The 230,686-nt window shown below is 70.8% G+C and carries 198 protein-coding genes, 4 tRNA genes, 3 rRNA genes and 2 pseudogenes (2 of these 207 only partly in view); 57 read left to right on the top strand and 150 right to left on the bottom strand.

The features are described 5' to 3' along the window. The 3 genes in view from N8N77_RS08605 to N8N77_RS08595 are tightly spaced (each overlapping or abutting the next) and all read right to left on the bottom strand, a layout consistent with a single transcriptional unit that may run on beyond the window. A protein-coding gene (locus N8N77_RS08605; RefSeq protein WP_261166243.1) for a Dyp-type peroxidase crosses the window boundary here: on the bottom strand, positions 1-1,194 show its 5' portion. The gene continues 72 nt to the left of window position 1, outside the view; the window shows 1,194 of its 1,266 coding nt (coding positions 1-1,194); the start codon lies at positions 1,192-1,194; the stop codon falls past the left edge of the window. Then, positions 1,191-1,955 carry a hypothetical protein gene (locus N8N77_RS08600; protein WP_261166241.1) on the bottom strand — a complete coding sequence of 255 codons (765 nt, stop codon included), beginning with the start codon at positions 1,953-1,955 and terminating at the stop codon, positions 1,191-1,193. The genes N8N77_RS08605 and N8N77_RS08600 overlap by 4 nt, the downstream gene beginning before the upstream one ends. After that, entirely contained in the window at positions 1,952-3,322 is a 1,371-nt protein-coding gene (locus N8N77_RS08595) for a nitrous oxide reductase family maturation protein NosD (RefSeq protein WP_261166239.1), read from the bottom strand. The genes N8N77_RS08600 and N8N77_RS08595 overlap by 4 nt, the downstream gene beginning before the upstream one ends. Before the next feature lie 236 nt (positions 3,323-3,558). Between N8N77_RS08595 and N8N77_RS08590 the strand changes: the two genes are divergently transcribed. Then, entirely contained in the window at positions 3,559-10,578 is a 7,020-nt protein-coding gene (locus N8N77_RS08590; RefSeq protein ID WP_261166238.1) for a DUF5979 domain-containing protein, read from the top strand. Positions 10,579-11,184: 606 nt separating this feature from the next. On the opposite strand, the gene N8N77_RS08585 is transcribed toward N8N77_RS08590, so the two are convergent. Continuing rightward, a tRNA-Pro gene (locus N8N77_RS08585) sits at positions 11,185-11,258 on the bottom strand. A gap of 99 nt (positions 11,259-11,357) precedes the next feature. On the opposite strand from N8N77_RS08585, the gene N8N77_RS08580 reads away from it, so the two are divergent. The 4 genes from N8N77_RS08580 to N8N77_RS08565 all read left to right on the top strand — a co-directional run bounded on the left by N8N77_RS08580 (position 11,358) and on the right by N8N77_RS08565 (position 14,094). Continuing rightward, positions 11,358-11,939, top strand: coding sequence for a GNAT family N-acetyltransferase (locus tag N8N77_RS08580; RefSeq protein ID WP_261166236.1), 582 nt, complete (start codon positions 11,358-11,360; stop codon positions 11,937-11,939). 79 nt (positions 11,940-12,018) lie between these two features. Further along, entirely contained in the window at positions 12,019-12,465 is a 447-nt protein-coding gene (locus N8N77_RS08575) for a MarR family winged helix-turn-helix transcriptional regulator (RefSeq protein WP_261166234.1), read from the top strand. Beyond that, on the top strand, positions 12,462-13,700 hold the full coding sequence (locus N8N77_RS08570) for an MFS transporter (protein ID WP_261166233.1): 1,239 nt from the start codon (positions 12,462-12,464) through the stop codon (positions 13,698-13,700). The genes N8N77_RS08575 and N8N77_RS08570 overlap by 4 nt, the downstream gene beginning before the upstream one ends. Positions 13,701-13,725: 25 nt before the next feature. Next, complete coding sequence (locus tag N8N77_RS08565; RefSeq protein WP_261166231.1) at positions 13,726-14,094, top strand: RNA-binding S4 domain-containing protein; 369 nt, start codon at positions 13,726-13,728, stop codon at positions 14,092-14,094. Positions 14,095-14,178: 84 nt separating this feature from the next. Here the strand turns inward: N8N77_RS08565 and N8N77_RS08560 are convergent, their stop codons facing one another. The 30 genes and pseudogenes from N8N77_RS08560 to argC form a co-directional block, all read right to left on the bottom strand. Continuing rightward, positions 14,179-15,084 carry an NUDIX hydrolase gene (locus N8N77_RS08560; protein ID WP_261166230.1) on the bottom strand — a complete coding sequence of 302 codons (906 nt, stop codon included), beginning with the start codon at positions 15,082-15,084 and terminating at the stop codon, positions 14,179-14,181. Positions 15,085-15,093: 9 nt separating this feature from the next. Next, on the bottom strand, positions 15,094-16,620 hold the full coding sequence (der, locus tag N8N77_RS08555; RefSeq protein ID WP_261166229.1) for a ribosome biogenesis GTPase Der: 1,527 nt from the start codon (positions 16,618-16,620) through the stop codon (positions 15,094-15,096). Beyond that, positions 16,610-17,293 carry a (d)CMP kinase gene (cmk, locus tag N8N77_RS08550; RefSeq protein WP_261166227.1) on the bottom strand — a complete coding sequence of 228 codons (684 nt, stop codon included), beginning with the start codon at positions 17,291-17,293 and terminating at the stop codon, positions 16,610-16,612. The genes der and cmk overlap by 11 nt, the downstream gene beginning before the upstream one ends. Beyond that, a complete protein-coding gene (locus N8N77_RS08545; RefSeq protein ID WP_261166226.1) occupies positions 17,286-18,419 on the bottom strand; it encodes a prephenate dehydrogenase in 1,134 nt (377 codons plus the stop codon). The genes cmk and N8N77_RS08545 overlap by 8 nt, the downstream gene beginning before the upstream one ends. After that, positions 18,416-19,222 carry a pseudouridine synthase gene (locus tag N8N77_RS08540; protein ID WP_261166225.1) on the bottom strand — a complete coding sequence of 269 codons (807 nt, stop codon included), beginning with the start codon at positions 19,220-19,222 and terminating at the stop codon, positions 18,416-18,418. Before N8N77_RS08540 ends, N8N77_RS08545 begins: the two co-directional genes overlap by 4 nt. 50 nt (positions 19,223-19,272) lie before the next feature. Further along, the gene (gene scpB / locus N8N77_RS08535; RefSeq protein ID WP_396652814.1) at positions 19,273-19,905 is read right to left on the bottom strand and encodes an SMC-Scp complex subunit ScpB; all 633 of its coding nucleotides are present in this window, start codon (positions 19,903-19,905) and stop codon (positions 19,273-19,275) included. Beyond that, on the bottom strand, positions 19,895-20,749 hold the full coding sequence (locus N8N77_RS08530; RefSeq protein ID WP_261166224.1) for a ScpA family protein: 855 nt from the start codon (positions 20,747-20,749) through the stop codon (positions 19,895-19,897). The genes scpB and N8N77_RS08530 overlap by 11 nt, the downstream gene beginning before the upstream one ends. Positions 20,750-20,754: 5 nt before the next feature. Next, positions 20,755-21,630, bottom strand: a complete 876-nt coding sequence (locus N8N77_RS08525; RefSeq protein ID WP_261166223.1) for a ParA family protein — start codon at positions 21,628-21,630, stop codon at positions 20,755-20,757. 147 nt (positions 21,631-21,777) lie between these two features. Beyond that, positions 21,778-22,680 carry a site-specific tyrosine recombinase XerD gene (gene xerD, locus N8N77_RS08520; protein ID WP_261166221.1) on the bottom strand — a complete coding sequence of 301 codons (903 nt, stop codon included), beginning with the start codon at positions 22,678-22,680 and terminating at the stop codon, positions 21,778-21,780. Then, positions 22,680-23,249: an NUDIX hydrolase gene (locus tag N8N77_RS08515; protein ID WP_261166220.1), complete on the bottom strand. Its 570-nt coding sequence runs from the start codon at positions 23,247-23,249 to the stop codon at positions 22,680-22,682. The genes xerD and N8N77_RS08515 overlap by 1 nt, the downstream gene beginning before the upstream one ends. A gap of 1 nt (position 23,250) precedes the next feature. Then, positions 23,251-24,957 carry a CTP synthase gene (locus N8N77_RS08510; protein WP_261166218.1) on the bottom strand — a complete coding sequence of 569 codons (1,707 nt, stop codon included), beginning with the start codon at positions 24,955-24,957 and terminating at the stop codon, positions 23,251-23,253. A 103-nt stretch (positions 24,958-25,060) separates the two neighbouring features. Next, complete coding sequence (locus N8N77_RS08505) at positions 25,061-27,916, bottom strand: DUF2207 domain-containing protein (RefSeq protein ID WP_261166217.1); 2,856 nt, start codon at positions 27,914-27,916, stop codon at positions 25,061-25,063. Next, positions 27,913-29,605, bottom strand: a pseudogene (recN, locus tag N8N77_RS08500) (DNA repair protein RecN). The gene N8N77_RS08505 and the pseudogene recN overlap by 4 nt, the downstream one beginning before the upstream one ends. After that, complete coding sequence (locus N8N77_RS08495; RefSeq protein ID WP_261166215.1) at positions 29,602-30,612, bottom strand: NAD kinase; 1,011 nt, start codon at positions 30,610-30,612, stop codon at positions 29,602-29,604. The pseudogene recN and the gene N8N77_RS08495 overlap by 4 nt, the downstream one beginning before the upstream one ends. Positions 30,613-30,699: 87 nt before the next feature. Next, the gene (locus N8N77_RS08490) at positions 30,700-31,491 is read right to left on the bottom strand and encodes a TlyA family RNA methyltransferase (RefSeq protein WP_261166214.1); all 792 of its coding nucleotides are present in this window, start codon (positions 31,489-31,491) and stop codon (positions 30,700-30,702) included. Then, on the bottom strand, positions 31,488-31,670 hold the full coding sequence (locus N8N77_RS08485) for a hypothetical protein (protein WP_261166213.1): 183 nt from the start codon (positions 31,668-31,670) through the stop codon (positions 31,488-31,490). Before N8N77_RS08485 ends, N8N77_RS08490 begins: the two co-directional genes overlap by 4 nt. 10 nt (positions 31,671-31,680) lie before the next feature. Continuing rightward, positions 31,681-32,718, bottom strand: coding sequence for an HAD-IIA family hydrolase (locus tag N8N77_RS08480; RefSeq protein ID WP_261166212.1), 1,038 nt, complete (start codon positions 32,716-32,718; stop codon positions 31,681-31,683). Further along, positions 32,702-33,592: a hypothetical protein gene (locus N8N77_RS08475; RefSeq protein WP_261166210.1), complete on the bottom strand. Its 891-nt coding sequence runs from the start codon at positions 33,590-33,592 to the stop codon at positions 32,702-32,704. Before N8N77_RS08475 ends, N8N77_RS08480 begins: the two co-directional genes overlap by 17 nt. Positions 33,593-33,630: 38 nt before the next feature. Next, the gene (locus N8N77_RS08470) at positions 33,631-34,467 is read right to left on the bottom strand and encodes a hypothetical protein (protein ID WP_261166209.1); all 837 of its coding nucleotides are present in this window, start codon (positions 34,465-34,467) and stop codon (positions 33,631-33,633) included. A 367-nt stretch (positions 34,468-34,834) separates the two neighbouring features. Next, positions 34,835-34,951, bottom strand: a 5S ribosomal RNA gene (gene rrf / locus N8N77_RS08465). A 102-nt stretch (positions 34,952-35,053) separates the two neighbouring features. Beyond that, positions 35,054-38,160, bottom strand: a 23S ribosomal RNA gene (locus N8N77_RS08460). 337 nt (positions 38,161-38,497) lie between these two features. Beyond that, a 16S ribosomal RNA gene (locus tag N8N77_RS08455) occupies positions 38,498-40,022 on the bottom strand. The 16S, 23S and 5S rRNA genes sit together here, the layout of an rRNA operon. Positions 40,023-40,519: 497 nt before the next feature. Further along, on the bottom strand, positions 40,520-41,821 hold the full coding sequence (gene tyrS / locus N8N77_RS08450) for a tyrosine--tRNA ligase (protein WP_261166207.1): 1,302 nt from the start codon (positions 41,819-41,821) through the stop codon (positions 40,520-40,522). 54 nt (positions 41,822-41,875) lie between these two features. Then, on the bottom strand, positions 41,876-43,297 hold the full coding sequence (gene argH, locus N8N77_RS08445) for an argininosuccinate lyase (RefSeq protein ID WP_261166402.1): 1,422 nt from the start codon (positions 43,295-43,297) through the stop codon (positions 41,876-41,878). A 2-nt stretch (positions 43,298-43,299) separates the two neighbouring features. Then, the gene (locus N8N77_RS08440) at positions 43,300-44,421 is read right to left on the bottom strand and encodes a heparan-alpha-glucosaminide N-acetyltransferase domain-containing protein (protein WP_261166206.1); all 1,122 of its coding nucleotides are present in this window, start codon (positions 44,419-44,421) and stop codon (positions 43,300-43,302) included. A 1-nt stretch (position 44,422) separates the two neighbouring features. Beyond that, complete coding sequence (gene argF, locus N8N77_RS08435) at positions 44,423-45,346, bottom strand: ornithine carbamoyltransferase (protein WP_261166205.1); 924 nt, start codon at positions 45,344-45,346, stop codon at positions 44,423-44,425. Continuing rightward, complete coding sequence (locus N8N77_RS08430) at positions 45,343-46,566, bottom strand: acetylornithine transaminase (protein WP_261166204.1); 1,224 nt, start codon at positions 46,564-46,566, stop codon at positions 45,343-45,345. Before N8N77_RS08430 ends, argF begins: the two co-directional genes overlap by 4 nt. Then, positions 46,563-47,465 carry an acetylglutamate kinase gene (gene argB / locus N8N77_RS08425; protein WP_261166203.1) on the bottom strand — a complete coding sequence of 301 codons (903 nt, stop codon included), beginning with the start codon at positions 47,463-47,465 and terminating at the stop codon, positions 46,563-46,565. The genes N8N77_RS08430 and argB overlap by 4 nt, the downstream gene beginning before the upstream one ends. Next, positions 47,462-48,619: a bifunctional glutamate N-acetyltransferase/amino-acid acetyltransferase ArgJ gene (argJ, locus tag N8N77_RS08420; RefSeq protein ID WP_261166201.1), complete on the bottom strand. Its 1,158-nt coding sequence runs from the start codon at positions 48,617-48,619 to the stop codon at positions 47,462-47,464. The genes argB and argJ overlap by 4 nt, the downstream gene beginning before the upstream one ends. Continuing rightward, positions 48,616-49,659 carry an N-acetyl-gamma-glutamyl-phosphate reductase gene (gene argC / locus N8N77_RS08415; protein ID WP_261166200.1) on the bottom strand — a complete coding sequence of 348 codons (1,044 nt, stop codon included), beginning with the start codon at positions 49,657-49,659 and terminating at the stop codon, positions 48,616-48,618. The genes argJ and argC overlap by 4 nt, the downstream gene beginning before the upstream one ends. 301 nt (positions 49,660-49,960) lie before the next feature. Here argC and N8N77_RS08410 point away from each other — a divergent pair, with 301 nt between their 5' ends. Next, positions 49,961-50,629: a protein-L-isoaspartate(D-aspartate) O-methyltransferase gene (locus tag N8N77_RS08410; protein WP_261166198.1), complete on the top strand. Its 669-nt coding sequence runs from the start codon at positions 49,961-49,963 to the stop codon at positions 50,627-50,629. A 37-nt stretch (positions 50,630-50,666) separates the two neighbouring features. Beyond that, a complete protein-coding gene (locus tag N8N77_RS08405) occupies positions 50,667-51,797 on the top strand; it encodes an AAA family ATPase (RefSeq protein ID WP_261166197.1) in 1,131 nt (376 codons plus the stop codon). 60 nt (positions 51,798-51,857) lie between these two features. Here the strand turns inward: N8N77_RS08405 and pheT are convergent, their stop codons facing one another. The 10 genes from pheT to infC form a co-directional block, all read right to left on the bottom strand. Then, positions 51,858-54,356 (bottom strand): phenylalanine--tRNA ligase subunit beta, encoded by a 2,499-nt coding sequence (gene pheT / locus N8N77_RS08400; protein ID WP_261166196.1) that lies wholly within the window; start codon positions 54,354-54,356, stop codon positions 51,858-51,860. Further along, positions 54,356-55,396, bottom strand: a complete 1,041-nt coding sequence (pheS, locus tag N8N77_RS08395; RefSeq protein ID WP_261166194.1) for a phenylalanine--tRNA ligase subunit alpha — start codon at positions 55,394-55,396, stop codon at positions 54,356-54,358. Before pheS ends, pheT begins: the two co-directional genes overlap by 1 nt. 106 nt (positions 55,397-55,502) lie before the next feature. Continuing rightward, entirely contained in the window at positions 55,503-56,471 is a 969-nt protein-coding gene (locus tag N8N77_RS08390) for an amino acid ABC transporter permease (RefSeq protein WP_261166193.1), read from the bottom strand. Further along, a complete protein-coding gene (locus N8N77_RS08385; RefSeq protein ID WP_261166191.1) occupies positions 56,468-57,115 on the bottom strand; it encodes an amino acid ABC transporter permease in 648 nt (215 codons plus the stop codon). Before N8N77_RS08385 ends, N8N77_RS08390 begins: the two co-directional genes overlap by 4 nt. Before the next feature lie 82 nt (positions 57,116-57,197). Continuing rightward, complete coding sequence (locus N8N77_RS08380) at positions 57,198-58,109, bottom strand: glutamate ABC transporter substrate-binding protein (protein ID WP_261166190.1); 912 nt, start codon at positions 58,107-58,109, stop codon at positions 57,198-57,200. 60 nt (positions 58,110-58,169) lie between these two features. Then, complete coding sequence (locus tag N8N77_RS08375) at positions 58,170-58,910, bottom strand: amino acid ABC transporter ATP-binding protein (protein WP_261166189.1); 741 nt, start codon at positions 58,908-58,910, stop codon at positions 58,170-58,172. 121 nt (positions 58,911-59,031) lie between these two features. Further along, positions 59,032-59,832, bottom strand: a complete 801-nt coding sequence (locus N8N77_RS08370; protein ID WP_261166187.1) for an RNA methyltransferase — start codon at positions 59,830-59,832, stop codon at positions 59,032-59,034. Between the two features lie 136 nt (positions 59,833-59,968). Further along, entirely contained in the window at positions 59,969-60,352 is a 384-nt protein-coding gene (gene rplT, locus N8N77_RS08365) for a 50S ribosomal protein L20 (RefSeq protein WP_261166185.1), read from the bottom strand. Positions 60,353-60,384: 32 nt separating this feature from the next. Next, a complete protein-coding gene (gene rpmI / locus N8N77_RS08360; RefSeq protein ID WP_259606271.1) occupies positions 60,385-60,579 on the bottom strand; it encodes a 50S ribosomal protein L35 in 195 nt (64 codons plus the stop codon). Between the two features lie 72 nt (positions 60,580-60,651). Next, positions 60,652-61,302: a translation initiation factor IF-3 gene (gene infC, locus N8N77_RS08355; RefSeq protein ID WP_261166182.1), complete on the bottom strand. Its 651-nt coding sequence runs from the start codon at positions 61,300-61,302 to the stop codon at positions 60,652-60,654. A 239-nt stretch (positions 61,303-61,541) separates the two neighbouring features. On the opposite strand from infC, the gene N8N77_RS08350 reads away from it, so the two are divergent. Continuing rightward, a complete protein-coding gene (locus N8N77_RS08350) occupies positions 61,542-61,955 on the top strand; it encodes a DUF1844 domain-containing protein (protein WP_261166181.1) in 414 nt (137 codons plus the stop codon). A 40-nt stretch (positions 61,956-61,995) separates the two neighbouring features. On the opposite strand, the gene N8N77_RS08345 is transcribed toward N8N77_RS08350, so the two are convergent. The 6 genes from N8N77_RS08345 to N8N77_RS08320 form a co-directional block, all read right to left on the bottom strand. After that, on the bottom strand, positions 61,996-62,787 hold the full coding sequence (locus N8N77_RS08345) for an SseB family protein (RefSeq protein ID WP_261166180.1): 792 nt from the start codon (positions 62,785-62,787) through the stop codon (positions 61,996-61,998). Between the two features lie 4 nt (positions 62,788-62,791). After that, a complete protein-coding gene (gene priA, locus N8N77_RS08340) occupies positions 62,792-63,538 on the bottom strand; it encodes a bifunctional 1-(5-phosphoribosyl)-5-((5-phosphoribosylamino)methylideneamino)imidazole-4-carboxamide isomerase/phosphoribosylanthranilate isomerase PriA (RefSeq protein WP_261166178.1) in 747 nt (248 codons plus the stop codon). Positions 63,539-63,676: 138 nt separating this feature from the next. Next, positions 63,677-64,339 (bottom strand): imidazole glycerol phosphate synthase subunit HisH, encoded by a 663-nt coding sequence (hisH, locus tag N8N77_RS08335; protein WP_261166176.1) that lies wholly within the window; start codon positions 64,337-64,339, stop codon positions 63,677-63,679. Then, positions 64,336-64,941 carry an imidazoleglycerol-phosphate dehydratase HisB gene (hisB, locus tag N8N77_RS08330; protein WP_261166175.1) on the bottom strand — a complete coding sequence of 202 codons (606 nt, stop codon included), beginning with the start codon at positions 64,939-64,941 and terminating at the stop codon, positions 64,336-64,338. Before hisB ends, hisH begins: the two co-directional genes overlap by 4 nt. A gap of 35 nt (positions 64,942-64,976) precedes the next feature. Continuing rightward, positions 64,977-66,089 (bottom strand): histidinol-phosphate transaminase, encoded by a 1,113-nt coding sequence (locus tag N8N77_RS08325; RefSeq protein WP_261166173.1) that lies wholly within the window; start codon positions 66,087-66,089, stop codon positions 64,977-64,979. Positions 66,090-66,182: 93 nt separating this feature from the next. Then, a complete protein-coding gene (locus tag N8N77_RS08320; protein WP_261166172.1) occupies positions 66,183-66,545 on the bottom strand; it encodes a LysM peptidoglycan-binding domain-containing protein in 363 nt (120 codons plus the stop codon). Positions 66,546-66,783: 238 nt separating this feature from the next. On the opposite strand from N8N77_RS08320, the gene lexA reads away from it, so the two are divergent. Together lexA and N8N77_RS08310 are read left to right on the top strand one after the other, a co-directional pair. Then, positions 66,784-67,479: a transcriptional repressor LexA gene (gene lexA, locus N8N77_RS08315; protein ID WP_261166170.1), complete on the top strand. Its 696-nt coding sequence runs from the start codon at positions 66,784-66,786 to the stop codon at positions 67,477-67,479. Between the two features lie 54 nt (positions 67,480-67,533). Then, positions 67,534-69,522: a S9 family peptidase gene (locus N8N77_RS08310; RefSeq protein ID WP_261166168.1), complete on the top strand. Its 1,989-nt coding sequence runs from the start codon at positions 67,534-67,536 to the stop codon at positions 69,520-69,522. Positions 69,523-69,573: 51 nt separating this feature from the next. Here the strand turns inward: N8N77_RS08310 and hflX are convergent, their stop codons facing one another. After that, the gene (hflX, locus tag N8N77_RS08305; protein ID WP_261166166.1) at positions 69,574-71,112 is read right to left on the bottom strand and encodes a GTPase HflX; all 1,539 of its coding nucleotides are present in this window, start codon (positions 71,110-71,112) and stop codon (positions 69,574-69,576) included. Between the two features lie 125 nt (positions 71,113-71,237). Between hflX and N8N77_RS08300 the strand changes: the two genes are divergently transcribed. Next, complete coding sequence (locus N8N77_RS08300) at positions 71,238-71,882, top strand: class I SAM-dependent methyltransferase (protein ID WP_261166165.1); 645 nt, start codon at positions 71,238-71,240, stop codon at positions 71,880-71,882. Positions 71,883-71,906: 24 nt separating this feature from the next. Here the strand turns inward: N8N77_RS08300 and dapF are convergent, their stop codons facing one another. The 19 genes from dapF to N8N77_RS08205 form a co-directional block, all read right to left on the bottom strand. Beyond that, positions 71,907-72,785 (bottom strand): diaminopimelate epimerase, encoded by an 879-nt coding sequence (dapF, locus tag N8N77_RS08295; RefSeq protein WP_261166164.1) that lies wholly within the window; start codon positions 72,783-72,785, stop codon positions 71,907-71,909. Positions 72,786-72,832: 47 nt separating this feature from the next. Then, positions 72,833-73,819 (bottom strand): tRNA (adenosine(37)-N6)-dimethylallyltransferase MiaA, encoded by a 987-nt coding sequence (gene miaA, locus N8N77_RS08290; RefSeq protein WP_261166162.1) that lies wholly within the window; start codon positions 73,817-73,819, stop codon positions 72,833-72,835. A 5-nt stretch (positions 73,820-73,824) separates the two neighbouring features. Further along, positions 73,825-75,381, bottom strand: a complete 1,557-nt coding sequence (gene miaB / locus N8N77_RS08285) for a tRNA (N6-isopentenyl adenosine(37)-C2)-methylthiotransferase MiaB (protein ID WP_261166161.1) — start codon at positions 75,379-75,381, stop codon at positions 73,825-73,827. Between the two features lie 12 nt (positions 75,382-75,393). Further along, a complete protein-coding gene (locus N8N77_RS08280; RefSeq protein WP_261166160.1) occupies positions 75,394-76,194 on the bottom strand; it encodes an SDR family oxidoreductase in 801 nt (266 codons plus the stop codon). A gap of 153 nt (positions 76,195-76,347) precedes the next feature. Next, positions 76,348-77,595 carry an RNA polymerase sigma factor gene (locus tag N8N77_RS08275; RefSeq protein WP_261166159.1) on the bottom strand — a complete coding sequence of 416 codons (1,248 nt, stop codon included), beginning with the start codon at positions 77,593-77,595 and terminating at the stop codon, positions 76,348-76,350. Positions 77,596-77,613: 18 nt separating this feature from the next. After that, entirely contained in the window at positions 77,614-78,042 is a 429-nt protein-coding gene (locus N8N77_RS08270; protein ID WP_261166157.1) for a YciI family protein, read from the bottom strand. 274 nt (positions 78,043-78,316) lie between these two features. Next, entirely contained in the window at positions 78,317-79,219 is a 903-nt protein-coding gene (locus tag N8N77_RS08265) for a regulatory protein RecX (protein WP_261166156.1), read from the bottom strand. Between the two features lie 36 nt (positions 79,220-79,255). Then, the gene (gene recA / locus N8N77_RS08260; protein ID WP_261166154.1) at positions 79,256-80,311 is read right to left on the bottom strand and encodes a recombinase RecA; all 1,056 of its coding nucleotides are present in this window, start codon (positions 80,309-80,311) and stop codon (positions 79,256-79,258) included. 274 nt (positions 80,312-80,585) lie between these two features. After that, a complete protein-coding gene (locus N8N77_RS08255) occupies positions 80,586-80,804 on the bottom strand; it encodes a DUF3046 domain-containing protein (protein WP_261166153.1) in 219 nt (72 codons plus the stop codon). Between the two features lie 5 nt (positions 80,805-80,809). Then, complete coding sequence (locus N8N77_RS08250) at positions 80,810-81,118, bottom strand: helix-turn-helix domain-containing protein (protein ID WP_261166151.1); 309 nt, start codon at positions 81,116-81,118, stop codon at positions 80,810-80,812. A gap of 72 nt (positions 81,119-81,190) precedes the next feature. Continuing rightward, positions 81,191-81,754: a CinA family protein gene (locus tag N8N77_RS08245; RefSeq protein WP_261166150.1), complete on the bottom strand. Its 564-nt coding sequence runs from the start codon at positions 81,752-81,754 to the stop codon at positions 81,191-81,193. 11 nt (positions 81,755-81,765) lie between these two features. Next, entirely contained in the window at positions 81,766-82,341 is a 576-nt protein-coding gene (gene pgsA, locus N8N77_RS08240; protein ID WP_261166148.1) for a CDP-diacylglycerol--glycerol-3-phosphate 3-phosphatidyltransferase, read from the bottom strand. Between the two features lie 11 nt (positions 82,342-82,352). After that, positions 82,353-85,079: a DNA translocase FtsK gene (locus N8N77_RS08235; protein ID WP_261166147.1), complete on the bottom strand. Its 2,727-nt coding sequence runs from the start codon at positions 85,077-85,079 to the stop codon at positions 82,353-82,355. A 71-nt stretch (positions 85,080-85,150) separates the two neighbouring features. Beyond that, the gene (locus tag N8N77_RS08230) at positions 85,151-86,827 is read right to left on the bottom strand and encodes a ribonuclease J (protein ID WP_261166146.1); all 1,677 of its coding nucleotides are present in this window, start codon (positions 86,825-86,827) and stop codon (positions 85,151-85,153) included. 81 nt (positions 86,828-86,908) lie between these two features. Beyond that, the gene (gene dapA, locus N8N77_RS08225) at positions 86,909-87,886 is read right to left on the bottom strand and encodes a 4-hydroxy-tetrahydrodipicolinate synthase (RefSeq protein ID WP_261166145.1); all 978 of its coding nucleotides are present in this window, start codon (positions 87,884-87,886) and stop codon (positions 86,909-86,911) included. Positions 87,887-87,972: 86 nt separating this feature from the next. Continuing rightward, on the bottom strand, positions 87,973-88,485 hold the full coding sequence (locus tag N8N77_RS08220) for a dihydrofolate reductase (protein WP_261166144.1): 513 nt from the start codon (positions 88,483-88,485) through the stop codon (positions 87,973-87,975). Further along, complete coding sequence (locus N8N77_RS08215; protein WP_261166142.1) at positions 88,485-89,294, bottom strand: thymidylate synthase; 810 nt, start codon at positions 89,292-89,294, stop codon at positions 88,485-88,487. The genes N8N77_RS08220 and N8N77_RS08215 overlap by 1 nt, the downstream gene beginning before the upstream one ends. Before the next feature lie 52 nt (positions 89,295-89,346). After that, positions 89,347-89,910, bottom strand: coding sequence for a DUF4395 domain-containing protein (locus tag N8N77_RS08210; RefSeq protein ID WP_261166141.1), 564 nt, complete (start codon positions 89,908-89,910; stop codon positions 89,347-89,349). Beyond that, positions 89,903-90,346: a thioredoxin family protein gene (locus N8N77_RS08205; RefSeq protein ID WP_261166140.1), complete on the bottom strand. Its 444-nt coding sequence runs from the start codon at positions 90,344-90,346 to the stop codon at positions 89,903-89,905. Before N8N77_RS08205 ends, N8N77_RS08210 begins: the two co-directional genes overlap by 8 nt. A 142-nt stretch (positions 90,347-90,488) precedes the next feature. Here N8N77_RS08205 and N8N77_RS08200 point away from each other — a divergent pair, with 142 nt between their 5' ends. Then, the gene (locus N8N77_RS08200) at positions 90,489-90,911 is read left to right on the top strand and encodes an OsmC family peroxiredoxin (protein ID WP_261166138.1); all 423 of its coding nucleotides are present in this window, start codon (positions 90,489-90,491) and stop codon (positions 90,909-90,911) included. Between the two features lie 53 nt (positions 90,912-90,964). Here N8N77_RS08200 and N8N77_RS08195 read toward each other — a convergent pair whose 3' ends face one another. From N8N77_RS08195 to N8N77_RS08150, 10 genes are all read right to left on the bottom strand, one after another. Further along, positions 90,965-91,408: a hypothetical protein gene (locus N8N77_RS08195; protein WP_261166137.1), complete on the bottom strand. Its 444-nt coding sequence runs from the start codon at positions 91,406-91,408 to the stop codon at positions 90,965-90,967. Continuing rightward, positions 91,405-92,223 (bottom strand): 4-hydroxy-tetrahydrodipicolinate reductase, encoded by an 819-nt coding sequence (locus N8N77_RS08190; protein ID WP_261166136.1) that lies wholly within the window; start codon positions 92,221-92,223, stop codon positions 91,405-91,407. Before N8N77_RS08190 ends, N8N77_RS08195 begins: the two co-directional genes overlap by 4 nt. Before the next feature lie 23 nt (positions 92,224-92,246). Continuing rightward, positions 92,247-93,530 carry an ABC transporter permease gene (locus N8N77_RS08185; RefSeq protein ID WP_261166135.1) on the bottom strand — a complete coding sequence of 428 codons (1,284 nt, stop codon included), beginning with the start codon at positions 93,528-93,530 and terminating at the stop codon, positions 92,247-92,249. Beyond that, entirely contained in the window at positions 93,527-94,786 is a 1,260-nt protein-coding gene (locus N8N77_RS08180) for an ABC transporter permease (RefSeq protein WP_261166134.1), read from the bottom strand. The genes N8N77_RS08185 and N8N77_RS08180 overlap by 4 nt, the downstream gene beginning before the upstream one ends. After that, positions 94,783-96,279, bottom strand: a complete 1,497-nt coding sequence (locus tag N8N77_RS08175) for an ABC transporter ATP-binding protein (protein ID WP_261166133.1) — start codon at positions 96,277-96,279, stop codon at positions 94,783-94,785. The genes N8N77_RS08180 and N8N77_RS08175 overlap by 4 nt, the downstream gene beginning before the upstream one ends. 93 nt (positions 96,280-96,372) lie before the next feature. Continuing rightward, positions 96,373-97,461 (bottom strand): BMP family protein, encoded by a 1,089-nt coding sequence (locus tag N8N77_RS08170; protein ID WP_261166400.1) that lies wholly within the window; start codon positions 97,459-97,461, stop codon positions 96,373-96,375. 163 nt (positions 97,462-97,624) lie between these two features. Next, positions 97,625-98,596 carry a nucleoside hydrolase gene (locus N8N77_RS08165; protein WP_261166132.1) on the bottom strand — a complete coding sequence of 324 codons (972 nt, stop codon included), beginning with the start codon at positions 98,594-98,596 and terminating at the stop codon, positions 97,625-97,627. A 31-nt stretch (positions 98,597-98,627) separates the two neighbouring features. Next, entirely contained in the window at positions 98,628-99,236 is a 609-nt protein-coding gene (locus tag N8N77_RS08160; RefSeq protein ID WP_261166131.1) for a histidine phosphatase family protein, read from the bottom strand. Positions 99,237-99,324: 88 nt separating this feature from the next. Continuing rightward, a complete protein-coding gene (locus tag N8N77_RS08155) occupies positions 99,325-100,338 on the bottom strand; it encodes an aldo/keto reductase (RefSeq protein WP_261166130.1) in 1,014 nt (337 codons plus the stop codon). A 193-nt stretch (positions 100,339-100,531) separates the two neighbouring features. Continuing rightward, positions 100,532-102,787: a polyribonucleotide nucleotidyltransferase gene (locus N8N77_RS08150; protein ID WP_261166128.1), complete on the bottom strand. Its 2,256-nt coding sequence runs from the start codon at positions 102,785-102,787 to the stop codon at positions 100,532-100,534. A 367-nt stretch (positions 102,788-103,154) separates the two neighbouring features. Here N8N77_RS08150 and N8N77_RS08145 point away from each other — a divergent pair, with 367 nt between their 5' ends. Together N8N77_RS08145 and N8N77_RS08140 are read left to right on the top strand one after the other, a co-directional pair. Beyond that, positions 103,155-103,352, top strand: a complete 198-nt coding sequence (locus tag N8N77_RS08145) for a hypothetical protein (protein ID WP_261166126.1) — start codon at positions 103,155-103,157, stop codon at positions 103,350-103,352. A gap of 119 nt (positions 103,353-103,471) precedes the next feature. Further along, positions 103,472-105,478, top strand: a complete 2,007-nt coding sequence (locus tag N8N77_RS08140; RefSeq protein ID WP_261166125.1) for a GDSL-type esterase/lipase family protein — start codon at positions 103,472-103,474, stop codon at positions 105,476-105,478. A gap of 16 nt (positions 105,479-105,494) precedes the next feature. On the opposite strand, the gene N8N77_RS08135 is transcribed toward N8N77_RS08140, so the two are convergent. After that, entirely contained in the window at positions 105,495-106,139 is a 645-nt protein-coding gene (locus tag N8N77_RS08135; protein WP_261166124.1) for a CE1759 family FMN reductase, read from the bottom strand. A gap of 1 nt (position 106,140) precedes the next feature. Continuing rightward, a complete protein-coding gene (locus N8N77_RS08130; protein WP_396652817.1) occupies positions 106,141-107,352 on the bottom strand; it encodes an LLM class flavin-dependent oxidoreductase in 1,212 nt (403 codons plus the stop codon). A 181-nt stretch (positions 107,353-107,533) separates the two neighbouring features. Here N8N77_RS08130 and N8N77_RS08125 point away from each other — a divergent pair, with 181 nt between their 5' ends. From N8N77_RS08125 to surE, 3 genes are all read left to right on the top strand, one after another. After that, on the top strand, positions 107,534-108,673 hold the full coding sequence (locus N8N77_RS08125; RefSeq protein WP_261166121.1) for an acyltransferase family protein: 1,140 nt from the start codon (positions 107,534-107,536) through the stop codon (positions 108,671-108,673). 113 nt (positions 108,674-108,786) lie between these two features. Then, a complete protein-coding gene (locus N8N77_RS08120; RefSeq protein ID WP_261166120.1) occupies positions 108,787-109,794 on the top strand; it encodes a 1-phosphofructokinase family hexose kinase in 1,008 nt (335 codons plus the stop codon). Next, on the top strand, positions 109,791-110,606 hold the full coding sequence (gene surE / locus N8N77_RS08115; protein ID WP_261166119.1) for a 5'/3'-nucleotidase SurE: 816 nt from the start codon (positions 109,791-109,793) through the stop codon (positions 110,604-110,606). The genes N8N77_RS08120 and surE overlap by 4 nt, the downstream gene beginning before the upstream one ends. Before the next feature lie 31 nt (positions 110,607-110,637). Here surE and rpsO read toward each other — a convergent pair whose 3' ends face one another. Then, positions 110,638-110,907, bottom strand: a complete 270-nt coding sequence (rpsO, locus tag N8N77_RS08110; RefSeq protein WP_261166117.1) for a 30S ribosomal protein S15 — start codon at positions 110,905-110,907, stop codon at positions 110,638-110,640. A gap of 214 nt (positions 110,908-111,121) precedes the next feature. Between rpsO and N8N77_RS08105 the strand changes: the two genes are divergently transcribed. After that, positions 111,122-112,432 carry an MFS transporter gene (locus N8N77_RS08105; protein WP_261166115.1) on the top strand — a complete coding sequence of 437 codons (1,311 nt, stop codon included), beginning with the start codon at positions 111,122-111,124 and terminating at the stop codon, positions 112,430-112,432. Between the two features lie 72 nt (positions 112,433-112,504). Here N8N77_RS08105 and N8N77_RS08100 read toward each other — a convergent pair whose 3' ends face one another. The 3 genes from N8N77_RS08100 to N8N77_RS08090 all read right to left on the bottom strand — a co-directional run bounded on the left by N8N77_RS08100 (position 112,505) and on the right by N8N77_RS08090 (position 115,005). Further along, entirely contained in the window at positions 112,505-113,053 is a 549-nt protein-coding gene (locus tag N8N77_RS08100; protein WP_261166114.1) for a YceI family protein, read from the bottom strand. A gap of 151 nt (positions 113,054-113,204) precedes the next feature. Beyond that, a complete protein-coding gene (locus tag N8N77_RS08095; RefSeq protein WP_261166112.1) occupies positions 113,205-113,576 on the bottom strand; it encodes an FKBP-type peptidyl-prolyl cis-trans isomerase in 372 nt (123 codons plus the stop codon). 187 nt (positions 113,577-113,763) lie between these two features. Further along, on the bottom strand, positions 113,764-115,005 hold the full coding sequence (locus tag N8N77_RS08090; protein WP_261166111.1) for a PrsW family intramembrane metalloprotease: 1,242 nt from the start codon (positions 115,003-115,005) through the stop codon (positions 113,764-113,766). A gap of 122 nt (positions 115,006-115,127) precedes the next feature. Between N8N77_RS08090 and N8N77_RS08085 the strand changes: the two genes are divergently transcribed. Beyond that, complete coding sequence (locus N8N77_RS08085; protein WP_261166109.1) at positions 115,128-115,997, top strand: fumarylacetoacetate hydrolase family protein; 870 nt, start codon at positions 115,128-115,130, stop codon at positions 115,995-115,997. A 48-nt stretch (positions 115,998-116,045) separates the two neighbouring features. Here the strand turns inward: N8N77_RS08085 and N8N77_RS08080 are convergent, their stop codons facing one another. The 5 genes from N8N77_RS08080 to N8N77_RS08060 all read right to left on the bottom strand — a co-directional run bounded on the left by N8N77_RS08080 (position 116,046) and on the right by N8N77_RS08060 (position 120,407). Next, a complete protein-coding gene (locus tag N8N77_RS08080) occupies positions 116,046-116,237 on the bottom strand; it encodes a hypothetical protein (protein ID WP_261166108.1) in 192 nt (63 codons plus the stop codon). A gap of 41 nt (positions 116,238-116,278) precedes the next feature. After that, entirely contained in the window at positions 116,279-117,721 is a 1,443-nt protein-coding gene (locus tag N8N77_RS08075) for an aspartate ammonia-lyase (protein WP_261166107.1), read from the bottom strand. A gap of 69 nt (positions 117,722-117,790) precedes the next feature. After that, positions 117,791-118,690 (bottom strand): phosphodiesterase, encoded by a 900-nt coding sequence (locus tag N8N77_RS08070; RefSeq protein ID WP_261166104.1) that lies wholly within the window; start codon positions 118,688-118,690, stop codon positions 117,791-117,793. Positions 118,691-118,731: 41 nt separating this feature from the next. Beyond that, entirely contained in the window at positions 118,732-119,058 is a 327-nt protein-coding gene (locus N8N77_RS08065; protein WP_261166103.1) for a peptidase, read from the bottom strand. After that, positions 119,055-120,407: an inorganic phosphate transporter gene (locus N8N77_RS08060; protein ID WP_261166101.1), complete on the bottom strand. Its 1,353-nt coding sequence runs from the start codon at positions 120,405-120,407 to the stop codon at positions 119,055-119,057. Before N8N77_RS08060 ends, N8N77_RS08065 begins: the two co-directional genes overlap by 4 nt. 114 nt (positions 120,408-120,521) lie before the next feature. Between N8N77_RS08060 and N8N77_RS08055 the strand changes: the two genes are divergently transcribed. Beyond that, positions 120,522-122,678, top strand: coding sequence for a S9 family peptidase (locus tag N8N77_RS08055; protein ID WP_261166099.1), 2,157 nt, complete (start codon positions 120,522-120,524; stop codon positions 122,676-122,678). 7 nt (positions 122,679-122,685) lie between these two features. On the opposite strand, the gene N8N77_RS08050 is transcribed toward N8N77_RS08055, so the two are convergent. Next, positions 122,686-123,909 carry a pyridoxal phosphate-dependent aminotransferase gene (locus N8N77_RS08050; RefSeq protein ID WP_261166097.1) on the bottom strand — a complete coding sequence of 408 codons (1,224 nt, stop codon included), beginning with the start codon at positions 123,907-123,909 and terminating at the stop codon, positions 122,686-122,688. An 80-nt stretch (positions 123,910-123,989) separates the two neighbouring features. Beyond that, on the bottom strand, positions 123,990-126,767 hold the full coding sequence (gene secA, locus N8N77_RS08045; RefSeq protein WP_261166095.1) for a preprotein translocase subunit SecA: 2,778 nt from the start codon (positions 126,765-126,767) through the stop codon (positions 123,990-123,992). A 321-nt stretch (positions 126,768-127,088) separates the two neighbouring features. Between secA and N8N77_RS08040 the strand changes: the two genes are divergently transcribed. Beyond that, positions 127,089-128,651 (top strand): stealth family protein, encoded by a 1,563-nt coding sequence (locus N8N77_RS08040; RefSeq protein ID WP_261166094.1) that lies wholly within the window; start codon positions 127,089-127,091, stop codon positions 128,649-128,651. Between the two features lie 12 nt (positions 128,652-128,663). Here the strand turns inward: N8N77_RS08040 and N8N77_RS08035 are convergent, their stop codons facing one another. Continuing rightward, on the bottom strand, positions 128,664-129,608 hold the full coding sequence (locus N8N77_RS08035) for a phosphodiesterase (protein ID WP_261166093.1): 945 nt from the start codon (positions 129,606-129,608) through the stop codon (positions 128,664-128,666). Positions 129,609-129,774: 166 nt separating this feature from the next. On the opposite strand from N8N77_RS08035, the gene N8N77_RS08030 reads away from it, so the two are divergent. The 4 genes from N8N77_RS08030 (at position 129,775) to N8N77_RS08015 (ending at position 135,492) form a co-directional block, all read left to right on the top strand. After that, positions 129,775-130,371 carry a PadR family transcriptional regulator gene (locus N8N77_RS08030; RefSeq protein ID WP_261166092.1) on the top strand — a complete coding sequence of 199 codons (597 nt, stop codon included), beginning with the start codon at positions 129,775-129,777 and terminating at the stop codon, positions 130,369-130,371. 134 nt (positions 130,372-130,505) lie between these two features. Then, positions 130,506-131,189, top strand: coding sequence for an ABC transporter ATP-binding protein (locus N8N77_RS08025; protein ID WP_261166399.1), 684 nt, complete (start codon positions 130,506-130,508; stop codon positions 131,187-131,189). Beyond that, positions 131,186-134,089: an ABC transporter permease gene (locus N8N77_RS08020; RefSeq protein ID WP_261166091.1), complete on the top strand. Its 2,904-nt coding sequence runs from the start codon at positions 131,186-131,188 to the stop codon at positions 134,087-134,089. The genes N8N77_RS08025 and N8N77_RS08020 overlap by 4 nt, the downstream gene beginning before the upstream one ends. Positions 134,090-134,166: 77 nt before the next feature. After that, positions 134,167-135,492, top strand: coding sequence for a hypothetical protein (locus tag N8N77_RS08015; protein ID WP_261166090.1), 1,326 nt, complete (start codon positions 134,167-134,169; stop codon positions 135,490-135,492). A gap of 113 nt (positions 135,493-135,605) precedes the next feature. On the opposite strand, the gene hpf is transcribed toward N8N77_RS08015, so the two are convergent. The 5 genes from hpf to mtrA all read right to left on the bottom strand — a co-directional run bounded on the left by hpf (position 135,606) and on the right by mtrA (position 141,313). Beyond that, positions 135,606-136,265 (bottom strand): ribosome hibernation-promoting factor, HPF/YfiA family, encoded by a 660-nt coding sequence (gene hpf, locus N8N77_RS08010; RefSeq protein ID WP_261166089.1) that lies wholly within the window; start codon positions 136,263-136,265, stop codon positions 135,606-135,608. A gap of 122 nt (positions 136,266-136,387) precedes the next feature. Next, positions 136,388-137,053 (bottom strand): ComF family protein, encoded by a 666-nt coding sequence (locus N8N77_RS08005; RefSeq protein ID WP_261166088.1) that lies wholly within the window; start codon positions 137,051-137,053, stop codon positions 136,388-136,390. A gap of 96 nt (positions 137,054-137,149) precedes the next feature. Next, entirely contained in the window at positions 137,150-138,880 is a 1,731-nt protein-coding gene (locus N8N77_RS08000) for an LpqB family beta-propeller domain-containing protein (protein ID WP_261166087.1), read from the bottom strand. Further along, a complete protein-coding gene (gene mtrB / locus N8N77_RS07995) occupies positions 138,877-140,607 on the bottom strand; it encodes an MtrAB system histidine kinase MtrB (protein ID WP_261166085.1) in 1,731 nt (576 codons plus the stop codon). The genes N8N77_RS08000 and mtrB overlap by 4 nt, the downstream gene beginning before the upstream one ends. 25 nt (positions 140,608-140,632) lie before the next feature. Beyond that, complete coding sequence (gene mtrA / locus N8N77_RS07990) at positions 140,633-141,313, bottom strand: MtrAB system response regulator MtrA (RefSeq protein WP_261166083.1); 681 nt, start codon at positions 141,311-141,313, stop codon at positions 140,633-140,635. A gap of 98 nt (positions 141,314-141,411) precedes the next feature. On the opposite strand from mtrA, the gene N8N77_RS07985 reads away from it, so the two are divergent. The 8 genes from N8N77_RS07985 (at position 141,412) to N8N77_RS07950 (ending at position 150,960) form a co-directional block, all read left to right on the top strand. Continuing rightward, a complete protein-coding gene (locus N8N77_RS07985; protein WP_261166081.1) occupies positions 141,412-142,950 on the top strand; it encodes a hypothetical protein in 1,539 nt (512 codons plus the stop codon). Beyond that, positions 142,865-143,548 (top strand): DUF4129 domain-containing protein, encoded by a 684-nt coding sequence (locus N8N77_RS07980; protein WP_261166080.1) that lies wholly within the window; start codon positions 142,865-142,867, stop codon positions 143,546-143,548. Before N8N77_RS07985 ends, N8N77_RS07980 begins: the two co-directional genes overlap by 86 nt. Then, positions 143,545-144,702: a DUF4350 domain-containing protein gene (locus tag N8N77_RS07975; RefSeq protein ID WP_261166078.1), complete on the top strand. Its 1,158-nt coding sequence runs from the start codon at positions 143,545-143,547 to the stop codon at positions 144,700-144,702. The genes N8N77_RS07980 and N8N77_RS07975 overlap by 4 nt, the downstream gene beginning before the upstream one ends. A 77-nt stretch (positions 144,703-144,779) precedes the next feature. After that, a complete protein-coding gene (locus N8N77_RS07970; protein WP_261166398.1) occupies positions 144,780-145,757 on the top strand; it encodes a MoxR family ATPase in 978 nt (325 codons plus the stop codon). Positions 145,758-145,760: 3 nt separating this feature from the next. Continuing rightward, positions 145,761-147,071, top strand: a complete 1,311-nt coding sequence (locus N8N77_RS07965) for a DUF58 domain-containing protein (protein WP_261166076.1) — start codon at positions 145,761-145,763, stop codon at positions 147,069-147,071. Between the two features lie 133 nt (positions 147,072-147,204). Then, on the top strand, positions 147,205-148,869 hold the full coding sequence (locus N8N77_RS07960; protein WP_261166074.1) for a catalase: 1,665 nt from the start codon (positions 147,205-147,207) through the stop codon (positions 148,867-148,869). A gap of 152 nt (positions 148,870-149,021) precedes the next feature. After that, positions 149,022-149,465, top strand: coding sequence for a Fur family transcriptional regulator (locus N8N77_RS07955; protein ID WP_261166072.1), 444 nt, complete (start codon positions 149,022-149,024; stop codon positions 149,463-149,465). Then, positions 149,458-150,960 (top strand): catalase, encoded by a 1,503-nt coding sequence (locus N8N77_RS07950; protein ID WP_261166070.1) that lies wholly within the window; start codon positions 149,458-149,460, stop codon positions 150,958-150,960. Before N8N77_RS07955 ends, N8N77_RS07950 begins: the two co-directional genes overlap by 8 nt. 106 nt (positions 150,961-151,066) lie before the next feature. Here N8N77_RS07950 and N8N77_RS07945 read toward each other — a convergent pair whose 3' ends face one another. Continuing rightward, positions 151,067-151,360 (bottom strand): DUF503 domain-containing protein, encoded by a 294-nt coding sequence (locus tag N8N77_RS07945; protein WP_261166069.1) that lies wholly within the window; start codon positions 151,358-151,360, stop codon positions 151,067-151,069. A gap of 124 nt (positions 151,361-151,484) precedes the next feature. Between N8N77_RS07945 and aqpZ the strand changes: the two genes are divergently transcribed. After that, a complete protein-coding gene (gene aqpZ / locus N8N77_RS07940; protein ID WP_261166068.1) occupies positions 151,485-152,273 on the top strand; it encodes an aquaporin Z in 789 nt (262 codons plus the stop codon). A gap of 87 nt (positions 152,274-152,360) precedes the next feature. Here aqpZ and N8N77_RS07935 read toward each other — a convergent pair whose 3' ends face one another. Further along, complete coding sequence (locus N8N77_RS07935; protein WP_261166067.1) at positions 152,361-153,356, bottom strand: stage II sporulation protein M; 996 nt, start codon at positions 153,354-153,356, stop codon at positions 152,361-152,363. A 16-nt stretch (positions 153,357-153,372) separates the two neighbouring features. Here N8N77_RS07935 and N8N77_RS07930 point away from each other — a divergent pair, with 16 nt between their 5' ends. Next, entirely contained in the window at positions 153,373-154,191 is an 819-nt protein-coding gene (locus tag N8N77_RS07930; protein ID WP_261166066.1) for an RDD family protein, read from the top strand. 31 nt (positions 154,192-154,222) lie between these two features. On the opposite strand, the gene N8N77_RS07925 is transcribed toward N8N77_RS07930, so the two are convergent. Beyond that, positions 154,223-154,426 carry a DUF3499 domain-containing protein gene (locus N8N77_RS07925; RefSeq protein ID WP_261166065.1) on the bottom strand — a complete coding sequence of 68 codons (204 nt, stop codon included), beginning with the start codon at positions 154,424-154,426 and terminating at the stop codon, positions 154,223-154,225. Positions 154,427-154,485: 59 nt separating this feature from the next. On the opposite strand from N8N77_RS07925, the gene N8N77_RS07920 reads away from it, so the two are divergent. Beyond that, entirely contained in the window at positions 154,486-154,923 is a 438-nt protein-coding gene (locus tag N8N77_RS07920; protein ID WP_261166063.1) for a hypothetical protein, read from the top strand. Here the strand turns inward: N8N77_RS07920 and N8N77_RS07915 are convergent. The 4 genes from N8N77_RS07915 to manA form a co-directional block, all read right to left on the bottom strand. Beyond that, positions 154,920-156,434, bottom strand: coding sequence for a DUF5719 family protein (locus tag N8N77_RS07915; protein WP_261166062.1), 1,515 nt, complete (start codon positions 156,432-156,434; stop codon positions 154,920-154,922). The two genes, N8N77_RS07920 and N8N77_RS07915, sit on opposite strands and share 4 nt — an antisense overlap. Next, on the bottom strand, positions 156,431-159,271 hold the full coding sequence (locus N8N77_RS07910) for a glycosyltransferase (RefSeq protein ID WP_261166061.1): 2,841 nt from the start codon (positions 159,269-159,271) through the stop codon (positions 156,431-156,433). Before N8N77_RS07910 ends, N8N77_RS07915 begins: the two co-directional genes overlap by 4 nt. A 61-nt stretch (positions 159,272-159,332) precedes the next feature. Further along, positions 159,333-159,650: a WhiB family transcriptional regulator gene (locus N8N77_RS07905; protein ID WP_314732519.1), complete on the bottom strand. Its 318-nt coding sequence runs from the start codon at positions 159,648-159,650 to the stop codon at positions 159,333-159,335. Positions 159,651-159,905: 255 nt separating this feature from the next. Further along, entirely contained in the window at positions 159,906-161,045 is a 1,140-nt protein-coding gene (manA, locus tag N8N77_RS07900) for a mannose-6-phosphate isomerase, class I (RefSeq protein ID WP_396652816.1), read from the bottom strand. Between the two features lie 50 nt (positions 161,046-161,095). Here manA and N8N77_RS07895 point away from each other — a divergent pair, with 50 nt between their 5' ends. The 4 genes from N8N77_RS07895 (at position 161,096) to N8N77_RS07880 (ending at position 166,863) form a co-directional block, all read left to right on the top strand. Beyond that, the gene (locus tag N8N77_RS07895) at positions 161,096-162,550 is read left to right on the top strand and encodes an O-antigen ligase (RefSeq protein ID WP_261166057.1); all 1,455 of its coding nucleotides are present in this window, start codon (positions 161,096-161,098) and stop codon (positions 162,548-162,550) included. 31 nt (positions 162,551-162,581) lie between these two features. Continuing rightward, positions 162,582-163,901: an O-antigen ligase gene (locus tag N8N77_RS07890; RefSeq protein ID WP_261166056.1), complete on the top strand. Its 1,320-nt coding sequence runs from the start codon at positions 162,582-162,584 to the stop codon at positions 163,899-163,901. 92 nt (positions 163,902-163,993) lie between these two features. Continuing rightward, positions 163,994-165,910 carry a glycosyltransferase gene (locus N8N77_RS07885; protein ID WP_261166396.1) on the top strand — a complete coding sequence of 639 codons (1,917 nt, stop codon included), beginning with the start codon at positions 163,994-163,996 and terminating at the stop codon, positions 165,908-165,910. Further along, the gene (locus N8N77_RS07880; RefSeq protein WP_261166055.1) at positions 165,907-166,863 is read left to right on the top strand and encodes a glycosyltransferase family 2 protein; all 957 of its coding nucleotides are present in this window, start codon (positions 165,907-165,909) and stop codon (positions 166,861-166,863) included. Before N8N77_RS07885 ends, N8N77_RS07880 begins: the two co-directional genes overlap by 4 nt. 110 nt (positions 166,864-166,973) lie before the next feature. On the opposite strand, the pseudogene N8N77_RS13450 reads toward N8N77_RS07880, so the two are convergent. Next, positions 166,974-167,297, bottom strand: a pseudogene (locus tag N8N77_RS13450) (acyltransferase); the annotation flags it as partial. Between the two features lie 175 nt (positions 167,298-167,472). Between N8N77_RS13450 and N8N77_RS07875 the strand changes: the two are divergent. Further along, positions 167,473-168,183 carry a hypothetical protein gene (locus N8N77_RS07875; protein WP_261166054.1) on the top strand — a complete coding sequence of 237 codons (711 nt, stop codon included), beginning with the start codon at positions 167,473-167,475 and terminating at the stop codon, positions 168,181-168,183. 21 nt (positions 168,184-168,204) lie between these two features. On the opposite strand, the gene N8N77_RS07870 is transcribed toward N8N77_RS07875, so the two are convergent. The 7 genes from N8N77_RS07870 to N8N77_RS07840 all read right to left on the bottom strand — a co-directional run bounded on the left by N8N77_RS07870 (position 168,205) and on the right by N8N77_RS07840 (position 177,298). After that, positions 168,205-168,954, bottom strand: coding sequence for an ABC transporter ATP-binding protein (locus N8N77_RS07870; protein ID WP_261166053.1), 750 nt, complete (start codon positions 168,952-168,954; stop codon positions 168,205-168,207). Then, complete coding sequence (locus N8N77_RS07865) at positions 168,954-169,742, bottom strand: ABC transporter permease (protein ID WP_261166051.1); 789 nt, start codon at positions 169,740-169,742, stop codon at positions 168,954-168,956. Before N8N77_RS07865 ends, N8N77_RS07870 begins: the two co-directional genes overlap by 1 nt. Positions 169,743-169,797: 55 nt before the next feature. Further along, the gene (locus N8N77_RS07860; protein WP_314732521.1) at positions 169,798-171,816 is read right to left on the bottom strand and encodes a DUF6541 family protein; all 2,019 of its coding nucleotides are present in this window, start codon (positions 171,814-171,816) and stop codon (positions 169,798-169,800) included. 25 nt (positions 171,817-171,841) lie between these two features. Further along, a complete protein-coding gene (glf, locus tag N8N77_RS07855; RefSeq protein WP_261166048.1) occupies positions 171,842-172,993 on the bottom strand; it encodes a UDP-galactopyranose mutase in 1,152 nt (383 codons plus the stop codon). 13 nt (positions 172,994-173,006) lie between these two features. Next, entirely contained in the window at positions 173,007-174,890 is a 1,884-nt protein-coding gene (locus N8N77_RS07850) for a DUF6020 family protein (RefSeq protein ID WP_261166394.1), read from the bottom strand. A gap of 49 nt (positions 174,891-174,939) precedes the next feature. Continuing rightward, positions 174,940-175,878 (bottom strand): glycosyltransferase, encoded by a 939-nt coding sequence (locus N8N77_RS07845; RefSeq protein WP_261166046.1) that lies wholly within the window; start codon positions 175,876-175,878, stop codon positions 174,940-174,942. Between the two features lie 154 nt (positions 175,879-176,032). Further along, positions 176,033-177,298 (bottom strand): polysaccharide pyruvyl transferase family protein, encoded by a 1,266-nt coding sequence (locus N8N77_RS07840; protein ID WP_261166045.1) that lies wholly within the window; start codon positions 177,296-177,298, stop codon positions 176,033-176,035. 279 nt (positions 177,299-177,577) lie between these two features. On the opposite strand from N8N77_RS07840, the gene N8N77_RS07835 reads away from it, so the two are divergent. Then, positions 177,578-178,030, top strand: coding sequence for a GtrA family protein (locus tag N8N77_RS07835; RefSeq protein WP_261166043.1), 453 nt, complete (start codon positions 177,578-177,580; stop codon positions 178,028-178,030). Here N8N77_RS07835 and N8N77_RS07830 read toward each other — a convergent pair. Continuing rightward, positions 177,978-179,867, bottom strand: a complete 1,890-nt coding sequence (locus N8N77_RS07830; RefSeq protein ID WP_261166041.1) for a DUF6020 family protein — start codon at positions 179,865-179,867, stop codon at positions 177,978-177,980. The genes N8N77_RS07835 and N8N77_RS07830 overlap by 53 nt on opposite strands. A 71-nt stretch (positions 179,868-179,938) precedes the next feature. Between N8N77_RS07830 and N8N77_RS07825 the strand changes: the two genes are divergently transcribed. Both N8N77_RS07825 and N8N77_RS07820 read left to right on the top strand, forming a co-directional pair. Next, positions 179,939-181,990: an acyltransferase family protein gene (locus N8N77_RS07825; protein ID WP_261166039.1), complete on the top strand. Its 2,052-nt coding sequence runs from the start codon at positions 179,939-179,941 to the stop codon at positions 181,988-181,990. 36 nt (positions 181,991-182,026) lie between these two features. Next, on the top strand, positions 182,027-183,109 hold the full coding sequence (locus N8N77_RS07820; RefSeq protein ID WP_261166037.1) for a glycosyltransferase: 1,083 nt from the start codon (positions 182,027-182,029) through the stop codon (positions 183,107-183,109). Here N8N77_RS07820 and N8N77_RS07815 read toward each other — a convergent pair. Further along, entirely contained in the window at positions 183,089-184,810 is a 1,722-nt protein-coding gene (locus N8N77_RS07815) for a glycosyltransferase family 2 protein (protein WP_261166035.1), read from the bottom strand. The two genes, N8N77_RS07820 and N8N77_RS07815, sit on opposite strands and share 21 nt — an antisense overlap. Before the next feature lie 37 nt (positions 184,811-184,847). Beyond that, positions 184,848-187,607 carry a hypothetical protein gene (locus tag N8N77_RS07810; protein WP_261166033.1) on the bottom strand — a complete coding sequence of 920 codons (2,760 nt, stop codon included), beginning with the start codon at positions 187,605-187,607 and terminating at the stop codon, positions 184,848-184,850. 129 nt (positions 187,608-187,736) lie between these two features. Between N8N77_RS07810 and N8N77_RS07805 the strand changes: the two genes are divergently transcribed. Beyond that, positions 187,737-188,654 (top strand): glycosyltransferase family A protein, encoded by a 918-nt coding sequence (locus tag N8N77_RS07805; RefSeq protein ID WP_261166032.1) that lies wholly within the window; start codon positions 187,737-187,739, stop codon positions 188,652-188,654. Positions 188,655-188,668: 14 nt separating this feature from the next. On the opposite strand, the gene N8N77_RS07800 is transcribed toward N8N77_RS07805, so the two are convergent. Then, a complete protein-coding gene (locus tag N8N77_RS07800; RefSeq protein ID WP_261166031.1) occupies positions 188,669-189,430 on the bottom strand; it encodes an ABC transporter ATP-binding protein in 762 nt (253 codons plus the stop codon). Beyond that, positions 189,430-190,293: an ABC transporter permease gene (locus tag N8N77_RS07795; RefSeq protein WP_314732518.1), complete on the bottom strand. Its 864-nt coding sequence runs from the start codon at positions 190,291-190,293 to the stop codon at positions 189,430-189,432. The genes N8N77_RS07800 and N8N77_RS07795 overlap by 1 nt, the downstream gene beginning before the upstream one ends. Positions 190,294-190,491: 198 nt before the next feature. Here N8N77_RS07795 and rfbA point away from each other — a divergent pair, with 198 nt between their 5' ends. Genes rfbA through rfbD form a run of 3 tightly spaced genes read left to right on the top strand, consistent with a single transcriptional unit; the run spans position 190,492 to position 193,800 of the window. Further along, positions 190,492-191,361, top strand: coding sequence for a glucose-1-phosphate thymidylyltransferase RfbA (gene rfbA / locus N8N77_RS07790; RefSeq protein WP_261166028.1), 870 nt, complete (start codon positions 190,492-190,494; stop codon positions 191,359-191,361). Continuing rightward, positions 191,361-192,359, top strand: coding sequence for a dTDP-glucose 4,6-dehydratase (rfbB, locus tag N8N77_RS07785; RefSeq protein ID WP_261166026.1), 999 nt, complete (start codon positions 191,361-191,363; stop codon positions 192,357-192,359). The genes rfbA and rfbB overlap by 1 nt, the downstream gene beginning before the upstream one ends. Before the next feature lie 4 nt (positions 192,360-192,363). After that, positions 192,364-193,800 carry a dTDP-4-dehydrorhamnose reductase gene (rfbD, locus tag N8N77_RS07780; protein ID WP_261166392.1) on the top strand — a complete coding sequence of 479 codons (1,437 nt, stop codon included), beginning with the start codon at positions 192,364-192,366 and terminating at the stop codon, positions 193,798-193,800. Between the two features lie 6 nt (positions 193,801-193,806). Here rfbD and N8N77_RS07775 read toward each other — a convergent pair whose 3' ends face one another. The 5 genes from N8N77_RS07775 to N8N77_RS07755 all read right to left on the bottom strand — a co-directional run bounded on the left by N8N77_RS07775 (position 193,807) and on the right by N8N77_RS07755 (position 198,776). Further along, complete coding sequence (locus N8N77_RS07775; RefSeq protein WP_261166025.1) at positions 193,807-194,889, bottom strand: glycosyltransferase; 1,083 nt, start codon at positions 194,887-194,889, stop codon at positions 193,807-193,809. A 64-nt stretch (positions 194,890-194,953) separates the two neighbouring features. Further along, positions 194,954-196,414 (bottom strand): LCP family protein, encoded by a 1,461-nt coding sequence (locus tag N8N77_RS07770; protein ID WP_261166023.1) that lies wholly within the window; start codon positions 196,412-196,414, stop codon positions 194,954-194,956. Beyond that, a complete protein-coding gene (purE, locus tag N8N77_RS07765; protein WP_261166390.1) occupies positions 196,411-196,890 on the bottom strand; it encodes a 5-(carboxyamino)imidazole ribonucleotide mutase in 480 nt (159 codons plus the stop codon). The genes N8N77_RS07770 and purE overlap by 4 nt, the downstream gene beginning before the upstream one ends. 109 nt (positions 196,891-196,999) lie before the next feature. Then, positions 197,000-197,632 carry a DNA-directed RNA polymerase subunit beta gene (locus tag N8N77_RS07760; RefSeq protein ID WP_261166021.1) on the bottom strand — a complete coding sequence of 211 codons (633 nt, stop codon included), beginning with the start codon at positions 197,630-197,632 and terminating at the stop codon, positions 197,000-197,002. 40 nt (positions 197,633-197,672) lie between these two features. Continuing rightward, positions 197,673-198,776: a mechanosensitive ion channel family protein gene (locus tag N8N77_RS07755; RefSeq protein ID WP_261166019.1), complete on the bottom strand. Its 1,104-nt coding sequence runs from the start codon at positions 198,774-198,776 to the stop codon at positions 197,673-197,675. A 112-nt stretch (positions 198,777-198,888) separates the two neighbouring features. Between N8N77_RS07755 and N8N77_RS07750 the strand changes: the two genes are divergently transcribed. Further along, positions 198,889-199,503, top strand: coding sequence for a rhomboid family intramembrane serine protease (locus N8N77_RS07750; RefSeq protein ID WP_261166017.1), 615 nt, complete (start codon positions 198,889-198,891; stop codon positions 199,501-199,503). Beyond that, the gene (locus N8N77_RS07745; RefSeq protein ID WP_261166015.1) at positions 199,500-200,354 is read left to right on the top strand and encodes an endo alpha-1,4 polygalactosaminidase; all 855 of its coding nucleotides are present in this window, start codon (positions 199,500-199,502) and stop codon (positions 200,352-200,354) included. The genes N8N77_RS07750 and N8N77_RS07745 overlap by 4 nt, the downstream gene beginning before the upstream one ends. 53 nt (positions 200,355-200,407) lie before the next feature. On the opposite strand, the gene N8N77_RS07740 is transcribed toward N8N77_RS07745, so the two are convergent. The 7 genes from N8N77_RS07740 to N8N77_RS07710 form a co-directional block, all read right to left on the bottom strand. Then, on the bottom strand, positions 200,408-201,013 hold the full coding sequence (locus N8N77_RS07740) for a GyrI-like domain-containing protein (RefSeq protein ID WP_261166013.1): 606 nt from the start codon (positions 201,011-201,013) through the stop codon (positions 200,408-200,410). 41 nt (positions 201,014-201,054) lie between these two features. Further along, positions 201,055-202,155: a YihY/virulence factor BrkB family protein gene (locus tag N8N77_RS07735; protein ID WP_261166011.1), complete on the bottom strand. Its 1,101-nt coding sequence runs from the start codon at positions 202,153-202,155 to the stop codon at positions 201,055-201,057. A gap of 64 nt (positions 202,156-202,219) precedes the next feature. Next, positions 202,220-202,795 (bottom strand): DUF3618 domain-containing protein, encoded by a 576-nt coding sequence (locus tag N8N77_RS07730; protein WP_261166010.1) that lies wholly within the window; start codon positions 202,793-202,795, stop codon positions 202,220-202,222. After that, positions 202,792-203,205 (bottom strand): phage holin family protein, encoded by a 414-nt coding sequence (locus N8N77_RS07725; protein WP_261166008.1) that lies wholly within the window; start codon positions 203,203-203,205, stop codon positions 202,792-202,794. The genes N8N77_RS07730 and N8N77_RS07725 overlap by 4 nt, the downstream gene beginning before the upstream one ends. Positions 203,206-203,207: 2 nt before the next feature. Continuing rightward, the gene (locus N8N77_RS07720) at positions 203,208-203,954 is read right to left on the bottom strand and encodes a hypothetical protein (RefSeq protein WP_261166007.1); all 747 of its coding nucleotides are present in this window, start codon (positions 203,952-203,954) and stop codon (positions 203,208-203,210) included. A 238-nt stretch (positions 203,955-204,192) separates the two neighbouring features. Further along, a tRNA-Lys gene (locus N8N77_RS07715) sits at positions 204,193-204,268 on the bottom strand. 71 nt (positions 204,269-204,339) lie between these two features. Further along, the gene (locus N8N77_RS07710; RefSeq protein WP_261166006.1) at positions 204,340-204,918 is read right to left on the bottom strand and encodes an isochorismatase family protein; all 579 of its coding nucleotides are present in this window, start codon (positions 204,916-204,918) and stop codon (positions 204,340-204,342) included. A gap of 80 nt (positions 204,919-204,998) precedes the next feature. On the opposite strand from N8N77_RS07710, the gene N8N77_RS07705 reads away from it, so the two are divergent. Then, positions 204,999-205,853, top strand: coding sequence for a DMT family transporter (locus N8N77_RS07705; protein ID WP_261166005.1), 855 nt, complete (start codon positions 204,999-205,001; stop codon positions 205,851-205,853). Positions 205,854-206,102: 249 nt separating this feature from the next. Next, a complete protein-coding gene (locus N8N77_RS07700) occupies positions 206,103-206,588 on the top strand; it encodes an FBP domain-containing protein (RefSeq protein ID WP_261166004.1) in 486 nt (161 codons plus the stop codon). On the opposite strand, the gene N8N77_RS07695 is transcribed toward N8N77_RS07700, so the two are convergent. The 13 genes from N8N77_RS07695 to N8N77_RS07635 form a co-directional block, all read right to left on the bottom strand. Then, positions 206,578-207,261 (bottom strand): SDR family oxidoreductase, encoded by a 684-nt coding sequence (locus N8N77_RS07695; protein WP_261166003.1) that lies wholly within the window; start codon positions 207,259-207,261, stop codon positions 206,578-206,580. The genes N8N77_RS07700 and N8N77_RS07695 overlap by 11 nt on opposite strands. Before the next feature lie 82 nt (positions 207,262-207,343). Continuing rightward, entirely contained in the window at positions 207,344-208,342 is a 999-nt protein-coding gene (locus N8N77_RS07690) for a magnesium and cobalt transport protein CorA (RefSeq protein WP_261166001.1), read from the bottom strand. A gap of 63 nt (positions 208,343-208,405) precedes the next feature. After that, positions 208,406-209,530, bottom strand: a complete 1,125-nt coding sequence (locus tag N8N77_RS07685) for an acyl-CoA desaturase (RefSeq protein ID WP_261166000.1) — start codon at positions 209,528-209,530, stop codon at positions 208,406-208,408. Between the two features lie 157 nt (positions 209,531-209,687). Beyond that, positions 209,688-209,760 (bottom strand) — tRNA-Thr (locus tag N8N77_RS07680). 84 nt (positions 209,761-209,844) lie between these two features. Next, entirely contained in the window at positions 209,845-211,380 is a 1,536-nt protein-coding gene (locus N8N77_RS07675) for an alpha/beta hydrolase (protein ID WP_261165999.1), read from the bottom strand. Beyond that, positions 211,377-212,534, bottom strand: coding sequence for a DNA polymerase III subunit delta' (locus N8N77_RS07670; protein ID WP_261165997.1), 1,158 nt, complete (start codon positions 212,532-212,534; stop codon positions 211,377-211,379). The genes N8N77_RS07675 and N8N77_RS07670 overlap by 4 nt, the downstream gene beginning before the upstream one ends. A 36-nt stretch (positions 212,535-212,570) precedes the next feature. Continuing rightward, the gene (gene tmk, locus N8N77_RS07665) at positions 212,571-213,218 is read right to left on the bottom strand and encodes a dTMP kinase (protein ID WP_261165995.1); all 648 of its coding nucleotides are present in this window, start codon (positions 213,216-213,218) and stop codon (positions 212,571-212,573) included. Next, a complete protein-coding gene (topA, locus tag N8N77_RS07660) occupies positions 213,215-215,917 on the bottom strand; it encodes a type I DNA topoisomerase (RefSeq protein WP_261165993.1) in 2,703 nt (900 codons plus the stop codon). The genes tmk and topA overlap by 4 nt, the downstream gene beginning before the upstream one ends. A 155-nt stretch (positions 215,918-216,072) precedes the next feature. Further along, positions 216,073-216,390, bottom strand: coding sequence for an Rv3654c family TadE-like protein (locus tag N8N77_RS07655; RefSeq protein WP_261165991.1), 318 nt, complete (start codon positions 216,388-216,390; stop codon positions 216,073-216,075). Next, positions 216,390-216,779 (bottom strand): TadE family type IV pilus minor pilin, encoded by a 390-nt coding sequence (locus N8N77_RS07650; RefSeq protein WP_261165990.1) that lies wholly within the window; start codon positions 216,777-216,779, stop codon positions 216,390-216,392. The genes N8N77_RS07655 and N8N77_RS07650 overlap by 1 nt, the downstream gene beginning before the upstream one ends. A 21-nt stretch (positions 216,780-216,800) precedes the next feature. Then, on the bottom strand, positions 216,801-217,049 hold the full coding sequence (locus N8N77_RS07645; RefSeq protein ID WP_261165989.1) for a DUF4244 domain-containing protein: 249 nt from the start codon (positions 217,047-217,049) through the stop codon (positions 216,801-216,803). A gap of 40 nt (positions 217,050-217,089) precedes the next feature. Continuing rightward, complete coding sequence (locus N8N77_RS07640) at positions 217,090-218,013, bottom strand: type II secretion system F family protein (protein WP_261165987.1); 924 nt, start codon at positions 218,011-218,013, stop codon at positions 217,090-217,092. Next, positions 218,001-219,002, bottom strand: coding sequence for a TadA family conjugal transfer-associated ATPase (locus tag N8N77_RS07635; protein ID WP_261165986.1), 1,002 nt, complete (start codon positions 219,000-219,002; stop codon positions 218,001-218,003). Before N8N77_RS07635 ends, N8N77_RS07640 begins: the two co-directional genes overlap by 13 nt. A 213-nt stretch (positions 219,003-219,215) precedes the next feature. Between N8N77_RS07635 and acs the strand changes: the two genes are divergently transcribed. Next, positions 219,216-221,186: an acetate--CoA ligase gene (gene acs / locus N8N77_RS07630; protein WP_261165984.1), complete on the top strand. Its 1,971-nt coding sequence runs from the start codon at positions 219,216-219,218 to the stop codon at positions 221,184-221,186. A gap of 53 nt (positions 221,187-221,239) precedes the next feature. On the opposite strand, the gene N8N77_RS07625 is transcribed toward acs, so the two are convergent. Beyond that, positions 221,240-221,707, bottom strand: coding sequence for a RidA family protein (locus N8N77_RS07625; protein ID WP_261165982.1), 468 nt, complete (start codon positions 221,705-221,707; stop codon positions 221,240-221,242). Continuing rightward, positions 221,704-221,922 carry a DUF4177 domain-containing protein gene (locus N8N77_RS07620; RefSeq protein ID WP_261165981.1) on the bottom strand — a complete coding sequence of 73 codons (219 nt, stop codon included), beginning with the start codon at positions 221,920-221,922 and terminating at the stop codon, positions 221,704-221,706. Before N8N77_RS07620 ends, N8N77_RS07625 begins: the two co-directional genes overlap by 4 nt. 128 nt (positions 221,923-222,050) lie before the next feature. Between N8N77_RS07620 and N8N77_RS07615 the strand changes: the two genes are divergently transcribed. Together N8N77_RS07615 and N8N77_RS07610 are read left to right on the top strand one after the other, a co-directional pair. After that, entirely contained in the window at positions 222,051-224,693 is a 2,643-nt protein-coding gene (locus N8N77_RS07615) for a transglycosylase domain-containing protein (RefSeq protein WP_261165979.1), read from the top strand. Between the two features lie 17 nt (positions 224,694-224,710). Continuing rightward, positions 224,711-225,634 carry a metallophosphoesterase gene (locus tag N8N77_RS07610; protein ID WP_261165978.1) on the top strand — a complete coding sequence of 308 codons (924 nt, stop codon included), beginning with the start codon at positions 224,711-224,713 and terminating at the stop codon, positions 225,632-225,634. A gap of 170 nt (positions 225,635-225,804) precedes the next feature. On the opposite strand, the gene N8N77_RS07605 is transcribed toward N8N77_RS07610, so the two are convergent. Further along, a tRNA-Pro gene (locus N8N77_RS07605) sits at positions 225,805-225,878 on the bottom strand. Between the two features lie 90 nt (positions 225,879-225,968). Between N8N77_RS07605 and N8N77_RS07600 the strand changes: the two genes are divergently transcribed. Beyond that, entirely contained in the window at positions 225,969-226,739 is a 771-nt protein-coding gene (locus N8N77_RS07600; RefSeq protein ID WP_261165976.1) for an HAD-IIB family hydrolase, read from the top strand. Positions 226,740-226,777: 38 nt separating this feature from the next. On the opposite strand, the gene galE is transcribed toward N8N77_RS07600, so the two are convergent. Both galE and N8N77_RS07590 read right to left on the bottom strand, forming a co-directional pair. After that, entirely contained in the window at positions 226,778-227,797 is a 1,020-nt protein-coding gene (gene galE / locus N8N77_RS07595) for a UDP-glucose 4-epimerase GalE (protein ID WP_261165974.1), read from the bottom strand. Positions 227,798-227,837: 40 nt separating this feature from the next. Continuing rightward, entirely contained in the window at positions 227,838-228,497 is a 660-nt protein-coding gene (locus N8N77_RS07590; protein ID WP_261165972.1) for a thymidine kinase, read from the bottom strand. 259 nt (positions 228,498-228,756) lie between these two features. Between N8N77_RS07590 and N8N77_RS07585 the strand changes: the two genes are divergently transcribed. After that, a complete protein-coding gene (locus N8N77_RS07585) occupies positions 228,757-229,044 on the top strand; it encodes a WXG100 family type VII secretion target (RefSeq protein WP_261165970.1) in 288 nt (95 codons plus the stop codon). Between the two features lie 156 nt (positions 229,045-229,200). Here the strand turns inward: N8N77_RS07585 and groL are convergent, their stop codons facing one another. Then, a protein-coding gene (gene groL / locus N8N77_RS07580) for a chaperonin GroEL (protein WP_261165969.1) crosses the window boundary here: on the bottom strand, positions 229,201-230,686 show its 3' portion. The gene runs 134 nt beyond the window's last position; only the last 1,486 of its 1,620 coding nucleotides appear in the window; its start codon lies off the right edge, out of view; it ends in the stop codon at positions 229,201-229,203.

The raw sequence follows: 230,686 nt of genomic DNA, 5'->3' as shown, positions 1-230,686 counted from the left end.
GGGGGCGGCGAAGGCCATGAGGTCGTCGGTCTCGTCGAGGCGCAGCTGCGTGCGGATGAAGGTGTCGAGGTCGCGCTGGTAGCAGGCGAACAGGAGCCCGACCTCTCCCGCCGTCTCGCCGGTGCCGGGCACGCTGAACGCGTACGACCGGCGCAGCATGAGGTGGGAGCCCGTGAACGAGGGGTGGGCCGCTCGGGCGTGAGATCGTGCCGGCGTCAGGTAGGCGCCCTCGGGCGTCTTCGCGTTGAGGTCCACATCGTCGAGGCGCTCACCCCCGGACAGCGGCGCGCCGGAGAGACGGCGGCGTCCGACGATCTCATCGCGTCGCTGCTCGCTCTGCGCGAGGAAGCGGTCGACATCGAGCACGAGCCGACGCAGCACCATCACCGTTCCGCCCGTGGCGGCGGGGTGGTCGCTCTGGCCGATCCACACGTGCTCCGCGAGCTCACCCTCGGTGCGCGGGATGCGGATCCCGTCGTGATAACCGAGCGGGCTGCGCGCGATCCCATCCTCGCCGGGCGCCCGGAACCCGTGCTCCGCCCAGCGCCGACGCAGCAGGCCCGGCGCGACGTCGTGCACCGCCGACACGAGGGCCGCGGTCACGGCGGGGAGCGGCGTCGGGTCGGTGGCGTAGGCGGCGAGGAGCAGATCGCCTCCGCGGTGCAGGTCGTCCATGCCGTCGTCGCCGCGGAAGCCTGGCAACGGCACGGCGGCGGGCAGGGTGGGATCGATCGCGGAAAGGATGCGCGGTCCCAGCCCCACGGTGACGACGAGGTCCCCCGGCCCATCGGGGGTCACCACGTCGTCGTACCGGCTGGCGTCGGTCAGCTCGAGGATGCGGGCGCCGATCGCGCCCAGAGCCGCCGAGACGGCGTCGAGTCGGACGGGCGCGTCCGGCGCACCGAGGTCTGCGACGGTCAGGAGAGCGTGGGGTTGCGGCGTGGCAGGTCGGGCAACGCCGGCCTGGTGTGGCCCCGCCGCCGGCACGGATACGCGCGCCCCGACCGATCCCGACCCGGAGCTCGCGTCGCGATGGCCCCCTCCGCGCAGCGCCCCGAGCAGGCCCGCCCCGGCACCGGCCGCCACGACACCGCCCGTGCCGAGGAGCACCGAGCGCCGTGTCAGTCCCCCGCGCTCCCCCTCGGACGCGGCCCGATCGCGGACGGGCGCATCCGCGCCGCGCTCGTCGCTCACCCGTCACCCCCGTCGTCATCCGCCGCGGCGGGCAGTCTGGGCACCGTGATGTCCTCGGCGTCGCCGAGGTCGATCGTGGCCCACTCGTCACCGAGGCGCACCTCGACGCGCAGCGCGAGACCGGTCTCGTCGACCCAGTATCGGATGCCGGAGCCGTCCGGGTCGGCCGTGCCCGAGGTGGCCTGGGGGTTCTCCGAGGGACCGGCGAAGACCGTCACCGCCTGTCCGCCGATGGTGTCCTCGCGCAGCCACAGCGCGTCTGACTGCTCGATCAACAGGGGGTTCTCGGGGCGGTCGGCTCCCAGCGCGGCGAGCACCGCGAGGACGGTCTCGAGGGCCGAACGGCCCGACTCGAGCGCGCCGATCGTCCACCCCTTCGCCGACGCCGGCGGCGGCCCCGGCTCCGCCGATGCGGGCGGGTCGGGAGAGATCGCGACCGCGGCCCCGTCCCAGACGATGAGGTCGCGTGCGCTCCCGTCGATGGAGACGGTGGCGTAGCCGGTGTGCGTGGCGTAGTCCACGTAGCCGTTGAGCCGGACCTCGTGTCCCGAGTCGCGGTAGGCGGCCTCGACGGCGCGCGTGCCCGCGTCGTAGTTGCGGAAACGCACGACGGCAAGCACCTGCGCCTCGTCCTCGGTGACGGCGCGCGGCGCGGCGGAGGCGGAGGGCTCTGGCTGGTCGGGCACGCAGCCGGTGAGCAGCAGCGCCGCGGCCGCGGTGGCGACCCCGAGGCGTTGCAGGCGCCGACGGTTCGCGGTCATGACGTCGCCGCGGACTCTGCGAGCAGGTCGGGGGTCGCGGTCGCGATCCCGCCCAGATCGGGCATGTCGACGACCGGCGGCAACGCCGCGGGCACCGCGGCGACCTCGTCCTCCGACATGGTCGGCTGCCGGGGAGGGGCGGGCACCTCCAGGAAGCTCTGCCCCGCGGGCACCTCGGGGTGCGGCAGCTCGCCCACGGTCGCGGCGGGCTGAGGGCCCCCGTCGCCGCACGCGGCGAGCAGGCTCGACGGCAGGGCGGTGGGCGCGGCGGGCGTCGGCTCGGTGACGCAGTTTCCCGACGCCGCCGCCCGCGCGGCGCTCGTGTTGGCGATGTCGACGCCGTTGGGCTCGTGTCCGTCGGTGACGAAGGCCGTCCGCTCGAAGGAGTTGCCGGTCGCGGGGAGGTCCTCGGTGTTCGACAGCAGGATGCCGGCGACCGGGTTGCCCGCCACGAGGTTGCCGCGGAAGGTGTTGTGCTGGCCACCGCTGATCCCGATTCCGATGCCGAAGCCGCCCTCGGCGTGGGCGGGCGACTCGGCGGTGTCGTTGTCGAGGACGGCGTTGCCGGCCACGGTGTTGGCCCGCTGCGGCGCGAACGCCTCCTGATAGTTCGACAGCAGCGTCATGCCGATGCGGTTGCCCGAGAATCGGTTGCCGACGACGACCACCGAGTCGGATGCGTTGGCGTTTTCGAACCCCACGGCGTTGCGTTCCGCGACGTTGCCGGTGACGAGGACGTCGCACTCGCGGCACTGGCCGACGTAGATGCCGGAGTCGGCGGAGCCCGAAGCGTACGAGTCGCGGATGTAGCCGTGCTGCGCGTCGAAGGCGTAGAGACCGTAGAGACCGTTGTTGGCGGCCGTGACGTGACTGATTCCGAACCGCTGCACCGGCGGGTGCTCGTCGGGATCGAGGGTGGAGTATCCGTCGAGGTCATGGGCGGTGGGCTCGCCGTCCTCGCCGCGGAGGCCCGTCACGAGCACCCCGTAGAAGGTGGCGCGCTGCACCGTGAGGTTCTCGACCCGGGTGCCGTCGGCCGTCGAGACGATCCCGTAGGGGCGCAGCCCCTCGCCGTCGATGACCACGTCGTTCCGGTCGACGCCGCGGATGGTCAGGTCCGGCGTGGTGATCTCGACCTGCTCGTCGTACGTGCCGGCGGAGACGAGCACGAGGTCGCCCGGGGAGGCGGCGTCCACCGCCGCCTGTATCGTCGTGTGCTCCGCCGGAACCTCGATCACCGCGGCGCCGCCTGGGCTCGCGCCGTCCGGCCCGGCGGCGGCACACGCGCAGACCGCAGAGGTCAGCGCCACCAGCGCGATGAGCGCACCGATGCGGGGTTTTCCGAGGTGAGTCGACGCGGATCCCACCCCCCTCACGATAGCGGCCCGGGCCGCGCGTTCTTCGTCTCCGCTGTTCGCGGCCGCGACCGTCGGCCCCGACGGGAAACGAGACGATCTCCGGGTCAATCTGGAATTCGCTCGCGGGTTGCGCAACCATGGGGCCAACTACGAATACTCATCGACCCCTATGGATGTCGGTGACCGGCGACGGGACGTATATGCGTAGACACACCAGGCGGGTCGCGGCGGCGCGCGGATCCGGGGTGCGGCGAGCACCGGCGGGCCTCACGGCGCTGGCCCTCGCCGCAGGGCTCCTCCTTCCCGTCGCGGGTGTGGGCGCATCGCCGGCGAGCGCGGCCCCGGACGATGTCATCGCCGCCGGCCGCGTCTTCACCGACTACGACGGCGACGGGGTCTTCGACGACGATGCCTCGGACGGCTATCGGGAGCACGGCATCCGCGGCGTGCTCGTGACGGTGACGGACGCGCTGGGGCGCTCGGCGACCACCTACACCAACCGCGACCAGGAGTTCGTGCTCGACGAGGGATGGGTGTGGACCTCCGACGGCGACTGGTCGATGACCGAGGGTGAGTTCGCCGCGCAGAACGACGGCGAGGTCCCGTTCGTCAAGGCCGGTCAGAGCGCCGCGCAGCTGCGCGTGACGTTCTCGGACGCGCCCGACGGGTACGAGTCGTGGTTCGCCGGCGACAACGCACAGAACGGCACGTCGGTGCAGTTCGTCACCGCCGGCGACGCGTCGGTGGACTTCGCGCTGCTGCCGCCGGACGACCACCGCGTGGAGCCGCTCGACGTCCTCACCGCCATCCAGTCAGCCGGAGATCCAGATCCCGACACACCCAACTTCATCGACTCCCCCGCGATCACGTCCACCGACTGGGAGACGTCGCAGGCGATCCACTCCTACGTCGACGTCGACGGCGACGGCGCCTATGCGGAGGGCACGGACACGTTCGCCCCCGTCGACGACTCCGGCCGCGAGTACGGGTACTACGGTGACGCCGACGGCAACGGCCGCTACGACGAGGGCGAGGCCCTGTCGCACGTGCCGTACATCGACGAGAACGGCAACAACCGGTGGGATAGCGGCCCCTGGATCAACCCGACGGCCTACGAGATCGGTCTGACCGACGCGGCGTCTCCCCCCGCCGTCGTCGACGCCCCACCGGTGACCGCTCCCAGCGTGCGCGTGAGGTGGAACGGCGGCGAGTGCTGGACCGGGCCCCTCACCTTCACCCAGCGACTCGTCGACCCCGTGACGGTGCCGGACGGCGCGACGCCGCGCACGGTCGCGTATTTCGGCACGGTCAACCCGAACTGCGGCTGGGCCAATCCCCCCTCCACGACGCTGCAGGTGATCTTCGTGCCCGGCGGGTTCTGGGAGGGCGAGACGCAGTACACCGCCTTCCCCACGACGGAGCAGACGACTCCCGAGGCACCACGCACGCTGGCGATGTTCAGCGAGGTCGGCTCGGTGTGGGGCGTCGCGTATGAGCAGGCGAGCAACACCGCGCTGTTCTCCGCCGTCTACAAGCGACTCTCCGGGCTCGCGGAGCACCGGTGGGGCGGCGACGCGCAGCGCGCGCTGGGCGGCATCTACCGCATCCCCGAGGTGCTCGCGCCGGGAACCGGCAAGGTGGCGCCGGACGTCGGCGAGAGCGGCGAGGTGCAACCGTGGTTCTCGCTCACCGACCTCGGCATCCCCCTCGGCACCGCGCAAAGCAACGCCGAGCGGGGCCTGGGGGCGGCCAACCTCGTCGTGGCCGACGAGGACGGGTTCGCGCGGGCGGGGCGGATCGGTATCGGCGCCATCGACACGTGGACCGACGGCACGACGGCCTACCTGTTCGCGATGAACCTCAACGATCGCAACCTGTACCGCATCGACATCTCGCCGTCCCTCACAGACGGCTCCTGGGCGCCCACCCCCGACGACGTCACCGTGCTCCCGCTAGGCCTGCCGGAGACGCAGCAGCCCTGGGCGGTGGAGGTGCGGCACGACGACGTGTATGTCGGCTGGGCCGACACCGGTACCGCGGCGGGACAGTGCGCCGTGGAAACAGGGAGCCCGGTGCCGCCGGGCGAGACACCGCCCCCACCGTGCGACCAGTACGCGCCGCTGAGCGCCCACGTCGCGCGCCTCTCCGTCGAGGACGCCACGGCGCCCGAGACGGTGTTCGACTTCTCGCTCGGCTACCCGCGCGGCGACCCGATCCACGGGTGGGGCGGTCGGCCCGACGACGCCGAGCAGTACTCCGACCTCAACCCGCAGACCCGGCACTGGAACACGTGGACCGACACCTGGAACTGGGCCGACGGCTCGGTCGGGATCGATGCCTCGGCCGGTTCGGCCTGGTCGAGCGGCCACTATCTGCAGGTGTACCCGCAGGCCGTCGTGTCGTCCCTGTCCTTCGATGACGACGGCTACCTCAGCCTCGGCCTCTTGGACCGCACCGCGCTGCAGGCCGGAAACATCCAGCGCTCCGCCGACCCCGCCGATGCGGACCAGCCCTATTACGAGGCCGTCTCGGCGGGCGACATGCTCATCGCCGGCTGGAACGAGGACAACGACAGCTATGTCCTCGAGGACAACGGAATCGTCCTGTCGAGGTTCGCGGAGGACGGCGCGCTGTCGCAGCGGTACGACGAATCCGAGGAGCACAACTCCAGCGGCCCCGGCGGGCGGGAGTTCTACGACGACGATCAGGCGCTCGACGCGTCCGCGCGAGGTGCGGGAGCGCTCAACCACCAGGAGGTCGGGCTCGGCTCCGTCCTGCAGTTGCCCGGCGCCACCGAGATCGCCACCACCGCTTTCGATCCCCTCGTCAACATTCGCGTCCAGGGATTGATGTGGCTCACGGAGGAGGAGGGCACGCCGGACCGCGCCGTCGAGCTGACCGACGACCCCGGGCAGTCGTCCACTCCCGGGGCGTCGTTCCAGAAGGGCGGCGGTCTCGGTGACCTGGACGCGCTCGTGCCGCCCGCGCCGGTGGAGATCGGCAATCGCGTGTGGTTCGACGCCGATCAGGACGGTTACCAGTCGGCGGATGAACCGGGGGTCGCGGGCCTCACCGTCGAACTGGTCGACGCCGAGGGCGACGTGATCGGACGACAGACGACGCAGGCGGACGGCACCTACTACTTCTCCACGCGCGACGACGATCCGGTCGACCACTACGCGCCGATGGAGTACGGGCAGGACTACACCGTCCGGTTCGTTCCGCCGGATGCCGGCACGCTCTCGGTCAATCTGTGGGGCACGACGGTGACGGTGCCGTGGGCGGAGGTGCCGTTCACCGAGCAGCAGGTCGAACCCGTCGCCGCCTTGGCGAACCCGCACGACGAGACCGACAACGCCGACGGGGTCGGCGTTCGGGCCGAAGCGCGCGTGGACATCGAGCAGACGGCCGCGCCCGTCGTGGATGCGGACCGCATCGACTCGAATCCGGATGTCTCCACGGGCGAGTACCCGTTCACGCTCGGGGGCGTCGGGCAGAACGAGCATTCCATCGACGCGGGCTTCCTGGCGTGGGCTCCGCTCGACGTGATCAAGCAGATCGATCCGGACGGCGTCGCCGCGGCGCCGGGCACGACCTTCGACCTGAATCTGCAGATCAGCGACTTCCGCGGCTTGTCCGTCGGCGTCGACGACCCCTCTCCGGACGCCGCCTACACCTTTGAGGACCTCGCGGCCTACGAGCAGAACGCCGGCCTGGTGACGGCCGCCGACCCCGACGGCATCGCCGACGGGGTGCTCACTGTCGAGGTCGGCCCCGACGGCATCGTGCCGGTCGCCAGGGTGTGGGTGCCGATCGGCAGCGCGGTCGAGGTCGTCGAGGCCCCGACCGACGCCGTGCAGAGCGTGACGTACATTCCCGAGGGGGCGGTGCTGGTCGACGACGGCGACCCCGACAACGCGGCGACGATTCGCATCGTCAACACGATGGCCTCCGGTGCCTTCGCCGTCGCGAAGAACGTCACCGGCGAGGCGGCGGACCAGATCGCCGATGACACCGCCTTTCCCATGGAATATTCCGTGGACGGCGGCACCACATGGCTCCCCTTCACCATCGGCTATGACGCCGACGGCGACGGCACGCCGGCGCCCTGGGCCTCCCCCGAGTTCGCCGCAGGCACGGAGGTCCTGGTGCGCGAGGCCTCCCCGCTTCCCGCGCCGCCGGAGGGGGTGACGTGGGGCTCGCCGACCATCTCGGGCACCGGCGTCGTCTTCGACGCCGAGACCGGCATCGCGTCGTTCACCGTCGCGGGTGACGGCACCACCGTGGCGCTCACGGTGACCAACGTCGCGAACATCGCGCCGCCCGGCGGCTTCGAGGCGGTGAAGGTCATCACGGGCGACGCCGCCGGCCTCGTTCCGGAGGACGCCGCCTTCACGCTCGAGTACTCGATCGACGACGGCGAAACGTGGACACCGCTTCTCGTCACGGCCGACGGCACGCCCGTCGGCGTCGGCGACCTTCGCCTGGGCACCGTCGTGCAGCTGCGCGAGACGGCCACGCGCCCCGCGGTCGATGGCGTCGATTGGGGCGCGGTCACCATCGCGGGCGAGGGCGTGGACTACGACCCCGAGTCGGGCATCGCCACCTTCACGATCGCGTCGGACGTGATCGTCGAGCTCACCGTGTCGAACGCGGCGAACCCAGCGGTGCCGGAGCCGGGCGGGTTCGAGGTGCTCAAGCAGATCGCCGGAACCGCCGCGGCGAACGTGCCGCCCGACACGGTCTTCCCGGTCGAGTACTCGACGGATGGCGGCACCACGTGGCTGCCGCTCGAGGTGACGGCCGACGGCACCCCGGTGGGCGTCGACGACCTGGCGGCGGGCACTGTGGTGCTGCTGCGCGAGGCCGACCCGCTCCCGACGATCGGGGGCGTCGTGTGGGGCGACCCGCTGTTCGTGGTCGACGGGGGCGCGCCGCAGACCGGGCCGGTCACGTTCACGATCGGCGAGGGCGCCACGGTCGACATCGTCCTCACGAACACCGCCGAGCCCGACCCCGGTACGTTCTCCGTGCGCAAGATCGTCCTCGGCGCGGCGGCGGGCGTCGTGGGCGCCGCGCAGCCCACGTTCGTGCTGGAGTATGCAATCGACGACGACGGCGACGCCGGCACCGTCCCCGACTTCGCTGCCCTCGACTGGTCGACCCTCGAGATCCCGTGGACGCAGGTCGTCTCCCCCGAGGAGGAGTTCCCGCCCGGCACCGTCGTCTGGGTGCGTGAGGCGCAGCCGCTTCCCGCGGTCGCCGGCGTCGAGTGGGGCCAGCCGCAGCTGTTCATCGACGGCGAGCCGGTCCCCTCACCCGCGCCCCTCACGATCCGCCCCGGGGATGAGCCGTCCCCGGCCCTCACGCTCCTCAACACCGCCGCTCCGGCCCCGGGCGGGTTCTCCGTGACGAAGGTCCTCCAGGGCGACGCCGCCGAGCAGGTGCCGGATGGCACGACGTTCACCGTCGAGTACACGGTCGACGGCGGAGCGCCCGTGCGGATCGAGGTGCCGTTCGGCGAGACCGTGACCGTCTCCGACCTCGCCGCCGGCTCCGAGGCGACGATCACCGAGGTCGACCTGCCCGAGATCGAGGGCATCGAGTGGGGCGCCCCGCTCATCTCGCTCGACGGGGTCCCGCAGACCGGCGATCCCGTCAGCTTCGAGATCGGTGCCGGTGCCGGCATCGCGGTCGACATCGTCAACACCGCAGGCGAGGCGCCCGGCCGGTTCAGCGCCACCAAGACGGTCGAGGGCGACGCGGCCGGCGACGTGCCCGACGGCACCGGCTTCCTGCTCGAGTACTCCGTGGACGGCGGCGACACGTGGCAGAGCCTCACGCTGCCGGTCGGCGAGCTGGTCACCTCGGGCGAGCTGCCCGCAGGAACGCAGGTGCTCGTGCGCGAGGGCGCGCTTCCCGACATCCCCGGCGTCGACTTCGGCGAACCGACCATCACCGGCAGCGGCGTCTCCACCGATCCCACCACCGGGTACGCGAGCTTCACGATCGGCGCGGAGGAGACCGTCGCGCTCGGCGTGACGAACATCGCCGACCCCGAAACCGGCGGCTTCGAGGCGGCGAAGGCACTCACCGGGTCGGGCGCCGGGCTGGTGCCGGACGATGCCACCTTCGCCGTGGAGTACTCCCTCGACGACGGAGACACGTGGATTCCTCTCGAAGTGACCGCCGACGGCACCCCGGTCGCGGTGGGCGATCTGCCCGTGGGAACGATCGTCCAGCTTCGCGAGACCGCCGAACGGCCGGTCGTCGGTGGCGTGGAATGGGGCGACGTGACGATCGGCGGTACGGGCGTGACGTACGACGCCGCGACCGGCGTCGCGTCGTTCACCATCGGCACAGGCGGTGCCGTCTCGGTGATCGTGACGAACACCGCCAAAGCGCTCGGTGGATTCGCGGCGCTGAAGCAGGTGGTGGGAGACGGCGCCGCGCGGGTGCCGGCGGAGGCGACGTTCACGCTGGAGTACTCGACGGACGACGGCGGCACGTGGCTGCCGCTCGCCGTGCGGGCCGACGGCGTGCCGGTGTCCGTGTCCGACCTTCCCGCAGGAACCGTGGTGCAGCTGCGCGAGACGGCCGAGCGCCCCGCCGTGCCCCCGGTCCAGTGGGGCCCGGTCACCATCAGCGGGGAAGGCGTCGACTACGACGCCGACAGCGGCACCGCGACCTTCACGATCGGCGGCGCGGGCACCGTGACGCTCACGGTGACGAACACGGCCGAGCTGGCCCCGGGCGCCTTCGCCGTCACCAAGCTGCTCAGCGGCAGCGCGGCGGGAGAGGTCCCTGCGGGCACCGAGTTCACGATCCAGTACGCGCTCGACGACGGCCCGACCCGGACCGCGACGATCGTGGCCGGCGAGACCTGGGCATCCGCAGAGATCCCCGCGGGCACGACCGTGACGGTGTCGGAGGTCGAGCTGCCCGACGTCGACGGCGCGGTGTGGGGCACCCCGGCGATCTCGGTCGACGGCGCACCGCAGGGCGCCACCGCGACGTTCGTGGTCGGCGCGGCGCAAACCGTCACGGTCAGCCTCACGAACACGGCCACGCCTCCCCCGGTGAGTCCGCCGCCACCGCCCGCGGCCGAACCGGCGCAACCGGGCTCGCCCCTCCCCGCCACGGGGACGGACGGCGCTGCGCTGAGTCTGCTCGTCGGGCTCGCCGTGCTGCTGATCGCGGCGGGCGCCTTCATCATCCTCCGGCGCCGGCTGGCCGCGGCCGGGCGAGGCAGGCCGGAGCGCTGACGGCGCGGCTCAGCGGCGAGCAGCGAGGGGATGACGTGAATCCGTGGGGCCGAGTGACATCAGTTCGATCCGGGACAGTGTGATCGCCGGTCCCACGGCGATGACCTGGCTTCATCGACGTGTGCTAAGCCGTTGACGGCGAGAGCCTGTGGACCGATCTCCTGTACACCGAGGTTGCGCTTCAGATGGCGTCGTTCGCGCGCGAACGAGTGGGCCATATGGGCGTCAGCGCCCCCGCGTCACGGACGGCACCGACTACAACGACGGTCCGACTCGCTGTGCGCCCATGCGGCGCGGGCGTTCCTGGTCGGGCCGGTCGGTCTGGGCGAGGCCTCTGCGCCCGGTCGAGCGCGGGACGGGCACGGGCGGCGTCGATTTTCTGCGCCTCGGTCTCGGCGGGTGCTCCTAGCGGCGCGAGTCCAGCGACGCCGTAGCGGTCGCGGCAGGCAGCGATGGTGCGAGCGGAGTTGGGGCGCTCGTTCAGCCGTCCGGCGCTCCGGGAGACGCACCGGCTCCTCGGCGAGGGGATCAGAGGGGGACCAACAAAAACTCGTCGTCAGACATGACGAAGCCCTGACGAGAGAACTTCTCGTCAGGGCTTTTCCGTCGGGATGACAGGATTTGAACCTGCGACCCCTTGACCCCCAGTCAAGTGCGCTACCAAGCTGCGCCACATCCCGATATCGTCCGCGAGCGGACAACTCGACAAGTCTACCCGGTCCAGCGACCTGCCGCGAACCACGGTGACGGATGTCGCCGGAGCCCCATAGCGTGTCACCATGGTCGAGATCACCACACGTCCCGCGACGATGCGGGAGTGGGAGGACGTGCAGGCGGCGCTGTCCGGGGGCGGCGACGGCCGATCCTGCCAGTGCGCATGGCCGGTTCTGCCGAATGCCGAATGGAGCACGTCCACCATCCCGCAGCGTCGCGACCTGCTGAGAAACGAGATCAGGCTCGGTCCCCCACCGGGGATCGTCGCGTACGTCGACGGATCACCGGCGGGATGGGTGCGCGTGGGCCCGCGCCCCGCCCAGCGCCGCATGACGCGGAGCAAGGTCGTCGCTGCCTCGCCCGAACCCCTCGAGGACCCGACGGTGTGGGCGATCACGTGCTTCTCGGTGCGCAAGGAGTACCGGCGACTCGGGCTGACCGCACGGCTGCTCGACGCGGCGGTGGTCTACGCCCGCGAGAACGGCGCCCGGGTCGTCGAGGCGTACCCGATCGACACCACCGCGTCCAAGCCGTCGGCCAACGCGCTCTTCGTCGGCGCCCTCTCCACCTTCCTCTCGGCCGGCTTCACGATGCGGGGCCACCCGACGCCGTCGCGCGCGACCGTCTCCCTCGCGCTGCGCCGCTGAGACCGCGACGCACCGCTCCGCACCGTCGAGCCGCTCGATTAGATGCCTCAGTTATATAGCTGGGGTATATAGTTGCGGAATGACCCGCGCCCAGGACGTCGAGGCCCTCATCCTCGCCGCGCATCGGCTCGCGCGCGTCGCCGCGCTGGACACCCGCAACGACACCCCCGCCGCCCAGTGGCGCACGTTGGCGATCCTGCGCGAGAGCGGACCGCAGCGCCTCGGCGAGCTGGCACGGCTCAGTCGCGTCACCCAACCCGGGATGACCCGGCTCATCGGCGTGATGGCGGAGGCGGGCCTCGTCGACCGCACACCGGATCCCGAGGACTCGCGGGCGGTGCGCATCGCGGCCACGGAGAAGGGCGCCGCGGCGTACGCGGCCTGGCGCCGCGAGCTCGTCGGCGCCCTGCTGCCGCGGTTCGCGGAGCTGGACGAAGACGACTGGGCCGCCATCCGCCGCACGGCGCGGGTGTTGAACGGCAAGATCGCCGCGAACGCGGCGCAACGAGAGGAAGGCATGGAGTGAGCGCGCACGCATCGAGTTCGACCGGATCGATCTGGAGGCAACCGCTGCCGGTGTGGGCGATCGCCTTCGCCTCCGTCATCGCCTTCATGGGCATCGGTCTGGTCGATCCGATCCTGCCCGCCATCGCCGAGCAGCTCGAGGCCACCCCCGTCGAGACGGAGTTGCTGTTCACCAGCTACCTCGCCATCACCGGCATCATGATGCTCTTCACGAGCTTCGTCTCGAGCAGGATCGGCACCAAGCGCACGCTGCTGCTGGGCCTGGCGCTCGTCGTCGTCTTCGCCTTCGCGTGCGCCGTGAGCGGCTCGGTCGACGCCGTCATCGGCTTCCGCGCCGGGTGGGGCGTGGGCAACGCGCTGTTCGCCTCCACCGCGCTGGCGGCCATCGTGGGCGCCGCCTCGGGCGGATCGGGCGCCGCGATCATCCTGTACGAGGCCGCGCTCGGGCTCGGCATCGCGGTCGGACCCCTCGTCGGTGGGCTGCTGGGCGAGGTGAGCTGGCGCGGACCGTTCTTCGGCGTCGCCGCGCTCATGGCGATCGCGTTCATCGCCATCACGGCCCTGCTGCGCACGAAGGACGAGCGGCCCGCGCCCATCGCCCTGTCGGCGCCGTTCCGCGCCCTCGGCCGCCCGGCCCTCGGCCTGCTCGCCGTCACGGCGCTGTTCTACAACATCGCCTTCTTCATCCTGCTGGCCTACTCACCCTTCCCCCTCGGCTTCGGCGCGATGCAGATCGGGTGGACGTTCTTCGGCTGGGGTCTCGCCCTCGCGATCACGAGCGTGCTGGTCGCACCGGTCCTGATCCGGCTCTGGGGCCGGCGCCGCACGCTCATGGCGATGTTCCTCCTGCTCGCCGTCGACCTCGTCGCCGCCGGGATCCTCGTCGACCAGCCGGCCGGTCTCGTGGCCTGCATCGTCATCGGCGGCCTGCTGCTGGGCGTGTGCAACACGGCGCTGACGGAGGCGGTCATGGAGGCGACGGACCTGCCGCGCCAGGTCGCCTCGTCCGCCTACTCGGCCGTGCGTTTCATCGGCGGCGCCGCGGCCCCGCCGCTCGCGGCGTGGCTGGGCGGCGCGTTCAGCGAGACGGTGCCGTACCTGTTCGCCGCGGCGGCGCTGATCGTGTCCACGCTCGTGCTGGCGTTCTCGGGCCGCGTGCTCGCGGTCATCGATCGCGATCCGGAACCCGGCGAGCTCGCCGAGGCGCAGGCGGTCACGGCGGGCGACGCCAGCTGAGCGCCACCCGTCCTACGATGGCCGGATGAGCGAATCCGTGCGACTGGACGTGTGGCTCTGGGCGGTGCGCATGTACAAGACGCGATCGCTCGCGACAGCGGCCGTCCGCGGCGGGCACGTGCGCGTCAACGGTGACCCGGTGAAGGCGTCGTACGCCGTCAAGGTGGGCGACGAGGTGCGCGTACGCATCGCCGGGTTCGATCGCGTCCTCGGCGTCGTCCAGTTGCTGACGAAGCGGGTGGGCGCCCCGATCGCGGCGAAGGCGTACGAGGACCGCACCCCTCCCCGGCCGCCGCGGGAGTTCTACGCGCCCATCGTCACGCGCGACCGCGGCGCCGGCCGCCCCACCAAGCGGGAACGCCGCGAGATCGACCGCCTGCTCGGGCGCGACTGACCTCGCGAGGCAACGTTCCCGTCGCGCGGCGAGCATTTGTCGCTGCCGCGCGGCGGGATCGTTGCCGCGCGGCGGGTGCGGGGACTAGGCCCGCCCCACTAGGCTGCGCAGCCACGTGACGCCGTGCACCGCCGCGCCCGTGGCCTCGAGGCGTGCGCGCAGTTCGCGGTCGCTCGTCACGGCGATCACGGAACGCCCGTCGGCGAGGAGCGACTCCGCGCGCGCGACGAGCTCGTCATCGCCGGAACCCGGCGCCGCGAACACCTCCACCCGGTCGGCCGAGGCCACCTCGCGCGCCCTGCCCTCGACGACCATCGCGACCTCGGGGAACCAGTGCGTGCCGTCGACCCCGAGCTCCGCGCCGTCGACGCCCGCGGCCGCGAGCTCCGCGAGGCGCTCGCGCAGCCGCTCCGCGGCGCCGGCGCGGTCTCGCCACCAGCCGTCGGGCACCGATCCGACCACGTTGGCCGCGTCGACGAGGATCAGCGGGCGCGTCGCCAGCAGCGCCCGCAGCCCCGGCCACGACGCGGCGAAGCCGGGATGCAGGGGCAGCGAGTCGACCTGGGCCGGCGCGAACCACGCCAGCTCCAGGCTCTCGGGATCGCTGATGACCGGATCGAAGGGCGCACGGACATCCGCCACGAGCGTCGTGTACCGCCACACGCCCACCTCGAAGACGCTCGTGAAGCGCGGCCGGACCGCACCCCGCGGCACGCCCGCCTCCTCGCCGGCCTCGCGCAGCGCGCCCTCGATGGCCGGCTCGTCCTGGTGCAGCGCACCTCCCGGCAGCGCCCATGTGCCGCCGTGATGGCTCCACCCCACCCGGTGCTGCAACAGCACGCCCTTGTCGGGGTCAACGGCCAAAAGGCCGGCGGCGCCGAAGCGCCCCCAGTACCGCTCCCCCGTCGGGGCGACCACCCACGCGTCACCGGGATCGCGCGGCCCCTCGGGCCGACGCGGCTCGCCGGGTTGCGGAGGGACGATCGTCACACGCCCACGCTACTTGCGCTGGCGGCGCTCGCGCACGCGCATGTTGATGACGATGGGCGTGCCCTCGAAGCCGTACAGCTCGCGCAGGCGGCGCTGCACGAAGCGGCGGTAGCCCTGGTCGAGGAAGCCCGTCGTGAACAGCACGAACGTGGGCGGGCGCGTGCCCGCCTGCGTGCCGAACAGGATGCGCGGCTGCTTACCCCCGCGCAGCGGGTGCGGGTGCTCCTGGACGAGCTCGGTGACGAACGCGTTGAACTTGCCCGTCGGGATGCGCTGATCCCACGAGGCGAGCGCCTTCTCCAGGGCCGGCACGAGCCGGTCGAGATGGCGGCCGGTCTTGGCCGAGATGTTCACGCGCGGTGCCCACGACACGTGGGCGAGATCCTGCTCGATCTCACGCTCCAGCAGGCGGCGCCGCTCTCCGCCGCGGGCGTCATCGGCCAGCAGCTCGTCCCACTTGTTGAACGCGAGCACGAGCGCGCGGCCCGACTCGAGCACGAGGTCGATGATGCGCACGTCCTGCTCACTGATCGGCTGGCTCACGTCGATCACGACGACCGCGACCTCGGCCTTCTCCAGCGCGGCGGAGGTGCGCAGCGAGGCGTAGAAGTCCGCGCCCTGCGACAGGTGCACGCGGCGCCGGATGCCGGCGGTGTCGACGAGGCGCCACATCTTGCCGCCGAGCTCCACCACCTCGTCCACGGGGTCGCGCGTCGTGCCGGCCAGGTCGTTCACGACGACGCGCTCCTCGCCGGCCGCCTTGTTCAGCAGCGACGACTTGCCGACGTTCGGCCGGCCGAGGATCGCCACGCGGCGCGGTCCGCCGATCTCGTGCTTGGCGACGGCCGAGACCTCGGGCAGCACCTTCATGACCTCGTCGAGCAGGTCGGCCACGCCCCGGCCGTGGATCGCCGAGACCGGGTGCGGCTCCCCCAGTCCGAGGTTCCACAGCGCGGCGGCCTCGGGCTCCTGACGGGCGTCGTCGATCTTGTTGGCGACAAGGAAGACGGGCTTGTCCGTCTTGCGCAGCAGGCGGACCACGTGCTCGTCGGTCGAGGTGGCGCCGGTGATGGCGTCGACGACGAAGAGAATGACGTCGGCGAGGTCGATGGCGATCTCCGACTGCGCCGCGACCGAGCGGTCGATGCCCTTCGCGTCGGGCTCCCAGCCGCCGGTGTCGACGAGCGAGAAGCGCCGATCCATCCACTCGGCCTTGTAGGTGACCCGGTCGCGCGTGACGCCGGGGGTGTCCTCCACCACGGCCTCGCGGCGCCCGAGGATGCGGTTCACGAGCGCCGACTTGCCCACGTTCGGGCGGCCGACGATCGCCACCACGGGAAGGGCGGGCAGGTACTCGATCCCGTCCTCACCGGCCTGGAGCCCCGCGAGCAGCGCCGCGTCCTCCTCGTCGAGGTCGTAGTCCTCGAGGCTCTGCCGCAGCGCGGCGGCACGCGCCTCGACGAGCTCCTCGTCCAGTTCGGCCATGCGCTCGGCCAGGCGGTCGGGGCCGCCCTCGTACTCTTCTTCAGCGGCCATCGCGGCCTCCCAGCTCTCGGTCGATCACCGTCAGCACGGCGTCGATGGACTGCTCGAAATCAAGCTCACTCGTGTCGATCACGTCGACCCCCGGATCGGCCTCGGCGAGCTCCAGCACATGACTGTCGGACTCGTCGCGGCGCAGGATCGCCTCCTTGACCTCGGCGGCGTCGGCTCCCCACTCGAGGCCGCGCCGCTGCGCGCGCACCTCGGGCGAGGCGGTCATGAGGATGCGCACGGGCGCGTCGGGCGCCACCACCGAGGTGATGTCACGCCCCTCGATGACCACGCCGCCGAGTCCGGACTCCCCCGCCAGGCGACGGAAGATCGCGTTCAGGTAGGCGCGCACCTCCGGCACCCGGGTGAAGCCCGAGATCGCGGCCGTCACCTCGGGAGTGCGGATGTCGCGGGTCACGTCGACGCCGCCCACCGTCACGGTGCGGTCATCGGGCTCGAGGCCGAGCCGCAGGTCGAAGGAGGTGAGCGCCGTGAGCACCGCATCGGTGTCCGCGGTGTCGGCGCCGCGGTGCAGCACGTGCCACGACAGCGCGCGATAGCCGGCGCCGGTGTCGAGGTAGCCGTAGCCACGCCGTCGCGCGATCTCCTTCGACACGCTCGACTTGCCCGACCCCGCGGGTCCGTCGATCGCGATGATCGGTGTCTGCTCAGTCATCGTCGGTGCTCGCGATCCGCCATCCGCGGGCCTCCAGGCCCTGCACGCACGGCTCCAGCGCCGACCGCTCGACGGCGATCTCGGCCAGGCCCAGGGGGGCGCCCGGCGAGTGCTCGAGGCGGAAGTCCTCCACGTTCACGCCCAGCTCGCCGAGATCGCCGAACAGACGCCCGAGCTGACCGGCGGTGTCGTCGACCATGACGACGAACGCCGCGAAGGTGCGGCGCTGGCCGTGCTTGCCGGGCAGGCGCTCGACCCCGACGTTGCCGCGGCGGATCGCCTCGGCGATGGCCCGCCGGGAGCCCGGAGCGTCGGTCGCGCGGAGCGCGGCGGAGAGCTCGGTCAGGTCCGCCGCGAGCGCGTCGAGCACCTCCACGACCGGACCGGCGTTCGCGTCGAGGATCTGCACCCACAGTCCGGGGGCGGAGTGCGCGATCCGCGTGGTGTCGCGCACTCCCTGGCCGGCCAGTCCGAGCGCTTCGTCGGGCGCGCCGACGAAGCGCGAGGCGAGGAGCGAGGCCACCACCTGCGGCACGTGCGAGACGAGCGCGACCGATCGGTCGTGCTCCTCCGGGGTCATCTCGATGGGGACGGCCCCCAGGTCGAGCGCGAGCGACTCCACGAGCGAGAGGTCGCCGGCGGCCGTCTCGCCGTCGCGGCAGATCACCCACGGCCGGCCCGCGAAGATGTCGGAGCGCGCCGAGATCGCCCCGCCCCGCTCGCGTCCGGCCATGGGGTGCGAGCCGATGTAGCGCGCGAGGTCCACGCCGCGACGGCGCAGCTCCCGCAGCGGCTGCAGCTTGACGGAGGCCACGTCGGTCACCACCGCGTCGGGGTGGGCGCGCAGCTCGGCCTCGATGACGTCGGCGACGACGTCGGGCGGCACGCACACGACGACAAGCGCGGGGCGGTCTCCGGGGGCGGCCTCGCGACCGGCACCGTAGTCGACGGCGAGCCGCAGCTGCGTGGGCGAGGTGTCGGCCAGGGCCACGTCGACACCCGCGCGCATCAGCGCGTGCCCGATGCTCGCACCCAGCAGGCCCGCGCCGACGATCCGGACGGTGCCGGAGACACGCGCGACGCGACCGGGCACGGTGCCGTCGGCACGCACGCGTGTATCGCTCACTGCGTCCCCTCCCGATCGGCGTCGGCCTCGTGCTCCACGCCGGCCGACGGAGCGTTCGGCGCCGTCCGCGAAAGCGTCAGCAGGGCGCCGAGTTCCACCTTAGTCAACTCGCGCGCGCGACCCACTGGGAGGGTTCCCAGGTGCAAGGGGCCGAATTGGCGCCGCACGAGCTCGAGCACCGGGTGCCCGACCTCGGCCATCATGCGCCGCACGATGCGGTTGCGCCCGGAGTGCAGCGTCAGCTCCACCAGGCTCGATCCGGCGGACGCGTCGAGCAGGCGCGCCTTGTCGGCCCGGATCGGACCGTCCTCCAGCTCGATCCCGCGCGTGAGGCGCGCGATCGTCTGCGCCGTGACCGTGCCGCGCACCTTGGCGATGTACACCTTCGTCACCCCGAACGAGGGGTGCGCGAGCACCTGGGCGAGCTCGCCGTCGTTCGTGAGCACGAGCAGCCCGCTCGTGTCGGCGTCCAGCCGGCCCACGTTGAACAGCCGCTCCGGCCAGTCCTTCGTGAAGCGGCGCAGATCGGGCCGGCCGCGGTCGTCTCGCATGGAGCTGACCACGCCTGTGGGCTTGTTCAGCATGACGTAGCGCTTGGAGGCATCCAGCTGGACGGCGGTGCCGTCGACGTCGACGAGGTCGCGCTGGGGGTCGATTCGCGTTCCGAGCTCGGTGACCACGGCGCCGTTCACGCGCACCCGACCCTCGACGATCAGCTGCTCCGAGGCGCGTCGCGACGCGACCCCGGCGTTCGCGAGCACCTTCTGCAGCCGGGTGCCCTCACCCGCGTCGTTCGACTCCATACCGTCAAGGATCCCAGACCGGCGCGGCCCCGCCCCAATCGCCGCCGAGATCAGGCGACGTCGTCGAAGCCGTCGGCCCCGTCATCGAGCAGCGGCGAGATCGGCGGCAGCTCGTCGAGGGAGTTGATGCCCAGCTGCTGCAGAAGCAGATCGGTCGTGCCGTAGTTGATCGCGCCGGTCTCGGGATCGGTGAACAGTTCGGTGATCAGACCGCGCGCCAGCAGGGTACGCACGACGGAGTCGACGTTCACGGCACGGATCGATGCGACCTGCGAGCGCGTGACGGGCTGCTTGTAGGCGATGACGGCGAGCGTCTCGAGCGCGGCCTGCGACAGGCGCGCCGGCGCCTGCCCGCCGATGAAGTCGGCGACGAGGCCGTCGAACTCGCCGCGCACGTACATGCGCCAGCCGCCGCCCACCTCGCGCAGCTCGAAGCCACGGCGGCGCCCGCCGTCGGCGCCGTCGTAGTCCGCGACGAGCGCCTCGAGCGCCTGCCGCACCGCGGGCACGGGCGCACCGACCGCCGTGGCGAGGTTCACCACGCTCAGCGGCTCATCGGCGATGAGGAGGATCGCCTCGAGCCGCTGCGGCACGGTGCCCACCGGCTCCGGCCGGGCGCTCTCCTCCGGGACGACCGGATCGGGTCGCATCGCCGCCGCCTCGGTCGCGCTGTCATCGGTCATAGTCGGCTCCCAGGGTCGCCAGCGTTTCCTCGGACCAGTGCTCGGCCGTCCAACGCAGTGTCAGCTCGCCGAGGGGCTCGAGCTGCTCGAACGAGATGGCCGCGTGCCGGTACAGCTCCAGCACCGAGATGAATCGGGCCACGACGACGCCCGCCTGCGTCACGCCGGCGATGAGCTCGCGGAACGTCAGCGTCTCGGCGCTGCGCAACGCGGAGACGACGATCGCGGCCTGCTCCCGGATGCTCACGAGCGGCGCGTGCAGGTGATCCAGCCCGACGGTCGGGATGTCCCGCGGCGTCATGGCGAGGATGGCGAGCGCCGCGAAATCGTCGGGCGACAGGGTCCACACCAGCTCCGGTGTGCGCGAGCGGTACTTCGGGTCCAGCGGCACGCTGCGTGCGTGCCGCCCCTCCTCCGCCCGTAGCCGATCGGCGAACCATGCCGACGCCTCCTTGAACGCGCGGTACTGCAGCAGGCGCGCGAACAGCAGATCACGGGCCTCCAGCAGCGCCACCGACTCGGCGTCGACCAGCTCGCCCTGCGGCAGCAGCCCCGCCACCTTCATGTCGAGCAGCGTCGCGGCCACGACGAGGAACTCGCTGGCCTGGTCGAGGTCCTCGCCCGAGTCGAGGTCGCGCAGATAGGCGATGAACTCGTCCGTCACCTTGCTGAGGGCGATCTCCGTGATGTCCATCTCGTGCTTCGAGATGAGCTGCAGCAGCAGATCGAACGGGCCGTCGAAGTTCGACAGCGAGACGCGGAACGACCGCTCGTCCGCGCCGCTCTCCTCGGCCGGAGCGCCCCCGTCGGGATCGGGCCGATCGGGCTGACCGGGGCCGGCCATCGTCCCTATGCCACGGCGCCGCGCGCCACGAGCTCCCGCGCGAGCCGCAGGTACGCCTGCGCCGCCGGGTGCTCCGGCGCGTACTCGGTGATGGGCTGACCGGCGACCGAGGCGTCGGGGAACTTCACGGTGCGACCGATGACGGTCTCGAACACCTTCTCGCCGAACGTCTCGACGATCCGCTCCAGCACCTCGCGCGAATGCAGGGTGCGCGGGTCGTACATCGTCGCGAGCAGGCCGTCCAGGTCGAGCGCCGGGTTGAGGCGATCCTTCACCTTCTCGATCGTCTCGATGAGCAGCGCGACGCCGCGCAGGGCGAAGAACTCGCACTCGAGCGGGATCAGCACGCCGTGCGCCGCGGTGAGGGCGTTGACGGTGAGCAGGCCGAGGGACGGCTGGCAGTCGACGAGGATGACGTCGTAGTCGGCCGCGACGCGGCGCAGCACGTGCGACAGGATGCTCTCGCGCGCCACCTCGTTGACGAGGTGCACCTCCGCCGCCGACAGGTCGATGTTGGCGGGGATGAGGTCGAGGCCCTCGGTTGCCGTGCGCACGATGGCCTCGCGCGGGTCGCGCTTGGTGTCCAGCAGCAGGTCGTAGATCGTGGGAACGTCATGGGTCTGCACGCCGAGGCCCGCCGACAGCGCGCCCTGCGGATCGAAGTCGATCGCGAGCACCTTGCGTCCGTACTCCGCCAACGACGCGGCCAGGTTGATCGAGGTGGTCGTCTTCCCGACGCCGCCCTTCTGGTTGCACAGCGCGATGATGCGCGCGGGGCCGTGCCGATCGAGCTTCGGAGGCGTCGGGAAGCCCTGGTACGGACGTCCCGTCGGTCCGAGCACGGGCTCGTCCTTCGTGGAGGTCTTGGCCTTCTCCGTCACCGATGCTCCTGCCTGTGCTGCGATCCCTCGATTCTAGTCACGGGCCGGTTCCGGGCCCGCCTGACGCGCCCGGGGCCGGCGGGGTCGCGGAGATCTCGCGCCGCGTGCGAAGCACGCCGCGCCCGGAGGGCACCGAAGGCGGCGGGATCAGCGAGCGCGGGGGTGACTCGTCGCGTAGATGTCGCGGAGGGTGTCGACCGTGACGTGCGTGTAGATCTGCGTCGTCGCGACCGAGGCGTGGCCCAGCAGTTCCTGCACCACCCGCACATCGGCACCGCCCTGCAGCAGGTGCGTGGCGAACGAATGCCGCAGCGTGTGCGGCGAGACGTGGGCGCTCAGCTGGGTCCGTTCGGCCGCCGACTGGATCACGAGCCACGCGCTCTGGCGCGACAACGGCCGGCCGCGCGCCCCGAGGAAGAGCTTCGGCGACGCGGTGCCGCGCGTGGCGAGGTCTGGCCGCACCCGCGTGAGGTAGGCGTCGACGGCGGCGCGGGCGTACGAGCCGACCGGCACGATCCGCTCCTTCGACCCCTTGCCGCGCAGCCGTACGACGTCGCCGTGCGCGAGATCGTCGACATCCAGGCCCACGGCCTCCGAGACGCGCGCGCCGGTGGCGTACAGCAGTTCCAGCAGCGCCCGATCCCGGATGCCGAGCGGCTCCTCCGCCGGCGGGGCCTGCAGCAGACGCTCCACCTGCTCGATCGAGAGCGCCTTCGGAAGGCGGCGCGGCTGCTTCGGCGGTCGCAGCCGCTGGGCGGGGTCATCGTCGGCGTGTCCCTCTCGCGCCAAGAAGCGGTGGAGGCCGCGCACGGATGACTGCAGCCGGGCGAGCGAGGAGGCCGCGGGCGGCGGATCGGCCGACGCGCGCTCGGCGGCGAACTCGGCCAGGATCGCGGCGCTGACCTCGTTGGTGTCGTCGATCCCCCGCTCCGCGAGCCACTCGCCGTAGGCGGCGAGGTCGCGGCGGTAGGCGGCGACGGTGTGGTCGCTCAGCCCGCGCTCGATCGTCACGTGCCTGAGGTACGCGTCGACCGCGCGCTCGACGCGCATCAGGCCTCGCGGGAGCGGATCCGATCCGCGGCCAGCAGCACGCCGAGCGCGAGCGTCGCGTTGCCGAAGCGCCCCTCACGAATCGCCCGCAGCACCTCCTCGAGCGGCACCCACTCGAGCCGCATGTCGGATTCCTCGTCCTCGCGGGCGAACGTCTCGGGCGCGGGGCTGAGGCCGGTGGCCAGGTACAGGTCGATCCGTTCCGCGCTGCTGCCGGGGCTCAGGGCGAACGTGCCGAGGCTCTCCCAGTGCGCGGCCACGAGATCCGCCTCCTCGGCGAGCTCTCGCTGCGCGCCCGCCAGGTGGTCCTCCCCCGCCACGTCGTGCAGCCCCGCCGGAATCTCCCACTCGCGCGAGGAGATCGGGTGTCGGTACTGCTGGATCAGCAGCACCCGCTCGTCGTCGTCGATCGCGACGATGGCCGCCGCACCGGGGTGCGCGATGTAGTGGCGGAAGAGCTCCTGGCCGTTGTAGTCGATCCGGTCCTCGACGACGTCCCACACTCGGCCGTGGTACCCCACGGCCGAGTGGAGGACCGGGACGCCACCCGGCTCGTCCCGCAGCGACATGTCAGGCCTCGGCCCCGGCCTCGACGTCCTCGACCTCGAAGAGCTCGCCGGCACGGTGACGGTCGAGCGCCGCCGCGACGAGGCCGCGGAACAGCGGGTGCGGGTTGGACGGCCGCGAGCGCAGCTCCGGGTGGGCCTGCGTGGCGATGTAGTACGGGTGCACGTCGCGCGGCAGCTCGACGAACTCGACGAGGTCGAGGTCGGGGTTGATGCCCGAGAAGACCAGGCCCGACTCCGCGATGCGGTCGCGGTAGGTGTTGTTGACCTCGTAGCGGTGACGGTGACGCTCCTCGACCTCGGTGGCGCCGTAGACGTCGGCGGCGAGCGAGCCCTCCGCGAGCCGGGCGGGGTACAGACCCAGGCGCATCGTGCCGCCCAGGTCGCCGCCCTCGAGGATCTCGACCTGCTCGGCCATCGTGGCGATGACGGCGGCGGGCGTCTCGGGGTCGAACTCGCTCGAGGAGGCGCCCTCGATCCCCGCCACGTTGCGGGCGTACTCGATCACCATGCACTGCAGGCCCAGGCACAGCCCCAGCGTCGGGATGCCCTGCTCGCGGGCGAAGCGGAGCGCGCCGAGCTTGCCCTCGATGCCTCGGATGCCGAAGCCGCCGGGGATGCAGATGCCGTCGAGCTCCGCGAGCTGCTCGCGCGCGCCGTCCGGCGTCTCGCACAGGTCCGAGGGGATCCAGCGGATGTTGACCTTCGTCTCCTGGGCGAACCCGCCGGCCTTGATCGCCTCGGTCACCGAGAGGTAGGCGTCGGGCAGGTCGATGTACTTGCCGACGAGGCCGATCGTGACCTCGTGCTTGGGGTTGTGCACGGCCTGCAGCACGCGGTTCCAGCGCGTCCAGTCCACCTCGGCGGCCTTCGTCAGGCCCAGCCGGCGCACGATGTACGAGTCCAGCCCCTGATCGTTGAGGGTGGAGGGGATGTCGTAGATGCTCGGCAGGTCCACGGTGTTGACGACGCCCTCGGTCTCGACGTCGCACATGAGGGCGATCTTGCGCATGTTCGCCTCGGTCACCGGGCGGTCGCTGCGCAGCACGAGCGCGTCGGGCTGGATGCCGACCTGGCGCAGCGCGGCCACGGAGTGCTGCGTCGGCTTGGTCTTCTGCTCCCCCGATGCCCCCATGAACGGCACGAGCGAGACGTGCACGAAGAAGACGTTGTCCCGCCCGAGCTCGTGACGCAGCTGGCGCGCGGCCTCCAGGAACGGCTGCGACTCGATGTCGCCCACCGTGCCGCCGACCTCCGTGATGATGACGTCGGGCTGCGGGTCGGCCTCGGCCTGCAGGCGCATGCGGCGCTTGATCTCGTCCGTGATGTGCGGGATCACCTGCACCGTGTCGCCGAGGTACTCGCCGCGGCGCTCGCGCGCGATGACCTGCGAGTAGATCTGACCCGTCGTCACGTTGGCCGCCTGGCTGAGGTTGACGTCGAGGAACCGCTCGTAGTGCCCGATGTCGAGGTCGGTCTCGGCGCCGTCGTCGGTCACGAAGACCTCGCCGTGCTGGAACGGGTTCATCGTCCCGGGATCGACGTTCAGATACGGGTCGAGCTTCTGCATCACGACATGCAGCCCGCGTGCGGTCAGGAGATTGCCGAGACTCGCGGCCGTGAGCCCCTTACCGAGGGAGGAGACGACACCGCCCGTCACGAAGATCTGCTTGGTCGTCGTACCCGCGTTGCCCTCAGAAGTGGTCTGCATCACGGGCTTCTATCCTAACAGTCGGGGTGGCGGGCCGGCGCGCCAGGCGTGGATCGGCGCGCCGCGCGGGGCTTCCTTCCAGCGTGCCACAGGAGCGCCGTCCTCAGCGCCGTCGCCGCACCGCGACGATGACCGCCGTCGTCGTGGCGGCGAGGTTGACCAGCACGAGGAGGCCGGGGACGACGAAGTAGATCTCGTCTCCGGTGGCGTCGGCGGTCGCCCAGACGAACAGCACCGCCTGCGCGAGGGTGAACGCGGGCGCCATCCACACGGACCGGTCCCACGCCGCTCGCGACACGGGGCGCCGCCGAAGCGCCCCGGCGATCCCGGCGACCACGGCGGCGAGCGCGACGAACCCTGGCACGAGACTTCCCCACACGGCAAGCAGCCGCACACCGGCCCACCAGACCCAGCCGTCGTCGTCGGCGGAGGGGAACGTGCCCTCCGGGAACTGCAGCTGCACCCCCAGGTCGCCGCTTGCGGCATAGTCGGGGCTCGTGAAGTAGTCGGCGTCGCGGTCCCCGTCCCACGTCTCGCTGAACAGCACGGTGTCGCCCGTGGTGACGCGGTCGAGCTCGCGCACGTCCGTCTCGTCGAGCACCGTGCGCGTATCGGGTCCGGAGTCGATCGCACCGCTGACGCCGACCGCGGCGTCGGCGACCTCGCGGGGCACGGTCAGCTGGAAGGCGAGCCGATCGAGGAAGATGTCCGGCAGGCTCCACGCCCAGTCCGAGCGGGCGTCGAGCGCGATCCAGCGCAGCTGCTGGATCCGCTGCTCCCCCGTGCCCACCTCGGCGATCGGATCGGTCATCTCGTATCGCACGACCGCCTCGTGCTCGCCCGCCCAGGTGTCAGGGATGAGCGTGCGCAGCCGGGTGCGCTCGTGCGCGACGTCCGTGACGAATTCCACGGGCTCGCCATCGATGGTGACGGAGGTGACCCGCAGCCCCGCGTCGTGCCCCTGGGACCGATCCGTCCATTCGCGCATCAGCTGCGGCACCGTGGGCCGGTCGGCCACGGTCAGCTCCATGGTCTCGACGACGACGAGCGTCGGATCGGCACCCCCGGTCAGCTCCGCGCGCGCCTCGAAGGACGTCGCGGCCACGCCGTAGTGGCCGGGCAGCTCCTCCCTGTCCCAGCTCGGTCCGAAGCCGGGCTCGGCCACGGGCGACACGAACACGCTGGGCACGACCACCGCCGCCGCCACGGCCAGCGCCGCGGCCACCCGCCGCGCGATCCGCGTCGCGTCCACCCGGCCGAAGCCGGCGGGCAGCTCGAGCGACACCCCGGCATCGCTCGCGGCGCGCCGGACGATGGCGGCGGCGCGGCGCGGGCGTGCGAACAGGACGGCGTACGGCAGCATCGGGTCGCGCAGGCCCCCGCGCTCCTCGAGACGGGTGATGCGGATGGAGTCACGCATCCCCATCAGGTGCTCGCGCAGCGCCGCCCCCTTGCGCGTCAGCGGCCGGTCGGTCAGGACGATGGTGAGCACGGCGACGGCGAGGCCGATCGTGACGGCGACGACCGCGACCGGCCACCAGTAGCGGCTGAGCGAGAACTGATGCGAGAGCTGCCTGGCGAGCCCCAGCTGCAGCAGCGGCAGTGCCAGCGCCGCCAGCAGGAAGGAGGTGCGCACGACGCCGCGAGGCACCCGGCGGTACCCGCGCGCGAACGTCTCCCGCCAGGCCCCGCCCACATATCGCTTCCAGGCCCGCGGCAGCGCGCGCAGTCGGCCGGCGCGATGCGCTTCCATGGCAAGCTGGCGGGCGCCGCCCTCCCCGCGTCGGTAATCCTCCAGCGCCTCGGCGAGGGGGGCCGCGCGCACCGCCCGCCAGACGCGCGCCGCGAGCGCGACGTCCACCCCCTTCGGGGGCTCGTGCTGCGGCAGGTACCAGGCGCCACCGGGCGCATCCCGCCAGATCACGGCCCGGGCGGCGAGCGCGAACAGCAGCACGACGCCCATGAGGAGCAGCGGGGCGAACGGGCCGATCACCATCACCCAGTACAGCCAGGTCTCCGGCGCCGTCGCGAACGTACCCGGCTGGAAGGCCAGCGTGAGTCGCAGCTGCGCGTCGGGCGGGAGATTCTGCTCGTTCGTGACGCGATAGGTCACCGCGTCGGCGCCGACGGCGTCGGGCTCGAGCGTCGACGTGTCGGACACGAACAGCCACCCGAGCATCGCGCGGGGCTGACGTGCGTAGGAGTCCACGAGCTCGTGCGGAACCGAGAGGGACAGATCGATGGCGGCCGTGCCCTGCGACCAGTCCGGCCCGAACGCGTCCCATTCGAACAGCTGCTCCGCGCGGCCGGTGCTCTCGTTGGTCGTCTCGCTCAGCACGTCGCGCAGGGTGTACCGCAGCACGAGCTCGTGGTCGCCCTGCAGGCGCTCTCCGGTCTCGATCCGGTACGTCGTCTGGGTCGGGCTCTCGCGCACGTCCGGGTCGACCGCCTCGCCATCGAAGCGCGCCCCGACCAGCACGGGCCCGACATCGCGCCCGTCGTACTCCGAGAGGATCGTGCGCTCGATGGACGTCTCGTCGCTGTCGTCCGTGAAGAAGGCGGTGATCCGCTCCTCCACGTGCAGCTCGAGCCCGCCGTCGTCGCGGCGCACCACCTCGTAGTCGGCGCGGAACTCGCGAGCGATCCAGGTCTCGGTGCCGGTCTCGGCAGCATTCAGGTAGTCGTCGAGCGTCTTGGGCGCGTTGATCACCGGCCCCAGCAGCAGCACGGCCCCGAGCACGGCAAGCGCGATCCACGCGGAGGCGGTCGCCGCAGCCGAGCCGCGTACACCCGCGGTCTTCTCGAGCCGTCGCAGGATCCCGGCAAGCCAAACGTAGAGGCGGCTCGGCCGGCGGGTCTCCAGGCGGGTCGCGCCGGGCGGCAGCGGATCGGCGTCGTTCCCTCCGGTCGCGCCGGACGGGCGCCCCTCATGCGTGCCGGCGGGGCTGCCGTCGCTCATACCCCCACCGGGCGGAGCTGCAGCAGCTCGCGCGCGTGGGTGAGGGCCGCGTCGGAGTCGGACATGCCGGAGAGCAGCCGGGCCATCTCGGCCTCCCGGTCCGCCCCGTCCAGCACCCGGACGCTCGAGGTGGTGACGGTGCCGTCGCTCGCCTTCACCACGCTCAGGTGATTGTTCGCGAACGCCGCCACCTGGGCCAGATGCGTGACGGCGATCACCTGCGAGGTCTCCGCGAGCTTGGCCAGGCGCCTGCCCACCTCGATGGCGGCCGCGCCGCCGATGCCGGCGTCGACCTCGTCGAAGACGAACGTCGGCACGGGGTCGGTGCCGGCGATGACGACCTCGATCGCCAGCATCACGCGGCTCAGCTCGCCGCCCGAGGCGCCCCTGGCGACGGGGCGGGGCTCGGCACCCGGGTGCGGGGCGAGCAGGAACGACACCTCGTCGCGGCCGTGGGCGGATTCCGCGCCCTGGCTCACCGCGACCGTCAGGGTGGCGTCCGGCATCGCGAGGGCATGCAGCTCGTCGGTCACGGCCTCGGAGAGCCGCGCGGCCGCCTCCGTGCGCGCCGCCGTCAGCGCCGCCGCGCGCGCGTCCAGGTCGGCGCGGGCCTCGTCGCGCTGCGCGGCAAGGCGCTCGATCCGGTCGCCGTCGTCGTCGAGCTCCGCCAGCCGCGACGAGCCCGTCTCGAGCAGGGCGATCGCCGCGTCGAGCGATCCGTGCACGCGGACGAGCGACGCCACGGCGGCACGGCGCTCCTCGACCGCCGCAAGCTCCTGCGGCCCCGTCTCATCCAGGTCGGCGAGGAATCCCGACAGCTCCACCGCGAGGTCTGCCACGCGGTAGCCGAGGTCGGCGAGCTGCTCGGCGATCCCGGTGAGGGTCGCGTCCCCCGCGCGCTCCAGCGCGCGCCGGGCCTCGGCCAGGATCGACGACACGTCGGGTGCGCCCTCCTCGCTCGACAGACCCTCGCGCGCGAGGGCGGCGGCGGCGCGGAGCTCCTCGGCATTCGCGAGCCGTTCGGCGCGCTCCGCAAGCGCCTCGTCCTCGCCGGGCTCGGGCGCGACCTGCTCGATCTCGGCGAGGGTCTGGCGCAGCGCGTCGGCCTCGGCGGCGCGGGCATCCCGCTCGGTCGTCAGCGTGGTGAGCTCGCGATCGACCGCGCGCCAGGCCTCGAACGCCTCTCGGTACGCGGAAAGCGCCGCGCCGACGGTCTCGCCGCCGAAGCGGTCGAGCGCATCGCGCTGCGCGGCCGCCGACTTCAGCCGCAGCTGCTCGGACTGACCGTGCACGGCCACGAGGTGCTCGGCGAGGTCGGCCAGCACCCCGGCGGGAGCGGGTGCGCCCGCCCACCCCCGCGCGGCTGCGTCCCTCCGCGGAGAGGCTGCGTGAGAGGTACAGCTCGGCGCGGCCGGCACCGATCGGCTCGAGGTCCCCGCCCGCTTCGCGCACGCGCTCGGCGACGGCCCCGTTCTCGGGAACGGTCCACACCCCCTCCACCGACGCCTGCGGCGCGCCCGCGCGCACGGCGCCGGAGTCGGCACGCGCGCCGAGCAGCAGGCCGAGGCCGGTCACGACCATCGTCTTGCCGGCGCCGGTCTCGCCCGTCACGGCGGTGAAGCCCGGTCCGAACGGCAGCACGGCCTCGGCGATCACCCCGAGGTCGCGCAGGCGCATCTCTTCGATCACGTGTCGGCACCTCCCGGAAGCGCGGCGGACGGCGCGGCGGAGGGGGCCGGCTCCCCGTCGCCTCGCATCGGCACGACGCTCACGGCGTCGGTCATCATCGTCCCCGTGGGCCCGCGCCAGCCGTGCACGGGCAGCTGGAACTTGCGCACGAGACGGTCGGTGAAGGCGGCCGGGTGCAAGCGCGCCAGGCGCACGGGCCGGTCGGAGCGCCGCACCGTGACGCGCGCGCCCGGCGGCAGCGGGTGGGAGCGGCGGCCGTCGCACCACAGCTCGCCTGACCCACCGATGCCGCCCTTCACCTCCAGCGCGACGGTGTGCTCCGGCCCCACCACCAGGGGCCGCGCGAACAGCGCGTGGGCCGACACGGGCACGACGGCGATCGCCTGCACGGTCGGCCAGATCACCGGGCCGCCGGCCGAGAACGCGTATGCGGTCGAGCCGGTCGGCGTCGACACGACGCAGCCGTCGGCGCCGAAGCTCGACAGGGGGCGACCGTCGATCTCGAGCACGACCTCGATCATGCGTCCCGGCATGTCCTTCTCGATCGACGCCTCGTTCAGCGCCCAGGTCTCGAACACGACCTCGCCGCGGCGGTCGCGCACCTTCACGGCCAGTGCCAGGCGCTCCTCGACGTCGTAGTCGCCGGCGATGGCGCGCCGCACGGCCTCGTCCATGTCGTCGCGTTCGATCTCCGCGAGGAAGCCCACATGGCCCATGTTGATGCCCAACACCGGCGCGGTGCCGTCGCGGACGAGCTCGGCGGCCCTCAGGATGGTGCCGTCGCCGCCGAGGACGACCGCGAGATCGACGTCGGCCAGCGCCACGTCCTGACCCAGCACCGCGACATCCGCGAACGCGGGGACGACGGCCGCGAGCTCCGCACGATCCTGCGCATCGAGCACCGGGACCGCGCCGGATCGGCGCAGGACGTCGACCACCCGCATCGCCGCCTCGACGGTGTCGTCACGGTGCGCGTGCGCGACGACGAGGATCCTGCGCTCGGTCATGGTCCTCCCCCGCTTGCCATCCCACCCATTCTGTCCGATCGGCCGGCGCACGCGGCGCCATCCACAGGCGGGTCGCCGCCCTCTGCCCTAGCCGGCGGCAGCCTCCACGGCCGCGGTCCACGCGTCGGGACGCTGCCCGCGGGCCGCCGCCAGATGCACGAGCAGCTCGCGGTTGCCGCGCGTGCCCGGGAGGGGCGACGGCAGCACGCCGAGGCATCCGAGCCCGGCGTCGTGCGCGGCCCACAGCACGTCGAGCGCCGCCGTGACGCGCAGACCGGGATCGGTGACGATCCCCTCCCGAATGCCGCCGCGTCCCACCTCGAACTGGGGCTTCACGAGCAGCACGATGTCGGCCTCGGGCGCCGCGACCCGCGCAACGGCCGGCAGGACATGCGTCAGAGAGATGAAAGAGAGGTCGCCGGTGACCACACGCGGCGCCGCCGCGACGCCGCCGGCGGCGGCGAGGTTCTCGGGCGTCATGTAGCGGACGTTGAATCCCTCGATCCGATGCACGCCAGGATCGGCGGCGACCTCGGGCGCGAGCTGCCCGTGCCCCACGTCGACCGCCAGCACGGGCTCCGCGCCGCGCTCGCGCAGCACCTGGGTGAAGCCCCCCGTGGACGCCCCCATATCGAGCGCCACTCTCCCCGCCACGTCGATGCCGAAGCCGTCGAGCGCCGCGATGAGCTTGTGCGCGCCGCGGCTGACGTAGTGGTCGGTGGCCACTCGGATCTCGGCGTCGTCCTCAACGCGGACGGACGGCTTCGTCACCACGCGACCGGCGACGGCGACGCGCCCCTGCGCGATGAGGGTGGCGGCGTGAGTGCGCGAGCGGGCCAGGCCCCGCGCGGCAAGGGCCGCGTCGAGGCGCGCGCTCACCGCGGCTCGCCGCCCTGGCCGGCGGAGGTCTCGCCGGGCGCCGACTCGAGGCGGCGCGCGAGCTCGTCGTGCAACGCCACATAGGCCGCGGCACGCTGCGCGAGCGGCTGCTGCTCGATCACCCGCACCCGGCTCACGAGGCCCTCGCCCGGCTCGTCGTCGGGCATCACGCTGTCCATGGACTCCACGCTACCGCTGACGGTGGAAGGGATCCGCGTAGAGCCGCTCGGGCACGCGGAACCCGAAGATCTGTCGACCCGTCGCCCAGATCGCGTGCGCGGCCGCGCGCAGCAGATCGATGTCGCTTCCCTCCGAGACGATCTCGACGTCGGGCCCGCTGACACGCACGGACGCATCGCGCACCGTCGTGACGTCACCGCGCTGCTTCACGAGCGGGTACGGCTCGAACAGCTCGCGCAGATCGCTCAGGATGTAGGTGGGGCGGGCGTGCGAGGGCGCCGCCAGGATGTGCTTGGGACGGTCGATGCCGGTGAGCACCACGGCGGAATCGATTCCCGCCGCCTGAGCACCCTGGATGTCGGTGTCCAGGCGGTCGCCGAGAAACAGCGGCCTCGCGGCGCGGAAACGGGCGACGGCCTCGTGGAAGATGGGGGCCTCCGGCTTCCCCGCCACCGTCGCCAGGCGCCCCACGGCGGTGTGGACGGCGGAGACGAGGGTGCCGTTGCCCGGGGCGATGCCGCGCGCCTGCGGGATCGTCCAGTCGGTGTTGGTGGCGATCCAGGGAATGCCGCCTTCCTCCTCGGGCGTCGCCAGCGCATACGCCGCCTCGGCGAGCTGGGTCCACCCCACCTCGGGGGCGAAGCCCTGCACGACGGCGGCCGGTGCGTCGTCGGCGCTGCGGGTGACGGCGTAACCGGCCTTTTCGAGCTCGACGACGAGCCCCTCGCCGCCGACCGCCAGCACGGTCGCGCCGGGGGCGACCTTCTCGCCCAGCAGCCGCACGGCGGCCTGCGGGCTCGTGACGATCTCCTCCGGGCGCGTGGGCAAGCCCAGGCCGGACAGGTGCTCGGCCACCGTGGCGTCGGTGCGCGATGCGTTGTTCGTGATGTACCCGAGCCGGCGCCCCTCGGCGGCCGCGCGGGTGAGACTCTCGACGGCATGCGGCAGCGGGCCGGGGCCCGCATACACAACGCCGTCCAGATCCGAGAGCACCACGTCGACGCCGTCGAGCGGCGCCGGCCCGGTCTTCTTAGCGAACAGCGCCATCGGTGCCGTCAGCCTCCTCATCGTCGGTGTCCGGTGCCTGGCCGGCGTCGGTGATGCCGGCCTGGGCGAGGATCTCGTCGACCTCGTCCTCGATCGTGTACGTCTCGTCCGCGGCGCCGCCTGCCGCGGGCGTCCCGGGCTCGTCCGCGCCCGCCCCGTCCGCGTCGGACGCGTCGTTCGGCGCACCCTCGTCGCCCGACGGGGCGTCGTCGCCCGCCCGGCCCTGATCGGCGGGCTCGCCTTGGTCCGCGGGCTCGCGCTCGTCGTCGCGCTCATCCTCGTCGTGCGGGGCCGCCTCGTCGTGTTCGACGTCGACCTCTTCGACCTCGTCCACGAGGATCTCGTCGCCCTGCGCGAGCTCCTGCTCGATGGCGTCCGCGGCGATCTCGGCGCGGGTGTACCACTCGGCGGCCTCGTCCTCGCGCCCGAGATCCTCCAGCACCGCGCCGCGAGCCGCGAACAGGCCGGGGCTCCACGGGAAGGCGCGGTCCGGATCGGCCTCGGGAATCTCGAGCTCGGCCAGCGCGAGCTCGGTCTGACCCAGATCGAGCCGCGCACCGGACAGGGCGATCGCCAGTTCGACGCGCTGCTCGACCGAGAGCGTCTCGCGATCCGCGGCACGCCCCTCCTCGAGCGCCTTCTCGGGCCGCCCCACTCCGCGCTCGGAGTCGACGATCATCGCCACGTGGTCGTTACGGCCCGTGATGCGGCGCAGGGTGCGCAGCTCGCGCAGCGCGAGCGCGAAGTCGCCCAGGGTGTAGGCGGTGACCGCCAGCGTCTCGCGCGCGAGCGCGACGCGGCCCGCGTGGCGGACCGCCGCGAGGGCGTGCTCATGCGCCAGCTGCGGGTCGTCATCAATGAGGCGAGCGGCCATCACGATGTGGCGGGCGACGCGGTCGGCGTTCTCCTTGCTCAGTGTCTTGAGCTCGTTCTGCTGACCGTGCAGGTCCTTCGGCGTGACATCGTCGGGCAGGTGCGGGTCCGGAATGCGCGGCGCACGCTCCTCGTCGCGGTCGCGACGGGGGCCGGTCGCCCGCTCATCGCGGTCCTCCCAGCGGCGCGCCGCGTTGCGGTCGGACGAGCCGCGCTCAGGACGTGAGCCTCGATCGTCCCCGCGCGAGCGGTCCCCGAACGGGCGACGCTCGCGATCGTCCCCCTCGAACCGGCGCGGGCGGTCGTCGAAGCGACGGGGGCCCCGCCCCTCTTCACGACGCGGACGGTAACCCTCGCGATCCTGACGCCCGCGACCGTCCTCGCGGGGACGCTCGCCGTCGCGACGCGGTGGGTAGCCGCCCTCGCGGCGCGGCCGATCGTCATCCCGACGCGGACGGTACCCGCCCTCACGGCCCGAACGATCGTCATCCCGACGCGGACGGTAACCACCCTCACGGCCCGAACGATCGTCATCGCCACGCGGACGGTAACCACCCTCACGGCCCGAACGATCGTCATCCCGACGCGGACGGTACCCACCATCACGAGCCGGACCGCCGTTCCCGCGCGGAGGCCGTTCGTCGCGATCGCGTCGCGGCCGGTAGCCGTCGTCGCTGTGGCGCGGACGGTAGCCGCCGTCGTCGCGACGCGGGCGGAAGCCGCCATCGCGAGTCCGCGCATCACCGTCGCGGCGGGGGCGGTCGTCGTCCTGACGCGGCCGGGATCCGGCCCGGTCCTGACGAGGACGGTAGCCTCCGTCGCGCTCCTGCCGAGGAGCGAACCGGCCCTCCTCACCGCGCAGACGGTAGCCGTCACGACCCGGACGCGAGTCGCCACGCCCCTCACGCGAGGAGCCGCCGCCGCTCTGCGAGCGCGAACCGTCGCGGTCCGGGCGCGGGCGGTAACGATCCTCATCGCGGCCCGGTCGGTGGCCGCTCTCACGACGCGCGCCGTCCCGATCCGGTCGGGCGCCTCCGCGCCCCGAGGACGCGCGATCCGACCGGCCCTGCGGTGAACGACGGGGGCCGTCCCTGCGATCGCGCGGTTCGCGCCTCTCAGCGTCGTCAGCCATTGTCCCCGTCCCTCATCTACGGCGTCGAAGCACCGTACCGCTGTTGGATTGTGATTGTCGTGTAAACGACGGAAGGCCGCCCTGCGTTGGGCGGCCTTCCGGTGAAGTGGTGTCCGGCGGTGTCCTACTCTCCCACAGGGTCCCCCCTGCAGTACCATCGGCGCTGAGAGGCTTAGCTTCCGGGTTCGGAATGTGACCGGGCGTTTCCCTCTCGCTATGACCGCCGAAACTCTTTCGATGTTTCAGCACATCAACACGAAGATTGTGTTGGTGTGGTGCCCGTACATCGGGAACCACATAGTGGACGCGAACACGCATAAAGAATGAGTGATTTGTAAGTCGTCGGCTTATTAGTACCAGTCAGCTACACACATTGCTGTGCTTCCACGTCTGGCCTATCAACCCAGTAGTCTGCTGGGAGCCTCTCACCCACAAGGGGCATGGAAGTCTCATCTTGAGGCCGGCTTCCCGCTTAGATGCTTTCAGCGGTTATCCATCCCGAACGTAGCCAAACAGCGGTGCCCTTGGCAGGACAACTGTCACACCAGAGGTTCGTCCAACCCGGTCCTCTCGTACTAGGGTCAGATCCTCTCAAACTTCCTACGCGCGCAGCGGATAGGGACCGAACTGTCTCACGACGTTCTAAACCCAGCTCGCGTACCGCTTTAATGGGCGAACAGCCCAACCCTTGGGACCTACTCCAGCCCCAGGATGCGACGAGCCGACATCGAGGTGCCAAACCATGCCGTCGATATGGACTCTTGGGCAAGATCAGCCTGTTATCCCCGAGGTACCTTTTATCCGTTGAGCGACAGCGCTTCCACAAGCCACTGCCGGATCACTAGTCCCGACTTTCGTCCCTGCTCGACCTGTCAGTCTCACAGTCAAGCTCCCTTGTGCACTTACACTCGCCACCTGATTGCCAACCAGGTTGAGGGAACCTTTGGGCGCCTCCGTTACTCTTTGGGAGGCAACCGCCCCAGTTAAACTACCCACCAGGCACTGTCCCTGAACCGGATCACGGTTCGAAGTTAGACATCCAGAGTGACCAGAGTGGTATTTCAACAACGACTCCACGAACACTGGCGTGTCCGCTTCAAAGTCTCCCACCTATCCTACACAAGCCACACCGAACACCAATACCAAGCTGTAGTAAAGGTCACGGGGTCTTTCCGTCCTGCTGCGCGTAACGAGCATCTTTACTCGTAATGCAATTTCGCCGAGTTCGTGGTTGAGACAGTTGGGAAGTCGTTACGCCATTCGTGCAGGTCGGAACTTACCCGACAAGGAATTTCGCTACCTTAGGATGGTTATAGTTACCACCGCCGTTTACCGGGGCTTAAATTCAGAGCTTCGCCTTGCGGCTAACCCGTCCTCTTAACCTTCCGGCACCGGGCAGGCGTCAGTCCGTATACATCGTCTTGCGACTTGGCACGGACCTGTGTTTTTAATAAACAGTCGCTACCCACTGGTCTCTGCGGCCCACACACGCTTTCGGAGCAAGTCCTAATACGCGCTGGGCCCCCCTTCTCCCGAAGTTACGGGGGCATTTTGCCGAGTTCCTTAACCACGATTATCTCGATCTCCTTGGTATTCTCTACCTGACCACCTGAGTCGGTTTGGGGTACGGGCGGCTGGAACCTCGCGTCGATGCTTTTCTCGGCAGCTGAGGATCACCCACTTTTTATCCGCATCGTGTCTCAGCCTGAATGAGAGGCGGATTTGCCTACCTCTCGGCCTACGCACTTGCACCAGGACAACCATCGCCTGGCTTGGGCTACCTTCCTGCGTCACACCTGTTAATACGCTAACCGCACCAGCATGGGGTCGCGCGCTCCACCAGCCGGCGTCACCCGAAGGTGACAGTGACTGGCTTTGGGCGCTTAGCACCACTGGATTGGTTGGGGCGGTTCTTCGCCGGTACGGGAATATCAACCCGTTGTCCATCGACTACGCCTGTCGGCCTCGCCTTAGGTCCCGACTTACCCAGGGAAGATTAGCTTGACCCTGGAACCCTTGGTCTTTCGGAGGACGTGTTTCTCACACGTCATTCGCTACTCATGCCTGCATTCTCACTCGTGTGGCCTCCACGGCTGGATCACTCCGCCGCTTCACCGCCCACACGACGCTCTCCTACCCATCAACACGGCTGGACCACGAAGGCCTGCCAAAAGTGTCAATGCCGCAACTTCGGTGGTGTGCTTGAGCCCCGTTACATTGTCGGCGCGGAATCACTTGACCAGTGAGCTATTACGCACTCTTTCAAGGGTGGCTGCTTCTAAGCCAACCTCCTGGTTGTCTAAGCAACTCCACATCCTTTCCCACTTAGCACACGCTTTGGGACCTTAGTTGGCGATCTGGGTTGTTTCCCTCTCGACTATGAAGCTTATCCCCCACAGTCTCACTGCTGCGCTCTCACTTACCGGCATTCGGAGTTTGGCTGACGTCAGTAACCTGGTAGGGCCCATCGGCCATCCAGTAGCTCTACCTCCGGCAAGAAACACGCAACGCTGCACCTAAATGCATTTCGGAGAGAACCAGCTATCACGAAGTTTGATTGGCCTTTCACCCCTATCCACAGCTCATCCCCTCAGTTTTCAACCTAAGTGGGTTCGGCCCTCCACGACGTCTTACCGTCGCTTCAGCCTGGCCATGGATAGATCACTTCGCTTCGGGTCTAGGACACGCGACTGAATCGCCCTATTCAGACTCGCTTTCGCTACGGCTCCCCCACACGGGTTAACCTCGCCACGTATCACTAACTCGCAGGCTCATTCTTCAAAAGGCACGCCGTCACCCCTACTAAGGAGGCTCCGACGGTTTGTAAGCAAACGGTTTCAGGTACTATTTCACTCCCCTCCCGGGGTACTTTTCACCTTTCCCTCACGGTACTTGTCCGCTATCGGTCATCTGGGAGTATTTAGGCTTATCAGGTGGTCCTGACAGATTCACACGGGATTTCTCGGGCCCCGTGCTACTTGGGATCCCCACCACGCCAGAACACGCATTTCGACTACAGGGCTGGCACCTTCTCTGGCCGGCCATTCAAGACCGTTCGTCTATACGCTTCTGTAACGTCGACCCTGCGGCAGCAGAATCAAGTAGGTCCCACAACCCCGAACGTGCAACGCCTGCCGGCTATCACACACGCCCGGTTTAGCCTCTTCCGCTTTCGCTCGCCACTACTCACGGAATCACTGTTGTTTTCTCTTCCTGTGGGTACTGAGATGTTTCACTTCCCCACGTTCCCTCTACCCGCCCTATATATTCAGGCGGGAGTCACCAGGTCGCACAAGTACGCCTGGCGGGGTTTCCCCATTCGGACATCCACGGATCAAAGCTTGCTTATCAGCTCCCCGAGGCTTATCGCAGATTGCTACGTCCTTCTTCGGCTCCAGATGCCAAGGCATCCACCGTTTGCTCTTAAAGACTTGAAATCACATGAGCCATAAAACAAAAATGTTCTATGTTCGCTTCTTTAAGATGCTCGCGTCCACTGTGTAGTTCTCAAAGTACGGGCGGCACTCATCCGCAACCGGAAACCGGTCTCAGGACGAGCCCAGAAGTCCCAGGAAATGCTCCCGGTCCTTCAGGACCCAACAGCGTGCAGCCACCCCGCTCCCCAACCAATCCGTTCCAGCCACCGAAGTGACGTACTAGAACCAGTCAGCCGCGCTGATGGCATGTCAAATGTTCCACCCATGAGCTAACCAGCGAGACACATTCGGTCTCGACCTGGCGCCTGGACACCCGAGAGTGCCAGATGCTCCTTAGAAAGGAGGTGATCCAGCCGCACCTTCCGGTACGGCTACCTTGTTACGACTTAGTCCTAATTACCGATCCCACCTTCGACGGCTCCCTCCACAAGGGTTAGGCCACCGGCTTCAGGTGTTACCGACTTTCATGACTTGACGGGCGGTGTGTACAAGACCCGGGAACGTATTCACCGCAGCGTTGCTGATCTGCGATTACTAGCGACTCCGACTTCATGAGGTCGAGTTGCAGACCTCAATCCGAACTGGGACCGGCTTTTTGGGATTCGCTCCACCTCACGGTATTGCAGCCCTTTGTACCGGCCATTGTAGCATGCGTGAAGCCCAAGACATAAGGGGCATGATGATTTGACGTCATCCCCACCTTCCTCCGAGTTGACCCCGGCAGTATCCCCTGAGTTCCCACCATTACGTGCTGGCAACAGAGAACGAGGGTTGCGCTCGTTGCGGGACTTAACCCAACATCTCACGACACGAGCTGACGACAACCATGCACCACCTGTATACGAGTGTCCAAAGAGTTGACTATTTCTAGCCCGTTCTCGTATATGTCAAGCCTTGGTAAGGTTCTTCGCGTTGCATCGAATTAATCCGCATGCTCCGCCGCTTGTGCGGGTCCCCGTCAATTCCTTTGAGTTTTAGCCTTGCGGCCGTACTCCCCAGGCGGGGAACTTAATGCGTTAGCTGCGTCACGGAAACCGTGGAAAGGTCCCCACAACTAGTTCCCAACGTTTACGGGGTGGACTACCAGGGTATCTAAGCCTGTTCGCTCCCCACCCTTTCGCTCCTCAGCGTCAGTTACGGCCCAGAGATCTGCCTTCGCCATCGGTGTTCCTCCTGATATCTGCGCATTCCACCGCTACACCAGGAATTCCAATCTCCCCTACCGCACTCTAGTCTGCCCGTACCCACTGCAGGCTGGAGGTTGAGCCTCCAGTTTTCACAGCAGACGCGACAAACCGCCTACGAGCTCTTTACGCCCAATAATTCCGGATAACGCTTGCGCCCTACGTATTACCGCGGCTGCTGGCACGTAGTTAGCCGGCGCTTTTTCTGCAGGTACCGTCACTCTCGCTTCTTCCCTGCTAAAAGAGGTTTACAACCCGAAGGCCGTCATCCCTCACGCGGCGTTGCTGCATCAGGCTTTCGCCCATTGTGCAATATTCCCCACTGCTGCCTCCCGTAGGAGTCTGGGCCGTGTCTCAGTCCCAGTGTGGCCGGTCACCCTCTCAGGCCGGCTACCCGTCGACGCCTTGGTGAGCCATTACCTCACCAACAAGCTGATAGGCCGCGAGCCCATCCCCAACCGAAAAATCTTTCCCACCACAGAACATGCGTTCATGGTGCATATCCGGTATTAGCAGCCGTTTCCGGCTGTTATCCCAGAGTCAGGGGCAGGTTGCTCACGTGTTACTCACCCGTTCGCCACTAATCCACCAGAGCAAGCCCCGGCTTCATCGTTCGACTTGCATGTGTTAAGCACGCCGCCAGCGTTCATCCTGAGCCAGGATCAAACTCTCCGTAAAAAACGAATGCCACAACAAGACCGGGAAAACGGTCACCGCTGCAGCGAGTTCAATCATGACCAAAAACGGATGTCAAAACTGACTTCCAATTACTTGATCCAAAGGAATCTCACGCCCCCGAAGGGACGACGAGGTTATTTGGCATTTGACAAGTGCACGCTGTTGAGTTCTCAAGGATCGGACGCACCCAGCCCTGCAGGTCCCCCTGCAGCCCTCCGGGGCAACTTCACTAGTTTATCTCGCTCTCCCGCCTTGTCAAACCGACACGCCGTGTCGCTTGACTGCCTCGGAGAGTGAGGCTCCCATCCTAGGTCGCGAGACCGGGCGACTCAAGGTCGCTGTTCGGGTGGGAGTGTCGCTTGCTTGGGGTGGGAGCCTTCCGGCTCAACCTCACCGCTTGGCGGCGACAAGGGAATACATTACGCGGATCCCACCGGGTCGGCAAACCGGCGCTGCATCCCGGGCGTGTCGTGCGCCCCTCTCGCCTGATCAGAGGGTCATTCGCGCACGAAGACGCCCGCGAGCGCCTTCTTGCCCCGCCGCAGCACGGACACTCCCCCGGGCAACGCGCCCGTCACGGTCGCGTCCTCCGACTCGACCCGCGCGCCATCGATCGAGACCCCGCCCTGGTCGACGGCACGCCGCGCCTCGGACAGCGAGGTGACGAGCCCGGTCTCGACAAGCGCGCGCAGCACGGGCGTGCCGGCAGCGAGCGTTGCGTTCGGGAGCTCGCGCAGCGCCGACGCGAGGGTATCCGCATCGAGCGCCGCCAGGTCGCCCTTCCCGAAGAGCGCCTCGGACGCCGCGATCGCCTTCTCGGCCGCCTCCCGCCCGTGCACCGTCGCGGTCACCTCCTGCGCCAGCCGCTTCTGAGCGGCCCGACGGAAGGGCTCGGCCTCGACGAGGCGCTCGTACTCCTCGATCTCCGCGCGCGTCAGGAACGTGAAGACCTTCAGGAGGGTCACCACGATCGCGTCATCGGCGTTGAGCCAGAACTGGTACATCGCGTAGGGGCTGCACATCTCCGGGTCGAGCCAGATCGCGTTGCCCTCGCTCTTGCCGAACTTCTTGCCGTCGGCGTCGGTGATGAGCGGGGTCCCGATCGCGTGGACAGAGACGCCCTCGACCCGGTGCACGAGATCGGTGCCACTGGTGAGGTTGCCCCACTGGTCCGATCCGCCCGTCTGCAGCACGCAGCCGTACTGGCGGTACAACTGCAGGAAATCCATGCCCTGCAGGATCTGGTAGCTGAACTCGGTGTAGCTGATGCCCGACTCGGAGTTCAGGCGTGCGCTCACGGAGTCCTTCTTCAGCATCGTGCCGACGCGGAAGTGCTTGCCGATGTCGCGGAGGAAGTCGATCGCGCTCAGCGGCGCCGTCCAGTCGAGGTTGTTGACGATCCGCGCCGCGTTGTCACCCTCGAAGCTGAGGAACCGCTCGACCTGCCCACGCAGTCTCGCCACCCAGGACGCGACCGTGTCGGCGTCGTTCAGCGTGCGCTCCGCCGTGGGCTTGGGATCACCGATGAGCCCCGTCGCGCCCCCGACGAGCCCCAGGGGGCGATGACCGGCGAGCTGCAGGCGGCGCATCGTGAGGAGCTGCACGAGGTTGCCCAGGTGCAGGCTCGGCGCCGTCGGGTCGAACCCGCAGTAGTAGACGATCGGGTCGCCGCCGAGCAGCTCGCGCAGCTCGTCCTGATCCGTGGAGACGTGGACCAGTCCACGCCACACCAGCTCGTCGAAGACGTTCTCGAACGTCGGGTCGTTCGCCTGCACGGCGACGTCGGTCACTGCGGTCACCGTTCCAGCCTAAACGGCCGGGCCACGGCCCCGTTCATACCCGGCGGCGGCGCCTCACAGTCCGAGCGCGTGCACCGCGCGCTGGGCGCACGCCACGAGCTCGGCCCGCTGCTCCGAGACCCGGTCGGGCGCCGTGCCGCCGGTGCCGGCGCGCGACCCGACGGAGCCCTCGATGGTGAGGACCTCGCGCACCTCGGGTGTCAGGTGCTCGGAGACCGAAGCGAGCAGCGCGTCATCGGCGTCCTCCAGCCCGATGCCGCGCTCCTCGCAGGCTCGCACCAGCGCTCCGGAGATCTCGTGCGCGTCGCGGAAGGGCACGCGCCGCTTCACGAGCCACTCCGCCACGTCGGTCGCGAGGGAGAAGCCCTCGGGGGCGAGAGAGGCCATGCGCTCCGTGTCGAAGCGGAGGGTGGCGACCATGCCCGTGAAGGCCGGCAGCAGGACCTCCAGCGTCGTGACGGAGTCGAAGACGGGCTCCTTGTCCTCCTGCAGGTCACGGTTGTAGGCCAGCGGCAGCGCCTTGAGGGTGGCGAGCAGGCCCGTGAGGTTGCCGATGAGCCGCCCCGACTTGCCCCGCGCGAGCTCGGCGATGTCGGGGTTCTTCTTCTGCGGCATGATGCTCGAGCCGGTGGAATACCCGTCGTCGAGGGTCACGAACCCGAACTCGCGCGTGTTCCACAGGATGATCTCCTCGGCCAGCCGCGAGACGTCGATGCCGATCTGCGCCGCGATGTAGGCGAACTCGGCGACGACATCGCGGGCGGCCGTGCCGTCGATCGAGTTCTGCGAGGGCCGGTCGAGGCCGAGCTCCGCCGCGACGAGCTGCGGGTCGAGGCCCAGGGTGGAACCGGCGAGCGCGCCTCCGCCGTACGGCGACGCTCCGGCGCGGGCGCGCCAGTCGCGCAGCCGCTCCAGGTCGCGCACCAGCGGCCACGCGTGCGCCTGCAGGTGGTGCGCGAGCAGCACCGGCTGTGCGTGCTGCAGGTGCGTGCGGCCCGGCATGATCGCGCCCGGATGCGCGTCGGCCTGTGCGACGAGCGCATCGACGAGGGCCAGCACCTCCTTGGCGATCACTCGCGCGTGGTCGATCAGATACATGCGCACGAGCGTGGCGATCTGGTCGTTGCGGCTGCGCCCGGCGCGCAGGCGCCCGCCCAGGTCGGCTCCCACCTCGTCGATCAGCGCCGCCTCGAGGGCGCCGTGGACGTCCTCGTCCTCGGGCCGCGGGCGCAGCGTGCCGTCCTGGATGCGCTCGGCGAGGGCGTCGAGGCCCTCGTGCATGCGGCGCTCCTCGTCGGCGCTGAGATAGCCGGCGGCGGCGAGCGCCTTGGCGTGCGCGTGCGAGCCGCGCAGATCGTAGAGCGCGAGGGTCCAGTCGAAGTGTGTCGAGCGGCTGAGCTCCTGCAGCTCGGGCGAGGGTCCGCTCGCGAACCGCCCGCCCCAAAGGGCCCCCTCGTTCGTCCCGTGTCCGCTCATGCTCACTCCTCCAGCCTACGGTGTGGCCCGGTCTGACCCCGCGGGTCGCGCGCGGCCGCGCTCGCGAGGCGCCCGAACGCCCACTCCAGGGGTCCCCGGCCGACGAACAACACCCACGCCGTGCAGGCCAGAAGGGTCGCGATCGTGAAGGGCCAGAAGGGCTCGGAGCCGCGGAAGGCGAACGGGTCCGGATCCGCCCCGACGACGGAGACGGCGAACCACACGACGAACTGCGCCGTGTAGGCGCTCAGCGGCATGGCCCCCACCGCCCGCAGCGGCACGGCGAGCCAGCGCAGCGGCGTGCGGCACAGCAGCACGCACAGGGCGATCGTCGCCATGGCGAAGCCGCCGGAGCCCAGCGCCTCTCCGACGCCGCTGGAGTGCGGCGCACCGTCGAGGGCCGCGCTCCACCCGGCCGGGGCGGCCCAGCGCGCGATCACGCCGTCCCCGACCGCGGCGAGCACCACCCCCGCCGCCAGCAGCATGAGCGCGGTCGCGGGCTCGCGCAGCCGGAGCCGGCCGAGGCCCATGCCCAGCGCGAGGAACGCGGCCCACAGCAGGAACGGGTAGTGCCACCCCAGCGCACCGTCCACGGCGGCGCCGGCGGCGGTGTTCCAGAACGCCGCTTCGTTGATGGCATGCACCGCGAACGGGGCGGCGACCCCGACCACCGCCGCCGCGGCGAACAGCGCGGGCGGCCGCCAGCGGACCGCCGGCATCGCGAGGAGGAACAGGATGCCGTACGCGGGCAGGATCACGATGATCGGCACGGTCGTCGCGCTCAGCAGCACGCCGAGCGTCCAGATGCACAGCGCCCGCACCACCAGCCGCCATCGCGCGGCGGTCGCTTCCCGCGGCGGGAGTCCACGCGAACCGCCGGTGACGAGCGCGATCGACACGCCAGCCAGGGTGGCGAACAGGATCGACGAGCGCCCGTTCGCGATCCCCTCCCAGCTCGTCGGGTCGGTCCAGCGGAAGGCGGGCAGCTCCACCATGTGCGCCGCGAACATGCCGACCACGGCGAGCCCGCGGGCCAGGTCGACGCCGGCCTCCCGCCCGGGCCCGTCGATGCGCGCCCAGTTGCGGCCGATCCTGCCGCCGCGCACCACCGGGCCCGCCGTCATGTCACTGCTGCTTCAGCAGCCAGACGAGCAGTGCCTTCTGGGCGTGCAGGCGGTTCTCGGCCTCGTCCCAAATGACGCTCTGCGGGCCGTCGATCACGTCGGCATCGACCTCGTAGCCGCGGTCGGCCGGAAGACAGTGGATGAAGATCGCGGCGGGATCGGCGAGCGACATGGTCTCCCCGGTCACCTTGTACGCGCCCAGATCGCGCAGGCGCGCGAGCTTCTCCTCCTCCTTGCCCATCGACACCCAGGTGTCGGTGACGACGACGTCGGCACCGGCGGCGGCCTCTCGCGGATCGGCCAGCAGGGTCACCGATCCGCCCGTCTGCGCCGCGATCCGCGCGGCGTCGGCGACGACGTCCTCGCGCGGCGCGTATGCCTCCGGCGAGGCGATCCGCACGTGCATGCCGGCCATCGCGCCGGCGAGGGCGTACGAGTGCCCCATGTTGCTGCGTCCGTCGCCGAAGAACGACAGCGTGAGCCCCTTCAGCTCGCCCTTGTGCTCGCGGATCGTCAGCAGATCGGCCAGCAGCTGGCAGGGGTGGAAGTCGTCGCTCAGGGCGTTGATCACGGGCACGCGCGTGCCCTCGGCCATCTCCTCGAGTCCCGCCTGCGCGTAGGTACGCCACACGATCGCCGCCACCTGCCGCTCGAGCACGCGCGCGGTGTCGGCGGGGGTCTCCTTGCCGCCCAGCTGGCTGTTGGCCGTCGAGATGATGAGCGGGGATCCGCCCAGATCGGCGATGCCGACGGCGAACGAGACCCGCGTGCGCGTGGAGGACTTGTCGAAGATCACCGCGACGGTCTGGGGCCCCTCGAGCGGCTTCTGCGACCATCGGTCGGCCTTGAGCTGCGCGGCGAGGTCGAGGATCTCCGCCTGCTCGGCGGGGGTGATGCTGTCATCGCGCAGGAAGTGGCGGGTCATGCGGGAATCTCCTGGGTCCGGTGGGCGGCGACGGCGGCGAGCGCGTCGCGGAAGAGGGTGAGGAACTCGTCGATCTCGGCGTCGCCGATGGTGTAGGCGGGCGCGAGCCGGATCGTGTCGGGCGCGGGCGCGTTCACGATCAGCCCGCGCTCCAGCGCTGCGGCGACGACGTCGGACGCGACCGGGGCGGACAGGGCGATGCCGATCAGCAGACCGGCGCCCCGCGTGCCGGCGACCAGCGGCAGCTCGGCGACCGCCTCGCGCAGCTGGGCGCCGCGCGCCGCGACGTTGGCGAGCAGCCCCTCCTCCTCGATGTGGGCGAGCACGGCATCGGCCGCATGTGCGGCGAGCGGGTTCCCGCCGAAGGTCGAGTTGTGGGTGCCGGGATAGAACAGCTCGCTCGCGGCGCCGAACGTGATCAGTCCGCCGAGCGGGAAGCCTGCGGCGACGCTCTTGGCGAAGGTCACGGCATCGGGCAGGGCACCCTCGGGCAGCATGCCCGGCAGCTGGAACGCGAACCACTCCCCCGTGCGCCCCGCGCCCGTCTGCACCTCGTCGAGGATGAGCAGCGCGTCGTGCTCGGTGGCCAGCTCGCGGGCGCGGGCGAGGAAACCGGCGGGCAGCTCCCGCACGCCCGCCTCGCCCTGGATCGGCTCGATGACGACGGCCGCGACGCCGCCCTGCGCGAACGCCGCCTCCAGCGCGTCGATCGTGCGGGCGATCGCCTTGGCGCCCGGCATGAGCGGCGCGAACGGGTCCTGGTACGCGGCCTTCGGGGTGATGGACAGCGCCCCCGTCGTGCGGCCATGGAAGGCGCCCTCGAGGCACAGGATGGTGTGCGCGCCCCGCGGCGCGCCGTGCAGTCGGGCGAGCTTGAGCGCCGTCTCGTTGGCCTCGCTGCCCGAGTTGGCCAGGAACACCCGGCCGGTTTCGCCGGTGCCGGCGAGCCGCTTCAAACGGGCTGCCAGCTCCAGCTGCGGCCGGGAGGTGAAGTAGTTGGACACGTGGGCGAGCGTCGCGGCCTGGCGCGAGACCGCCTCGACGAACACCGGGTGCGCGTGCCCGAGGCAGTTCACCGCGATCCCGCCGAGGAAGTCGAGATACCGCCGACCCTCGTCGTCCCACACGTGCGATCCCTCGCCGCGCTCGAACAGGCGCGGCCGCGGGCCCAGGCTCATGAGGTCGCGCTCGGCGGCCGCCTTCCAGTCCGCGTTCGTCATGCCACGACCTCCGTTCCGATGCCCTCGCTGGTGAACAGCTCGACGAGCACCGAGTGCGGCACCCGCCCGTCGATGATCGACGCCTTCTGCACGCCGCCCTCCACCGCGTCGAGGCACGCCTGCATCTTCGGGATCATCCCCGACTCGAGCTTCGGCATGAGCGCGCGCAGCTCGGCCGCGCGCAGATGCGAGACGAGCGAGTCGCGGTTGGGCCAGTCCGCGTACAGGCCCGGCACGTCGGTCAGGATGACGAACTTCTTAGCCCCCAGGGCGCGGGCGAGGGCCGCCGCGGCCGCGTCGGCGTTGATGTTGAGCGTCTGGCCCGGGTTGTCCAGGTCGGGGGCGACGCCCGCGACCACCGGAATGCGGTCGGCCCTGAGGTGATCCAGGACGGGCGTGGGGTCGACCTCGACGACGTCGCCCACGAGCCCCAGCCCCTGCTCGACGCCGTCGATGACCACGCCGCGGCGACGACCGCCGAACAGTGCCGCGTCCTCGCCGGAGACGCCGACCGCGAAGGGGCCGTGGGCGTTGATCTTGGCGACGAGCTGCGGGTTGATCTGTCCGGTCAGGACCATGCGCACGACCGAGATGGCCTCCGTCGACGTCACGCGGTAGCCGCCCTTGAACTCGCTGGGGATGGCCAGCCGGTCGAGCATGTGCGAGATCTGGGGGCCGCCGCCGTGCACGACGACCGGCTTGACGCCCACGTATCGGAGATAGGCGATGTCCTCGGCGAAGGCGTCCTGCAGCTCCTCGCTGACCATCGCGTTGCCGCCGTACTTCACGACGACCACCTGGTCGCGGTACTGCTTGAGCCATGGCAGCGAATGGATGAGCGTCGTCGCGGTGACGGCGGCTTCCTCGGGCGTGGTCCGCTGCAGGTCGATCTCTCTCATGAGCTGTAGGCGCTGTTCTCGTGGACGTAGGCGTGCGTGAGGTCGTTCGTCAGGATGGTCGCCGTGGCGTCGCCCGCGAACAGATCGATCTCGACGTGGGTCGCGCGGGGCGTGAGATCGACCTCCTCGCGAGGCCGGTCGGGACCTCCCTGGGTGCACACGCGCACGCCGTTCATCCACACGTCCACGTTGTACGGATCGAACGGCGCGCTCGTCGTCCCGATGGCCGCGAGCACGCGCCCCCAGTTGGGGTCGTTGCCGAAGATGGCCGTCTTGAACAGCGCGTTGCGGGCGAGCGCCCGACCCACCTCCACGGCGTCGTCCTCGGTCTGCGCGCCCCTGACCTCGATGAAGATCTCGTGGCTGGCGCCCTCCGCGTCCGCCATCAGCTGGGTCGCGAGGTCGCGGCACAGCTCGGTGAGGGCGGACCGGAAGGCGTCCGCGTCGGGCGCGACCCCGGAGGCGCCGCTGGCCAGGAGGGTGACCTGGTCGTTCGTCGACATCGCGCCGTCCGAGTCGAGGCGATCGAAGGTCACGCGCGTGGCGGCGCGCAGGTGCGCGTCCGCCTGATCGGGCGTCAGCTCGGCGTCGGTGGTGAGCACCACGAGCATCGTGGCCAGCGCCGGGGCGAGCATGCCCGCGCCCTTCGCGATGCCACCGATCGTCCAGCCCTCACCGTGACGGACGGCGGTCTTCGGCACGGTGTCGGTGGTCATGATCGCCGCGGCCGCGTCGTCGCCGCCCTCGGGCGAGAGCGCCGCGATCGCGGCCTCGGTGCCCGCGAGCACCCGCGCGCGGAAGGTCTCGTCGCCGGTGCCGATGAGTCCCGTCGAGCAGACGAGCACGTCGGCCGCACTGACGCCGAGGAGGTCGGCGGCCCGCTCGGCCGTCTGATGAGTCGTCTGGAACCCGAAGGAGCCCGTGAAGCAGTTGGCGCCGCCGGAGTTGAGCACGATCGCCTCGACCGTGCCGTCCTTGATCGCCTCCTGCGACCACAGGATCGGGTTGGCCTTGGCGCGGTTGCTCGTGAACACGGCGGCCCCGGTCTTGCGCGGGCCCCGGTTCACGACGACGGCGACGTCCGGCTTGCCCGTCGACTTCAGCCCGGCGGCCACACCGGCCGCGTCGAATCCTGCGGGTGCGGTCACGCTCACGGCGCCACTCCGTTCACGGTCAGCGCCCTGCCCTCCGGCAGCCCCAGCGCGAGGTTCATCGATTGGATCGCGGCACCCGCCGTCCCCTTCGTGAGGTTGTCGACGGCGGTCACCACCACGACTCGGTTCGCCGCACGGTCGATCGCGAGCCCCATCAGGGCCGTGTTGGCGCCGAGGACGTCGGCCGTGCGCGGCATCTGGCCCTGCGGCAGCAGCTGCACGAAGGTCTCCTCGCCGTACGCGGCCTCCCAGGCGCCGCGGATCTCGGCATCGGTTGCGCCGGCCGCGATGGGCGCCGAGGTCGTGGCGAGGATTCCTCGCGCCATCGGCACGATGACCGGGGTGAAAGAGATCCGGGGATCGGCCGCGCCCGCCGCGCGCAACGCCTGCCGGATCTCGGGGATGTGCCGGTGCGTGCCGCCGACGGCATACGGATTCGCCGTGCCGAGGATCTCGCTCCCCAGCAGGTGCGATTTGAGGCTCTTGCCCGCGCCGGACGGCCCCACCGCCAGCACGGTCACGATGTCGCCGGCATCGATCACGCCCGCGGCCACGCCCGGTGCCATGCTCAACGACACGGTCGACGCATTGCACCCGGGTGCGGCGATGCGTGTGGCTCCCCGCAGCGCGTCGCGCTGCTTCGCGTCACCGACGATGAGCTCGGGCACGCCGTAGGTCCACGGCTCGTGGAAGTCGCCGCCGTAGAACGCATCCCAGTCCTCGCGCGACGTGAGGCGGTGATCGGCTCCGGCGTCGATCACGAGTCCCGCGTCGCCCAGCGCGTCGGTGTACTGTCCCGACTGCCCGTGCGGCAGCGCGAGGAAGACCACGTCGTGCCCCGACAGCACCTCGGGGGTGGTGGGCTGCAGCTCGAGGTGGCGCAGCGACCGAAGGTGCGGCTGATGCGCCACGAGCGGATCGCCGGCGTTCGAATGCGCGGTGACCGTGCGGATCTCGATGTCGGGGTGATCGGCGAGGAGGCGCAGAATCTCTCCGCCCGCGTAGCCAGATGCGCCGGAGACGGCGACCGAGTAGGTCATGACTTCTACCTTATGTCCGTGGGATGCGGGGCCTGATTCGACGGCGGCACCGCTCCCCCGACACGGCGGGACGTCGCGGGCCGCCTAGATTCGGCGGGCGCGCGGACGTCGGCGCGACACGGCGCGGCTCGGAACGAGCAGCGGATCCGTCGCGGACGAGGTCATGCGCGTCAGGCTAGCACGGGGCGGCGCCCGCTCCGTCGCGGCGCCCGCTCCGTCGCGGCGCGGGGGCCACATCCGGATGGTCGACGGTCTTACCCGCGCGGGGAGGCGCGCGTAGCGTTGATGACGGGGTGGTCGCGTGGGCCCGTCATCCGAAGCGGAGTACTCGGCGCACGCCGCGGCGCGGGATCGCATGGTGGCGCTGCACCTGAGAGCGCGAGGCATCCACGACCGCCGCGTGCTCGATGCCATGGCGCGAGTACCGCGAGAGCTCTTCGTCCCGCCCCGGCTGGTGGAAGACGCGTACGCGGACTCCCCCCTTCCCATCGGGAGCGGGCAGACGATCTCGCAGCCCTACGTCGTCGCGCTCACCGCCGAGGCGGCCGGCATCTCCCCCGGCGACCGGGTGCTCGACGTGGGAACCGGATCCGGGTATGCGGCCGCCGTCTACGCCGCGATGGGCGCCGAGGTCCTGTCGGTCGAATACGTGCCCGAGCTGGCCGAGCAGGCGCGCCGGGCTCTGACGGCGGCCGGCTTCGGAGGCGTCGACGTCCTCACGGGCGACGGATCGCGCGGGCTGCCGGCGAGGGCGCCCTTCGACGCGATCCTCTCGGCGGCGGCGGGCGACGAGATCCCCCCGCCCTGGGTCGAGCAACTGACCGACGGCGGGCGCATCGTCATGCCGCTCGAAAGCGGCGCGGGATGGCAGCGCCTGGTGCGGCTGACCCACCTCGCCGGTCGCGACCTCATCGACGATTTCGGCGCCGTGCGGTTCGTGCCGCTGCGTGGCGAGCACGGCATGAGGTGAGCCGGCGGATGTCGCACACCGGCGGCAGGATGGTCGCGTGATCACCACCCTCGCCGTCGCCGGCTATCGCTCCCTCGTCGATCTCGTCGTGCCGCTGGCCCGGGCCACGGTCGTGACGGGCGGCAACGGCTCCGGCAAGAGCAGCCTGTACCGCGCCCTCCGTCTGCTCGCGGCCGCCGCTCAGGGGCGCACGATCGCGGCGCTCGCCGAGGAGGGCGGCCTGGCCTCGGCGCTCTGGGCGGGTCCGGAGACGCCCGGATCGCCGACGGGGACCGTGCGGACGGCGCCGGTCTCGCTGCGCCTGGGCTTCGCCTCCGACGAGCTCGGCTACCTCGTCGACCTCGGGCTGCCGCAGATCGACTCCCGCTCGCTCTTCGTGCGCGACGCCGAGATCAAGCGCGAGCAGGTCTTCGCCGGGCCGTTCGCGAAGCCGGCCACGACCTTCGTCGACCGCGACCGCGCGAGCGTGCGAGTGCGAGATGACGCATGGCGCACCCTTCCGGCGGCGCTCGCCCCGCACGAGTCGATCCTGACCGACGTGACAGACGCCGAGGCGGGGCCGGAGCTGCTGGCGCTGCGCCGCACCCTCTCGTCGTGGCGCTTCTACGATCACTTCCGCACCGACAGGGAGGCGCCCGCGCGGCAGCCGCAGGTCGGCACGCGCGTGCGCCATCTCGCCCACGACGGCGCCGACCTCGCGGCCGCCTGGGCCTCCGCCGAGGACGCCGGGATCGATCTCGCCTCCGACGTGTCGGCGGCCTTCCCCGGCGCCCGCGTGAGCGTGGAGGCGGCCGACGACGGCCGCTTCCGCCTGCGCATGCGCCAGCGCGGCCTGCTCCGGCCCTTGGAGGCGACCGAACTCTCGGACGGCACCCTGCGCTACCTGCTGCTGATCGCCGCCCTGCGCCCGGCGCGGCCGGCGCCGCTCGTCGTGCTCAACGAACCGGAGTCCAGCCTTCACCCCGATCTGCTCGATCCGCTGGCGGCGCTCGTCCGCGAGGCCTCCGACGACACCCAGGTGCTCGTCGTCACCCACGCCGCCCGCCTCGCCGACCGACTGGAGGCCGCGGGGGGCGAGCGCGCCGAGCTCGCCTCGACGGGCGAGGGCACCCGCATCGTCGATCAGCTGCCCCTCGAAGCCCCGCCGTGGCGCTGGCCCTCCCGGTGACACCGCTGCGGACTCCGCCGGCACGCCCCGCTGACGCGTCTGCGGCGGGGCGGCCCGGGATCAGTCGCGGATCTTGGCGCCGAAGCGATGCTCGGCGACCGCCACGCCGGCGAGCTTGGCCGCGGTCGCCTCGGCCGCCGTCAGCGTCCGATCCGGGGCACGGAAGCGCAGCGCGAACGTGAGGCTCTTCGATCCCTCCGGCACCCCCTCGCCGCGGTAGTCGTCGACCAGCCGGATCGACTCCAGCAGCTCCCCCGCACCCTCGGTCAGCGCGCCGCGGAGCTCCGCCGCCGGCAGGGCGGCGTCGACCACGAGCGAGACGTCCTGCGTCGCCGCGGGGTACGTCGACAGCGAGGCGACGACGACCCGCTCTCCGGCGAGCGAGAGCAGCAGGTCGAGGTCCAGCTCCGCTACGATCACCCGCCCGGGCAGGTCGGCATCGGCGGCCACCTGCGGCAGCAGCTCGCCGACGTACCCGACCTCGGCGTCACCGACCGACAGCACGCCGGTGCGGCCGGGATGCAGCGCGGCCCGTGCCGCCTGCGTCACGTCGATCTCCACGCCCGCGGCAACCGCGATGGTGCGGATCGCGTCGAGGGCCACCTCGAGGCCCGCGGCCTCGGCGGCACGGCCGGGCTGCTTCGGCGCGACGTTGCCGGCCAGCAGCAGCGCGACGTGTCGCGGTTGCGGCGGAACCGCGGCGCGCAGGCGCGCGATCATGTCGTCGGACGGCCGCTCGCCGCGCGGCGGGTTGACGTCCGTGCCGTACTCCGTGCCGGGGTCGGGCAGGAAGACGCTGCCCACCTCGAACAGGGCCAGGTCGGTCATGCCCCGAGACAGGTTGCGGTGCGCCGTCTGCAGCAGCCCGGGCACGAGCGAACGGCGCAGGAACGGCGCCGTCTGGTCGAGCGCGTTGGCCAGGCGCACGCTCGGCAGCGGCGCGCCGCTCTCCGAGCCGTGCAGGTCGTTCTGCGCCGCCGCGACGAACGGGAACGACGGCGTCTCGACGAAGCCGATCGCCGCGAGCGCGTTCGCCACGCGGCGGCGGCCCTGCTGTGCCGGCGTGTACCCGCGGCCCGAGGGCGGCGTGGGCAGCACCGAGGGCACCTTGTCGACGTCGTCGACGCGCGCGACCTCTTCGGCCAGCGTCCACTTGTCCGTCAGATCCGGGCGCCACGACGGCGGCGTCACGCTCCAGCCGCCGTCGGTCGCGTCGTCCACGGTGCAGCCGATGAGCTCGAGCGTCTCGCGTATGCGCTCGGGCGCGTAGTCCACGCCGATCAGTCCCGGCACGAAGGCCGCGGGAAGGGCGATCGCCTCGCGCTTGACGACGGCGCCCAGGGAGGAACCGAGCGTGTCGGCGGTGCCGCCGGCCAGCTCCACCATGAGATCCACGACCCGCTGCGCGGCCACCGGCGCGATGAGCGGGTCCACGCCGCGCTCGAAGCGGCGCGAGGCCTCGCTGGGCAGCTTGTGGCGCCGCGCCGTGCGCGCGATCGACACCTGATCGAAGGTGGCCGCCTCCACGAGCACGTTCGTGGTGGTGGCGCTCATCTCGGTCTTCGACCCGCCCATCACACCGGCCAGGCCGATGGGGCCCGACTCATCGGTGATGAGCAGATCCTCGGCGAACAGGGTGCGCGTCTGGCCGTCGAGCGTCTCGAGTGTCTCGCCCTCGCGCGCCCGGCGCACCGTGATGCCGCCCGTGAGCGTGTCGAGGTCGTATCCGTGGATCGGCTGGCCGAGCTCGATCATGACGTAGTTCGTGATGTCGACCAGCAGCGAGATGGACCGCACGCCCGCCAGCGTCAGGCGAGCCACCATCCACGGCGGCGTCGGCCGCGACGCGTCCACCCCGCGCACCACGCGCGTGACGAACTCGCTCGCCCCCACGCGCCCGCGGATGGGCGCCTCGTCGCGGATCGTCGCGGAGAACCCCGACGCGGCCGCGACGTCACTCAGACCGGGGTCGGTGAACCGCGCGCCCGTCGAGAGGGCGTACTCGCGCGCCAGGCCGCGAATGGACAGGGCGTAGCCGCGGTCGGGCGTGACGTTCACGTCGACGGCGACGTCGTCGAGCCCGAGCAGTGCGATGGCGTCCTCGCCGACCTCGGGGTCGATCCCCCACTCGACGAGCCGGATGATGCCGGAGTGCTCCTCGCCCAGGCCGAGCTCCTTGGCCGAGGCGATCATGCCGTCCGAGACGTGCCCGTACGTCTTGCGCGCCGCGATCGGGAAGGGTCCGGGAAGCACGGCCCCCGGCAGCGTCACGACGACCTTGTCGCCGGCGACGAAGTTCGACGCGCCGCACACGATGCCGCGCACACCGCCGTTCGCCTCTCCGACGTCGACCTGGCACCACCGGATCGTCTTGCCGTTCGACTGCGGCTCCTCGACGAACTCGAGCACCCGCCCGACCACGACGGGCCCCGTCACGTCGAAGGAGACGATCTCCTCCTCCTCGAACCCGACGGCGACGAGCGCCGCGAAGACGTCCTCCGGCGTCGCGTCGGCGGGGACCTCGACGAACTCACGCAGCCACGAAAGCGGGACGCGCATCACACCACCATCCCGAACTGCTCGCTGAAGCGCACATCGCCCTCGGCCATGTCGCGCATGTCCTGCACGTCGCTGCGGAACATCAAGGCCCGCTCGATCCCGATCCCGAACGCGAAGCCGCTGTAGACCTCGGGGTCGATCCCCGCCGCGCGGAGCACGTGGGGGTTGACCATGCCGCAGCCGCCCCACTCGATCCAGCGGGCGCCGCCCTTGAAGGTGGGGTGCCACAGGTCGAACTCGGCGCTCGGCTCGGTGAACGGGAAGTAGTTGGTGCGCAGGCGCGTCTTCGCCTCGGGCCCGAACAGCTCCCGCGCGAGGTGATCGAGCGTGCCCTTGAGGTGCGCCATCGTGATGCCCTTGTCGACCACGAGGCCCTCCGCCTGCGTGAACACCGGCAGGTGCGTGGCGTCGAACTCGTCGGTGCGGTACACCTTGCCGGGGCACAGCACGTAGATCGGCAGCTCGCGCTCCAGCATCGAGCGCATCTGCACGGGACTCGTGTGCGTGCGCATCACGAGGTGGCGCTCGACCGGGTCGACGAAGAACGTGTCCTGCATCTGGCGCGCCGGGTGGTCCTCGTCGAGGTTGAGCGCGTCGAAGTTGAACCACTCGTGTTCGAGTTCGGGGCCCTCCGCGATCTCCCACCCCATCCCGACGAAGATGTCGCTGATCTGCTCCTGCAGCAGGCTCATGGGGTGCCGCGCGCCGGTGCGGGTGCGGCTCGGCACGGCCGTGATGTCGATGCGCTCGTCCTCGAGCCGCGCGGCGAGCTCGGCCTGTGCCAGCTCCTCCTCGCGGGCCGCGAACGCCTGGTTCACGCGGCCGCGCGCGGCGCCGACGAGCTTGCCGTACTCGGCCTTGTGCTCCTTGGGCACGTGACGCATCTGCGCGTTGAGCGCGGCCAGCGGGCTGCCGTCCCCCTGATGGGCGGCGCGGGCGGCCTTGAGCGATGCGGTGTCGGTGGCGGCGGCGGCCGCGGCCAGCGCGTCCACCACCGCGGCCTCTACGGCCTCGGGCGTGATCTGGGGTGCATCGGACACGAGAGTCGAGTCTAGTTCGCCCCGGCGCCCGTCCAGACGCCGGCGGCTCTCACACGACAACGCCCCCGGGGATCGTGATCCGCGGGGGCGTCTCGTGGCGCGTCGGTCAGGCCGCACCGCCCGGGTTGCCGCCGTCCTCGCCACGGAAACCGCGCGATGAGCGAGCATCACCGCCGAGGATCTCCGCGTCCTGCTGCGCGATCACCTGCGTGATGGTCGATTCCTCGTGCAGGCGCGGGGCGATCGCGTCCTGCGCGGCCTTCACCCGCGGCGACTTGGCCATGCGCTTCTCGACGAGGCGCGCCACCAGCGACAGCAGGAGGCACATGCCGATGTAGATGCCGCCGATGATGATCGCCGCGGGGATGTACGGCCGGCCGGTCTGGAGGTTGCCGCCGATGAGCTTGGCCACGTAGAGCAGTTCCTCGTACGTGATGATCGAGCCCAGCGCGGTGTCCTTCAGGCAGACGACGAGCTGCGCGAGGATGACCGGCATCATCGCGCGCACGGCCTGCGGCATGAGGATGAAGCTCATCACACCCGACTTGCGCAGTCCGAGGGCGTAGCCCGCCTCGCTCTGGCCACGCGGCAGCGAGTGCACGCCCGCCCGCAGCGCCTCGGCGATCACGGAGCCGTTGTAGGCGATGAGGGCGATCACGACCGCCGCGTACGGCGACATCGAGACCCCGATCGAGGGCAGGCCGTAGTACAGGATCATCATCATGATCAGCACGGGGATCGCCCGGAAGATCTCGGTGATCACCGTGAACGGCACGCGCACCCATGCGTGGTCCGAGAGGCGACCGACCGCGAGCACGAAGGCGAACACGATCGACCCGATGCCCGCCGTGACGAAGGCGAGCACCGTCTGCAGCAGGGCGGGCAGGATCTGGTTCTGCCACACGTAGGTGTAGGAGAACACCGACCACTTCTGCGCCGTGAACTGGCCGGAGTCGATGAACAGCCAGATGAGCCACGCGAAGAGCGCGACGATCGCGACCACCGTCACGATGCCCAGCACCCGGTTGCGCAGAATCGCTCGGGGACCGGGAACGTCGTACAGGACGGAGGTCATCGCATCACCTTCCAGCGGGTCTCGAGCGTTCGCTGCAGCCACGACAGCAGCAGCACCATCACCACGAAGAATCCGGCGATCCACAGCAGGACCACCATCGCGGGCTCGCCGCGCTCCGAGAGGTTGGCGCGCATCGAGCCGAGCTCGACGACCGAGAAGCCGGCGGCGACCGTGGTGTTCTTCAGCAGGGCGATGAACACGCTCATCATCGGCGGCACGATCGAGCGGAACGCCTGCGGCAGCACGATGAGGGTCATCACCTGCCCGAACGGCAGCCCGATGGCGCGGGCCGCCTCGGCCTGCCCGACGGGGACCGTGTTGATGCCGGCCCGGAGCGCCTCCGCGACGTAGGTGGCGGTGTAGAACCCGAGCGCGAGGATCGCGAGCGAGGTGTAGCTCAGGTTGACGAGGTTCAGCGCGGGAAAGCCCAGCGCGAAGAAGAAGAAGATCAGGGTGAGCGGGGTGTTCCGCACGAGGTTGACGTAGGCCGTGCCGACGGCGCGCGCGATCGGCACGGGCGAGACGCGCATGGCGCCCACGATCGTCCCCAACACGAGCGCCATGAGCCCGCTCACGACGAACAACAGCACGGTGTTGCCGAGCGCATCGCGCCACAGATCGAGGTTGTCGATCAGGGTGTCCACGTCCCGCCTCTCCTGGATGTCGTCCGCGGTGGCCGGCCCCTGAGGACCGGCCACCGCGGATGGTGTGAATGACGTCGGTCGATCAGTACCGGTCGACCTCGGGCTGCTCGGGCGTCACGCCCGCGTCGCCCAGCTCCATGTCGAAGATCGCCGACCAGGTGTCGGGGTTCTCCTCGAGCACGGTGTTCATGAAGTCGCGCAGCGCGTCGTCGCCCTTGGGCAGGCCGATGCCGTAGTTCTCGACCGAGAAGGGCTCGCCGACGATCTTCAGCTCCTCCGGGTAGGCCGCGGCGTAGCCGATCAGGATGAGCTCGTCGGTGGTGACGGCATCGACAGTGCCGTTGAGCAGCGCGTCCACGCACTGCGTGTACGTGTCGAACTCCTCGGTCTGCGCCTCGTAGTTGTCGCGGATGTTCTGGATCGGCGTGGAGCCGGTCGCGGAGCAGACCGTGACATCGCTGGTGAGGTCGGCGTCCGACTCGATCTCGCTGTCGGCCGCGACGAGCAGGCCCTGCCCGGTCACGAAGTACGGACCCGCGAAGTCGATCTGCTCCTTGCGCGCGTCCGTGATCGAGTAGGTGCCGACGTAGAAGTCGATGTCGCCGTTGACGATGGCCTGCTCACGGTTGGCCGACGGAATCGCCTGCCACTCGATCTGGTCCTCGCCGAAGCCGAGCTCGGCGGCCATCCAGCGCGCGATCTCGACGTCGAAGCCGGTGCGCTCACCGGTCGTGGCGTCGAGGTAGCCGAGTCCGGGCTGGTCCTCCTTGACACCGATGCGGACCTCGCCCGCCTCGACCATCCGGTCGTACGTCGGGCTGCCCTCGAGCGTGACGTCGCTGGCGACCTCGTAGGGCTTCTCCGAAGCCGCATCGCCCGAGTCGCCGCCGTCGTTGCCGCTGCCGCCGCCGGGGGTGCCGCTGTTGCAGGCCGTCAGGGCCAGCAGCGCGGTGGCCGCGATGCCGACCGCCGCGAGATTGCGGATCTTTCGCATGATTCCTCCTGGTTGGGAAGGCTCCGCTGCTGTGTTGCGGAACCGGGTGGGAGTCTCGTCTCAGTGAGTGATGAGCTTCGAGAGGAAGTCCTTGGCGCGCCCCGACTGCGGGTTGGTGAAGAACTCGTCGGGCCTGGCCTGCTCGACGATCTCTCCGTCGGCCATGAACACGACGCGGTCGGCGGCCTTGCGGGCGAAGCCCATCTCGTGGGTCACGACGATCATCGTCATGCCCTCCTTAGCGAGGGTGACCATGACGTCGAGCACCTCATTGATCATCTCGGGGTCGAGCGCGCTGGTGGGCTCGTCGAAGAGCATGACCTTGGGCTGCATGGCGAGAGCTCGCGCGATCGCGACGCGCTGCTGCTGACCGCCGGAGAGCTGGGCCGGGAGCTTGTCGGCCTGGTGACCCACGCCGACGCGATCCAGCAGGCGGCGCGCCTCCTTCTCGGCGTCGGCCTTGCTGAGCCCGCGCACCTTGATCGGCCCGAGGGTGACGTTCTCGAGGATCGTCAGGTGGGCGAAGAGGTTGAAGGACTGGAAGACCATCCCGACCTCGGCCCGCAGCTTCGCGAGCGCCTTGCCCTCCTTGGGCAGTTCCGCCCCGTCGATGCGGATCGAACCGCTCGTGATCGTCTCGAGCCGGTTGATCGTGCGGCACAGCGTCGACTTGCCGGACCCCGACGGGCCGATCACCACGACGACCTCGCCCGCATCGACGGTGAGGTTGATGTTCTTCAGTGCGTGGAAGTCGCCATAGTGCTTCTGCACGTTCTCCACGACGACAAGGGGCTCAGCCATGCGAATCACACTAGAGCCACGACGAGGCAACGACCAATCGGGGGTACCCGCTTTACCGAGACGTAACAACAGCGGGATCCCGGGCGTGCCGCGGTCGCGCAGGCCTGCGCGACACGGTGGTTCAGGTGCGCTGCGCGAAGGCGCTCTCGTAGAGGCACACGCTCGCGGCCGTGGCGAGGTTCAGCGATTCCGCGCGCCCGAAGATCGGCAGACGCAGCGCACGGTCGGCGAGGGCCAGCCCATCGTCGTCGAGACCGCGCGCCTCGTTGCCGAACACCCACGCGGTGGGGCCGGTCAGCGCACCCTCCGCGCGGGCGACGAGCAGATCGTCGCCCTTCACGTCGGCCGCGATGACCGTCATGCCGGCCGCGTGCGCGCGCTCGACCGCGTCGGGCAGGGAGGCGCCGACCGCGTAGGGCAGGTGGAACAACGATCCGGTGGTGGAGCGGACCACCTTCGGGTTGTGGGGATCGACGGTGCGGCCCGTCAGCACGACCGCGTCCGCGCCGGCGGCGTCCGCCGCGCGGATGATGGTGCCGAGGTTGCCCGGATCGCGCACCTCCTCGCAGATCGCGACGAGGCGCGGTGACCCGTCGAAGACCTCGCGAATCGAGGTGGGCGACTGACGAGCGACCGCAAGCAGTCCCTGCGGCGTCACGGTGTCGGCCATCGCCGCCAGCACCGCCTCGGTCACGAAGTCGACCTCGACCGCGGCGTCGGTGAGGAGCGTGCGGATGTCGCCGTGTCGTTCCAGCGCCGAGGGGGTCGCGAAGAGATCGACGATGGCGTCGGGGCGGTACTCCAGCGCCTCGCGCACCGGCTGCGGCCCCTCGAGCAGGAACAGCCCCGTCTCCTCGCGGGCGTTGCGCTTGGCGAGCTTGGCGACGGCGCGCACGCGCGGCGAACGGGGATTCTCGAGCACGTCCCCAGCCTACGCAGGGCACCGCCGCCCGCTCGGGCGGCGCGCGGCCGTCCCGCGCCCGCGCCCCGGAGTCACACGGAGACGACGAAGGCGGGGCGCCCCGTGGGGACGCCCCGCCTTCGCGAGGTGATGCTGCTTACGCGGCCTTCGGCGCGTTCACGTCGGCCGGGAGCGCCTTCTTGGCGGTCTCGACGAGCGAGGTGAAGGCGGCGGGCTCGTTCACGGCCAGCTCGGCCAGCATGCGGCGGTCGACCTCGACGCCCGCCAGGGCCAGGCCCTGGATGAAGCGGTTGTAGGTGATGCCGTTCTGACGCGCGGCGGCGTTGATCCGCTGGATCCAGAGGCGACGGAAGTCGCCCTTCTTCTTGCGGCGGTCGCGGTACGCGTAGACGAGCGAGTGGGTGACCTGCTCCTTCGCCTTGCGGTACAGGCGCGAACGCTGGCCACGGTAACCCGAGGCGCGCTCGAGGATGACGCGACGCTTCTTCTGGGCGTTGACGGCCCGCTTGACTCTAGCCATTCTTCAGATTCCTAACGTGATCTCGCGTCGTCTCAGCGACCGAGGAGCTTCTTGACGACCTTGAGGTCGTTGCCCGAGATGACCTGGTCCTGGTTCAGGCGGCGGGTGCGACGGCTCGACTTGTGCTCGAGGTTGTGGCGCATGTTGGCCTGCTGCTTCTTGATCTTGCCGCTGCCGGTGATCTTGAAGCGCTTCTTGCTGCCCGAGTGGGTCTTCTGCTTCGGCATCTTCTCTTCCTTACGTTGGCGCCCTGCGGGCGACGTTCAGTGCTGCCCGCCGGGGCGGGAAGTCGGTGGGGCTTACTCGGCCGCGGCCTGCTCGGCCTGCTCGGAGCCGCCGGCCTTCGCGGCGCGGGCCGCCTCGCGGTTGGCCGCGCGCGCCGCGTTCTGCTCGGCCTTCGCATCGGACTTGTTGCGGTGCGGGGCGATCACCATCGTCATGTTGCGACCGTCCAGCGTGGGCCGGTGCTCGACCGATCCGAACTCCGCCACGTCCTCCGCGAACTTCTGCAGCAGCTTCGCGCCCATCTCGGGGCGCGACTGCTCGCGACCACGGAACAGGATCATCGCCTTGACCTTGTCGCCCGCCTGCAGGAACCCCTCGGCGCGCTTGCGCTTGGTCTCGTAGTCGTGCTGATCGATCTTGAGGCGGAAGCGGACCTCCTTGAGGACCGTGTTCGCCTGGTTGCGGCGAGCCTCCTTGGCCTTCTGCGCGGCCTCGTACTTGAACTTGCCGTAGTCCATGATCTTGACCACGGGCGGCTTCGAGTTGGGGGCCACCTCGACCAGGTCGAGGTCTGCCTCCTGAGCCAGGCGCAGGGCGGCTTCGATGCGGACGACGCCGATCTGCTCGCCGTTCGGTCCGACGAGTCGGACCTCCGGAACGCGGATGCGCTCGTTGGTGCGGGGATCGCTGATGCGGAACTCCTTGGGTGCGATGGCTGCGGCCACCGTGGCGCGACGTTCACGACACGGGCGGGAGAGAAACTCAGCATCCACCCGTGCACGACGACTGACGTCGGCTCACCCGAACATCCGGATCTCGCTGTTACCCGATCTCTGGATGACGACCCGCTGATCGCGGGCGGAGTGTGACCCGGTAGCCTAGGACGGCAAGCGCGGGTGGGATGTGAATCCTCTTTCGTCCGGAATACATTCCGGAGCCGCCCCAAGACTACCAGAAAGCCCCGATGAGCACCATGCCGTCCTCCCACAGCCACTCTTTCGACGCCGATCGCCACGCACGGTGGGAGGAACAGGAGCGCGCCGCGGAGGCCGCGGGGGCCGCCCGCGACATCGCCGATGTGCCGGCCGTCGAGGTGATCGCGTCGGCCTGCATTCACCTGATGAGCGCCGCGGCCGTCAAGCTCGGGCTCGGCGAGGAGGAGAGCGCGGAAGACCTGACCGACCTCGACGAGGCTCGCAAGCTCATCAACTCGCTCGCCGGCCTCGTCACCGCCGCCGCGCCGGAGATCAGCGACTCGCACGCCCGTCCCATCCGCGACGGGCTGCGATCGCTGCAGCTGCGCTTCCGTGAGATCTCCGTCATTCCCGACGCCCCGGGCAAGGGCCCGGGCGAGAAGTTCACGGGTCCCGTCATCTGACGGACGCGACGGCGGCTGACGACCGCGACGGCGGCGGCCGTCAGCCGCGGGCGAGCTTGACCTGCAGGCTGTCGACGAGCACCGCGATGCGGTCGTCGGCCGCCCAGCGCCGGGCGAGCCGCTGCAGCACGGCGTCGAGCGCGCTGCGCTCCAGCCCGTCGACCAGCGTGAGGCGCACGATCAGTTCGGGCCCCCGCAGGCGCGCGCCCGGGTCGCCCGGCTCGACGGCGAGATCCAGCACGGCCAGCTCCTGGCCGATCGACTCCTGCAGGCCGCGGTAGACCTCCGGGCTCGTCCAGGCGGGCTCCCACGGCTGCGACTGGGCGATCGCCCACACCGCCGGGCGGCGCACGACGAACTCCGTGTCGCTGGCGGGGTCGATCACGACGAGGTCGGTCTGCTCCCCCGCCGCCGCGAGCGCGGCGCGCGTGCCTGCAACGGGGATGGGCCGCGCCTTCGCATCCCAGCGCCGCATCGTGTCGACGCTGGAGAACACCGGCTGCACGCTGCGGCCGTCGGGGGCGGCGACCGTCACGATCGACAGCTCCTGGGTCTTGTCGACCGCCAGACCGTGCGGCCCGACGCCCTCGTCCCCCTTCTCGGCCACGAGCGGCACGAGCACGCGCGCCTGCCGCAGCGCATCGACGACGGCGACGGGATCGCCCGAGCCGTCCCTGAAGCGGGTCAGGGCCTCCCACAGTCGCGGGTCCGCCGATCCGTCGTCGCCCGCCGCCGGATTGGGGCGGAACTCGCGACCCTCCCACGGCACGCCGGCGGAGTCGGCGAGCGACGGATCGTGCGATCCGTCCTCCCGCCGCTCGTTCTCGTGCACGATCTCAGTCGGACGCGATGTCGAGCGCCTCGGCGAGGGTGAACGCGCCGGCGTAGAGCGCCTTGCCCACGATCGCGCCCTCGACGCCCTCGGGAACGAGGCTGCGCAGGGCCGCGATGTCGTCGAGGCTCGAGACGCCGCCCGACGCGATGACGGGCTTGTCCGTGCGCGAGGCGACCTGACGCAGCAGTTCGAGGTTGGGCCCCTTGAGCGTGCCGTCCTTCGTCACGTCGGTGACCACGTAGCGCGCGCACCCGGCGTCCTCCAGGCGGTCGAGCACCTCCCAGAGGTCACCGCCCTCCTGGGTCCAGCCGCGGGCGGCGAGCGTCGTGCCGCGCACGTCGAGCCCGACCGCGACGGCCTCACCGTAACGGCCGATGATGGAGGCGGTCCATTCGGGGTTCTCGAGCGCCGCCGTGCCGAGGTTGATGCGGTGTGCTCCGCTCTCGAGCGCGGCCTCCAGCGAGGCGTCATCACGGATGCCACCCGACAGCTCGATGTTCACGCCCTTGACGTGCTTGAGCACCTTGCGCAGCACCGACGTGTTGCTGCCGCGCCCGAACGCGGCGTCGAGGTCGACGAGGTGGATCCACTCGGCGCCCTGCGACGCCCACTGCTCGGCGGCCTCGACGGGGTCACCGTAGCTCGTCTCGGTGCCCGCCTCGCCCTGCGTGAGGCGGACGGCCTTCCCACCCGCCACGTCGACGGCGGGAAGCAGGATGAGTCCAGGGGTGGACGCGAAATCGTTCATAGCTCCCTGTGCGGGCGGGACGTTACCGCCGGAACGCACGATGTCTGAGATTACGCGCGCCGGGCCCGTCGATCCAATCGAGCGGAAACTCCGGCGGGAGATGTGCAGGATGGCGCGGAGCGCGGGTGCCCCGACGGATCAGCGGCGCAGCGATCCGACCCAGTTCGCCAGCAGGCGGATGCCCGCCTCGCCCGACTTCTCGGGGTGGAACTGGGTGGCCGACAGCGGCCCGTTCTCGACGGCCGCGATGAAGCGTCCCCCGTGGGCGGCCCAGGTGACGGCCGGCTCGGGGAAGGGCGGCTGCACCCCGAGCGTCCACTCCTGGGCGGCGTACGAGTGGACGAAGTAGAAGCGCTCGTCGCGGATGCCGCGGAAGAGCACCGAGCTCTCGGGCGCCTCGACGGTGTTCCATCCCATGTGCGGGACCACGGGGGCGTCGAGCTCGGCGACCACGCCCGGCCACTCCCCCAGGCCCTCGGTGTCGACCCCGCGCTCGATGCCGCGCTCGAACAGCACCTGCATCCCGACGCAGATGCCCATGACGGGCCGCCCGCCCGCCAGACGGCGGTCGATCAACTCGCCACCGCGGATGGCCGTGAGCTGCTCCATGACGGCACGGAACGCGCCCACGCCGGGAACGAGCAGGCCGTCGGCCTCCAGCACGAGCCCGCGGTCGTTCGTCAGGCGGACGTCGGCACCGGCCGCCTCCAGCGCCTTGACGGCGGAGTGGACGTTGCCGGAGCCGTAGTCCAGGACGGCAACGAGCGGCCGATCACCGTCGCCGATCAGCTCCTCGCTCACAACGCGCCCTTCGTGGACGGGATGCCGCTCACCAGCGGGTCGAGGGCCTTGGCCTGACGGAACGCGCGGGCAAATGCCTTGAACTCCGCCTCGGCGATGTGGTGGGGGTCGCGCCCGTCCAGCACCCGCACGTGCACGGTGAGAGCGGCGTTGAACGCGATCGCCTCGAACACGTGGCGCACGAGCGAGCCGGTGAAGTGACCGCCGATGAGGTGGTGCTCGTAACCGGCGGGCTCGCCGGTGTGCACGAGGTACGGCCGACCCGAGACGTCGACCACGGCCTGCGCCAGTGCTTCGTCGAGGGGGACGAGGGCGTCTCCGTAGCGCGAGATGCCCGACTTGTCGCCGAGGGCCTCGCGGATGGCCTGACCCAGCACGATCGCGACGTCCTCCACGGTGTGGTGCGCGTCGATGTGCGTGTCACCGCTCGCCTTCACCGTGAGGTCCGTCAGCGAGTGCTTCGCGAACGCCGTGAGCAGGTGGTCGAAGAACGGCACCGTCGTGTCGATGCTGCTCGCGCCGGTACCGTCGAGGTCCAGCTCGAGCTCGACGGACGACTCGCTCGTCGAGCGGCTGCGGCGGGCGGTGCGGGCTGCGGTCATGCCCTCCAGTCTATTGCGGGGCCGCGCACCCCGGCTCAGTTGCCGATCTCCGCCAGCGCCTCGAGGAACGCCGTGGTCTCCTCCTCGGTGCCCGCCGTGACGCGCAGATGCCCCGGAATGCCGACGTCGCGAACGAGGATGCCGCGGTCGCGCAGCGCCGCCCACGTGCGCGACGGGTCGGTCACGCCGCCGAACAGCACGAAGTTCGACCAGGAGCGGTAGACGGAGTAGCCGAGTGCCTCGAGGGTCGCCGACATACGGTCGCGCTGCTCGACGATCTCGTCGACGGTGCGCAGCATCGTGTCGGCGTGGCGCAGGGCGGCCGAGGCCGCGGCCTGCGTGAGCGCGGAGAGGTGGTAAGGCAAGCGCACCAGGCGCAACGCGTCGACGAACGCCGGGTCGGCCGCGAGGTACCCGACACGCGCCCCCGCGAACGCGAACGCCTTGCTCATCGTGCGCGAGACGGCCAGGCGCGGGCGGCCGTCGAGGAGGGTCAGCGCCGACGGCTCATCGCGCGGCGCGAACTCGCGGTAGGCCTCATCGACGATCACGATGCCGTCCGTCGCCTCGTACACCGCCTCGACGACATCGAGCGACAGCGGCGTTCCCGTGGGGTTGTTCGGGGCGCACAGGAAGACGATGTCGGGGCGCGCCTCGGCGACCTGCCGCGCCGCATCCTCGGGGTCGAGCTCGAACCCCGGGCCGGGGGTCCCCGTGAGCCAGGCGGAGCCGACCCCCCGGGCGAGCAGGCGGTACATCGAGTAGGTGGGCGCGAAGCCGAAGGCGGTTCGCCCGGGACCCGCGAAGGCCTGCAGCACGTGCTGCAGCACCTCGTTCGAGCCGTTGGCCGCCCAGATCTGCTCGGCCACGAGGCCGTGGCCGAGGTAGGCGGCGAATCCCTCGCGCAGCTCGGTGAACTCGCGGTCCGGGTAGCGGTTCACCTCGCGGAGCGCGCGCGACACGGCGTCGGCGATGTCATCGGCGACCTCGTCGGGCACCGGATGGGTGTTCTCGTTGACGTTCAGCGCGACCGGAACCGCCATCTGCGGCGCCCCGTACGGGGTCTGACCGCGCAGATCGTCGCGAAGCGGCAGGTCGTCGAGGGTGATCGCCGGAGCGATCGAGGTATTCGCCGGGTCTGAAGTCACGGCATCAATGTTAGAGCGGTCCGGATCCTCGCGGCCCGAGTGTCCGCTCCCGCTCCTCGGGCGAGCCGAGCAGCGGCAGCGCCGCGCGTCGCCTCAGTTGACGTAGGACGCGGGGACGGCGATCTGCTGCCCCGGGCTCACGAGGCCGTTCGCGAGGTTGTTGAGGCGCTTCAGCTCGTACACGACATCGCGCGGGTCCTGAGCGGGCGCGACCTCCTGCGCGATGCTCCACAGCGAATCGCCCGCCGTGACCGTGATGAGCTCGAACGCCGAGGCGTCGGCTCCCCGCTCGCCGGAGGCGAGCGCGGCACCGCCGCCCAGCACGGCCGCCGCAAGGCCCGCGACGACCGGAGCGGCCGCGAGGGCCGCGAGCACGCGCCGACCGCGCGTCGTGAGGCGCAGTCGCGTACGGGGCGCGGAGGGCGCCGTCGCTGCCGTGAGGATCGCGGTGCTCATGTCGTGCTCCTTCTGTCTGGGGGCTTCGCATCCGACGCTCGGCCGGGAGGACGGATGCGAAGCTCTGTACCGAATATACGTTCGAGTGTTCGTACATGTCAACGCTATCTCCGACCTCCGACATCGGATCGGGGTGGACACGCTCGAACAAATCTCCCGAAGACCCGGACGAATCCGCTACCGTCGAGGTCGAGGGTCACGTAACCATGGACCTCCGACATCGGAACGAGGAGCACGAATGAGCGACGCCGCGGCCGACATCGCCGGCACCGACGACAAGCCCCGCACGCGCCGCCGCCGCAACCTCAGCGAGAAGCAGATGGCCATCCTCGAGGTCATCCAGCGTTCGATCCAGCGCCACGGCTACCCGCCGAGCATGCGAGAGATCGGCGACGCGGTGGGCCTGAAGTCGCTCTCCAGCGTGACGCACCAGCTCGGCCAGCTGGAGTTGAGCGGCTACCTGCGCCGCGACCCGGGCAAGACGCGCGCCATGGAGGTGCTCATCGACCTTCCCGGCCTGTCCGGCGAGAACCCCGCCGACACGGCACCCGCGGTCGGAGACGCGGCGATGGTGCCGCTGGTCGGGCGGATCGCCGCAGGCGTGCCGATCACGGCGGAGCAGCAGGTGGAGGAGATCTTCCCGCTCCCCCGCCAACTGGTGGGCAAGGGCGAGCTGTTCATGCTGAAGGTGAACGGCGACTCGATGATCGACGCGGCGATCTGCGACGGCGACTGGGTCGTCGTGCGCGCGCAGAACACCGCGGACAACGGCGACATCGTGGCCGCCATGCTCGATGGCGAGGCGACGGTGAAGGCGTTCCGTCAGCGCGACGGGCACACGTGGTTGCTGCCCCGCAACTCGGCCTTCGAGCCGATCCTCGGCGACGAGGCGACCGTGCTGGGCAAGGTCGTCGCGGTGCTGCGCGCCGTCTGATCCCGTGCCGCGGGCGTCCTGCGTCCCCGCGCCGTCTCGCCTACGGTGGGAGGCATGGCCTCAGACGCGACCGCCCCCACCCGCACGATCGCGCCCTACGGATCATGGCGATCCCCGATCTCGGCGGCGGATGTGGCGGGCGGATCGCTCCGGCTCGACGGCGCCCGGTTCGTCGGCGACGACGTGTGGTGGAGCGAGGGCCTGCCTGCCGAGCGCGGGCGCACCGCGCTGATGCGGGGCGTGGCGGGCCACGCGCCCGAGGTGCTGCTGCCGACCCCCTGGAGCGTGCGCTCGCGTGTGCATGAGTACGGCGGCGGCGCGTGGACGGCCGACGACGACGGCACGGCGTACTTCGTCGAGCACACGGACCAGCGCGTGTACCGGTTCACGCCCGGTTCGGAGCCGGCACCCCTCACCCCCGCCGACGGGGGCATGAGCTTCGGCGATCTCACGCTCGCGGACGGCGCATTGTGGGCGGTGCGCGAGACCCACGCGGGCGCCCCCGTACCCGCCCGCGACATCGTGCGCATCCCGCTCGACGGATCGGCGGCACGCGACGCCTCCGCGCTGGTCAGCGTCGTCGCCGGCAGCGACTTCCTCGCCTACCCCGCCGTCCGCGGCGGGCGCCTCGCCTGGATCGCGTGGAACCATCCCGACATGCCCTGGGACGCGGCGGAGCTGCGCGTCGGCCGCCTCGACGAGGCGGGCCGCGTTGCCGAGCATGTCGTGGTCGCCGGTGGTCGGCACGACGCCGAGGCCGTTGCGGCGCTGCAGCCGGAGTGGACCGGCGACGACGAGCTGATGTTCCTCGCCGACATCCCGCGGGCCGGGCAAGACGCCCGCTGGAACCTGCACTGGGCGCGGTTCGACGGGCTCTCGGCCGCCGGGCCCGAGCCCATCATGACGGCCGACGCGGACACGGGCGGACCGCTGTGGAACCTCGGCGCACGCTGGTACGCGCCGCTGAGCGACGGACGCATCATCGCGGTGCAGACCAACGGCTCGGACCAGCTCGTCGTGATCGACCCGACCTGCGGCGCCGAGGACGCCCTGGACACACCACTGTCGGGCGGCGTGCTGGTGCGCGACGCACGCGGCGCTCGGGTGCTGCTGACGGGCGCCGGCGCGCGCGTGCCGGGCGGGCTCTGGCTGCTCGACGTGGACGCGCACACCATCGAGCCCGTGCGCGGCGGCGTGCCGGTCGGCGATCTCGACCCCGCGTGGCTTCCCGAGTCCAGGGCCATCACCTGCCCGGGGCCGAACGGGCCCGTGCACGCGTTCGTCTACCCGCCGACGAACCCCGAGTTCGCCGCCCCGGAGGGCGAGCTGCCGCCGTACCTCGTCCTCGTGCACGGCGGACCCACGACCCACGTCGCCGGCACGCTGTCGATCGTCGTGGCGTACTTCACGAGCCGGGGCATCGGCGTGCTCGACGTGAACTACGGCGGATCCACCGGGTACGGTCGCGCCTACCGCGAGCGGCTGCGGGGCGGGTGGGGTGTCGTCGACGTGCACGACACGGCCGCCGCGGCGCGCGGGCTGGCCGAGGCGGGGCTGGCGGACCCCGATCGGATCGCGATCAAGGGCGGCTCGGCGGGCGGGTGGACCGTGCTGTGCGCGGTTGCCGACACCGACACCTTCGCCGCGGGCATCACCCGCTACGGCGTCGCCGACCTGCGCCGCCTCGTCGCCGACACTCACGACTTCGAGGCGCGCTACCTCGACGGCCTCGTGGGTCCGCTGCCCGACGCGGAGCCGGTGTACGTGGCACGGTCCCCCCTGTCGCGCCCGGAGACGCTGCGCACCCCCTTGCTCATCCTGCAGGGCGCCGACGACCCCGTGGTGCCGCCGAGCCAGTCCGAGTCACTGCGCGACGCGCTCGCGGCGAACGGCGTGCCGCACGCCTACATCCTCTTCGAGGGCGAGTCGCACGGGTTCCGCCGTGCCGATACGCTGCAGCGCGCCTTCGAGGCGGAGCTGGCGTTCCTCGGCGAGGTGCTGGGCTTCCCGACGCCGGACGTTCCGCCCCTGCCGCTCGAGTAGCGCCCGCTCCGTTCCGTCGGATGCCGGAGCCTCGTCGCCGGGTACGCCCCCTCAGAGCGTGTAGGGCTCGAGCTCCGCGGCCAGGCGCGCCCCCACGCGGGCGTGCACGAAGGTCCCCTCGGACTCGTGCCGCCGCTCGATGAGGTGACCCGTCTCGTGGATCGCCGACACCAGCTCGCCTCGGCTGTACGGCACGACGGCGCGCAGCTCGACCTCCGGGAGCGGCAGCGCCTCCTCGACGACCCGACGCAGCTCGTCGATGCCCTCGCCCGTGCGGGACGAGACGAAGACCGCCTTCGGCTCGAGGCCGTGCAACACGAGCCGGGTGTCGTCGTCGACAAGATCCGCCTTGTTGAACACGACGATCTCGGGCACCTCGCGGGCGCCGACCTCGCCCATCACATCGCGCACCGTCGCGATCTGCCCCGCCGGATCGGGGTGGTGCGCGTCGACGACGTGCAGCAGCACGTCGGCATCGGCGACCTCCTCCAGCGTGGACCGGAACGCCTCGACGAGCTGATGGGGCAGGTTGCGGACGAAGCCGACCGTGTCGGCGAGCGTGTACACACGGCCGTCGCTCGTCTCGGCGCGACGCACGGTGGCATCGAGCGTGGCGAACAACGCGTTCTCGACGAGCACGCCGGCGCTCGTGAGACGGTTCAGCAGACTCGACTTGCCCGCGTTCGTGTAGCCGGCGATCGCGACGGACGGGATCGTGTTGCGCTTGCGCTCCGAGCGCTTGGCGTCGCGGGCCGGCGCGAAGTCGCGGATCTGGCGGCGCAGCTGCGCCATGCGGGTGCGGATGCGGCGCCGGTCCAGCTCGATCTTCGTCTCACCGGGTCCACGCGAGCCCATGCCGGCCCCGCCGGCGCCGACCTGACCACCGGCCTGGCGGCTCATCGACTCACCCCAACCGCGCAGGCGCGGCAGCAGGTACTCGAGCTGCGCGAGCTCGACCTGGGCCTTGCCCTCGCGCGTCTTGGCGTGCTGGGCGAAGATGTCGAGGATCACGGCGGTGCGGTCGATCACCTTCACCTTGACGACGTCCTCGAGCGCGCGCCGCTGGGAGGACGCGAGCTCGGTGTCGGCGATGACCGTGTCGGCGCCGACCGCGGCGACGAGGTCCTTCAGCTCCTCGGCCTTGCCGCGCCCCAGGTACGTGGCCGGGTCGGGATGCGGGCGTCGCTGCAGCACACCGTCGAGCACGACCGCGCCGGCCGTCTCGGCGAGCGCCGCCAGCTCGCGCAGCGAGTTCTCGGCGTCGACGAGCGAGCCCTGCGAGTAGACGCCCACGAGCACGACGTTCTCCAGCCGCAGCTGCCGATACTCGACCTCGGTGACGTCCTCGAGCTCCGTCGACAGACCGGGCACGCGGCGCAGCGCGTGGCGCTCCTCGCGATCCCACTGCTCGCCGTCGTCCGATCCGTACGCGGTCGCGTCGTCCTGCAGCGCCTGGGCGGCGCCGAAGACGCGCACTCCCGAGCGCGCGTCCACGCGTGCGAGCACGCGCTCGATCGGATCGGCCGAAACCTCGGACGCGTCGTCGCGGGGCGAGGTGGTGTCCGGCTCGGATGAGGTGGGTTCCGTCATGTGCTCCCTGTCTTCGTGCACTGCAAGCCCTTCAGCTTAGGTGATCCGCCGCGATCGCGGCAGGGGTGTCGTTCGAGAGATCTGCGTGTTACGGCGGCCGGCCGTCTCCGGTACGCTGGCCGCCTATGGGAGATCACTACTTCAGCGAGGCTCCCGCCAGCGCCGAGAAGCTTCGGCGCATCCGCATCCCCCTCGCCGGCCGTGAGGTCGAGGTGACGACCGCGGCAGGCGTCTTCAGCCCCGAACGTCTCGACGTCGGCACCAAGGTCCTCCTCGACAGCACCCCGGAGCCGCCCGCGGGCGGCGACTTCTTGGACCTGGGGTGCGGATGGGGGCCCATCTCGCTGACGCTTGCGGCGCTGTCGCCGCGCGCCCGCGTCTGGGCCGTGGACGTGAACGAGCGTGCCCTCGACCTCGTGCGGCGCAACGCCGAGGAGCTCGGCCTCGAGAACATCAACGCCGTCGCGCCCGCGGATGTTCCCGAGGACGTCGTGTTCCGCACGATCCGCTCCAACCCGCCCATCCGTGTGGGCAAATCTGTGCTGCACGAGCTGATGGAGACGTGGATCCCTCGCCTTGCCGAGCGCAGCGATGCCTACCTGGTCGTCAAGCGCGACCTCGGCTCAGACTCCCTGCAGCGCTGGCTGACCGCCACCTTCGACGACGGCTTCAGCGTGCATCGCACCGCCACCGCCAAGGGCTATCGGGTGCTCAAGGTGCGCCGGCACGGCAACCCGCCGACAGCGCCGGTGACCACCCTCGGGGTCTGACGCCGGCGGTGCGCGCCGCGGCGCTCAGGCGAGAGCGACCGTGCCGGTGTACACGAGGGTGGCGGGCCCCGACAGGGCGACGTGCTCGCCGTCCTCCGCGGGGAACATGCGCACCGCGAGCGTGCCTCCGGGTACCTCGACCCGCCAGTGGCTGGGGGCCGTCGGTCCCGCCCACTCGCGCACGGCCAGCGCCGTGGCGGCCACTCCGGTGCCACAGCTGAGGGTCTCCCCCACACCACGCTCGAATACGCGCATGCGCACGCGCCCGATCCCGTCCTTGACGAGGGGCTCCTGCGGCACGACGAACTCGATGTTCGCGCCGCGCTCGGGGGCAGGCTCGACGATCGGTCGCGCCGACAGGTCGAGCGCCTCCAGCTCCTCCTCGGAGGCCAGCGCGACGACGATGTGCGGATTGCCGAGGTCGATGCCGAGGCCGGGGCGCGCGACATCGATCCCGCGGGCGCGCACCGTCGGCTCGCCCGACTCGGCACGCCAGCGGCCGAGGTCCACCTGGAAGCCGGTCTCGCTGCGCGTGACGTCGCGCACGCCGGCGCGGGTGCCGATCGGCAAGGTCGAACCGGGCGCGAGGGTGGCCAGTCCGGCGTCGAGCAGGTACTTCGCGAAGACCCGCACACCGTTGCCGCACATCTCCGCCTTCGACCCGTCGGCGTTGCGGTAGTCCATGAACCACTCGGCATGCTCGTCCTCGGCGAGCGCCGCGGCGCCCTCGGGGAGGCGGTCGGAGCGGACCACGCGCAGCAGACCGTCCGCGCCGATGCCGAAGCGGCGGTCGCAGAGGATGGCGACCTGGTCGTCGCTGAGGTCGAGCTCGCCCTCGGGGTCGGCGACGATCACGAAGTCGTTGCCCGTGCCGTGGCCCTTGGTGAACGCGATCTCGGTCATCCTGCCAGTCTACGGATGCCACGACGCGCGCCGGCAGCCGCCGGCGCTCAGGACGAGGCCGCCACGATGCGCGCGGGGTCGGCACCGCCCGCCTCGTACCAGCGCACCGCGGCATAGCGGCGGAACCAGCTCACCTGACGGCGCGCGTACCGCCGCGTCAGGGCCTGGGTTTGCGCGATCGCCTCGGCCTGGGTCAGCCTCCCGCTCAGCTGCGCCAGGGCCTGCGCGTACCCGATCGCCCGCCGCGCCGTCGTTCCGTGCTCCAGTCCCCGCTCGCGCAGGCGTGCGGTCTCCTCGAGCATGCCCGCCGCCCACATCCGTTCGACGCGGCGGTCGAGTCGCTCGAGGAGCGCGGCGCGGTCCATCCGGAGCCCGATCACCTCGGCGGGACGCCACGGCACCGGCTCGTCCGGCAGTGCCGCGCCGTGGGTGCGCTGGCCCTGTTCGAGGATCTCCAGCGCCCGCACGATCCGGCGGCCGTTGTGCGGGTCGACACGCTCCGCCGTGGCGGGGTCGGCGGCGCGTAGCCGCTCGTAGAGCGCACCGGGGCCGAAGCGGTCCAGCTCCGCCTCCAGCTCCGCACGCAGCCGCTCGTCGCGGGGCGGGAAGCGGAAATCGAACAGCACGCTCGACACATACAGCCCGGATCCGCCGACGAGGATCGCGTGACGGCCCCGTGCGAGGATCGCGTCGATGGCGACGCGCGCCTCCTCCTGGTAGCGGGCCACGGCCGCGTCCTCGGTCACCTCGAGCACGTCGAGGAGGTGGTGCGGCACGCCGCGGCGCTCGGCGACGGGCACCTTCGCGGTGCCGATGTCCATGCCCCGGTAGAGCTGCATGGCATCGGCATTGACGACCTCCGCGGGGCGTCCGCGCCGGGCGAGGACCTCGGCGAGGTCGAGGGAGAGCTCGCTCTTGCCGGTGCCAGTCGCCCCGATGACGGCCCACAGCCGCGGGCCGGCCGGCGCGTCCGCGTGCCGTCGCCCTTCGGCCCGTCCGCCGTCGCGCTCGCCCTCGGCGGCCGGCGCCGTCATGCTCCTCAGACGCCGACGCGCAGCGTCGGCAGACCGAGCTTGACGGGCCCTGCGGGCGCCCCGCCACCGTGGCCGGCGGTGGCCGGCACGGCGCACGACTCCGCCTGCGACCGATCCCACGCGTCGCCGGCGCGTGTGCGGCGGATGCGCAGCGGTGCGCCGTCGGGCGCGTCGGCGAGCAAGTGAGACGGCGCTGCGTGCGTGACCGTCACGGTCACGACGTCGCCCGGTCGCGGCAGCTCCGACCCGTCGGGCACCTCGAAGTGCACGAGCCGGTTGTCCTCCGCACGCCCGGTGAGACGATGCGTGGCGGCGTCCTTCTTCCCCTCGCCCGTCGAGACCAGCACCTCGAGCTCGCGGCCGAGCTGCTTCTCGTTCTCCTCCAGCGTGATGCGCTGTTGCAGGGCGATGAGGCGGTCGTAGCGGTCCTGCACGACCTCCTTCGGCACCTGGTCCGGCATCGTCGCGGCGGGCGTGCCCTCGCGGATCGAGTACTGGAACGTGAAGGCGCTCGCGAAACGCGCCTCCTCCACGACGCGCAGCGTCTCCTGGAAGTCCTCCTCGGTCTCGCCGGGGAAGCCCACGATGATGTCGGTGGAGATCGCCGCATGCGGGATGCGCTCGCGCACCTTCTCGAGGATCCCGAGGAACTTGGCGCTGCGGTAGGAGCGGCGCATGGCGCGCAGAATCCGGTCGCTGCCCGACTGCAGCGGCATGTGCAGCTGCGGCATGACCTGGGGTGTCTCCGCCATCGCGTCGATGACGTCGTCGGTGAAGGCCGCCGGATGGGGGCTCGTGAAGCGGATGCGCTCGAGGCCCGGGATCTCCCCCGCCGCCCGCAGCAGCTTGCCGAAGGCGTGACGGTCGCCGAACTCGACGCCGTAGGAGTTGACGTTCTGACCGAGCAGCGTCACCTCGATCGCGCCGTCGTCGACGAGCAGGCGGATCTCGTTGAGGATGTCGCCGGGGCGGCGATCCTTTTCCTTGCCGCGCAGGCTGGGCACGATGCAGAACGTGCAGGTGTTGTTGCAGCCGACCGAGATCGACACCCAGCCGCTGTAGACCGAGTCACGCTTGGTCGGCAGCGTGGACGGGAACGTCTCGAGCGACTCGAGGATCTCGAGCTCGGCCTCCTCGTTGTGGCGCGAGCGCTCGAGCAGGCGCGGCAGCGAGCCCATGTTGTGGGTGCCGAAGACCACGTCGACCCACGGCGCCTTCCGCTGCACGGCGTCCTTGTCCATCTGGGCCAGGCAGCCGCCCACGGCGATCTGCATGCCGGCGTGCTTGTCCTTGCGCGACTTCAGGTGACCGAGCGTGCCGTAGAGCTTGCCGGCGGCGTTCTCGCGCACCGCGCACGTGTTGATGATGACGACATCCGCCTCCTCGCCCTCCGCCGCGCGCACGTAGCCGGCGCTCTCGAGCGAGCCGGCGAGCCGCTCGGAGTCGTGGACGTTCATCTGGCAGCCGAAGGTGCGCACCTCGTACGAGCGGGGGCGGCCGTCGACGGTGACGGCGGCCGGTGACGGCTCGATGAGGGTGGGGGCGCTGGAGGGAGTGCTCATGACCGCCTCATTCTACGTTCCCGCGCTGGGGCCGGCCGCCCGCGATTCGGGCTTGCGGGAGCGATGCCGGATCGCGAGCCACTCGTCGAACGTCGTCTCGCCGATGCGGCGAGCACCGCCGCCCCCGCCCCCGCGGAGCACACCCGAGGCCAGCCCGGCCCCGTAGGTCCCCGGGAAGCGGATGTCGAGGACCCGCCGTGAGACGCCGTCGTGCGCGTACATTCGCCGGATCATCCCGGCGAGCGTGTCATCTCGGGGGCCGACCAGATCGGGAGCCCGCCCGGCGGGACCCGACTCGGCGACGTCGACGAGGTGCGCGCCGACCTCGCTGGCCGCCACCGGTCGCGACAGGGTGCGCGGCGCGAGGGTGATCGGGCCGAACGTCGTCTGCGAGGCGATCTGTTCGGCGAACTCGTGGAACTGCGTCGTGCGCGCGATCGTGTGGGGCACGCGCGAGGCGCGGACGAGTCGCTCCTGCGCGAGCTTGCCGGCGTAATAGGACGCGTCGATGTCGTCGATCCCCACGATCGACAGGGCCACGTGGTGACGCACCCCCGCGGCCTCTTCGGCCGCGAGCAGGTGGCGCGTGGTCATGGTGAAGAACGACACGGCCTTCCGCGTCGAGAGGGTGGTCGTGTTGAGCACGTCGACGACCACCTCCGCCCCCGCCAGCGCGGCGCCGAGGCGGGTGCCGGCGGCGACGTCGACGCCGTTCGCGCGCGAGAGGACGACGACATCGTGGCCGCGGCGCTCCGCCGCGGCCACCACGTGTCGCCCGACGGTGCCGGTCCCGCCGGCGATCGCGATTCTCATGAGCGGTTACCTTCCCCGGAAGCGCTCGCGGCGCATCCGTGCTGTCGTGCCGACGTTACCTGTGGAACGGCGATCGCGCGCCCATGACCGCGCACACTCGGATTCCGCCTCGCAGCGGGCGCCGAGCTCCGCTCTGGGCCGGCCGCGGAGGGGTCACGTCAGGGACGAGAGCTTTCGCTGCAGCACGGCGCGCTCGCTGCCGTTACGGGCGAGGCGTGCGGCCGCGGCGAATTCCGTACGCGCCTCGTCGTCGCGGCCAAGACGCGCGAGAAGCTCACCACGAACCGAAGGAAGGAGGTGTGACCCGCGCAGCGCTCCCTTCTCGACGAGCTCGTCGACGATGCGCAAGGCGGCGGCGGGGCCGCTCGCCATCGACACCGCCACCGCTCGGTTGAGGTCGACGACGGGGTTCGGGGCGATCCGGCCGAGCACCTCGTAGAGCATCACGATGCTCGCCCAGTCGGTCTCGTCCACGCTCCGCGCAGTCGCGTGACATTGCGCGATCGCCGCCTGCAGTTGGTAGGGTCCTCGCCCCCGGTGCAGCGCGTCCGCGCGGGCCAGTGCGGCGCGTCCCCGCGCGATCGCGGAGTGGTCCCAGCGGCGACGGTCCTGGTCAGCCAGAAGCACGGCCGCGCCTTCCGGCGTCGCACGAGCTGCGAAGCGCGAGGCCTGGAACTCCATCAATGCGAGCAGGCCGAGCACTTCCGGCTCCCGCGGCAGCAGACGTGCGAGGATGCGACCGAGACGGACGGCCTCGTTCGCGAGTTCCGTTCTCATCCACCGGTCACCGCTGCTCGCGGCGTAGCCCTCCGTGAACATCAGGTACACCACGCCCAGCACCGCCGAGAGGCGGCTCGGCCACTCCTGCGGATCGGGGATCTCGAACGGCACGCGAGCCGCCGACAGCGCCTTCTTCGCGCGCACGATGCGCTGCTGGATGGTCGGCACCGGCAGCAGGAACAGGCGTGCGATCGACGCGGTGTCGAGGCCGCCGACGACCTTCAGGGTCAGCGCCAACTGCGCCTCGCGAGCGAGCACGGGATGGCAGGCGGCGAAGACGAGCCGCAGCACATCGTCTTCGATGGGCTGCCACTGCACATCGGTCGTCTCGTCCAGATCGTGCGCCAGCTTCCGGTATCGCTCGTCGAGACCGTCCCGCCTGCGCCAGCCGTCAATCGCCTTTCGCTTGGCGACGGCGGTCAGCCACGCCCCCGGATTGCGCGGCACGCCCGACTCCGGCCACTGCTGCAACGCGTCGACGAGCGCATCCTGCGCGAGGTCCTCCGCGAGGCCAAGGTCGCCGACGACCCGGACGAGGGTCGCGACGATTCGGGCGCTCTCGATGCGCCAGATCGCCGCGACCGTCGCTCGGACGTCGGCGTCAGAGGTGACGCTGCACATGCCCGCTGTTCGGACCGGTCAGTTGCGCTGGGCCTGCTGCTCCCGCCAGCCTTCTTCCTTCTGGATGTACTCGTTGTCGGCGAAGGCGGCGAAGTCGGTCTCGTCGGTCACGCGGCGGACCTCGAGCTTGCCGCCGGGGCCCAGCGGGCAGCGCTTGGCCCACTCGATCGCCTCCTCGCGAGTGGCGACCTCGATGATCCAGAACCCGTTGAACAGCTCGTGGGTCTCGCCGTAGGGGCCGTCGGTCACGACCGGCGCCTCGCCCGAGAAATCGACGACGAACGCGCTGCTGAGGTCTTCGGCCAGCCCCTCGCCGGCAACCAGCACGCCGGCGCTCATCATCGCCTCGTTGTAGGCCCCCATCCGGTTGATGATCTCCTCGAAAGGGATCTCCTTGTAGCTCGCGTACGCCTCGTCGGTGGCGCGCATGATCAGCATGAACTTCATCGGGATCTCTCCTTGCCTCGGTGCTCACTGAGCCGTGTGTCGGGAAGCGGAGTGCTTCTCCTACTATCGCGTCGAACGCGAACGGGCGAAATCGACAACGAGCCGAAAAGTCTCCCGTCGAAGCATCTGGCGTTCACCGGATCGGGCGTCGCACATCGGCCGGACGCGCGCCGCCCATTCCCGGTCGGCGGGTGTCCGAGGGCCCTGTGAGCGTCGGGATCGACGCGCCGCTTCCTCGCGCAGGAGGCGCCACAGAGCGCGGCCCGCCGGTGCGCTAGTCGAAGCGCACGCGGCCGGAAGGTGCGCGCGCCTCGTCGAGGGCACGCCGGGCGGCCGACATGGCGAGCGAGCCGCCGAAACCGCGGCGCGCGAGCTGACCCACCAGCCGACGCAGCGCTGTGTCGTCGTCGTAGCGCAGCAGCTGACGAGCCTTGCTCCGCGCGAACTCCAGGGCGCGCTCGGCGTCGTCGTCGGGCAGCGCCGAGAGCGCGGCGTCAACGACCTCGCGCGGGATGCCCCGTGCGGCGAGGGCCTGGGCCACGGCTCGCCGCCCCTGCTTCTTCCGAGCCAGGGACGTGTGGATCAACTGCTCGGCCAGACGGGCGTCGTCGAGCGCCCCCATCCGGCACAGCCGGTCGACGATGCCGTCGGCCGTCTCGGCGGGCAGCTCCTGCAGGAGGCGCGCCCGCGCCTCGGAAACGGACAGCCCGCGGGTGCCCAACGAGCGCACGAGGCGCCGCTCGGCCCGCTCCGCGACCTCATCCGCCCCCGGCTCATCCGGACCCTGCTGCCCGGGTGATGCCACGGGGGCGGTCACCGACCCAGGTTCCCGACGCGCGGCGCCGGTCGCATCGGCGGCCTCACCAGGAATCTCGTCCACGATGCGCACCCGGCGCACACCATCCCGCCGCTCGATCGCGATCCGAGGCACGGGCCGAAGCCGCGCCTCGCTCCCGAGCCCGCGCCAGGTGGTGTGCCAGCTCTCGGCCGCGTCCGTCCCAGGGTCGTCGTGCTCGGGCTGCCCGCCCGTCGGCGCACTCATCTCGCTCGGCCGCGCGGACTCGGCGGGGGCAGCATCGCGCGAGCGCGCCCGCGCCACTGCCGGACCGCTTCCTCCGAAGAGAGGGATGACGGGGGCGAGACCCTCGCCCTCGTCATCGTCACGACCGACCGTCACGACGCTCCCCTACCGCGTTCAGCGCACCACATGACCTCACGCCGTGCGACGCGCCTTCACCTCATCGACCGGCGCCTCGGCGCTCTGGTCGCCGCGCTGACCGACACCGAGCTTCTCCTTGATGCGCGTCTCGATCTCGGCGGCGACATCGGGGTTCTTGATGAGGAAGTTGCGGGCGTTCTCCTTGCCCTGACCCAGCTGGTCTCCGTCGTAGGTGAACCACGAGCCCGACTTCTTGACGATGCCGTGCTCCACGCCGAAGTCGATGAGGCTGCCTTCGCGCGAGATGCCCGTGCCGTAGAGGATGTCGAACTCCGCCTGCTTGAACGGCGGCGCCATCTTGTTCTTGACGACCTTGACGCGCGTGCGGTTTCCCACCGCCTCGCTGCCGTCCTTCAGCGTCTCGATGCGACGGATGTCGAGGCGGACGGACGCGTAGAACTTCAGCGCCTTTCCACCCGCGGTGGTCTCGGGCGACCCGAAGAACACGCCGATCTTCTCGCGCAGCTGGTTGATGAAGATGGCCGTCGTCTTCGTCTGGTTCAGGCCACCCGTCAGCTTGCGGAGCGCCTGCGACATGAGCCGGGCCTGCAGACCCACGTGCGAATCGCCCATCTCGCCCTCGATCTCGGCGCGCGGCACGAGCGCCGCAACGGAGTCGATGACGACGAGGTCGATCGCCCCCGAGCGGATGAGCATGTCGGCGATCTCGAGCGCCTGCTCACCCGTGTCGGGCTGCGAGACGAGGAGCTGATCGATGTCGACGCCGAGCTTCTTCGCGTACTCGGGGTCGAGCGCGTGCTCCGCGTCGACGAACGCCGCGATGCCGCCCGCGCGCTGCACATTGGCGATGGCGTGCAGGGTCAGGGTCGTCTTACCCGACGACTCCGGCCCATAGATCTCGATGATGCGGCCGCGGGGCAGTCCTCCGACGCCAAGGGCGACGTCGAGGGCGATGGAGCCCGTCGGGATGACCTCGACCGGGGCGCGCTCCTCGCTGCCCAGTCGCATGACCGAGCCCTTCCCGAACTGCCGGTCGATCTGTGCGAGGGCCGATTCGAGGGCCTTCTCGCGGTCTGCTGCTGAGGGCATGACGCGTTCCTTCTGCTCGTGATTCCGCCGCCTCTAGGCTGTCGGGACTCGCTCGGTCGAGCGCGTTCTCCGACAAGGCGTGTGGCTGGGTGCCTGTCTGCCACGGTACGAGGGGCCTCCGACATCGGATGGAGGATTCCCCGCACCGTGAAGACCCGCACACCCGGGTCCACCTGTGCACGAGGCTACGCGCGATCAGAACGAATGTTCGACAACACGCCGTACAGATGTTCGAGTCGGTCGCCACCGCCGCGACGCGACGCGACGCGACGGCTCAGCGTCGTGGCTCGAGGCGTCCGGCGCCGTATCGACGATCCGCCGGCACGTCGGTCTCGTCACACAGGGCCAGCCAGATCTCGCGTGGCGGCACGCCGGCGTCGAGCGCTTCGGCCGCCGTGCGACCGAAGCTCGGCAGCACGAGGTCGCTGACAAGCGACGACGCCTGTGCGCCGAACTCGTCAGCGACCGCGCGCAGGAACTCGCTTCGCCGCAACAGCGTCAGCGCAGCGACAGCTCGGGGCCGACCTGCGCCACGAGGTCGTCGGGAACGACGTCCGGGAAGTGGTCCACGCCCTCGAGCACGGCGATCCGGTCACCCACGCGACGCATGATCGTGGAGATGGGGATGTCGAGCGCCTCGGCCACCGAGGCGAGGATCTCGCTCGAGGCCTCCTTCTGCCCGCGCTCCACCTCGCTGAGGTAGCCCAGCGCGACACTCGCCTTGCTTGCGACCTGACGGAGGGTCTGCCCCTGCTGCTGACGGAAATCCCGCAGGACATCGCCGATCTCTTGACGAACCAGGATCATGTCGGGCCCCCTCCTCACTGCAGCCGACCGAATCGTTCGGGTGCACAACAGTACAACACCGTCGAGCCCAATCTAATCCCGGGCGCGGGTGAATTCGTCGGAATCACCCAGGTTTCCCGCACGCCCGACCGCATCCGCGCCCTCGGATCCGACGAGATCGAGCGCGAGTCGCAGCGCCAGCCGCACCGCCTGAGCCCGGATCGCGTCGCGGTCGCCACGGAACACGGCGCGCTCGGTGCGGGTGCCGCCCGGCAGGCTCACCCCGACATCCACGGTCCCGACCGGCTGCCCGTCCGGGGAGACGGGGCCGGCGATGCCCGTGGTCGCGACGCCGACATCCGCGGCGCGGCCGTCGACCGCGAGAGCGCGCCGCGCCCCCTCGGCCATCTGCGCCGCGACGCGCGGCTGGACGGGCCCGCCATCCGACAGCACCTCGGGGTCGACGCCCAGCACGGTCCGCTTGATCGCCGTGTCATACGCGACCACCCCGCCGCGCAGGCTGGCGGATGCGCCGGGGATCTCCACGAGGGCGGAGGCGAGAAGGCCTCCCGTGAGCGATTCGGCGACCGCGATCGTCCATCCTCGCGCCCGCAGCTGAGCCAACAGCTCCGACGCCACTCCGAAAGTGCCGGGCACGGACGGCCCCGTCATCGCGCCGCTCGCACGCCGCGCACCTGCGCGACGACGTAATCCACACCGCTCGCGAGCGTGAGCACGACCACCACCCACATGAGGATCGTCGTCACGAGCGCCCACGGCCCGAGACCGATCAGCAGGTGCAACGGCAGCAGCGCCCACGACAGGGCGACGGCCTGCACCGCGGTCTTCAGCTTGCCCATCCACGCGGCTGCCACCACATGCTCGCGTGCCACGACCAGGCGGTGCGCGGTGATGCCCCACTCGCGCACGAGGATGACGATGACCATCCACCACGCCACCTCGCCGAGGACCGCCAGCCCGACGAAGGCGAGGCCGGTGAGAAGCTTGTCGGCGATCGGGTCCCACAGCTTGCCGAAGTCGCTGACGATGTCGTACCGGCGCGCGAGGTAGCCGTCCACCCAGTCCGTCGAGATCGCCACGACGAACAGCGCGGCCGCGACCGCGCGCAGCGTCATGTCGGACTCGCCGTGGCGGCCCGCGAGGAGCAGCAGCACGAGAAAGACGACCGCGAGCGGGATGCGGGCGACGGTGATCGCGTTCGGCAGCTGCCGGGGAATGGCCATAGTGGAGTGTCTCAGTCCCGCCCGGTCAGCTGCCAGGCATCCTCGTCGCCGTCCTCGTCCTCGACGGGGCGGCCGGCGAACTGAGCCTCGATGGGATCCTCCGCGTAGCGGTCGCCCTCGGGCTCGGCGGGCGCCGCGGCGGTCGTCGGCGGCACGTCCTCGCCCTTGATGCGCGCGAGCACCTCGGGCAGCTGCTCCGGGGTGACGAGCACGTCACGGGCCTTGGACCCCTCCGAGGGACCGACGATCTCACGGGATTCGAGCAGATCCATGAGGCGACCGGCCTTCGCGAAGCCGACGCGCAGCTTGCGCTGCAGCATCGACGTCGAGCCGAACTGGCTCGAGACCACGAGCTCGGCCGCCGCGAGCAGCACCTCGAGATCGTCGCCGATGTCCTCGTCGATCTCCTTCTTCTTCGCCTCGATCGCGTCCGCGACGTCCGCCCGGTACTCGGGGCGGGCCTGCCCCGTGACGTGCTTGACGACGCGGTCGATCTCGTCCTCGGTGACCCACGCACCCTGCACGCGGAACGGCTTGGAGGAGCCCATCGGCGAGAACAGGGCATCGCCCTGCCCGATGAGCTTGTCGGCGCCCACCTCATCGAGGATGACGCGGCTGTCGGTCGAGCTCGTCACGGCGAAGGCGAGTCGCGAGGGCACGTTCGCCTTGATGAGTCCCGTCACGACGTTCACCGACGGGCGCTGCGTCGCGAGGACGAGGTGGATGCCCGCGGCGCGCGCCAGCTGCGTGATGCGCACGATCGAGTCCTCGACGTCGCGCGGGGCCACCATCATGAGGTCGGCGAGCTCGTCGACCACCACGAGCAGGTACGGGTAAGGCTTGAGCACGCGCTCGCTGCCCGGGGGCAGCTCGACCTCACCGCGGGCCAGGGCGGCGTTGAAGTCGTCGACGTGGCGGTAGCCGAACGACGCGAGGTCGTCGTACCGCATGTCCATCTCCTTCACGACCCACTGCAGCGCCTCCGCCGCCTTCTTCGGGTTCGTGATGATGGGAGTGATGAGGTGCGGCACGCCGGCGTAGTTCGTCAGCTCGACGCGCTTGGGGTCGATGAGCACCATGCGCACCTCGCTGGGCTTCGCGCGCATCAGCAGGCTCGTGATCATCGAGTTGACGAAGCTCGACTTTCCCGACCCCGTCGAGCCGGCGACGAGCAGGTGCGGCATCTTCGCGAGGTTGGCGACGACGTATCCCCCCGACACGTCCTTGCCGACGCCGATCGTCATCGGATGGGTGGACTTCTGCGCGGCGGCGGAACGGAGCACGTCGCCGAGCGCCACCGTCTCGCGGTCGACGTTGGGGATCTCGATGCCGATCGCGCTCTTGCCGGGAATCGGGGCGAGGATGCGCACGTCGTTCGACGCCACCGCGTAGGCGATGTTGTTCGACAGCTGCGTGATCTTCTCGACCTTCACGCCGGGACCCAGCTCGACCTCGTACTGCGTGACCGTCGGACCCCGCGAGAATCCGGTGACCTTCGCATCGACCCTGAACTGCTCGAAGACGCCCTCGATCTGCTGCACCATGCGCTCGTTCGCCTCCGACTTGGCGATCGAGGGCGGGCCGGCCGAGAGCGTGGCCGGTGAGGGCAGCACGTACGGCACACTCGGCGGCTGCGGGCCGCGTGCGCCGGGCCCGTCGGTGCCGAAGCCGCTGAGACCCGGAAGAGCGTCGTCGAGATCGCCGGTGTCGTCTCCGTCGCCGACGAGCCCGGTCGAGCCGGACTCGCGCAGGCCGGCGGTCACGCCGCTGAGATCCGAGAGGATCTCCGTGGCGGCGTCGGCGGGCTCCGGGTCGGCGACGACCACGGCGTTGTCATAGCCGCCGTCGTTCTGGGTGCCGAGCAGCTCGGTGAGATCCTGCGGGTCGGTGACGACGTCCGACTCCTCCTCGCGGCCGCTCTTGTTGCGGCGCCACCACGGCCGGTCGTCCGCGTCGTCGTCGGCCGCGTCGTCCACGTCCTTGCCTCGGCCCTTGCCGAGCACCTTCGTCGGGGCGGTGTCACCGGCGTCCTCGACCACACGCTCGGTTCCGAACATCCAGGCGTAGAGGTCGCCGAGGCGGCTGACGATCCGGTTCGGCGGCGTCTTGGTGAGGATCAGCACGCTCAGCGCCGCGAGCAGGCTCAGCAGGATGTACGCGCCCACGTCGGTGAGGAACATGGCGAGCGGCTCGCCCAGCATCCACCCGAACAGGCCGCCGGCCTCGCTCAGCGCCGGCATTCCCGATGGCGGCTGCGGGCGCCCGCCCGCCACGTGGCAGAACCCCGCGATCGTGACGGAGAGCAGCCCGAAGCCGATTCCGATGCGGCCGTTGTCGTGCACGGAGGACGGGTGGCGGAACAGCCAACCGGCCAGCAGGAGCAGCAGCACCGGGTAGACGAAGGCCGCTCGGCCGATGAGGCCGCCGAAGGTGTACGCGCTGATGAGCGACGCGACCTCGTTGCCGATGAAGAACCACTCGGTGACGGCGCCGGCCACCGCCAGCAGCACGAGCAGCAGGGGGAAGCCGTCGCGGCGGTCGTCCTTGTCGAGCGTCTCGGGGCCGAACGCGCGGAACAGGCCGCCGACGGCGCGGGCGAGGCCGTTCCACGCACGCACGGCCACCGAAGGCCTGTCGACCTCGTCGACGTACTTCTTCGGCGCCGGCGCCGGCTTCCGGGCGCGCGACGACGACGCCTTCGAGCGCGAGCTCTTGGGGTCGGTGGACGTGCGTGGCATGCGCTCAACGCTACGCGCGGGCGCCGACATCCGCCGGGAGCGACCCGGGTTTGCGCGGATCCCGGCGCGCGTCACGCCTCGATGACGACCGGCACGATCATCGGGCGGCGACGCAACGAGTTGCCCACCCAGCGGCCGATCGTGCGGCGCACCGTCTGCGACAGCGCGTGGTTGTCGCGCACGCCGTTCTGAGCGGCCTCCTCGAGGGCGGCGGCGATCTTCGGCTTGACCTTGTCGAACACCGCGTCGTCCTCGGCCACGCCGCGCGCCTGGATCTCCGGGCCGGAGATGATCCGCCCGGTCTGCGCGTCGACGACGACGATGACGGAGACGAAGCCCTCCTCCCCCAGCACGCGCCTGTCCTTCAGGTCGGCGTCGGTGATGGCGCCCACGCTCGAGCCGTCGACGTACACGAAGCCCAGGTCGAGCTGGCCGACGACCTCGGCGACGCCGTCGCGCAGATCCACGACGGTCCCGTTCTCGCCGAGGATCGTGTTCGTCTCGGGGATGCCGGTGTCCTGCGCCAGCTTGGCGTTGGCCATGAGGTGGCGGTACTCGCCGTGCACGGGCAGCACGTTGCGCGGCTGCAGGATGTTGTAGCAGTAGAGCAGCTCGCCCGCCGCCGCGTGACCGGACACGTGCACGCGGGCGTTCGCCTTGTGCACGACGTTGGCGCCGAGCTTGGTCAGCCCGTCGATCACCCGGTAGACGGCGTTCTCGTTGCCGGGGATGAGCGAGGACGCGAGGATGACGGTGTCGCCCGGCCCCGGCTCGATCTCGTGGTCGAGGTTCGCCATGCGGCTGAGCACCGCCATCGGCTCGCCCTGCGAACCGGTCGACATGTACACGATCTGACTGTCGGGGACGTCGCGCGCCTTCTTGTAGTCGATGAGCACGCCCTGGGGCACCTTGAGGTACCCGAGATCGGCGGCGATCGTCATGTTCCGCACCATGCTGCGGCCCAGCAGGGCCACGCGGCGCCCGTTGGCGGCGGCGGCGTCGAGCACCTGCTGCACGCGGTGCACGTGGCTCGAGAAGCTCGCCACGATCACCCGGCCGCTGGTCTTCGAGATGACCTGGTCGAGCACGGGACCGATGGCGCGCTCGGTGGGAGTGAAGCCCGGCACGTCGGCGTTCGTGGAGTCGGGCAGGAAGAGGTCGACGCCCTCCTCCCCCAGCCGCGCGAAGGCGCGCAGGTCGGTGATGCGGCCGTCGAGCGGCAGCTGGTCCATCTTGAAGTCGCCCGTGTGCAGCACGAGGCCCGCGGGGGTGCGGATCGCGACGGCGAGCGCGTCGGGGATCGAGTGGTTCACCGCGACGAACTCGAGGTCGAACGGCCCCACCGTCAGGCGCTCGCCCTCGACGACCTTCTGCGAGACCGGGCGGATCCGGTGCTCCTTCAGCTTCGCCTGCGTCAGCGCGAGCGTGAGCCCCGACCCGATGATCGGGATGTCCTCGCGCAGGCGCAGCAGGTACGGCACCGCGCCGATGTGGTCCTCATGCCCGTGCGTCAGCACGACGCCGACGACGTCGGCCAGGCGGCCGCGCACCGGCTCGATGTCGGGCAGGATCAGGTCGACGCCCGGCTGGTGCTCCTCCGGGAAGAGCACGCCGCAGTCGACGATGAGGATCTTCCCGTCGAACTCGTACGTGGTCATGTTGCGGCCGACCTCGCCGAGGCCGCCGAGCGGGGTCACGCGCAGGACGCCCTTCTCGAGGGGGCGCGGGTCGTAGACAGGTGTGGACATGGTCCGCCTTCCCGGGACGCAGCGCGTCCGGTTGTCGCTTCTTCTGTTGTCGTGCGGGCGCATCACGCCCGCGGAAGGTCGTCAGCGCGTCGTGCCGGGAATCTTCGGCAGCGCGCCGCCCGCCGCCGCGTTGCGGTCGGGACGGAAGTTGGAGAAGTCGACGCCCTCGACGTCCTTGACGAGCGCGAGCTCGTCCTCGATGATCGCCGCCTCCCACTCCTCCGGTCCGACGAGCGGCAGGCGCACGCGCGGGCTGGAGATGCGGCCGAGGCCGTGCAGGATGTACTTGGCCGAGACGGTGCCGGGCACGTGCGTCATGACGGCCCGCACGAGGGGCTCGAGCCGCTGGTGCTGCGCCGTGGCGGCCGCGAGGTCGCCGCGATTCACCGCGTCGACGATGGTGCGGTACGGGCCGGCGGCGATGTTGGCCGTGACGCCGATGAGTCCGGCCGCGCCGATCGACAGGTGCGGCAGCACGTTGGCGTCGTCGCCCGAGAAGTACATCAGGTCGGTCTGGTTCAGCACGCGGCTGACCTCGCTGAAGTCGCCCTTGGCGTCCTTGATCGCGAGGATGTTCGGGTGCTTGGCGAGCCGCAGGATCGTCTCGTACTTGATGGGCACGCCCGTGCGGCCGGGGATGTCGTAGAGGATGACCGGCAGGTCGGTCGCATCGGCGACGAGCCGGAAGTGCGTGAGGATGCCCGCCTGGGTGGGCTTGTTGTAGTACGGCGTGACGATCATGATGCCGTCGGCGCCGGCCTTCTCGCTCTTGCGGTACAGGTCGATCGCGTGGGCGGTCTCGTTCGAGCCGCCGCCCGTGATGATCTTGGCCCGGCCCGCGGCGACGTCCTTGCCGACCTCGACGAGGCGGATCTTCTCGGGGTCGGTGAGGGTCGAGGTCTCGCCCGTGGTGCCGGTGACCACGACGCCGTCGGCTCCCGCCGAGACGACGTCGTCGATGTGCTTCTCGACGCTGGGCCAGTCCACCTCGCCGTCGGCCGTCATCGGAGTGACGAGCGCGACGAGCACCTGTCCGAAGGGGTTACCCGAGTGCGTCATGTCTCCAGGCTATCGCCCCGCGGCTGTGCGCATGCAGGGGCGACCCGCGGCGCCGGCCGCATCGGGCAGGACCGATCGCGCGCGGCTCACCGCCTGGCGTACACGAGGAAGCGGTACCGCAGGCCGCCCGCGCTCTCGTGCCAGCCGCCCCGGGGGTCGCTGCTGACCACCCGCCACTCCGGCCCGATCGGCGGCGCGTAGGCGTCGCCGTCGACCTCCAGGTCGATCTCGGTCACCCACAGCTCGTCCACCCTCGGCAGGGACTGCGCGTAGATCTGCGCGCCGCCGATGATCCACGCGTCCTCCGATTCGGTTGCCGCTGCGGCGATCCCGTCCTCGAGGGACGGCACCACCACCGCCCCGGGCGCGTCGTAGGCCGCGTCGCGCGTGACGACGATGTTGGTGCGGTCGGGCAGCGGCCGCCACCGCGCCGGGAACGACTCCCAGGTGCGGCGCCCCATGATCACGGGACGGCCCGTCGTGGAGCGCTTGAAGTACGCCAGGTCCTCCGGCAGGTGCCACGGCATGTCGCCGGACGCCCCGATCACGCCCCGACCGTCCGAGGCCCGCGCCTGCGCCCAGATGGCCCGCAGGGCCATCAGACGGCCACGGCCGCGCGGATCGTGGGGTGGTGCTGGTAGTCGCGCACCTCGAAGTCCTCGTACTCGTAGTCGAAGATCGACGGGGGGCGGCGCGCGAAGTGCAGCGTGGGGTACGGGTACGGCTCGCGTGTGAGCTGCTCGGCCACCTGCTCGCGGTGGTTGTCGTAGATGTGCACGTCGCCGCCGGTCCACACGAACTCGCCGAGCTCAAGGTCGGTCTGCTGCGCGACCATCGCGGTGAGCAGCGCGTAGGAGGCGATGTTGAACGGCACGCCGAGGAACATGTCGGCGCTGCGCTGATACAGCTGGCAGGAGAGCCGACCGTCGGCCACGTAGAACTGGAACATCGCGTGGCACGGCGGAAGCGCCATGCCCTCGATCTCTGAGGGGTTCCACGCCGTCACGAGGTGGCGGCGCGAGTCGGGGTTGCGCCGGATCTGCTCGACGACGTTCGCGATCTGGTCGATCTGCTGCCCATCGGGAGCCGGCCAGGAACGCCACTGCACGCCGTAGACCGGACCGAGGTCGCCATTGTCGTCGGCCCACTCGTCCCAGATCCGCACACCCCGTTCCTGCAGCCAGCGCACGTTGGAGTCGCCGCGCAGGAACCACAGCAGCTCGAGCGCGACCGACTTGAAGTGCACGCGCTTGGTCGTGATGAGCGGGAACCCCTGCGACAGGTCGTAGCGCAGCTGGCGGCCGAACACGCTCGTCGTGCCCGTGCCCGTGCGGTCATCCTTGTGCGTGCCGTTCGCGAGAACGTCGCGGAGCAGATCCTCGTAGGGCGTGGGGATGGCGGCGGTCATAGTCCGATGCTACGGCCCGACGGCTGGATCGGCGCGGTGCGCGGCGCTCGCGTCACGCCGCCCGCCCGACGAGGCCCAGCCGCTGCAGCCCGAGGTAGAGCTGGCACCCCAGGCAGAGCCCGAACGCGGCGTTCAGGAAGGCGGCGACGAAGGCCGCGGCGGCCGCGATCGGCAGCGCCCACGGCACGCCGAAGAGGTGCAGGACGAGGCCGAGCCCGGTCACGAACAGGCCGACGCCCTGCGCGAAGCGCGGCGGACGGGGATCCTCCAGCTCGGCGGGCGGGCGCAGGCGCGGCCGCACGAGGCGGCGGAAGGCCACGCCCCACGGCGCCGTGCGCGGCGACAGCACGCCCCACAGGAACAGCAGCGCCACGACGAGCACGGCGAGGAACCCCGGGTCCGCGATGCGCTGCCAGGGCGAGGCGTGCGTCACCGCCCATCCGCTCAAGACCAACGCCGTGTTCCGATTGGAGCCGACCGCGACGACGCCCGGGGAGTACCCCGTCGAGATGCCGATGAGCGCGAGGAACGTCGCGAGCAGCAGCAGCACCGACGTGATGGCGGCCGCGAACCGCGGGCCACGCGGGTCGATGCCCGCCGGGGTGGTGTCAGACATGGATCCCTCCGATCCCTTCGAGCTCGCCGAGCACGGTCGCCCGCGAGGGGGCGCCCGCCATGCGCGAGCGCTCGACGCCCCCGCCGTCCAGGACGAGCACCGTGGGCGTCTGCCGCACCGCGAAGCGGCGGGCCAGATCGGGCCGGTGCGTGAGGTCGATGTCGGCGTGGCGCACCCCCGCCTCCGCTCCGGCGACCTCTCCGAGCAGGCGTCGCGTGGCGGGGCATCTCGCGCACAGCTCGGTGCTGAACTGCACGAGTGTGGCCCGCGCCCCCAGGTCCTCGGCACGCAGCCCCAGCGCGGCGGCCGCGGGTTCGGAATCGCCGCGGCTGACACGCCGCCGCGCCCGTCCCTGACGCGCGCGCAGGGCGGCACCGACGAGCACCGAGATGAGCACGATGCCGATCAGCGCGAACGCGGCGGTCTGGGGCGACACGCTCCGATGGTCGCACGCGCGCGCCCGCGGCGGCAGTCCGAGTCGAAGTGTGACGCGGCGCGGAGCCGGCACGCCCCTGCCGCCGGGCGGAGCGGGTCACTAGGCTGGCGGCGAACCCGCAGATCACGTCGAGGAGGAACACATGAGCGTTACGAGCGAAGCCACCACCACCTGGAGCGGTTCCCTGTTCGAGGGGTCCGGCACCGTCGCGCCCGGATCGGGCATCGGCACGTTCCCCGTGAACTGGAAGGCCCGCAGCGAGGGCTCCGAGAGCACGACCACGCCCGAGGAGCTGATCGCGGCGGCCCACTCCTCGTGCTTCAGCATGGCGCTGTCGAACGCGCTGGCCCAGAACGGCACCCCGCCGGAGAGCGTCGAGGCCACCGCGGCGGTGACGTTCGTGCCCGGCACCGGCATCACGGGCAGCCACCTGACGGTGAACGCGACCGTCCCCGGCCTCGACGCCGAGAAGTTCGCCGAGATCGCCGAGGGCGCCAAGGCGGGCTGCCCGGTGTCGCAGGCGCTCGCCGGCATCGAGATCACCCTCGACGCCACGCTCTCCTGAGCCGACGGATCCGCCGGTCCCTTCGCGGGGCCGGCGGATCGGCGTTTCGGCCGTCAGCGGTCGGTCTTCTCGCGGCGGATCGCCTCGCGGATCGCCGCACGGGCGCGGGTGCGGTCGCCCGCGGCGTCGTACGCCAGGCCCAGCCGGTACCACGCACGCCAATCGTCGGGGTGCGCCTCCACCTCCGCGCGATACCGGGGGAACACGGCGTCGCCGTCGGCGCGCTCCACGCGACCGCTGGGCCGTACCGCCACCGAGTCGTCCGGCAGGGCGCCCTCCGCCTCGAGCCGCGCGCCCAGCCGCTCGGCGCGCGCCCCGAACCACAGCTCACGGCCCAGCGCCCACACCGCGATGGCGGGCAGGACGAGCATCGCCACGCCCATCGCGATGGCGACGGGCTCGCCGGTGCCCAGCAGCGCCACCGCGCGCAGGCCGACGAGCCAGATGTACAGCAGGAGCGCCGCCGCCATGATCGCGACGCCGATGCGCGCCCTCACGAGGTCGGGATCGTGCTCGTGGTCGCGGCGACCTGTCCCGCCGCAGCGTCCTCGGCCACGGGCCGCCCCTCACGCGGGCGGGGGGTGCCCACGCCCACGTCGATGAAGCTCTCGAGCCCCACGACGACGCCGCGGGCCTCGACCGCGCCGCCCAGGGCCACGCGGATGCCGGGCGCGTAGGCCGCCGCCGGATCGCTCGTGTCGTGCACGATGGACAGCGTCTCGCCCGGACCCGACAGCAGCGTCTCCTGCCGCGCGACGACGCCCGGGCGGCGCAGCGAATGGACGGGCACGCTCGCGACCTGCTGCCCGCGCGCCCGCTGGTCCACGTGCGGCGCCTCGACGGGAGCCTGCCGGGCGGCCGTGATGAGCTCGGCCGTGCGGACGGCGGTGCCCGAGGGCGAGTCGATCTTCGTGTCGCGGTGCGCCTCGACGATCTCGGCGAACGGGAAGAAGCGGCTCGCCGCCGCGGCGACCGCGCTGCCGATCACCGAACCGAGCGAGAAGTTCGGGATGAACACCGCCCCCGTGCCCGCGGCCTCGACCACCGGGCGCACGAGCGCGATGCGCTCCGCCGACCATCCGCTCGTGCCGACCAGCACGTTGAGGCCGCGCTCGGCGGCCGCGCGCACCACGTCGATGCTCACCGCCGGCGTCGACGCGTCGACCACGAGGTCGGCACCGTCCAGCTCGAACAGATCGCTGCCGGATCCCAGGACGGCCGCGACCTCGAAGCCCTCGAGCTCGTCGACCACGCCCCGGATGATCGACCCCAGCTTGCCGTTCCCGCCCACGAGGGCGACGCGCGTGCTCATGTGCCCATCCTACGAAAGCCCGGTCAGTGCGCGGGGGCGTACGGCTTGCCCGTCGCCGCCGGCGCCACGGCGCGTCCGATGAGCCCCGCCACGGCGATCAGCGTCACGACGTAGGGGGTGGTGGCGATCAGGTCGGCCGGGATGTCGCTGCCCGCCTCGTTCGCGACCACGGCGAGGTTGCGCGCGAAGCCGAACATGAGCGCCGCCAGCGCGGCGATGACGGGGTGCCAGCGGCCCAGGATGACGCAGGCGAGCGCGATGTACCCCTGCCCGTTCGACATCTCCCGCACGAACGCGTTCGACTCGCCCAGCGTCAGCACGGCGCCGCCGAGACCGGCGACGAGGCCGGCGATCGTCACCGTCCAGAAGCGGGTGCGGTTCACGTTGATGCCCACGGTGTCGGCCGCCAGCGGGTGCTCGCCCACCGCGCGGATGCGCAGGCCGATGCGGGTCTTGAAGAGCACGAACCAGACGACGGGCACGAGCACGTACATCAGGTACGTCGTGATCCGCTGGTCGAACAGCGTCGGACCGATCACCGGGATGTCGGACAGGACGGGGATCGCGATCTTGGGGAACGTGCCGGGGAAGTTCAGCTCCTCGGCGTTCTCGGACAGCACGGCCGAGAAGAAGAAGTTGGTGATGCCGATCACGAGCACGTTCAGCACGACGCCGACGATGATCTGGTCCACGAGGTACGTGATCGAGAACGCCGCCAGCACGAGCGACACGAGAGCGCCGCCGATCATGCCGGCGAGCACACCGGCCCAGAGGCTGTCCGTGATCGAGCCGACCACCGCGCCGAGGAAGGCGCCCATGAGCAGCTGGCCCTCGATGGCGATGTTGGCCACGCCCACGCGCTCCCCGATCACGCCCGCGAGCGCGCCGTAGATGAGGGGCGTGGCCAGGCTCAGCGCACCGGTCGTGAGCAGCACGATCGACAGCGTCGTGCCCTGGCCGATCTGGCCGAGCAGCGCGGCCAGCCAGACGACGGCGAAGCCGACGTACAGCCACACCGACACACGGCGGCGGCGCTGCACGAGCACCGCCGTCACGACGGCGACCACCGCGAGGATGACGGTCGCGACGATCGCGAGCGCCTTCGCCGACAGCACGGTGTCGGGCACCTGGATCGCGTCGCGCGCCTGCGACCAGCGGAACGCCACCTCGCCGGGGCCCGTGCCCAGCACGAACCACAGGAGCGCGACGAGCGTGAACACGCCCATCACGATGGGGGCCTTCCAGGCTCGGGGCGCGTCGCGCTTCACGACCACGTCGGCCTGGGGCATCACGACGGCACCGCTCACTTGGCCACCTCCTCGGTCTCGGCGGTGCGCGTGCGCGCGATCACCGCACGCACGCCGGCACCGGGGGCGGGCAGCCGGAAGATCGCCCGCACGAGCGGCGGGGCCGCGATGAACAGCACGATGACGCCCTGCACCACGCTCATGACCTCGGGCGCGACACCCGCGAACTGCATCGTGGACGAGGCGGCCTTGAACGCGCCGAACAGCAGCCCGGCGAACACGACGCCACCGGCGCGCGAACCGCCCAGCAGCGCCACCGTGATCGCGTCCCAGCCGATGCCTGCGTCGATCGAGGGCGTGAAGCCCGCCGTGCGACCGAGCGCCTGGTTCACGCCCGCCAGGGCGACGAACGCGCCGGAGGCCGCCATCGTGTACACGTAGATGCGCTCCACGTTGATGCCCGCCGTGCGTGCCGCATCGGCATTGAGGCCGACGGCGCGGAACTTGAAGCCGAGCGACGACCGCTCCATCAGCCACCAGTACAGGACCGCGGCGGCGATGGCGAGGACGAAGCCCAGGTGCAGCTGGAACGACGGGCCGAGCACGAGCGGCAGCTGCGCCGTGGCGGCAGGGGCCATGCTCGTGGGGTCGTTGCCGGAGCCCGGGTTGTGCATGGGCGAGGTGCGCAACACCCACGTGAGCACGTTGACGGCGACGTAGTTGAGCATGATCGTGACGATCACCTCGTGGGCACCCGTCTGGGCCTTGAGGAAGCCGACGATGGCGCCCCAGACCGAGCCGCCGATGAGGCCGAACACCAACGCGGCCACGAGGTGCAGGCCGGCGGGGAGCTGCCACTGGGTGGCGGCCCACATGGCGCAGCCGGCCGCGACGAGCAGCTGCCCCTGGCCACCGATGTTGAACATGCCGACGCGGAAGCTGAGCGCCACCCCGAGTCCGGCCGCGATCAGGGGGCCGGCGAAGCGGGCCGTCTCGGTGAGCGAGCGGATGCCCGCCTCGAACGATTCGGCCTGGGTGTTGTAGATCGCGCCGCGGAACAGGGCGCCGTACGCCTCTGCGATCGCGCCGCCCATCGCCGAGAGCGTGTCTCCCGGTCGGGCGAAGAAGTAGCCGGCGGCCGAGATCACGTCGTCGTTCGTGCTGACGATCAGGATCGCTCCGACGAGGAACGCGATGAGGATCGCCAGCGCGCCGCGCACGACGCTGCCGGCGAGGATCTCTCGCAGCGCGTCGCGCAGCACGCCGTCGACGCGCGAGGCCCCCGTGGTGTGGGGCTGGGTCTGGGTGCCGGTCATGCCGCGACTCCCGCCATCATCTGGCCGAGCGTCGAGCGCGGCGTGTCGCCGTCCACGATGCCGACGATCCGTCCGTGGTACATGACCGCGATGCGGTCCGCGAGGCCGATGACCTCGTCGAGCTCGGTCGAGACAATGAGCACGGGGATGCCGGAGTCGCGCGCGGCGATGATCCGGTCGTGCACGAACTCGATGGAACCCACGTCGAGGCCGCGCGTGGGCTGCGAGGCGATGAACAGCCGCAGGTCGCGCCCCAGCTCGCGCGCCAGCACGACCTTCTGCTGGTTTCCGCCCGAGAGGCGCCCCGCGGCCTGATCGATGCCCTGTGCGCGGATGTCGAACTCCTCGATCGCGCGCTCGGCGAAGCCCGCGATCGCGCCGCGGTCGATCGTCGCCAGCCGCACGAACGGCGCGCCGTCGCTGCGGTCGAGCATGAGGTTCTCCGCGATGGAGAAGTCGCCCACGAGCCCGTCCTTCTTGCGGTCCTCCGGCACGAAACCGACGCCGGCGTCGATGACCTGCCGCACCGTCTTCCCCAGCAACTGGCGACCGTCGAGCAGGATCGAACCGCGCGCGTGCCGGCGCAGACCCAGGATGGCCTCGGTCAGCTCGGTCTGGCCGTTGCCCTGCACGCCCGCCACCGCGAGCACCTCTCCTCCGCGCACGGTGAAGCTGACGTCGTCGAGCAGGTGCTCGCCGGCGCGGCCGACGAGGGTCAGATTGGAGACCTCGAAGCGCGAGTCGGTGTACGTCGGCGCCTGCTTCTCGACCTCGAGATCCACGTCTCGTCCCACCATGAGCGAGGCGAGCTCGGCCGGCTCGGCCGTGGGGTCTGCGGTGGCCACGACCTTTCCGCGGCGGATCACCGTGATCCGGTCGGCCACCTCGCGCACCTCGCGAAGCTTGTGCGTGATGAACACGATCGACGTGCCGCTGGCGGCGAGCTCGCGCATGATGTTCATGAGCTCGTCCGTCTCCTGCGGCGTGAGCACCGCCGTCGGCTCGTCGAGGACGAGCAGCTCGGCGTCGCGGGCGAGCGCCTTCACGATCTCCACGCGCTGCTGCGCGCCGACCGGCAGCTCCTCGACGACGGCGTCCGGGTCGATGTCGAAGCCGAACCGCTCGGAGATCTCCCGCACCCGTGCCCTGGCGACGTCCATCGACAGCACGCCGCCGCGCGTGGGCTCGTTGCCCAGCATGACGTTCTCGGCGACGGTGAACACCGGGATCAGCATGAAGTGCTGGTGCACCATGCCGATGCCGGCGGCCATCGCGTCGCCCGGTCCGGAGAAGTGGACGGGCTCGCCGTCGACGAGGATCTCGCCCTCCTCGGCCTGGTAGAGGCCGAAGAGCACGTTCATCAGCGTGGACTTGCCCGCGCCGTTCTCTCCGAGGAGGCAGTGGATCTCGCCGGGCGCGATCTCGAGATCGATCGCGTCGTTGGCGACGAAGGATCCGAATCGCTTCGTGATCCCGCGCAGTTCGAGTTTCATCGTTCCGGATTCTTCCAGATGAGGCGGATTCTGAGCACGGGAACGCCGGGGCGGCGGATGGCCACCCCGGCGTTCACGCGTGGCGTGCGGCGATTACTCGGCCCCGGTGACGGGAATCTCGATCTCGCCGGCGATGATCTCTTCGGTCAGCTCGTCGAGGCGCGTCTTGAGCGCGTCGTCGATCTGGCCGTCGAACTCGCCGAACTCGCTGAGCGCGGTGCCGTCGTTCTCGAGAGTGCCCACGTAGGGCTCGGTCGTGAACTCCTCGCCGCTCACGAGCACCTCGATGTTGTCGAACACGGCCTGCGTCATGCGCTTCTCCACCGACGTGAGGATGATGTCGGCGTACTGCGGCTGCGTCGTGGCGATGTCGCGGTCCACGCCCAGCACGACGGCCGGCGCGCCCTCGGTACGGATGACCTCGATCGTCGCGGCGAACAGACCGCCCGCGACCGGGTAGAACACGTCGGCGCCCTGCGAGAGCTGGCTCGCCGTGATGCTCGTGGCACCGGCGGTGTCACCGAAGTTCGCGGTGAAGCTGCCGCCCGAGGGGTTCGCCGGGTCCCAGCCGAGGACCGTGACGTCCTCGCCGTTCTCCTCGCCCCATGCCATGGCGCCGTAGTAGAAGCCGTCCATGAACTTGGTGACCGACATCATGTTCGATCCGCCGTAGGTGCCCAGCACCTTCGAGGTGCTGTAGCCCGCCGACAGGTAGCCGGCGAGGTAGCTGGACTGCTCCATCGCGTAGTCGATGACCTTGACGTTGTCGAGACCGAGGTCCCAGCCGTCGATCCAGACGAAGTGGGTCTCGGGCGCGCCCTGGGCGACCTGCTCGAGGGCACCGGTGTCGCCGAAGCCGAAGCCCACGGCGAAGATGACGTCACAGCCACCGTCGACCATCGTCTGCAGGTTCGGAGCGAAGTCCTCGGTGCTGTTCGACTCGGCGTCGTTGATCTCGATGCCGAGCTCCTCCTCGGCCATCTCGAGGCCCGCGTACGCGGCCTCGTTGAACGACTGGTCGTTCCAGCTGCCCTCGTCCGAGACCGCGCAGGCCATGAAGTCGGTGCCCTCGGCGGGGGCGCCGTCGCCGCCGTCCTCGGGAGCCGCGCCGCAGCCGGCGAGCACCATGCCCGCGGCCGCCGCCATGCCGAGGCCTGCGAGGCCGCGCTTGAGTGTGGTCATCTTCACGGATGTTCCTCCTGATGCACGCCACGGTAGAGCCGGGCGATCGGGTCGATGCGCACAACGATAAACCGGCGCCCACACGCGTTCACACATAAAGAGCCGCGATGAACAAGGCGTTATCGAACTGCGACCAGACGGTAACTGCCGGGAAACGAGGCGCTCAGAGCGCCGGCGTGAACGCGCGCGGCGGCGTGGTCGTCTGTGACACGAGCGAGCAGATGTACCCGTAGAACCCCTCGGCGTCGACCGCCTCGATCACGCGCGCGTTCGGCTCGAGGCCGTGCACGCCCCACGACATCGCGGAGTAGCCGCGCGTCAGCTCGGACGACGTCTCGATGTCGACGGCGTACGGCGCCTCCGCGGTGATCAGCTCCGGGTGCAGCAGCAGCGCCGCCGTGAGCGAGTCGGGATGTGTGGAACCGGGGATCCCGACCGACTCGTCGAAGGCGAGCGTGCCCCGGCAGACGCGCTCGACGAAGCGCGCCAGCGGCGTGCCGATGCCCGCGAGGCGGGCGATCCGGTCCTTGTCGAAGACGGCGTCGCGCAGGGTCAGCGGCGCCCACGGCACGACCACGAGGTCGGCGAAGCCCGCCTCGAACACCGTGCGGGCGGCCTCGGGGTCGACGTAGAAGTTGAACTCGGCGGCGGCCGTGATGTTGCCGCGGCCGTTGTTCGATCCGCCCATCACGTACAGCGACTTCACCCGGCCGACGAAGCCGGGATCCCGGATCACCGCGAGCGCGACGTTGGTGAGCGGGCCGATCGCGACGATCGAGACCTCGCCCGGCTGCTCGGCGGTGATGCGCAGCATGGCGTCCACCGCGTTCTCCGACTGCGCCGCAAGCCCGGAGTCGTCCATGCTCAGGCCGCCCGAGCCGTCGCCGTGCACGTTCTCGGCCGACACCCATTCCCGCATGAGCGGGCGCTGGGCGCCGAGGAAGATCGGCACGGCGTCCAGGCGATCGGCGACGTTGAGGGTCATCCACGCGTTGCGCACCTGCTGCTCGAAGCCCACATTGCCCGCCACCATGGTGATGGCCCGCAGATCGGCCGCCGGGTCGAGCAGGCCCACGAGGATCGCGACGCAGTCGTCCTGGGCGGTATCGGTGTCGAGGATGAAGGGGGTGCTCACCCCCTCAGTCTAGGTTCGCGCCGCGGTCGCCTCAGACGAGGACCTCGAGCTCCTCCGGCAGCCCCGTGCGCAACTCGACCGGCAGGTGCGCGACGTCGTTGTGCGTGATCAGCGACCACGGGCGCCCCGGCTTCTGCGCGATCACCGTCAGGCCGCAGTGCGTCTGGTTCAGCGTCATCCAGCGCCACTCGGGCGCCTCGAGCACCTCGCGCACGAACCACGAGATCACGAAGTTGTGGGTGATGAGCAGCTCGTGCACCTCGCCGGCCTTACGCACGAGGAACTCGGCGGCGGCATCGGCCATCTGCGCGCGCCCCGCCTCGATCTGCGCCTCGGTCACGGCACCGAAGAAGGGCTCGTAGGCCGCGGGCGTCTCGTCGGTGATCCCCGTGGGCACGCAGTCGAACAGCAGCGCGTGCGGCTGCGGCTCGATCGCCGGCATCCGCTCCGCCACGTACCGGGCGGTCTCGCTCGTGCGCTGCAGCGGCGAGTGCCACACGGCGTCGAACGGCACCCCCGAGAGCCGGTCGGCCAGTGCCTCGGCCTGCCGGCGTCCCCGCGGCGAGAGCGGGCCGTCTTCGACGCCGTGCTCGGCGTCCTGCTGCTCGCCGTGCCGGACGAGGTAGATGTAGTGCGTCATCTGCGTCCCTTCCGCCCCGGCGCCGCCCCCGCCGACCCCACCGGACAGCCTATGTCACCCCTCCCCCGCCGTCCGGGGGCTCGCCGGATCAGGCGGTCGCGCGGGCGAGTTCGGCGACGTGGGCCCGGGACAGGGCAAGCCCCACGCCCTGCACGAGCTCGTCGACGTGCGCGGGGTCGAAGGCGTTGGCGATCGGCGCGACCACGCCGCGCTGCGCCCGCAGCCAGGCGATCGCGATCGCCGCATGCGGCGCGCCCAGCTCGGCGGAGATCTCGTCCATGGCCTTGAGCAGCCGGCCGCCGCGACGGTTGATCCGCTCCGCCAGCTGGGCGCCGCGCGCGGATCGGGCCGCCTCCGCTCGCGAACGGTGCTTGCCGCTGAGGAAGCCGTGCTCGAGAGGGTGGGAGGGCGTGACCGCGATGCCCTGCGCCGAGACGACAAGCCGCAGATCGCCCTCCAGCACGCGCGGCCGCAGCAGGTTGAAGGCGACGTCGATCGCCTCGATCCGCGGGTAGCCGGCCGAGGCGAGGATGCGCGCCTCCACGAGCTGCTCCGGCGTGAACCCGAAGACGCCGATCGCCCGCGCCTTGCCCGACTCCACGAGCCACTCCGCTGTCGCCAGCGCCTCCTCGATGGGAGGCGCGTCGTAGCCGGTGGCGTCGAGGTAGAGCAGGTCGATGTGGTCCGTGCCGATCCGGGCCAGCGACGACTCGACCGCGCGGACGAGGTCCACCGAGCCGAGCCCGGGATGGTCGGGGTGTCCCCCGACGCGCACGGCGAGCACCATGTCGTCGCGCACCCGGCGGCTGCGCATCCAGCGGCCGATGATGTGCTCGCTGCGCCCCGCCGCGAACCGGTCGGCCGTGTGCAGCGCGTTGCCCCCGTGCTCCAGGTACCGGTCGAGCACCGCCTCGCTGGCGCGCTGGTCGATCGTCCAGCCGAACTCGCCTCCGCCGAGCATGAGGGGGAAGACCTCGAGACCGGTCTCGCCCAGCGGTTCCCGCACGCCGGCGCCCACACCCGGACCCAGCACGGGGATCGGAGCGGAGGGATGCGCGATCGTCTCCCCCGACGGCGCCGCCGCCTTACTCCAGGACCACATCCTGCCGCCCTCCCGCGTGCCGGCCTCCCGCGCCGCTTCCCCGATCCTACTGGCCGACACGCGAATGGCCCGGAACCCTTGCGGGCGCCGCCCCCGAGGCGCTATAGGCGCGTCCCGCTCCTGCCGCTGTCGGCCCCGGGACACGGAAAGGCCCGGTCGTCCCCGCGGGAACGACCGGGCCTTCCGGGAGGGATCAGGCCTCGGCAGGAGCCTCGACGGACTCCTCGGCCTTCTCCTCGATCACGGGCTCGAGCGCGAGCTTGCCGCGGTCGTCGATCTCGGCGATGCGGACCAGGATCTTCTGGCCCACCGAGACGACGTCCTCGATGTTCTCGACGCGCTTGCCGCCGTTGAGCTTGCGGATCTGGGTCACGTGCATGCGACCGTCCTTGCCCGGCATGAGCGAGATGAACGCGCCCGAGGGGATGATCTTCACGACCGTGCCCAGGAACTGCTCGCCGACCTCGGGGTTCGAGGGGTTGGCGATGGCGTTCACCTGCGCGCGCGCGGCCTCGGCCGAGGGGCCGTCGGTCGCGCCGATGTAGACGGTGCCGTCGTCCTCGATCGAGATCTGCGCGCCGGTCTCGTCCTGGATCGCGTTGATCGTCTTGCCCTTGGGGCCGATCAGCTCGCCGATCTTGTCGACCGGGATCTGCACGCTGATGACGCGCGGCGCCGTCGGCGCCATCTCGTCCGGCGCGTCGATCGCGGCGTTCAGCACCTCGAGGATGCGCAGGCGCGCGTCCTTCGCCTGGGTGAGCGCGCCGGCGAGCACCTCCGACGGGATGCCGTCGAGCTTGGTGTCCAGCTGCAGGGCGGTGACGAAGTCGGCGGTACCGGCGACCTTGAAGTCCATGTCGCCGAGGGCGTCCTCGGCGCCGAGGATGTCGGTCAGCGCGGCGTAACGCGTCTGGCCGTCGACCTCCTCGGACACGAGGCCCATGGCGATGCCCGCGACGGGAGCGCGCAGCGGCACACCCGCGTTCAGCAGCGACAGGGTCGAGGCGCACACCGAGCCCATCGATGTCGAGCCGTTGGAGCCGAGAGCCTCGGACACCTGACGGATCGCGTACGGGAACTCCTCGCGGCTGGGCAGCACCGGCACGAGGGCGCGCTCGGCCAGGAAGCCGTGCCCGATCTCGCGGCGCTTCGGGCTGCCGACGCGGCCGGTCTCACCGGTCGAGTACGGCGGGAAGTTGTAGTGGTGCATGTACCGCTTGCTCGTCGTGGGCGAGAGCGAGTCGATCTGCTGCTCCATCTTGAGCATGTTCAGCGTGGTGACGCCCAGGATCTGCGTCTCGCCGCGCTGGAAGATGGCGGAGCCGTGCACGCGCGGGATCACCTGGACCTCGGCGTCGAGCGGGCGGATGTCCGCCAGCCCGCGGCCGTCGATGCGCGCGCCCTCGGTGAGGATGCGGCCGCGCACGATCTTCTTCGTGACCGACTTCCACGCCGCAGAGAACTCGAGCGGGGCGGCGGCCGGAAGCTCCTCGGCCTCGACCTTCTCGATGAGCTCGGCCTTGACGGCCGCCTTCAGCGCGTCGTCGGCGTCCTGACGCTCGTGCTTGTCGGCGATCTGGTAGATGCGCGACAGCTCCTCGAGCGCCTTGCCCTCGACGAACGCGTAGGTCTCCTCGCTGTAGGCGGGAAAGACCGGGAACTCCAGCGGCTCCTTCGTCGAACCGGCGGCCATCTCGGCCTGCGCCTGGACGAGCTGCTTGATGAACGGCTTGGCCGCCTCGAGCCCGCCGGCGACGATCTCCTCGTTCGGCTTGGTGGCGCCGCCCTGAATGAGGTTCCAGCTGTTCTCGGTGGCCTCGGCCTCGACCATCATGATCGCGACGTCGCCGTTGTCCAGCACACGGCCGGCGACCATGAGGTCGAAGACCGCCTGCTCGACCTGCTCCTGGTTGGGGAAGGCGACCCACTGGTCCTCGTGCGAGCCGAGGCCCGGGATGAGCGCGAGACGCACGCCGGCGATGGGGCCGGAGAACGGCAGGCCGGAGATCTGCGTCGACGCCGAGGCGGCGTTGATGGCGAGGGCGTCGTAGTACTCGCCCGGCGCGATCGACAGCACGGTCACCACGATCTGCACCTCGTTGCGCAGGCCGTCGACGAACGACGGGCGCAGCGGGCGGTCGATGAGACGGCACACGAGGATCGCCTCGGTCGAGGGGCGGCCCTCGCGGCGGAAGAACGAGCCGGGGATCTTGCCCGCGGCGTACGAGCGCTCCTCGACGTCGACCGTCAGCGGGAAGAAGTCGAAGCCCTCGCGGGGCTGCTTCGACGCGCTCGTGGCCGACAGGAGCATGGTCTCGCCGTCGAGGTATGCGGCGACAGAGCCCTGCGCCTGCTGGGCCAGGCGGCCGGTCTCGAAGCGGATGGTGCGGGTGCCGAAGCGGCCGTTATCGAGAACGGCCTCGGCGGCGGTGATTTCAGGACCTTCCAAGAGGTCTCTCTCCTTCTGTGCGCCCGCGCAGAGCGCGCGGGAGACGAAAGGAGCAGGAACAGTCAGATATGGGCGCGCACATGGCACTCGCTCGAAAGCGATCAGCTCGCCTGCGCTGGTCACCAGGAGAAATCCACCGGGTCGCATCGAACCGGGAGATCACTTCAGGGGACCAGCTTCCTGCCAGCCTGCTCCTCGGGTATGGAATTGTGCGCCCGCGAAGGCGGACGCCGCCAGCCTATCAGCGCAGGGCCCGCGATGTCTGCCCACTGCCGCCACGCGGCGCGGCGTGATTACGCTCGGACGCGCCGGCGGCGAGCTGCGCCGCCCCAGGCCGATCCCGACGAGATCGAACGAAGGAGCATCGATGAGCGACGCCCAGGACGTCTTCCACGACCCCGAGGCCGAACGGCACCCCGATGACGAGCGGGAGGTGGACCTGGACGACGAGGCGGACCTGGAGCTGCCTCCGCCGACCCTCGACCCGGACGAGCGGATCGAGGGCGAGGACCCGCTGGCCGACCAGGTCGACGAGGCCCGCGGCATGGGAGAGCTCGACCGCTGAGGGGCTCGCGGGAACGGCGCGTGACGGGCCGGTGAACAGTCGTGGGCCCGCGATGAACGTTCGCGAAAGCGGTCGCGCGATCGTCGATCCCGCCGCCCGCGCCGCGCCACCCTGGAGGCATGCGCGTCGCGATCGTCGCGGAGTCGTTCCTTCCGCACATGAACGGGGTCACGAACTCCGTGCTGCAGGTCGTCCAGCACCTGGAGGCGATGGGGCACGAGACGCTCATCATCGCGCCGCGGGCCCCCGGATCGCGTGAGGCGGCCGGCGCGACCCTGCTCACCTCCCTGCCGCTGCCGTCGTATCCCGAGGTGCGCGTCGCCGTCGCCCCCGTGGCGCGGCTGCGTCGCGTGCTGAGGGAGTTCCGCCCCGACGTCGTCCACCTCGCCTCTCCCACCGTCCTGGGATGGCAGGGCCTCGTCGCCGCGGACCGCAACCGCACCCCGACCGTGGCCGTCTACCAGACCGACGTCATCTCGTACGCGGAGCGCTACGGTATGCCCGGCGCCGCCCCGCTCATGTCCGCTCACATCGCGCGCCTGCATCGCCGCGCCACCCTGACCCTCGCACCGTCCTCGCACGCCGAGCAGCAGCTGCTGTCGCTGCGCGTCGATCGCGTGCGGCGCTGGGGCCGGGGCGTGGACGCCGAACGGTTCCGTCCCGAGCGCCGCAACGAGGCCTGGCGCCGCCGCGTCGCCCCGGGCGAGCTCATCATCGGCTACGTCGGGCGACTCGCACCCGAGAAGCAGGTCGAGGACCTGCGGGCGCTGCACGGCATCCCCGGCGCGCGTCTCGTCATCGTCGGCGACGGTCCCGAGCGGGCACGCCTGGAGCGGGAGCTGCCCGACGCGGTGTTCACGGGCTTCCTCGGCGGACACGACCTGGCGGAGGCGCTGGCGAGCTTCGACGTGTTCGTCCACCCCGGGGAGAGCGAGACGTTCTGTCAGACGGTGCAGGAGGCCCTCGCCTCGGGCGTGCCGGTGGTCGCCACCGGCCGCGGCGGTCCGGTCGACCTCGTCCGCTCGAGCGTGGACGGCTGGCTCTACACCCCCGGCGACCTCGGCGACCTGCGCGCGCGGGTGCTCGACCTCATCGGCGACGACGCGAAGCGCCGCTCGTTCGGCCTCGCCGCACGCGAGAGCGTGAGGGCCCGCACGTGGGCCGCCCTCACCGAGCAGCTCGTCGGCAGCTACCGCGAGGCCATCCGCCTGCGCCGCTACGACGAGGCGACCATGGTGCGCGGCGCGGTGCGCGTGAGCGAGCCGGTGCCTCCCGTGAGCACGCGGCGGTGGACGCGCTACGTCGCGTTGGGCGATTCGCTCACCGAGGGCCTGTGCGACGGATCGCGCATGCCCGATGGTCAGTACCGTGGCTGGGCCGACCGGCTCGCGATGCTCCTGGCGCAAGACGGATCGCGGAGCGCCCACCGCACCTTCCGGTTCGCCAACCTCGCCGTCCGCAGCCGCCGGGTGCGCGACCTCGCGGGCGAACAGGTGCCGGCGGCCCTCGCGCTCAAGCCCGATCTCGTCTCGATCCTCATGGGGCACAACGATCTCGTGGGGCACGGCGCCGATCCGATCACACTCGCCGCGCGCGTCGAGGAGTCGGTGCGCGCCCTGCGGGCCACGGGTACCGACGTGATGCTCGTGACGCCGTTCCTGCCCCGGCGCGCGGTCGTGCGCGTGTTCGCACGGCGGTTCGCCGTGTACGCGAGCGAGCTGCGGCGCATCGCGGCGGAGTACGGCTGCCACCTGCTCGACGTCGACGCCCTACCGGAACTCGGAGAGCTCGACAACTGGTCGCAGGACAAGGTGCATCTGAGCTCGTCGGGGCATCGACTGCTCGCATACCGCGCGGCCGAGGTGCTCGGCGTGCGCGACGCGCCGCAGCTGGCGGCGCTCGATGCCGCGTTCCACGAGGACTACGTCGAGCCGGAGGGGCGCTGGCTGACGCGCCATGCGCTGCCGTGGGTCTGGCGCCGGGTGCGTGGTCGCACGGCCGGCGACGGCCTGGTCGCCAAGCACGCGGACTACGTGGCCGCCGGGGCCCGCCTCGACGCGACGGATCCGACGGCTCGATCCGCTCAGCCGGGGGCGGGCGCCGACGCGCCGAGCGCGCCGGCCTGATCCGCCTCCGGCCCGCTCAGCCGCGGTCCGGAAGGTTGTCGAGCAGATCCGCGAAGGATCCGCCCTCGCCGAGGTACGAGGCGGGGTCGTAGGGATCCGGCGCCTTCGGGGCGGCGGCCGAGCCGGCGATCGCGTCGGCGAGCTCACGCGCACCGCGCTCGACCCGTGCGCGCAAGGGGGCGACCGAGTCCGCCTCCGCGCCCCAGTCGCTCGACGCGGCGAACACTCCGGTCGACACGGGGCGGGTGTGCAGGTACGTGAACAGCGGCCGGATCGCGTAGTCGATCGCAAGCGAGTGGCGCGCCGTACCCGCGGTGGCCCCGATGAGCACGGGCTTGCCCTCCACCGCTTCCCGGTCGAGCACGTCGACGAACGACTTGAACAGCCCCGAGTAGCTCGTGGTGAAGATCGGCGTCACGACGATGAGGCCGTCGGCCTCGGCGATGTGGGCCAAGTCGGCGGCGAGCGCCTTCGGCGCGAACCCGGTCAGCAGGTGGTCGGTGATGGCGTGGGCGTGGTCGCGCAGCTCGATCATGCGCCCCTCGGCCTCGACGCCCCGCTCGCGGAGGGCGTCGATCGCCGCGCCGAGCAGCCGGTCGGCGAGCATGCGCGTCGACGACGGGTTCGACAGCCCGGCCGACACCACGGCGATACGCGCCATCTCAGGCCCTCCGATCGGCGGCGGGTCCGAAGGCTCCGGGCTTCACCGGCTGCCGGTCGGGCGTGTCCTGGTAGGGCGAGCCGCCGGTGACGTTGTCGCCCCGGTTGGCGTTGGGGCGCGGCTGGCGCGGCTCGGCGTCGCCGTACGTCGCCTTCACGCGCGCGGCGTGCGTCGGCGCATCGGGCACCTCGGCCGGGCGGTTCACCTGAAGCTCCTTGCGCAGGACCGGCACGACCTCCTGTCCGAGGAAGTCGATCTGCTCGAGCACCATCTTCAGCGGCAGCCCGGCGTGATCCACGAGGAACAGCTGGCGCTGGTAGTCGCCGAAGGTGTCGCGCATGGACGCGTAGCGGTCGATCACCTGCTGGGGCGATCCCACCGTCAGCGGCGTCATCTCGGTGAAGTCCTCCATCGTCGGGCCGTTGCCGTAGACGGGGGCGTTGTCGAAGTACGGGCGGAACTGGCTCACCGCGTCCTGCGAGTTCTTGGCCATGAAGGCCTGACCGCCGAGGCCGACGATCGCCTGCTCGGGCGTGCCGTGGCCGTAGTGGGCGTAGCGCTGGCGGTACAGGTTGATGAGGCGCTGGTAGTGCTCCTTGGGCCAGAAGATGTTGTTGGCGAAGAAGCCGTCCCCGTAGTACGCCGCCTGCTCCGCGATCTCGGGCGTGCGGATGGATCCGTGCCACACGAACGGAGGCACGTCGTCCAGGGGACGCGGCGTGGAGGTGAATCCCTGCAGCGGGGTGCGGAACTTCCCCTCCCAGTCCACGACGTCCTCGCGCCAGAGACGGTGCAGCAGCTGGTAGTTCTCGATGGCCAGCGGCAGGCCCTGGCGGATGTCCTTGCCGAACCACGGGTACACCGGACCGGTGTTGCCGCGCCCCATGATGAGGTCGACGCGACCGCCGGCCAGATGCTGCAGCATGGCGTAGTCCTCGGCGATCCTCACGGGGTCGTTCGTCGTGATGAGCGTCGTGGCGGTCGAGAGGATGAGCCGCTCGGTCTGCGCGGCGATGTACGCGAGCGTCGTCGTGGGCGACGAGGAGAAGAACGGCGGGTTGTGATGCTCGCCGATCGCGAACACGTCGAGCCCCGCCTCCTCGGCGTGGGTGGCGATCGTGACGATGTCACGGATGCGCTCGGCCTCACTCGGCGTGTAGCCGGTGACGGGGTTGCGCGTGATGTCGCTGACCGAGAACAGGCCGAACTGCATGCCCTGCCAGGTGGTGTCGCTCATTGCGAGGCTCCGATCCGTTTCTATGCGGCTGAATATACTCCTGCAACGCCGGCACGTCGAATCTATTCCCCGGCTCGGCCCGCCGCGCCGGGGGGACGGCTGATCGCGCCGGTAACGTCGGGGTGATGCGACGCGCCCAGCCGACGGAGGAAGCCGCATGAGCACCCCGCCCCCCACCGCCAGCGTCCCCACGCGACGCCCCAAACGCCGCGTGCCCTTCTGGGACAACGCGCGCTTCGCATGCATCGTGCTCGTCGTGCTCGGCCACGCCGTGCAGCGGCTCATCTACGACTCCGACATCGCCTACGCGCTCTACCTGACGATCTACGCGTTCCACATGCCGGCGTTCGCCATCATCTCGGGCTACTTCTCGAAGTCGGACGCGCCGAACGCCCGGCAGATGGCACGCGTCATCACCGACATCCTCGTCCCCTACGTGATCTTCGAGCTGCTGTGGTGGCTCACCAAGCTGCTCGTCGAGGGCGAGGCCGAGCCGAACCTCACCGAGCCGTCGTGGACGCTGTGGTTCCTGCTGGCGCTCGGCATCTTCCGCCTCGTGCTGCCCTACCTCGCCCTGCTGCGCTGGCCGCTGTTGTGGACGCTGGTCATCTCGGTCGGGGTGGGCTATCTGCCCAACGTCGACAGCACGTTCTCGCTCTCGCGCACCCTCGGGTTCCTGCCGTTCTTCGCGCTGGGCTGGTGGCTGCGCGACCGCGGCGTCGTGGATCGCCTGCGGCTGATCGAGTGGCGGCCGTGGTGGACGCGCGTCGCGGCGGTGGCGGTGTTCGCGATCGCCGGATGGATCGCGTGGGCGGGGATCGACACCTGGCGCGAGATCGAGCTGCGTTACTGGTTCTTCTACGACGACGACTACGGCGGGCTCATCTCCGGCGGCCACTGGTGGGGCGGCCTCGCGCGGCTCGGCACGATCGCCGCGGGCCTCGCGCTGTCCGCCGCCTTCTTTGCGCTCCTGCCCCGCCGCGACACCTTCCTCACCCGCTTCGGGCAGTACACGATGTACGTCTACCTCCTGCACTCGTTCGTGCTGTACCCCTTCCGCGAGTCCGGCGTGCTGCGCGACCTGGAGCCGACATGGCTGTGGCTGCCCACCGTGTGCGCCCTGTCGGTGATGATCGCCTTCCTGCTCGCCACGCGCCCGGTGCGCATCGTCTTCCGGCCGCTGATCGAGCCGCGGGCGACATGGCTGTTCGCCGACCCGTCGGTCGCCCCGCGTGCCCGCCGCAACGACCCCACGGGATCGCGCCGGCCCGCGGATCCCCCGCGCGGTTCCGCTTGAGGCGCCCGCCCGGCTAGCGACGGCGGGTTCGGGGCGCAAGGGGGTGAAAGCGGCGCCGACGCATCGTAGCGTGACGGCATGCCCAGCACCGCGCGAACGGAAGCGAGCATGCCATGAGCGATGTCACGATCTTCGCCCCCTCCCCCGCCCTCACCGTCACGATCGAGGACCACGAAGCCGGCCCGGACATCCACGTGCACGCCGGCGGGCAAGGGGTCTGGCAGGCGCGGATGATGCGCCGGCTCGGCGCCTCGGTCACGCTGTGCTGCGTGCTCACGGGCGAGATCGGACGCGTCGTGCGCGATCTGCTCGAGAACGAGGGCTTCACCGTGGCGGCCGTGGAGCGCTCGGGGCGGGGCGCGTCGTACGTGCATGACCGGCGCGGCGGCGAGCGTCTGCCGGTGGCCGAGACGGCCGGCGACGCGATCGGCCGACACGAGCTCGACGAGCTGTACGGCATCGCGCTGCGGGAGGGTCTCGACAGCGGGCTCGTGAGTCTCAGCGGACCCGACGGCGACGGCACCCTGCCCGCCGACACCTACCGTCGACTCGCGGCGGACCTGCGCGAGGGAGGAGCGCGGGTCGTCGTCGACCTCTCGGGCGAGCGCCTGCTCGCCGCCCTCGAGGGCGGGGTCGACGTGCTGAAGGTCAGTGACGAGGAGCTGCGCGACGACGAGCTGCTCGACGGCGACGAACCGGAGGCCGTGCTGGAGGCGATGGCGCGGCTACGCGCGCGGGGCGCCGGGGCCGTCGTCGTGACGCGAGCGAGCGAGCCACTGCTGCTGCTCGACGCCGAGGGTGCCGTGGAGATCTCGCCGCCCCGGCTCGAGGCGGCCGACACCCGCGGCGCGGGTGACTCGCTCACGGCGGGGCTGTGCGCCGGCCTGGCCCTCGGCGAGTCGCTGCGCGACGCCGTCACGCTGGGCGCGGCCGCCGGCGCGCTCAACGTCACCCGCCACGGGCTCGGCACGGGCGAGACCGGCACGATCGAGCGGCTGCGCGAGGCCGTCCGGGCGCGGACCCTGTCGCGCGGCGACGGCGCCGCCACCCCGCACCTCAGCCCCGGAGACCTCGCCGCGCTGGCGAGCGACACGAACCCGACCGAACGGGACGACCGATGACGCGGGTGCTCGTCACGAACGACGACGGCATCGACGCGCCGGGCCTGGCGGCGCTGGCAAGGGCCGCGGCGCAGCGGGGCCTCGACGTGACCGTCGCGGCGCCCGAGCGCCAATCCAGTGGCACGAGCGCCGCGATCGTCGCCGGCGAGGAGGACGGCAGGATCGCGGTCGATCGCCGCACGCTCGAGGGCCTCGAGGACCTGCCCGCCTTCGCCGTGCGCGGCGGCCCCGGCCTCATCGCCCTCATCGCCGCGCACGGGGCGTTCGGCGATCCCCCCGAGCTCGTGCTGAGCGGCGTGAACCACGGCGCGAACGTCGGGCGCGCGATCCTCCACTCCGGAACGGTGGGCGCGGCGCTCACCGGCGGCCTCAACGGCGCGCGCGCCGTGGCGGTCTCGCTCGACGTGGGCATGCACCCCGAGGCGTTCCATTGGCGAGAGGCCGCCGAGGCCGCCCTGTCGTTGGTGCCGTTTCTGCAGTCCCTGGCGGCGGGCGCGGTGCTCAACCTCAATGTGCCGAACACCGACAGGCAGCGCGGCATCCGGGAGGCCCCGCTGGCGCCGTTCGGCATCGTCCAGACCACGCTCAGTGAGCGCGGCGCGGGGCACCTGCGCCTCGCGGTCGAGGATCTGCCGAACACGCCCCTTCCCGGCAGCGACGCGGCGCTGCTGGCGGAGGGTTGGGCGACGGTGACGGGCATCGAACCGGTGTCGCACCGCCACCTCGGTTACCCGGACGCGCGCCCGACGGACGCAGAGCGCACGAAGAAGGCCCGCCCCACACCTGGGACGGGCCTTCCGGAAGACGATTGAACGCTGGTGCGCTCTGCTCGCTCGCTCCGCGTCAGCGACGCAGTCCGAGACGCTCGATCAGCGAGCGGTAGCGCTCGATGTCGATGTCCTGGAGGTAGCCGAGCAGTCGACGGCGCTGACCCACGAGCAGGAACAGGCCACGACGCGAGTGGTGGTCGTGCTTGTGCTCCTTCAGGTGCTCCGTGAGGTCCTTGATGCGCTGCGACAGCAGCGCGACCTGCACCTCGGGGGAACCGGTGTCACCGGGGTGCGTCGCGTACTCTTCGATGATCGCCTTCTTGACGTCTGCTTCCAGTGCCATAGAACCGATCCCCTCTCTCCTCGTTGCGCGGCGCCCGACGCCTCATGCGTGAGCTCTCTTTATCCGCGGCCGATCGAACGGCAACCAAAGGAGTCTACCAGCGATCGAGCCGGCTGCGCGCCCCGGGGCGGGGCGACGCACGCGCCACGCACTAGGGTCGATCCGTGCACCACACCGCCCCCACCCGGTCCGGCAGCCGGACGCGCCCGCTCTCGTGAGCGAACACACCGCCCGCCGTAGCCACTTCGTCGACACCCGGCCCCTGAAGGAGAGCCCCGCGTTCGCGCGGCTCTGGCTCGGCACGCTGCTCGGCGGACTCGGCAGTCAGCTCACGATCACGGCCGTGATGCTGCACATGTACGCGCTGACGTCGTCGACGTTCGCCGTCTCGATGATCGCCGTGGCGGGCCTCGTGCCCATGATCGTGGCGGGACTGTACGGCGGCATGCTCGCCGACCACTTCGACCGCCGCACCGTGGCGCTGACCGCCGCGACGGTGGGGTGGAGTTCGACCCTGCTGCTTGCGGTCCTCGCCTGGACCGGGCACATCGACGTGTGGTGGCTGTACGGCCTGTCGATCGTCAACTCCGCCGCGAGCACGGTGGCGAGCGCGACCAAGATGGCGATGACGCCGAAGCTGGTGGGCCCGCACCTCATCGCCGCGGCCGCCGCGCTGACGGGGATCACCTCCGGCGTCATGGTGCTCGTGGGCCCCGCGGTGGGTGGCGCGCTCGTCGCCGGGTTTGGCTACCCGATCACCTACACGATCGATGCCGTCCTCACCCTCTCGCTCTTCCTGGGCCTTGCCACCCTGCCGCGGCTGCGACCGGAGGGCCAGAGCGAGCGCCCCGGCCTTCGCTCCGTGCTCGATGGGTTGGCGTTCCTGAAGGTCGCGCCGAACATCCGGATGCAGTTCATCCTCGACGTCGTCGCCATGACCTTCGGGCACCCCATCGCGCTCTTCCCCGCGGTCGGCGTCGTGCTGCTCGGCGGCGGCGAGGTCACCTCGGGCCTGCTCATGGCGGCGATCGCCGCCGGCGTGCTCGCGTCGAGCCTGTTCTCGGGGCGCATCGGCACGGTCCGGCGCCAGGGGCTCGGCATCGCGCGGGCGATCCAGGCATTCGGCGTCGCGACCGCCCTGTTCGGACTGGTGCTGCTGGTGGCGGCGCAGGGTTGGCCGGGCGCGAACGGTGTCACCCCCGAACGGCCGAACGTCCCGCTGATCGCGCTGGCGTGCCTCTGCCTCGCGCTCACCGGCGCGGCCGACAACGTCAGCTCGATCTTCCGCCAGACGATGCTGCAGGCGGCCGTCCCCGACGCCGTGCGGGGCCGGCTGCAGGGCATCTTCATGGTCGTCGTCGCGGGCGGGCCGCGTCTCGGGGCGCTCTACACCGGCGCGCTCGCCGGGGTCGCCCTGTGGGTGCCCCCGCTCATCGGCGGCGTGCTCATCGTCGCGATCGTGGCGACGATCCTGCGCGTCGCGCACCGCTTCCGCTCCTACGACGCCGCGCACCCCACGCCGTAGCGCGGACCGCGGACACGCCGAGGGGGCGGGCGCCGTGCGGCACCCGCCCCCTCGATGCGGACGCGGAGGTGATTACTGCTGCAGGGCGGCCTGCAGGTCGAGCGTGATGGTGACGTCCTTGCCGACGAGCACCCCGCCGGTCTCGAGGGCGGCGTTCCAGGTGAGGCCGAACTCCTCGCGGTCGATCGTCGCGGTGCCCGTCGCGCCGGCCTTGTAGTTGCCCCACGGGTCCACGCCGAAGCCGCCGAGCTCCATCGTGAAGGTGACCGGCTTGGTGACGCCCTTGATGGTCAGGTCACCGTCGACGAGGAAGTCGGCGCCCTCCATGCGCACCCCGGTCGAGATGAACTCGATCGTGGGGTAGGACTCGGCGTCGAAGAAGTCGGCCGAGCGCAGGTGCTGGTCGCGGCCCTCGTCCTTCGTGTTGATCGAGGCGACATCGGCCTTGGCCGTGACCTTCGTCTCCAGCGGGTTCTCGGGAGCGACGATCGTCCCCTCGATCACGTGGAAAGCGCCCTTGACCTTCGAGATCATCATGTGGCGGACGGTGAAGCCCACCTCGCTGTGCGAGGGGTCGATCGCGTAGGTGCCGGGGCGGTAACCGGTGATCTCGATGGTCATGTTCTCTCCTCAGAAAAAGTTGTGCCGTGACGGCGATGTACCGAAGACAATACCCATGCGCTCGCATATATTCCCGAGTGCGAGGTGAACATCCGGAAAACAGCGAGGCGTCCCGCGCGACGAATGGTGCGGGACGCCTCGGTGGGGCCTGTCAGGCGATGTCGATGAGGTCGATGATGAAGATCAGCGTCTTGCCGCTGAGGAAGTGTCCGGCGCCGGCGGGGCCGTAGGCGAGGTGCGGCGGGACGACCAGCTCGCGTCGGCCACCGATCCGCATGCCCGGGATGCCGTCCTGCCAGCCCTGGATGAGCCCGCGCAGCGGGAACTGGATGCTCTCGCCGCGGTTCCAGGAGGAGTCGAACTCCTCGCCGGTGTCGTACTCGACGCCCGCGTAGTGGACGGTGACGGTGTCGCCGGGCTTCGCCTCGGCGCCGTCACCCACGATGATGTCGCGGATGACGAGCTCGGAGGGCGCGGGCCCCTCGGGGGCGTCGAACTCGGGCTTGGTGCGGTCTGCGCTCATGCGTCCATCAAAACACGCTGCCCTCGGCGGCACACGCGGTTCATCTCAGAGCGAAACGCGGCTCCGCGATCCGCCCCACGCAGCATTCAGCGCCCGGGCCGCGACGATGTCTGCGAGTCAACCGGGCGCTGAATGTGGCCTATGCCTAGGGTGCGCCGCCGTGCGCGACGTGTCAAGACCCCGATCGTCAGGGGGCGAGCAGGGCGCGCCGGGTGGCGGCCGCGCGGTGCAGCAGGAGGTGCTCGTCTTCGACCGCGCCCGGGTCGCGTCCGCTCCGCGCGCGCTGGCGGGCCATCGCGAGCGCCGTGGCGTCTCGGATGAACGAGTTCATGAGCGCGACCGCCTGCGCGCTGCGGCTCGCGGCCCAGCGCTTGCCCGCGCGGCGGCCGTCGGCCGTGGCGAGCATGTCGACCTCCTGGCGGGTGAACCAGCCCGCCTCGGCGTACTCCCCGAGCCGCTCACGCGTCAGCCGCATCTCCTCCTTGCGCAGCTGCACGATGCACACGATGAACAGCACGAAGATCGGCACCTCGACGAGCGCGTAGAGCGTGTAGAAGGCGTTCGGGAAGAACAGATCGAGCACCGACGAGGCGTTCCACAGCGCGTGCAGCGCGACGCCGAGGACGTAGCCGAGCAGCGCGAACAGCGGCACGCTGCGTCCGCCGCGCCGAGCGAGCCCGATCATGAGGCCGATCGCGCCCGTGAACATGGCGTGCGCGAAGGGCGACATCACGCCCCGCATGAAGAAGTTCTCGGCGAGGCCGCCGATACCGCCCGAGTACAGGGCGATCACGAAGTACTGGATGTTCTCGGTGAACGCGAATCCCGCGCCGACGAGCATGCCGTACACGATCCCGTCCACCGGACCGTCGAAGGCGTTGCGCGCCATCCACAGCACGAGCAGGATGCCCAGCAGCTTCCATCCCTCTTCCAGCAGCGGCGCGCGCAGGATGATCGAGAGGATCTCCGCCATCAGCGGATCCATGCCCCATGCCCCCGCGATCCCGTCGAGGAACGGGATGGTGAGCAGCGTCAGCGCGATCGCCGCGACGGCGCCCCAGGCGAGGGCGAAGACGATGAGCGAGCGGGGCTCGGGCTCCCAGCGGTCGATGACGAGCACCACGGTGAGGATGACGCCCGCGAACGGAATGAGCGCGAGGATGCTCGTGATCGCCACGCCCACGGCTCCCAGCGAGGAGACGAAGTACCCCACCACCGCAACGGCGAGCACCGCCAGCACGATCCAGATCCACAGCCACGGCGCTCGCCCCTTGGTCGGCACGGGCGGCAGCCGCAGGTGCGCCTCCTGCGGCGCCGCCTGCGGGATCGTGGCGCCGAGCGCGTGCGGCGGCTGCGCCAACGGCGACGCCCACGTGTGCTGAAGGGGCGCCCGCAACGGCGTCCCGGTGTCCCCGCCCCCGTACGTCATGGCTCTCACTCTAGGGGGCGGCGCCTCTCGGCGCAGGGGCACCTCTCCCCACGCGCTCCGGCCCCGCGCGGTCGTCCTCGGTCCGGCCATGACCCGTTGCCTGGCCCTCCTAGAATGGGATGATGCGCTTTTCCCACCTCGTGTTGCCCGGCGACTCCACGCCCACTCTCGTCGTCAAGGACGGTGAGGAGGCGGTCCCGGTCGCCACGCTCGTGGACGCCGCGCCCGGCTCGCTCGACGAGCTGGTGGCCGCCGGGCCGGACGCCCTCGACGACCTCCGTGAGGCGCTCGCGGCCGGACGCGGACGGCGCATCCCGGTGGGCGACGCCGCGTACGCGCCCGCGCTGCTGCGGCCGCCGGCGATCATGGCGGTGGGTCTGAACTACGCCGCGCACTCGGGCGAGCTGAACCTCAAGACCGACGCCACGCCCACGGTGTTCACCCTGTGGCCGAACTCGCTGGCCGGACACGGCGGCACCACGACGTGGTCGCGCAGCCTCACGGGTGCCGTCGACTACGAGGCGGAGCTCGGCGTCATCATCGGCCGCGCCGCCCGCGGCGTGAGCGAGGACGAGGCGCTCGACTACGTGTTCGGGTACACCGTCGTCAACGACATCTCGGCGCGCGACATCCAGTACTCCGAGGCGCAGTGGAGCCGCTGCAAGTCGCTCGACGGCTTCACCCCCGTCGGCCCCGACGTGGTCACGGCCGACGAGATCCCCGATCCGCAGGACCTGCACATCTGGACCCGTATCGGCGATGAGCTGCTCCAGGACGGCTCGACCGGCCAGATGGTCCGTTCCGTCGCCACGCTCATCGCCCACCTCTCGCAGGGCATCACGCTGCTGCCCGGCACGCTCATCTCGACGGGCAGCCCGGGCGGCTCGGGCTTCTCGCGCACGCCGCAGGTGCTGCTGCAGGACGGCACCACCGTGACGGTGGGCGTCGACGGCATCGGCGAGCTCACGACGCACTGCCGCATCGTCGACTGACGGCCGTCGCCGCGGCGGCGTCGGTCGGCGCTCCGCCGCGGACGCCGGTCAGCGACCGCGGCGCGCGGTCCGCGGCGTGCCCACGGGGAGCATGGGCAGCGCCAGGCCCGCGAAGGCGATGAGGGGCAGCGCGCTTCCGGACACGACGGCGAGCGCGACGCCCGTGGCAGCCAGGCCGGCTGCCAGCGCCCACACGAGCGCCCTCACCCCGGCGGGGACCTGCGTTTCGCGTCCGCTCACGCCGCCGATGCTACCCCCTCGACCGGCGGCAGCGCTCCCCCTTACGGAAGGTCTTCGGGCGACATGACGGGGATCGCGCTCGTGATCGGCTCGATGCCCGACAAGCGCTCGGGGCGCAGCTGCTTGGTGACCTCTTCGCGGGTCATCAGCCCGGCCTCCACGACGAGGTCGGCGACGTTTCGGCCCGTCAGCAGCGCGGTCTTGGCGAGGGCGGCGGCGGCCGCGTAGCCGATGAAGGGCGTCAGCGCCGTGATCACGCCCACCGACGAGCCGACCATCGCGCCGAGCCGGTCGCGGTTCGCGGTGATGCCGTCGACGCAGTGCAGGCGGAGCATGCGCATGGCCTGGCGCATCCAGGTGATGGACTGCAGGATCGAGTGCGCGATCACGGGCTCGAAGGCGTTCAGCTGCAGCTGCCCCGCCTCGGCGGCCATCGTCACCGTGATGTCGGCACCGACGACCGAGAAGGCCACCTGGTTGACCACCTCGGGGATGACGGGGTTGACCTTGCCCGGCATGATGCTCGATCCGGCCTGCTTCGCCGGCAGGTTGATCTCGCCCAGACCGGCCTGCGGTCCCGAGGAGAGCAGCCGCAGGTCGTTGCAGATCTTCGACAGCTTCATCGCGTTGCGCTTGAGCGAGGACGAGAACGACATGAAGGCGCCCATGTCGCTCGTCGCCTCGACCAGGTCGGTCGCGGTCGTGAGGGGCAGGCCGCTGATCTCGGCGAGATGACGCCGCACCGTCTCGGCGTAGCCGGGCTGCGCCGTCACCCCGGTGCCGATGGCCGTCGCGCCCATGCTGATCTCGGTGAGCAGGGCGGCGTTCTCGCGCAGTCGCTGCAGATCCTCGCCCATCGTCGTGGCGAAGCCGTGGAACTCCTGCCCGAGCGTCATCGGCACGGCATCCTGCAGCTGCGTGCGCCCCACCTTCAGCACGTCGCGGAACTCGACGGACTTTGCGAGGAACGACCGGCGCAGCAGGTCGAGCTCCTCGAGCAGCGCGACGTGGACGAAGGAGACGGCGAGCTTGATGGCCGTGGGATAGACGTCGTTGGTCGACTGGCTGCGGTTGGTGTGGTCGTTCGGGGAGAGCCAGGCGTAGTCGCCCTTCTGGCGCCCCGCCATCTCCAGCGCGATGTTCGTGATCACCTCGTTCGCGTTCATGTTCGTCGAGGTGCCGGCACCGCCCTGGATGACGCCCACGCGGAACTGGTCGTGGAACTCGCCGTCGATCACCCGCTGTGCCGCGCGGTCGATGAGGTCGGCTCGTTCGGCGTCGAGCACGCCGATGTCCCGGTTGGCCCGCGCCGCAGCCTGCTTCACCATGGCGAGGGCGACGATCAGCTCCGGGTACACCGAGATCGGGCGGCGGGAGATGTCGAAGTTCTCCATCGCGCGAGCGGTGTGGATGCCCCAGTAGGCGTCGGCGGGAACCTCGAGGGAGCCCAGGGAGTCGGTTTCGGTGCGCGTCTCTGCTGCCACACAGCGAGCCTATCCGCGCAGCCCGGGAACTCCGTGAGCGGCTCGGGCGCGCTCGGAAGGAGGCCGACGTCAGGCGCGCGCGGGCTTGCGCGAGAAGCGCTCGAGCCGCTCCTGGGGGCTCAGTGCCGCCATCCGCTCGTACCATTCCGGGGTGAAGTAGCCGCCCGATTCCGCGGCCACCACCGGCACGACCGTGTGCGTCACGACCTCGTCGTACACGTGCACCAGGTGGAACGACTGCCCGGCATCCATGCCGTTCACGCGCTGCCCGGGTTGCGCGACATCCATCGTGTAGCACGTGGCCGCCGCAACGCTCACGGGCACGCCCGCGAAGGTGCCGCTCATGGAGTAGTGAAGATGCCCCGCGATGATGCCGCGCACATCGGTGCCGCGGATGACGTCGGCCAGGGCGTCCTGCTCCCGCAGCTCGAGGATGTCGAACAGCGGCACGTGGCTGGGCAGCGGCGGGTGGTGCAGCGCGAGGATCGTCCCGAGCGGTGCCGGCGACGACAGCTCCGCCCGCAGCCATTCGCGCTGCGCCGCATCGATCTCGCCGTGGTGCCACCCTGGCACGGTGGAGTCGAGCGCGATGAGGCGCAGGCCGCCGAGGTCCCACACCCCGGTCACGGGCTCCTCGCTCGGATCGAGCCCCAGCAGATCACGGCGCAGCTCGGGCCGCTCGTCGTGGTTGCCCGCCACCCACACGAGGGGCGCGCCCATGCGCTCGGCCACCGGCTCGACGATGGCGCGCAGCCGCGCGTACGCATCGGGCTCGCCGAGGTCGGTGAGGTCGCCGGTGAACACGAGCGCGTCCGGCCGCTGCTCCAGCTGCTCCACGCGGGCGAGAGTGGCGCGCAGGTGCTCCTCGGCGGCATAGCGGCCGCCGAGGGCCGCTCCCCCGGCCAGCAGGTGCGTGTCGCTGAGGTGGACGATCGTGCGCTTGGCGGGGGCGTGGCGGCCGAACTGCATGTGCCCAGGCTACTGGGTGCCTCCGACGCCGCCGGGCGGGATCAGCCCAGCACGATGAGCAGGATGCCCCCCACGACCGCGAGCACCACGACGGCGAAGCACGCGTAGGCGCCGATGAGCGCCACCGTCTTCTCGCCCGACGTGAGCGGGCTGCGCCGGGCGGCCTTGTCCGCCTGCTTCTGCGCCTTGGCGATCTGCTTCGGCGTCATCACCCGGATCGCGTCCGTGAACACGGCGGGCGCGACCACGGGCGTCCGTCCCGAGCGCGCGAGCAGGCGCAGGCCGAGCGCGTAGAAGCCGACGACGAGCACGCCCGCGATGAGGGCGACGAAGAACACCTGCACGAACGCCAGCCAGTCGATCGTCACTTCTTCTTCTCCTTGCCCGACTTGGCGCGCTTCGCCGCCCGCTCGGCCGCCGCTCGCTCGGCCGCGCGCGCGAGCTCCTCCCTCACGGCGCGCTGCGCCGCCTCCTGCGCCGTGCGCCGCACCTCCTCGAGCTCGGCACGACGTGCGGCGTCACGCGCGGCCTCGCGGCGCTGGCGACGCGTGGGCGGAGGCGATTCGGTGGTGCTCACCGCGAGGTCCGACTGCGCGAGCTCGTGCATGGCGTTACCCGCGTGGATCTCGTCCTTCCGCGACCGCAGGAACAGGGCGAGGATGATCACGACCGCCAACAGCGCGTCGATCGCGACGCCCGCCGTCCCGAGCCAGACGACGAGCAGCGCCGCCAGCGCCCCGACCACGCCGGCGGCGGGCAGCGTCAGCACCCAGCCGACGAAGATCCGCCCGACCATGCCCCACCGGACCGACGAGCCGCGGCGACCGAGCCCCGACCCGATGACCGAGCCGGAGGCGACCTGCGTGGTCGACAGGGCGAAGCCGAGATGACTGGAGGCGAGGATCGTCGCCGCGGTCGACGTCTCGGCCGAGAACCCCTGCGCGGGCTTGACCTCGGTCAGGCCCCGACCCATCGTGCGGATGATGCGCCAGCCGCCCACGTAGGTCCCGAGCGCGATGGCCGCCGCGGCCGAGACGATCACCCACAGCTGCGGCTCGTGGTGCTGCGCCGACTGCCACCCGACCGAGATGAGCGCGAGCGTGATGACGCCCATCGTCTTCTGGGCGTCGTTCGTGCCGTGCGCGAGCGCGACGAGGGACGAGGTGAAGATCTGGCCCCAGCGGAATCCGTCGCGCCCGTCGGGTTTTCCGTCGTAGCGACGAGTCACCGTGTAGGCGATGCGGGTGAGCACGAAGGCGATGAGCCCGGCCGTGAGGGGCGCGAGCAGGGCAGGCAGCACCACCTTGGACATGACGACGCCGAAGTCGATGCCCGCCAGCCCGAAACCGACCAGCGTCGCGCCGATGAGGCCGCCGAACAGCGCGTGCGACGAGCTCGACGGCAGCCCGAGGAGCCAGGTGAGCATGTTCCAGGTGATCGCACCGATGAGGCCGGCGAAGATCAGCGGCGGGAAGAGATCACCGGAGATCTGATCCTCGCGGATGATCCCGCCCGAGATCGTCTTGGCGACCTCGGTCGACAGGAAAGCCCCGACGAGATTGAGGATCGCGGCAAGCGCCACGGCGGTCTTGGGTCGAAGCGCGCCCGTGGCGATGGGGGTCGCCATCGCGTTGGCGGTGTCATGGAAGCCGTTGGTGAAGTCGAAGAACAGCGCCAGGGCGATGACGAGGACGATGATGAGCGTGGTGATCTCCACGCCTCCAGGCTAGGCGTTCACCGACCGTTAACCTACCCGGCGCCCGCGTGGGGGCATGTCGCTCGAAGGTCCGGCGGACGAAGTCGGGCCGGCCGCGGGGCGCACCGATCCGCGATGCCCCGGCGAGTCGGTAGCGTTGATCGGGTGACCTCCGATGCCGCCGCCCCGTCCGTCGTCCCCGCCGCCCCGATCGCGCCGAAGCGCCCCGTGGCCCGCAGTCACCACGGCGACACCTTCCAGGATCCGTGGGAGTGGCTGCGAACCAAGGACGACCCCGAGGTGATCGCCCTGCTCGAGGCCGAGAACGCCCACGTCGACGCCGCGCTGGCGCACCTCGAGCCGCTGCGCGAGCGTCTGTTCCAGGAGATCAAGGGACGCGTGCGCGAGACCGACCTCAGCGTGCCGAGCCGCCGCGGCGACTGGTGGTACTACGGCCGCACGGTGGAGGGCAAGCAGTACGGCATCCAGTGCCGCGCGCCGATCGCCTCCCCGGACGACTGGACGCCCCCCACGCTCTCCCCCGATGTCGAGGTTCCGGGCGAGCAGGTGCTGCTCGACTCGAACGTCGAGGCCGACGGACACTCCTTCTTCTCCCTCGGCTCCTTCGACGTCTCGCGCGATGGCACGCGCATGCTGTGGGGCGTCGATGTGACCGGGGACGAGCGCTACACGGTGCGCGTGCGCGACCTCGTGACGGGCGAGACGCTGCCCGATGTCATCGAGGGCACGTTCGGCGGCGCGCACTTCCTGCCCGACGGCGAGCACATCGTCTACACGACCGTGGACGACGCGTGGCGACCCAACCGGGTCTGGCTGCACCGGGTGGGCGATCCCGACGGCAGCGGCGACGTGGAGCTGTACGGCGACGACGACGAGCGCTTCTGGGTGGGCGCAGGCGTGACGCGCAGCGAACGCTTCCTGCTGGTGGAGTCCGGCTCGAGCATCACCAGCGAGATCTCCGTCCTCGATGCCGCCGACCCCACGGCGGGAGCGCGCGTGGTGTGGCCGCGCCGCGAGGGCGTGGAATACGGCGCGGACCACGCGGTGATCGACGGCGACGACTGGCTCTACATCCTCCACAACGACGGCGCGCTCGACTTCGAGCTGGTGCGGGCGCCGCTGTCCGACCCCACCGCCATCGAGGTGGTGCTCCCGCACCAGCCCGGCCGCCGCCTGCTCGACATCGACTGCTTCCGCGACTTCGCCGTCGTGGAGTACCGGCGCGAGGGTCTGCCCCGCGTCGCGCTGCTCGACTACGCTTCCGGAGCGCTCACCGAGCTCGAGTTCGCCGATCCGCTCTACGCCGTCGGCGCGTCCGGGAACGCCGAGTGGGCGCCTCCCGTCATCCGCCTCGGCTACGGCTCGTTCACGACCCCCGGCACGGTGTACGAGTACGAGGTGGCCACGGGCGAGCTGCACCTGCGCAAGCAGGCGGAGGTGCTGGGCGGATACGACCCGGACGACTACGACCAGGCTCGCCTGTGGGTACCGGCGGCCGACGGCACGCGGATCCCCGTGTCGCTCGTGTGGAAGCGCTCCTTCGGCGAACCGGGAGCGGCCCCCCGCCCCGTGCACCTGTACGGCTACGGCTCGTATGAGCACTCGATCGACCCCGGCTTCTCGGTGGCACGGCTGAGCGAGCTCGACCGCGGCGTGCTGTTCGCGGTGGCGCACGTGCGCGGCGGTGGGGAGATGGGCCGCCAGTGGTACGAGGACGGCAAGCTGCGCGCCAAGCGGAACACGTTCACCGACTTCGTCGACGTGGCCCGCCACCTCGCCGACAACGGGTACACGACGCCGGACCGGATCGTCGCGGAGGGCGGCTCGGCGGGCGGTCTGCTCATGGGCGCCGTCGCCAACCTCGCGCCCGACGCGTTCGCCGGCATCCTCGCCGATGTCCCCTTCGTCGACGCGCTCACGACGATCCTCGACCCCTCGCTGCCGTTGACGGTGATCGAGTGGGACGAATGGGGCGACCCGCTGCACGACCCCGAGGTCTACGCCTACATGAAGTCGTACTCGCCGTACGAGAACGTGCAGGAGGGCGTCACATACCCCCGCATCCTCGCCATGACGAGCCTCAACGACACGCGCGTGCTGTACGTCGAACCGGCCAAGTGGGTGCAGCGCCTGCGCGAGGTGGGCGCCGACCCGCTGCTGAAGTGCGAGATGGTCGCCGGGCATGGCGGCGTGAGCGGCCGCTACAACTCCTGGCGGGAGCGCGCGTTCCAGCTCGCCTGGATGCTCGACGTGCTCGGCCTGGCGGACTGACCGGCGGTCACTGCCGGTAGCTCGACAGGAAGTTGCCGAGGCGCTCGATCGCCTCGGCAAGCACCCGCGGCTCCGGCAGCGTCACGACGCGCAGGTGGTCGGTCGTGGGCCAGTTGAACCCCGTGCCCTCCACGAGCAGGATGTGCTCCTGCACGAGCAGGTCGTAGATCAGCTTCTTGTCGTCGCGGATCTCGTGTACCTCGGGGTCGAGGCGCGGGAACGCGTAGAGCGCGCCCCGCGGCTGCACGCACGAGACGCCCGGGATGGCGTTGAGTCCCTCCCACGCCACGTCCCGCTGCTCGTGCAGGCGCCCGTCGGGCGCGATCAGCGCGTCGATCGACTGCACGCCGGTGAGCGCCGCAAGCACGGCGTGCTGGGCCGGCACGTTGGCGCACAGCCGCGTGGAGGCCAGCAGCTGGATCCCCTCGAGGAAGCCCGCCGCGTGCCGCTTGGGCCCCGTGATGACCACCCAGCCGGAACGGTAGCCCGCCACGCGGTATGTCTTCGATAGCCCGTTGAAGGTCAGGCACAGCAGGTCCGGTGCGACCGAGGCCGTCGGGACGTGCTCGGCGTCGTCGAAGAGGATGCGGTCGTAGATCTCGTCCGACAGCAGCAGCAGGGAGTGCTCCCGCGCGATCTGCGCGATCCCCTCCAGCAACTCGCGGCTGTAGACCGCGCCGGTCGGGTTGTTCGGGTTGATGACGACGATCGCCTTCGTCTGCGGCGTGATCTTGGCCCGGATGTCGTCGAGATCGGGCTGCCAGCCGTTCGTCTCATCGCACAGGTAGTGCACGGGCGTGCCGCCGGCGAGGCTGGTCATCGCCGTCCACAGCGGGTAGTCCGGCGCGGGGATCAGCACCTCGTCGCCCTGATCGAGCAGCGCCTGCATCGTCATGGTGATGAGCTCGGAGACCCCGTTGCCGAGATAGACGTCGTCGACGTCGAAGGCCGGGAATCCCGGCACGTTCTCGTAGCGGCTCACGATCGCGCGGCGAGCCTCGACGATGCCGCGGCTGTCGCTGTAGCCGTGCGCGTGCGGCACGGCGCGGATCATGTCGCGAACGATCTGGTGCGGCGCCTCGAAACCGAAGATCGCCGGGTTGCCGGTGTTCAGCTTCAGGATCCGGTGGCCCTCGGCCTCGAGCTTCGCCGCCTCTGCCAGTGCTGCGCCCCGGATCTCGTACAGGACGTTCTTCAGCTTTGAGGACTGGTCGAGGGGGCGAAGGTTCATCGCATCAGAATACGCGGATCGGCCCGCCCCCTCGGTGAGGAGGGAGCGGGCCGATTCCGGTGTCGGGCGCGATGCCCTGGCTACTTCTTGCGGCCGCTCGCCCGGCGCGCGGCGCGGTTGCCCGCCGGCTGGCCCGCGGCCTGATCCGCCGCCTGCCCGAACGCGCTCTGCGGCGCCGCCTGGGCGGCAGCGGCCGCGCGCGGAGCCCTGGCCTTCGGCGCCGTCTGCAGCTGCCCGCGGTCGTTGCGCACCTCCACGTCGCCGTCCGCGCTCGGTGCCGAGTACTCCAGCTGCTGCGGCCCCTGCTCCTCCGAGAGCCCCTTCGCCTCGACCTCGGCCTGCTCGCCCTCGCCCGCGCGGCGCACCTCGACCTCGAGGTTGAAGAGATAGCCGATCGACTCCTCCTTGATCTGGCCCATCATCGACTGGAACATCGTGTAGCCCTCGCGCTGGTACTCGATGAGCGGGTCGCGCTGGGCCATGGCCCGCAGGCCGATGCCGTCCTTGAGGTAGTCCATCTCGTAGAGGTGGTCGCGCCAGCGGCGGTCGAGCACCTGCAGCACGACGCGTCGCTCGAGCTCGCGCATCGCGGCCTCGCCGAGCTGCTCCTCGCGCCGCGCGTAGGCGATCTTGGCGTCGCTGATGAGCTCGCGCTTGAGGCCCTCGGCGGTGATGCCGCCCTTACGACCGGCTGCCTCGGCGACGACCTCCTCGATCGTGACGCCCACCGGGTACATCGTCTTCAGCTCGGCCCAGAGCGCGTCGAAGTCCCAGCTCTCGCTGTGCCCGCCCGCGGTGTGCTCGTCGACGACCGACGTGATGGCGTCCTCGAGGAAGTGCTGCACGCGGTCCTTGATGTCATCGCCCTCGAGGATGCGGCGCCGGTCGCGGTAGATCGCCTCGCGCTGGCGGTTGAGCACGTCGTCGTACTTCAGCACGTTCTTGCGCGACTCGGCGTTGCGCGACTCGATCTGCGACTGCGCGCTCTTGATGAGTCGGCCCACGATCTTCCAGTCGATCGCGACATCCTCGTCCACGCCGCGCGCCAGCAGCGCGTCGGTCGAGCCGCGCCCGAAGCGGCGCATCAGGTCGTCCTGCAGCGAGAGGTAGAAGCGGCTCTCGCCCGGGTCGCCCTGGCGGCCGGAGCGACCGCGGAGCTGGTTGTCGATGCGGCGCGACTCGTGGCGCTCGGTGCCGAGCACGTACAGGCCGCCGGCGTCGCGGACCTTCGCCGCCTCCTCCTCGACCTCGGCCTTCACCTCGGCGAAGACCGCGTCCCACTCGGCCTCGTACTCCTCCGGCGTCTCCTTGGGGTCGAGGCCCTTCTCCTTCATCCGCTGCACGGCGAGGAACTCCGCGTTGCCGCCGAGCATGATGTCGGTGCCGCGGCCGGCCATGTTCGTGGCGACCGTCACGGCGCCGAGGCGACCCGCGCGCGCCACGATCTCTGCCTCGCGCGCGTGGTTCTTCGCGTTCAGCACCTCGTGGCGGATGCCCTTCTTGGCCAGCAGCCGCGAGAGATACTCGCTCTTCTCGACGCTGACCGTGCCGACGAGCACCGGCTGGCCCTTCTCGTGCCGCTCCACGATGTCGTCCGCGACGCGGGCGAACTTGCCCTGCTCGGTCGCGTAGACGAGGTCCGACTGGTCCTTGCGCACCATCGGCTTGTTCGTGGGAATCGGGATCACGCCGAGCTTGTACGTGGACATGAACTCGGCCGCCTCGGTCTCGGCCGTACCGGTCATGCCGGAGAGCTTCTCGTAGAGGCGGAAGTAGTTCTGCAGCGTCACCGTGGCCAGGGTCTGGTTCTCGGCCTTGACCGGAACGCCCTCCTTGGCCTCGATCGCCTGGTGGATGCCCTCGTTGTAGCGCCGCCCCACAAGGATGCGGCCCGTGTGCTCGTCGACGATCATGACCTCGTCGTTCATCACGACGTAGTCCTGATCGCGCTTGAACAGCGCGAGGGCCTTGATGGAGTTGTTCAGGAACGAGATGAGCGGGGTGTTCGCCGACTCGTAGAGGTTGTCGATGCCGAGGTAGTCCTCGACCTTCTCGATGCCGGCCTCGAGCACGCCGACCGTGCGCTTCTTCTCGTCGACCTCGTAGTCGACGCCCTCCTCGAGCATCCGCGCGATCTTCGCGAACTCCGTGAACCAGCGGTTCGCATCCCCCTGCGCCGGACCCGAGATGATGAGGGGCGTGCGGGCCTCGTCGATGAGGATCGAGTCCACCTCGTCGACGATCGCGTAGAAGTGGCCGCGCTGGACGATGTCGTCCTTGCGCCAGGCCATGTTGTCGCGCAGGTAGTCGAAACCGAACTCGTTGTTCGTGCCGTACGTGATGTCGGCGGCGTACTGCTCGCGGCGCTCCGAGGGCTTCTGCCCCGACACGATGATGCCGGTCGTCATGCCCAGTGCCCGGTACACGCGCCCCATGAGCTCGGCCTGGTACGACGCGAGGAAGTCGTTGACGGTGATGACGTGCACGCCCTTGCCGGCGATCGCGTTGAGGTAGGCCGGCAGGGTGGCGACGAGCGTCTTGCCCTCACCGGTCTTCATCTCGGCGATGTTGCCGAGGTGCAGGGCCGCGCCGCCCATGATCTGCACGTCGTAGGGCCGCATGCCGAGCGTGCGCTTGGCGGCCTCCCGCACGGCGGCGAAGGCCTCCGGCATCAGCTGGTCGAGCGTCTCCCCCGCCTCGTAGCGGGCCCGCAGCTCGACCGTCTCGTTCCGCAGCTCCTCGTCGGTGAGCGACTCGTAGTCCTCCTCGAGGGCACCGACGGCGCGCACGACCTGCTGCAGGCGCCTGCGCACACGCCCTTCACCGGCGCGGAGCAGCTTCTCGAAGGGGTTCGCCACGTGACATCTCCTCGTAGATCGCGGCGCTGTGGTGCGCCGCCTCCCGCCCATCCAGGAACGGGCATACACGGCCCATGCTATCCGTCGCACCGGCGGGTCGCGTCAGTGGCTTCCCAGCCTCGCCGGGACCGGGCGCGATCAGGAAATATGCGCGCAACCCGCATCGTTTACGATCTGTACATCCACCGTTCCCCTCCGCGCCACGGGCGCCGGATCGGCGGGGATGGCACGAGAGGCCGCCGCGATGGCCCTCCCCGGCGCCCTCGTGCGCCACGACCTGTCGACGACGGCTCCGGCCGTGAGGAGAATCCGAGGTGATCGATGACGTTTCTGGGCACTGAGCACACGCCGTACGACGGGGTGCGTCCCGAGGGCACGAATGCGACCGGGCGATCGCGCGTGGTCGGCGGGCTCCCGCATCTCGTGGAAGCGACCACGCCGCTCGACGCCCAGACGTCCGATCTGCTCGCCCTCACCGGCATCCTCGAGGACGCGGGGCTTGCCCCGCTGCTGCTGAGGCGCTCGAGCGGGCGCCCCGCGCTGGCGGTGCCCGCGAACGAGCGTGAGGCGGCGCTGCGCGCGCTGGGGCATGCCTCGAGCGACGAGCCCTGGGTCGCGCGGCGCCCCGGCGGACGCCTCGTGCCCCTGCAGGGCGACGCGGAGCGCGCCTTCGGCCGCCACGATGTCGCCACGCTCTTCCGTCCGCGGCTCGTCCCCGGCGAGCGTCCGGACGCGGTCGCCGCCGCCGGCACGCTGCGGTACGGGCACGAGACGGGCATCCGTCTCGAGTTCTGGCGTTTCGAGGCCGGCGAGGTGACCGCCCCGCGGCCCAACGCCCTCACGCGCCGCCACATGGCGGCCGAGGACCTCGAGTTCGAGACCGTTCATCAGCACGGTCGCTCGTGGCGCACGCTGCGCGGCATGTTCGCTCCCCTGGCGCATGAGTTCACCGAGGATGTCGACATCGTCTTCTCATGGGTGGACGGATCCTCCAGCGAGTTCCAGCGCAAGCGCGCGGAGCGCCTGGGCGCGTACGTCGTCGGCGACGGCGACGACCACGCCGCGCGCTTCCGACAGGTCGACGAGCTGCGCTACGCGCTGCGCAGCGTCCACATGTTCGCGCCGTGGATCCGCACCATCTGGATCGCGACGGACAGTCCCGCGCCGGCGTGGCTGAAGGAGCACCCGAAGGTGCGCATCGTGCGCAGCGAGGAGTTCTTCGCCGACCCGAGCGTGTTGCCGACCCACAACTCGCACGCCGTCGAAGCGCAGCTGCACCGCATCCCCGGCATCGCCGAGCACTTCCTGTACTCGAACGACGACATGTTCTTCGGCCGCCCGGTGCGCCCGGAGCTGTTCTTCACCGCCTCGGGCCTGACGCAGTTCGTCGAGTGCGACGTGCGTATCGGCATCGGCCCGTCGCGCACGCACCGCAGCGGCCACGACAATGCGGCGCGCGTCAATCGCGAGGTGCTCGAGCGTCGCTTCGGGCGGGTGATCACGCGCGACCTGCAGCACTGCGCCACGCCGCACCGGCGCAGCGTGATGTTCGAGCTGGAGCGCGAGTTCCCCGAGGAGTTCCGCCGCACGGCCGCCGCGCGCTTCCGCAGCGCCACCGACGTGTCGGTGACCAACTCGCTGTACCACTACTACGCGGCGTTCACGGGGCGGGCCCTGCCCACCTCGGCGCCGCGCACGCGCTACATCCAGACCACGCAGGCCGCGTCGCTGCCGCGCCTGGAGAAGCTGCTGGAGCGCCGCGACGTCGACATGTTCTGCCTCAACGACGGCAGCGTTCCGGAGATCGCCGAGGAGCTGCGCGAGCGCGTCGTGCGCGACACGCTCGAGGCGTACTTCCCCGTGAAGGCGCCCTGGGAGAGGTGAGCGCCGCGCGCCTCAGTGCAGGACGGACAGCGGTGACGTCGGCGGAGCGATGCGGCTGCCGCGCCCACGCGGCGAGTCGCGGATGATCACCCCGGCGGCCGCCAGGCGGCGGCGCGTCTCCTCGGCCGTCGTCACCTCCGCCGGCGGGGCGTCGCTGAGCGGCACGACGGAGTGCACGACCGTCTCGTCGTAGACGTGCACGAGGTTGTACGCCTGCGCGCCGTCACGGGGAGCCATGCCGCCGTCGGCGACGCTGAGATCCTGCGTGTAGCAGCTCGAGGACGCGACCGAGACCGGGATGCCGGCGAAGGTGGCCGTCGTCGAGAAGTGCACGTGACCGGCGAGGATCGAGCGGACGTCGGTGCCCCGCAGCACGTCGGCGAGGCGGCGCTGATCGCGCAGCTCGACGATCGTGGCGAGGTCCAGCACGCAGGGCACGGGCGGGTGGTGCATCGCCAGGATCGTGCCGTGCGGCGCGGGAATCGACAGCTCCAGCTGCAGCCAGTCCAGCTGAGCGTCCGACACCTCGCCGTGGTGCGCGCCCGGCACCGACGTGTCGAGCACGATGAGACGCAGCCCGTCGATGTCGTGGACGGCGTCGACGGGCCCGGTGCCCGACGCGCCGAGCAGTTCACGCCGGAAGCCGTCGCGATCGTCGTGGTTGCCCATCACCCAGACCACGCGCGTGCCCAGGCGCCGGGCGGCCGGCTCGACGATGTCGCGCAGTTCGGCGTAGGCCTCGCGCTCACCGAGGTCGACGAGATCTCCCGTGAACACGATCGCGTCGGGGCGGGCACCGGAGTCCTCGAGCTGCTCGAGGATCCGCCGCAGATGCGCCGCGGCATCGATGTCGAAGACGCCGCCACGCGCCCTCAGGTGAGTGTCGCTCAGGTGGACGAGCAGGTGACTGGGGCGGGTGTACTCGGCGATGCGCGCCGCTGCGGCTGTATCAGCCATGAGTCCCAACCTACCGGCGCATGGTGACACGCAGGCCGACACGCCGCCGTCGCCGGTGAACGTCCGGCGAACTCTGCGTGGCGCATCAGGTACGAGCCCCGGCTTTTCCCGGTATGCATATACTGGGAACATACATACCCGAAAACCCTTTCCGAACGGAGCGCCCATGTCGGTTCGCCAGAGCCTGCTCGCCATCCTCGATCAGGGCCCCTGCTACGGCTACCAGCTGCGCGCGGAGTTCGACCGCCGCACCGGGTCGACGTGGCCGCTCAACGTGGGGCAGATCTACAACACCCTCGAGCGCCTCGAGCGCGACGGCCTCGTCAGCCGCGACGACGCCGACGACCAGGGCCACGTGTTCTGGCGGATCACCGACGCGGGCCGGGGGGAGGTCGCATCCTGGCTCGCCTCGCCCGTGGAGCGCGGGCAGGGCACGCGCGACGAACTCGCGATCAAGCTCGCCCTCGCCGCGACGCTGCCGGGTGTCGACGTGGAATCCGTCATCCAGACCCAGCGGCGGGCCACGCTGGCTCAGCTGCAGTCGCTGCAGCGGGCGAAGTACGCCGGGTCCTCCCCCGACAGCGCGGAGGAGCTGGCCTGGTCGCTCGTCGTGGACTCCATGATCTTCGCCGCGCAGGCCGAGGTGCAGTGGCTCGACCACACCGAGCAGCGGCTGCGCAACCACCCGCAGCGCGCACTCGAGCTGGAGCTGTCCACCGAGCGGCCCAAGCGCGGTCGCCCCGCCAAGGCGGTGCGCTCGTGAGCCGCGACGGATCGCGGCGCGAGCGCCGCCAGACCCCCTTCTCGGCCGAGGCCATCGATGCGGCGGCACGCGAGGCGTCCCGTCCGGCTCCGCCCGCCGGTCGCGACGCGGTGCTGCGCCTCGTCGGGGTGACCATGCAGTACGGCGAGGGCGAGACCGCCGTCACCGCCCTGCGGGGCGTGGATCTCGACGTCGCCCCCGGGGAGCTCGTCGCTGTCATGGGGGCCTCGGGATCCGGCAAGTCGACGCTGCTGTCCATCGCGGGCGGCCTCGCCACCCCCACGTCGGGCCAGGTCATCGTCGAGGGAGAGCATCTCGCCTCCCTCGCCCCGCAGGCGGTCGCACGACTGCGACGGCGCTCCCTGGGCTTCGTGTTCCAGGATTTCAACCTCATCCCCACCCTCACGGCGATGGAGAACGTCACGCTGCCCCTCGAGCTCGACGGATTCTCGACCCGGGTGGCGCGCCGGGCCGGCTCCGACGCGCTCGACGCCGTCGGCCTCGGGGATCGGCACGGTGCGTATCCCGACGACCTGTCCGGCGGCCAGCAGCAGCGCGTGGCCATCGCACGCGCCGTCGTGGGCGGGCGCCGCCTGATTCTGGCCGACGAGCCGACCGGCGCCCTCGATTCGGTCACCGGCGAGGCCGTGATGCGGATGATCCGCTCCCGCATCGACGCGGGCGCGGCGGGCATCCTCGTCACACACGAGGCGCGGCATGCCGCATGGGCGGACCGCATCGTCTTCCTGCGCGACGGCAAGGTCGTGGACGAGTCGCGGCGTGATTCCGCCGACGTGCTGCTGGCGGGTGCCTCGTGACGGCCACGATAGCGGCGCCGCCCTCCGCCCGTCCGGCGCCCGCAACGGAGCCGCCGTCCGGACGGGGCGCGCTGCCGCGGTGGCGGGCCGCCGCGCGGCTGGCCGCCCGGCAGGTGCTGCGCACCTGGCCGACGAGCCTGCTCATCACCGCGCTGGTCGCCCTGCCGATGGCGGCCGTCTCGGGCGCCGTGGTGGTCTACGAGAGCAACCAGCCCACGCTCGCGGAGGAGGCGTACGTCGAGGTCGGCGGCACCGCCGCCGCGGTGCGGATCGTGGGCGGATCGGATCCCTCGGCCTTCCAGTACCTCGACGATCCCGACTGGGTCGAGCGCGACTACGACCCGGAGACGGGCGAGGCGGTGCACGAGGAAGGCCCGATGCCGGAGGACGCGGCCGCGCTGCTGCCCGATGGCGTCGAGACCCTCTCGCTCACCGACGCGCAGGTGGAGGCGGAGACCTCCGGCGGCATCGGGGTGCTGCGCGCCGCCGTGGGCGACGTCGGCGATCCTCGTCTGGAGGGGCCCCTGCAGCTCGTGGACGGCGAACGACCCTCCGGCCGCGGCGAGGCCGCAGTCTCCCCCGGCGCGCTGCAGCGACTGGGCGTCGACCTCGGCGACACCCTCGTCCTGACCGATCCCGACGCGTCCTACACGATCACCGCCGTGATGAAGCACGCGCGTGACACCAACGACGCCCAGGTCGTCTTCCTGCCCGCCGGCGGCCCGCTCGACGGCGGCAGCGACCCTCGAAAGACCACGTGGTACGCGATCGGGTGGCAGCCCACGGCCGCGGAGATCTATGACCTCAACCGGGAGGGGGCGGTCGTGTTCGCCCCGGAACTGGTCGCGAATCCCGGCGACGGCGCGTCGCCCTCGTTCCAGTACCGCAACCAGGACGACATGCTCATGGCCGGACTGCTGGCGGCGTCGCTCGCGTTCAGCGCCTACCTCGTCGTGCTGCTGGCGGGCGCAGCGTTCTCGGTGAGCGCCCGCCGACAGCAGCGGCAGCTCGCGATGGCGGCGAGCGTGGGGGCCACGCGCGCCGACATCTTCCGCATCGTGCTGCTGCAGGGCTCGACACTCGGTCTCATCGGAGGGTTCCTCGGCGCCGCGGCGGGCATCGGCATCGGCGCGGCCCTGCTCGGCTGGTTCGACAACGGCTCGGCCGCCTCCCCGTGGGGGCTGCACATCCCCTGGGTCGCGATCGCCGTCATCGTCGTCTTCGCCACCCTCGTCGGCACCTTCGCGGCGCTGCTCCCGGCGCGCGCCGTGGCCTCGCAGCAGACGATCGCCGCGCTGCGAGGCGCGCGACGACCCATGGCCCCGCGCGCGAGCCGCCCGATCTGGGGCTCGCTCCTCGTCTTCGCCGGCGTGGGCCTGAGCGTGGCCAGCGCGCTGTGGATCCCGTGGATCGACGGCACCGTCACCGACGAGACCCATTCGACCCTCATGACGATCGCGATCATCGGCATCGTCGCCGGCCCCATCCTCGGCCAGCTCGGCGTGATCCTCGCGGGGCACTGGCTGCTCACGGTGATCGCGCGCCCGCTCGCACGGCTCGGCCTGGGCGCGCGCCTGGCCGCCCGCGACTCGGCCGCCAACCCGTCGCGCATCGTGCCCGCCTTCGGCGCTATCGCGGCGTGCGCGTTCCTCGCCTCGACCGCACTGGGGGCCGTCGGGGTGAGCATGGGCGAGACGCACCGCGAGTGGCCGTGGAGCGCGCCGCTCGGCAACGTGGCGATCGAACTGTACGCCGATCCCGCCGCGGCCACGGAAGACCTCGAGCCGCGCCTGAGCGAGCTCGCCGCCGACACGGAACGGCTGCTGGCGGAGACGAACCCCTCCGACTCCGCCGTCGTCTTCCGGCAGCGGATGATGTGGGCCGGCCTACCGGACGTGGCTCCGGAGACGCCCGTCGTGAAGCCCGAGCTGCAGCGCTACACGAACTGCGCGGAGCTGCCGGACGGCGACCCGGCGTGGAACACCTGCGCCTACCCCTTCACGGCGAGGATGGGCGAGGCCAACGGCATCGCCCGCGCGATCGAGGCCGTCGCGCCCGAGGACCTCGCCGTCGTCCTCGGGTACGAACTCACCGCGGCCGAGCGCGAGGCCTATCGCGACGGCGCGGCGGTGGTGACCAACCCGGACTGGCTGAACGAGCACGGCGAGCTCGTGCTCAACACGTGGGCCTATCGCCAGGTGGACCCGGGCGCCGCCGAGGACGCGCTGGAGCGACGGCCGACGCCCCAGTCCTCCGTCGCGCTCCAGACCGTGCGGATCGACCCGGACATCCCGCTGACGGGCGCGGAGGTGTATCTGACACCGGAATCCGCGGCCGCCCTGGGCGTGGACGTGCGGATGCACCGCTTCGTCGCGGCGTACGACGTGCCGCTGACGCAGAACGAGCTCGACGCCCTCACCGAGCGGGTGGCGGCTCTGACGCCGGGCACCGTGGTGTACGACGCGTCGACGATCTCCCCCACCGTGCGGCGCGAGGACGGACCCCCGGATCCTGCGATCTGGTACGTGCTCATCGTCGCGGCAACGGCAGTGCTCGTCATCGGTGCCAGCTCGGTCGCCCTCGGCCTGTCTCGGATCGAGCGCCGGCCCGACGATGCCACGCTGGCCGCCGTGGGCGCCGCTCCCCGACTGCGCCGGTCGATCGCCTTCTGGCAGGGCCTGATCGTGGCGGGCTTCGGTTGCCTCACCGGCGCCGCAGCGGGCATCCTGCCGGTCTGGGGCACGACGCTGGCCAACAGCCACGGCACGATGTTCCTCTCGGACGTGCCCTGGCCGGCCCTGGCGGCGCTGGGCCTCGGTCTGCCGCTGGCGATTGCCGCGGCCTCGTGGCTCGTGCCGCCGCGCATGCCCGACCTGACCCGTCGCACCGCGATCGCGTGACCCACCCGTCCCCCCACGGCGCAGCCGCGGGTCGCGCAGATGGCGCGCCCGCGGCACGCCGACCGTAGGATCGACTCATGGCGGGTTTCTGGGGCAGGCGGAAGCGCGAGGCGGACGAGCAGCAGGCGGCCGAGGACGCGTCGCTGGCGCGCCGGGCGCAGGCGGCGCTGGTCGCAACGGACGAGCGGATCCGTTCCACCTCCGACGAGGTGGCGTTCGCGGCGGCCGAGCTGGGCGACGGCCCCACCGCCGACATCCGCGCGGGCCTTGAGGCGGTGCGCACGCACATGGCCGAGGCGTTCCAGCTGCACCAGCTCAATCACGACGAGATCCCCGACACCCCTGAGGAACTGCGCACCCGCAACGCGCGCATCATCCAGCTGTGCGAGTGGGCCGAGGACGTGCTCGACGAGCGCACCGAGAAGCTGAAGGCCGCGGTCGACAAGGTCCGCCAGGCACCGCAGATCCTCGATGCCGTGCGTCGTGAGGCCGAGGAGCTGCGCGCCCGCATCCCCGCCACGCGGACGACCGTGGAGCGCCTCGCGGGGCGCTACAGCTCGGCCGCCCTGCACCGCGTCTCGGCGAACCCCGACGAGGCCGAGCAGCTGCTGGACTTCGCCGTGCACTCGGCCGACGTCTCGCAGCGCCGCCGCGACGCGCGCCGCACCGAAGAGGCGCTCGTCGCGCTCGAGACGGCGACCGAGGCGGTGCGGCGAGCCCGCACGATCATCGACGGGGTCGAGGACTTCGAGATCGAGGCCATGCGCGCGCAGTCGACGCTCGCCGACGTCGTGGCCGACTCGCGCTCCGACATCGTCGAGGCGCGCACGGCGCCGCAGACGCCCGAGGTTCTGCAGGCCGTCGCGAACCTGGAGCGCGCGCTGGCGGAGCTGCCGGGGCCGGGGACGCCCTCCGATCCGTTCGAGGACCTCGCGAAGCTGCGCGACGCCAACGCCGCACTCGACGCCGTCGTGGCGAAGGCGCGCGAGCGGGCCGCCCGCCCCATCCCCTCGATGGAGCACGTGCGCCACGAGCTCGATTCCGCCGATCGCACGATCGGCGTGGCGAACAGCCTCATCTCGGGTCACCGCGGCTACATCGGCGCGGATGCGCGCACGCGGCTGGCCGAGGCGCAGCGCCTACGGCTCGACGTCGACCGCCTCGTCCGCGACGAGGACACCCGGGAGGAGGCGCTGCACTTGGCGCGCCGCGTGGGTCAGCTCGCTCAGGAGGCGTTGCACCTGGCGCAGCGCGACATCGACCAGGACCGTCCCGACGACTGGGGCGGCTGGGGTGGTCGCGGCGGTCGCCGCGGCGGTGGGTTCGGCGGCGGGGGCGACATCCTGGGCCCCGTGGTCGGCGGCCTCCTGCTCGGCGGCCTCATGGGCGACATCTTCGACTGACGGCGCCGTCGGCGCGCCCGTCGGCCGCCCGCGGCCCGTACCGGACGGACGCGGGCCCCGGACGCGACCGGATCGGTCGGCGCGTCCGGGGCCCCGGCCCGGCGTCGGTCAGGTCATGACGCGAGACGCTCCTCCTGCGGCGGCGCGGGTGTGGTCAGCGAGATGACGCCGTAGTCCCAGCCGCGGCGGCGGTAGACCACGCTCGGGTGATCGGTGCGCGCGTCGATGAACAGGAAGAAGTCGTGGCCGACCAGCTCCATGCGGTCCACGGCCTCTTCCACCGTCATCCACTCCGGCTCGAAGTTCTTCGTCCTGATGACGACCGGCGAGTAGGTCTCCTCGCTCTCCTCCTCCACGACCGGGATCTCGCCCGTCGCGACGGCCTGCAGCACATCCGCGGTCACGGGCTGCACGTCGAGGCCCGCGAGCGACCCGGAGTTCTTCTCGAAGTGGGCGCCCTTCGGGCGGGCGCGGCCCCTGACCTTCTTGTCCTTGGCGCGCCTGACCTGCTCGATGAGCTTGTCGAGCGCTCCCTCGAGGGCCACGAACTTGTCGCCGTTGCGCGCCTCCGCGCGCGCCGTGGCCGTTTTGCCCGTGAGGGTGAGCTCGACCTTCTCCTCGTCGACCCCGCTGCGGTGCACATCGCGGGTGACCTTGACGTCGAGGGTCAGCGCCCTCGGGGCGATGTGGGCGATGCGCTCGGACTTCTCCTCGACCACCGAACGGAATCGGTCGGTGACATTCACGCCGACTCCCGAGATGTTGATGTCCATCTGAGCCTCCCTGTCCGGCTCGACCCCGGGGGCCGAGCCCCTGTCGAACGACGTTTCCGTCGCCTGGTGCACCCACGCTAGCCCCGGCCCGCCGCGATGTCACCACCCCAATCCGGAGGGTTTCATCCGGATCCGCCGGGCCGCCGCTGTGCGGCTGCGAGCACCGCCGCGCCGACCACGGGAACGCCCGCCGCGTCGAGTATTCTGCGCGCCTCGCTCAGCGTCGCGCCCGTCGTGACGACGTCGTCGACGAGCACGACGGGGCCGAGCCCGCGCGTTGCGCCGCGGCGTGCCCGCATCGCCCCGGCGACGTTGAGCCGCCGGTCGTCGCGGCTCAACGCGCGCTGATCAGCCACCGCGCGCGACCAGGCCAGCGCCCGCACGACCGGCACCCCCGCGCGGCGCGCGAGGAGCTCGGGCACGCGATAACCCCGTCGACGGAAGGCCGCGCGCGAGGTGGGCACCGCGACCGCGACCACCGAGGCCGCGCCGGGTGCGGCCGCCGCAGCCAGCGCCTCCCGCATGGCCGGCGCGCAGGCGGCCGCGAGCCCGGTGCGCCCCTGCTCCTTGAGGGCGCCGATGACCCGCGCGGCCGGTCCGCCGTAGGTCAGGCCGGCGTACACCGGTGTGCCGTCGGGCAGCTCGCGGCGGTTCACCGCCGGCGTGAGGGCCTCCCGGCACGGCCCGCACAGGGTGATGCCCGGGTGGTCGCAGCCGGCACACCACACGGGCAGGACGAGGCCCGCCGCCTCGGAGAACGCGGTTCGAACGGCGAGCGGCAGCGTCATGCCGCCAGCCTGCCGCGTCGCACGGTCACGCGGCGCGTCCTGCCTCGGTCTGTGAGTTCGCGGCCCGCCCCGGTCGCACGTGAGCGGCGCGAGGCCTCACTCGGAGCGGGGCGCCCCGACGTCCGTGGCCAGCACGGCGATGCCCTCCGCCGCCTTCACCCATGCCGAGCCGCGGCGCACGTGCAGGCCTCCGACGCTGTCGATGAGCCGGATCGACGAGTCCTGCGTGCCGGCGGCGATCCCGACCACGTCGGCGGGTGCCGACATGCGTGTGCCGGGGCCCCCGATGCGCTGCTCCAGGACCTCGATCTCCATGCCGTCTCGGGAGACCACGCCGATGCTCGCGTCGTCGAGCCACTCCACGTCGACGCCGGGACCGTCGAGCGCGGCGAGCACGGAGGCGGCGCCCACGCCCGTGGGAACGCCGTCGCCGTCCCGCGAGACGGGCGCCACGATGGCCCAGGAGGTTCCACCGGCGGCCGTGACGAGCGCCGCGAGGCGGGTGCCGTCGCGCGAGACGGCGATCGACTCGACCGTCGCGATCGACATCTCTTCCGTCCGCGGCATCTGCGTGGTGAGCACGACGGTTCCGTCCGGACCGGTCGCGGTCAGCTGGTCCGGCTGGTTGCCGGGAAGCGTCCACGTGTAACCGTCGGGGTCGAGGGTCGGCTCGATGAGGTCATCGCGGTCGTCCAGCAGCAGAGCGGTCCCGTCGGATCCCACGCGGACGACCGCGCCGCTCGCGCCCCACACGATGGCCGATTCGCGGTCCGGTGCCACGCTGATGGCCTCCGGTTCCGGCACCGCGGAGGACGTGACGGCTTCCGAGAGGCCGTCGATGGCGAGGATCTCTCCGTCGGTGAGGAAGCCGAACGCCGGCTCGTCCTCCTCCCCGCCGAGCACGAGCGCGCGCGGGTCCGGTCGCGTCGGCCAGGGGTCGTACTCCTCCGCCGAGAGCTCGGCGGCACCCACGCGCAGCCGCACGCCCTGCGCTCCGACGCTCGCGAGGGTGGCGGTGATCTGCGCGCGCATGCGCGAGACGACGAAGGCGTCGACGTCGGAGGCGATCCCGCGCAACGGGATGTCGGCCACGCCCGAATCATCGATCGCGATGACGGCCCCGCTCGCCAGCTGAGCGCCCGAGGGGAAGGCGGTGCTGGCCGCGCCCTGCAGGGCGGCGCTGGGGCCGCGCAGCAGTTCGGCGACCAGCCGGGTCGGGCCGGTCGACGCCTCGGGGAACCAGCGGACGTCCGGCACGAGGTACCGGTGCGCGGGGTCGTAGAAGGTGAGGGTGAAGTCGCTGTACACGTTCGCGAAGTAGTCGCGATCGAGCACGATCCCCTGCGGCGCCTGCGCGATCCGCCACTCGCCGTCGTCACCCTGTGCCACCTGGTAGCGCAGCTCCTGCTCGGGCTGTGTGGCGGTGCCGTACACGCCCCGCGCGTCGACGGCGGCGATCTGCCCGATGCGCAGGGAGACGACGCCCTCCGTCTCCAACGCGCTCGCGTCGTACTCGCGGGCGCTCGTCGCGTCGATGGCGACATGCGAGCCCGGCTGCCACTGCGCGGCGAAGTCGGAGGTGAGGAACTCCCTCGCCGTCGCCCAGTCGCCGGCGGGGCTGGTGGCCGCCTCCACGAAGCCCTGCACGATCTGCTCCGGGGTGGAACCGGGCGCGGGCCCCTCCGGGTAGTACAGGAAGTCGTGCTCGGGCACCTCGTCCGCGGACAGCCCCGGGTTCACGGGACCGCTCGTCGGGAGCCCGGCGCATCCGGCGAGCGCCACGGCGAGCGCGAGCAGCGCGGCCGCGATCCTTCCCCTGCGCCTCATCGCGCGTCCTCCCCCTCGGTGCGCGAGGGCTCCGAACCGGCCGTCGCGATGATCTCGTCGGGCGTGGGGTCGTCGCCGCGCGGTTCCGTCGGCACGGGCGACGAGAGCAGCTCGACGCCGGGCCGGCGCGGCAGCGTGAGCACGAAGTTCGTGCCGCGTCCCAGCGCCGACCACACCTCGAGCGTGCCGCCGTGCAGCTTCGCATCCCCGAGGGCGATGGACAGGCCCAGCCCGGTGCCCCCGATCGTGCGCCGCCGGGAGGGGTCCGCCCGCCAGAACCGGTCGAACACGCGCTGACTCTCCTCCGCAGACATGCCCATCCCGTAGTCGCGCACGCCCACGGCCACCGCGTCCTCGTCACTGTCGACGGTGACGACGATCGGCCGCCCCTCGCCGTGCTCGATGGCGTTGCCGATGAGGTTGCGCAGGATGCGGCGGATGCGGCGCGGGTCCATGTCGACCGGCCCGTGCCCACCCGGCGCGACGATCCGCAACTCCGTGTCGTGCTGCTGAGCGAGCGGGCGCATCGACTCGACGACCTCCTCGGTCAGCTGCGCCAGCGGGCGCGCCTCCAGCGCCAGCTCCACCGAGCCGGCGTCGTACCGGCTGATCTCGAGCAGATCGGTGAGCAGCTGCTCGAAGCGCGCCACCTGCTCGTGCAGCAGCTCGGCCGCCCGCCCGGTGGCCGGATCGAACGCCTCCCGACGGTCGTTGAGCATGTCGGCCGCGAGCCGGATCGTCGTCAGCGGCGTGCGCAGCTCGTGCGAGACATCGGAGACGAAGCGCTGCTGCACGAGGGAGAGCTCGGCGAGTTCCCCGATCTGCCGCTCGATGCTGTCGGCCATCTGGTTGAACGAGCGACCCAGCACGGCGATCTCGTCCTCGCCGTGCACGTCGATACGCACCTTGAGGTCTCCGCTCGCGAGGCGGCGGCTGGTCTCGGCGACCTCCACGATCGGCTCGGCGACCGAGCGCAGCACGAGCCACGTGACCAGTCCCATGATGAGCACGAGCACGACGCCCGCGATCCACAGCGTCCGCTGCACGAACAGCAGCGTCTCGTCGGACGCGCTCAGGTCATACCCGAAGTAGACGCCATACCCCCCGACGCCGGGCAGCGTCAGCTGCTGACCGACGACGATGCCGGGCACGGCGCGGCCGTCCTCGTCGCGCAGCTCCACCGATTGCCACCACTGCCCCTCGACCGAGGAGCCGACGCGCTCGCGCAGACCGGCCGAGATGAGCTCCGAGGGCAGATCGCGCGCGCCCTGGTTCTGCGGCGCCACCTGCGAGGGCGTGCTCTCCACGCGGAACCACGCCACGCTCGAGGTGCCCGACTGCTCCACGAGGATCTGGCGCGCGCGGCTCATCAGGCCCTGCAGGGCGCTTCGCTCGCGCTCCACCTGTCCCGACGAGTCCAGCTCCGTCTGCGCGGCACTGATGGCGCGACTGGCGTCCTGCAGCACCTGGTCGCGGCGGGACTCGAACAGGTCGGTCTGGATCTGCGCCGCCATCCACACGCACGCGATCGTCACGGCGACCATGGTGGCGGCGACCGCGACGAGCGTGGTGCGGAACCGGAGGGATCCGGTCCACATCCGCGCGATCATCGACACCCAGGCGCGCGGGCCGGACAGCACGCCGATCGTCGCGGTCGCGGCCGATCCCGTGATCGGGGAGGCACCGGTCGCGGCGGCGGACGGTCCGACGCGGGGGTTCACGGGCATGCGCGGGCCACCTGGGGCCGTCGGCTCAGACGGCGGCGCCGGCGCGGTACCCGACGCCGCGCACCGTCATCACGATCTTCGGGTCGTCCGGGTCGCGCTCCACCTTCGAGCGCAGCCGCTGCACGTGCACGTTCACGAGACGCGTGTCGGCCTTGTAGTGGTAGCCCCACACCTGTTCCAGGAGCATCTCGCGCGAGAACACCTGGTTGGGCTTCGAGGCGAGCGCCACGAGCAGCTCGAACTCGAGCGGCGTGAGGGAGATGAGGGTATCGCCGCGGCGCACCTCGTGGGCGGCGACGTCGATCGTGAGGTCACCGACGCGCAGGTTGTCGTTGACCGCCTCCGTGACGGGGCGCAGGCGGGTGCGGATCCGCGCGACGAGCTCCTTGGGGTTGAACGGCTTGACGATGTAGTCGTCGGCGCCGGCCTCCAGGCCGTTGACGACATCGGCCGTGTCGGAGCGGGCGGTGAGCATGATGATGGGGACGCCGGACTCCCGGCGGATGTCGGTGCAGATCTCGATGCCGTCCTTGCCGGGCAGCATCAGATCGAGGAGCACGAGGTCGGGCCGCTCGTCACGCCACACGTCGACCGCCTGCGCGCCGTCGGCGCAGAACACGGTGTCGAATCCCTCGGTCCGCAGCACGATGCCGATCATCTCGGCCAGAGCGGTATCGTCGTCCACCACGAGGATGCGGGCTGTCACCCGATCAGCGTATCGGACGCCCCCCGCCGCCCGGCCCCTCGACGGCCCCGCGAAGTGTGGAACGATGGGCTTCGAATGAGGTCGACGGGGAGGGCGGCATGAGCGGGTCATCGACGTGGACGCCGGCCCCGAGGGGCGGGCTGATCCCGCTGCAGCCCCTGGGGTTCGGGACCATCCTGGGCAAGTCGTTCGCGGCGCTGCGCGGTAACCCCAAGGTGCTGCTGGGCTTCGCGATGGTCGTGCAGATGGTCTCGACGCTCCTAGGCCTGCTCATCATCGGCGGCGTCGCGTTCCTCACGTTCTCGCGCCTGGAGACCGTCACGGACTGGGCGGATCGGGAGGCCATCACGGCCGGCGCCACCCTCATCACGGGCGCCGCGACGCTGCTGGTCGCGATCGGTCTCGGAGTGATGGGCGTGATCGTGCAGGGCGTCGTCATCGGCGAGGTCTCGCACGCCGCCCTCGGCGAGCGCGCCACGCTGGGGATGATCTGGCGCCGCGTGAAGCCCGCGTTCTGGCGGCTGCTCGGCTACCAGCTGCTCGTCCTGCTCGCCGCGGTGCTGCTCATCGGCCTGGCCGTCGCCGGGATCGCGGGCCTGGCCGTCGCCCTGGGCGACGCCGGCCCCGTCGCCGCCGTCGTGCTGATCCTGCTCGCCGTGTTCGGCGGGATCCTGGTCGGGGTGTGGCTGACGACCAAGTTGTACGTGGCCCCGTCGGCCATCGTCCTCGAGGGCGCCGGCGTCTTCCGCGCCATCGGCCGGGCCTGGACGCTCACGCGCGGCCGGTTCTGGCCGACGTTCGGGGTGATCGTGCTGATCTCCCTGATCATGAGCACGGCCGCCTCGATCGTCGGCATGCCGTTCACGCTCCTCACGTCACTGCTCGTGCCCACCTTCGCCCCCACGGGCGACCAGGGGGTCGCCGCGATCGTCTCCGGCATCGTGAGCGTGCTGCTCGCCCAGGTCGTGACGTTCCTCGTCCAGTCGATCGCCGTCGTGGTGCAGGGCACCTCGGCCGTGCTCGTGTACCTCGACCTGCGCATGCGCCGCGAGGGGATCGACCTGCGGATGCAGCGGTACATCGAGCGGCGCGACGCCGGAGACACGGCGCTCGAGGATCCATACGCCTACGACCCGCAGGCCGTCGCCCCCGTTCGGCCGTCTGGGCCCACCTACGTCGCAGGCGGGGACGGGCGGGGCGGCCACCCCCGCACCGGGCGGCTACGCGGCGCCCGGCGCCTACCCGCCCGCGCCGCCGCAGGTGCCGCCCGCGTACGCGCCGCCGGCCTACCCGCCGCCGTACGGGCAGCCGGCTCCGCCATACGGGCAGCCCGCGTATGCCCCTCCGTACCCCCGTCGCCCGCCGGACAACCGGCACCGCCGGCCGGGCAGCCGCCGTATGCGCCGCCCGTCCCCCGTCCCCCGTCCCCCCCGGCGCGCCGCCCCCGCCGGCGCCCTTCGGCCGGCCGCCCTTCCCGGCGCAGCCCGACCCCGCGCCGGCGACGCCGCCGTGGGGCGACGGCACGCGGCGCGAGGGGGGAACCCCGTCGTCGTGATCCCCGTGCAGATCCCCGTGACGCCCGGCCCCGACGAGGCGCGCGAATGGGCGGAGCGCGAGCTGTCCGACCCGGTCTATGACGCCGCGGAGCCGACGCTGATCGACCGGATCGCGCAGGCCGTCGGCGAGTTCGTCTCGAACCTCTTCCGCACCGGCGTGGGCGCCGAATGGAGCCCCGCGCTCCTGCTCGTGGTGATCGGCGTGATCGCGGCTGTCGTCGTGCTCGGCCTGCTCATCTGGGGTCGGCCCCGGCGGGCGCATCGGGCCGACGGCCGCGCGTCCTCCGTGCTGTTCGGCGATGACGAGGCGCGCAGTGCCGCCGAGCTGCGGGCCTCCGCCGCCGAGCACGCCGCCGCCGGGCGGTGGGATCAGGCCGTCATCGAGCGATACCGCGCGCTCGCCCGCGGCCTCGAGGAGCGCGACGTGCTCGACGCCCTTCCCGGCACCACGGCGCAGGCGCTCGCGGCGGCGGCGAGCCCGTTCTTCCCGGCCCATGCCGACCGCCTTCACGACGGAGCCGTCGCGTTCGACGACGTGCGCTATCTGCGCCGCCGCGGCACCGCGCAGATGTACGCCGCCGTCGCGGGCGTCGACGACGAGATCGCGCGGACGCGCCCCGCGCGCCTTGCGGATGCGCTGGGCGGGGCGCGAGACGACGCCGAGCGGGTGGACGCGTGACCGTCATCGAGGCCCCGTCCGATCCGACCCTCTCCCGCCGCCGCCGGGTGGGCGGCTGGATCGCGCTCATCGCCGCGATCGTCGTGGTCGGCACCGCCCTGGCCTTCGTGTCGGCGCCGGAGTGGCGCCCCAAGGACGCGCACGATCCCGAGAGCGCCGCCCCGACGGGCGCGTTGGCCCTGGCGCGGATTCTCGAGGAGCGCGGCGTCGCCGTGGAGCTCGTCCACACGCGCTCGGACGCCGAGCGGGCCCTGGACGGCGACGACACGCTGGTGATCGGCCCCACGTGGTACCTCGAGAACGCCGATCTGCGGGACATCGCCGGCCGCGCCGAGCGCACGGTGCTCATCGAGCCGTCCTCTCGCGACATCGAGCTCTTCTTCGGCGACTCCGCCTTCGCGGGCACCGCGCTGGAACCCGTGGAGCCGGAGTGCGCCCTGCCCGAGGCCGACCGCGCCGGCCAGATCGACCCTGGGCGTCTCTATCCGCGGGGCGACGCGGACGTCGCCTGCTACCCCGGTACCGAGGGCGGGTACGGCCTGCTCGCCTCCGAGGCGGGCGGCGCGGAGCTCGTCGCGATCGACGCCGCGGCCGTGTTCTCGAACGAGAACCTGGCGAACGGCGGCAACGCCGCCCTGGCCCTCAACCTCCTCGGCGCGCATGGCGAGGTGGTCTGGTACCTGCCGAGCGAGGCCGACATCGCGCCCGGCGATGCGCCCGATACGCTCGGCGCTCTGACGCCGCCGTGGGTCACCCCCGCCATCCTGCTCCTGGCGGTGACCGCCCTCGCGGCGGCGCTCTGGCAGGGCCGTCGATTCGGCCCTCTCGTGGCCGAGGACCTGCCCGTCACCGTGCGCGGCAGCGAGACGCTGGAGGGCCGCGCCCGGCTCTACCAGCACGCGCGCGATCCGCGCCACGCCGCCGACCTGCTGCGTCGTGGCGCCGTCGAGCGGATGGCGCGGCGACTCGGCCTGCACCGGCGTACCTCGGTCGACGAGGTCGCCGCCGCGGTGTCGGTGCGGCTCGGCACCCCCGTGGCGCGCGTGCACGAGATCCTGTACGCCCAGCCCGCCACCGACGCGGATCTCGTCGCCTTCGGCGAGCGCCTGCACGACCTGGAAACGGCCATCGATTCCGAGAGGAACCACCCATGACCGACGCTTACCCGCCCGCCGGCGCCTCGCAGCGCGCCGCCGTCATCCCGCCCCAGCCGGCCGGCCCCGTGCCGCCGATGCCGGCGGCCCCGCCCGCGCCGAGCGGGGGCGGGTCCGAGCTGCGTCAGGCGATCGCGCGGGTGCGAGACGAGGTGGGCAAGGCGGTCGTCGGGCAGGAGGGAGCCGTCAGCGGCCTGCTCATCGCCCTGCTGGCGCGCGGCCACGTGCTGCTCGAGGGCGTGCCGGGCGTCGCGAAGACGCTCATGGTGCGCACGTTCAGCCGGGCCCTGGGCCTCGACACCAAGCGCGTGCAGTTCACGCCCGATCTCATGCCCGGCGACGTCTCCGGATCGCTCATCTACGACGCCAAGACCGGCGAGTTCGAGTTCCGCGAGGGGCCGGTGTTCACGAACGTCCTCCTGGCCGACGAGATCAACCGCACGCCCCCGAAGACCCAGTCGGCGCTGCTGGAGGCGATGGAGGAACGCCAGGTCTCCTCCGACGGTGTGACCCGCCCCCTGCCGGACCCGTTCCTCGTCTGCGCGACGCAGAACCCCATCGAGCACGAGGGCACCTACACGCTGCCCGAGGCGCAGCTGGACCGATTCCTCATCAAGCTCATCGTCGACGTGCCCGCGCGGGACGCCGAGGTGGCGGTGCTGCGCCGCCACGCCGACGGCTTCTCGCCGCGCTCGCTCGAGGAGGTCCGGCCCGTCGTCAGCGCCGAAGAGATCCGGGCCGCGCAGGAGGCCGCGGCGGCGGTGACCGCCACGGACGACGTGCTGGCGTACATCGTCGACCTCGCGCGCGCCACGCGTCAGAGCCCGTCGGTGCAGGTGGGCGCCAGTCCCCGCGCCGCCACGGCCCTGCTCGCGGCGGCGAAGGCGTGGGCCTGGCTGGGCGGCTACCCGGCCATCACCCCCGACCACGTGCAGGCGATGCTCGTGCCCGTGTGGCGCCACCGCATCCAGCTGCGGCCCGACGCGGAGATCGAGGGCGTCTCGGTCGACGCCGTGCTGGGCTCGGTGCTGCAGCAGACGCGCGTCCCGATCTGATCCATGTACGTCTCCGGTCGCCTGCCGATCCTCGTCGGGCTCGGCGTCGTTCCCGTCGTGCTGCTCAGCGCGGCGGGGGCTTCCCCCTGGCTGCTCGCGCTCGCCTGGCTCGCGCTGTGCGCGCTGCTGGTCCTTGTCGACGTGGTCGCGGCGCCCGACGGGCGAACCCTGCGGATCTCGCGCGAGGTGCCCGCTCGCGCGTCGCTCGGCGACGTCGTGAGGACCCGCATCCGCTTCGCCAACCCCTCCGGCCGGCGCATGCGCGGCCTCGTGCGCGATGCCTGGCAGCCGACGGCCGGCGCGCCGCGGGAGCGGATTCCGATCGACGTGCCGCCGGGCGAATCGCGCACGGCGATGGTGCCGCTCCTCCCCCGCCGCCGGGGCGAACTGCGCACCGAGTTCGTCGTCGTGCGTACCGTCGGGCCCCTCGGGCTCGCCGGCCGGCAGCGCCGTATCGCGGCGCCCGGCGCGCTGCGGGTGCTGCCGCCGTTCAAGGCGCGCCGGCATCTGCCGAGCCGCATCGCGCGCCTGCGCGAGCTCGACGGCTCCACGAGCGTGCAGGTGCGCGGCCAGGGCACCGAGTTCGACTCGCTGCGCGAGTACGTGCGGGGTGACGATGTGCGCTCCATCGACTGGCGCGCGACCGCGCGGGCGGGCGCGACCATGCTGCGCACCTGGCGCCCCGAACGCGACCGGCACGTCGTCATCCTCATCGACACGGGGCGCACGGCCGCCACGCGTGTGGACGACGGCACGCGTCTGGAGGCCTCGTTCGAGGCGGCGCTGCTGCTTGCGGCGCTGGCCAACCGCGCCGGCGACCACGTGCACCTGATCGCGTTCGACCGCGTCGTCCGTGCGCGGGTCACGGGCGTGGACGGCCCCGGCCTGCTTCCGGCGCTGGTCGATGCGCTGGCGCCCGTGGAGGCGCAGCTGATCGACACCGACTGGGACGCCGCCTTCGCCCAGGTGCGCGGGCTGCACGCCAAGCCCAACCTCTTCGTCATCCTCACTGCCCAGGAGTCGCCCGAGGCCTCGCGGGGCTTCCTCGGAACCCTGCCGAGCGCGGTGCGCGCCGGCACCGTCGTGCTCGTCGGCACGGCCACCGACGGCGGCCTCGTCGAGCAGGCCCGCTCGCACGGCGACGTGGACGCCGTCTACCGGGCGGCAGCGGCGGAGGCGACCCTCGCCTCGGCGGCGCGCGTGACGGCCGCGATCGAGCGCGCCGGCGCCGAGGCCCTCGCCGACGACCCGGAGTCGCTGCCGCCTCGGGTGGCCGACCGCTACCTCGCCCTGAAGAAGGCCGGCCGGCTCTAGCGCGTGCGGGGGCAGTGCCGCCCACCGGGCGCACAGCGTATCCGCGTGCGGCGGGTGCCACCACCCCGCGACAGGCGCCGGATCGCGACGTAGTCTGCGGGAACCGCAGCCACCCGTCACGAAAGGCCATGTCATGACCGACGTCTCGTCCCAGGGCCCCGCTCCGAGCGAAGAGGGCCGTCCGGTCCTGACGGATCGTCAGGGACACCCCATCTACGACAACCAGAACCAGCGGACGGTCGGCGAGCGCGGACCGGCCACGCTGGAGAACTACCACTTCCTCGAGAAGATCAGCCACTTCGACCGGGAGCGGATCCCCGAGCGCGTCGTCCACGCCCGCGGCGCGGTGGCCTTCGGCCACTTCGAGGCCACCGGCATGTGGGGCGACGAGCCCATCGCGCGCTACACCCGCGCCAAGGTCTTCGCCGAGGCGGGCAAGAAGACCGATCTCGCGATCCGCTTCTCGACCGTCATCGGCGGCCGCGACTCCTCGGAGGTCGCGCGCGACCCGCGCGGCTTCGCGGTGAAGTTCTACACGGAGGACGGCAACTGGGATCTCGTCGGGAACAACCTCGCGGTCTTCTTCATCCGCGACGCCATCAAGTTCCCCGATGTCATCCACGCCCTCAAGCCCGATCCCGTCACCTTCCGCCAGGAGCCGGCCCGCATCTTCGACTTCATGTCGCAGACGCCCGAGTCGATGCACATGCTCGTGAACCTCTTCAGCCCGCGCGGCATCCCCGCCAACTATCGCCGCATGCAGGGCTTCGGCGTGAACACCTACAAGTGGGTGAACGCCGACGGCGAGACGCACCTCGTGAAGTACCACTGGTTCCCCCGCGCCGGGGTCGCGAGCCTGACCGAGGAGGACGCCGCGAACATCCAGGCGACCGAGCTCGGCCACGCCTCGAAGGACCTCTACGAGGCGATCGAGCGGGGCGACTACCCGCAGTGGGACCTCTACGTGCAGATCATGAGCGACGACGAGCACCCCGAGCTGGAGTGGGACCCGCTGGACGACACGAAGGTGTGGCCCGAGAACGACTTCGAGCCGAAGCTCGTGGGCACCATGACGCTCACGAGCAATGTCTCGGATCACCACAACGAGAACGAGCAGATCGCGTTCGGCACGGGGGTGCTCGTCGACGGCCTCGACTTCTCCGACGACAAGATGCTCGTGGGCCGCACGTTCTCGTACTCCGACACGCAGCGTTACCGCGTGGGGCCCAACTACCTGCAGCTGCCGGTGAACAGCCCCAAGCATGCCCGCGCCGCCACCAACCAGCGGGGCGGCCAGATGTCGTTCGGCGTCGACCTGGGCGAGGGACAGAACCCGCACGTCAACTACGAGCCCTCGATCATGGGCGGGCTGCGCGAGGGGCAGTACCCCACGCACGACGAGCAGGGGCCCGTGATCACCGGGCGCGTCACGCGCAAGCGGATCGCGCGTACGGACGACTACACGCAGGCCGGACAGCGCTACCAGCTCATGGAGCAGTGGGAGAAGGACGACCTCGTGCACAACTTCGTCACGCTCATCGGTCAGGCCGAACGCGCGGTGCAGGAGCGCATGGTGTGGCACTTCCTGATGGCCGACGACGAGCTCGGGCTGCGGGTGGGCGAGGGCCTCGGCATCGGCGTCGACGATGTGCGCCACCTCGAGCCCTTGCAGTCGCAGACGCTCAGCGAGGCCGACCGCGCCCGCCTGGCGAACCTCGGCGCAAACGGCCCGCGTGATGTCACGGGGCTGAAGATGACGCACGTCGTGCCCAACGAGCACGTCGTCGTCACGCGCTGAGGAATCACAGGGGCCGAGCTCGACCGCGGGGAGCGCTCCCCCGCGGTCGAGCCGTGCCGGGGCGGGCGCGGCCGTGACGAGCACCGGCGGCACCGCCGTAATCGCGCATCGTTCTTTTTTGCTAATCATTCAAAATAGCTATACTCGGGACGATGAGCCCGACAGCCCCAGCCCCCGACGCGGCGGCCACGCTGCGCGGCGCGGGCCTGCGCGTCACGGCGCAGCGTGTTGCGGTGCTGGATGCCCTCGCGTCGCGCCCGCACGCGCCGGTTGATGAGCTGCACGCCGCCGTGAGCGAGCACATTCCGGGCATCGCCCTGCAGACCGTGCACGGCATCGTCAACGACCTCACCGGAGCGGGCATCGCCCAGCGCGTGAGCCTTCCGGGCGCCCCCAGCGCGCTGTACGAACTGAACCGCCGCGACAATCACCACCACCTGCAGTGCGTGGTGTGCGGCAAGGTCGAGGACGTCCCCTGCGTCGTCGGCGCGTCCCCCTGTCTGCATCCCTCCCACGATCACGGCATGCGCGTCCTCGAGGCGAGCGTGACCTTCCGTGCCATCTGTCCCGAATGTGAAAGGAACGGCAATGGCTGACATCTCGTACACCACCACCCAGACCGGAACCCCGGTCGCGAGCGATCAGTACTCGCTCACCACTGGTCCCGACGGCGTCACCGCGCTGCACGACCGCTACCTCGTCGAGAAGCTGGCCTCGTTCAACCGCGAGCGCGTGCCCGAGCGCAACCCGCACGCCAAGGGCGGCGGCGCGTTCGGAACCTTCACCGTCACCGAGGACGTCTCGGCGTACACGCGTGCCGCGGTCTTCCAGCCGGGCGCCGAGGCCGAGGTGCTGCTGCGTTTCTCGTCCGTCGCCGGCGAGCAGGGCTCCCCCGACACGTGGCGCGACGTGCGCGGCTTCGCGCTGCGCTTCTACACCGCGGAGGGCAACCTCGACATCGTCGGCAACAACACCCCCATCTTCTTCCTGCGCGACGCGATGAAGTTCCCCGACTTCATCCACTCGCAGAAGCGCACGGGCGCCGCCGGGCTGCGCAACGCCGACATGCAGTGGGACTTCTGGACCCTCTCACCCGAGTCGGCCCACCAGGTCACCTATCTCATGGGCGACCGCGGCCTGTCCAAGTCGTGGCGTCACCTGAACGGCTACGGCTCGCACACCTACCAGTGGGTGAACAAGGATGGCGAGCGCTTCTGGGTGCAGTACCACTTCATCTCGAAGCAGGGCGTGGAGCACATGTCTGCCGCCGACGCCGAGCGGATCGCGGGCCAGGACGCGGACTACTACCGCCGCGACCTCTTCAACGCCATCGAGACCGGCGACTTCCCCTCGTGGGAGGTCAAGGTGCAGGTCATGCCGTACGAGGACGCCAAGACCTACCGCTTCAACCCCTTCGACATGACGAAGGTGTGGCCGCACGCCGACTACCCGCTCATCAAGGTCGGGGAGTTCACGCTCAACCGCAACCCGCAGAACTTCTTCGCGGAGATCGAGCAGGCCGCGTTCTCGCCGGGCAACCAGGTGCCGGGCACGGGCATCTCCCCCGACAAGATGCTGATGGCGCGCGTGTTCTCGTACCCCGACGCCCAGCGCTACCGCATCGGCACGAACTACAACCAGCTGCCGGTCAACCAGCCGCACGCCGCGCCGGCCTTCAACTACATGCACGAGGGCAACATGGCGTACCACTTCAACGCGGCCGGCACGCCCGTCTACGCACCCAACTCGTTCGGCTACCCGCAGGCCGAGCCCGAGCGCGCCGTCGAAGCGTCGTGGGAGGCCGACGGTGAGCTGGTGCGCGCTGCGTACACGCTGCACAGCGAGGACGACGACTTCGGCCAGGCCCGCACCCTGTACAACGACGTGTTCGACGAGGGCGCGAAGGACCGCTTCCACGAGACCCTCGCCGGCCAGTACTCGGCGCTGACCGTCGACGTCGTCAAGGAGCGCTTCTTCTGGTACTGGGGCCAGGTCGACGAGAAGATCGTCGCCGGCATCAAGGCCAAGCTGGCCGCGCAGGACACCTCGGCCGACCCGGTCGGCTACGAGCGCGAGCCCGTCACGGCCTGACACCTGCCCGCGCCAGGCCGCCCTCGTCCCGAGAGCCCACCCCACACGGGGCGGCTCCGCGGACGGGGGCGGTTTCGCGTCTGCGCGCCGCAGCGCGCCGCAGGGGTCAGTCGTCGCTGGAGCGCAGGCCACGGCGGGCGGACAGCATCGTGACCTCCGGGTGATCCCCCATCGCGCGTTCCGCGCGGTCCAGCACATCACGCACGTGGGCGGCATCGCCGCCGACGACGGCCACACTCACCTCGGCCCGGCGGTGCAGCTCCTGGGCCCCCGTCTCGGCCGCCGCGGCCTCGGTGCGCCGGCTCAGGTCGGCCAGGATCGGGCGCAGCACGCTGCGCTTTTGCTTCAGGGAATGCACGTCGCCCAGGAGCAGGTCGAAGGCGATCCAGCCGATCCACATGTCTCGTGTCTACCGGGTGCCGGTGGCGCGCGCCAGGCGCATCGTCGGCGCGCCCTTGCCGCGCGCCGGCCGGCACTGGCACGATTCGGAGCAGAGCCGTCCCGGCATCCCCGAAGGAGATCCCATGTCCGATCCGAATCCGGAGTCGCCGATCGAGCCCACCGAGCTCGCGCACACTCCGCCGCCCGCTCCGACGACCGTCGCGAAGCTCGTCGCCGAGGGATTCGGCACCCTGCTTCTCGTGCTCGGAGGCGTGGGCACCGCCGTGTTCGCGTCGAACCTCTTCCTCGAGGGGGGCCCGACGGGCACCGTCTACGCCGCCGTCGCGCTCGCCTTCGGGCTCACGGTCGTGGTGGGCGCCTACGCATTCGGCCCCATTTCGGGCGGGCACTTCAACCCCGCCGTCACGCTGGGGCTCGCGTCGGCCGGCCGCTTCCCCTGGCGCGACGTGATCGGCTACATCATCGCCCAGGTGATCGGCGGCATCGTCGCGACGACCCTCCTCGTGCTGATCGGGATCTTCGGTCCGGAGGGATGGCTCACGACCGCGCAGGAGGGCGGATTCGCCAGCAACGGCTTCGGCGACAACTCCCCCGGCGGCTTCGGGATCGTCGCGGCGATCATCGTCGAGGTCGTGCTCACCGGCCTGTTCGTGCTCGTCATCCTGGGCGTCACCCACCCCACGCGCGGCACGCCCCTCGCGGGGCTGATCATCGGCCTCACCCTCGCCCTGATCCACTACATCTCCATCCCCGTGGACAACACGTCCGTCAACCCCGCCCGCTCCATCGCGGCGGCGATCTACGGGGGCGGCGACGCGCTCGTGCAGCTATGGGTGTTCATCGTCTTCCCGATCGTGGGGGCCATGCTCGCCGGCTTCGCCTACCGCGCGCTGTTCGACGCCGAGAGGTGAGCGCAGCGCCGGGGCCACGGGTCGGGCCCGTCCCCCGCCCGCGGCCCCGGCGCGTGCCGCGTCGCGCCGAGACGGTTGAGCGCCGGCTCAGCCGGCGACGAGGCGCGGCGTGCCGGACTCGTACTCCGTGAGATCGCCGGTCTCGCCGGCACGCGCCGCGCGACGGCCGACCACGAGCGTGTAGAAGAGGAACACGCCCAGCGCGAGCGTGCCGATCCCGATCTTGACGACCCACGGCCAGTCCTGGCGCGTGACCCAGCCCTCCACGACGCCCGACAGGGCCAGCGACAGCACGAGCCCGACCGCCACGGTCGCCAGTGCGCGACCCTCGGAGGCCAGGGCGTCCATCCGGGTGCGCCGCCCGGGGGCCACCCACGCCCAGAACATGTGCAGGCCGGCGGCGCACGCGACGAAGATGCTCGTCATCTCCAGCTGCCCGTGCGGCAGGATGTACAGCACGAAGTCGGCGCCCCGGTCGTACGCGAACATGATCGCCGCGGAGGTGCCCAGGCCCACGGCGTTCTGCACGAACACGTACACGGGCCAGATGCCCGTCACTCCGAAGAGCACGCACTGCACCGCGATCCACGCGTTGTTCGTCCACACGAGCGCGCCGAAGGCCGCCTCGCTGTGCTCGCTGTAGTACGCGACGAAGTCCTCCTCGGCATACTGCTCGAGCTGCCAGTCCTCGCCGAGGGTCGCGACGAGGCGCGGGTCCTGCCCGATCCACGCGGCCGTGACGGCGACGATGCCGATGAAGCCCAGCGTGACGACGAGCGACGTCCAGCGCAGCCGGTAGAGGGCGGCGGGAAGCTGGAGCAGGAAGAACCGCGGCAGCTGCCGCAGCACGTTGTCGGGAGCGCCCGTGAGGCGCAGGCGGGCGCGCGAGAGGATCGTGGAGACGTGGTCGCCCTGCGGCGTGCGGCCCGCCGAGGTCTTGATGTCGGCGAGGTCTGCGGAGGCCGACTGGTAGCGGGCGACGAACTCGTCGACCTCGGCCCCGCGCAGGCCGCGCGTGCGCGACAGCTCGTCGAGCCGGCGCCATTCCTCCCGGCGGGCGGCGGTGAGGGCGTCGAGGTCCACGTGCTTGACTATACGCATGTCGTCCGCACCGACACGCCCGCACCTGCGCCCTCAGGTCGATCACGACGAGGTGCTCACCGGTGAGGCCGTCGCGCTCGACGTGCAGCCGATCGGGCTGCTGCTGCGCGCCGCCGGGGCGGCGATCGACCTCGTCGTGTCGTTCCTGCTGGTGCTTGCCGGCGCGCTGCTGCTGAGCAACCTCGCGGAGGCGGGGCTGGTCGACGAGGTCTCGATGCGGATCGCGCCGATCGTGCTGATGGTCCTCATCTTCGTGATCCTGCCCGCGGCGGTCGAGACCCTCACCCGCGGCCGCAGCCTCGGCAAGCTCGCCGTGGGCGGGCGCATCGTGCGCAACGACGGCGGCGCGATCGGGTTCCGCCACGCCTTCATCCGGGCGCTGCTGGGCGTGCTCGAGGTGTACATGACGCTCGGGGCGATCGCGCTCGTGGTCGGTATCTTCACCCCGCGAGCGCAGCGGCTGGGCGACCTCGTCGCCGGCACCTACGCCGAGCGCACCCGCACGCCCGCCCTGCCCCCGGACATCCGGCGACTGCCGCCGGGCATGGAGGGCTGGGCGTCGATCGCCGACGTGGCCCGCGTGCCCGACCGCCTGGGGCGCCGCCTCTCGCAGTTCGCCGCCGGCGCGGCCCAGATGGTGCCCGCCTCCCGCGCACGCGCCGCGGCGGAGCTGGCCGAGGAGGTGCGGCCCTTCGTCGCGCCGATCCCGCCCGTCGACCACGAGACGTTCGTGCACGCCGTCGTCGCCGTGCGCCGCGAGCGCGAGCTGCGCGCGCTCGCCCTGCAGGCCGAGCGCGTCGCATCGCTCACCCGCTGACCCGCCGCGCCGGCGTCACACCGGCGACGCTTCAGACGAGCGTGGCGTGGCGGATGACCGTCCAGCCCTTGGGGACCGACATGCGCTCGGTGTGGATCGCGCACAGGTCGTGCGCGTGCGGGTCTCGCGTGGGGCCGAGCGGACCGAGCGCGGCCATCTGGTCGCCGTAGTCGTAGGTCAGCGTCGTCACGGCCTCGCGGGCGCAGCCCACCTTCGAGCAGAGTCGTTCCATCACCTTCGAGCGTACGCCGCGATCGCGGCGATCCCGTGACCCACGCCGCGTAGGCTGGGCGCATGGCGATATGGGGTCGGATGCGCAAGCCCGCGCCGCGCGGGCGCGCCCGCCGTCACGGCCGACACGGCCGCGAGGGCCGCAGCCAGCTGGTGCGGCCGCCGCTGCCGCAGATCGACACGCGCGCCGAGAAGTTCGACCTCACCGTCGGCTCGACGGTGGAGTACCTGCGCGGCACGTGGCCCGAGCTGCGCGACGTGGATGTGATGATCGCGTGGATGCCACCCGCTCCCACGGACGAGGGGGTGCCGCGCTGGACGATCGATCGCGAGGCGCGGCGGATCACCCTGTACCGCGTGCCGATCGAGCGCTTCAGCAGGCTGCACCGCAACGACGACCAGCACCGCCGGATGATCATCGAGGGCGCGGTCTTCCGCGCGGCCGGCGACTACCTCGACCGCGACCCGTGGGACCTCGGCCCTGACCGGTTCCGCTTCTAGGGGTACACGGTGACCGGCGCCGGCGAGGCGGGGTCGGGCCACACGGGGATGAACGCGAGCGCGGCCCCGCCGGCGTAGCCGACGGCGGCGTGGACCGGCGACCCGCCGGGATCGACGGTGTAGACCTCGCCGTCGTCGAGCGGGAGGGAGCCCGACGACCCGGCGGGCACCGCCAGCTCGCGCGCCGCGCCGGAGCGGTCGGTGACGACGACGGTCGCACCCTCGTCGCTCGACACGTGCAGCCGCGCGCCGGGGCCCGCCGGCACGGCGACAAGGGTGGCCGCCGTCAGCTCCGGCGACGGCGTCTGCCAGGCGAAGTCGGTCCCGGGCCCGAATCCGGTGGTCTGCCAGACGGCGGACACGAGCGGGCCGTCGCCCGCCACCGTGACCTCGTACCTGCCCTCCGGCAGCTCCCCGAGATCGACGGCCACCGGGCGATCGGGTTCGAGGGCCACGCTCACGGGCTCGACGGCGGCCTCGGTCTCGCCCGCGGGGATCGCGGTGATGACGGCGGAGGCGGCGCCGCGCGACATCACGCGGACGAGGGCGGTGGAGGCCCCCTCCGCTTCGTTGCCGGCCTCCGTCACCACGACCCCGGGGAACCGCTGCCGCGCGTCGGCCGTCACCGCGCCCTGCCGGTCCAGACCGACCGGATCGAGCGTGCGCACGAGGCTCGACTGCAGCGCGGCGCGCACCGGCGCGCCGGTCGCGGTCACCCGCACGACGGGCGCCGCCTCACCGCCGGCGATGCCCGCGAGCGGGATGGCGCGCTGCGTACCGGCGGGGATCGGCAGCGCCTCGAAGCCGGGCGGCACGACCGGGTCGGTCGCGCCGTACACCGTCAGCTGCACCGTCGCGCTCGTCGCACCGGGGTTCGAGATGAGCAGGATGTCGGCCTCGCCGACGGAGGTCTCGCCCCCGACGATCCACGATTCCAGCTGGGGCGGGCGGCACGCGGAGGCGGCGAAGCCGGCGATGTCCTCCTCATCGACCGACGCCGACGACCCCGCCGCGATCGGCTCCAGCGTTCGACCCTCCGGCGCCTGCACGACGCGGGAGGGCGCCTCCTCGCCCGCGACGTCCGGCTGCGCGAGCCCCTGCGCCGACGGCTCGCCGCCCGACGCGCGGCCCGCGGTGACCGCCGCCGGGGCGGCGATGCCGATCGAGGTGGCCGCGGTCACGTCGCGGCCTAGGGCGAGCACAGGCCCCTCGCATGCGAGCACGGCCTCAGACGGCGCCGGCTCGACCTCGAGGGACGCCGCGCTGCCGGCGAGCGTGGGCCAGGGCGCGAGGGCACCCGCGACGACCGCGAGCACGGCCGCGCCGGAGACGACGAGGCCCGCGGCGCTGCGCCCCCAGGCCCGCTGCATCCGACGCCGCGGCGCCGGCTCGTCCGCCACGCGGGCGGTCGGCGGCGCCGGCTCGATCGGATCGGGCTCGAGAGGTTCCGGTGCACCGAACTCCGCACCGGTGGCGTCGGGCACGAGACTGTCGCGCGGGTCGGTGTTCACGTGCGCTCCCTTCGCTCGCGCGGGGCCGGATCGCGCTCCTCCTCATAACCGCCGCCCACGATCCGGGGCAGCGCGCGCGCCGCCCGCCGCGTCGCGCGCGTCGGGACGGCGAGCAGCAGCGCGACGACGAGGGCTGCTGCCTGGGCCGCCAGCACCGACGCCGCCAGCGCCGCCTCGGTCGCGGATGCCCCGGGCCGCGGGGCGGGCTCGGCGTCGAGTCGCCACAGCACGCCCCGCGCCGTCTCGCCGACGCGCACGAAGCCGGCGCGCTGATCGATGGACGCGATCGCGGTCAGACGTACGGCGCGCAGGGCGTCGCTTTCTTCGGGCGATCCCGCGAGCAGCACGAAGCGGAGCCCGGCCGCCCCCAGCGCGTCCGTGGCCGCGGCGTCCGAGCTCGAGACGAGATCGACGGCGAGCTCCGCCAGCCGGCGGTCGTCGGCCGACACCGACGCGTCCGTGCTCTCGAGGGTGGACTGCCCGCCGAGGGTCTCGCTCTCGCCCCAGACCACCTTGGCCGCGACGGAGCCGTCGCCGCGGGGCGTGAGCACCAGTGTTCCGACGTCGTGCCGCGTGCTCGCCTCCGCGCTGACGTAGGCGGGAAGGGTCGACGAGGCGCCGCTGGTGATGCTCGCGGCATCACGGTGCACTGCGGTGAGCGCGGGAACGGCGAGCACGGCGACGCAGGCGGTGGCCAGCAGCCCCGCGCCGATGCGCAGCGGACGAGGCGCCGGGGCGGTGTCGAGCGTGACGCCCGCCGCGCCGAGCGCGCCGAGCCACGCCAGGCTGAGGGCGGTGCCCGTCCACAGCGGCACGGGCTCGCCCGCGGCGTACGAGACCTGCACGCCGGCCGCCGCGAAGGCCGTGCCGATGCCCAGCAGCGCGATGACGATGGTCCCCGCGCCGACGCGCCATCGGACGGTGAGCGGCGCGACGACGGCGAGGAGCGCGACGGGCGCGACGAGCAGCGGCACCCACCAGGTGGGCACACCGGGCAGGAGCCCGCCCCACCCGCCGGGGTCGGCCCACGGGATGCCCGTGGCCAGCTGCCAGCGCGACGCCTGCTCGGGGCCGACCCACACGGCACCCGGATCGGCCAGCGCGGCCCACGGCGTGCCGCGCGCGACCTGCGTGGCCACCACCGGGGCGAACCACACGACCGCGGGCACGATGATCCAGGCCACCCGCGCGATCCCGCGGCGGGCACGGAAGGCGATCGCCAGCACGAGCGCGAGCACCCAGAGCACCACGAGGGCCGGCGCCAGCGACGGCGCGCACGCCAGCACGCCCAGCAGCAGCAGCGATGCCCCGCCCGCCGCGGCCCACGACCGGTGCGCCACCGCCGCCGTGAAGAACAGCCACGGCAGCAGCAGGTGCACGATGACGGCGGCGGGGCGCCCGTCGACGAGCGCGGCGAGGAACGACGGCGCGAGGCCCCACAGCACCGCGACGGCAGCCCGCACGCCCGGGCCGTCCGAGACGCGAGCCGCGGCGAACCAGCCGCCGAGGACGGCCAGCGGCAGCGCGAGCAACCACAGCAGCAGCAGCGCGTACGACGGGGTCACCGGCCACAGCGATCCGAGCAGCGCGACCACCGTCGCGAACGGATCGGCGGCCGAGACGGTGTCGAGTCCCATCGGGCGCGGCCCGTACGCCGCCTCGTGCCACAACCCGACGAGGCTGTCGCGCAGCGGCAGCAGGGCGCCCCCGCCGATGCCGGGCCAGGCGAGCAGCGAGGTGAACGCGGCGATGCTCACGACGAGCGCACCTAGCACGGCCCAGGCTCCGCCGCCCGAGAAGAACCCCAGCTCGCCGTACGCAGCGCCGTCGGTCCCCGCGTCGTCGTAGCGCTCGCGCAGCTGGGCGGTGGTCGCCCGCAGCGGCGCGATCCGCTCCCATCCCCCCGTGCGGATGTCTCGGATGCGACGGCGCGATCGGGCGATCGCGCCGGGGCGAGCCAGCACGGTGAGGGCGGAGCCCCATTCCGCCGGCACGCGAGCGGGGGTCTTCGCGACGAGCAGCGCGAGCGTGCGCCAGAGGGCGAGCGGGAGGAGGGAGAGCCAATGCAGCGCCACGGCGGGGGTGGGCGCGTAGGCCAGGCGCCGGTGCAGCTGGGCGGTGCGCATCGCGTAGGCGCGCCGCACGACGCCCGACGGCGGGCCCGCCACGCCGCCGTCGACGACGAGCACGCGGGCGCGTGGGGCCAGGGCGACGCGACGGCCGGCGAGGCGGGCGCGCACGCCCATGTCGAGCCCCTCGTCCGCCCCGGCCAGGGCGGGATCCGGCATGAGGTGAGGGCGCAGCTCCGCGCGCACGAGCACACCACGCACGTCGGCGCCGAGCACATCGTCGTCCACGTCGTGCTGACCCTGGTCGTACTCGCCGTTGGCGAGCGGCACGGTGCGCCCGAAGCGCGTCATGCTCACGCCCAGCGAGACGATGAGGTCGGGGTCGTCGGCGTCGACGAGCTTCGGGGCGGCGAACGCGACCGACGGAGCCCGCTCCAGGGCGCCGGCGAGCGCCGCGAGCGCATCGGGCCGGGGTGTCGTGTCCTGAGCGAGCAGCCACACCGCCCGGTCCGCGGGGGCGCGCACCTGAGCGAGCGCCACGGCGGCGGCGAACCCGGCGGATTCGGGGGCGTGGATGACGCCCTCCGCTCGGGAGCGGGCGATGACGGCGTCGAGCTCGGGGGCGCGACCGCACGAGACGATCGTGACGGCGTCGACGCGCCTGGTCTGGGCTGCCAGTGCGGTGAGGGTGCGGGTCAGCCGCTCCGCGGCGACGGCGGCCGAGGGGGTCGCTCGCGCGACGACGATGGCGTGGATTGGGGCCGGCATGACCCCGTCAGCCTAAGCGCGCGACGCCGCGGACCAGGGAGCCACGCGCGAGGGAGGACGATCAGCTCGCGCGGCGCTTGAGCTTGCGGCGCTCGCGCTCGGACAGCCCGCCCCAGATGCCGAAGCGCTCGTCGTTCTGCAGCGCGTACTCGAGGCACTCCGCGCGCACCTCGCACGAGGCGCAGATGCGCTTGGCATCGCGCGTCGATCCGCCCTTCTCGGGGAAGAACGCCTCGGGGTCGGTCTGCGCACACAGCGCATCCGACTGCCACGCCAGGGCGTTGTCGTCGTCGGCCGGCTGACGAACTCCGGGGACGCCGAGGTCGACCGGGTCGACGAACCAGTTGCCCGGAACCTCCGAGCGATACCCAGCTGCCATGTCCTGCCCCCTTTGACGCCGCCCCTCGGGCGGATCCGATGCGTTAATTACACCGGTGTGATTCGCGGAGGTCAAGTCGCGGATCGTAAACCCTGAACGTCAGATGGAGGGTTTTGACGCCGCCATCGGCGTGTCCTGCCGATATCGCGCCGGCGGGCTGCGGGACCGCACCGGCGTGTCGGACGAGCGGGGGCGATGCCTGCGCACGGCCGCGACGCCTCATCCGTCCCGGCGGCGCGGAAGGCCCGCCGCTCGTCAGGCGCCGGGCTGGGCGATGAACGCTTCTCCGTCGCCCGAGACGCGCAGCTCGCCGCCGTCGGGAGTGGCGAACGCCGCCCCTCCCGGGCGCAGGTCGAGCGCGTCATCGCCGCAAGACACGCGGATCTCCCCCTCGGTCGCGAGCACGATGGCGGGGCCTCGCGGCGCGAGACGGGCGACGCGAGTTGCGGAGACCCGCGCCCGCAACAGCGCGAAGTCGGGCACGGGAGCGGGAAACGCTTCCAGCCCGTCGCGCCCCGCCTCTGTCGCCTCGGGAAGCACCACGGGCACCGGGCCCGGCCGCGCGTCGAGCACGCGCAGGAGCTCGTCGACGTCGATGCGCTTCGGGGTGAGGCCGCCGCGCAGCACGTTGTCGCTCGCGGCCATGATCTCCACGCCCAGACCCGAGACGTACGCGTGCAGCAGGCCCGCGCGCAGGAACACGGCCTCGCCCCGGTGCAGCACGACGTGGTTCATGAGAAGCGCGACGATCACGCCCGGGTCGGCCGGGTACGACGCGGCGATCCGGCGCGCGTTGGCCAGCGCGCCGGCGAACTCCGGAGCGTCGGCGGTATCCAGTGCGGCGATCACGGCGTCCACGGTCGCCTGCGCGTCACCCGAGAGGAGCCAGGCCAGCACCGACGGCAGCGCCTCGTCGCCGGTCAGCCGATCGAGCAGCGGATCGGCGGCGGGCCCGAGCGCGGCGAGCAGGCGGCGCGACCCCGCCACCTCGCGCAGGCCGCACAGCGCCTCGAAGCGCTCGCTCAGCGCCACGAGCATCTCGGGCTTGTGGTTGTCGTCGGCGTAATTGCGGGGCTGGCCCTCCGCGAGCCCCAGCTCGCGCGCGAACCCCTCCCTCGCCTGTTCCTTCGACGGATGCACCTGGATCGACAGCGGCGACGCGGCCGCGAGCAGCTTCAGCAGGTACGGCAGCGGCCCGGGCACGCCGTGCCCGGCGCCCTCCCGCGCGATCCAATCGTCGAGCGTGCGCCCGTCACCCAGCTCGGCCGGGTCGGACGGGTGGTCGCCGAACCACACCTCGGCCTCGGCAGCGCCCGACGGCTCGCGGCCCTCCAGGGCGGCGATGAGGGTGCGGGATCCCCAGGCATAGTCGCGGGGCTGGTTCGTCAGCGGCATCAGCACGGGCCCCAGGATAGGCGGAAGCCGCGCGGTACGCTGGGCACACGATGGCCCAGATCACGCGTCACCCGGTCGCGCCGGCACCCGCCGCGCCCCCTCGCGTGGCGACGGGCCGGATGGCGCTGCGCGCCTATGCGATCCTCGTGCTGTTCTCCGCGTTCGCGCACACGGCCTGGTGGAATCTGCTGGGCGGCGGTCTCGCGCTCGTCTTCCTCGGCGCCCTGACGGTCGCCACGCTGGCGATCTGGATCCCGCTCATCGTGCGCGGCGGGCGCCGGCCGTCCGGGAACGCGTCCGGTTTGCGCGTGCCCGTGCTCGAGTGGCGGCGGCTGCCGTGGGCGACCATGGGCTACGTCGCGCTGGCGGCGCTCTCGCTGCTGTGGTCGCGCTGGCCGGGTGCCACCGCCCTCACCTGGGCGGGCCTTCTCGTCACCACGCTGCACGGCCTGTTCCTCGCGCACGTGCTCACCTGGCGTGAGCTGGCCCGGGCCCTCGAGGTGGCGCTGAAGTGGGTGCTCGGGCTGTCGCTGCTGTTCGAGCTGTGGGCGGCCCTCGTGCGCCGCGAACCGCTGCTGCCGAACTTCTCGGATGCCCCGGCCGATCCCGACCCCCACTGGTACTGGACGCGGGGCGCGCTGTTCGACCCGGATCAGCGGATCCAGGGGATCGTCGGCAACGCGAACGTGCTCGGCATCCTCTGCGTGCTCGCCCTCATCGTGTTCGCGGTGCGCGTCGCCATGGCGCCCCGACGGCGGGGCATGCTCATCGCGTGGATGGTCCTCGCTGCGGTGCTCTTCGCGCGCGCCGGCTCGGCCACCGCGCTCATCGCGGCCGCCGCGGTGGCCGTCGTCCTGCTGGCGGCTCTGCTGATGCGCCGCGCCGCGACCCCGGGGGCGCGCTCCCGCCTGTACGCCGTCTTCACCGGCATCGGCGTGGCGGGGGTCTCGGCCGTCGCCCTGCTGTGGTCGCGGATCCTCGAGGCGCTGGGCCGGGACTCGGGTCTGACCGGCCGCGACGACATCTGGGCCGCGGTGTGGGAACGCGCGTGGGAGCGCCCGGTGTTCGGCAACGGGTTCTCCACGCCGTGGGTGCCGTGGGAGCCGATGTTCGACGAATGGATCCTCGATCACGGCATCACCGTGTTCCACGCGCACGACATGTGGCTCGACGTCTTCCTGCAGCTGGGCGTCGTCGGACTCGCCGTCGTCGCCGTGGTGTTCGGGGCCGCGACGTGGCGCGCCTGGTTCTTCGCCGTGGACCGCCCCCGGTGGGACATCGTGGCGGACCGGCCGTACTCGCCGCTGACCCTGCTGGCACCTCTGATCATGGCGCTGCTGCTCACGCAGGGGCTCACGGAGTCCGGGCCGCTCATGCTCTGGGGCTGGCTGCTTGTCACCGCCATCGCCTTCCGCATCAAGCTCGCTCCCGTCGTCGGTCACGGCACGGCGGAGCGGGCGGACGAGCCGGGCGTCGGGACGAGTGCGGAGAGGGCCCGCCGGTGAGGGGTCGCGCGGCAGCGGGGACGGGGCCGGAGTGATCCCCCTCGAGCTGCGGCGGATGATCCGGCGCGGGTTGCGCTCGGCCGAGATGGCGCGCGTGTTCACGCTCGTCGCGCTCGGCACGGCCTTCTCGAGTTTCGCCATCCAGCGGCTCACCGGCCCCTGGACGCTGCACGCCATGGTCGCCGGCCTCTGCGCGATCGGGCTGGCCATCCTTTTGGCGCGACGCCGCGAGCTGTCGCCGCTGCACTTCGCGCCCACCATGCTCCTGGCGTTCGTGGCGTGGGCGCTCGCCAGCGCCTTCTGGGCCGACGACGGCGCCGACACCCTGCGGTCGTGGCTGTCGCTGGCCGCCTACGCGTTCCTCGCGGTCGTCATCGCGCAGGCGCGGGACACGCTGCAGATGGTGCGTGCGCTCGGCGATGTGCTCCGCGCGCTGCTCGGCGCGTCGCTGGCCGCCGAGATCCTCTCCGGCATCCTCATCGACATGCCGATCCCGGTCCTCCAGATCGCCGGGAACATCGCCGCCGGCGGACCGGTGCAGGGACTGTTCGGCACGCGCAACTATCTCGGCTTCGTCACGGTCGTCGCCCTCGTCACGTTCCTCGTCGAATGGCGCACGCAGTCGATCGCCCGCGCCCACTCGGTCTTCTCGATCGCCCTCGCGGGCCTCCTGGCGGTGCTCTCGGCCTCCCCCACGGCGTTCGTCGTCGCCGTCGTCGCCACCGTCGCGGTGTTCACGCTCGCGCTCGTGCGCCGCATCGATACCGAGCGGCGACGGGATGTGCAGTTGGGTCTCGGCGTCGTGCTGGCTGTCGGCGCGCTGCTGGCGTACCTGCTGCGCGGTCGGATCGTCGACGTCGTCGGGGCCGCCACGGACTTCTCCAACCGCTCCGCGGTGTGGCTCGAGCTGTTCGAGTGGATCCGGCGCCGCTGGATCACCGGCTGGGGATGGCACGGCGGCTGGTCCGACGACGTCTTCCCCTTCAACTCCATCAACTGGCAGCTGCGCGACCAGCACGCCTCGGCGCTCAACGCCTACCTCGATGTGGCGCTGCAGCTGGGCTGGGTGGGCGTCATCCTGTTCGCCGGCATGTGCGCCGTGGCGCTGGTGCGGTCGTGGATCACGGCGAGCGAGCGCCGCTCGAGCGTGTACGCGTGGACGCCGCTCGTGCTCGTCGTGATCCTCAGCGAGTCGATGTTCGAGAGCTTCGCCCTCGACGGCGCCGGGTGGATGCTCCTCGCGCTGTGCCTGGTCCGCGCCGGCCAGGCACGGTCGTGGCGCACGCGCATCGGCGAGACCGCACATCCCCCGACCGCCCCGCTGGAGCTGCCCCGCGAACCGGACCGGTGACCGGCCGCCTCGCGCTCATCTGCCCCTCAGGGGCCGATGGCTTAGGCTCTTTCTCGCTCCCATCCGCCTCTCGTACGGAGACTTCCGCCTTGGTGCACGTACTGCAGAACGTGGTCTTTCCCCTTGACCGCGACCCCGACCTGCTGCCGCTGTATCTCGATGCCGACACCTGGTCGGTCATCGACGAGAAGCCGGTGCGCGTCTCCAACCAGGCGCATCTGAGCGACGTTCTCGACCGGCGACGGCTGCGCATTCGACCCGGTCGGCGCATGTCGTTCGCCTCGTACTTCAACGCCTTCCCGGCCTCCTACTGGCAGCACTGGACCTCGATCCGGTCGGTTCGGCTCACGGTGCGCACCAGCGGGGTCTGCACCGTGCTCGTGTACCGCTCCAACGGGGGCGGCGCGACCCAGCGCGTCGACTTCGCCGAGGTCACGGGCGATGCCGAGACGCACTTCGATCTGGCGCTGACGCAGTTCAGCGACGGCGGATGGCTGTGGTTCGACATCGCCTCCGACGCCGACGATGTCGTCCTGCAGGGGGCGGAATGGACCACCGAGCAGGAGCCGGCGCGAACGGGCAAGGCATCCCTCGGCATCACCACGTTCAACAAGGCGGAGTACTGCATCCAGACGCTGCGCGCGCTCGGGCAGTCGCCCGACGCGCTCGAGGTGATCGACCGGATCTTCCTCGTGGATCAGGGCACGGACCGCGTGGATGCGCAGCCCGATTACCCCGATGTGGCCGCGGCGCTCGGCGAGACGTTGCAGACGATCATTCAGCCGAACCTCGGCGGCTCCGGCGGATTCGCGCGCTCGATGCACGAGACGCTGGCGCGTGACGAGAGCGATTTCGTTCAGCTGCTGGACGACGACGTCCTCATCGAGCCCGAGTCGATCCGGCGGTCGGTGACGTTCGGTCGCTACACGACGACGCCCACCCTCGTCGGCGGCCACATGTTCGATCTCCTCGACCGCCCCAAGCTGCACGCGTGGGCCGAGGTGGTCGACGAGCACCCCTTCATGTGGCGCAACCTGTTCCAGGAGGAGTTCCCTCACGACTTCCGTGAGGCGAACCTGCGGCAGAGCCCGACGCTCCACATGCGCATGGACGCCGACTACAACGGCTGGTGGATGTGCCTCATCCCGAAGGAGGTCATCCGGCGGGTCGGGCTGTCGCTGCCCGCCTTCATCAAGTGGGACGACGCGGAGTTCTGCCTGCGCGCTCGCGAGGCGGGCTTCCCCACGGTGTCGCTTCCCGGCGTGGCGCTGTGGCACGTGTCGTGGATGGGCAAGGACGACTCCATCGACTGGCAGGCCTACTTCCACGCACGCAACCGGATCGTGGCCGGGCTGCTTCACTCGAACGCTCCCCACGGCGGCACGCTCCTGCGTCACAGCAGGCGCGTGGACCTGAAGCACCTCATGATGATGCAGTACTACCCGGTCGAGCTCCGCCTGCGAGCGCTCCGCGACGTGCTCAGCGGCCCCGAGCACATGTTCCGCAATCTCGCCACGGCCATGCCCGGGGCGCGCGCCGTGGCGAAGGACTTTCCGGAGACGGTCGTCCACAAGGACCCCGAGGTGGTGCTGCACTCGCGCAAGGGCCGGCAGGTCTTCAAGCGGCTCCGCAAGGGCGTCTTCGACAGCCCCACGGGGGTTCGCCTGCGCGCCTTCACCGCCAGGACCCTCGTCTCGCACTGGCTCCACAAGCCCGATCCGCGCAACCTCGAGGCGCCGGAGGTGGAGTTCGGCAAACACGATGCGCACTGGTGGCGCGTACCGCTCTACGACAGCGCTCTCGTGAGCGCGGCCGACGGCTCCGGTAAGAACATCTACACCCGCGATCGGGCTCGTTTCCGGCGCCAGCTGCGGGAGTCCGTGCGGCTGCACGCGCAGCTGAAGCGCGAGTGGCCCCAGCTGGCGGCGCGGTACCGCGCGGCGTTGCCGGACCTCGTCACGGCCGCCGCGTGGGCGCCCCTCTTCACCACTCGCGAGGACAAGGCATGAGCGCTTTCGATCCGGCGACGGCCACCATCGTCGTCGTCACGTACAACCGTTCGCATCTGCTCTCGCGGCTGCTGGACTCGATCGAGCGGATGGATCCGAAGCCCGGCCACGTCGTGATCGTCGACAACGCGTCCAGCGACGACACCACCGAGGTCGTCGAGTCGTACCGCGACCGGATCGGAACCGAGATCGTCTACCGGCGTCTCGAGGAGAACACGGGCGGCTCCGGCGGCTTCAGTGAGGGCATGCGCGTCGCGTACGAGCTCGGATCCGAGTGGATGTGGCTCATGGACGACGATGTCGAGGTGCTCCCTGAGGGCCTTGCGCGCATGGGCGCCTGGGCACCGAGGTTCAAGAGCATCCAGGGCCGCCGTTATGACTACGACGGCAGCGAGTTCTACTGGCAGTACCGCGTCTCGGTTCCGCTCGGCATTCCCATCCCCTTCGCGCCCGCCGACTTCGATGCCTCGGGCTACCGCCCGATGAACTCCGGCTGCTTCGAGGGCATGTTCATCCACCGCAGCATCGTGAAGCAGATCGGCCTGCCCGACCCCCGCTTCTTCATCTACTGGGACGACACGATCTATGGCTGGCTCGCTTCGCGCGTGACCCGCAGCGCGATCGTGGACGAGTTCGTGCTGCAGCGCACCCGCGAGATCAAGCAGTGGGACATGGGCATCCGGCACTTCAATGCCTCGAGCGACATGTACCGGTACTACATCATGCGCAACCGCGGCATCATGAAGCACTACTACGCCGCGCACGGCAAGTATCGCCCGTTCTACTTCGCCCTCGGCACCGCCGCGACGTTCGTCAAGGAGGTGCTGCGCCTGGCCTTCGTTGAGCGGAAGATCACGAAGAAGGGGTGGAGCAACCTGTGGCGCGGCATGCGTGACGGCATGTCCCTCGCGCGCGACAGGAGCTTCCGGATCATGCCGCCGCTGGAGGCGTGAAGCCGCCCTCGGCCTCCCTGCCGGTTCGCCCCAGGGGCGCTCAAATGTTTGATGACGCGTGCGGGAACGCCGCCGACGAGCACGTCCTCCGGAACGTCTTGCGTCACGATCGCGCCAGCCGCCACCACGGACCCAGCGCCGATGCTGACTCCGGGCAAGACCGTGGCGTTCGCGCCAATCCACACGCCATCGCCGATCGTAATCGCATCAAAGCGATGCGCCCCTGCTCGGCGCTCTCGCGATCCGATTTCGTGGGTGTCGGTGATCAGCCGCACAAAGGGTCCGAGGTTCACTCGCTCCCCGATAGTGACTTGGGGGCGAATGTATGCGTCGCGGTTGATGAACGTCTCGGCACCGATCACGACGTCAGGACCTAGAATCTCTCCGCCCCGGTAGATCTTGACGCCCTCACGGATGGAGATCCCGTCGCCCATCATCCGCACGGATGGGTGGATCAAGGCGTCGGCGTGGATCTCTTTGGTCACGGTGATTGCACTCCAGGTGGGATCGGTCGAGCCGTTCGTCCAATTCTACGAGCGGCCTCCTTGATGTCGGCCGGTAGACGGAGCGCGCGGACGTCGTTGTAGGGTTGCAGGAAAAGGAGTCCCGTTGAGAGCGCCCCGCATCGGCATCGTCAGCTACTGTGACCGCGTACGAACCCTCGCGCACGTCAACCACGAGTTGTATGCGCGGGAGCACGGATACACGTACATCTTCGACATCGCGCCCACTACGCAGTATCGGTTCCTGGCGAAGATCGAGAAGATCCTCAAACTGCTTCCGCTGTTCGACTGGGTGTTCTGGATCGACGACGACGCCTTTGTCATGGACCGCTCCATTCGTCTCGAGCAGTTCATTCGTCGGGCACCAAAAGCATCGCTGATCATGTGCGAGTCGCCGAATCGGGATGGCAAGTGGACGTGGGTCAGCTCCGGCAATTTCCTCATCCGGAACACGCGGAAGGCCGCGGACTTTCTGCGCGATGTGCAGGACACCGATCTTTCCACCGTGGCCTCGTGGTGGGACGCGGAGAAGTACGGGCACTACACCAAGGGCGATCAGGACGCCATGGTGTACCAGCTCGCGACCAATCCCTCGTACCGGAGCCGCAAGTTTCTGGCGCGTATGCCGTATGAGGAGTTCAACACGCGGCCGGAGCATTTTGTCGCTGGCCCGCGCGAGCACTTCCTGGTCCATTTCACGGGCGACGACAAGCGCGGCATGGCTCAGGAGTTCGCTGCCCGCTTCAACCTGCCCGAGTCACTCACTTACTGGAACGAGCTGAAGGCACAACAGGGTGTGTACCGCCCACAAGACTGATAGTGCGGGCTCCTGGAACCGTCAGCTCGCGTTGTCGGCGTTGTATTGGGCGATCACATCATCGATCGGCCCGTCCATCACGAGCCGGTGCTCACGGATGTAGAGTCCGCGCGTGCAGAAGCGCTGCAGGTCCCGTTCGTTGTGACTGACGAAGAACAGCGTACGTCCCTCGGCCAGCAGCTCGTCGATGCGCGCGTAGCACTTGGCGCGGAAGGACTTGTCTCCCACGGCCAGTACCTCGTCGACGAGGAGGATCGGCTCGTCCAGCTGCGAGACGACGGCGAACGCCAGCCGCACCTTCATGCCGTTCGACAGGTGCTTGTACGGGGTCTCTTGGAAGTCCTCGAGCTCCGAGAACGCGATGATCTCGTCGTAGCGCGCCGAGACCTCGGCGCGGGTCATGCCGTGCAACCCCGCCGTCAGGCGCACGTTCTCGCGGACGGTCAGGTCGCCCACGAAGCCGCCCGTGAGCTCGATGAGGGGGGCCACTCCCCCGTTGACGCGCACGTGCCCCTCGTCGGGCAGCAGCACGCCGGCGACGAGCTTGAGCAACGTCGATTTGCCCTGGCCGTTGCGGCCGATCACACCGATCGACTCACCGGGCCTCACCGTGAACGAGACATCGCGAAGCGCCCAGAACTCGCCCATCGGCACGCGGCGGCGGGCACTCGCAAACAGCGACTTGATGCTGCGTCGACCACGGCGGTTGCGGCGGAACCGCACGCCGAGACCGGCGACCTCGATCGCGTTGTCGTGACCGTTCTTGCCCATCACAGCTCCTTCAGGACCGGGCGCTCGAGCGCCCGGAACGTCAGCACGCCGGCGATAAGGACGATGAGACTCAGCACGACGCTCGACACGACGGCGGCCGTGTCCCACTGCCCCGGGAAGAACCCCGCCCGGTACATCGTGAAGATGCCTGCGAGCGGATTGGCCATGTCGAGCCAGCCGAACCCGTCGGGCAGGTCCTTCACGCTGTAGATGATCGGCGAGGCATAGAAGAGCGCGCGCAGGATGAGACGCGTCGTCCGCTCGAGGTCGCTGAACAGCACGCACAGCGGCGCCACGATGAGGCCGAGTCCCACGAGCAGCGCGAGCTGCACGAGGATCGCGACCGGGAACCACAGCAGCCCCCAGCCGACCGTCGCGCCGTTGGCGATGACGAAGATCGCCAGCACCGGCAGCGCGCACAGGAACTCGACGCCCTTCGACAGGACGATCCGGCCGATCCAGATCGAGCGTGGGATCGATGTCGATCGGACCAGCTTCGCGTCCTTGCTGAAGGCCTTCGTGAAGTCGGTGACGGCGGCGTTGAACCACACCCAGGGCAGCAGCGCGGCGATGAGGAAGACGATGTACGGCTCTTCGCCCGCCCGGTGGAAGATCTGCGTGAAGACGAACCAATAGATGGCGCTCATCACCAGCGGATCGAGCACGCTCCACAGGTAGCCCAGCCAGCTCGTCGCGTAGCGCACGCGCAAGTCGCGCGCCGACAGCAGCCAGAGGGAGTGCGCGTAGCGCCTGAGGGATCGCGGCGCTCCCGCTCGTGTGGCTGTCACACCACGATCCTACGGTCGCAGATTGGGTGCGACCCGCACGCCCTTCCCCGGGGCATCAGGGCAGCGGCCCGCATTGGTCGATGCGGTAGAGCACGGATTCACCGTCGGACGCGACCGGGGTGAGCACCCCCGCCTCGACCGCGGCATGAGGTCCCGGGAAGTGATTGCCGGCCGGGTCTCCTCCGCCGAACTCGTGCGGATTGTAGAGCACGTGGCGCACGCGCAGTTCGTCGAGCGCCGCGCACACGGCCGGGTTGGACTCGACCTCGTCGAGCCGCCACGCCAGCTCCAGCCGCGCCGGGTCCCATTGCCCGTTCACGTGAGGGAACACCGGCTCACGGTCCGCGAACAGCTGGGTCAGAGCGCTGCCGTCCCACGGGTCGCCGAGGACGCGTTGGTCCGCGGGCACTTCCTTGGCGACGACGTGGCGCATGAACGCGGTCTGCGCCGTGGACACCACCTCCCAGTCGGCGTCGCTCGGCGGCTGGTGGAAGACGCGCCCGACCGACTGGGTGACGCCCGTGGCGGCGAGCGTGCCCGTCGCCGTCAAGGCGACGACGGCGGACGCGCCGATCGCGACGACGGCTCGAGCGCGGGCGCCGACGCCGCGAACCGGCACTGCGCGTCGCGCGACGGCGAGGATCCCCATCGTCGCCAGGGGCACGGCAAGGACCGGCAGCGCCGCGGCCAGCCGGAAGCGGTCCTTGTACCAGACCCCCGTCGCCAGCTTGGTGAGCACGTCGTCCGATCCGGCCGCGAAGACGAACAGGCCGGCCGCGAGGACGTAGGCCACGACGATCCACCGCGCGCGCGGACGGCGCACGGCGACGATCACGCCGGCGATGACGGACAACGCGAGCAGCGGCGAGACGACCGTGACGATGCGGTCGACCCCCGTCATGGAACGCAGCAGCAGCACCTGGAGCACGCCCTCCCCCAGCGACTGCACTGCCTGAGCCTGCGGTCCGTTCAGGCGGTTCTCGAGCGGCTCGTCGAAGAGCCCCAGGCCGACGACCGCGTATGCGAACGCGACGGCGACGGCGAGGAGCGCCGCGCCGCCCACCCCGCCGAGTAGGGCGACCGCACTGCGTCGAGCGCGCCCGCCCGCCCGCCAGGCGCGCGCGAATGCCGCCACAAGCCGCCACACGACGAAGGGCGCGACCAGCAGAAGCCAGGTGGGCAGCACGCGCGGGTGCGCGAGCGCCACCGCGGCCAGCGCGATGGCGACACCACCCGCCCCGAGAAGCCACGTCCGCACGCGTTCGGCCGCGGGCGCGGCGGTTTCCGCACGGACGGCGATCACGGTCACCGCCACAGCGGCCGGCAGCAGCGCGTGCGCGAACGCGGTCGGGTAAATCGTGCCCCACGTGAGCAGACCGTAGGGGAACCAGCCGAACGACACCCCGAGCGGGATCGCGACGACCGCGGCGAGCCGATCGGGCACGAGCACGTGCGCGAGCCACGCGATGCCCGGCAGCCACACCGCGGCGAGCACCGCGAGCCACGCCGCATTGAAGGCGACGGGCACGCTCGCGCCCGAGAGCTGGGCCGTGAGTGCGACCAGGTCGTGCCAGGCGGCCGGGTAGTACGCGAGGCCGCCGCTCGCGGTCTCGTTCAGCGAGCGCAGCGTGAGCGACGACCCCGAGAACCCGTCCAGGATCGCGGCGACGGCCGAGAGGTGGAAGACGTTGTCGTAGGTCTGGGAGATCCGGTCCGGGTCGGGTACGCGCCAGAACGCCACGACGGCGGCGGCCAGGGCGGACAGCGCCCACGCGCCCCCGAGTGCCCACAGCGCGCCCCGCCGTAGCGGGGCGGCGACGGGCCGCATGTGCCGACGCAGGGCGAAGGCCACCGCGGCCGCAAGGGCCACGACGGGCAGCAGCTGCCACGCCCGGTAGGGCAGCCCCGCGGCGCCGAACACGACCGCGGCGAGTCCCATGACGCACACGCTGGCCGGCCCCGCGAGCGCGAAACGCGCGAGCACCCCCAGGCGCAGCGGCGCCGTCGCCGCGAGCCCCGGGACGACGACGAGCGCCACCGCGACGAGGATCGCGGGAACGGCGGCGATCCACATCACGGAGCCGTCAGCCGATCACGCGTCAGTCGTCGGATCCGCCGAACTCGTTGCGCCACATCGACAGCGCCGAGCCGATGGCCATGTGCATGTCGAGGTACTGGTAGGTGCCGAGGCGCCCGCCGAAGTGCACGTCCTTCTCGCCCTTCGCGAGCTCCCGGTAGGCGAGCAGCCCCTTGCGGTCCTCGTCCGTGTTCACCGGGTAGTACGGCTCGTCGTCGCGGGTGGCGAAGCGCGAGAACTCGCGCATGATGACGGTCTTGTCGGCCGGGTACTGGTCCTTGCGCTCCGGGTGGAAGTGCTTGAACTCGTGGATGCGCGTGAACGGCACGTCGGGGTCGGGGTAGTTCATCACCGGGGTGCCCTGGAAGTCGCCGACGTTCAGCACCTCCTCCTCGAAGTCGAGCGTGCGCCACGCCAGCGCGCCCTCGGCGAAGTCGAAGTAGCGGTCCACCGGTCCGGTGTAGACAACCGGCAGCTGCCCGACGACGGCCTTCTTGTTCAGCGGCTGGGACTCGTCAAAGAAGTCGACGTTCAGCTTCACCTCGATGTTCGGGTGGTCGGCCATCCGCTCAAGCCACGCCGTGTAGCCGTCGGTCGGCAGGCCCTCGTACGTGTCGTTGAAGTAGCGGTTGTCGTAGTTGTAGCGCACGGGCAGGCGGCTGACGATGTCGCCCGAGAGCTTCTCGGGCGAGGTCTGCCACTGCTTGGCCGTGTAGTGCGCGAAGAACGCCTCGAACAGGGGGCGCCCGACGAGGGCGATGCCCTTCTCGAGGAAGTTGGTGGCCGACGCGACGTCGAACTCCCCCGCCTGCTCCTTCACGAGGGCACGCGCCTCGTCGGGCGTGTAGGACGCCTGGAAGAACTGGTTGATCGTGTGCAGGTTCACCGGGAGGGCGTACACCTGACCCTTGTGCGTGGAGTACACCCGGTGCACGTAATTGGTGAACGTCGTGAACCGATTGACGTACTCCCACACCTTCTCGTTCGAGGTGTGGAACAGGTGCGCGCCGTAGCGGTGCACCTCGATACCCGTCTCGGGCTCGGCCTCGCTGTAGGCGTTGCCGCCGATGTGGTGGCGGCGCTCGATCACGGTGACCTTGCGGCCGGCCTGCGCGGCGCGCTCGGCGATGGTGAGCCCGAAGAAGCCGGATCCGACGACGAGGAGATCAGTCATGGGGTCCATTCTCTCAGGGCATCGCGGCTGCGTTTGACGCGGGGCTAAAGCCCTTGCGCAATGGGGCTTCCTCCGCCGGGAAGGCCGGGGGCGCTGCGACATCCGTGACGGGGCTCGCGGCGTCCGTCTGCAGCAGGTCGTCGGCCCCGTCGCCCGACGGCTCGGTTTCCCCCGCAGCGTCCCCGCGCTGCGCAAGGAGCGCCAGTACAACGAGGCCCGCGCTGTACGTGAGGCCGAGAAGATAGCGCCCCGAGCCGTTCAATGGCGACAAGATGGCGACGCCCGCCTGCAGGGCGAGCGGAACCGTCCATGCGAGGACACCGGGGCGCCGAAGTGTTATCGCGGCTGCGGAGACAAGGATCGTGAAGATTGCCCAGATCGATGGCGAGATGAGATACCGGAAAGGCGATTCGTACACGTCCGCGAGACCGGTCTGGAGGGCGGCACGACCGGCATCGTTCACGCCGGTGAGGTCGAAGGTATAACTGAGCTGCCAGTCCAGCGCCGCCAGCGGAGGCCAGGGGTAGGCCCGTGCCAGCGGGTCGAGGTACCGATCCGACTTCAGCAGCAGGGCGTTGAGATACGTGTCGGGATGCCGAGCGGCGAGCTTCGCCCATATTTCGGTGAAACCGCTCCAGTCCTCCTGTCGAACGGTGCGCCACCGGTAGCTACCGTTCTCCTCGTAGCCGCTGGACTTCACCGGGTCGGCGTTCTCCGGGTTGTAGACCTTTGTCATCTGCTCGATGTCAAAGATCTTCTCCACCTCGGCTCGCTCGTCGTCGTTCAACGCGTTCGGGTGTTCGCGCAGCGTGAGCGCGACCTGCTGCAGCTGCAGAACTCTCGCCTCGACAGGGTCATCGGAGATCACGACGCCGAGCCCGATGAGTCCGCGCAACACGATCTGGAACACGAGCACCGGTAGCAGCATGCCGAGCACAACGCCCAGCCAGCCGCGACGGCGGAACACGAGGAACAATGCGCCTACGACCGCGATGTACACCGCGAACTTCGCGCTGACGATCATGACGGTCGTCGCGATCGCGATCTCCCACACCCAGCCGCGGCGCACGGCGTCGCGTGACAGCACGGCATGCACCACCAAGCCGAACCACCACACGAACGCGGCGGCGAACAACGGGTTCTTCGAGAGGTCCATTGACCACAACGGAGTCATCACGCAGCCGACGGTCAGCGCCAGGGCGACCGCCTTCGGCCACGACTTCGCAACATGGCGCCCCAACAGCTGAAGCGCACGCGCCAGGGCGAAGATCGTGAAAGCGGCCTGGGAGGAGGCCAGCACGACGATCGCGGGGATGTACGAATGAAGCAACACACCACTCGCCCCCGTCACGAGCCCGTAGAGCAATGTCAGGAACGCGTTGTGGTGGTTCGACCAGAGGAGATCCCCCTCGGGGATCAGCGAGTAGGCGATCGGATAGACGTCGTAGGGCTTGAAGGCGTCGGGCGCATACTCAGAGCGCGCGGTCGTGATCTCCGTCACCATGAGCGCGAAGTCCGGATTGACCGCCCCCGGCCAGCGCAGGACGAGCAGGGGCGACCATAGGACGACCAGAACGAGCGCGAGCCGCCACCACGCCGCAAACGCCCACTCGACCGCGACGGCAGCGCGCCCCGGGCTGGGCGTCGCGCCGCCGTGCCGACGGAGCGCGCGCGTCGCGACGAACCGAATGACGAAGAGGACGACGGCGTAGCCGGCCGCCGTCCCGCCGAACACAGCGGCGGTGAGCAGCGGATCATCCCCGACGAGCTGTGTGAAAAGGGGGTACTCCCCCGGGTGGCTCGCCTCGAAGCGCCGACGGAGCCAGCCGGCCGTGGCGTAGGCGGCCAGAACCGTGACGACGATGACCGCCAGCAGCCAACCGCCGGCACTGCCCACTCCGCGGATAGCGCGCGCCGCCGTGTTCGTCCGCCACACGGGCGCGTCCTCAGCCCTCGTGGACGGGTGCAGCGTATTGGAGGTAGTTCAGGCGGCTGGCCTCACGCCGCGCCTTGAGAACGCCGTCGAGCACGAGCCCGACCGACCACGACAGCGCACCCATCACGCCGAGCGCCACCGCGAGGATCGCCGTGGGGAACCGAGGGACCAGACCGGTGTCGAAGAACTCGATCACCAGCGGGATGCCCAGTAGCACCGCAGCGAGCATGAACACCGCCCCGACGATCCCGTAGAAGAACAGCGGCCGCTCGTGCCGAATCAGCTGGACCACCAGATTCAGGATCCGGAAGCCATCGTGATATGTGCGCAGCTTGCTCTCACTGCCCGCGGGCCGATCCTTGAAACCGACCGGCACCTCGGCCTGCGGCACACGCAAGCTCATCACGTGCACCGTCAACTCGGTCTCGATCTCGAACTCCCGAGACGCCGCCGGGAAGCTCTTCACGAACCGACGCGACATCACCCGATAACCGCTCAGCATGTCGCTGACCTCGTCGCCGAAGATCCCGCCGACCAGCCAGTTGAAACCCCTGTTGCCCAGCTCATGCCCGGCCCGGTACGCCGACTCGACACCCTCAGGCTGCGTCCGCACGCCCAGCACGTGGTCGTACGGTCCCTCACGCAGCGTGCGAATCATGTCCGGCAGCGCCGCAGCATCGTACGTGTCGTCTCCATCGATCATCACGTAGATGTCGGCATCGATGTCGGCGAAGGCACGCCGCACCACGTTGCCCTTGCCCTTGCGCTCCTCCCGGCGCACCACAGCGCCCGCCGCGGCCGCCACCTCCGCTGTCCGATCGGAGCTGTTGTTGTCGTAGACGTAGATCACCATCTCCGGCACCGCGGCACGTAGATCAGCGATCACCTTCCCCACCGCGACCTCTTCGTTGTAACAGGGAACAATCGCAGCGATGACAGGCTGAGGCATGCTTGAGGACTTCCGCACGTAAAGGATGTAGGAGACGGCTGGTGGCGACCGTCGTTCGAGCCGACTCAGGCTAGCACGCGGCTACCTGCACCACAGTGCGCCCATGCGGCGAGTGACCGTCGCGTTTTCGCGCACCCCAGCGCGGCGTCTACTCCTAGCCCTTCCGCCGACCGAAGAGCCGCCTTAGCGAGCCCCCGCCCCGGGACGAGCCGGCCTGCGGCTGCTCACCATCGATCACCGCAGCCGAAGAGGAGCGAGCCGTTCCCACATCGACTTCTCCTGCGAGCAGTCGGCGCGCGGTTTCCACTTCCCCTCCGATAACCAGCTCCCAAATCAGCATCTCCCGCTCGGACAACTCGTCCTGCTGGGTGCGCAGTTTCCAGAGAGCGCGCTCGATTCGCCTGTCCACTTCGGCGTCCTGGCCAAGCGTTGCGAGGCAGCGCTCGACGGAGAGGTACACCGCTCGCGACGGGGTCCGGAGCCGCGCCGCGTCCTCCAGAATCCGCACGTGGTACGGGGCCTGCCCCGCGGCGACCTCCTCGATGCGAACGTAGGCGAGCGCTTCCTCGGGTGTCGGATTACGGCGATATGCCGCAACGACGCGCTCCCGTTCCCTTTGCGATTCGGAGCGGAGCTCCGAGAACCTCTCGGCGTTCCTGGCCGTGTGTGTACCGACCCCCCACAAGTCCAGCGGAAACGCCGCCAGGAGACGCTCGGCATCGAACTGCGCCGGCTCGACTGGGCCGAGCTCGTGCGCCTCCTCGACGGAGGTCGCGAAGCGGACGGCCGAGCGTCCGGTGCCCGCGTAGTAGTCCACGTACTTGAACGGATGCTCGTTCGACGAGAGGACGGGACGGGACGGGACTCCGAAGGCATCAGCGAGAACCAATGCGTGGAGAGAACTCGCGATGACATACGAGGCGCCGGCAATCATTCGCGCCATGTCGACAGGATCAGTGCGGGGATCGACTGCGGCGGGCGTGCTTAGTAGCTGCCGATCGTTGAGATTAGGAACGACGAGAACGTCCCCGCTCTCTACTCGAGATAGGTCCGGAAGAAATCGCGGCAGGAGCAGCCCTGGGTCGCCGTATACATCGGGGACGGGGTTCCCGAGCGCGAGCAAGGCAGCGCGCGTGTACGGACCGCGCACCGCACGGATGTCTAGACCCTGGGGCGGTCGCGCCCATGCCTTCCCGTTGATGCCGGCGCCCCAGACCACGTCACCGGGCTCAGTGAGATGAAGCACGCTACCGATAGAGACGAGCCGCCGTGGGCGCTCCGGCTGGCTTGTCGGACTGTGTGCCTCGATGATTCTTCGAGCGATGAGTGGCCCAAGCTCGTCGCCGAAATTCTGGCCGCCCTCGTCGGGCGCCCAGCGCAGCAGGCGCACACCGTGGAGCATCTCGCCGTCGAAGGTCATCCTTCACATCCCTTGCTCACGAGGGCAGCGTATCGTTTCGCCTCTCTTGACCCGCGCCACCGGCGCTCCGCACTCCTCGCGTCAGGCCCGGACGCGCGACGCTTTCGTGGCCGCGAGCCTCGGTCGCGGCAGTGACACGGGGTGGTGATGGTAGATCGGGTCAACCTGCAAGTGGCACGTTCCTTCGTCAACGTAGAATCGGGGAGCCCGGCCGCAGGAGGACTGCGGAGGCCGGGCCAGGCTCGCACGGGCATCCCGCTCGGATCGGAAGGCTCGCACATGACCGCACCCACCGTTAAGCACGTGAGGCAGACGGGATCATTTCTCGTCATCGGCGGCGTGGCATTCCTCGTCGACGCAATCACTTACAACCTGCTTGTTTTCTGGGTGACGGGGCATGGCCCACTCTTCACCTACCCCATCTGGGCGAAGATCATCGCCATCGTCCTCGCCTCGGTTGTGACCTACGTGGGCAACCGTTATTGGACGTTCAGCGACCGACACCTGCCGCACAAGTGGTCTCGCTACATCGCCTTCGCTGTGTGCAACTTGATTGCGATCGCCTTGCAGCTGGGCTGCCTGGCATTCTCACGCTACGTGCTGGGCCTCGACAGCGTGCTTGCGGACAACATCTCGGGAACCTTCATCGGTCAGGCGCTCGCCACCGTCTTCCGGTACGTCACTTACGACCGATTCGTATTCCGGGAGCAGGCGCCGCCGGCCGAGCGCTGATTGCGGACAGCACCGCCACGCCCACAGCGAGCGGCAGTGCCGCGTAGAACCCGAGGGCGTAACGCATGCCGCCGGACACGGGCCCTGCTAGGAGCGTCGCGAACAAGACCATCGCAGGGACGAAGATCGACAGCGCGGGCCAGTTGCGCGCTCGAATGATCAGCGCCAAAGCGATCACCCACCCCCATGTGATGACTCCAGGCGAGAGCATCAGCCCGATCACCGGAATCGAGCGCAGACCTCCGTCGAACAGGTCGTTTCGCTCGAGGAATCCGCGAACGCCTCCGTCCGTCGGACCGAACGGGATGTCGAGGTGCACGCCTCGCACATCGTTGTGGGACATGTAGATCAGCCCGTCATAGGACGGAGCCCCCGGTGCCCAGTACCCCACCGTACCGGCGAGAGTCGCTTCCACGGCGGAGACCGGGTACGCCAGCGCAAGATCGAGCCACCCCCGGACGAACTCGAGCGTTGAGCGCTCACCCCAGTTCGCATTCGCATCCGCCTTGACAGGGTCGGAGATGCCCGGTTCGTAGTGCTCACCGACGGTGGCCGCGTCATACTCGTCGAACAGCGAATCGACGAACGCGAGTTGCTCGGGCGACAGCTCCTCGTGATGATCGGCTGCGATTCTCGCGATCTGTTGGATGGGGACCGACCACGATTCGGCCGGCGGTCCGGGTTCCGCCCCGACCGCGCGGACAAGCGGAACCGCATACAGGGCGTACGCGACGAGCGAGACGGCGAGGATGCCCAGCAGTGGCTTCCAGCGGCGCCGCAGAACCGTCGCCGCAAGCACGCCCAGCCCGATCAGAACCACATAGACGCCGTTGTTCCGGAGAACGAGCAGCGCGAGCGAAGCGGCGAGAAGTGTCCACCACGGCCAGCGCGTGTTGCGTTGGCCTTTCCCCGCTACGGCGATCTCGCCGAGGCATGTCAGGAACACGACCAGTGCGGACATGAACGGCGCGTCCTTCACGATCGTGACCGAGATGAGCCCGAGCGTTGGGACCAGGAGGACCCATACCCCGCAGGCGATCCAGACGGGCGCGGGGAGGCCCCACACCGCGAGGCGATGAAGAAGGAACGCGAATGCTGCGGATGTGGTCAGCACCTGCAGAGCGGCTCCCAGCGCGACTCCTCCCGCGTCACCCCACCCGAGCGACGTTCCGATACCTTGCATTGCGGTGATGAGGAGCGAGTGTCCGAGGGGCTCGTACTGCGACCACTCACCGAAGCCCCTCGCGTAGGCGTACGAGCGGAAGGTGTCGAACGGCACGATCCCGGGCCACCAGAGCACCAGGTACGGGAGGCGGAAGACGAGGACAACTACGACCAGAACAGCAAACCCCCGCCAGCCGCCCTTCCGCAGATTATCGACAGCTCGAGCGGCGCGAGACGTACCAACAGGCCGCTGGCGCAGACGCTCCAGAACGATCAGCAGAGTTGTCAGCCCGATAGCGGCTGCGGTGAAGGTGCCGCCGAGCCTACACAGCACCCAAGCGGTCTCAGCTGGCGTCGATCGAAGGAGCAGGTCGAGACCGGCGTCCGGCTGCTCCAAGGACACCCCAACGATGTCCGCGAACGCGAACATCAGGGCGAGCGGTAGTGCCCACGCCGCGGCACGGACCGTGGCGCGCCGACGAGCCCATAGCGCTGCCATGAGGGTCGCGATGAACACGAATGCCGCCGCGACACTATTGCCGTCCAGAACATCCAACAGGTTCCCGGGACGGGTGCCGGATGTGACCGTCAGCGCCACCAGGAGGGCTCCCGCGACGAGCAGCGAATTCAGCACGGGGGACAGCACTCGGTGCGATGGCTTGCCTTCGGTCACTGCCCTATTCTCGCGCAGTGTCTGCAAGTGCCTTGACGGCGGCACCGCTCTGCCCATGTGAGGATTGTCGGGTGACCGCAGCACGAAGCCCCGAATCCGGCTCCCGTGGTTCCGGCATCCGAACGGACATCCAGGCCTTGCGCGCCTTCGCCGTCATGGCCGTCGTCGGTTTCCACCTGTGGCCGCTTGCGCTCCCCGGCGGATACGTGGGGGTCGACGTCTTCTTTGTCATCTCCGGCTTCCTGATCACGGGCCAGCTCGTTCGGGCGCGCGAATCCGGCACGCTGAAGCTCTCGCGCTTCTGGGCTGCGCGCGCACGACGCCTACTCCCGGCGAGTCTGCTCGTACTGATCGTGAGCGTGGCCCTCACCCTCATCTGGGCGCCGCCGACCGTGGCCGGGCAGTACCTGCGGTCGATTATCGGCAGCGCCTTGTACGTGGAGAACTGGCTGCTCGCGGCCGACGGCGTGGACTATCTCGCGCACGACAATCAGCCCCCGATCGCACAGCACTACTGGTCGCTCTCCGCTGAGGAGCAGTTCTACATTTTGTGGCCGCTGCTCGTTATCGCGGCCACGCTCGGACTTTCCCGGTCGGTGGCCGCCAAACGGCGCGCCCTGCTCATCACCGTGACCACGATGGCAGCCCTCAGCTTTGCCGTATGCGTCTGGCTCACCGCCGTCAGCTATCCTTTCGGGTACTTCTCGACCGTCAGTCGGATCTGGCAGTTCGCGCTCGGCGCCGTTATCGCACTGACCCCGCAGCTGCGTCTGCCTCGCCGGTTGCATATCGTTGTCTGGTCGGCGTGCCTGGTGCTTCTCACGGCCACGGCGTTCCTCTTCGGACCGACAACACCGTTTCCGGGGCCCTGGGCGATCCTGCCGACGGCTGCGACGGCCCTCTTCATCGCGCTCGGCCCGAATGCCCCCGCTCGCGCCATGGGACGCGCAGTCGCCTTGCCGCCGGTTCAATGGGTCGGTGAACAGTCCTACGGCATCTACTTGTGGCACTGGCCACTTATCGTCATCGCTCCCGCTGTGCTCGGTCACGCACCGGATCTACCGCACAATCTCGCACTCCTCGCACTCACCATCGTCCTCGCCGCACTATCGAAGCGTTACGTTGAAGATCCCATCCGCTTCGGCCCGCGTGTTAAGAACGCAGCCCCCGCGCGCATCGCCATCACAACCGCTGCGGCGATGATCATCGTCGTGGCGGCGGCCGCGGTCCCCATGTGGCAGAACGCCCGGGCCGCGGTCGAAAAGCAGGCGGCAGTGGCACACGAACTCGCTGATCCCGCCGATTGCCGCGGGGCGCACCTGCTGCTCGCCCCCGATTGCGAGGGTCATGACCGCGTGACGTACGGCGCCACTGAAGTTGTTCCGACGCTCGCGGGCCTGATGGACGACACCGGCGGCGCCTACGGGTGTTACGACTACGAGGTCACCACGGCTGTTGAACCGGAGAGTTGTTCATTCGGTTCGTCTGCACCGGGTGCACTCCGCATCGCCCTCAACGGCGATTCGCACGGCGCCATGCTGATCCCGGGGTTGCGGGACGTTGCGGAGGAACACGGGTGGAGCGTCGACACGTACGTGGGACGGGGGTGCGTTTGGCGCGTTCCTGGCTCCGCCGACTGCGCTTCCCGATACGCAGCGCTCGATGAACACATTCTGCATGGCGGTTATGACGTGCTCCTCGTGACCGCACTCAACGCACCGGATTTCGGTGACACGCCGCGGGATGTCATAGCCGCCGAGTACGCAGCTGCATGGCGAGCCGCCGAGGAGGCGGGGATTGACGTTGTGGTGCTTGCGGACAACCCGAACGTCCCCCAATCGGCTCAGGACTGCAGTGCCGTGGCCACGGAGTTCGACATCGACACGTGCGCGTTCCCCGTTGCCGATGCAGGATTCTCCGACGACCCACTGCGCTTAGCAGCGGAACTCGCGGGCGTACCGCTCATCGACCTGCATAATGCCTATTGCTTGGATGGGAAGTGCCCGATGGCTCTGGGTGGTGTGCTGGTGTACCGGGACACCCACCACATCACGGCAACATTCAGTCGGACGCTCGCCCCGTACCTCGCCGACGCACTCGCGAGCGCATTGACGCAGCCCTGATCGCCGCGCGCCGCGAGGCGGATAGAATCGAATGCGATGCGCCAAGGTTCGAACGTTCTCGTCTTCCCCGCGTGGCGGGAGAATCCGTACCTCAACCTTCTCGCGCTCGCCGCACGGTCCCAGGGCTGGCACTTTTTAGGTGCAACCACCTACGACAGCCTTCGTCGCCAGCTCGGCCGACTTCAGCCTCATGACGTGCTCCATCTGCATTGGACGCAGCCTCTGCTGCAGTCGGCGGCGTCAGCGCTCGAGGCGGAGGAGCGGCTGGGAGCGCTGCGTCGGGATCTCGAGGGCCTGCGCTCGCGTGGCATCTCGATCGTCTGGACCGTCCACAACCGCCTTCCTCACGAGCTGAGCCACCGAGACGCGGAGATTTCGCTTTATCGGACCTTGGGGGAACTTGCCGACGTCGTGCATATCATGGCCCCTGCCACCGCCGACGTCGTTTCCGACGTCGTCACCCTTGACAGCCGCAAGCTGCGCGTGATCCCCCACCCAAGTTACGAGGGCATCTACGACATGGCGGCGGAACGCTCTGTGGCTCGAGCCGCCTTCGAGCTCGCTGACACGGACCGCGCCGTGCTGTTCCTCGGGCAGATCCGCCCCTATAAGGGCGTGGACGCGCTGATTGCTGCATCACGCGCCGCCACGCTGCCGGGGCGCGAGATCGTTCTCATGCTGGCTGGCGCGGTCAAGGAGATGGCCCAGGAGGAGTTCACGGCCACTCTTCCGGACGACCTGCGCACGATCACCCACCTGTCCTTCGTTTCCGACGGGGAACTCGGACAGTGGTTTCGCGCGGCGGACGTAGCCGTTTTTCCCTATCGCGCCATTTTGAACTCGGGCAGCCTACATCTGGCGGCGAGCTTCCAGACTCCGGTGGTGTTGCCGAACGAAGCGCACCTTAGATCGCAGTTCGGCAGCCAACGTTGGGTGCGCTTTTTCGACCCGGCTCGCCCGACAGACTCGATCGCTGAACTCCTGAGCGATCCGGCTCTGTTCACCGATGTCACCGCTGAAGATTTCGCTGCTTTTACGGATCCGATCTCTCCGTGGGCCATCTCCCGCGAGTACCACGCGCTGCTCGAAGAGTTGAGCTCACGCGCTATTGCTTCGTGAGCCGAGCAAAGACCTGATCCTGCCGGCAGCGGTGAGGAGGACCCTCCTGGCGGCTCGGGGCACCCAGTGCCGCCGTCGGCGTATCATCACGACGGGCCCAAACGGGTCATAGAGGAAGGGATCGATTCTGTCGTACTCCGGCACGGTCGCCTCGCTGCGCACCGACACGACGACGTCCCCTGCGCGCAATGCCGGAGTGAGCGGGCGGTGAAGCGGCAGACTACCCACCCGGAAGCTCGCCGTCCAATCCCAGCCGCCCTCAGGGCTGCGTCGCCAGGCGACAGTTGAGGGCTCAACCGGCGGGTTCCCGGCGAACTCGCCGTCGTAAAGTACGGGGCGCACCGTTCCCCCACCGAGCTCACTCGACCCTGTGAGGGTGAGGCCGCCACGTCCGCCCAGGATCTCTCCAACCGTGGCTGCAGCCTGGTCGCGCATGGCGAGTGCCCGTTCGATCTCCTCGGCGTGAGCCGACGCTTCCGGAACAAGCATCAACTCCCGGTCGCCGAACAGGCTCCGGACGGCCGCGACCAACGACTTCCATTCATGCGCCGCGGTCGCAGCCTGCGGGGCGGTGAGCGCTGACGCGAGCGGAAGCGTGAGCGCCGCATGGTCGCCGGCCCGCCAGAGGTCGTGCGCACTAATCCGTTGCAACGCGGTCGCCCAGGCGCGGAGGCGCACCCGGGGATGCTGGCCCTCGATCGCGTCCGGTGCCGCCAGCACGCGCGCGGCCTCGAATTCACCGTTCGCGGCGAGCTGGAGAGCCAGGCGCTTGAAAGAGTGGACATGGCGAGGCGGCCGGGGGCTCACGGCGAGCAGGCGTTGCAGAGCGGCCGCCACATCCGCGTCCTGAGGCGATGGTGCCTCCCATCGAGAAAGGTACTTTGCGATGTGGACAAATCCGTCTCGGTCGTACACAAGGCCCGCGTAGACTCGCATAAGCCCTTCGTCCTGCGTCTCCGAGACGAGTTCTGCGCAAATCCGCTCTTGCTCCAGATAGCTCAAGATCGACCGCGAGGAGTCGGCGCGAGCGGTCATCGAGCTCACACCCGGACGTTCACGATAGAGGTAAACGACCGCGGAAACGATGTCCACGCGGCGGGCGGCGAGATACGCGCGGACCATGGGAACGATATCGTTCGAGCGCGGAACGTCGGGGAATGAGAGACCGTTGCGCAGCCACCAATCGCGACGAAATGCCTTGTTCCAGCAGGGCCGACTGTAGAGCAGGGTTGGCTCGTCAGCAAGCGTGATGCCCCGGCTCGGTCGACTGAACGCCGCCATGCTGTCCGTGGGGCGCCACGTGTCGACCGGGCGGAACTTGAGGTAATCACCGAAAGCGATATCGGATCCCGACTCGCGGAGGCTGTCAACGAGAGCCGAGTATGCACCGTCGGGGACGATGTCGTCGCCGTCGCTGAAGACGAGGAACTCCCCGCGCGCCACCGCGACGCCTTCATTACGCGCAGAACCTCCGCCGCGACGATTCGCCTCAATGAGACGCACTCGAGCGTCTTCCGCGACAACGGCGCGAACAACGTCACGAGTGGCGTCGGTGGAATGATCGTCGACGACGAGGACCTCGAGGTCGGTCAGGTCTTGCGCGAGGATCGAGCGCAGGGTCTCTCGCACCCATGGTCCGACGTTGTGCGTCGGCATCACGACCGAAAGAAGCGGGGCACGAACCGGCACGTCGGAGGACATCTCTTCCATGCTAATCGAGGTACCCCGCGTACTTGGCTCAGCGGACTGTCATCCACTGACACCCAAGGGTCTTGGTCTTCCCCGCGCCGACATTGTTCACCACGAGGCAAACGTGATGCGTTCCCTTCGGCAACCCCACCGTCTGATAGAACGCGTGGTTGCCCCCGTACAGCGGGAAGCGCTCCGCGAGGTCCTTGCGGTACGCGGTCGCCTGGAAGTACCCCACGGCTTGGTCGCCCGCCTTTACGCGGATCGTGGCGGGACCCGTCGTGTCCGGATCATAAGCCCAGCCGTTCACCTTGATACCGCCAGCCACGTTCTCCCAGGAGTTGATGTAGCCCACGGGCGTCCCGCCGAGCGGCGTGACAGCACGACAACCCAGGGTCTTGGTCTTGCCCGGCCCGACGTTGTTGGAGACGACGCAGACCTCCTGGGCACCGGCCGGTAGCGGGACCTCGACGTAGAAGGCGTGGGCCGATCCATAACCGGGGTAACGCTGACCAATGTCGTTGCGGTGTGCGCTCGCTTCGAATCGACTCACAACGTTGCCGTTCGACTTCACACGCACGGTCACCGCATCGCTCGTATCCGGGTCGATTGTCCAACCCGTGAGCTTTACACCGCCGGGAATGGGAATCCAGTTGTTGACGTATCCAATGGGAGTGCCCGTCATCGGCTCAAGCTTCTGGCAGGAGAAGAAGCTGTGTGAGCCTTCCCCCACGTTGTTTGCAACAATGCAGAGGTCCTGCAGCCCCGCCGGCAGTTGCACCTCCGCTTCGAAACCACGCGCCGCGCCGAACGCAGGGTACGCGGCCTCGATGTCGGGCCTGTTCCGATCCGCCGTTGCGTACGCGGCGGTGTTGGCTCCAGACTTCACGCGAATCGTGACCGCATCCGTGGTGTCGGGATCAATCGCCCACCCGCGTACACGCACTCCCCCGGGGATCAATTCGACCGCCTCGACGGCGCCGATCGGGCGGCCTCCGGGCGGAGAGACATCGAAACAGCCGAGCGTGCGATTCGAGCCGACCCCGACGTTATTGGCTGCGACGCAAATCGTCTGCTGTCCGGGCGCGAGTACCACGTCGACGGAGTACCCTCGGTTGCCGCCGAAGGCCGGGTAGAGCGATTGAGCGGTCGCGCTAGGAAGATCAGCATTCGCGCGGCGCACGAGGAGATCGCCGGACTTCACCCTGAGCGAGACGGCGCCGGTGGAGTCGGGGTCGATAGCCCATCCGGTGATGCGAACCCCACCCGGGATCTTGCTCCATGATTCGACCGCTCCGAAGACGTCCCCGCCGTCCGCGCGAACCGTCGGGCAACCGATTGTCGAGTTGCTTCCCGCACCGATGTTGTTCACCGCGACGCAGAGCTGCTGAGTTCCTGCGGGAAGGCGCACGTCAACGGAGAACCCGTGGTTAGTGCCATAGCTCTGGTACTGCGCGGGGATCGTCGAGCTCTCGAGATTCGCGTTCGCGCGCGCAACAACGAGCGAGCCCGACTTGATTCGCAGGCTCACGAACCCCGTGGTGTTCGGATCAAGAGCCCAACCAGTCAGCCGCACCCCGCCCGGGATTGACTCCCAAGAGTCGATCGCACCGACGGGATTCACCGTGAGGTGCTGTGTCGATCCGAACCAATCGGTGAAGTAGTTGTAGAAGTTCCGATTCCCATAGGACGAACACCCGTCCCCGAGGCCCCAGCCCGCCGCCAGCGCTGCGGCGTTCGGCTGGTAGGGGGTGTAGTTGTAAAGGGCGGCTGTCGCCTTGTTCGCGATATACACGCGGCTCGTGCCGCATCCGGCATTCGGGTGATAGTAGACATCAACCGTCTGACCGGCATTGTGCCGGAAGCCAGATACCATGCCATAGACCTTGAACTGCCGTGCGGCGCTGTACACCTGGTTGAAGAAGCCGTAGTACCGCTCGTCGCAGGGGGCGGTGTCCGGGCAGGCGTAGCCCATGGCGATCTTGTAGACAGAAGCGCCTGGATTCGCCCGCGTCACGAGGCTCTGCTCCTTTTGCAGCACGACTAGCAGGACCTGCGGGTTGATTCCGCACGCACGAGCGACCTTCGCGATGATCGTGGCTGCGGTTTCGTTCGACGCGCCAGCGTAGTCGGACGGGCAGTACTTGTCCGCCGCGCGCGTCGGCGTGCTCTGACGGTAGTCCTTGAGGCAGACATACCCGGACTGGCAGGCATTGCCCTTGCTATTGAGGAAGCTCTGGACGTCCGCCGCCGACATCGTGTCACTGGCGAAGAAGACACTGTCGGAGATGATGTTGCCGGCATTCCAGCCCGCCAGGGAGAGTGTTCTCAGTGCCTCGTCGGCGCCCTCCTCCAGAATCGCGGCGTCGGGAGTCGAGTCGCGGCCAAGAAGGTCGATCTCCTCCTGTGTCAACGGCTGCTGCGCTCCGCCGCCGCCAGGCGTGTCATCCGACGGCGGCTCGGTCTCCACAGGTGCCGGTGACGGACTCGCGGCGGTCGACGACGGCGTGGGTTGAGCAGGCTCTGGCGTCGACGATGGTGAGGGGGTTTCCTCAGGAGTCGCCTGCGGAACGGGAGCAGGCGCGGTTCCGCCGGTCGCGGGCGCAGGCGTATCGCTAGGGGCCGGAGTCGCCGACGTGGTTCCTCGCTCCGCATCGTCCGGTGCGCCAGCGGCTCCAGACACCTCGGGCGCCTCGGCACCGACCTCGCTGGCTCCCCACGCGGGAGACGCAAGCAGCGAGGCGACGAGCGCAAGCACCGTCGCGGCCGCGAGGCGCCCCGGGAACGTTCTCTTCGTGGGCTCCGACATGGAAGCAAGTGTGACAGAAGTAAAGTGTCGTGAACGAAGATGTGGCCCTGGCCTTCTGTCTTGCACGCACGAATCACACCACGCGACGTGCGCTTCGAACACGAGGCGCGCGGAGAATAGGCTGGACGGATGAGCAACCCTCAGGTCGCGGTCGTCGTTCGGACGAAGGATCGCGCAGATTTCCTCGCCCGTGCGATGCGCAGCATCACGGCACAGACCTTCGGCGATTGGGAATGCGTCATCGTCAACGACGGGGGCGACCCCGCCCCGGTGGATGGCCTTGTTGCGAGCCTGTCGCAGGAGCACCGCAGTCGCATTCACGTCGTCCACTCCTCGACGTCACGCGGACGCTGGGTGAGCGCCAACGCCGGGGTGCTCGCCACGTCCGCACCGCTACTCGTCCTGCATGATGACGACGACTCCTGGCACCCCGAGTTCCTCGCGCGGGCCATTGCCTACCTCGCCGCGAACCCGGATCGAGGCGGCGTCGTCTCGCGCATCCGGATTCTGTGGGAGGAGCTTCGGGGTGAGGAGTACGTGACCGTGCGTGACGAGGTGTTCCAGGAGCACCTGACGGCTCCGACGCTCGGCGACACCATGCTGTTCAATCGCTTCGTGCCGATCGGCTTCGTTTATCGGCGCACCTTGCACGAGGAACTGGGTCTCTACGACGAGCGGCTGCCGGTGGTGGGCGATTGGAACTTCAATCTCAAGGTCCTGGCCCGCGGGCCCCTTGAGTATCTCGCTGACGAGCCCTACGCGTACTGGCATCAGCGCACCGGAGACGTGGGCGCTGCGGGAAACAGCGTGATCGAATCGCGCGGGGAGCACGCGAAGTACGACGCGCTACTGCGTGATGAGGCACTGCGCGCCTACGTTCAGGAGTACGGCCCCGGCCTCGCAATGTACCTGACGAAGTTCATCGACCAGCGTCTCGTGGACGTCGAAAACGGGATCCGCGCCGAGGTGCGAGAGGGGCTCAGCTCGCTGAACGTGCCACAGCGCGCATACCGCAAGCTGAGGCGCGTGCTGGGTCGGCAGCGCTAAGAAGGTGCGCCCTCTCAGTGGGGCGTGCTACGCAGCACCTGTACGGCTTCTTCGATGTCACCGTCGAAGAGCACCTTGTGGTCGTGGATCACGATCCCCCGCGAGCACAGCCGCTGCACGGTGGACATGTCGTGGCTGACGACGAGCATCGTCACCCCCTGGGTGACCAATTCCTCGATCTTCTGGTAGCACTTCTCCCGGAAAGGCGCGTCACCCACCGACAGCACCTCGTCGACGAGCAGCACATCGAGGTCGACGTGGATGGCGACTGCGAATGCCAGCCGCATAAACATCCCGGACGAGTAGTGCTTCACTTCGGTGTCGATGAAGTCCCCGATCTCACTGAAGGCGACGATGTCGTCGAAGCGCTCGTCGATCTGCTTCGCCGACATCCCCAGGATCGCGGCGTTCAGGTACACGTTCTCCCGCCCCGAAAGATCCGGGTGGAAGCCCGCGCCGACCTCGATGAGGCCCGCGACCCGGCCGCGGGTGAACACCCGCCCGGCGTCGGGCTCCAGCACCCCCGAGACCATCTTCAACGTCGTGGACTTCCCGGAGCCGTTGAATCCGAGCACAGCGACCGATTCGCCTTCACCGATCTGGAAGCTGACGTCGTCGAGCGCCTTGAAGACGTCCGCCCGCACCTTCTTTCCCTTGATCCACGACACGAACGCCTCCTTGAACGAGTGCGTGTTCCGCTTCAGGAACTGCTTCGTGACGTGGTCGACGATGATGGACGGCTTGGTCTTCGTGGTGGCGACGATGGTGCTGGACATCACAGATCCTGGGCGAAGGTGCGCTCGAAGCGCCGGAAGGTGAGCTGGCCGACGATGAGGAACGCGGCACAGATCGCGATGGACGCGATGATGTAGAGGCCGAAGTGGGGTGCGAACCCATGCCAGGCGTCGCCGGCCGTGGGCGCCCAGAAGCCGTAGTGGAACAGCTCGACCGCAATGGTGATCGGATTGATCATGTAGAGGTAGAGCACCCATTCGGGAAGTCGCTCCGCGACGAACGTCCACGTGTACAGGACCGGCGAGAACCAGGTGCTGAGCATGCGCAGGATCTCCACGAAGTTCTGCGCATCGCGGAAGCGCACGTTCAGGCCGGCGAAGAACAGACCGAGACCGAGCGACGCGGCCGCGAGCACCAGCACGCCGAGGAGGATCGCACCCACCCCGGCGATGCTCGGCACCCAGCCGTAGAGCAGCACCACGACCAGGAGGATCACGAGCTGCGGAAGGAAGTGGACGAACGCCACGATGACCGCCGCGATAGGGAACAGTTCGCGCGGCAAGTAGATTTTCTTCACGAGCGCTCGGTTGTCGACCACCGAGTTCGTGGCATTGCCGAACGCCTCATTGAAGAACGTCACCGCGACGAAGCCGGCGAAGAGGTAGGCAGGGAAGTTTTCCACACCACGGTTCATCCCGAAGATGAAGCCCATCACGAGCCAGTAGACGAGGAACTGGATGAGCGGCTTGACGTACGACCATGTCCAGCCGAGGGCGGAGTTCCGGTACCGGGTCGCGGTCCCCTTGCGGACGAGGAGCCTGAGGAGGTACCGCCAGCGGATGACATCCAGCAGGCCGCGCCCGCGACCGGGCACGTCGAACTCGCTCAGATCAACGGTAGTCACTCGGGTTGCGCCCCACATCGACTCGGGAATAGGCCACAGGTGATCGTACCGTCACGTTTCTGGGTGCCCGCTTCGACGCCCCGGGAAGCTGCGCCGCCCGCGCGCGCCCAGATCATCGTCTGAGCGGGGCCCGCGCGTATCAGGCCGGGCTCATCGGTCTCCCTATCTCCGACACGACCACACGATCTGGGGGACAGATTGAAAGGCATCATCCTCGCCGGTGGCTCCGGCACGCGCCTGCACCCGGTCACCTTCGGGGTCTCGAAGCAACTGGTGCCCGTCTACGACAAGCCGATGATCTACTACCCGCTGTCGACGCTCATGCTCGCCGGCATCCGCGACATCCTCGTGATCACCACCCCACACGACGCCGAGGCCTTCGAACGGCTCCTGGGCGACGGATCGCAATTCGGAGTGGATCTGACATTCGCGCAGCAGCCGTCGCCCGACGGCCTCGCACAGGCGTTCACCATCGGCGCGGACTTCATCGGAGACGACAAGGTGGCGCTCGTCCTCGGCGACAACCTGCTCTACGGACCGGGCCTGGGGTCGCAGCTACAGCAGTACGCCGATGTGGACGGCGGCGCCGTGTTCGCCTACTGGGTGTCGAATCCGCGCTCGTACGGTGTGGTGGAGTTCGACGCGGCGGGCACCGCCATCTCGCTCGAGGAGAAGCCGACGGAGCCGAAGTCGAACTACGCGGTGCCCGGCCTGTACTTCTACGACAACGACGTCGTCGAGATCGCCAAGGGCCTGAAGCCTTCCGCGCGGGGCGAGTACGAGATCACCGACGTCAATCGCGCGTATCTCGAGCGCGGCCGGCTGCGCGTCGAGGTCCTTCCTCGCGGCACCGCATGGCTCGACACCGGGACGTTCGACGACATGATCGACGCCGCCGACTACGTACGGACGATGGAACGCCGCACCGGGCTCAAGATCGGCTGCCCTCAAGAGGTCGGGTGGCGGCAGGGGTTCCTGACCGACGACGAGCTCGGTCGACACGCGGAGCGGCTCGTCAAGTCGGGGTACGGCACGTACCTGCTCGGTCTGCTCGAGCGCGGCAGCTGATGGCGCGCCTGCTCGTCACCGGCGGCGCCGGCTTCATCGGCTCCAACTTCGTCCACCACGTGGTGTCCCAGACGGACCACACCGTCACGGTGCTCGACAAGCTCACCTACGCGGGCAATCGCGATTCGCTCGCCGGCCTCCCGGAGGACCGCGTCCGGCTCGTGGTGGGATCCATCGCCGACGCCGACCTGGTCGACGCGTTGTTCGCCGAGACGGACGCCGTCGTGCACTACGCGGCCGAATCGCACAACGACAACTCGCTCAACGACCCGCGCCCGTTCCTCGACACGAACATCATCGGCACGTACACGCTGCTCGAGGCCGCCCGCCGACACGGGACGCGTTTCCATCACATCTCCACGGACGAGGTGTACGGCGACCTGGATCTGGACGATCCCGCGCGCTTCACCGAGAGCACCCCCTACAACCCGTCCTCCCCGTACTCTTCGACCAAGGCGGGCAGCGACCTGCTCGTGCGCGCCTGGGTGCGCTCGTTCGGCGTGCGGGCGACGATCTCGAACTGCTCCAACAACTACGGCCCCTACCAGCACGTCGAGAAGTTCATCCCCCGCCAGATCACGAACGTGCTCCGCGGCGTCCGCCCGAAGGTGTACGGCACGGGCGAGAACGTGCGCGACTGGATCCATGCCGACGATCATTCGTCGGCGGTGCTCACAATCCTCGAGAGGGGCGAGATCGGTCAGACTTACCTGATCGGCGCCGACGGCGAGGAGAGCAACCGGAGGGTCGTCGAGACGATCCTCGAGCTCATGGGCGAGCCGCCCGACGCGTACGACCTCGTCGCCGACCGCGCGGGGCACGATCTGCGCTATGCGATCGACGCGACCCGCTTGCGCCGCGAGCTCGGCTGGCGGCCGCGCTTTCAGGACTTCCGCGCCGGCCTGGCGGACACCATCGCGTGGTACCGCGACAACGAGGCCTGGTGGGCGCATGCCAAGGACGGCGTCGAGGCGTTCTACGCGTCGAAGGGGCAGTGACGTGATGGAGTTCGGCAAGCCCCTCACCGTGACCGAGACGCCCATTCCGGGGCTGCTCGTATTCGACCTGCCTGTACACGGCGACGCCCGCGGCTGGTTCAAGGAGAACTGGCAACGGCAGAAGATGACCGCCCTAGGCCTGCCCGATTTCGGACCGGTGCAGAACAACGTCTCGTTCAACGCTCGGCCCGGGACGACGCGCGGCATCCACGCCGAACCATGGGACAAGTGGGTCTCGGTCGCGAGCGGTCGCGTCTTCGGCGCCTGGGTCGACCTGCGCGAAGGTCCCACGTTCGGCGCCGTGTATACGACCGAGGTGGATCCGTCGAAGGCCGTCTTCGTGCCGCGCGGCGTCGGCAACGCGTTCCAGGCGCTCGCGGCGGGAACGGCCTATACGTACCTCGTCAACGACCACTGGTCGCCCGACGCCGCGTACTCGTTCCTGAACCTGGCCGACGAGACCGCGGCGATCCCCTGGCCGATCCCCCTGGAGCATGCCGAGGTCTCCGAGAAGGACAGGGCCCACCCGCGCCTGCCGGACGTCGCGCCCGTCGGGCCGCGCAAGGTGCTCGTCCTCGGCGCGAACGGACAGCTGGGCCGCGCTCTGCGCGCCGAGCTCGGCGACGCGGGCCACGTCGAGTACGCGGCACGCGCGGAGGTCGACCTGGCCTCTCCTGACCTGGCGGACGCCCGCCGCTGGCGCGACTACGGCGTCATCATCAACGCCGCCGCGTACACCGCCGTGGACCAGGCCGAAACCCCCGAGGGGCGCACCGAGGCCTGGGCCGTCAACGTGACGGCTGTCGCGGCCCTCGCGCGCATCGCGGCGGAACACCACATCACGCTCGTCCACGTCTCGAGCGACTACGTCTTCGACGGCGCGGCGGGGCGTCCCTATCGCGAGGACGATTCGGTCGCGCCGCTCGGCGTGTACGGGCAGACGAAGGCGGCGGGCGACGCGCTCGTGGCCTCGGTCGCGCGCCACTACATCGTGCGGACGTCGTGGGTGATCGGCGAGGGGCCCAACTTCGTGCGGACCATGGCCGCGCTCGCCCAGCGCGGCATCGACCCGAAGGTGGTCGACGACCAGGTCGGACGGCTCACCTTCACCGACGATCTGGCCCGCGCGATCCGGCACCTGCTCGCCTCCGGTGCGCCCGCCGGCGTCTACAACGTCACCGGTAGCGGCGAACCCCGCACGTGGGCTCAGATCGCCGCCCGCGTGTTCGACGTGATGGGGCACGACCCCGCCAGGGTGACTCCGGTGGCCACGGCCGACTACAACGCCGGAAGGACGGGGGTCGCGCCACGACCGTCGAGCAGCGTGCTCGACCTGACGAAGCTGGAAGCGACCGGGTTCACGCCGACCGATTCGGACGTGGCGCTGAAGCGCTACCTCACGGCTTACGCGGCGCTCACCGCGCCGTCGCGCGCCCGGTGACAGCGCTCACAGGTCCGCGTGCAGCTGCCAGACCTTCTCGGCGGAACCCATCCAGGTGAACGCCCGCGCGCGGTCCCGCCCGAGCACCGACAGGCGCCGGCCGCCGCTGTCGACCACCGTGCGCAGCGCCTCGGGCATCTGATCCGCGGGCACGAAGAGGCCGCCGTCGTAGATCACCTCGCGGTGCACGGGCGAGTCCACCGCCACCAGCGGGGTGCCGAGCGCCATGGCCTCCGTGGCACGCCACGGCCACGCGCTGCGCGGGCTGGGGGCGAGGAACGCCCGCGCTCCCCCGATCACCGCCGCCCGGTCCCCGCGGTCGAGCCACCCGCGCGCGTGCACCCGACGCTCGGGCAGCCCCGCCGCCGCCGCGAGGTCGACGACCGTCGGCTCCGCCCCCTCGGGCACGCCGATCACGACGATGTCGAGCGTGGTCGCCGCGGCCGCGCGCAGGGCGGCGGCGAGCCCGTCGGACTCCGCCGGGCCACCCGCGGTCGCGACGTACTCGACGGGCAGGCGCAGATCGCGCCGGCGGGCGTCCGCGTCCGTGGGCACGGCGAAGCCGTCGAGCACGGCGCCGGGAATCACCCGGATCCGCTCACCCAGGTCGGCCCACTCGGCGAGCCGCTCGGCGATCGCGTGGGTGGGAACGACGATGGCGTCGGCGTGCTTCATGGCGCGGCGCAGCATCGCGCGCTGCCAGTCGGCCTCGGCCCGCGACACCTCGGACGGGGTCTCCCACGGAGCGAGGTCCCAGACGGTGACGACGGTCTGATCCCCCTCGTTCACGCGGTCGTGCCGCACGAGCGGGGCCATCAGCGTGGGCGAGTGGATGAGGCCGCCCCCCACCCCGGATGCGACACCGAACCGCCATGCCGCGGCGAGCTGCATGCGGTTGAGGCGCAGACGGTGCTCGTGGCTCAGGCCCGCGAGCCCGATGTCCTCCCCGGCCGGAAGGATCCCCTCGACGCGGCACCCGAGCGGCGCGGTGGCCACGAGCGCCGCCGCGAGCTCACGCGACGCCGTCGCCACGTCGTCGCCGGTCGGCGAGACGAGCTGATCGAGGACGACGCGCAGACTCACGGACATGCCACGAGCGTACTGTCGCGCACTTCGATCCGCCTGAGCGCCGCCTTCGATTGGGGTCGCTCCGCTACGGCTCGGGGGTGGGCGTCGGAGTGGGCGGGTAGAGGGCGGCGTCGACCATCTCGTGGATCCGGGCGAAGTCCGGGTTCTCCGCGTCCACTCCGCCCTCCGGCGTCAACTCGATGGAGGCGAACGGCTGCTCCTTGGCCTTCGTCCCCAGCTCGATGAAGGCACCCGTCATGCTCTGCGGGATGTCGGTTTGGACGAGCGCGTTGCCGGCGTTCAGGATCTCCTCGAACCGGCCCAGCACCGTCTCGGGCGTGAACTGATCCAGGATTGCCTGCTGCAACTGACGCTGGCGGCCCATGCGGTCCCAGTCGTTGGTCGTGTAGCGCGAGCGTGCGTACCACTGCGCGGTGTCGCCATCCATGCGCTGCAGCCCCGGCTCGATCCATCCGACGGCCCAGTCCTCGGCCGGCTGCCCCTCGTAGGCGGGGCCCCATCCCTTGGGCAGCCGCTCCGCGACCTCGATCTCCACGCCGCCGAGCGCGTCGATCAGGCGAGCGAAGCCGTTCATGTCGATGAAGACGTGGAACTGGATCTCAATGCCCAGAATGCCCTCGGCGGCGTCCTTGGTGGCCTCGATCGCCGGTCGCGAATACGTGGGGTCGAGGCCGGGGTACAGGCTCTCGCCGCGGTCCTGGCTGCAGTACTCGACGGCGTTCGTGAGGTTGTTGATGTGGTTGTTCCACCCGCACGCCGGGTCGTATCGGCCCTCGAAACCGTTCGGGTAGAGGGCGTGCATGGGGCTGTCCTCGGGGAACGGCACGTTGGGCATGTCACGCGGGATGCCGGTGATCGTGACGGCTCCCGTGTCGGCGTTGATCGACACCACCGAGATGCTGTCGAAGCGCATGGAATCTCGCCCCTCACCGGAGTCCGCGCCGAGCAGCAGGATGTTGTAGTACCCGTCGACGGGCGCTACGGGGAAGCCGGTGGGCAGGATGCTGCCCAGGTTGCTGCCCGCGAAGAGCTTGGGGGCTGCGAAGGCCACGCCCCCGCCGGTCACCACCATGAGCGCGACCGAGAGCAGAGCGATGAGGAAGCGCGAGGGGTTCGATGTCTTCACCAGGCGCACGAGACGCAGGGTGTCGATGCCGAGCACGATCCAGAGCACTCCGTATGCCACGACAGCCGCTCCACCGATGATCATGGAGATCGGGAAGAGCACGATCGTGATCGTGCCGGCCGGCCACAACAGCAGGCCGAGGACGAGCACGACGGCGACGGCCCACAGCAGCAGCGTCGTGCCGAGGGCGAACCTGCCGAGACGGCGGTTGCCGGCCAGCACCTGCGCGGATCCGGGGATCAGCCAGCCGAGGATCACGAGCCACCATCCGCGGCGCGTCATCACGGGCGGGGACGACGAATCCGGGTACCGCAGCGGCCGCGCGTTCAAGACGCCGGCCGATCGCGCCGTCAGCTCGGGTGCCGCCGCGCGCGAGCGCGAGGGGCTCGTCACGCTCACTCGGCGACCCTCAGCGAGGCCTTGAGGCGCTCGTTCTTCTCGTCCACCTGCGCCTCGAGCTGCCGCGCGTAAGCCTCCACGCGGTCGCCGATCGCGGCCTCGGATGCTCCCAGGATGCGTGCCGCCAGCAGGCCCGCGTTCCTGGCGCCGTTGATCGAGACGGTGGCGACGGGGATGCCGGCGGGCATCTGGACGATCGACAGGAGGGAGTCGAGCCCCTCGAGCGTCTTCAGCTGCACGGGCACGCCGATGACGGGCAGCGGCGTGAGCGAGGCGAGCATGCCCGGCAGGTGCGCCGCTCCGCCGGCACCGGCGATGATCGCCCGCAGCCCCCGGCCCCGCGCCTGGCGCCCGTAGGCGACGAGCTTGTCGGGCGTCCGGTGGGCCGATACGACCTCCACCTCGTGTGGGATGCCGAACTCCGTCAGCGCCTGCGAGGCGTCGGCCATCACGCGCCAATCGGAATCGGAGCCCATGACGACGCCGACGAGGGGGTTCTCGGACGAGTTCAGCACGCGTAAAGGCTAGGCGAGCCGCCTGGAAAGCCCCGCATGCGACCCGCACATCCGCCGGGAGACGCTGCGGTCAGGCCAGGGCGTCGCGGCGCCACAGACGTGCCGCGACCGCGAGGTCGCCGGCGTAGGTCGACAGACGCAGCGCCCGCGAGGTGAGGGCGCTGGCCCGCTCCGGTTCGCTCGGCTCGTAGTCATCCGCGAGGTGGGTGGCACCCGACGCCTGCACGCGGCAGAAGGCCGCCGCCCGGTCGAGCGCCCCCGCAAAGTCGCCCGTGAACGCCCCCCGCAGGATGGTGTCGATCAGCGCCACCAGCTCGGCGGGGCCGGCGGGCGTCGGGGCGCCCGCCACGACGGGATCGGCCGACAGGAGCTCGACGCGGCCCCGCTCGTAGATCAGCGAGGCGGTCTGCGGGTCGTCGTGGATCGACAGCTGCAGCAGGTACAGCCGCCACAGCGAGCCGGGCAGCGTGCGCGCCGGCGACCGCGACCACAGCTCCGCGATGTCGTCGATGCCGTGGCTGTCGGTGAACGAGATGAGCCGGTCGACGACGCGATCGTCCGCCTCGTGACGCACGCGCGCGAGCAGCGCCTGCGCCGTGGAGTGCGCGGCTCGCGACACCTCCGCGGGGTCCTCGGCGGCGAAGAGCCGGTCGAAGGTCTCCGACGGCCGCTTCACCGGCTTGTGGAACTCGTCGCTGCTCATCCTTCCAGGCTACGACCGCCACGCGAAGGGCGGGGCCGCCTCAGGCGTCGACCCCGCGCTCGTCGCCCCACGCCTCCACGAGCGAACGGCGGCGCGGCAGCTCGGCCGGGCGGCGGCGCGCGATGAAGGCCACGAGCCGCTCGCGCACGAGGCAGCGCAGCGTCCACAGGTCGTCGGCGTTCGCGGCGGTCATCGTCGCGCGCAGTTGCGCCACGCCGCCCACGGCATCGGACATGATGAGCCCCGCACTGCGACGGTCCCATTCCGGCGCCGCGTCGAGGATGAGCATGAGCTCCTCGCGCACCGCGTCGACGTCGACCGTGTAATCGGCCTCGACGAAGACGGTGCCGGTGAGTGCCGTCTGGTTGCGCGTCCAGTTCGTGTAGGGGGTCGTCGTGAAGTAGGTCGACGGCAGCACAAGACGACGGTCGTCCCAGATCTGCACGACGACATACGTGAGGGTGATCTCCTCGACGGTGCCGAACTCGCCCCCCACCTCCACCGTGTCGCCCACCTTCAGGGCGTTCGAGAACGCCAGCTGCATGCCCGCGATGAGGTTGCCGAGCGTCGATTGCGCCGCCAGGCCGGCGACGATCGACGCGACGCCCGCCGACGCGAGCAGCGACGCTCCGAAGGTCTCGGCGCCCGGGATCGTCAGCAGCATCGCCGCCACGGTGAGGACCGCCACCACGGCGATGACGAGGCGCCGGATCATCCGGATCTGCGTGCGGCGCCGACGCGCCGTGAACTCGTCCACGACCACGGCGTCCTGCCGCGCCATGGCGCCGTCGACGAGGAAGATCAGCACCTTCGCGATGATCCACCCGACCATGCCGATCACGCACAGCCTCAGGCCGTACTCGACGCCCCCGGCAAGCGCCTCCAGGCCGCGCGGGATGAACCGCGGCACCGACACCCATGCCGCGGCGACCGCGACGATCCAGAACAGCGGCCGCGTGAAGCGCCCGCGCAGCTCGGCGAAGACCCGATGCCGACGCTCGAGCGCCGCGGTCACGCGGCCGAAGACGAACGCGAGGATCAGGGCGAGCCCGACCGAGCCCGCCACCGCGATGCCCACGGCGAGCCAGGAGGTCCACGGGTTGGCGGCGACCGTGTTCACGACGTCGTCGAGTTCGTCGTCCATGCCTCCACGCTAGCCGCGGCGCTCGCCGGCACATCCAGGCCCCGTCCAGGCGCCGGCGGTGCCCGGACAGGGGCCTGCACGGTCGGAGCCGACGAGATGCGACGATGATCCCATGACGACGACCCAGGGCCCCGCCCGCACGGGCGGCGGCCTCCTCGCCCGCGCGGCGCAGCCTCTCATCCTCCTCGCCGCCATGTGGGCGGTCTTCGGGCTCGACGCGGTGCTGCCCGGCAGCTGGAACGCCGAGTACGGCATCGAGTCGTGGGCGTTCGACGGCCTCGACGGCGTGCTGCTGTCACCGGGCCTGCACGCCGACGCCGCGCACCTCACGTCCAATTCGGTGCCGTTCCTCATCCTCGGCCTGCTCGTCGCGTTGGACGGGATCGGGCGGTACTGGGCCGTGACGACGATCATCGCGGTCATCGGCGGGCTGGGCACGTGGGTCGTCAACTCCCCCGGCACGCTCACGGTCGGCGCCTCCGGTCTCGTCTTCGGGTACTTCGGCTATCTGCTGGTCCGCGCCTTCGTGGCCCGCTCCCTCGGCCACGGCATCCTGTACGCGCTGATCGCCGTGGCGGTCGCCGTCGCGTACGGCGGCACGATGCTCACGGGCATCTTCGGCGCCGCGGAGGGAATCTCCTGGCAGGCCCACCTGTTCGGCGCGATCGGCGGCGCCGTCGCGGCCGTCGTCACCCGCCCGCGGCGCGGGGCGCCCGGCACCCCGTGACCGGAAGCCCCGCCGCTGCGCCGGACGCCGTGTCGTTCCCGCGCCGCCTCCGCGCCACCGCCCTCGTCGCCGCGGCTGCCGCGCTCGTGACGGGATGCGCCCCCGCCGGTGACGAGGCGGCGATCGCGCTGCCTCCGACCGCGGGGACGTTCGACTATCAGCTGGGCGGCACCGACGACACGCTTCGCGACGACTCGCCCCTCGACGTGGTGGTGCGCGATGTCACGGCCGAACCCCTCCCCGGCGCCTACAGCGTCTGCTACGTCAACGGATTCCAGACCCAACCGGGCGCGGAGTGGGACGAGACGCTCCTGCTGCGGGAGGAGGACGGCACCCCCGTGGTCGACCCGCAGTGGCCCGATGAGCGTGTGCTCGACCCCTCGACGGCGCGACAGCGCGAGGGGATCCTCGACGTGATCGTGCCCCTCCTCGATCGCTGCGCGCACGCCGGATTCGACGCCGTCGAGATCGACAACCTCGACACCTGGGCACGCTTCGCGGGCATCGACCGCGGCGGTGGGTTCGAGCTCGCGTCGGCCTATGTCGACGCGGCCCACGCCCGTGGCCTCGCGATCGCGCAGAAGAACGCCGCCGAAGCGGCGCCGGATGCGCGGCGGCTCGGATTCGATTTCGCCGTGACGGAGGAATGCGCCGCCTACGACGAATGTGCGGCATACACCGACGCCTACGGCGACCACGTGCTACAGATCGAGTACCCCGACGCCCTCGCCGGCGCCGGGCTCACCTTCGCCGACGTCTGCGCGCTGCCCGATCGCGCACCGCTCACGATCCTCCGAGACCGGGACCTCGTCGCGCAGCACGTCGCGACGCATCTCTACGAGGCCTGCTGAGCCGCCGCGTCGCGGGCTCGGGCGTGATCGCGCACCCGCCCGGAGCGCCGCGCTCAGCCCACGGGCTGACGCAGGATGGTCCGCAGCCGCTCCGGCGCCGTGCGGCGCGGATCGCTCAGGTAGATCTCGTGGTGGTGACCCGTCATGCGCAGCCCGAGACCGGGGATCACCTCGTCGTGCAGGAGCGCGAGAACCGGCCCCTCCTCGTCGAAGGAGCCGATGTGCAGCGTCTGCACGCAGCGCCCCTCGTCGAGCTCACGCACGCGCAGCTCGCCCCGCAGCGGCGTCCGCTTCTCCGCCTGCGCGATCGCGGCGTCGACGGCGTCATCGTCGATCCACTCGGGCACCAGGAGCAGCATGGTCCAGTACCAGCGCGACTTGTCGCGGGCGGTGGTGAACGACGTCATGTCGTCGGCCCACCACAGCCCCTCCAGCGGCGGCACGACGTAGTCGAGGCCGGCCGCCTTGCTGGCGAACTTCAGCGCATAAGCCACCGGGTACAGCGTCTCGAGCGCTTCCCGGTACCGCGCGGAGCTGTTCGGATCGCCCGACCCGTCGACCGCCAGGTAACGCATCGGCGGCACGTCGACGACGCGGAACTCGCCGCGCCGCGCACGATAGGAGTCGCGCGTCCTCGCGAGGTCGACCTTCTCCGGCATGCGCCCATCGTGCCATCACCGCAGCCGCGCGGCGAGCGGGATCAGGCCTTCGAGCGCCGGTCGTCGCCCTCGTCGCCGTCCGAGCCGTCGGAGCCGTGCTCGAGACGGATCCGGCGCCCCTCGGCCACGTCCTTTCGCTCTGCCTCCTCGGCCTTCTCGATCTTCTTCGTGTCGCGCGGCGGCAGCTGGATGCGTTCCTCCGCCACCGTGCCCGCCTGCAGCTCTCGACCGCGCTCCAGTTCGGCGTCGAACTCCGCGCCGAAGAGCAGCGCGATGTTCATGATCCACAGCCAGAGCAGGAAGATGATCACGCCGGCGAACGACCCGTAGGTGCGCTCATAGTTGGAGAAGTTGCCCACGTAGATGGCGAAGCCGATCGACGCGATCACGAGGACGACGATCGCGATGACCGCGCCGGCGCTGATCCAGCGGAACTTCGGCTGCTTGGCGTTCGGGGTGAAGTAGTAGAGCACGGCCACCATCAGCACGACCACCAGGGCGAGCACCGGCCACTTCGCGATCTGCCAGACCATCACCCCGACCTCGCCGACGCCGAGCGCGTCGCCGATCGCCCGGGCGACGGGCCCCGAGACCACCAGCAGCAGACCGGCCACCACGACGAGCACGATCGCGATGAGCGTGACCATGAGCTGCGTCGGCTTCAGCTTCCAGAACGGACGGCCCTCGTCGATCTCATAGATGCGGTTCATCGCGCGGGTGAAGGCTCCGACGTAACCGGAGGCCGACCAGATGGCGAGGACGACACCGCTGACGAGCGCGAATCCGGCAGAGGGTGAGTTGGCGATCTCCTCGATGGGACCGCGCAGCGTCTCGACCGTCTCGGCCGGCGCGAACGATCCCAGGATGCCCAGCAGTGCGTCGGCGGCCTGCTGGCCCTGCCCGATCACACCGAGCAGCGAGAACACCGCCATGAGGGCGGGGAACAACGCCAGCGTCGCATAGTAGGTCAGGCTTGCAGCCAGGTCGATGCACTGGTCCGAGGAGAACTCGCGCACCGACTTCTTGAAGACGTACTTCCACGAGGGCTTCTTGATGTCGCCGAGCGAATCGGGCTTACCGGGGTGCTCGGGGCTGGGTGCGTCCGTTCGCGAGCGCTCGGGGGACGCGGTCGATCGGGCCATGGTGCTCCTCCTGCCTGCAAGGGGGCGGTCGCGCCGCGCGCGACCGCCCCCCGTGTCGTGTCGATCAGCCTTCGGTGACGTTCTGGCGGCTCTGCTGCGCCTGGTCGCTCACCGTCTCGGCGGCACCCTGCGCCTCGTCGCGGACGTTCGTCACCGCGTTCTGGGCCGTCTCCTTCACGGCGGTCACGGCCTCCTGCGCGGGCTCCTTCAGGTGCTCGCCCATCTCCTGGGCGACCCCCTTGGCCTCCTCCATGAGCGGCTGCGCCTGCTCCTTCACCCTCGCTCCCAGCTCCTTCTCCTTGCTGGAGCTCGGGATGAGCGACGAGGCGAGCAGGCCGACACCGAAGGCGATCAGCCCGACGGCGAGCGGGTTGCCCTCCGCCTTCGCCGAGACGCGGTGAGCGGCGTCGGAGACGCCCGAGCCGACCGACGATCCGGCGCCGTGCATCGAGGATGCGGCGTCGTCAGCGGCCCCCATGATGCGCTCCCGCACGGAGCTGAAGGCGCCCTTCACCTTGTCGGTCTGCCGGTGCATGGCCTTCGACGGGTTGACCTTGTCGGCCAACGCGTCGACGTCGCGGCCCAGCTCGTCGCGGGTGCGATCGATGTCGGCACGGATGGCGTCGGGTGAATCAGTCATCGGTTCTCCTCATTCCTCTTGATCGCGTCGGGGATCTTCTGCAGGGAGTCCACGGTGCGCGGTGCCCCCTTGACCTGCTTCAGGCGGTTGCGTCCCATCAGGAACAGCACCAGGGCGACGATGGCCCAGATCAGCGCCACGACGACGGCCGACCAGCCGAGACCCATGAGCTGCCCGAGCGCCCACCACAGCGCGACGCTCAGGAAGAACACGGCCATCATCGCGGCGTAGCCGGCGCCGCCGAACATTCCGGCCCCCGCGCCGGCCTGCGTCGCCGACTGCTTCAGCTCCGCCTTGGCGAGCTCCACCTCCTGGCGGAACAGGGACGAGATGTCTCTCGTGACCTCGCCGAGCAGGTCGCCGAGCGAGGTGGTGGCGGCCTTCTTTTCGGACGGGGTGGGATCTGTCACCGTCACACCCCCTCGGACGGACGCGTGCCATCCCAACCGGCACGGGTCCGGTCATAGGCGGGCGTCGGCTCCGTCAGGCCTCCGGCGGCCGTCTGACCGGGCGTGCCCGGCTCGACCACGGGAGTGGCGGCCACGTCGGACGCGGGCACCACCGGCGGCGGCGGTGCGACCACGGTCTCCGGGCTGGCGGCAGCGCCGGTGCCCGTGTGCGACCCGGTCGACTGCTCCTCGCGGGCGCCCTCGGCGAGCGCTCGCGTGAGGCGTCCCGCCGCGACACCCGCGACGGCTGCTGCGGCGATGAACATGCCGGGCTTGCGGCGTGCGAACGACTTCACCTCGTTCAGCAGCGATCCCGGATCGCGCTGGCCCAGCCAGTCGGACACGTCCGAGAGCCGCTGCGACGCCTGCTGCACCAGGTCCACGGCCATGCCCTGGTTGTCAGCGCCCTGCGCCATCGAGCCGAACTGCTCCCCCAGCGAGCGCAGGCCGTCCGCCACGCGCTGCTGCTGCGTCGCGGCCTGGTCCCGAAGTTCCTGCGTCGTCTGGCGGTAGACGTCCCTGACCTGTGTCTTGGCCTCGTGGCCGACGGCGGAGACCTCCTGCTTCGCCGTCTCCATCACGTGACCGGCCTCGGCCTGAGCCGTGTCCTTCAGCTCCGTGGCCTCGTGCTTGACGGCGTCGGTCTTGCTCCCCTGCTCCGACTCCGCTCCGGGCCCCGCTGCTGGCGTCTGACCATAACTCTGCGACATTGGCTTCCCTTCCTCACCGATTTCGGACAGTGGGTTCGCCAACGATCAAACGCGCTCCGCGCCTCTTTCGCGCCCCGATTGACCTGGACGCCGATCCATGGCAGGGTGGCCGATTCCGCTTCACCGGAACGCGTCGGCCGAGCGGCCGCGAGGTGCGTCGCGGCGCAGGAATCTGCGATGCGCGCGACGTGCGGGCGGAGGTCGCGGGCGATCTCGGAGGGGCGGATCGCGCACGCAATGGTGGGCCCAGAGGGGCTCGAACCCTCGACCTACGGATTAAAAGTCCGCTGCTCTACCGACTGAGCTATAGGCCCGCGTCAACTCTACGCCGTGGGCAGCGCGAAGCCGCGGCCGGGTGGCCCGGTCGCCGGGCCCCGTGGGGCCGTCAGGCGCGGGCGGGGCTCAGCTCGCCGCCGGCGTGCACGATCTCGGCCAGCGCCGCCTCGCTCGGCTCCGGCGCGACGCCGGCGACGAGGTCGGTGAGGATGCGCACCCGCTGCCCGTGCGAGATCGCGTCGAGCGCCGAGGCGCGCACGCAGTGGTCGGTGGCGATCCCCACGACGTCGACCTCGACGATGCCGTTCTCGGTGAGCAGGTCACCGACCGTGGCGCCCTCGTCCGTGACGCCCTCGAACATCGAGTAGGCAGGCTTTCCCTGGCCCTTCTTGACGTGGTGCGTGACCGCCCCCGTGTCGAGGAGCGGGTCGTAGTCCGCGCCGGCGGTGCCGGCGACGCAGTGGACCGGCCAGGTGTCGACGAAGTCGGGCGTCTCGGCGATGTGACCGCCGTTGTCGCTGTCGGGGTCGTGCCAGTCGCGCGAGGCGACGATGAGCGCATACTCCCCCGCTCGTTCGGCGAGGAGCCGGGTGATGCCCTCTGCCACCGCGTCGCCACCGGCGACGCCGAGCGCGCCGCCCTCGGTGAAGTCGTTCTGCACGTCGACGATGAGAAGCGCCCTGCTCATCCCGATCCGCCTCCTCGATCCGTTTTCCGCCAGCGTACGCCCCGCAGGGAGGGGGGCGCGCCGCGTGCCAGACTGACGTCGTGATCGCCGCCTCCCTCGCCCTCGTCGGGGCCATGATCTGGGGCGGGGCGGACTTCCTCGGCGGCCTTGCGGCCAAGCGGATGGCCGCCGTGCGCGTGACGTTCCTCACCGGCATGGCGGCGCTCGTCCTTCTCCTGCCCGCGCAGCTGCTCGTCGGCGGCGCGTGGTCGGCGCGCGACACCGCGCTCGGGGCGATGGTCGGCGCGCTCTACGCGGTGGGCCTCGTCTGCCTCTATGCCGCCTTCGCCGCCGGGCCCATGGTGATCCTCTCGCCGCTGGCGGCCGTGCTGTCGGCCGTGGTGCCGTCCGTATGGGCGGTGGCCGTCGCGGGTGAATCGCCGGGACCGCTCGCGTGGGCCGGCACGGGTCTCGCGGTGTCCGCCGTGGTGCTGATCGCACGCGCGCGGGGCGAGCGCGCCGCCCGCCCCCGACCCGTGCCGCTCCTCCTCACGATCGTCGCCGGGGTGGCGTTCGGGGCTTTTGTCATCACGCTCGATCAGACCGCGGAGGCGTCGGGCCTCACCCCGCTGATCGCCAGCCGCGTGGTGCTGGCGGCGCTGTGCGGTGCGGGCGTCGCGATCCTCGCGCTGCGGCGCGGTCCCGCGCAGGGGCCGCGCTCCGGTTCGGGGCTGCGGATCGCGCTGGCGGCGGGCGTGTGCGACGCCGCGGCCAATGTGCTCATCCTCGTCGCGCTGCGCACCGGGGATCTCGCGGTGGTCGGGGTGCTGCAGGCGCTCTACCCCGCCGGCACGGTGCTGCTGGCGGCCCTCGTGCTGCGCGAGCGCCTGGCCGCGCCGCAGGCGATCGGTCTCGTGCTCGCCCTCGTGGCGGCCGCGCTCTTCGCTCTCGCCTGAGTCGGCCCGCCCCGCTCGGACGGCGTAGGATGGTCGCGTGTTCGAGACCGGACCCCTGCGGGGAGTGAGGAGGCCGTCGACGCGCTCTGCGTCGGCGACCGAGAGAGCCTGACGATCCGGTGCGGCGTCGGCTCGTGCCGTGCCGCCCGCCTCACGGCGCCGCCGACACTCCGGCGTGCCCGCCACCTCACACACGCGCGTCTTCGGCCGCGCGCGCCCTCATCCTTCTCACACACGAAGAGAGCATTCATGCTTCCCCTCGACGCCGCCCGCATCCGGGCGTCCTTCGCGAACGTCACCGTCCGCGAGCGCAAGAACATCACCCTGCCCGATCTCGACCTGACGGACTGGGGCCGCATCGACTTCCTCGGCTGGCGCGATCACAAGCAGCCGCTCGTCGGCTACGTCGTCGCCATGATCGATGACGAACCCGTCGGCCTCATGCTGAAGCAGGCCGAGGCCACGCCGCGCCAGCGCACGCAGTGCTCCTGGTGCGCCGACGTCCACCTGCCCAACGACGTCGTGCTCTTCAGCACGCGCCGCGCCGGCGCGACCGGCCGGCGCGGCGACGCCATCGGCACCCTCGTCTGCGCCGCCTTCGAGTGCAACGTCAACGCCCGGCGACGACCACCGCTCGCCTACGTCGGCTTCGACGTCGAGGCCGCACGGCAGGCGCGCATCGAGGCGCTGCGGGCGAACGTGGAGCGCTTCGTGCGCGAGGCGATCAGGGAGTAGGCGGCGCGCCCCACTCGTCGCTCTCCACCTTCAGCCGCAGCGCATCCTCGATCGGCTCGTCGCCGTTTCCGAACCGGATGGTGCGGCGGACGGTGGCCTGCTCCACGAGCGACGCGGCGATGACCGCGGCGACGTCACCGCGCGAGACGCGCCCGTCGCCCGGGTCACGCACCGCGATGCGGCCGGTGGGCTCATCGAGCGTGAGCCCACCGGGGCCGAGGACCGTCCACTCCAGGCGACTGGAGCGGAGGTGGGCGTCGGCCGCCGACTTCGCCTCGGCATAGGGGAAGAACGAGCTGTCCTCGGGGGTGCCGTGATCCGGTCCCGCGCCGATGTACGACACCATGACGTACCGGTGGACCCCGGCCCGCTCGGCGGCGTCCATGGATCGGATCGCGGCGTCGCGGTCGACGGCGTAGGTGCGCGCGGCGTCGCCGCCGCCCGCGCCCGCCGCCCACACCACGGCATCGTGTCCGGCGAGGATCTCCGCGAGCGCGTCGACGCTCATCGTCTCGACGTCCGCGACGAGCGGCGAGGCGCCCGCCTCCTCGACATCGGCCGCATGATCCGGGTTCCGGATGACGCTCGTCACCTCGTCTCCCCGTGCCCTCAGCAGGGGCGCGAGACGCAGCGCCACCTTCCCGTGCCCTCCGATGATGACGACGCGTGCCATGTGAGCCTCCTGCTCGACGGGTTTCGTCCCTCAACGCTACGTCGGATCGGTGCCGAGCGGGGCGGATCGGTCAGGTCGCTCGTCACATCCACCTGCGCCACTTGAACACCGCCCACAGCGTGACGCTCGTGGCGGCCATCAGCCCCAGCGCGAACGGGTAGCCCCATGCCCAGTGCAGCTCAGGCATGTCGTCGAAGTTCATGCCGTAGATGCCGCCGATCAGGGTGGGGCCGAACAGGATCGCCGCCCATCCCGAGATCTTCTTCACCTGCTCGTTCTGCTGCAGCGCCGTCTCCGTCTGCCGCTGGGTCACCATCGTGGCGTTCACCGTAAGCGCGTTGTCGAGCACCGCGCGGAACCCCGCGATCCGATCCGCGATGCGCAGCACGTGGTCGTGCACGTCGCGCAGCAGGCGCTGCAGCTCCACGTCGACGCCGTACTTGTCGCCGCCGCGCAGCAGCGCCTCCAGCATCCCCGACAACGGCTGTGTGCCGCGCTGGAACGAGAGGACCTCCGCCGAGAGCTGATAGATGCGGCGCGAGAGCTGCGCACCGGTGTCCGTGAACAGCGCCGTCTCGATCTCGTCGATGTCGTTCTCGACACCGAGAACGACCGGGGCGTACTGATCCACGACCTCGTCGAGGATGGCGTACAGCACCGCCTCCGGGCCGCGCCGCAGCAGGTCGGGATCGGCCTCCATCCGCCGGCGCACGCGCGCGAGGTCGGGTGCGTCGCCGTGGCGGACGGTCACGACGAAGTCGCGCCCGATGAAGATGTGCAGCTCGCCGAACTCGACGGTCTCGGCGCGATCGTCGTACCAGGCGGGCCGCAGCACGACGAAGAGCGTGTGATCGTAGCGCTCGAGCTTCGCCCGCTGGTGACCGGATCTCGCGTCCTCGACCGCCAGACGGTGCAGGCCGAACTCGGCCGCGACGGTGTCGAGCTCCTCATCGGTGGCGCGAACCAGCCCGATCCATCCCATGCCGCCCTGCGCGCGCATGTACTCGAACGTCTGATCCAGGCTCTCCGGATCGGCGATCCGCTTCCCGTCCACGTAGACGGCGTTGTCGATGATCGGCACCCGTCCATTGTGGGGCCGCAGCGGCGACCGCCGTCCGCGGCTCGCCCCCGCGGATCCCCCGGATCAGGCGCGGCGCAGTTGCGCGGCGGCGGGGCAGTCGAACGGGTCGCGCGCGGCGAGCCCCACCCGATTGAGGTACGCCACGACGATGCCGTACGAGCGCAGCAGGCTCGTCTCGGTGTAGGGCACGCCGTGGGAGGCGCAGTAGTCGCGCACGATCTCACTGGCGCGCGCGAGGTACGGCCGGGCCATGCTCGGGAAGAGGTGGTGCTCGACCTGGTAGTTCAGCCCGCCCATCAGCGCGGTGGCCCACCAGCCGCCGCGGATGTTGCGCGAGGTACGCACCTGCTTCGAGAGGAAGTCGAGCTTCGCGTCCGGCGCGATGACCGGCATGCCCTTGTGGTTGGGCGCGAACGACGCGCCCATGTAGACGCCGAACACGGCCAGCTGCACGCCGAGGAAGGCGAAGGCCATGCCGAGCGGCAGGACGAGGAAGAGCGGCACGAGCACGACGGCGAAGCGCAGCGCGATGAGCCCGAGCTCGATCCAGCGCCCCTTCACGGGTCCGCGCGAGAGGAGGTGCCGCAGCCCCTGCCAGTGCAGGTTCAGGCCCTCAAGCGTGAGCAGCGGGAAGAACAGCCAGCCCTGGCGGCGCGTGATCGCCCGGCGCAGGCCTCGGGCCGATGCCGCGTCCTCGTCGAGGAACGAGACCGTGTCGACGGCGATGTCGGGGTCCTTGCCCACCCGGTTCGGGTTGGCGTGGTGCCGCGAGTGCTTGTTATCCCACCACGACAGGCTGATGCCCACGACGCCGGCGGCCAGCACCCGTGCCAGCCGGTCGTTCGCCTTCCCGCCGGCGAACACCTGGCGGTGCGCCGCCTCGTGGGCGATGAAGGCGACCTGCGTGAAGAGCACGCCGAGCGCGGCGGCGATGAGCAGCTGGAACCAGCTGTCGCCGAGGAGCACGAATCCCGTGATCGCGCCGCCGAAGCCGAGGGCGAGCGCGGCGCCGACGAGGGCGTAGAACCAGCGGGCACGGCGGAGCAGGCCCGTTTCGCGCACGACCTGCGACACCTTCGCGTAGGAGTGGGTGATCGGCGGGAAGCTGTCGGGACCCGCGTAGGTCTGGCGGACGGGGCCGAGTCGGGCCGCGGAGTCGGTGGAGGTGAGCGGAGCGGTGGTGGCCATGATCGGCTCCCATCGTTCGGGCGGCCGCACCGGCGGCCTTGCGAAGCCAAAGGCGGTCGCCGATCGCTGTGCGCCACGCTACGTGATACCGCATGCGACGCCGGGCATACGCGCGCAAAAGGAAAGACCCCCGGAGTGGAGTCCGGGGGTCTTGCCGAGCCGCCTGTCGGAATCGAACCGACGACCTATTCATTACGAGTGAATCGCTCTGCCGACTGAGCTAAGGCGGCGTTCGCGCCGCTGCGCGGCACGAGGAACAAGCATACCGGATCGCGGGCGCCGCGACGAATCGACGTCGCGCCGCGGCCGCGGGGTCACCGACAGATGAGACCGTCCTCGGGAACGGTGCCGTCGAGCAGGAACCCTTCCACGGCGCCGTTGACGCAGTCGCTCGCCCCGTTGTATGCCGTGTGTCCCTCCCCCTCGTAGGTGACGAGCACGCCGCGGGAAAGCTGATCCGCCAGCGACTGGGCCCACTCGTACGGCGTGGCGGGATCGCCCGTGGTGCCCACCACGACGATCGGATCGGCGCCGTCCGCGGTCAGCGACGACCGCGTGCCCGTCGGCGGGTACGGCCATTGCGCGCAGGTGTCGGGTCCCGCCCAGTAGGGCGCGATGGTGGGAGCCAGCTCCGCGAGTCGCGCCTGGCCGGCCTCCTGCTCCTCCGGCGTGGTCGCCGGATAGTCCATGCAGTTGTAGGCGGTGAAGGCGTCGGTGCTGTTGTCGAGATACCGCCCGTCCTCACCGCGGCCGTTGTAGAAATCGGCGAGGAAGAACGCATCGGCGGGGTCGCCCTCGAAGACGCCGGTGAGCGCGTCGTTGAGGTAGGGCCAGTTCGCCTGTGCGTACAGCGCCGCCACGATCGCGGTCACGAGCGTATCGGCACCGAGCAGGCGCCCGTCCTCGGCGGGCAGAGGGCGCTCGTCGACGGTGGCAAGCATGGCCGACAGATCGGCCAGGGCGTTGTCGACCGACCCGGCGAACGGGCACTGCCGACCCTCGAGGCACCACGCCAGATAGGTGCGCAGCGCCGACTCGAAACCGACCGCCTGCACGGTGCCCACCTCCTCGCCGGAGACCGAGGGATCGATGGCGCCGTCGAGCACGAGGCGTCCGGCGCGCTCCGGAAACAGCTCCGCGTACGTCGCGCCCAGGAAGGTGCCGTACGAGAACCCGAGATAGGTCAGCTCCTCCTGCCCGAGCACCGCGCGCAGCAGATCGAGGTCGCGCGCGGCCTGCTCGGTCGTGACGAACTCGAGCAGCTCGCCGCTGTTCGCCGCGCACGCCGCAGCGTAGTCGGCCGATCTCGCCGTCAGCTCGGCCTCCCACTCCGGGGTGCCGCGCGGAGCCTGCGGGATGCCGTAGAGATACTCGTCCATCTGGGCGTCGTCGTAGCAGCGGACGGCCGTGGACTCCCCCACTCCGCGCGGATCGAACCCGACGATGTCGAACGCCGCCACGAGAGGCTCACCGAATGAGTAGTCCAGCCCGTCGCGCACGAGGTCGACGCCGCTCGCGCCCGGGCCACCGGGGTTCGTGAGCAGTGCGCCCTCGGGAGCGCCCCGCGTGGCGAGGTGGCGCACGACGGCGAGCTCGATCTCACCGCGGCCGGGCTCGTGCCAGTCCAGCGGCGCCGCGATCGTGGCGCACTCGAAGCCCTCCCCGCACGGCTCCCACCGCGGGGGCTGGTCGTAGAACGACAGCAGCTCATCGGGCACCCCCTCGGTGACGGGGGCGGGATCCGCCGGACGGGCATCGCCTGGCGCCGCGCAGCCGACGAGCGTCAGGGCGGCGAGGGCGAGGCCGGCGAGGGCCGCGCGCAGGCGGGCGGCCGGGGCGGTGCCGGTCATGCGCGGTTCCCGCTCACGATGGTGACGAGCAGGCTCTCGAGGGCGAGCGCCGGCTGGGCGTTCTGCTCGATGGCGGCACGCGTGTCGGCGAGATGGTCGAGGACGAGGAGGGTGCGCTCGGGCCGCCACGCCTCCGCCAGCGCGCGCAGCTCGTCGAGGAGTTCGACATTGATGATCCCCTCGTGCCGCCCGAACTGCAGCATCGTGACGTCGCGGAACAGCGACTGCAGGTCGGTGAGGACACGGTCGAGGCCGTCCCGCAGGCTGCGCGTGGCGCGCCGCTTCTGCTCGTCCTCCAGCGCCGACAGCTGGGAGCGCACCGCGGGGGGCACGCGGGATCCCTCCGGCACGCCGACGGTGCGCAGCAGCGAGGCCCTCTCGGCCTCGTCCCGCTCCGCCGTGAGCGCCTTCGCGTCGTCGGTGGCGGCCTGCACGATCTCGCCGGCGACCTCGACGACGTCGCCGATGCTGCGCACCCGCAGCACCGCGCGCAGGGTCTCGTCACGACGGTGACGCGATGCCTCGTCGGTGGCCAACCGCTGCGCCATGCCGATGTGACGTTGCGCGTGCCGCGCGGCCTGCTCGGCTGCGGCCCCGTCCACACCCGTGCGGGCCATGAGCAGCCGAGCGACATCGTCGACGTCGGGCTCGCGCAGCCGCAGCGTGCGCACGCGCGAGCGGATGGTGGGCAGCAGGTCGGCGTCGCTCGGCGCGCACAGCACCCAGATCGTGCGCTCGGGCGGCTCCTCGAGCGCCTTCAGCAGCACGTTCGACGTGCGCTCCGTCATCCGGTCCGCGTCCTCCATCACGATGACGCGGTATCGACCCAGCGAGGGCGAGAAATAGGAGCGCTCGACGAGGGACCGCGCCTGGGCGATCGAGATGATCACGCCCTCCGTGCGCAGCGCCGTCAGGTCGGGGTGGGTGCCGGCGATGACCTGACGCATCGTGGCGGTGTCATCGGGGCCCTCGGCGATGAGCGCCGCGGCGAACGCGTGCGCGAGGGTGGACCGACCGGAGCCCGGCGGTCCCGTGAGCAGCCACGCGTGTGCGAGGGCGGAGGGGTCCTGCGCGGCGGCGGCGAGGGTCTGCACCGCCTCATCCTGCCCCCACACATCCCCCCAGGGCAGCTCGGGAGCGGCGACGGCGGTCATGCTCTCAGCCTAACCGCGGGCTGCGACGGCGCGACGTCAGAGCAGCGCCTCGACGCGGGCTTGCACCGCCGCGGCGAGGTCCTGCGGCGGGAGCGCGGCGTCGAGCACGAGGAAGCGGTCGGGCTCGGCCGCGGCGAGGGCGAGATACGCCTCCCGCACCCGCGCATGGAACTCGCCCCGCTCGGCCTCGAGCCGGTCGAACGGCTTGTCGGCGGCGTCGAGCCGCCGGCGGGCAACCTCCGGTTCGAGGTCGAGCAGGACGGTGAGGTCGGGGAGCGCTCGCTCCGTCGCCCACAGGGACAGCTCGCGCACCTCGTCGGCGCCGAGCACGCGGCCCGCCCCCTGATAGGCGACGGAGGAGTCGAGGTAGCGGTCCTGGATGACGATGTCGCCGCGCTCCAGCGCCGGGCGCACGAGGGTGGCGACGTGGTGGGCGCGGTCCGCCGCGAACAGCAGCGCCTCGGCGCGCGCGCCGATCTCACCCCGGTGATGCAGCACGATCTCGCGAATGAGGCGCCCCACCTCGGTGCCGCCCGGCTCGCGGGTGCGCACGACGGTGCGCCCCCGCTGCTGCAGCCACTCCTGCAGCAGCGCTGCCTGGGTGGTCTTCCCCGAGCCGTCGCCCCCCTCGAGCGTGATCCACCTGCCCCGGTCGGGGGCGACGGAGCCGTCGGTCGCGGTCACTTCTTGGCGGCGCGCTTGCGCGTGGTGGTGGAGGTGCGCGTCGTGCGCTTCTTCGCCGGTCCCTTGGCGCGCTTGTCGGCGATCAGCTGGACCGCGCGTTCGAAGGTGATGTCGTCGACCGATTCCCCGCGCGGGATCGTCGCGTTCGTCTCGCCGTCGGTCACGTACGGGCCGAAGCGACCGTCGCGCACCCGGATCGGCTTGCCGCTGACCGGGTCGGCCTCGAACTCCTTGAGCGCGCTGGCGGCACGACGGGCGCCGTACTTCGGCTGCTTGTAGATCTCGAGGGCCTGCTCGAGCGTGATGTCGAAGATCTGGTCCTCGCTCTCCAGCGACCGCGAGTCGGTGCCCTTCTTCAGGTAGGGCCCGTAGCGGCCGTTCTGGGCCGTGATCTCCTCGCCCGAGTCGGGGTCGGCGCCCACAACGCGCGGCAGGTCGAGCAGCTTGAGCGCGGTGTCGAGATCGATGGTCTCGGGCGACATGCTCTTGAACAGCGAGGCGCGGCGCGGCTTCGGCTCGTCCTTCTTCGCCGCGCGCTTCTTCGGCTTCTCCTCGACCTCACCGGTCTCGGCGTCGGCCTCGTCCGGGTCGGCGGGGTCCTCCTCCTCGAGGTAGGGCCCGAAGCGACCGTCCTTGACGACGACGAGCTTGCCGTTGGCAGGGTTCTCGCCGAGGACACGGTTGCCGGCCACCGGCGCGTCGATGAGCTCCTGGACCTTGACGGGCGTGAGCTCGTCGGGGGCAAGGTCCTCGGGCACGTTGATGATGCGCGGCTTAGGCTCGGGGTTGTCGGGATCGACGACCTCCAGGTACGGCCCGTACCGGCCGAATCGCAGCGTGGCGACGTCAGTGATCTTCGTGGCGTTGATCTCGCGCGCGTCGATCTCGCCGAGGTCGTCCACGATGTTGCGCAGACCGGGGTGGCCATCGCCGCCGAAGTAGAACGCCTTGAGCCAGTCGGCGCGGCGCTGCTCGCCGCGCGCGATGGCGTCGAGGTCGTCCTCGAGTTCGGCCGTGAAGTCGTAGTCGACGAGCTCGGCGAAGTGCTGCTCGAGCAAGCGCGTCACGCTGAAGGCCAGCCAGGTGGGCACGAGCGCCTGGCCGCGCTTGATGACGTAGCCACGGTCGAGGATCACGCCGATGATGCTGGCGAATGTCGAGGGGCGGCCGATGCCGCGTTCCTCGAGCGCCTTGACGAGACTCGCCTCGGTGTAGCGCGGCTTGGGGCTGGTCTGGTGACCCTTCGGGGCCGCCTCGCGAAGGTCGAGCGCGTCGCCCTCCGCCACCTGCGGCAGGGACTGGTCCTCCACCTGGTCGGCGTCGCTGCGGCGCTCGTCGCGCCCCTCCTCGTACGCCTCGAGGAAGCCCTTGAAGGTGTACACGGTGCCCGCGGCGGTCAGCTCGACGCGCTTGCCGTCGGCGTGCGCCTCGAGCGTGACCGTCGTCGTCTCGAACTTGGCGTCGGCCATCTGGCTGGCGATGGTGCGCTTCCAGATGAGGTCGTACATCCGCTGCTCGTCACGGCCGAGCTGACCCGCCACCTCGCTGGGCGTGCGGAAGCGGTCGCCCGAGGGGCGGATCGCCTCGTGCGCCTCCTGCGCGTTGCGGCTCTTCGAGGCGTACACCCGCGGCTTCAGCGGCACGGCCTTGTCGCCGTAGAGGCTCACGGCCTGCTCTCGCGCGGCCTGCACCGCCTGCGAGCTCAGGTTGGTGGAGTCCGTACGCATATAGGTGATGTATCCGCGCTCGTACAGGCTCTGTGCGACCGACATCGTGGTCTTGGCCGTCATGCCGAGCTTGCGGCCGGCTTCCTGCTGCAGCGTGGAGGTGGTGAACGGCGCGTAGGGGCGGCGGGTGCCGGGCTTGGCCTCCACCTTGATCACGTTCGCGGAGCCGGCGCGCTCGAGCGCGGCGGCCAGGTCGGTGGCCTCGGACTCGCCGAGCACGACGACGGCGCGCTTGAGCGCGCCCTGCTCGTCGAAGTCGCGGCCCACCGCGATCGGCGAGCCGTCGATGCGGACGACCTTGACGGCGAAGGCCTCCGCGGCCCGCGCCGCCGTCGCCTGGATGCTCCAGTAGTCGGCGGGCACGAAGGCCATGCGCTCACGCTCGCGGTCGACCACCATCCGCATCGCGGCGGACTGGACCCGGCCCGCGCTCAGCGCCTGCCCCTCGCGGCCGCTGCCGACCTTGCGCCACAGCACCGGCGAGACGTCCCAGCCATAGAGGCGGTCCAGCACGCGGCGCGTCTCCTGGGCGTCGACGAGCGCGGTGTCGAGCTCGCGCGTGTTCTCGACCGCCTTCTGGATGGCGTCCTTGGTGATCTCATGGAACACCATGCGCTTGACGGGCACCTTGGGCTTGAGCGTCTCGAGCAGGTGCCACGCGATGGCCTCGCCCTCGCGGTCCTCATCGGTGGCGAGCAGGACCTCCGACGCGCTCTTGACGGCCCGCTTCAGCTCGGCGACGGTCTTCGCCTTCCGATCGCTGACGACGTAGTAGGGCTCGAAGCCGTTCTCGATGTCGATCGAGTACTTGCCGTAGGCCGCGCGGTCCTTCTCGGGGATGTCGCGCTTGTCCGCGAGGTCGCGGATGTGACCGACGGAGCTGAGCACCTCATAGTCGTCGCCGAGGTAGCTCTGGATCGACTTCATCTTCGTCGGCGACTCGACGATGACGAGCTTCTTGCCTGATGCCAAGGGGCGTCCTTTCTTCGTTGCACACCATACACACCACCGTCTGTGCAACACTTCCGCCCGCCTGCCGCTTCCGGTATCGTCCGCCGCCGCACCGACGTGGGCGGCGGCGGAGGGATCGCCGGGGCGCGCTGCGCGCGGGCGCGCCCCGGCCCAGCTCACGGTGGAGGCCCCGCTCGCGCACGCCCCGTCACCGGGAGGCCCGAGAACCGGCCCTCCACGGCGACCGTGGCGACGATCCCGTCGAGCGCGCACTCCGCGACGACGGCGCCCTGCGTCTGCGCAACCTCGCGTGCTCGCTCACAGGGGTCGCCGGGGATCGCTCCGCTTGCGACGTCCGCCGCGGCGAGCGCCGCCGCGTCGGCGACCGCCGCGATCCGCTGACTCGCCACGCCCGCTCCGCCGACAGCCAACAGTCCGACCATCAGCGCGGACGTGCCCGCCACCGCGGCGGCGGCGAGGAGGGAACCCGCCATCACAGCCCTCCCGCGAGCGCGCAGCTGGTGGCCTGCAGCGGGATCTCGATCATCGCGACGCGCGCCCCGACCGAGGCCGTGACGCAGACGAGCTCTCCGCGTCGCGCCACGGAGCTCGCCGCGCCCGGCACGGCCGCAGTCACCGCCGCGGGGGCACGCCCCTCCTCCCCGCGTGCGACGAGGCGGGCGGCGTCCGCGGCGCCGTCCTGCAGGCGGACGTGCGTGGAGGCGGCCAGCAGGCCGGTCACCCCGAGCGCCACGATGAGCGCGACCGCCGGGAGGGCGAGCGCGAGCTCGGCCGTGACGGAGCCGCGCTCGCCCTCCCCTCTCGTCGGCGCCGACGACCCCCCGCGTTCGGAGGGGCCGCTGGCGCGTGCGCGCGTGCGCATCCGCATCGCCGACTCGCCCGATCAGGCCGAGCTCAGCGCACGGCGGATGATGTCGCCCAGCATGCTCTGCACCTCACCGGAGCGCAGCACGGCGACGAGCAAGCCCGCGAACGCGACGGCGGCCAGAGTGACGATGGCGTACTCGGCGGTCGACGCGCCGCGCTCATCGGCGACCAGCGCGCCGACGCCGCGCTGTTCGCGGTGCCGCGGAAGGGAACCACCGCCCGGGAAGGCGATGATCTCGGCACGGTGGGGGGAAGCGATGTTCATGATGACTCCTCTTGCTTATGGGTGGTGGATGGGTGGACGTTCACGGAAGCTGAGGCAGGGGCGAGGTCGACAGGACGGCGAGCAGCATCGGCGCGACGCCGAGGCAGAGAAAGGCCGGCAGTGTGCAGACGCCCAGGGGCAGCAGCAGTCGCCCGCCGAGGCGGGACGCCCGTAACCGCCCCTCGGTACGCGCGTCGTGCCGCTGCTGGACCGCGGTGGCGCGCAGCAGCTCGACGGCCGGCACGCCGGCGCGGCGCGACAGCTCGAGCACGCTGTTCGTGGCACGCTCGTGATCGACGCCCGTTACGGCCCCGCTGGCACCGACCAGGCCGCGAGCACGATCGACAGACGCGCCGCCGCCGAGCGCGATGGCCGTGAGCTCGGCGTGCATCCCGGGAACCCCGGCCGGAGGCTGGGCTGCTCGCACCAGCCGGGCCGTCCACATCCGCGCCACGGCGAGGAGGACGATCCCCGCCACGAGGCATACGGTGCCGAGCGGATGCGACACGAGCACGCCGAGCGTGTCGAAGCCGAGGGCGGCGCCCACGGCGAGTCCGAACAGCGGCAGCCACGCCATGAGTCGTGCCGTCGCCGCGGGCTCGGCGAGCGCGATGCGCACGTCATCCATCGCCTCCTGCGCGTCGCGCAGCGCGAGCGCCATGCCACGCAGCGCGGGCGCGAGTGGCGCGCCCACCGTCGACGCGATCTCCCACGCCGCCGCCACCTGACGCCACGCCGCCGCGGCGTCGCCGCCCCGGGGGCCACCGACCGCCTCCTCCTCGAGCGCCTCGACCGGCGGCGATCCCGCATCGAGCCGCTCGTGGATGCGGCGTGCGGCATCGTCCCCCGACTCACCCACGTGTCGCCACGCGGCACCGGGGGCGGTGCCCGCCTCGAGCAGCACCGCGATCTTCAGCAGGGTCGCCGCCACGGCCGCAGGTGCCGGCGAACTCACTCGTGCCACGGCCTGACCTCCTCGATCGCCAGGCGCCCGTCATCACGAACCCGGAAGCGGCCCGCGCTCGCCAGGCGCCGGACGCCATCCGGACCGCGCTCCAGGTGCAGCACCCAGGCGATGGCGCTCGAGACCTGCCGCGCGACGGCGTGATCATCCATTCCGGCGAGCGCGCCGAGCGCCTCCAGCCGGGCCGGCACCTCGACCAGCCCGCTCGCGTGCAGGGTGCCCGCGCCACCGTCATGGCCCGTGTTGAGCGCCGTGAGCAGCTCGCGCACCTCTTCCCCGCGACACTCCCCCACCACGATGCGGTCGGGGCGCATCCGCAGCGACTCGCGCACCAGGCGCGCCAGCCCGATCCCGCCCGCGCCCTCGAGGTTGGCCTGGCGCGCCTCGAGCGAGACGTGATGGGGATGGTCGATGCGCAGTTCCGCGACGTCCTCGATCGTGACGATGCGCTCGTGCGCGGGTGCGTGCGACAACAGCGCGCCCAGCAGCGTGGTCTTGCCGGTTCCCGTCGCCCCGGTGACCAGCAGGTTCTCGCGCGCGTGCACGAGGCGCACGAGCCATGCCCGCACGGCGTCGGGGAACGCCCCGCCGGCACTCAGCGCGCTGAGGGTCGCGTCGCCGAGGGCCGGAATCCGGATGGACAGCGCGGTCCCCCGCCGGGCGACCGGTGGGAGCACGGCGTGCACGCGGATGCCTCCGGGAAGCCGCACGTCCACGCACGGCGTGCCGTCATCGACGTGCCGACCGCCGGCGGCGATCAGAGCCGTCGCGAGGTCGCGCACCTCGCGTTCGGACGCGCGCCACGCGGAATCGCGCTCGGCCCCGGCCCCGCGATCGACGAAGAGCCCCTCAGCGCCGTTGACGAACAGGTCGGTGACACGGGGATCCTCGAGGTACGGCGCGAGCGCGCCGATGCCGGGCACCGCCGGCAGTCGGCGCGCGCCCGCCGGCGCGGGCCGGCGGGGTCGGACGACGAAGGGATCGGGCATGCCCCGACGCTAGGCGCGCGCCACCCGGCGCAGGTCCGGCTCCACAGCATGGATCGGGCCGTCCGACGCGCCGCGCGCATGTGAGCGAACGCACCGACTTTCGGAGGTAGCCCCCGGGCGGGGCCCGACGTAGATTCGGCAGGAATCACGTGCGACGACGCACGCCCGGCGCTACGCTCGCCGGCGATCGATATCCGCAAAGGAGCGCGCTGCATGAGCAGTCAGATCGACCACCTCCTCGACGAGGACCGCCGCTTCGCCCCTGATCCGGCGTTCGCCGCGAACGCCGTGGCGAAGCCCGAGCTCTACGAGCGGGCGAAGGCCGACCGCGAGGGCTTCTGGGCCGAGCAGTCCCGCGAGCTGCTGGACTGGAGCACCCCGTTCACGCAGGTGCTCGATTGGTCCAACCCGCCGTTCGCGAAGTGGTTCGCCGACGGCGCGCTGAACGTGGCGTACAACTGCCTCGACCGGCACGTGGAGGCCGGCCACGGCGACCGCGTCGCCCTGTACTTCGAGGGCGAGCCGGGTGATTCGCGTGCCGTCACGTACGCGGAGCTCACCGACGAGGTCAAGCGCCTCGCGAACGTGCTCACCGAGATGGGCGTCGGCGAGGGCGACCGCGTCGCGCTGTACCTGCCGATGATCCCGGAGGCCGTGGCGTCGATGCTGGCCGTGGCACGGATCGGCGCCGTGCACTCCGTCGTCTTCGGCGGTTTCAGCGCCGACAGCCTCCGCTCGCGCATCGACGATGCCGGGGCCAAGCTCGTCATCACCGCCGACGGTGGCTGGCGTAAGGGGAAGGTCTCACCGCTGAAGCCGGCCGTCGACCAGGCCCTCGAGGACCGCGGCGGGCTGGGACCCCAGGCCACCGTCGAGAAGGTGCTCGTCGTGCGCCGGGGAGACAACGAGGTCGACTGGATCGAGGGCCGCGACGTCTGGTACCACGACGTCGTCCCGCAGGCCTCCGCCGAGCACGAGGCGCAGGCGTTCCCGGCCGAGTCCCCGCTGTTCATCCTCTACACGTCGGGCACAACCGGAAAGCCGAAGGGCATCCTGCATACCTCGGGCGGATACCTCACCCAGGCCGCCTTCACGCACCGCAACGTCTTCGACCTGCACCCCGAGAACGATGTGTACTGGTGCACGGCCGACATCGGGTGGATCACCGGCCACTCCTACGTCGTGTACGGCCCGCTTGCGAACGGCGCCACGCAGGTGCTCTACGAGGGCACGCCGGAGTTTCCCGAGCCGGGCCGCTGGTGGGATGTCATCGAGAAGTACAAGGTGACCATCTTCTACACCGCCCCCACGGCGATCCGCGGCTTCATGAAGCAGGGCCGACAGATCCCGCAGGCCCGCGACCTGTCGAGCCTGCGCCTGCTCGGATCGGTGGGCGAGCCGATCAACCCCGAGGCGTGGATGTGGTACCGCGAGGTGATCGGCGCCGGCAAGACACCGGTCGTCGACACCTGGTGGCAGACCGAGACGGGGGCCATCATGGTGTCCGCACTGCCCGGCATCACCGAGACGAAGCCCGGATCGGCGCAGGTGCCGCTGCCCGGCATCGCGGTGGACGTCGTCGACGAGAAGGGCGAGCCGGTCGGCCAGGGCGGCGGCGGGCTGCTCGTGATCACGGAGCCGTGGCCGAGCATGCTCCGCGGCATCTGGGGAGACCCGGATCGCTTCGTGGAGACCTACTGGAAGATGTTCCAGGACAAGGGCTACTACTTCGCGGGCGACGGCGCGCGGCTCGACGAGGACGGCGACATCTGGCTGCTCGGGCGGGTCGACGACGTCATGAACGTCTCGGGGCACCGCCTTTCGACCGCCGAGATCGAGTCGGCGCTGGTGGCACACGATGCCACCGCCGAGGCGGCCGTCGTGGGCGCCTCCGACGAGACGACGGGCCAGGCGGTCGTGGCGTTCGTCATCCTGAAGGAGAGCTTCCTGCGCGAGCACAGCGCCGAGGGACTGGCGAACGACCTGCGGGCGTGGGTCGGCGCGCAGATCGGTCCCATCGCCCGGCCGCGCGACGTGTACATCGTGGGCGAGCTGCCGAAGACGCGCTCCGGCAAGATCATGCGCCGCCTGCTGCGCGACGTCGCCGAAGGCCGCGAGGTCGGCGACACGACCACGCTGGCCGACACGGCCGTGATGAGCGTCATCAGCGCCCAGGTGCGCTGAGAAGCGCGGAACGGCCTCGGGGATCCCGGGGCCGTTCCGCGTGGTCGGCGCGCTCAGGCGTAGGTGAACGCCACCTCGACCTCGACGGGCGCGTCGAGCGGCAGCACCGCGACGCCCACCGCCGAGCGGCTGTGCGCCCCCGCCTCGCCGAAGACCTCGCCGAGCAACTCGCTCGCGCCGTTCACCACGCCGGGCTGCCCCGTGAACGCGGGGTCGGAGGCGACGAAGCCCGTCACCTTGAACACCCCCGTCAGGCGGTCGACGCCCCCGACCGCCGCAGCGGCGGCGGCGATCGCGTTGAGCGCGCAGGTGCGCGCCATCTCCTTCGCGTCGGCAGCGGGGACGCGGCCGTCCGTCTCGCCCACCTTGCCGACGGCCGGCAGACTTCCGGACACCATCGGCAGCTGACCGGAGGTCCACACCAGGTCGCCGTGCACCTTCGCCGGGATGTACGCCGCCACCGGCGGCACCACCGGCGGCAGCTCGAGACCCAGCTCGCGCAGACGCGCGGCGACGCTCACCGCTCGTCCTCGAACTGCTTCGCGGCCTCCGCCGCCGCCCCGAGCCCGGCGTTGGCGTCGCCGGCGCCGACGGGGCGCTTCAGATAGGCGACGAGGCCGCCCTCCGGCCCCTGGACGACCTGCACGAGCTCCCAGCCCTGCTTGCCCCAGTTGTTCAGGATCGCTGCCGTGTTGTGGATCAGCAGCGGCGTCGTGAGGTACTCCCACGTGGTCATGACTCTCCCGTCATCGAGCGGCGCGTCGCGTGTCCTCTCGGTCCGCGCGATCCATGAGCCGGCGCCGCGATCCGCGTGCCGCCGCCGCATGTGAGGCGTCCCCCAGGGAACTCGCTTACCATCACCATATGCCCAACGCGAAAAGGACGCCGAGCGGCGTGCTCAGCGGCGTGCTCGGCCTCGTCGGCCTGAGCGCCGTCGCGGGCCTGCTGGTCACCGCGGCCGTCACCCCCGCCATCGCGATGAGCGGCGCGGCCGCCTCCACGGCGATCAGCCTCTTCGAGGGCCTGCCCGGCTACCTCGAGGTGGACCGCCCGATGGAGCCGACGACCATCTACGCCAAGGACGAGAACGGCAACGACTGGCCGATGGCGACGTTCTACGACCAGAACCGCCAGCCGGTCGAGTACGACGAGGTCTCGCACCACATCTACGACGCGATCCTCTCCAGCGAGGACCCGCGCTACTACGACCACGGCGGCGTCGACCTCATCGGTACGACGCGCGCGCTGCTCAACAACGCCTCGGGTGGATCGACGCAGGGCGGCTCGTCCATCAGCCAGCAGTACGTCAAGAACGTGCTCGTGCAGCAGTGCGAGCAGGAGGCCCAGGACGACGAGGAACTGCGGGAGTGCTTCCTGCGGCACACCAACTCGGAGGGCGTCGAGGGGTACGAGCGCAAGCTGCAGGAGATGCGCTATGCGATCGCGATCGAGAAGGAGTACTCGAAGGACGACATCCTCCTCGGGTACCTCAACATCGCCAACTTCGGCGGCCAGACCTACGGCATCGAGGCCGCCGCGCATTACTACTTCAACACGAGCGCGAAGGACGTCACCGTCGGCCAGGCCGCCGTGCTCGCGGGCATCGTGCAGAACCCGAACATCTACCGCATCGACATGCGGGACGGATCGACCGTCGACAAGGACGGCAACCCGATCAACAGCGAGGCCGACGGCTACGCGCTGACCAAGAACCGTCAGCTCTACGTGCTCGATCGCCTGCTCGAGGACGGCAAGATCACCCAGCAGCAGCACGACGAGGCGGCCGCGGAACCGATCACGCCGCAGATCACCCCGACGACGCAGGGCTGCCAGTCGGCCGGCGGTTCGGCCTACTTCTGCCAGTACGTCAAGTCCGTCATCCTGACGGACGAGGCGTTCGGCGACACCGCGACGGAGCGCGCGCAGAAGCTGCAGCGCGGCGGCCTCGACATCTACACGACGCTCGACATGGGCGTGCAGGCTGCCGGCGAGGCAGCCATGCGCGACTGGGCGCCGAGCCACATCGAGGGCATGCAGTTCGGCGCGGCGGGCGTGTCGCTCGAGACGCAGACGGGTCGCATCCTGGCGATGGTGCAGAACACCCAGTTCACCGAGAACGCGGAGGCCGCCCAGCAGCCGGGCTACTCCTCGCTCGTGTACGCGGGTGACCGGGACCACGGCGGGTCGAGCGGTTTCGAGGTGGGCTCGTCGTACAAGCTCTTCACGCTCATCGACTGGCTCGAGAAGGGCAAGTCGATCAACCAGCGCCTCAACGGCGTCAAGCGCGAGTTCCGCGGCATGACGTCATGTGGGCAGCCCACCGGGCAGGGCACGGGCCAGATCGGCAACTACGGTGGCAACCGCGGCTACTACGGCACCCCCCTGCAGTTCACCCGCGATTCGCTCAACACGGGCTACCTGGCGATGGCCGAGCAGCTCGACATCTGCGACATCAACAAGGTCGCCGAGCGGATGGGCGTGACCCTCGCCGACGGCGGTTCGGTGACCGACCAGAACGTGCCGTATGACGTGCTGGGTTCGAAGAACATCGCCCCCATCGACATGGCGGCGGCCTACGCGGCTGTCGCGAACGGCGGCGTGCGCTGCGAGCCCATCGCGATCGACCGCGTGGTGGACTCGGACGGCGTCGAGCAGCCCGTACCCGAGCCGAACTGCGAGAAGGTGATCGAGCCGAACATCGCGGCGACCGCGGCGCACGTGCTGCAGTCCGTCATGCAGCGCGGCGGCACCGGTGTCGCCTCCAACCCGGGCGACGGCACGCCCCTGATCGGCAAGACAGGAACGCACGAGGACGACCAGACCTTCATGGTGGAGTCGTCGACGAAGGTGGCGACGGCGGTCTGGGTCGGCAACTCGAACTCCGTGCAGGAGAACGGCCGGTGGGTGCGCAAGAGCATGTCGCGTCAGTGGGCGAACGGCATCCAGCTGTCGCAGATCCGGCACCGGATCGCGCCCGCACTGCAGGGGGCGGCGAACGCGAAGTACGGCGGCGATCCGTTCCCGACCGCCGACCGTACGCTGCTCGTCACGCCGATGGCCGACCTGCCGGACGTCACGGGTCAGACGATCGAGGAGGCAACGCGCATCCTCAACAACGCCGGTTTCGACGTGCGCGTGGGCGACCCCGTCGCGGGCGACAAGCCGGAGGGCACCGTGCAGACGCAGGAACCGGGCGCCGGACGCGTCGCGACGGGCACGACCGTTACGATCAACCCCAGCAACGGCCAAGGGGTGCGCGTGCCCAACGTCTCCGGCGCGAGCCTCGCCGCCGCTCTCGGCACCCTGCAGTCCGCCGGCCTCGACCCGGCTCGCGGCGCGTGCTCCGAGGCGGACGGCGCCGGCAGCGGTAAGGCCACCGGTTCGTCGCCCGCGGCGGACGAGCTCGTTGCGCCCGGCACTCGTGTCACCGTCGACTACCAGGCAGAGAAGTGCGGCGGTGGCGGCAATGGCAACGGGGGCGGCAACGGCAACGGCGACGACGACTGAATGATCGGAGTCGCCGCATGAGCTCGCGCGCCGCGCGGGGCGCCCTCGCCGTGCTCGGAGCCGGAGCAGCCGCGGGCGCGGCCGCCGCCATCTGGGGCATCGGGATCGAGCGCCACCTGTACACAGTCCGCCACCACGTGGTGCGGGTCCTCTCCCCCGGCGCTCGTCCGATCCGCGTCCTGCACCTCTCCGATGCCCACATGGCGCCGTGGCAGCACCGCAAGCAGGAGTGGATCGCCCGGCTCGCCGCTCTGCGCCCCGACCTCGTGATCAACACCGGCGACAATCTCGGGCACCCGGAGGGCCTGCGCGGCATCCGTGAGGCGTTCGAGCCGCTTGCGGGCGTTCCCGGGGTGTTCGTCCACGGTTCCAACGACCTGTACGCCCCGAAGCCGAAGAACCCGCTGAAGTACCTCGCCGGCCCCTCGCGCCGCCACGGCACCCCCACGCGGCTGGATACGGCCGCGCTGGATGCGTATCTGTCGGAGGAGCTCGGCTGGGAGCGGATCGACAACACGGCCGTCCGGATGACGGTGGCCGGCTCGCACCTGCGCCTCGCCGGCACCGACGACGCCCATCACGGCAGCGATCGCGCCGATGAGACGATCGCCGCCCTGGCATCGCTCGAGAGCGGCGATCTCACGATCGGCGTGACCCACGCCCCCTATCGCCGCGTCCTCGACGCGCTGACGGGCGCCGGGGCCGACATGCTGTTCGCCGGCCACACGCACGGCGGACAGGTGCGCGTGCCGTTCGTGGGCGCGCTCGTGGGCAACTGCGACCTCCCGCTGTCGCAGGTGCGCGGCCTGTCCGCGTGGACGCACGGCGAGCGGTCCGTCCCGCTGAACGTGAGCGCCGGCCTCGGCCATTCCATCTACGCTCCGGTGCGCTTCGCGTGCCGTCCCGAGGCCTCGCTCATCACGCTCGCGCCACGCCACTGACCGCCGGGTTCCCCGCGACGGCGCGGCGCTCGCGTCGTCAGGTCGCTACGCCCCGTCGCCGCTCCACACGCCGCTTCGCGCCGCGCGGAGCCTCCGGCGAGCGGGACCCGCCTGAGGCACCGCGAGAAACGAAGAAGGACCCGCCTTTCGGCGGGTCCTTCTTCGTTACGTCGGGGTGACAGGATTTGAACCTGCGGCCTCTTCGTCCCGAACGAAGCGCGCTACCAAGCTGCGCCACACCCCGTTTTGCAACCCTGCAAGTCTACCTGATCCCGAGGGGTGCGACGAACCGGCGCCGGTTCCACCGTCGGTGTCCACGTAGGCTTGTGGGGTGATGGAGAAGACTCCCCTGGTCGTCGCCTTCGATCTCGACGACACCCTCGCGCCCTCGAAGAGCCCGATCGACCCTCGCATCGGCGAGCTGCTCATCCAGCTCGCACAACGCGTGGAGGTCGCCGTCATTTCGGGCGGCCAGATCGGCCAGTTCCGCTCCCAGCTGGTGGAGCGCCTGCCCCACGCACCCGGTGCGCTGGATCACATCCACCTGCTGCCCACGTGCGGCACGCAATACTTCCGCTACGACGGCGACGACTTCGCCGTGCTGTACGCGCAGGATCTTACCGCCGACGAGAAGCGTCGTGCGCTGGCGGCCGTGGAGGAGGAGGCGAAGCGGCTGGGGTACTGGGAGACGGAGACGTGGGGCCCGATCCTCGAGGACCGGGGCTCGCAGATCACGTTCTCGGCGCTCGGCCAGGTCGCGCCCGTCGACGCCAAGCGGGCGTGGGATCCGTCCGGCGCGAAGAAGTCCACGCTGCGCGATGCCGTGGCGATGCGTGTGCCCGACCTCGAGGTGCGCTCCGGCGGTTCGACCTCGGTCGACATCACCCGCAAGGGCATCGACAAGGCCTTCGGCATGCGCCGCCTCGCCGAGCAGACCGGCGTGGCGCTGTCGGACATGCTCTTCTACGGCGACCGGCTCGACCCCGACGGGAACGACTACCCCGTGCTCGCGATGGGCGACGTCACGTGCGTGGCCGTCACGGACTGGCAGGACACCGCGGACAAGCTGGACACCCTCATCCCCACCCTTCCGCCCCGCGCATGACGAAAGAGGGCACCGGCTCGCCGGTGCCCTCTTTCGTCTCACCCCTCGTATCCCCGGGGGTTGCGCTGCTGCCAGTTCCAGACGTCGCGCGTCATGTCATCGATGGTGCGCGTCGCCGTCCAGCCGAGTTCGCGCTCGGCCTTCGACGGGTCGCAGTAGGTCGCGGCGAGGTCGCCGGGTCGGCGGTCGGCCATCACCTTCGGCAGCTCACGCCCCACGGCCTTCTCGAACGACGTGATCAGCTCCAGCACGCTCACGGGGCGGCCGGTGCCCAGGTTGTAGGCGGCCAGGCCGGGCTTGGCCTTCTCCAGCGCCGCGACGTGCCCCTCGGCCAGGTCGACCACGTGGATGTAGTCCCGAAGGCCCGTGCCGTCCGGGGTGTCGTAGTCGCTGCCGAACACGTTGATCTCGGGTAGCGCGCCGACCGCCACGCGCGCGACGAACGGCATGAGGTTGTTCGGGATGCCCTTGGGGTCCTCACCGACAAGCCCGGACTCGTGGGCACCGACGGGATTGAAGTAGCGCAGCAGCGTGACGTTCAGCTCGGGGTTGACCCGCTGCACGTCCTCGAGAACGACCTCGTTCATGAGCTTCGACTTCGAGTACGGGTTCGAGAGGCGCACGAGATCACGGGTGGCCTCCTCCGTGAACGGCAGATCGGCCGGGTCGGAGTACACCGTGCCCGTACTGGAGAAGATGAACGACGAGATGCCCCGCTCCATGCCGACCTTCAGCAGGGTGTAGGTGGTGTCGAGGTTGTTGCGGTAGTACTGCAGCGGCTTCTGCACCGACTCGCCCACGGCCTTCTTGGCCGCGAAGTGCATGATCGAGTCGAAAGGCCCGTGCTCGTCGAAAGCACGCTCGACATCCTCAATCTGCGCTGCGCTGCCGGCCACCAGCGGCGCGCGCTTTCCGGTGATCTGGTGGATCCGCTCCGTGACGATCCCGCTGGTGTTCGTGAGGTCGTCCAGCAGCACCGCCTCGTGCCCGGCCTCGAGCAGGGCGATCGCAGTGTGGGTCCCGACGTATCCGGCACCGCCGGCAAGGAGTACTCGCATGTTCCCAGCCTACGGCGCGCTGCGGCGGGTCGCGGGGCGCTCAGCGCGGCGCGAGCGTTCCGCCGGACTCCTCCAGATAGCACGAACCGCACAGGGACTCGTAGGTGACGAAGTGGTCGTCGCGCACGGCGGCGGTCGCGGCATCGATCGCCACCTGATCGCCGTCGAAGACGAACCGCCCGCCGACCACGCGTCCGTTGAACAGCGCCTTGCGCCCGCACCGGCAGATCGTCTTGAGCTCCTCGAGGGAATGGGCGATCTCGAGGAGCCGGGCGGATCCCGGGAACGCGGCGGTGCGGAAGTCGGTGCGGATGCCGTAGGCCATCACCGGGATGCCGTCCTCGACCGCGATGCGGAACAGGTCGTCCACCTGCGCCGCGGTGAGGAACTGCGCCTCGTCCACGAGCAGGCACGCGACGTCCCGGGGCCGGTCCGGGATGAGGGCGCGCGCCGCCTCGCCGCGAAGCCGATCGCGGTGAGCGCGGAAAAGGGTGCGCGCGTCGGCGTCGGGCGCGATCAGGAAGTCCACCTGCCGAGTCACGCCCAGGCGCGATTCGATCTGGTCGGCGCCCTTCGTGTCGATCGCGGGCTTGGCGAGCAGGACGGCCTGTCCACGCTCCTCGTAGTTGTAGGCCGCCTGCAACAGCGCGGTGGACTTCCCGGAGTTCATCGCGCCGTATCGGAAGTACAGTTTGGCCACTGATCCAGCCTACGGCTCCCGCGTCGACCCGACGCGGCGCGGGACCGCCGTGCGCCGCGGCTCGTCGCCGCTGCGGCGTCGGCGCGCAGGCTTGCCCGTCACGCAGGACGCCGAGCGCGTCCGGGCGGCGGCGCGGGTTCCCTCACAGTCCGCGGATCTGCCCGTCGCGTCCACCGATCCCGACCCGATCGGCGAGCACCCCGGCGGCGCTCCTAGCGTCGAGACCGGACCCGTCATACAAGCGAACGAGGAGGATCCGATGCCCGTCTATACCGTCGACAGCGACATCGTCATGGAGAAGGCCGCCGCCGTCGGCGGCACCGTCGGTCGTCTGCAGGCCGAGACCGCCACGCTCCAGGCGCAGCTTCGTGACCTGCAGGGCTCCTGGACCGGGATGGCCGCCGGCGCCTTCCAAGCCAGCGCCGAGGAGTGGCGCGCCGTGCAGGCGCAGGTGGAGCAGGCCCTCGCGGCGCTCGGCGAGTCGCTGCGCGCCGCAGGCACGCACTACGCAGACACCGAGCACGCGGCGATGGCGATGTTCCGCTGATCCCCGGCAACCGGAGACGACGAACGGCCCCTCCGAGGAGGGGCCGTTCGTTCAGGCGACACGCATGCCGTCGGACGTGCACGCGGGCCCTGCGGGGGTCGCGCGCCGATCCGTGAGGGACTCGGCGCCGCGTAGCGGCGCCGAGTCCCGCCGTGATCAGAAGTCCATACCGCCCGAGGGGTCTGCCGGGGCGGCCGGGGTCTTCTCCGGCTTGTCGGCGACGACGGCCTCGGTGGTGAGGAACAGACCGGCGATCGACGCGGCGTTCTGCAGCGCCGAGCGCGTCACCTTGGCCGGGTCGATGATGCCCGCCTCGAACATGTCGACGTACTCACCGGTGGCGGCGTTGAGGCCCTGGCCCGAGGGCAGCTCGGCGACCTTGGCCGCGACGACGCCCGGCTCGAGACCGGCGTTGAGGGCGATCTGCTTCAGCGGGGCCTCGATCGCGATGCGGACGATCGTGGCACCGGTCGCCTCGTCACCCGTCAGCGAGAGCTTGTCGAACGCGGTCGCGGCGGCCTGCAGCAGGGCCACGCCACCACCGGGGACGATGCCCTCCTCGACGGCGGCCTTGGCGTTGCGCACGGCGTCCTCGATGCGGTGCTTGCGCTCCTTCAGCTCGACCTCGGTCGCGGCACCCGCCTTGATGACGGCGACGCCGCCGGCGAGCTTGGCGAGACGCTCCTGGAGCTTCTCGCGGTCGTAGTCGCTGTCGGTGTTCTCGATCTCACGGCGGATCTGGGTCACGCGACCCTCGATCTGAGCCTGGTCACCGGCGCCCTCGACGATCGTCGTCTCGTCCTTCGTGACGATGACCTTGCGCGCGCGGCCGAGCAGGTCGAGCTCGGTGTTCTCGAGCTTGAGGCCGACCTCCTCCGTGATGACCTGGCCGCCCGTGAGGATCGCGATGTCCTGCAGCTGGGCCTTGCGGCGGTCGCCGAAGCCGGGAGCCTTGACGGCGACCGACTTGAAGATGCCGCGGATCTTGTTGAGCACGAGCGTGGCCAGGGCCTCACCCTCGACGTCCTCGGCGATGATGACGAGCTCCTTGCCCGCCTGGATCACCTTGTCGACGACCGGCAGAAGATCCTTGATGTTCGAGATCTTCTGGTTGGCGATGAGGATGTACGGGTCCTCGAAGACCGCCTCCTGGCGCTCGGGGTCCGTGACGAAGTAGGGGTTCAGGTAGCCCTTGTCGAAGCGCATGCCCTCGGTGAGCTCGAGCTCGGTGCCGAACGCCTGGGCCTCCTCGACCGTGACGACGCCCTCCTTGCCGACCTTGTCGATGGCCTCGGCGATGAGCGCACCGATCTCCGGGTCGGCCGCCGAGATCGACGCCGTGGCGCCGATCTGGTCCTTGGACTCGACCTCCTTGGCGTTCGCGAGCAGCTCGTCCGTGACCGCCGCGACGGCCTTCTCGATGCCGCGCTTCAGGCTGATCGGGTCGGCACCGGCCGCGACGTTGCGCAGGCCCTCGCGCACGAGCGCCTGGGCGAGGACGGTCGCCGTCGTCGTGCCGTCACCCGCGACGTCGTCGGTCTTCTTCGCGACCTCCTTGACGAGCTCGGCGCCGATCTTCTCGTACGGGTCGTCGAGCTCGATCTCCTTGGCGATCGACACGCCGTCGTTCGTGATGGTGGGA

It is taken from the genome of Microbacterium sp. Marseille-Q6965, assembly GCF_946151065.1.
Taxonomy (GTDB): domain Bacteria; phylum Actinomycetota; class Actinomycetes; order Actinomycetales; family Microbacteriaceae; genus Microbacterium.
The sequence above is the reverse complement of the archived record's forward strand: the minus strand, read 5'-3'. Positions and strand labels throughout refer to the sequence as shown.

Excerpts from the sequence above, each read along its gene's own strand:
- N8N77_RS08600 (WP_261166241.1), bottom strand. The coding sequence starts at position 1,955 with ATGACCGCGAACCGTCGGCGCCTGCAACGCCTCGGGGTCGCCACCGCG.
- N8N77_RS08580 (WP_261166236.1), top strand. The coding sequence starts at position 11,358 with ATGGTCGAGATCACCACACGTCCCGCGACGATGCGGGAGTGGGAGGAC.
- N8N77_RS08575 (WP_261166234.1), top strand. The coding sequence starts at position 12,019 with ATGACCCGCGCCCAGGACGTCGAGGCCCTCATCCTCGCCGCGCATCGG.
- N8N77_RS08565 (WP_261166231.1), top strand. The coding sequence starts at position 13,726 with ATGAGCGAATCCGTGCGACTGGACGTGTGGCTCTGGGCGGTGCGCATG.
- der (WP_261166229.1), bottom strand. The coding sequence starts at position 16,620 with ATGGCCGCTGAAGAAGAGTACGAGGGCGGCCCCGACCGCCTGGCCGAG.
- cmk (WP_261166227.1), bottom strand. The coding sequence starts at position 17,293 with ATGACTGAGCAGACACCGATCATCGCGATCGACGGACCCGCGGGGTCG.
- N8N77_RS08540 (WP_261166225.1), bottom strand. The coding sequence starts at position 19,222 with ATGGAGTCGAACGACGCGGGTGAGGGCACCCGGCTGCAGAAGGTGCTC.
- scpB (WP_396652814.1), bottom strand. The coding sequence starts at position 19,905 with ATGACCGATGACAGCGCGACCGAGGCGGCGGCGATGCGACCCGATCCG.
- N8N77_RS08530 (WP_261166224.1), bottom strand. The coding sequence starts at position 20,749 with ATGGCCGGCCCCGGTCAGCCCGATCGGCCCGATCCCGACGGGGGCGCT.
- xerD (WP_261166221.1), bottom strand. The coding sequence starts at position 22,680 with ATGCGCGTCGAGCGCGCGGTCGACGCGTACCTCAGGCACGTGACGATC.
- N8N77_RS08515 (WP_261166220.1), bottom strand. The coding sequence starts at position 23,249 with ATGTCGCTGCGGGACGAGCCGGGTGGCGTCCCGGTCCTCCACTCGGCC.
- N8N77_RS08510 (WP_261166218.1), bottom strand. The coding sequence starts at position 24,957 with ATGCAGACCACTTCTGAGGGCAACGCGGGTACGACGACCAAGCAGATC.
- N8N77_RS08505 (WP_261166217.1), bottom strand. The coding sequence starts at position 27,916 with ATGAGCGACGGCAGCCCCGCCGGCACGCATGAGGGGCGCCCGTCCGGC.
- N8N77_RS08495 (WP_261166215.1), bottom strand. The coding sequence starts at position 30,612 with ATGACCGAGCGCAGGATCCTCGTCGTCGCGCACGCGCACCGTGACGAC.
- N8N77_RS08485 (WP_261166213.1), bottom strand. The coding sequence starts at position 31,670 with ATGGACAGCGTGATGCCCGACGACGAGCCGGGCGAGGGCCTCGTGAGC.
- N8N77_RS08480 (WP_261166212.1), bottom strand. The coding sequence starts at position 32,718 with ATGGCGCTGTTCGCTAAGAAGACCGGGCCGGCGCCGCTCGACGGCGTC.
- N8N77_RS08475 (WP_261166210.1), bottom strand. The coding sequence starts at position 33,592 with ATGGCCGCTCGCCTCATTGATGACGACCCGCAGCTGGCGCATGAGCAC.
- argH (WP_261166402.1), bottom strand. The coding sequence starts at position 43,297 with ATGAGCGGACACGGGACGAACGAGGGGGCCCTTTGGGGCGGGCGGTTC.
- N8N77_RS08440 (WP_261166206.1), bottom strand. The coding sequence starts at position 44,421 with ATGACGGCGGGCCCGGTGGTGCGCGGCGGCAGGATCGGCCGCAACTGG.
- argF (WP_261166205.1), bottom strand. The coding sequence starts at position 45,346 with ATGACCCGCCACTTCCTGCGCGATGACAGCATCACCCCCGCCGAGCAG.
- N8N77_RS08430 (WP_261166204.1), bottom strand. The coding sequence starts at position 46,566 with ATGACGAACGCGGACTGGAAGGCGGCCGCCGAGCGCGACCTCATGAGC.
- argB (WP_261166203.1), bottom strand. The coding sequence starts at position 47,465 with ATGAGAGAGATCGACCTGCAGCGGACCACGCCCGAGGAAGCCGCCGTC.
- argC (WP_261166200.1), bottom strand. The coding sequence starts at position 49,659 with ATGACCTACTCGGTCGCCGTCTCCGGCGCATCTGGCTACGCGGGCGGA.
- pheT (WP_261166196.1), bottom strand. The coding sequence starts at position 54,356 with ATGCGCGTCCCGCTTTCGTGGCTGCGTGAGTTCGTCGAGGTCCCCGCC.
- N8N77_RS08390 (WP_261166193.1), bottom strand. The coding sequence starts at position 56,471 with ATGACCTCCGTCCTGTACGACGTTCCCGGTCCCCGAGCGATTCTGCGC.
- N8N77_RS08380 (WP_261166190.1), bottom strand. The coding sequence starts at position 58,109 with ATGCGAAAGATCCGCAATCTCGCGGCGGTCGGCATCGCGGCCACCGCG.
- N8N77_RS08375 (WP_261166189.1), bottom strand. The coding sequence starts at position 58,910 with ATGGCTGAGCCCCTTGTCGTCGTGGAGAACGTGCAGAAGCACTATGGC.
- rplT (WP_261166185.1), bottom strand. The coding sequence starts at position 60,352 with ATGGCTAGAGTCAAGCGGGCCGTCAACGCCCAGAAGAAGCGTCGCGTC.
- rpmI (WP_259606271.1), bottom strand. The coding sequence starts at position 60,579 with ATGCCGAAGCAGAAGACCCACTCGGGCAGCAAGAAGCGCTTCAAGATC.
- N8N77_RS08350 (WP_261166181.1), top strand. The coding sequence starts at position 61,542 with ATGAGCACCATGCCGTCCTCCCACAGCCACTCTTTCGACGCCGATCGC.
- priA (WP_261166178.1), bottom strand. The coding sequence starts at position 63,538 with ATGAACGATTTCGCGTCCACCCCTGGACTCATCCTGCTTCCCGCCGTC.
- hisB (WP_261166175.1), bottom strand. The coding sequence starts at position 64,941 with ATGACCGCAGCCCGCACCGCCCGCCGCAGCCGCTCGACGAGCGAGTCG.
- N8N77_RS08320 (WP_261166172.1), bottom strand. The coding sequence starts at position 66,545 with ATGAGCACCGCGATCCTCACGGCAGCGACGGCGCCCTCCGCGCCCCGT.
- lexA (WP_261166170.1), top strand. The coding sequence starts at position 66,784 with ATGAGCGACGCCGCGGCCGACATCGCCGGCACCGACGACAAGCCCCGC.
- N8N77_RS08310 (WP_261166168.1), top strand. The coding sequence starts at position 67,534 with ATGGCCTCAGACGCGACCGCCCCCACCCGCACGATCGCGCCCTACGGA.
- hflX (WP_261166166.1), bottom strand. The coding sequence starts at position 71,112 with ATGACGGAACCCACCTCATCCGAGCCGGACACCACCTCGCCCCGCGAC.
- N8N77_RS08300 (WP_261166165.1), top strand. The coding sequence starts at position 71,238 with ATGGGAGATCACTACTTCAGCGAGGCTCCCGCCAGCGCCGAGAAGCTT.
- dapF (WP_261166164.1), bottom strand. The coding sequence starts at position 72,785 with ATGACCGAGATCGCGTTCACCAAGGGCCACGGCACGGGCAACGACTTC.
- miaA (WP_261166162.1), bottom strand. The coding sequence starts at position 73,819 with ATGACGGCGCCGGCCGCCGAGGGCGAGCGCGACGGCGGACGGGCCGAA.
- miaB (WP_261166161.1), bottom strand. The coding sequence starts at position 75,381 with ATGAGCACTCCCTCCAGCGCCCCCACCCTCATCGAGCCGTCACCGGCC.
- N8N77_RS08280 (WP_261166160.1), bottom strand. The coding sequence starts at position 76,194 with ATGAGAATCGCGATCGCCGGCGGGACCGGCACCGTCGGGCGACACGTG.
- N8N77_RS08275 (WP_261166159.1), bottom strand. The coding sequence starts at position 77,595 with ATGTGCAGCGTCACCTCTGACGCCGACGTCCGAGCGACGGTCGCGGCG.
- N8N77_RS08270 (WP_261166157.1), bottom strand. The coding sequence starts at position 78,042 with ATGAAGTTCATGCTGATCATGCGCGCCACCGACGAGGCGTACGCGAGC.
- recA (WP_261166154.1), bottom strand. The coding sequence starts at position 80,311 with ATGCCCTCAGCAGCAGACCGCGAGAAGGCCCTCGAATCGGCCCTCGCA.
- N8N77_RS08250 (WP_261166151.1), bottom strand. The coding sequence starts at position 81,118 with ATGATCCTGGTTCGTCAAGAGATCGGCGATGTCCTGCGGGATTTCCGT.
- pgsA (WP_261166148.1), bottom strand. The coding sequence starts at position 82,341 with ATGGCCATTCCCCGGCAGCTGCCGAACGCGATCACCGTCGCCCGCATC.
- N8N77_RS08235 (WP_261166147.1), bottom strand. The coding sequence starts at position 85,079 with ATGCCACGCACGTCCACCGACCCCAAGAGCTCGCGCTCGAAGGCGTCG.
- N8N77_RS08230 (WP_261166146.1), bottom strand. The coding sequence starts at position 86,827 with ATGTCCACACCTGTCTACGACCCGCGCCCCCTCGAGAAGGGCGTCCTG.
- dapA (WP_261166145.1), bottom strand. The coding sequence starts at position 87,886 with ATGACGCACTCGGGTAACCCCTTCGGACAGGTGCTCGTCGCGCTCGTC.
- N8N77_RS08220 (WP_261166144.1), bottom strand. The coding sequence starts at position 88,485 with ATGGCCCTGCGGGCCATCTGGGCGCAGGCGCGGGCCTCGGACGGTCGG.
- N8N77_RS08215 (WP_261166142.1), bottom strand. The coding sequence starts at position 89,294 with ATGACCGCCGCCATCCCCACGCCCTACGAGGATCTGCTCCGCGACGTT.
- N8N77_RS08210 (WP_261166141.1), bottom strand. The coding sequence starts at position 89,910 with ATGTCTGACACCACCCCGGCGGGCATCGACCCGCGTGGCCCGCGGTTC.
- N8N77_RS08200 (WP_261166138.1), top strand. The coding sequence starts at position 90,489 with ATGAGCGTTACGAGCGAAGCCACCACCACCTGGAGCGGTTCCCTGTTC.
- N8N77_RS08190 (WP_261166136.1), bottom strand. The coding sequence starts at position 92,223 with ATGAGCACGCGCGTCGCCCTCGTGGGCGGGAACGGCAAGCTGGGGTCG.
- N8N77_RS08180 (WP_261166134.1), bottom strand. The coding sequence starts at position 94,786 with ATGACCGGCACCCAGACCCAGCCCCACACCACGGGGGCCTCGCGCGTC.
- N8N77_RS08175 (WP_261166133.1), bottom strand. The coding sequence starts at position 96,279 with ATGAAACTCGAACTGCGCGGGATCACGAAGCGATTCGGATCCTTCGTC.
- N8N77_RS08170 (WP_261166400.1), bottom strand. The coding sequence starts at position 97,461 with ATGACCACACTCAAGCGCGGCCTCGCAGGCCTCGGCATGGCGGCGGCC.
- N8N77_RS08160 (WP_261166131.1), bottom strand. The coding sequence starts at position 99,236 with ATGACGCACTACATCTACCTCGTCCGGCACGGCGAGCAGCAGGACGCC.
- N8N77_RS08155 (WP_261166130.1), bottom strand. The coding sequence starts at position 100,338 with ATGTGGTCCTGGAGTAAGGCGGCGGCGCCGTCGGGGGAGACGATCGCG.
- N8N77_RS08145 (WP_261166126.1), top strand. The coding sequence starts at position 103,155 with ATGAGCGACGCCCAGGACGTCTTCCACGACCCCGAGGCCGAACGGCAC.
- N8N77_RS08140 (WP_261166125.1), top strand. The coding sequence starts at position 103,472 with ATGCGCGTCGCGATCGTCGCGGAGTCGTTCCTTCCGCACATGAACGGG.
- N8N77_RS08135 (WP_261166124.1), bottom strand. The coding sequence starts at position 106,139 with ATGGCGCGTATCGCCGTGGTGTCGGCCGGGCTGTCGAACCCGTCGTCG.
- N8N77_RS08130 (WP_396652817.1), bottom strand. The coding sequence starts at position 107,352 with ATGCAGTTCGGCCTGTTCTCGGTCAGCGACATCACGCGCAACCCCGTC.
- N8N77_RS08125 (WP_261166121.1), top strand. The coding sequence starts at position 107,534 with ATGAGCACCCCGCCCCCCACCGCCAGCGTCCCCACGCGACGCCCCAAA.
- N8N77_RS08120 (WP_261166120.1), top strand. The coding sequence starts at position 108,787 with ATGAGCGATGTCACGATCTTCGCCCCCTCCCCCGCCCTCACCGTCACG.
- surE (WP_261166119.1), top strand. The coding sequence starts at position 109,791 with ATGACGCGGGTGCTCGTCACGAACGACGACGGCATCGACGCGCCGGGC.
- rpsO (WP_261166117.1), bottom strand. The coding sequence starts at position 110,907 with ATGGCACTGGAAGCAGACGTCAAGAAGGCGATCATCGAAGAGTACGCG.
- N8N77_RS08100 (WP_261166114.1), bottom strand. The coding sequence starts at position 113,053 with ATGACCATCGAGATCACCGGTTACCGCCCCGGCACCTACGCGATCGAC.
- N8N77_RS08095 (WP_261166112.1), bottom strand. The coding sequence starts at position 113,576 with ATGAGCGCAGACCGCACCAAGCCCGAGTTCGACGCCCCCGAGGGGCCC.
- N8N77_RS08090 (WP_261166111.1), bottom strand. The coding sequence starts at position 115,005 with ATGACGTACGGGGGCGGGGACACCGGGACGCCGTTGCGGGCGCCCCTT.
- N8N77_RS08085 (WP_261166109.1), top strand. The coding sequence starts at position 115,128 with ATGCGCTTTTCCCACCTCGTGTTGCCCGGCGACTCCACGCCCACTCTC.
- N8N77_RS08070 (WP_261166104.1), bottom strand. The coding sequence starts at position 118,690 with ATGCAGTTCGGCCGCCACGCCCCCGCCAAGCGCACGATCGTCCACCTC.
- N8N77_RS08055 (WP_261166099.1), top strand. The coding sequence starts at position 120,522 with ATGCCCCGGCGAGTCGGTAGCGTTGATCGGGTGACCTCCGATGCCGCC.
- N8N77_RS08050 (WP_261166097.1), bottom strand. The coding sequence starts at position 123,909 with ATGAACCTTCGCCCCCTCGACCAGTCCTCAAAGCTGAAGAACGTCCTG.
- N8N77_RS08040 (WP_261166094.1), top strand. The coding sequence starts at position 127,089 with ATGACGTTTCTGGGCACTGAGCACACGCCGTACGACGGGGTGCGTCCC.
- N8N77_RS08035 (WP_261166093.1), bottom strand. The coding sequence starts at position 129,608 with ATGGCTGATACAGCCGCAGCGGCGCGCATCGCCGAGTACACCCGCCCC.
- N8N77_RS08030 (WP_261166092.1), top strand. The coding sequence starts at position 129,775 with ATGTCGGTTCGCCAGAGCCTGCTCGCCATCCTCGATCAGGGCCCCTGC.
- N8N77_RS08025 (WP_261166399.1), top strand. The coding sequence starts at position 130,506 with ATGCAGTACGGCGAGGGCGAGACCGCCGTCACCGCCCTGCGGGGCGTG.
- N8N77_RS08015 (WP_261166090.1), top strand. The coding sequence starts at position 134,167 with ATGGCGGGTTTCTGGGGCAGGCGGAAGCGCGAGGCGGACGAGCAGCAG.
- hpf (WP_261166089.1), bottom strand. The coding sequence starts at position 136,265 with ATGGACATCAACATCTCGGGAGTCGGCGTGAATGTCACCGACCGATTC.
- N8N77_RS08005 (WP_261166088.1), bottom strand. The coding sequence starts at position 137,053 with ATGACGCTGCCGCTCGCCGTTCGAACCGCGTTCTCCGAGGCGGCGGGC.
- N8N77_RS08000 (WP_261166087.1), bottom strand. The coding sequence starts at position 138,880 with ATGAGGCGCAGGGGAAGGATCGCGGCCGCGCTGCTCGCGCTCGCCGTG.
- mtrB (WP_261166085.1), bottom strand. The coding sequence starts at position 140,607 with ATGCCCGTGAACCCCCGCGTCGGACCGTCCGCCGCCGCGACCGGTGCC.
- N8N77_RS07985 (WP_261166081.1), top strand. The coding sequence starts at position 141,412 with ATGAGCGGGTCATCGACGTGGACGCCGGCCCCGAGGGGCGGGCTGATC.
- N8N77_RS07970 (WP_261166398.1), top strand. The coding sequence starts at position 144,780 with ATGCCGGCGGCCCCGCCCGCGCCGAGCGGGGGCGGGTCCGAGCTGCGT.
- N8N77_RS07965 (WP_261166076.1), top strand. The coding sequence starts at position 145,761 with ATGTACGTCTCCGGTCGCCTGCCGATCCTCGTCGGGCTCGGCGTCGTT.
- N8N77_RS07960 (WP_261166074.1), top strand. The coding sequence starts at position 147,205 with ATGACCGACGTCTCGTCCCAGGGCCCCGCTCCGAGCGAAGAGGGCCGT.
- N8N77_RS07955 (WP_261166072.1), top strand. The coding sequence starts at position 149,022 with ATGAGCCCGACAGCCCCAGCCCCCGACGCGGCGGCCACGCTGCGCGGC.
- N8N77_RS07950 (WP_261166070.1), top strand. The coding sequence starts at position 149,458 with ATGGCTGACATCTCGTACACCACCACCCAGACCGGAACCCCGGTCGCG.
- N8N77_RS07945 (WP_261166069.1), bottom strand. The coding sequence starts at position 151,360 with ATGTGGATCGGCTGGATCGCCTTCGACCTGCTCCTGGGCGACGTGCAT.
- aqpZ (WP_261166068.1), top strand. The coding sequence starts at position 151,485 with ATGTCCGATCCGAATCCGGAGTCGCCGATCGAGCCCACCGAGCTCGCG.
- N8N77_RS07930 (WP_261166066.1), top strand. The coding sequence starts at position 153,373 with ATGTCGTCCGCACCGACACGCCCGCACCTGCGCCCTCAGGTCGATCAC.
- N8N77_RS07920 (WP_261166063.1), top strand. The coding sequence starts at position 154,486 with ATGGCGATATGGGGTCGGATGCGCAAGCCCGCGCCGCGCGGGCGCGCC.
- N8N77_RS07910 (WP_261166061.1), bottom strand. The coding sequence starts at position 159,271 with ATGCCGGCCCCAATCCACGCCATCGTCGTCGCGCGAGCGACCCCCTCG.
- N8N77_RS07905 (WP_314732519.1), bottom strand. The coding sequence starts at position 159,650 with ATGGCAGCTGGGTATCGCTCGGAGGTTCCGGGCAACTGGTTCGTCGAC.
- manA (WP_396652816.1), bottom strand. The coding sequence starts at position 161,045 with ATGCCGCTGACGAACCAGCCCCGCGACTATGCCTGGGGATCCCGCACC.
- N8N77_RS07895 (WP_261166057.1), top strand. The coding sequence starts at position 161,096 with ATGGCCCAGATCACGCGTCACCCGGTCGCGCCGGCACCCGCCGCGCCC.
- N8N77_RS07880 (WP_261166055.1), top strand. The coding sequence starts at position 165,907 with ATGAGCGCTTTCGATCCGGCGACGGCCACCATCGTCGTCGTCACGTAC.
- N8N77_RS07870 (WP_261166053.1), bottom strand. The coding sequence starts at position 168,954 with ATGGGCAAGAACGGTCACGACAACGCGATCGAGGTCGCCGGTCTCGGC.
- N8N77_RS07860 (WP_314732521.1), bottom strand. The coding sequence starts at position 171,816 with ATGTGGATCGCCGCCGTTCCCGCGATCCTCGTCGCGGTGGCGCTCGTC.
- glf (WP_261166048.1), bottom strand. The coding sequence starts at position 172,993 with ATGACTGATCTCCTCGTCGTCGGATCCGGCTTCTTCGGGCTCACCATC.
- N8N77_RS07845 (WP_261166046.1), bottom strand. The coding sequence starts at position 175,878 with ATGCCTCAGCCTGTCATCGCTGCGATTGTTCCCTGTTACAACGAAGAG.
- N8N77_RS07840 (WP_261166045.1), bottom strand. The coding sequence starts at position 177,298 with ATGACCTTCGACGGCGAGATGCTCCACGGTGTGCGCCTGCTGCGCTGG.
- N8N77_RS07835 (WP_261166043.1), top strand. The coding sequence starts at position 177,578 with ATGACCGCACCCACCGTTAAGCACGTGAGGCAGACGGGATCATTTCTC.
- N8N77_RS07820 (WP_261166037.1), top strand. The coding sequence starts at position 182,027 with ATGCGCCAAGGTTCGAACGTTCTCGTCTTCCCCGCGTGGCGGGAGAAT.
- N8N77_RS07815 (WP_261166035.1), bottom strand. The coding sequence starts at position 184,810 with ATGTCCTCCGACGTGCCGGTTCGTGCCCCGCTTCTTTCGGTCGTGATG.
- N8N77_RS07810 (WP_261166033.1), bottom strand. The coding sequence starts at position 187,607 with ATGTCGGAGCCCACGAAGAGAACGTTCCCGGGGCGCCTCGCGGCCGCG.
- N8N77_RS07805 (WP_261166032.1), top strand. The coding sequence starts at position 187,737 with ATGAGCAACCCTCAGGTCGCGGTCGTCGTTCGGACGAAGGATCGCGCA.
- N8N77_RS07800 (WP_261166031.1), bottom strand. The coding sequence starts at position 189,430 with ATGTCCAGCACCATCGTCGCCACCACGAAGACCAAGCCGTCCATCATC.
- rfbB (WP_261166026.1), top strand. The coding sequence starts at position 191,361 with ATGGCGCGCCTGCTCGTCACCGGCGGCGCCGGCTTCATCGGCTCCAAC.
- rfbD (WP_261166392.1), top strand. The coding sequence starts at position 192,364 with ATGGAGTTCGGCAAGCCCCTCACCGTGACCGAGACGCCCATTCCGGGG.
- N8N77_RS07775 (WP_261166025.1), bottom strand. The coding sequence starts at position 194,889 with ATGTCCGTGAGTCTGCGCGTCGTCCTCGATCAGCTCGTCTCGCCGACC.
- purE (WP_261166390.1), bottom strand. The coding sequence starts at position 196,890 with ATGGGCTCCGATTCCGATTGGCGCGTGATGGCCGACGCCTCGCAGGCG.
- N8N77_RS07760 (WP_261166021.1), bottom strand. The coding sequence starts at position 197,632 with ATGAGCAGCGACGAGTTCCACAAGCCGGTGAAGCGGCCGTCGGAGACC.
- N8N77_RS07755 (WP_261166019.1), bottom strand. The coding sequence starts at position 198,776 with ATGGACGACGAACTCGACGACGTCGTGAACACGGTCGCCGCCAACCCG.
- N8N77_RS07750 (WP_261166017.1), top strand. The coding sequence starts at position 198,889 with ATGACGACGACCCAGGGCCCCGCCCGCACGGGCGGCGGCCTCCTCGCC.
- N8N77_RS07740 (WP_261166013.1), bottom strand. The coding sequence starts at position 201,013 with ATGCCGGAGAAGGTCGACCTCGCGAGGACGCGCGACTCCTATCGTGCG.
- N8N77_RS07735 (WP_261166011.1), bottom strand. The coding sequence starts at position 202,155 with ATGGCCCGATCGACCGCGTCCCCCGAGCGCTCGCGAACGGACGCACCC.
- N8N77_RS07730 (WP_261166010.1), bottom strand. The coding sequence starts at position 202,795 with ATGACTGATTCACCCGACGCCATCCGTGCCGACATCGATCGCACCCGC.
- N8N77_RS07720 (WP_261166007.1), bottom strand. The coding sequence starts at position 203,954 with ATGTCGCAGAGTTATGGTCAGACGCCAGCAGCGGGGCCCGGAGCGGAG.
- N8N77_RS07710 (WP_261166006.1), bottom strand. The coding sequence starts at position 204,918 with ATGAGCAGGGCGCTTCTCATCGTCGACGTGCAGAACGACTTCACCGAG.
- N8N77_RS07700 (WP_261166004.1), top strand. The coding sequence starts at position 206,103 with ATGCTTCCCCTCGACGCCGCCCGCATCCGGGCGTCCTTCGCGAACGTC.
- N8N77_RS07695 (WP_261166003.1), bottom strand. The coding sequence starts at position 207,261 with ATGGCACGCGTCGTCATCATCGGAGGGCACGGGAAGGTGGCGCTGCGT.
- N8N77_RS07685 (WP_261166000.1), bottom strand. The coding sequence starts at position 209,530 with ATGGCCACCACCGCTCCGCTCACCTCCACCGACTCCGCGGCCCGACTC.
- N8N77_RS07675 (WP_261165999.1), bottom strand. The coding sequence starts at position 211,380 with ATGACCGGCACCGCCCCGGCCGCCCGCCTGCGCGCGGCCCTCGCCGGC.
- N8N77_RS07670 (WP_261165997.1), bottom strand. The coding sequence starts at position 212,534 with ATGACCGCCGTCGCCGCTCCCGAGCTGCCCTGGGGGGATGTGTGGGGG.
- N8N77_RS07655 (WP_261165991.1), bottom strand. The coding sequence starts at position 216,390 with ATGGCGGGTTCCCTCCTCGCCGCCGCCGCGGTGGCGGGCACGTCCGCG.
- N8N77_RS07650 (WP_261165990.1), bottom strand. The coding sequence starts at position 216,779 with ATGCGCACGCGCGCACGCGCCAGCGGCCCCTCCGAACGCGGGGGGTCG.
- N8N77_RS07645 (WP_261165989.1), bottom strand. The coding sequence starts at position 217,049 with ATGAACATCGCTTCCCCCCACCGTGCCGAGATCATCGCCTTCCCGGGC.
- N8N77_RS07635 (WP_261165986.1), bottom strand. The coding sequence starts at position 219,002 with ATGCCCGATCCCTTCGTCGTCCGACCCCGCCGGCCCGCGCCGGCGGGC.
- acs (WP_261165984.1), top strand. The coding sequence starts at position 219,216 with ATGAGCAGTCAGATCGACCACCTCCTCGACGAGGACCGCCGCTTCGCC.
- N8N77_RS07620 (WP_261165981.1), bottom strand. The coding sequence starts at position 221,922 with ATGACCACGTGGGAGTACCTCACGACGCCGCTGCTGATCCACAACACG.
- N8N77_RS07615 (WP_261165979.1), top strand. The coding sequence starts at position 222,051 with ATGCCCAACGCGAAAAGGACGCCGAGCGGCGTGCTCAGCGGCGTGCTC.
- N8N77_RS07610 (WP_261165978.1), top strand. The coding sequence starts at position 224,711 with ATGAGCTCGCGCGCCGCGCGGGGCGCCCTCGCCGTGCTCGGAGCCGGA.
- N8N77_RS07600 (WP_261165976.1), top strand. The coding sequence starts at position 225,969 with ATGGAGAAGACTCCCCTGGTCGTCGCCTTCGATCTCGACGACACCCTC.
- galE (WP_261165974.1), bottom strand. The coding sequence starts at position 227,797 with ATGCGAGTACTCCTTGCCGGCGGTGCCGGATACGTCGGGACCCACACT.
- N8N77_RS07585 (WP_261165970.1), top strand. The coding sequence starts at position 228,757 with ATGCCCGTCTATACCGTCGACAGCGACATCGTCATGGAGAAGGCCGCC.